General features: G+C 71.5%; 197 protein-coding genes, 1 tRNA gene, 2 pseudogenes and 2 riboswitches (2 of these 202 only partly in view). Of the genes and pseudogenes, 78 read left to right on the top strand and 122 right to left on the bottom strand.

Translation table 11 applies throughout. From position 1 onward, the window contains the following. The 4 genes from ACZ4S3_RS06290 to uvrB all read right to left on the bottom strand — a co-directional run. Nucleotides 1-619, bottom strand: the 5' portion of a protein-coding gene (locus tag ACZ4S3_RS06290) for a TerC family protein (protein WP_467926723.1). It extends 365 nt beyond the left edge of the window; only the first 619 of its 984 coding nucleotides appear in the window; its start codon is at nt 617-619; its stop codon lies beyond the left edge, outside the window. Nucleotides 620-870: 251 nt separating this feature from the next. Then, complete coding sequence (locus tag ACZ4S3_RS06285) at nt 871-2823, bottom strand: TerD family protein (protein WP_467926719.1); 1953 nt, start codon at nt 2821-2823, stop codon at nt 871-873. A 104-nt stretch (nt 2824-2927) separates the two neighbouring features. Beyond that, entirely contained in the window at nt 2928-3506 is a 579-nt protein-coding gene (locus ACZ4S3_RS06280; protein WP_467926715.1) for a TerD family protein, read from the bottom strand. Between the two features lie 147 nt (nt 3507-3653). Further along, nucleotides 3654-5780, bottom strand: coding sequence for an excinuclease ABC subunit UvrB (gene uvrB / locus ACZ4S3_RS06275; protein WP_467926710.1), 2127 nt, complete (start codon nt 5778-5780; stop codon nt 3654-3656). Between the two features lie 530 nt (nt 5781-6310). Here uvrB and ACZ4S3_RS06270 point away from each other — a divergent pair. The 3 genes from ACZ4S3_RS06270 to ACZ4S3_RS06260 all read left to right on the top strand — a co-directional run bounded on the left by ACZ4S3_RS06270 (nt 6311) and on the right by ACZ4S3_RS06260 (nt 8501). Then, the gene (locus ACZ4S3_RS06270) at nt 6311-7195 is read left to right on the top strand and encodes a glycerophosphodiester phosphodiesterase (protein ID WP_467926707.1); all 885 of its coding nucleotides are present in this window, start codon (nt 6311-6313) and stop codon (nt 7193-7195) included. Between the two features lie 114 nt (nt 7196-7309). Beyond that, a complete protein-coding gene (locus ACZ4S3_RS06265; protein WP_467926702.1) occupies nt 7310-7909 on the top strand; it encodes a methylated-DNA--[protein]-cysteine S-methyltransferase in 600 nt (199 codons plus the stop codon). 49 nt (nt 7910-7958) lie between these two features. After that, nucleotides 7959-8501 (top strand): DUF1697 domain-containing protein, encoded by a 543-nt coding sequence (locus ACZ4S3_RS06260; protein ID WP_467926697.1) that lies wholly within the window; start codon nt 7959-7961, stop codon nt 8499-8501. A gap of 22 nt (nt 8502-8523) precedes the next feature. Here the strand turns inward: ACZ4S3_RS06260 and ACZ4S3_RS06255 are convergent, their stop codons facing one another. Next, on the bottom strand, nt 8524-8994 hold the full coding sequence (locus ACZ4S3_RS06255) for a type II toxin-antitoxin system PemK/MazF family toxin (protein WP_467926692.1): 471 nt from the start codon (nt 8992-8994) through the stop codon (nt 8524-8526). Nucleotides 8995-9171: 177 nt separating this feature from the next. Between ACZ4S3_RS06255 and ACZ4S3_RS06250 the strand changes: the two genes are divergently transcribed. Beyond that, nucleotides 9172-10602, top strand: coding sequence for a WGR domain-containing protein (locus ACZ4S3_RS06250; RefSeq protein WP_467926688.1), 1431 nt, complete (start codon nt 9172-9174; stop codon nt 10600-10602). 21 nt (nt 10603-10623) lie between these two features. On the opposite strand, the gene ACZ4S3_RS06245 is transcribed toward ACZ4S3_RS06250, so the two are convergent. From ACZ4S3_RS06245 to ACZ4S3_RS06230, 4 genes are all read right to left on the bottom strand, one after another. Continuing rightward, nucleotides 10624-11301, bottom strand: coding sequence for a nucleoside/nucleotide kinase family protein (locus tag ACZ4S3_RS06245; protein ID WP_467926684.1), 678 nt, complete (start codon nt 11299-11301; stop codon nt 10624-10626). Between the two features lie 41 nt (nt 11302-11342). Beyond that, nucleotides 11343-11789, bottom strand: coding sequence for a hypothetical protein (locus ACZ4S3_RS06240; RefSeq protein WP_467926682.1), 447 nt, complete (start codon nt 11787-11789; stop codon nt 11343-11345). Nucleotides 11790-11888: 99 nt separating this feature from the next. Then, the gene (locus tag ACZ4S3_RS06235; protein WP_467926678.1) at nt 11889-12728 is read right to left on the bottom strand and encodes an IclR family transcriptional regulator domain-containing protein; all 840 of its coding nucleotides are present in this window, start codon (nt 12726-12728) and stop codon (nt 11889-11891) included. 156 nt (nt 12729-12884) lie between these two features. Continuing rightward, the gene (locus ACZ4S3_RS06230; protein WP_467926673.1) at nt 12885-13829 is read right to left on the bottom strand and encodes a quinone oxidoreductase family protein; all 945 of its coding nucleotides are present in this window, start codon (nt 13827-13829) and stop codon (nt 12885-12887) included. Between the two features lie 723 nt (nt 13830-14552). Between ACZ4S3_RS06230 and ACZ4S3_RS06225 the strand changes: the two genes are divergently transcribed. Together ACZ4S3_RS06225 and ACZ4S3_RS06220 are read left to right on the top strand one after the other, a co-directional pair. After that, nucleotides 14553-15938: an FAD-dependent monooxygenase gene (locus ACZ4S3_RS06225; protein WP_467926670.1), complete on the top strand. Its 1386-nt coding sequence runs from the start codon at nt 14553-14555 to the stop codon at nt 15936-15938. A 123-nt stretch (nt 15939-16061) separates the two neighbouring features. Continuing rightward, nucleotides 16062-17138 carry an RNA ligase (ATP) gene (locus ACZ4S3_RS06220; protein WP_467926667.1) on the top strand — a complete coding sequence of 359 codons (1077 nt, stop codon included), beginning with the start codon at nt 16062-16064 and terminating at the stop codon, nt 17136-17138. A gap of 50 nt (nt 17139-17188) precedes the next feature. Here the strand turns inward: ACZ4S3_RS06220 and ACZ4S3_RS06215 are convergent, their stop codons facing one another. Genes ACZ4S3_RS06215 through ACZ4S3_RS06205 form a run of 3 tightly spaced genes read right to left on the bottom strand, consistent with a single transcriptional unit; the run spans nt 17189 to nt 23351 of the window. Continuing rightward, entirely contained in the window at nt 17189-19090 is a 1902-nt protein-coding gene (locus ACZ4S3_RS06215; RefSeq protein WP_467926664.1) for a helicase-associated domain-containing protein, read from the bottom strand. Further along, the gene (locus ACZ4S3_RS06210; protein WP_467926660.1) at nt 19087-20529 is read right to left on the bottom strand and encodes an SWIM zinc finger family protein; all 1443 of its coding nucleotides are present in this window, start codon (nt 20527-20529) and stop codon (nt 19087-19089) included. The genes ACZ4S3_RS06215 and ACZ4S3_RS06210 overlap by 4 nt, the downstream gene beginning before the upstream one ends. Continuing rightward, nucleotides 20526-23351, bottom strand: a complete 2826-nt coding sequence (locus ACZ4S3_RS06205; RefSeq protein WP_467926657.1) for a DEAD/DEAH box helicase — start codon at nt 23349-23351, stop codon at nt 20526-20528. The genes ACZ4S3_RS06210 and ACZ4S3_RS06205 overlap by 4 nt, the downstream gene beginning before the upstream one ends. 579 nt (nt 23352-23930) lie before the next feature. Here ACZ4S3_RS06205 and ACZ4S3_RS06200 point away from each other — a divergent pair. Beyond that, entirely contained in the window at nt 23931-25472 is a 1542-nt protein-coding gene (locus ACZ4S3_RS06200; RefSeq protein ID WP_467926654.1) for a UvrD-helicase domain-containing protein, read from the top strand. Nucleotides 25473-25606: 134 nt separating this feature from the next. Next, nucleotides 25607-25921 (top strand): DUF6343 family protein, encoded by a 315-nt coding sequence (locus tag ACZ4S3_RS06195; protein WP_467926650.1) that lies wholly within the window; start codon nt 25607-25609, stop codon nt 25919-25921. A 307-nt stretch (nt 25922-26228) separates the two neighbouring features. Here ACZ4S3_RS06195 and ACZ4S3_RS06190 read toward each other — a convergent pair whose 3' ends face one another. From ACZ4S3_RS06190 to ACZ4S3_RS06175, 4 genes are all read right to left on the bottom strand, one after another. Next, on the bottom strand, nt 26229-26642 hold the full coding sequence (locus tag ACZ4S3_RS06190) for a tetratricopeptide repeat protein (RefSeq protein WP_467926646.1): 414 nt from the start codon (nt 26640-26642) through the stop codon (nt 26229-26231). A gap of 219 nt (nt 26643-26861) precedes the next feature. Further along, nucleotides 26862-27221, bottom strand: coding sequence for a cupin domain-containing protein (locus tag ACZ4S3_RS06185; protein ID WP_467926642.1), 360 nt, complete (start codon nt 27219-27221; stop codon nt 26862-26864). Nucleotides 27222-27361: 140 nt separating this feature from the next. Beyond that, nucleotides 27362-27952 carry a dephospho-CoA kinase gene (gene coaE, locus ACZ4S3_RS06180; protein ID WP_467926638.1) on the bottom strand — a complete coding sequence of 197 codons (591 nt, stop codon included), beginning with the start codon at nt 27950-27952 and terminating at the stop codon, nt 27362-27364. 113 nt (nt 27953-28065) lie between these two features. Beyond that, nucleotides 28066-29019 (bottom strand): PAC2 family protein, encoded by a 954-nt coding sequence (locus ACZ4S3_RS06175; protein WP_467926634.1) that lies wholly within the window; start codon nt 29017-29019, stop codon nt 28066-28068. Between the two features lie 431 nt (nt 29020-29450). On the opposite strand from ACZ4S3_RS06175, the gene ACZ4S3_RS06170 reads away from it, so the two are divergent. Together ACZ4S3_RS06170 and ACZ4S3_RS06165 are read left to right on the top strand one after the other, a co-directional pair. Then, nucleotides 29451-29576: a hypothetical protein gene (locus ACZ4S3_RS06170; RefSeq protein ID WP_467926630.1), complete on the top strand. Its 126-nt coding sequence runs from the start codon at nt 29451-29453 to the stop codon at nt 29574-29576. A 115-nt stretch (nt 29577-29691) separates the two neighbouring features. Next, nucleotides 29692-29911: pseudogene (locus ACZ4S3_RS06165) on the top strand (right-handed parallel beta-helix repeat-containing protein); the annotation flags it as partial. Nucleotides 29912-30009: 98 nt separating this feature from the next. On the opposite strand, the gene rpsA reads toward ACZ4S3_RS06165, so the two are convergent. Then, on the bottom strand, nt 30010-31530 hold the full coding sequence (rpsA, locus tag ACZ4S3_RS06160; RefSeq protein WP_467926627.1) for a 30S ribosomal protein S1: 1521 nt from the start codon (nt 31528-31530) through the stop codon (nt 30010-30012). Between the two features lie 367 nt (nt 31531-31897). Between rpsA and ACZ4S3_RS06155 the strand changes: the two genes are divergently transcribed. After that, nucleotides 31898-32725, top strand: coding sequence for a class I SAM-dependent methyltransferase (locus ACZ4S3_RS06155; RefSeq protein WP_467926622.1), 828 nt, complete (start codon nt 31898-31900; stop codon nt 32723-32725). Between the two features lie 37 nt (nt 32726-32762). After that, a complete protein-coding gene (gene hrpB, locus ACZ4S3_RS06150; protein WP_467926618.1) occupies nt 32763-35294 on the top strand; it encodes an ATP-dependent helicase HrpB in 2532 nt (843 codons plus the stop codon). On the opposite strand, the gene pgfA is transcribed toward hrpB, so the two are convergent. From pgfA to ACZ4S3_RS06135, 3 genes are all read right to left on the bottom strand, one after another. Next, the gene (gene pgfA / locus ACZ4S3_RS06145) at nt 35281-36273 is read right to left on the bottom strand and encodes a cell envelope lipid trafficking protein PgfA (protein WP_467926613.1); all 993 of its coding nucleotides are present in this window, start codon (nt 36271-36273) and stop codon (nt 35281-35283) included. The two genes, hrpB and pgfA, sit on opposite strands and share 14 nt — an antisense overlap. 60 nt (nt 36274-36333) lie before the next feature. After that, entirely contained in the window at nt 36334-36468 is a 135-nt protein-coding gene (locus ACZ4S3_RS06140) for an SPW_0924 family protein (protein WP_467926608.1), read from the bottom strand. Between the two features lie 207 nt (nt 36469-36675). Beyond that, nucleotides 36676-38484, bottom strand: a complete 1809-nt coding sequence (locus ACZ4S3_RS06135; protein WP_467926603.1) for a lytic transglycosylase domain-containing protein — start codon at nt 38482-38484, stop codon at nt 36676-36678. A gap of 153 nt (nt 38485-38637) precedes the next feature. Between ACZ4S3_RS06135 and ACZ4S3_RS06130 the strand changes: the two genes are divergently transcribed. Continuing rightward, entirely contained in the window at nt 38638-39516 is an 879-nt protein-coding gene (locus ACZ4S3_RS06130; RefSeq protein WP_467926598.1) for a DUF4184 family protein, read from the top strand. Nucleotides 39517-39742: 226 nt separating this feature from the next. Here the strand turns inward: ACZ4S3_RS06130 and polA are convergent, their stop codons facing one another. Then, complete coding sequence (gene polA / locus ACZ4S3_RS06125) at nt 39743-42481, bottom strand: DNA polymerase I (protein WP_467926595.1); 2739 nt, start codon at nt 42479-42481, stop codon at nt 39743-39745. A gap of 213 nt (nt 42482-42694) precedes the next feature. Between polA and ACZ4S3_RS06120 the strand changes: the two genes are divergently transcribed. The 7 genes from ACZ4S3_RS06120 to ACZ4S3_RS06090 all read left to right on the top strand — a co-directional run bounded on the left by ACZ4S3_RS06120 (nt 42695) and on the right by ACZ4S3_RS06090 (nt 51835). Beyond that, on the top strand, nt 42695-44989 hold the full coding sequence (locus tag ACZ4S3_RS06120) for an FdhF/YdeP family oxidoreductase (RefSeq protein ID WP_467926594.1): 2295 nt from the start codon (nt 42695-42697) through the stop codon (nt 44987-44989). Between the two features lie 75 nt (nt 44990-45064). Further along, nucleotides 45065-45538, top strand: coding sequence for a PaaI family thioesterase (locus ACZ4S3_RS06115; RefSeq protein ID WP_467926593.1), 474 nt, complete (start codon nt 45065-45067; stop codon nt 45536-45538). Nucleotides 45539-46003: 465 nt separating this feature from the next. Then, nucleotides 46004-47224: a branched-chain amino acid ABC transporter substrate-binding protein gene (locus ACZ4S3_RS06110; RefSeq protein ID WP_467927357.1), complete on the top strand. Its 1221-nt coding sequence runs from the start codon at nt 46004-46006 to the stop codon at nt 47222-47224. A 196-nt stretch (nt 47225-47420) separates the two neighbouring features. After that, a complete protein-coding gene (locus ACZ4S3_RS06105) occupies nt 47421-48350 on the top strand; it encodes a branched-chain amino acid ABC transporter permease (protein ID WP_467926589.1) in 930 nt (309 codons plus the stop codon). Between the two features lie 5 nt (nt 48351-48355). Further along, nucleotides 48356-50170, top strand: coding sequence for a branched-chain amino acid ABC transporter permease (locus ACZ4S3_RS06100; RefSeq protein WP_467926585.1), 1815 nt, complete (start codon nt 48356-48358; stop codon nt 50168-50170). Nucleotides 50171-50177: 7 nt separating this feature from the next. After that, nucleotides 50178-51122: an ABC transporter ATP-binding protein gene (locus ACZ4S3_RS06095; RefSeq protein ID WP_467926581.1), complete on the top strand. Its 945-nt coding sequence runs from the start codon at nt 50178-50180 to the stop codon at nt 51120-51122. Continuing rightward, nucleotides 51119-51835 (top strand): ABC transporter ATP-binding protein, encoded by a 717-nt coding sequence (locus ACZ4S3_RS06090; RefSeq protein ID WP_467926576.1) that lies wholly within the window; start codon nt 51119-51121, stop codon nt 51833-51835. The genes ACZ4S3_RS06095 and ACZ4S3_RS06090 overlap by 4 nt, the downstream gene beginning before the upstream one ends. Before the next feature lie 90 nt (nt 51836-51925). Here the strand turns inward: ACZ4S3_RS06090 and ACZ4S3_RS06085 are convergent, their stop codons facing one another. Further along, nucleotides 51926-52615: an ANTAR domain-containing response regulator gene (locus ACZ4S3_RS06085; RefSeq protein WP_467926572.1), complete on the bottom strand. Its 690-nt coding sequence runs from the start codon at nt 52613-52615 to the stop codon at nt 51926-51928. A 95-nt stretch (nt 52616-52710) separates the two neighbouring features. Here ACZ4S3_RS06085 and ACZ4S3_RS06080 point away from each other — a divergent pair. Further along, nucleotides 52711-52785, top strand: a tRNA-Leu gene (locus ACZ4S3_RS06080). Nucleotides 52786-52894: 109 nt separating this feature from the next. Beyond that, nucleotides 52895-53668, top strand: coding sequence for a transcriptional regulator (locus ACZ4S3_RS06075; RefSeq protein ID WP_467926568.1), 774 nt, complete (start codon nt 52895-52897; stop codon nt 53666-53668). 64 nt (nt 53669-53732) lie between these two features. Here the strand turns inward: ACZ4S3_RS06075 and pyk are convergent, their stop codons facing one another. From pyk to ACZ4S3_RS06045, 6 genes are all read right to left on the bottom strand, one after another. Then, nucleotides 53733-55169: a pyruvate kinase gene (gene pyk, locus ACZ4S3_RS06070; RefSeq protein ID WP_467926563.1), complete on the bottom strand. Its 1437-nt coding sequence runs from the start codon at nt 55167-55169 to the stop codon at nt 53733-53735. Between the two features lie 145 nt (nt 55170-55314). Next, nucleotides 55315-56052, bottom strand: a complete 738-nt coding sequence (locus tag ACZ4S3_RS06065) for an SIMPL domain-containing protein (RefSeq protein ID WP_467926559.1) — start codon at nt 56050-56052, stop codon at nt 55315-55317. Between the two features lie 146 nt (nt 56053-56198). Beyond that, nucleotides 56199-57623 (bottom strand): lysine N(6)-hydroxylase/L-ornithine N(5)-oxygenase family protein, encoded by a 1425-nt coding sequence (locus ACZ4S3_RS06060; RefSeq protein ID WP_467926554.1) that lies wholly within the window; start codon nt 57621-57623, stop codon nt 56199-56201. Beyond that, entirely contained in the window at nt 57620-59050 is a 1431-nt protein-coding gene (locus ACZ4S3_RS06055) for a pyridoxal phosphate-dependent decarboxylase family protein (protein WP_467926550.1), read from the bottom strand. The genes ACZ4S3_RS06060 and ACZ4S3_RS06055 overlap by 4 nt, the downstream gene beginning before the upstream one ends. A gap of 209 nt (nt 59051-59259) precedes the next feature. Then, nucleotides 59260-61806, bottom strand: a complete 2547-nt coding sequence (pepN, locus tag ACZ4S3_RS06050) for an aminopeptidase N (protein ID WP_467926546.1) — start codon at nt 61804-61806, stop codon at nt 59260-59262. Nucleotides 61807-61871: 65 nt separating this feature from the next. Next, nucleotides 61872-62747, bottom strand: coding sequence for a helix-turn-helix domain-containing protein (locus ACZ4S3_RS06045; protein WP_467926542.1), 876 nt, complete (start codon nt 62745-62747; stop codon nt 61872-61874). A gap of 138 nt (nt 62748-62885) precedes the next feature. Here ACZ4S3_RS06045 and ACZ4S3_RS06040 point away from each other — a divergent pair, with 138 nt between their 5' ends. Continuing rightward, the gene (locus ACZ4S3_RS06040; RefSeq protein ID WP_467926538.1) at nt 62886-64706 is read left to right on the top strand and encodes a beta-galactosidase; all 1821 of its coding nucleotides are present in this window, start codon (nt 62886-62888) and stop codon (nt 64704-64706) included. Nucleotides 64707-64779: 73 nt separating this feature from the next. Here ACZ4S3_RS06040 and ACZ4S3_RS06035 read toward each other — a convergent pair whose 3' ends face one another. Both ACZ4S3_RS06035 and ACZ4S3_RS06030 read right to left on the bottom strand, forming a co-directional pair. Continuing rightward, the gene (locus ACZ4S3_RS06035) at nt 64780-67869 is read right to left on the bottom strand and encodes an endo-alpha-N-acetylgalactosaminidase family protein (protein ID WP_467926533.1); all 3090 of its coding nucleotides are present in this window, start codon (nt 67867-67869) and stop codon (nt 64780-64782) included. Between the two features lie 237 nt (nt 67870-68106). Continuing rightward, nucleotides 68107-68916 (bottom strand): S1 family peptidase, encoded by an 810-nt coding sequence (locus ACZ4S3_RS06030; protein WP_467926529.1) that lies wholly within the window; start codon nt 68914-68916, stop codon nt 68107-68109. Between the two features lie 264 nt (nt 68917-69180). Between ACZ4S3_RS06030 and ACZ4S3_RS06025 the strand changes: the two genes are divergently transcribed. Beyond that, nucleotides 69181-70080 (top strand): hypothetical protein, encoded by a 900-nt coding sequence (locus ACZ4S3_RS06025; protein WP_467926525.1) that lies wholly within the window; start codon nt 69181-69183, stop codon nt 70078-70080. Nucleotides 70081-70086: 6 nt separating this feature from the next. On the opposite strand, the gene ACZ4S3_RS06020 is transcribed toward ACZ4S3_RS06025, so the two are convergent. Continuing rightward, entirely contained in the window at nt 70087-70782 is a 696-nt protein-coding gene (locus ACZ4S3_RS06020) for an alpha/beta fold hydrolase (RefSeq protein ID WP_467926521.1), read from the bottom strand. 91 nt (nt 70783-70873) lie between these two features. Here ACZ4S3_RS06020 and ACZ4S3_RS06015 point away from each other — a divergent pair, with 91 nt between their 5' ends. Next, complete coding sequence (locus ACZ4S3_RS06015; protein ID WP_467926517.1) at nt 70874-71929, top strand: LacI family DNA-binding transcriptional regulator; 1056 nt, start codon at nt 70874-70876, stop codon at nt 71927-71929. A gap of 74 nt (nt 71930-72003) precedes the next feature. On the opposite strand, the gene ACZ4S3_RS06010 is transcribed toward ACZ4S3_RS06015, so the two are convergent. Beyond that, entirely contained in the window at nt 72004-72738 is a 735-nt protein-coding gene (locus tag ACZ4S3_RS06010) for an MBL fold metallo-hydrolase (protein ID WP_467926513.1), read from the bottom strand. 152 nt (nt 72739-72890) lie between these two features. On the opposite strand from ACZ4S3_RS06010, the gene ACZ4S3_RS06005 reads away from it, so the two are divergent. Together ACZ4S3_RS06005 and ACZ4S3_RS06000 are read left to right on the top strand one after the other, a co-directional pair. Then, complete coding sequence (locus ACZ4S3_RS06005; RefSeq protein ID WP_467926509.1) at nt 72891-73376, top strand: hypothetical protein; 486 nt, start codon at nt 72891-72893, stop codon at nt 73374-73376. Between the two features lie 63 nt (nt 73377-73439). Beyond that, a complete protein-coding gene (locus ACZ4S3_RS06000) occupies nt 73440-73913 on the top strand; it encodes a PPOX class F420-dependent oxidoreductase (protein WP_467926505.1) in 474 nt (157 codons plus the stop codon). Nucleotides 73914-73990: 77 nt separating this feature from the next. Here ACZ4S3_RS06000 and ACZ4S3_RS05995 read toward each other — a convergent pair whose 3' ends face one another. Beyond that, on the bottom strand, nt 73991-74752 hold the full coding sequence (locus ACZ4S3_RS05995; protein ID WP_467926500.1) for an ArsR/SmtB family transcription factor: 762 nt from the start codon (nt 74750-74752) through the stop codon (nt 73991-73993). 66 nt (nt 74753-74818) lie between these two features. Here ACZ4S3_RS05995 and ACZ4S3_RS05990 point away from each other — a divergent pair, with 66 nt between their 5' ends. Next, nucleotides 74819-75400, top strand: a complete 582-nt coding sequence (locus tag ACZ4S3_RS05990) for a hypothetical protein (protein ID WP_467926495.1) — start codon at nt 74819-74821, stop codon at nt 75398-75400. A 112-nt stretch (nt 75401-75512) separates the two neighbouring features. Here ACZ4S3_RS05990 and ACZ4S3_RS05985 read toward each other — a convergent pair whose 3' ends face one another. From ACZ4S3_RS05985 to ACZ4S3_RS05975, 3 genes are all read right to left on the bottom strand, one after another. Beyond that, a complete protein-coding gene (locus ACZ4S3_RS05985; RefSeq protein WP_467926491.1) occupies nt 75513-76973 on the bottom strand; it encodes a glutamate synthase subunit beta in 1461 nt (486 codons plus the stop codon). Continuing rightward, the gene (gltB, locus tag ACZ4S3_RS05980; protein WP_467926486.1) at nt 76966-81579 is read right to left on the bottom strand and encodes a glutamate synthase large subunit; all 4614 of its coding nucleotides are present in this window, start codon (nt 81577-81579) and stop codon (nt 76966-76968) included. Before gltB ends, ACZ4S3_RS05985 begins: the two co-directional genes overlap by 8 nt. 293 nt (nt 81580-81872) lie before the next feature. After that, nucleotides 81873-82604 carry a VIT1/CCC1 transporter family protein gene (locus tag ACZ4S3_RS05975; protein ID WP_467927353.1) on the bottom strand — a complete coding sequence of 244 codons (732 nt, stop codon included), beginning with the start codon at nt 82602-82604 and terminating at the stop codon, nt 81873-81875. 272 nt (nt 82605-82876) lie between these two features. Between ACZ4S3_RS05975 and ACZ4S3_RS05970 the strand changes: the two are divergent. The 6 genes and pseudogenes from ACZ4S3_RS05970 to ACZ4S3_RS05945 all read left to right on the top strand — a co-directional run. Further along, nucleotides 82877-83971, top strand: a pseudogene (locus tag ACZ4S3_RS05970) (ADP-ribosylglycohydrolase family protein); the annotation flags it as partial. 302 nt (nt 83972-84273) lie between these two features. After that, complete coding sequence (locus ACZ4S3_RS05965) at nt 84274-85845, top strand: ADP-ribosylglycohydrolase family protein (RefSeq protein WP_467926482.1); 1572 nt, start codon at nt 84274-84276, stop codon at nt 85843-85845. A gap of 103 nt (nt 85846-85948) precedes the next feature. Then, nucleotides 85949-87319, top strand: a complete 1371-nt coding sequence (locus ACZ4S3_RS05960) for an ADP-ribosylglycohydrolase family protein (protein WP_467926478.1) — start codon at nt 85949-85951, stop codon at nt 87317-87319. Between the two features lie 2 nt (nt 87320-87321). After that, on the top strand, nt 87322-88848 hold the full coding sequence (locus tag ACZ4S3_RS05955) for an ADP-ribosylglycohydrolase family protein (RefSeq protein ID WP_467926474.1): 1527 nt from the start codon (nt 87322-87324) through the stop codon (nt 88846-88848). Further along, nucleotides 88845-90086 carry a CaiB/BaiF CoA transferase family protein gene (locus ACZ4S3_RS05950; RefSeq protein ID WP_467926469.1) on the top strand — a complete coding sequence of 414 codons (1242 nt, stop codon included), beginning with the start codon at nt 88845-88847 and terminating at the stop codon, nt 90084-90086. Before ACZ4S3_RS05955 ends, ACZ4S3_RS05950 begins: the two co-directional genes overlap by 4 nt. A gap of 14 nt (nt 90087-90100) precedes the next feature. Then, nucleotides 90101-91039, top strand: coding sequence for an HpcH/HpaI aldolase/citrate lyase family protein (locus tag ACZ4S3_RS05945; RefSeq protein ID WP_467926465.1), 939 nt, complete (start codon nt 90101-90103; stop codon nt 91037-91039). Between the two features lie 90 nt (nt 91040-91129). On the opposite strand, the gene lgt is transcribed toward ACZ4S3_RS05945, so the two are convergent. The 11 genes from lgt to hisI all read right to left on the bottom strand — a co-directional run bounded on the left by lgt (nt 91130) and on the right by hisI (nt 100653). Then, a complete protein-coding gene (gene lgt, locus ACZ4S3_RS05940; protein WP_467926460.1) occupies nt 91130-92335 on the bottom strand; it encodes a prolipoprotein diacylglyceryl transferase in 1206 nt (401 codons plus the stop codon). Between the two features lie 119 nt (nt 92336-92454). After that, a complete protein-coding gene (locus tag ACZ4S3_RS05935; protein WP_467926457.1) occupies nt 92455-93273 on the bottom strand; it encodes a DsbA family protein in 819 nt (272 codons plus the stop codon). Nucleotides 93274-93363: 90 nt separating this feature from the next. Continuing rightward, nucleotides 93364-94197, bottom strand: coding sequence for a tryptophan synthase subunit alpha (trpA, locus tag ACZ4S3_RS05930; RefSeq protein ID WP_467926452.1), 834 nt, complete (start codon nt 94195-94197; stop codon nt 93364-93366). Continuing rightward, the gene (gene trpB / locus ACZ4S3_RS05925; protein ID WP_467926448.1) at nt 94197-95477 is read right to left on the bottom strand and encodes a tryptophan synthase subunit beta; all 1281 of its coding nucleotides are present in this window, start codon (nt 95475-95477) and stop codon (nt 94197-94199) included. The genes trpA and trpB overlap by 1 nt, the downstream gene beginning before the upstream one ends. A 174-nt stretch (nt 95478-95651) precedes the next feature. Then, on the bottom strand, nt 95652-95891 hold the full coding sequence (gene trpM / locus ACZ4S3_RS05920; RefSeq protein WP_467926444.1) for a tryptophan biosynthesis modulator TrpM: 240 nt from the start codon (nt 95889-95891) through the stop codon (nt 95652-95654). A 25-nt stretch (nt 95892-95916) separates the two neighbouring features. Continuing rightward, a complete protein-coding gene (gene trpC / locus ACZ4S3_RS05915) occupies nt 95917-96726 on the bottom strand; it encodes an indole-3-glycerol phosphate synthase TrpC (RefSeq protein ID WP_467926440.1) in 810 nt (269 codons plus the stop codon). Between the two features lie 172 nt (nt 96727-96898). Beyond that, the gene (locus ACZ4S3_RS05910) at nt 96899-97342 is read right to left on the bottom strand and encodes a DUF2752 domain-containing protein (RefSeq protein WP_467926435.1); all 444 of its coding nucleotides are present in this window, start codon (nt 97340-97342) and stop codon (nt 96899-96901) included. 136 nt (nt 97343-97478) lie between these two features. Continuing rightward, entirely contained in the window at nt 97479-97724 is a 246-nt protein-coding gene (locus ACZ4S3_RS05905) for an HGxxPAAW family protein (RefSeq protein ID WP_467926431.1), read from the bottom strand. Nucleotides 97725-97806: 82 nt separating this feature from the next. Continuing rightward, on the bottom strand, nt 97807-98460 hold the full coding sequence (locus ACZ4S3_RS05900; RefSeq protein WP_467926427.1) for a TIGR02234 family membrane protein: 654 nt from the start codon (nt 98458-98460) through the stop codon (nt 97807-97809). Nucleotides 98461-98653: 193 nt separating this feature from the next. Further along, nucleotides 98654-100198, bottom strand: coding sequence for an anthranilate synthase component I (locus ACZ4S3_RS05895; protein WP_467926422.1), 1545 nt, complete (start codon nt 100196-100198; stop codon nt 98654-98656). An 11-nt stretch (nt 100199-100209) separates the two neighbouring features. Next, nucleotides 100210-100653, bottom strand: coding sequence for a phosphoribosyl-AMP cyclohydrolase (gene hisI, locus ACZ4S3_RS05890; RefSeq protein ID WP_467926419.1), 444 nt, complete (start codon nt 100651-100653; stop codon nt 100210-100212). Nucleotides 100654-100701: 48 nt separating this feature from the next. Here hisI and ACZ4S3_RS05885 point away from each other — a divergent pair, with 48 nt between their 5' ends. Then, nucleotides 100702-100839 carry a hypothetical protein gene (locus tag ACZ4S3_RS05885; protein WP_467926415.1) on the top strand — a complete coding sequence of 46 codons (138 nt, stop codon included), beginning with the start codon at nt 100702-100704 and terminating at the stop codon, nt 100837-100839. A gap of 46 nt (nt 100840-100885) precedes the next feature. Continuing rightward, nucleotides 100886-101518 carry a TIGR03085 family metal-binding protein gene (locus ACZ4S3_RS05880; protein WP_467926411.1) on the top strand — a complete coding sequence of 211 codons (633 nt, stop codon included), beginning with the start codon at nt 100886-100888 and terminating at the stop codon, nt 101516-101518. A gap of 125 nt (nt 101519-101643) precedes the next feature. On the opposite strand, the gene ACZ4S3_RS05875 is transcribed toward ACZ4S3_RS05880, so the two are convergent. Beyond that, nucleotides 101644-102543, bottom strand: a complete 900-nt coding sequence (locus tag ACZ4S3_RS05875) for a LysR family transcriptional regulator (RefSeq protein ID WP_467926407.1) — start codon at nt 102541-102543, stop codon at nt 101644-101646. A gap of 95 nt (nt 102544-102638) precedes the next feature. On the opposite strand from ACZ4S3_RS05875, the gene ACZ4S3_RS05870 reads away from it, so the two are divergent. From ACZ4S3_RS05870 to ACZ4S3_RS05860, 3 genes are read left to right on the top strand one after another with little or no spacing between them, the layout of a single operon-like run. After that, nucleotides 102639-103343, top strand: coding sequence for a succinate dehydrogenase cytochrome b subunit (locus ACZ4S3_RS05870; protein ID WP_467926403.1), 705 nt, complete (start codon nt 102639-102641; stop codon nt 103341-103343). 1 nt (nt 103344) lies between these two features. Then, on the top strand, nt 103345-105294 hold the full coding sequence (locus tag ACZ4S3_RS05865) for a fumarate reductase/succinate dehydrogenase flavoprotein subunit (protein WP_467926399.1): 1950 nt from the start codon (nt 103345-103347) through the stop codon (nt 105292-105294). Between the two features lie 59 nt (nt 105295-105353). Next, complete coding sequence (locus ACZ4S3_RS05860) at nt 105354-106097, top strand: succinate dehydrogenase/fumarate reductase iron-sulfur subunit (protein ID WP_467927350.1); 744 nt, start codon at nt 105354-105356, stop codon at nt 106095-106097. A gap of 62 nt (nt 106098-106159) precedes the next feature. Here ACZ4S3_RS05860 and hisF read toward each other — a convergent pair whose 3' ends face one another. The 8 genes from hisF to hisD are packed head-to-tail and all read right to left on the bottom strand — an operon-like array spanning nt 106160 to nt 111977. Then, a complete protein-coding gene (gene hisF / locus ACZ4S3_RS05855; protein WP_467926395.1) occupies nt 106160-106915 on the bottom strand; it encodes an imidazole glycerol phosphate synthase subunit HisF in 756 nt (251 codons plus the stop codon). After that, nucleotides 106912-107319, bottom strand: a complete 408-nt coding sequence (locus ACZ4S3_RS05850; protein WP_467926392.1) for a Rid family hydrolase — start codon at nt 107317-107319, stop codon at nt 106912-106914. The genes hisF and ACZ4S3_RS05850 overlap by 4 nt, the downstream gene beginning before the upstream one ends. A 50-nt stretch (nt 107320-107369) precedes the next feature. Further along, the gene (priA, locus tag ACZ4S3_RS05845) at nt 107370-108092 is read right to left on the bottom strand and encodes a bifunctional 1-(5-phosphoribosyl)-5-((5-phosphoribosylamino)methylideneamino)imidazole-4-carboxamide isomerase/phosphoribosylanthranilate isomerase PriA (protein ID WP_467926387.1); all 723 of its coding nucleotides are present in this window, start codon (nt 108090-108092) and stop codon (nt 107370-107372) included. An 8-nt stretch (nt 108093-108100) separates the two neighbouring features. Beyond that, a complete protein-coding gene (hisH, locus tag ACZ4S3_RS05840; RefSeq protein WP_467927347.1) occupies nt 108101-108748 on the bottom strand; it encodes an imidazole glycerol phosphate synthase subunit HisH in 648 nt (215 codons plus the stop codon). After that, nucleotides 108745-108909, bottom strand: coding sequence for a hypothetical protein (locus ACZ4S3_RS05835; RefSeq protein WP_467926382.1), 165 nt, complete (start codon nt 108907-108909; stop codon nt 108745-108747). Before ACZ4S3_RS05835 ends, hisH begins: the two co-directional genes overlap by 4 nt. 4 nt (nt 108910-108913) lie before the next feature. Then, on the bottom strand, nt 108914-109507 hold the full coding sequence (gene hisB, locus ACZ4S3_RS05830) for an imidazoleglycerol-phosphate dehydratase HisB (protein WP_467927343.1): 594 nt from the start codon (nt 109505-109507) through the stop codon (nt 108914-108916). 17 nt (nt 109508-109524) lie between these two features. After that, nucleotides 109525-110643: a histidinol-phosphate transaminase gene (locus ACZ4S3_RS05825; RefSeq protein ID WP_467927340.1), complete on the bottom strand. Its 1119-nt coding sequence runs from the start codon at nt 110641-110643 to the stop codon at nt 109525-109527. Between the two features lie 8 nt (nt 110644-110651). Then, nucleotides 110652-111977: a histidinol dehydrogenase gene (gene hisD, locus ACZ4S3_RS05820; RefSeq protein ID WP_467926379.1), complete on the bottom strand. Its 1326-nt coding sequence runs from the start codon at nt 111975-111977 to the stop codon at nt 110652-110654. A 209-nt stretch (nt 111978-112186) separates the two neighbouring features. Between hisD and ACZ4S3_RS05815 the strand changes: the two genes are divergently transcribed. The 4 genes from ACZ4S3_RS05815 to ACZ4S3_RS05800 all read left to right on the top strand — a co-directional run bounded on the left by ACZ4S3_RS05815 (nt 112187) and on the right by ACZ4S3_RS05800 (nt 115711). Continuing rightward, on the top strand, nt 112187-113788 hold the full coding sequence (locus tag ACZ4S3_RS05815) for an oxidoreductase (RefSeq protein ID WP_467926375.1): 1602 nt from the start codon (nt 112187-112189) through the stop codon (nt 113786-113788). 448 nt (nt 113789-114236) lie between these two features. After that, nucleotides 114237-114983: an LON peptidase substrate-binding domain-containing protein gene (locus ACZ4S3_RS05810; RefSeq protein ID WP_467926371.1), complete on the top strand. Its 747-nt coding sequence runs from the start codon at nt 114237-114239 to the stop codon at nt 114981-114983. Nucleotides 114984-115014: 31 nt separating this feature from the next. Continuing rightward, complete coding sequence (gene ybaK, locus ACZ4S3_RS05805) at nt 115015-115524, top strand: Cys-tRNA(Pro) deacylase (RefSeq protein ID WP_467926367.1); 510 nt, start codon at nt 115015-115017, stop codon at nt 115522-115524. Between the two features lie 112 nt (nt 115525-115636). Beyond that, complete coding sequence (locus tag ACZ4S3_RS05800; protein WP_467927336.1) at nt 115637-115711, top strand: 50S ribosomal protein bL37; 75 nt, start codon at nt 115637-115639, stop codon at nt 115709-115711. Here the strand turns inward: ACZ4S3_RS05800 and ACZ4S3_RS05795 are convergent. The 4 genes from ACZ4S3_RS05795 to ACZ4S3_RS05780 form a co-directional block, all read right to left on the bottom strand. Then, nucleotides 115708-116364, bottom strand: coding sequence for an ABC transporter permease (locus ACZ4S3_RS05795; RefSeq protein WP_467926363.1), 657 nt, complete (start codon nt 116362-116364; stop codon nt 115708-115710). The two genes, ACZ4S3_RS05800 and ACZ4S3_RS05795, sit on opposite strands and share 4 nt — an antisense overlap. Nucleotides 116365-116432: 68 nt before the next feature. Further along, nucleotides 116433-117287: an ABC transporter permease gene (locus tag ACZ4S3_RS05790; RefSeq protein ID WP_467926359.1), complete on the bottom strand. Its 855-nt coding sequence runs from the start codon at nt 117285-117287 to the stop codon at nt 116433-116435. A gap of 31 nt (nt 117288-117318) precedes the next feature. Next, nucleotides 117319-118329 carry an ABC transporter ATP-binding protein gene (locus ACZ4S3_RS05785; RefSeq protein ID WP_467926355.1) on the bottom strand — a complete coding sequence of 337 codons (1011 nt, stop codon included), beginning with the start codon at nt 118327-118329 and terminating at the stop codon, nt 117319-117321. 3 nt (nt 118330-118332) lie between these two features. Beyond that, a complete protein-coding gene (locus ACZ4S3_RS05780) occupies nt 118333-119643 on the bottom strand; it encodes an NYN domain-containing protein (protein ID WP_467926351.1) in 1311 nt (436 codons plus the stop codon). Between the two features lie 331 nt (nt 119644-119974). On the opposite strand from ACZ4S3_RS05780, the gene ACZ4S3_RS05775 reads away from it, so the two are divergent. Next, the gene (locus ACZ4S3_RS05775; RefSeq protein WP_467926346.1) at nt 119975-120151 is read left to right on the top strand and encodes a hypothetical protein; all 177 of its coding nucleotides are present in this window, start codon (nt 119975-119977) and stop codon (nt 120149-120151) included. A gap of 69 nt (nt 120152-120220) precedes the next feature. Here the strand turns inward: ACZ4S3_RS05775 and dnaE are convergent, their stop codons facing one another. Further along, nucleotides 120221-123763: a DNA polymerase III subunit alpha gene (dnaE, locus tag ACZ4S3_RS05770; protein ID WP_467926344.1), complete on the bottom strand. Its 3543-nt coding sequence runs from the start codon at nt 123761-123763 to the stop codon at nt 120221-120223. Nucleotides 123764-124038: 275 nt separating this feature from the next. Here dnaE and ACZ4S3_RS05765 point away from each other — a divergent pair, with 275 nt between their 5' ends. The 6 genes from ACZ4S3_RS05765 (at nt 124039) to ACZ4S3_RS05740 (ending at nt 130254) form a co-directional block, all read left to right on the top strand. Continuing rightward, nucleotides 124039-125373, top strand: coding sequence for a DUF2252 domain-containing protein (locus ACZ4S3_RS05765; RefSeq protein ID WP_467926341.1), 1335 nt, complete (start codon nt 124039-124041; stop codon nt 125371-125373). A gap of 58 nt (nt 125374-125431) precedes the next feature. Then, nucleotides 125432-126091 carry a hypothetical protein gene (locus ACZ4S3_RS05760; RefSeq protein ID WP_467926337.1) on the top strand — a complete coding sequence of 220 codons (660 nt, stop codon included), beginning with the start codon at nt 125432-125434 and terminating at the stop codon, nt 126089-126091. 87 nt (nt 126092-126178) lie between these two features. Next, a complete protein-coding gene (locus ACZ4S3_RS05755; protein WP_467926333.1) occupies nt 126179-127042 on the top strand; it encodes a thioredoxin domain-containing protein in 864 nt (287 codons plus the stop codon). 128 nt (nt 127043-127170) lie between these two features. Further along, a complete protein-coding gene (locus ACZ4S3_RS05750; protein ID WP_467926330.1) occupies nt 127171-127527 on the top strand; it encodes a hypothetical protein in 357 nt (118 codons plus the stop codon). Between the two features lie 15 nt (nt 127528-127542). Then, nucleotides 127543-128490, top strand: coding sequence for a thioredoxin domain-containing protein (locus ACZ4S3_RS05745; RefSeq protein ID WP_467926327.1), 948 nt, complete (start codon nt 127543-127545; stop codon nt 128488-128490). A gap of 120 nt (nt 128491-128610) precedes the next feature. Further along, the gene (locus ACZ4S3_RS05740) at nt 128611-130254 is read left to right on the top strand and encodes an alkaline phosphatase D family protein (RefSeq protein ID WP_467926323.1); all 1644 of its coding nucleotides are present in this window, start codon (nt 128611-128613) and stop codon (nt 130252-130254) included. Between the two features lie 16 nt (nt 130255-130270). Here the strand turns inward: ACZ4S3_RS05740 and ACZ4S3_RS05735 are convergent, their stop codons facing one another. Next, complete coding sequence (locus tag ACZ4S3_RS05735) at nt 130271-130876, bottom strand: dienelactone hydrolase family protein (RefSeq protein WP_467926319.1); 606 nt, start codon at nt 130874-130876, stop codon at nt 130271-130273. A 110-nt stretch (nt 130877-130986) separates the two neighbouring features. Between ACZ4S3_RS05735 and ACZ4S3_RS05730 the strand changes: the two genes are divergently transcribed. After that, a complete protein-coding gene (locus tag ACZ4S3_RS05730) occupies nt 130987-132063 on the top strand; it encodes a mechanosensitive ion channel family protein (RefSeq protein ID WP_467927333.1) in 1077 nt (358 codons plus the stop codon). A gap of 41 nt (nt 132064-132104) precedes the next feature. Here the strand turns inward: ACZ4S3_RS05730 and ACZ4S3_RS05725 are convergent, their stop codons facing one another. From ACZ4S3_RS05725 to ACZ4S3_RS05710, 4 genes are all read right to left on the bottom strand, one after another. Further along, the gene (locus ACZ4S3_RS05725; protein ID WP_467926315.1) at nt 132105-133700 is read right to left on the bottom strand and encodes a Na+/H+ antiporter; all 1596 of its coding nucleotides are present in this window, start codon (nt 133698-133700) and stop codon (nt 132105-132107) included. A 75-nt stretch (nt 133701-133775) separates the two neighbouring features. Next, entirely contained in the window at nt 133776-134717 is a 942-nt protein-coding gene (locus tag ACZ4S3_RS05720; RefSeq protein ID WP_467926310.1) for an RluA family pseudouridine synthase, read from the bottom strand. Nucleotides 134718-134798: 81 nt separating this feature from the next. Next, nucleotides 134799-135413, bottom strand: a complete 615-nt coding sequence (lspA, locus tag ACZ4S3_RS05715; RefSeq protein ID WP_467926306.1) for a signal peptidase II — start codon at nt 135411-135413, stop codon at nt 134799-134801. A gap of 122 nt (nt 135414-135535) precedes the next feature. Beyond that, a complete protein-coding gene (locus tag ACZ4S3_RS05710; protein ID WP_467926301.1) occupies nt 135536-136375 on the bottom strand; it encodes a TraR/DksA family transcriptional regulator in 840 nt (279 codons plus the stop codon). A 556-nt stretch (nt 136376-136931) separates the two neighbouring features. Here ACZ4S3_RS05710 and ileS point away from each other — a divergent pair. Continuing rightward, entirely contained in the window at nt 136932-140069 is a 3138-nt protein-coding gene (gene ileS / locus ACZ4S3_RS05705) for an isoleucine--tRNA ligase (RefSeq protein ID WP_467926297.1), read from the top strand. Between the two features lie 168 nt (nt 140070-140237). Here the strand turns inward: ileS and ACZ4S3_RS05700 are convergent, their stop codons facing one another. The 16 genes from ACZ4S3_RS05700 to rsmH form a co-directional block, all read right to left on the bottom strand. After that, complete coding sequence (locus ACZ4S3_RS05700; RefSeq protein ID WP_467926293.1) at nt 140238-141359, bottom strand: DivIVA domain-containing protein; 1122 nt, start codon at nt 141357-141359, stop codon at nt 140238-140240. A gap of 49 nt (nt 141360-141408) precedes the next feature. Further along, complete coding sequence (locus ACZ4S3_RS05695; RefSeq protein WP_393892293.1) at nt 141409-141702, bottom strand: YggT family protein; 294 nt, start codon at nt 141700-141702, stop codon at nt 141409-141411. A 67-nt stretch (nt 141703-141769) separates the two neighbouring features. Continuing rightward, on the bottom strand, nt 141770-142390 hold the full coding sequence (locus ACZ4S3_RS05690) for a cell division protein SepF (RefSeq protein WP_400067556.1): 621 nt from the start codon (nt 142388-142390) through the stop codon (nt 141770-141772). Nucleotides 142391-142512: 122 nt separating this feature from the next. Then, nucleotides 142513-143283, bottom strand: a complete 771-nt coding sequence (locus tag ACZ4S3_RS05685; RefSeq protein WP_467926283.1) for a YggS family pyridoxal phosphate enzyme — start codon at nt 143281-143283, stop codon at nt 142513-142515. 4 nt (nt 143284-143287) lie between these two features. Then, complete coding sequence (gene pgeF / locus ACZ4S3_RS05680) at nt 143288-144019, bottom strand: peptidoglycan editing factor PgeF (protein ID WP_467926279.1); 732 nt, start codon at nt 144017-144019, stop codon at nt 143288-143290. A 13-nt stretch (nt 144020-144032) separates the two neighbouring features. Next, nucleotides 144033-145262: a cell division protein FtsZ gene (gene ftsZ, locus ACZ4S3_RS05675; protein WP_467926275.1), complete on the bottom strand. Its 1230-nt coding sequence runs from the start codon at nt 145260-145262 to the stop codon at nt 144033-144035. 283 nt (nt 145263-145545) lie between these two features. After that, the gene (locus ACZ4S3_RS05670; RefSeq protein ID WP_467926271.1) at nt 145546-146361 is read right to left on the bottom strand and encodes a cell division protein FtsQ/DivIB; all 816 of its coding nucleotides are present in this window, start codon (nt 146359-146361) and stop codon (nt 145546-145548) included. 23 nt (nt 146362-146384) lie between these two features. Further along, complete coding sequence (murG, locus tag ACZ4S3_RS05665; protein ID WP_467926266.1) at nt 146385-147476, bottom strand: undecaprenyldiphospho-muramoylpentapeptide beta-N-acetylglucosaminyltransferase; 1092 nt, start codon at nt 147474-147476, stop codon at nt 146385-146387. 6 nt (nt 147477-147482) lie between these two features. Then, entirely contained in the window at nt 147483-148832 is a 1350-nt protein-coding gene (gene ftsW, locus ACZ4S3_RS05660) for a putative lipid II flippase FtsW (RefSeq protein WP_467926261.1), read from the bottom strand. 56 nt (nt 148833-148888) lie between these two features. After that, on the bottom strand, nt 148889-150298 hold the full coding sequence (gene murD / locus ACZ4S3_RS05655; RefSeq protein WP_467927328.1) for a UDP-N-acetylmuramoyl-L-alanine--D-glutamate ligase: 1410 nt from the start codon (nt 150296-150298) through the stop codon (nt 148889-148891). Nucleotides 150299-150327: 29 nt separating this feature from the next. After that, entirely contained in the window at nt 150328-151392 is a 1065-nt protein-coding gene (gene mraY, locus ACZ4S3_RS05650) for a phospho-N-acetylmuramoyl-pentapeptide-transferase (RefSeq protein ID WP_403507466.1), read from the bottom strand. A gap of 5 nt (nt 151393-151397) precedes the next feature. Further along, the gene (locus tag ACZ4S3_RS05645; RefSeq protein WP_467926257.1) at nt 151398-152831 is read right to left on the bottom strand and encodes a UDP-N-acetylmuramoyl-tripeptide--D-alanyl-D-alanine ligase; all 1434 of its coding nucleotides are present in this window, start codon (nt 152829-152831) and stop codon (nt 151398-151400) included. A gap of 62 nt (nt 152832-152893) precedes the next feature. After that, on the bottom strand, nt 152894-154633 hold the full coding sequence (locus ACZ4S3_RS05640; RefSeq protein WP_467926253.1) for a UDP-N-acetylmuramoyl-L-alanyl-D-glutamate--2,6-diaminopimelate ligase: 1740 nt from the start codon (nt 154631-154633) through the stop codon (nt 152894-152896). Nucleotides 154634-154650: 17 nt separating this feature from the next. Further along, nucleotides 154651-156699: a peptidoglycan D,D-transpeptidase FtsI family protein gene (locus tag ACZ4S3_RS05635; RefSeq protein ID WP_467926249.1), complete on the bottom strand. Its 2049-nt coding sequence runs from the start codon at nt 156697-156699 to the stop codon at nt 154651-154653. Nucleotides 156700-156706: 7 nt separating this feature from the next. After that, a complete protein-coding gene (ftsL, locus tag ACZ4S3_RS05630) occupies nt 156707-157351 on the bottom strand; it encodes a cell division protein FtsL (protein WP_467926244.1) in 645 nt (214 codons plus the stop codon). Beyond that, nucleotides 157348-158316: a 16S rRNA (cytosine(1402)-N(4))-methyltransferase RsmH gene (gene rsmH, locus ACZ4S3_RS05625; RefSeq protein ID WP_467926241.1), complete on the bottom strand. Its 969-nt coding sequence runs from the start codon at nt 158314-158316 to the stop codon at nt 157348-157350. The genes ftsL and rsmH overlap by 4 nt, the downstream gene beginning before the upstream one ends. Nucleotides 158317-158811: 495 nt before the next feature. Here rsmH and ACZ4S3_RS05620 point away from each other — a divergent pair, with 495 nt between their 5' ends. The 4 genes from ACZ4S3_RS05620 to ACZ4S3_RS05605 all read left to right on the top strand — a co-directional run bounded on the left by ACZ4S3_RS05620 (nt 158812) and on the right by ACZ4S3_RS05605 (nt 164425). Continuing rightward, complete coding sequence (locus ACZ4S3_RS05620) at nt 158812-159372, top strand: beta-class carbonic anhydrase (protein ID WP_467926237.1); 561 nt, start codon at nt 158812-158814, stop codon at nt 159370-159372. 115 nt (nt 159373-159487) lie between these two features. After that, entirely contained in the window at nt 159488-160582 is a 1095-nt protein-coding gene (locus ACZ4S3_RS05615; protein ID WP_467927321.1) for an AAA family ATPase, read from the top strand. Beyond that, complete coding sequence (locus ACZ4S3_RS05610; RefSeq protein WP_467926233.1) at nt 160582-161961, top strand: DUF58 domain-containing protein; 1380 nt, start codon at nt 160582-160584, stop codon at nt 161959-161961. Before ACZ4S3_RS05615 ends, ACZ4S3_RS05610 begins: the two co-directional genes overlap by 1 nt. Nucleotides 161962-162001: 40 nt before the next feature. Next, nucleotides 162002-164425, top strand: coding sequence for a transglutaminase TgpA family protein (locus ACZ4S3_RS05605; RefSeq protein WP_467926228.1), 2424 nt, complete (start codon nt 162002-162004; stop codon nt 164423-164425). Between the two features lie 218 nt (nt 164426-164643). On the opposite strand, the gene ACZ4S3_RS05600 is transcribed toward ACZ4S3_RS05605, so the two are convergent. From ACZ4S3_RS05600 to ACZ4S3_RS05590, 3 genes are all read right to left on the bottom strand, one after another. Continuing rightward, nucleotides 164644-165045, bottom strand: a complete 402-nt coding sequence (locus ACZ4S3_RS05600) for a DUF3040 domain-containing protein (RefSeq protein WP_467926225.1) — start codon at nt 165043-165045, stop codon at nt 164644-164646. Between the two features lie 258 nt (nt 165046-165303). Next, nucleotides 165304-166059: a methyltransferase gene (locus ACZ4S3_RS05595; RefSeq protein WP_467926223.1), complete on the bottom strand. Its 756-nt coding sequence runs from the start codon at nt 166057-166059 to the stop codon at nt 165304-165306. Nucleotides 166060-166257: 198 nt separating this feature from the next. Continuing rightward, the gene (locus ACZ4S3_RS05590) at nt 166258-166743 is read right to left on the bottom strand and encodes an SAV_6107 family HEPN domain-containing protein (RefSeq protein ID WP_467926219.1); all 486 of its coding nucleotides are present in this window, start codon (nt 166741-166743) and stop codon (nt 166258-166260) included. Between the two features lie 264 nt (nt 166744-167007). Here ACZ4S3_RS05590 and ACZ4S3_RS05585 point away from each other — a divergent pair, with 264 nt between their 5' ends. From ACZ4S3_RS05585 to ACZ4S3_RS05565, 5 genes are all read left to right on the top strand, one after another. After that, the gene (locus ACZ4S3_RS05585) at nt 167008-167799 is read left to right on the top strand and encodes an ATP-binding cassette domain-containing protein (protein ID WP_467926216.1); all 792 of its coding nucleotides are present in this window, start codon (nt 167008-167010) and stop codon (nt 167797-167799) included. After that, nucleotides 167771-169978 carry a YhgE/Pip family protein gene (locus tag ACZ4S3_RS05580; protein WP_467926212.1) on the top strand — a complete coding sequence of 736 codons (2208 nt, stop codon included), beginning with the start codon at nt 167771-167773 and terminating at the stop codon, nt 169976-169978. The genes ACZ4S3_RS05585 and ACZ4S3_RS05580 overlap by 29 nt, the downstream gene beginning before the upstream one ends. A gap of 35 nt (nt 169979-170013) precedes the next feature. Continuing rightward, nucleotides 170014-170628 (top strand): TetR/AcrR family transcriptional regulator, encoded by a 615-nt coding sequence (locus tag ACZ4S3_RS05575; protein ID WP_467926208.1) that lies wholly within the window; start codon nt 170014-170016, stop codon nt 170626-170628. A gap of 390 nt (nt 170629-171018) precedes the next feature. Then, nucleotides 171019-171639 carry a DUF4126 domain-containing protein gene (locus ACZ4S3_RS05570; protein WP_467926203.1) on the top strand — a complete coding sequence of 207 codons (621 nt, stop codon included), beginning with the start codon at nt 171019-171021 and terminating at the stop codon, nt 171637-171639. Nucleotides 171640-171709: 70 nt separating this feature from the next. After that, complete coding sequence (locus ACZ4S3_RS05565) at nt 171710-173227, top strand: phytoene desaturase family protein (protein WP_467926198.1); 1518 nt, start codon at nt 171710-171712, stop codon at nt 173225-173227. 40 nt (nt 173228-173267) lie between these two features. Here ACZ4S3_RS05565 and ACZ4S3_RS05560 read toward each other — a convergent pair whose 3' ends face one another. From ACZ4S3_RS05560 to ACZ4S3_RS05540, 5 genes are all read right to left on the bottom strand, one after another. Next, nucleotides 173268-174488 (bottom strand): hypothetical protein, encoded by a 1221-nt coding sequence (locus ACZ4S3_RS05560; protein ID WP_467926194.1) that lies wholly within the window; start codon nt 174486-174488, stop codon nt 173268-173270. A gap of 37 nt (nt 174489-174525) precedes the next feature. Beyond that, nucleotides 174526-175443 carry a methylenetetrahydrofolate reductase [NAD(P)H] gene (gene metF, locus ACZ4S3_RS05555; protein ID WP_467926188.1) on the bottom strand — a complete coding sequence of 306 codons (918 nt, stop codon included), beginning with the start codon at nt 175441-175443 and terminating at the stop codon, nt 174526-174528. 121 nt (nt 175444-175564) lie between these two features. Beyond that, nucleotides 175565-176215, bottom strand: coding sequence for a thiamine phosphate synthase (gene thiE, locus ACZ4S3_RS05550; RefSeq protein WP_467926183.1), 651 nt, complete (start codon nt 176213-176215; stop codon nt 175565-175567). 92 nt (nt 176216-176307) lie between these two features. Continuing rightward, nucleotides 176308-176673, bottom strand: a complete 366-nt coding sequence (locus ACZ4S3_RS05545) for an Rv2175c family DNA-binding protein (protein ID WP_467926179.1) — start codon at nt 176671-176673, stop codon at nt 176308-176310. Between the two features lie 91 nt (nt 176674-176764). Further along, nucleotides 176765-178006 (bottom strand): NAD(P)/FAD-dependent oxidoreductase, encoded by a 1242-nt coding sequence (locus tag ACZ4S3_RS05540; RefSeq protein ID WP_467926175.1) that lies wholly within the window; start codon nt 178004-178006, stop codon nt 176765-176767. Nucleotides 178007-178150: 144 nt separating this feature from the next. Then, a riboswitch (TPP riboswitch) is annotated at nt 178151-178263 on the top strand. Between ACZ4S3_RS05540 and thiO the strand changes: the two genes are divergently transcribed. The 6 genes from thiO (at nt 178261) to ACZ4S3_RS05510 (ending at nt 184551) form a co-directional block, all read left to right on the top strand. Then, complete coding sequence (thiO, locus tag ACZ4S3_RS05535; protein ID WP_467926172.1) at nt 178261-179469, top strand: glycine oxidase ThiO; 1209 nt, start codon at nt 178261-178263, stop codon at nt 179467-179469. (Overlaps the previous riboswitch by 3 nt.) Beyond that, nucleotides 179466-179687: a sulfur carrier protein ThiS gene (gene thiS / locus ACZ4S3_RS05530; protein WP_467926168.1), complete on the top strand. Its 222-nt coding sequence runs from the start codon at nt 179466-179468 to the stop codon at nt 179685-179687. The genes thiO and thiS overlap by 4 nt, the downstream gene beginning before the upstream one ends. Before the next feature lie 9 nt (nt 179688-179696). Further along, on the top strand, nt 179697-180551 hold the full coding sequence (locus tag ACZ4S3_RS05525) for a thiazole synthase (RefSeq protein WP_467926163.1): 855 nt from the start codon (nt 179697-179699) through the stop codon (nt 180549-180551). 444 nt (nt 180552-180995) lie between these two features. Continuing rightward, complete coding sequence (gene pknB, locus ACZ4S3_RS05520) at nt 180996-182954, top strand: Stk1 family PASTA domain-containing Ser/Thr kinase (RefSeq protein ID WP_467926158.1); 1959 nt, start codon at nt 180996-180998, stop codon at nt 182952-182954. Nucleotides 182955-183017: 63 nt separating this feature from the next. Next, entirely contained in the window at nt 183018-183914 is an 897-nt protein-coding gene (locus tag ACZ4S3_RS05515; protein ID WP_467926154.1) for a deoxyribonuclease IV, read from the top strand. Nucleotides 183915-183984: 70 nt separating this feature from the next. Beyond that, nucleotides 183985-184551 (top strand): DUF4396 domain-containing protein, encoded by a 567-nt coding sequence (locus ACZ4S3_RS05510; RefSeq protein ID WP_467926149.1) that lies wholly within the window; start codon nt 183985-183987, stop codon nt 184549-184551. A 31-nt stretch (nt 184552-184582) separates the two neighbouring features. Here ACZ4S3_RS05510 and ACZ4S3_RS05505 read toward each other — a convergent pair whose 3' ends face one another. Then, a complete protein-coding gene (locus ACZ4S3_RS05505) occupies nt 184583-185206 on the bottom strand; it encodes a sulfite oxidase-like oxidoreductase (RefSeq protein WP_467926145.1) in 624 nt (207 codons plus the stop codon). A gap of 155 nt (nt 185207-185361) precedes the next feature. Between ACZ4S3_RS05505 and bfr the strand changes: the two genes are divergently transcribed. After that, nucleotides 185362-185838, top strand: a complete 477-nt coding sequence (gene bfr, locus ACZ4S3_RS05500) for a bacterioferritin (protein WP_467926141.1) — start codon at nt 185362-185364, stop codon at nt 185836-185838. An 18-nt stretch (nt 185839-185856) separates the two neighbouring features. On the opposite strand, the gene ACZ4S3_RS05495 is transcribed toward bfr, so the two are convergent. Then, the gene (locus ACZ4S3_RS05495; RefSeq protein WP_467926137.1) at nt 185857-186153 is read right to left on the bottom strand and encodes a (2Fe-2S)-binding protein; all 297 of its coding nucleotides are present in this window, start codon (nt 186151-186153) and stop codon (nt 185857-185859) included. A gap of 153 nt (nt 186154-186306) precedes the next feature. Then, on the bottom strand, nt 186307-187656 hold the full coding sequence (locus tag ACZ4S3_RS05490) for a class II 3-deoxy-7-phosphoheptulonate synthase (RefSeq protein WP_467926133.1): 1350 nt from the start codon (nt 187654-187656) through the stop codon (nt 186307-186309). A 569-nt stretch (nt 187657-188225) separates the two neighbouring features. Between ACZ4S3_RS05490 and ACZ4S3_RS05485 the strand changes: the two genes are divergently transcribed. Further along, the gene (locus tag ACZ4S3_RS05485) at nt 188226-190223 is read left to right on the top strand and encodes an anthranilate synthase family protein (RefSeq protein ID WP_467926128.1); all 1998 of its coding nucleotides are present in this window, start codon (nt 188226-188228) and stop codon (nt 190221-190223) included. Here ACZ4S3_RS05485 and ACZ4S3_RS05480 read toward each other — a convergent pair. The 5 genes from ACZ4S3_RS05480 to ACZ4S3_RS05460 all read right to left on the bottom strand — a co-directional run bounded on the left by ACZ4S3_RS05480 (nt 190189) and on the right by ACZ4S3_RS05460 (nt 195331). Beyond that, nucleotides 190189-191205: a 2-hydroxyacid dehydrogenase gene (locus ACZ4S3_RS05480; RefSeq protein ID WP_467926123.1), complete on the bottom strand. Its 1017-nt coding sequence runs from the start codon at nt 191203-191205 to the stop codon at nt 190189-190191. The genes ACZ4S3_RS05485 and ACZ4S3_RS05480 overlap by 35 nt on opposite strands. A gap of 179 nt (nt 191206-191384) precedes the next feature. Then, nucleotides 191385-192413 (bottom strand): 6-phosphofructokinase, encoded by a 1029-nt coding sequence (locus ACZ4S3_RS05475; RefSeq protein ID WP_467926119.1) that lies wholly within the window; start codon nt 192411-192413, stop codon nt 191385-191387. Between the two features lie 170 nt (nt 192414-192583). After that, nucleotides 192584-193228, bottom strand: a complete 645-nt coding sequence (locus ACZ4S3_RS05470; RefSeq protein WP_467927316.1) for a response regulator — start codon at nt 193226-193228, stop codon at nt 192584-192586. 32 nt (nt 193229-193260) lie between these two features. Next, nucleotides 193261-194535 (bottom strand): MacS family sensor histidine kinase, encoded by a 1275-nt coding sequence (macS, locus tag ACZ4S3_RS05465; RefSeq protein WP_467926114.1) that lies wholly within the window; start codon nt 194533-194535, stop codon nt 193261-193263. A 28-nt stretch (nt 194536-194563) separates the two neighbouring features. Continuing rightward, the gene (locus ACZ4S3_RS05460) at nt 194564-195331 is read right to left on the bottom strand and encodes a lysophospholipid acyltransferase family protein (RefSeq protein WP_467926111.1); all 768 of its coding nucleotides are present in this window, start codon (nt 195329-195331) and stop codon (nt 194564-194566) included. 219 nt (nt 195332-195550) lie between these two features. Here ACZ4S3_RS05460 and ACZ4S3_RS05455 point away from each other — a divergent pair, with 219 nt between their 5' ends. Both ACZ4S3_RS05455 and ACZ4S3_RS05450 read left to right on the top strand, forming a co-directional pair. Then, on the top strand, nt 195551-196348 hold the full coding sequence (locus ACZ4S3_RS05455) for an alpha/beta hydrolase (RefSeq protein ID WP_467926107.1): 798 nt from the start codon (nt 195551-195553) through the stop codon (nt 196346-196348). Continuing rightward, the gene (locus tag ACZ4S3_RS05450) at nt 196335-196874 is read left to right on the top strand and encodes a hypothetical protein (protein ID WP_467926102.1); all 540 of its coding nucleotides are present in this window, start codon (nt 196335-196337) and stop codon (nt 196872-196874) included. The genes ACZ4S3_RS05455 and ACZ4S3_RS05450 overlap by 14 nt, the downstream gene beginning before the upstream one ends. 70 nt (nt 196875-196944) lie before the next feature. On the opposite strand, the gene ACZ4S3_RS05445 is transcribed toward ACZ4S3_RS05450, so the two are convergent. The 6 genes from ACZ4S3_RS05445 to ACZ4S3_RS05420 form a co-directional block, all read right to left on the bottom strand. After that, nucleotides 196945-197694 (bottom strand): endonuclease/exonuclease/phosphatase family protein, encoded by a 750-nt coding sequence (locus ACZ4S3_RS05445; RefSeq protein WP_467926098.1) that lies wholly within the window; start codon nt 197692-197694, stop codon nt 196945-196947. Between the two features lie 134 nt (nt 197695-197828). Further along, complete coding sequence (locus tag ACZ4S3_RS05440; RefSeq protein ID WP_467926094.1) at nt 197829-198770, bottom strand: ROK family glucokinase; 942 nt, start codon at nt 198768-198770, stop codon at nt 197829-197831. 87 nt (nt 198771-198857) lie between these two features. Next, nucleotides 198858-199343: a DUF5304 domain-containing protein gene (locus ACZ4S3_RS05435; protein ID WP_467926090.1), complete on the bottom strand. Its 486-nt coding sequence runs from the start codon at nt 199341-199343 to the stop codon at nt 198858-198860. Between the two features lie 65 nt (nt 199344-199408). Continuing rightward, entirely contained in the window at nt 199409-200656 is a 1248-nt protein-coding gene (locus ACZ4S3_RS05430) for an ArsA family ATPase (RefSeq protein WP_467926085.1), read from the bottom strand. A gap of 2 nt (nt 200657-200658) precedes the next feature. After that, a complete protein-coding gene (locus ACZ4S3_RS05425) occupies nt 200659-201162 on the bottom strand; it encodes an SRPBCC family protein (RefSeq protein WP_467926081.1) in 504 nt (167 codons plus the stop codon). 148 nt (nt 201163-201310) lie between these two features. After that, nucleotides 201311-202087, bottom strand: a complete 777-nt coding sequence (locus ACZ4S3_RS05420) for a metallophosphoesterase family protein (protein ID WP_467926077.1) — start codon at nt 202085-202087, stop codon at nt 201311-201313. Nucleotides 202088-202360: 273 nt separating this feature from the next. Here ACZ4S3_RS05420 and ACZ4S3_RS05415 point away from each other — a divergent pair, with 273 nt between their 5' ends. After that, a complete protein-coding gene (locus ACZ4S3_RS05415; RefSeq protein ID WP_467926073.1) occupies nt 202361-204157 on the top strand; it encodes an AMP-dependent synthetase/ligase in 1797 nt (598 codons plus the stop codon). 472 nt (nt 204158-204629) lie between these two features. On the opposite strand, the gene ACZ4S3_RS05410 is transcribed toward ACZ4S3_RS05415, so the two are convergent. From ACZ4S3_RS05410 to ACZ4S3_RS05385, 6 genes are all read right to left on the bottom strand, one after another. Further along, complete coding sequence (locus ACZ4S3_RS05410; protein ID WP_467926069.1) at nt 204630-205772, bottom strand: glycosyltransferase family 4 protein; 1143 nt, start codon at nt 205770-205772, stop codon at nt 204630-204632. Nucleotides 205773-205920: 148 nt separating this feature from the next. After that, entirely contained in the window at nt 205921-207312 is a 1392-nt protein-coding gene (locus ACZ4S3_RS05405; protein ID WP_467926064.1) for a hypothetical protein, read from the bottom strand. Nucleotides 207313-207364: 52 nt separating this feature from the next. Continuing rightward, nucleotides 207365-208411 carry a C40 family peptidase gene (locus tag ACZ4S3_RS05400; RefSeq protein ID WP_467926059.1) on the bottom strand — a complete coding sequence of 349 codons (1047 nt, stop codon included), beginning with the start codon at nt 208409-208411 and terminating at the stop codon, nt 207365-207367. Nucleotides 208412-208700: 289 nt separating this feature from the next. After that, the gene (locus ACZ4S3_RS05395; RefSeq protein ID WP_467926055.1) at nt 208701-209723 is read right to left on the bottom strand and encodes a C40 family peptidase; all 1023 of its coding nucleotides are present in this window, start codon (nt 209721-209723) and stop codon (nt 208701-208703) included. A gap of 315 nt (nt 209724-210038) precedes the next feature. Then, nucleotides 210039-211412, bottom strand: a complete 1374-nt coding sequence (locus tag ACZ4S3_RS05390; RefSeq protein WP_467926050.1) for an NYN domain-containing protein — start codon at nt 211410-211412, stop codon at nt 210039-210041. Between the two features lie 18 nt (nt 211413-211430). Next, nucleotides 211431-211670: a hypothetical protein gene (locus ACZ4S3_RS05385; RefSeq protein ID WP_467927312.1), complete on the bottom strand. Its 240-nt coding sequence runs from the start codon at nt 211668-211670 to the stop codon at nt 211431-211433. 205 nt (nt 211671-211875) lie between these two features. Here ACZ4S3_RS05385 and ACZ4S3_RS05380 point away from each other — a divergent pair, with 205 nt between their 5' ends. Both ACZ4S3_RS05380 and ACZ4S3_RS05375 read left to right on the top strand, forming a co-directional pair. Further along, nucleotides 211876-212634: a rhomboid family intramembrane serine protease gene (locus ACZ4S3_RS05380; protein ID WP_467926046.1), complete on the top strand. Its 759-nt coding sequence runs from the start codon at nt 211876-211878 to the stop codon at nt 212632-212634. Next, a complete protein-coding gene (locus ACZ4S3_RS05375) occupies nt 212631-212912 on the top strand; it encodes an Lrp/AsnC family transcriptional regulator (protein ID WP_467926043.1) in 282 nt (93 codons plus the stop codon). Before ACZ4S3_RS05380 ends, ACZ4S3_RS05375 begins: the two co-directional genes overlap by 4 nt. Before the next feature lie 468 nt (nt 212913-213380). Here ACZ4S3_RS05375 and ACZ4S3_RS05370 read toward each other — a convergent pair whose 3' ends face one another. The 6 genes from ACZ4S3_RS05370 to ctaE form a co-directional block, all read right to left on the bottom strand. Continuing rightward, nucleotides 213381-214760: an aminotransferase class V-fold PLP-dependent enzyme gene (locus ACZ4S3_RS05370; RefSeq protein WP_467926039.1), complete on the bottom strand. Its 1380-nt coding sequence runs from the start codon at nt 214758-214760 to the stop codon at nt 213381-213383. Nucleotides 214761-214939: 179 nt separating this feature from the next. Continuing rightward, nucleotides 214940-215057: riboswitch (SAM riboswitch) on the bottom strand. Between the two features lie 91 nt (nt 215058-215148). Beyond that, nucleotides 215149-216213 (bottom strand): anthranilate phosphoribosyltransferase, encoded by a 1065-nt coding sequence (trpD, locus tag ACZ4S3_RS05365; RefSeq protein WP_467926034.1) that lies wholly within the window; start codon nt 216211-216213, stop codon nt 215149-215151. 139 nt (nt 216214-216352) lie between these two features. After that, nucleotides 216353-217990, bottom strand: coding sequence for a cytochrome bc1 complex cytochrome b subunit (qcrB, locus tag ACZ4S3_RS05360; protein ID WP_467926030.1), 1638 nt, complete (start codon nt 217988-217990; stop codon nt 216353-216355). Continuing rightward, nucleotides 217987-219048, bottom strand: a complete 1062-nt coding sequence (gene qcrA, locus ACZ4S3_RS05355) for a cytochrome bc1 complex Rieske iron-sulfur subunit (protein WP_467926026.1) — start codon at nt 219046-219048, stop codon at nt 217987-217989. The genes qcrB and qcrA overlap by 4 nt, the downstream gene beginning before the upstream one ends. Next, nucleotides 219045-219854: a cytochrome bc1 complex diheme cytochrome c subunit gene (gene qcrC, locus ACZ4S3_RS05350; protein WP_467926022.1), complete on the bottom strand. Its 810-nt coding sequence runs from the start codon at nt 219852-219854 to the stop codon at nt 219045-219047. The genes qcrA and qcrC overlap by 4 nt, the downstream gene beginning before the upstream one ends. Nucleotides 219855-219939: 85 nt before the next feature. Continuing rightward, the gene (ctaE, locus tag ACZ4S3_RS05345) at nt 219940-220560 is read right to left on the bottom strand and encodes an aa3-type cytochrome oxidase subunit III (RefSeq protein WP_128509369.1); all 621 of its coding nucleotides are present in this window, start codon (nt 220558-220560) and stop codon (nt 219940-219942) included. Nucleotides 220561-220832: 272 nt separating this feature from the next. On the opposite strand from ctaE, the gene ACZ4S3_RS05340 reads away from it, so the two are divergent. Then, entirely contained in the window at nt 220833-221234 is a 402-nt protein-coding gene (locus ACZ4S3_RS05340) for a hypothetical protein (RefSeq protein ID WP_467926016.1), read from the top strand. A 31-nt stretch (nt 221235-221265) separates the two neighbouring features. Here the strand turns inward: ACZ4S3_RS05340 and ACZ4S3_RS05335 are convergent, their stop codons facing one another. From ACZ4S3_RS05335 to ctaC, 4 genes are all read right to left on the bottom strand, one after another. Further along, the gene (locus ACZ4S3_RS05335) at nt 221266-222543 is read right to left on the bottom strand and encodes a L,D-transpeptidase (RefSeq protein ID WP_467926012.1); all 1278 of its coding nucleotides are present in this window, start codon (nt 222541-222543) and stop codon (nt 221266-221268) included. 142 nt (nt 222544-222685) lie between these two features. Beyond that, nucleotides 222686-223084 (bottom strand): cytochrome c oxidase subunit 4, encoded by a 399-nt coding sequence (locus tag ACZ4S3_RS05330; RefSeq protein WP_467926009.1) that lies wholly within the window; start codon nt 223082-223084, stop codon nt 222686-222688. Further along, complete coding sequence (ctaD, locus tag ACZ4S3_RS05325) at nt 223081-224817, bottom strand: aa3-type cytochrome oxidase subunit I (protein WP_467926005.1); 1737 nt, start codon at nt 224815-224817, stop codon at nt 223081-223083. The genes ACZ4S3_RS05330 and ctaD overlap by 4 nt, the downstream gene beginning before the upstream one ends. Then, nucleotides 224814-225776 (bottom strand): aa3-type cytochrome oxidase subunit II, encoded by a 963-nt coding sequence (gene ctaC, locus ACZ4S3_RS05320; RefSeq protein ID WP_467926002.1) that lies wholly within the window; start codon nt 225774-225776, stop codon nt 224814-224816. Before ctaC ends, ctaD begins: the two co-directional genes overlap by 4 nt. Before the next feature lie 333 nt (nt 225777-226109). Between ctaC and ACZ4S3_RS05315 the strand changes: the two genes are divergently transcribed. Beyond that, entirely contained in the window at nt 226110-227534 is a 1425-nt protein-coding gene (locus ACZ4S3_RS05315; protein ID WP_467925998.1) for an aminotransferase class V-fold PLP-dependent enzyme, read from the top strand. A gap of 12 nt (nt 227535-227546) precedes the next feature. On the opposite strand, the gene ACZ4S3_RS05310 is transcribed toward ACZ4S3_RS05315, so the two are convergent. Continuing rightward, complete coding sequence (locus tag ACZ4S3_RS05310; RefSeq protein ID WP_467925994.1) at nt 227547-228521, bottom strand: carbohydrate kinase family protein; 975 nt, start codon at nt 228519-228521, stop codon at nt 227547-227549. A gap of 159 nt (nt 228522-228680) precedes the next feature. Here ACZ4S3_RS05310 and ACZ4S3_RS05305 point away from each other — a divergent pair, with 159 nt between their 5' ends. Continuing rightward, on the top strand, nt 228681-228911 hold the full coding sequence (locus ACZ4S3_RS05305) for a hypothetical protein (protein ID WP_467925992.1): 231 nt from the start codon (nt 228681-228683) through the stop codon (nt 228909-228911). 133 nt (nt 228912-229044) lie between these two features. Beyond that, nucleotides 229045-230574: a hypothetical protein gene (locus ACZ4S3_RS05300; protein WP_467925990.1), complete on the top strand. Its 1530-nt coding sequence runs from the start codon at nt 229045-229047 to the stop codon at nt 230572-230574. An 84-nt stretch (nt 230575-230658) separates the two neighbouring features. Here the strand turns inward: ACZ4S3_RS05300 and ACZ4S3_RS05295 are convergent, their stop codons facing one another. Then, nucleotides 230659-230686, bottom strand: partial view of a MepB family protein gene (locus tag ACZ4S3_RS05295; RefSeq protein WP_467925986.1) — the final stretch only. 560 nt of this gene lie beyond the right edge of the window; 28 of the gene's 588 nt are visible here — the last part of the coding sequence; its start codon lies off the right edge, out of view; its stop codon occupies nt 230659-230661.

The raw sequence follows: 230686 nt of genomic DNA, 5'->3' as shown, positions 1-230686 counted from the left end.
TGGTGCCGATCGCCAGCATGACGATCAGCATCGGCGTCATCAGGCGTCTGCCGTTCTCGACGACGAACAGCTTGGTGCCGTGGTAGGTATCGGTCGACGGGAAGCGCTTCTCGACCAGCTTGAGGAAGCGGTTCTCCTCGAACTCCTCGTCCTGCTCCTCGGCGCGGGCCTCCTTGATGAGCTTCCACGCGGTCCAGATGAGGAACGCGCCGAAGAGGTAGAAGATCCAGGAGAAGTTGGCGATGATCGCCGCGCCGGCACCGATGAATCCGGCCCGCAGCACCAGCGCGATCAGCACACCGACCATCAGCACCCGTTGCTGATAGATCGTTGGGACCGCGAACTTCGCCATGATCAGGACGAAGACGAAGAGGTTGTCGACGCTCAGGGACTTCTCGGTGATGAAGCCCGCGAAGAACTCACCGGCCGGGGCGGCGCCGCCGAACAGCAGCAGCCCGAGGCCGAAGAGCGCGGCCAGCGCGATCCACACGCCGGTCCAGATTCCGGCCTCCTTGAGGGAGACCTCGTGCGGTTTGCGGCCGCCGATGAAGAAGTCGGCGGCAATCAGGGCACACAGACCGAGAATGGTCAGCGCCCACAGGGTCAGGGAAACGTCCACTGCTCCTCCGGCAGAGTCGTACGGCACTCACAGCGTCGTCGCTGCCGGAGGTCTCTTCCACCCGGGACCACGCCGATCGCGGTCACTGCACCGGGCCGACGCCCCGGGATCTCGTCACACTCGAATCCGTGATGACGGGTACGTCGTAGCAGGGATAGCAGGAATACTCCCCTCCGCACTTGAAAGAGTAAAGGAAGACCAAGGAAGAGTAAAGGGAAGGGTAAATTCGCTGGTCAGGTGGCTGGAGTGGGTCAGTGACGGGGTGCGGGGCGGGCCTTGGCGAGACGGCCGAGCACCTGCCGCAGCACCTGACTGCCCCGCGGGGCGAGGAGCGGCTCGTACGTCCAGGCGTGCCCGACCCAGGGGTCGGCCAGGTGGGCGTCGGGCACCGGCGTGATCCGCAGCAGGGACCGCCACAGCGGATCGAGGACCGGGCCGTACTCCTGGGCCTGGGCGCGGTCGGCGACCATCAGCAGATGCACCCCGACCGCCGGTCCCTCGTCGGCCAGATAACGGAGCTGGGTGACGGCGCGGTCGTCGAAGCCGTGCGGGAAGTCGTGCACGATCAGCAGCTGTTCGGCGATGTCGACGTCCGGCGGCAGGGAATCGGCGGCGCGGTTGCGCACCGCCATCTGAACGAGGTCCACCCGCCGGGTCAGCGCCTCCAGGGCCGTGGCCACCCCCTGGGCGCCGGCCGCCGGGGGCTCGCGCAGCGCGCCGGTCTCCAGCAGCGGGGCGAGCGCGGGCACGGCCGTACCGCCGGGATCGATGACCTGGACGGCGAAGTCCCCGGCCGGATGGACGGCGAGCAGCCGGACGGCGACCGCGACGGCGGCCTCCAGGGCACCACGGCGCAGCTCGGCCTCGTCCGGCGGCCCGTCGGTGAGCGCGCTGCCCAGCTCCCGGCGTGGATAGTCGCGCTCCAGGTCCAGGCCGTGGGCGTAGGCGGCCGGCCCGCTGTCGATCCACAGCCCGCGCTCCAGAGGGAGGCGTACGAGCATGGGGATGCGCAGGTCCAGGACCTCCGGGAGATGCAGATCGCCCAGCCGCAGCGCCATCGGCGGCTCCAGCGGGACGTGGTAGCCCTGCCAGACGGGGCTGTCCCAGCGGGCGAAGGCGGGCGGCAGCGCGGGTTCGACCACGTCCGATTCGGCGGCGAGCTGGGCGAGGTCGCGGTCGAGGGCGGCGCGGGCCTGGGTCACCAGGGCGGCGTGCTTGTCGCGGGCGGTGGCGCGGGCGGCGTCGGCGGCCGTGCCGAGGCGGCTGCGCGGGTCGGCGAGGGCCTTGTCGAGCTCCTGCTCCAGGCGGGACTCGGCGAAGTCGCAGGCGCTGCGGTAGGCGGCCACCGAGCGGGCCAGATCCTCGAACATCCCCCAGACCTGGTTGTAGAGCCGCTCGTCCATGCTCCACCCCGCGGCGTCACCGGCCACCGGGGCCGACGGGCCGTCCGGCGGGGCGGGGGCGGCGGAGGGCGCGGGTGCCGGCGTGGTGCGGCGCCCGGGGTGGTGGTAGTCGATGGGTGCGCCGCCCTTCGAGGGCGCGGCGGCGTCCGCCGGGGCCGCCGCGCTCTGCTCGCCGCGGCCGGCCGCCACCGATGGGGGTACCCCCTGCTCGAGCAGCGCCGAGAGCTTGGGGGAGGGCACCGCGCGGGCCTGGCCCAGGCTGACCGCCTCCTCGATTCGGTCGGCCAGCTCGGCCGCCTGGGGCAGCCCCTGGTCGCGCAGCATGGCGACCAGGCCGTCGGCGTAGCCCTGGCCGACCGCGCGCACCTTCCAGGCGCCCTGCCTGCGGTAGAGCTCCACGGCGACGACGGCGGACTCGGCGCCCAGGCCGGTGATGGTGTAGCCGGCGATCGGAGTGCCGTCGAGGCCGGTGACCGCCACACGCGGCGCGTCGGCCGCGCCGAAACCGGTGTGTCCGCCGGCCCCGGTGGGCAGCGCGAGCAGCACGCTCACCCGGTGGACGGCGTCCGGCAAGGCGTCGAGATCCACCGCGACGCGGTGCTCGGACGCGGCCTGTCGGGGGACCTCGATGCCCGTGCGGCGGGGCGCCCCAGGATGGGCCACCGCCTCGACGCCCGGGAGCCTGCCCTGCTCATCGCCGAGCGTGACCCCGGCGATGACGGGGCCGCCCGCGGTGACACGGATCTCCACCCGGGTTCGGTCCAGTGGATGGTTCTGCCCACGGACCAGCTCGGCCGTCATTGTTGTTCCCCCTGGTTGGCGTACGTCCCGGGCCGGGCGTCGGGCGGGCCGCCCGGGGTACGGCGGCGGCGCGGCCCGGTGCGCGCTGCCGCTGTGGTGCGGTGTTACAGGTGCGGCAGCATCGCGGGCACCAGGTCCTGGAACGTGCGGCCGCTGGAGGGCGCACCGATGGCGGTCATCGCCCAGCCGCTGCCCGCGCGGTGCACCTTGGACATGACCTGCGCGGTGTAATTGCCGCCGCCGGTGAGGGTGTAGCGGGCCAGCTCCTGGCCGTTGGTCTCGTCGACCAGCCGGCAGAAGGCGTCCTGCACCTCGGCGAAGGTCTGGCCGGTGAAGGAGTTGACGGTGAAGACGATCTGGTCGATGTGCACCGGCACCCGCGCCAGGTCCACCACGATCGCCTCGTCGTCGCCGCCCTGGCCGGCGCCGCCGACCCGGTTGTCGCCGGTGTGCCGCACCGAACCGTCGTCGCTGACGAGGTGCTTGAAGAAGACGACATCAACGGGGTTCTTGTCGGCGAAGAGCACCGCCGAGGCGTCGAGGTCGATCTCGTTGGTACGCCGGCCGAACAGACCACGGCGCGGCGCCGAACGCCAGCCCAGGCCCATCCGCACCGCGGTCAGGGTGCCTCCGTCGGACTTCTGCAGGCTGATGCCCTGCCCCTTGGACAAATTGACGGTCACGCGCCGTTCCCCTCTCCGTACGTCCCCGCCCGCATTTCCGGCGGTGCCTTCGACCCTACGCATGACGGCGGGGCGGGGACGTCACGGTGCCGCGTTTTGTGGCGCTTCTGCAACACACCCGCCCGCGCCGACGTGCGGCGACGCCCGTCACCTCACCCCGGCCTCCTTCATTTGCCGCAGCTCCTTCTTCAGTTCACCCACCTCGTCGCGGAGCCGGGCCGCGACCTCGAACTGCAGCTCGGCCGCGGCGGCCCGCATCCGCTCCGTCATCTCCTCGATCAGCTCGGCCAGTTCGGCGGCCGGACGGTCCGTCAGGGCCGCACCGCCCTTGCCGCCCTTGCCCTTCGCGCCGAGCGCCGGCACCGGGGCCTTGGCGCCCTTGCCCCCCGCCCCCTCGGAAGGCTTGCGGTACGCCGTGCCGAGCAGCTCCTTGGTGTCGATCTCCTCCCGGGCGATCGTCGCCACGATGTCGCCGATCTTCTTGCGGAGCGGCTGCGGGTCGATGCCGTTCTCCTTGTTGTACGCGAGCTGCTTCTCCCGGCGGCGGTTGGTCTCCTCGATGGCCCTCTCCATCGCCGCGGTGATCTTGTCGGCGTACATGTGCACCTGGCCGGAGACGTTACGGGCGGCACGTCCGATCGTCTGGATCAGTGCCGAACCGGAGCGCAGGAAGCCCTCCTTGTCGGCGTCCAGGATGGCCACCAGGGACACCTCGGGGAGGTCGAGGCCCTCGCGCAGCAGGTTGATGCCCACCAGGACGTCGTACTCGCCGGCACGCAGTTCCCGCAGCAGCTCCACGCGCCGCAGGGTGTCCACGTCGCTGTGCAGATAGCGGACCTGGATGCCGAGCTCGAGGAAGTAGTCCGTGAGGTCCTCGGCCATCTTCTTGGTCAGGGTCGTGACCAGGACGCGCTCGTCCTTCTCCGTGCGCTTGCGGATCTCGTGCACCAGGTCGTCGATCTGCCCGTCGGTGGGCTTGACGACGACTTCCGGGTCGACCAGGCCGGTCGGGCGGATGATCTGCTCCACGAAGCCGTCGCCGCGGGCGAGCTCGTACTTGCCGGGGGTCGCGGACAGATAGACGGTCTGGCCGATGCGCCCGAGGAACTCTTCCCACTTCAGCGGCCGGTTGTCCATGGCCGAGGGCAGCCGGAAGCCGTGGTCGACGAGGGTGCGCTTACGGGACGCGTCGCCCTCGTACATGGCGCCGATCTGCGGGACGGTGACATGCGACTCGTCGATGACCAGCAGGAAGTCGTCCGGGAAGTAGTCGATGAGGGTGTTGGGCGCGGAGCCGGGCTCGCGGCCGTCCATGTGCATCGAGTAGTTCTCGATGCCCGAGCAGGAGCCGATCTGCCGCATCATCTCGATGTCGTACGTGGTGCGCATCCGCAGCCGCTGGGCCTCCAGCTGCTTGCCCTGCTTCTCCAGCGTGGCGAGGCGGTCGGCCAGCTCGGCCTCGATCCCGGCGATGGCCCGCTCCATGCGCTCGGGCCCGGCGATGTAGTGGCTGGCCGGGAAGATGTACAGCTCCCGGTCCTCGCTGATGACCTCGCCGGTGAGCGGGTGGAGCGTGGACAGCGCCTCGACCTCGTCGCCGAACATCTCGATCCGCACGGCCAGCTCTTCGTAGACCGGGAAGATCTCGATGGTGTCGCCGCGCACCCGGAACGTGCCACGGGTGAAGGCCACGTCGTTGCGGGTGTACTGGATGTCGACGAAGCGGCGCAGCAGCTGGTCGCGGTCGAATTCGTCGCCGACCTTGAGGGGCACCATCCGGTCGACGTACTCCTGCGGCGTACCCAGGCCGTAGATGCAGGACACCGAGGCGACCACGACGACGTCGCGCCGGGTGAGCAGCGAATTCGTCGCGGAGTGGCGCAGCCGTTCCACCTCCTCGTTGATGGAGGAGTCCTTCTCGATGTACGTATCGGACTGCGGGACGTACGCCTCGGGCTGGTAGTAGTCGTAGTAGGAGACGAAGTACTCGACGGCGTTGTTGGGCAGCAGCTCGCGGAATTCGTTGGCGAGCTGGGCCGCGAGGGTTTTGTTGGGCGCCATGACGAGCGTCGGGCGCTGCAGCTTCTCGATCATCCACGCGGTGGTGGCCGACTTGCCGGTGCCGGTCGCGCCCAGCAGGACGACATCCTTCTCACCCCCGCGGATGCGCTGCTCCAGTTCGGCGATGGCCGCCGGCTGGTCGCCATTGGGCTGGTAGGAGCTGACGACCTCGAAGGGCGCCACCGTGCGTTCGATCTTTGATACGGGCCGCATGGGATCCACCGTACGACCCCGCACTGACAACCGGTGCGGCAAACCATGTGACCAGCGGCTTCGCCCGGATGGCCGCATCGTGGTGCGGGATCTGGCCGGCCGGCTCGCGCCGCCTCGCCGCGGCCGCCTCCGGCCCTCGGCCGGGTGGGGCCGGCGGCGCGGTCCGGCGGGGCTGACCTCGCCGGGACCGGCCCCGAGCCGGGTGCGGCGGGGGTGACCGGGGCGCGAGGGGGCCTGAGCCCGTGGGGCAAAACCGGTCACAAGCGCGACGGGTGACGAGGCATCGGTCGAGATGCGCGCAGGCCGTGGCTCCGGCAAGTTGGACGGCGTCGGGCGCACGTCTGTGGCACTGCGGTTACGGGCATCCTGCAACTACGGCGCTCACACACGGAAGACCGGCCGCTTGTCGTTCAGTCCCCGGCCATCCTCCGACCACCTACCGCTACGGCCCGGCTGCGAGCCTCCACCCGTATGACCGGTGCACGTCACTCCAGGTCAGCTCACGTCCCCCGACGTCACGAGGAGTCCGTATGCGTATTCGCCCCGTCGCCACCGTCGTCGCCGGTGCGCTCATGGGTCTGTCCTCGCTGGTCCTCCCCGCCTCCGCCGCGCAGGCCGCGACCGGCGGGCACAGGACGCTCACCATCGCCCATCGCGGCGCCCCGACGCACGCCCCCGAGAACACCCTCGCCTCCATCGACGCGGCCCGGCGGCTCGGCGACCTCTGGGTCGAGAACGACGTCCAGCGCACCAAGGACGGCGAGCTGGTCATCCTGCACGACAACACGCTGGCCCGGACCACCAACGTCGAACAGGTCTTCCCCGACCGGAAGCCCTGGAACGTCAAGGACTTCACCCTCAACGAGATCGACAAGCTGGACGCGGGCAGCTGGTTCAGCCCGAAGTTCGAGGGTGAGCGGGTGCCCACCCTCGAGGAGTACATGGACGAGGTCGAGGAGAACGGCCAACGGCTCCTGCTGGAGCTCAAGTCGCCGGAGCTCTACCCGGGCATCGAGCTGCAGACCCTGACGGAGCTGCGCCGCCAGGGCTGGCTGGACAGGAGCCACGTCAAGCGCCGCCTGATCATCCAGAGCTTCAACGCCGACGCCATCAAGACGGTGCACGGCCTGCGGCCGGACATCAAGACGGGCTTCCTCGGCAATCCGTCGGTCGCCGACCTCCCCGAGTACGCGGAGTTCTGCGACCAGATCAACCCCAACTACACGACGGTGACCCCCGCCTACGCCGACGCCGTCCACGGCCTGAAGGGCGCGCACGGCCGGCAGCTGCAGCTGTTCACCTGGACCGTGGACGACGGCGCGAAAGCCATCGCCCTCGCCCGGATGGGTGCCGACGGCATCATCAGCAACAAGGCCGACGAGATCCGCGAGGCGCTGGATACCAGCGACGACTGACCGCGCCGGACGGGCGGCGGGAGGGGGCGGGGCGGGCAGCGGAAGCGCTCTCCCGCCCGCTCCCGTTCGCGGCTGTACCGGCGCATTGTCGGTGCCGGGACCTACTCTGATCACGTGACGAATTCTGAGCACGCCGCCGGCCCGGCGACGCCGCCGGGCCCGGGGCCGGACGCGGACCGCGCACCCCGTCGGGACTGGGCCTGGACGCGGCTGGAGACGCCCATCGGGCCGCTGCTGCTGGCCGCGACGGCGGACGGCCTGGTCCGGGTGGCCTTCCATGCCGACGAGCGAACGTGCCGGCGTGAGCTGACCCGACTGGAGCAGCGCTTCGGCGGGCCGCCGCTCCCCGGGATATCCCCTCTGGCGACGGCCACCGCCGAGCTCACCGCCTATTTCGCCGGCGAGCTGCGGACCTTCACGGTGCCCCTGGACCGGTCGCTGTCGTCCGGTTTCAACGCCCGGGTCCTGCAGGCCCTGGCCGACGGCGTCCCCTACGGCAGCGTCGTCAGCTATCAGGACCTCGCCGACCGGGTCGGGGAGCCGGGTGCCGCCCGCGCGGTGGGCGCGGCGATGGGCTCCAATCCGCTCCCGGTCGTCGTGCCCTGCCACCGGGTCGTGGCCGGCGACGGCGGGATCGGCGGCTTCGGCGGCGGCCTGGAGGCCAAGCGGCTGCTGCTCGCGCTGGAGGGCGTCCTGCCCGCGCCGCTGTTCTGACCGTGTCCCCCTCTCCCGCCGGCGTCCGGCTCCTACGAAGGGCAGTGCCATGTCCCGTCAGATCGCTCTGCTCCGCGCCATCAACGTCGGCGGGCACAACTCCTTCCCCAAGGCGAAACAGCTGGAGCTGGCCGAGTCCCTGGGCTTGCGGGACGTCTCCGTCCTGCTGCAGACCGGCAACATCGTCTTCGCCGACCCCGGTACCGCGCCACCGGAGACGGCCCGGCTGATCGGCGACAAGATCGCCGCCGACCTGGGCCTTACGGTGCCGGTCGTCGTCCGGACCCGGGACGAGCTGGCCGCCGCCGTCGCCGCGAATCCGTTTCCGCAGGCCGTGGCGGAGCCCAAGAGCCTGCATGTCACCTTTCTGGCGGCGGAGCCGGCCGACACCTCCCGGCTGGACGCGCTCGGCGGGGCGGCCTTCGCGCCCGATCAGTTCCGGCTGATCGGGCGCGAGCTGTACCTGTGGTGCCCGGACGGCATCGGCCGCTCCAAGCTCGCCGCGGCGGTGAGCCGCGCCCCGCTCGGGGTGACGGCCACCGCCCGCAACTGGAACACCGTCACCAGGCTCCTGGCCCTGGCGGACGTCTGACCGCCTCCGGTGTCCGGGGCCGTCAGCGCCAGCCGTAGCGTTCGCGCAGCCGGTTGACGACCAGGTTGAAGCGGCCCCGGTCCAGTGCGCAGGCCTCGCGCCGCATCCCTTCCGGGTGCACCCGCAGCACCCGGTCCACCGCCACCCAGGAGTCGCGCCCGGCGCGGTCCCACGGGCCGGCCCCGATGGGGACCCACTCCCGGTCGTTGTTGTGCCGCTTGCTGGACAGCTGCACGGCCAGCAGGGTGCCGTGCGTCTCGCGGGCGACGACGAGGACGGGCCGGTCCTTGCCGCGGCCGTCGTTCTCCTCGTACGGCACCCAGGTCCACACGATCTCGCCGGGGTCCGGGTCGCCGTCGTGGTCGGGTGCGTAGGAGGTCTGGACGGTGCCGACGGAGCGCGGCAGGGCCTCGGCGGTCGCGGTGGGCCCCGCGCGGCCGGGCAGCGCCGCGGACTCCTCGGATGCGTTCGATGAAGTGGGTGAAGTGGTCACGGCCTCACGCTAACCTCCGTCGCCGGCGCGGTGATCAGCGGTCCGCGGCCGGCGGGCGACGGGCGACGGGCGACGGGCGACGGGCGACGGGCGACGGCCGATTGTCAGTGGTCGGCCGTACGGTTTTCAGCAGCGGGGGAAACGGTCGCCGGGACCGCCCGGGGAGGGGAGTTCACCATGTCCGAGACCACCACGTATCTGGAGCTGTCCCAAGAGGACGGCGGGGCCCACAAGTTCTACGAGGTGTCGGTGTCCGGCACGGTCGTCTCGGTGCGCTACGGCCGGATCGGCGCGGCCGGCCAGCAGCAGACCTCGACGTTCCCCACGCGGGAGAAGGCGCAGGCCGCGGCCGCCAGGAAGATCGGCGAGAAGGTCCGCAAGGGTTATGCGCCGGCCATACAGGGGCAGCGCGCGGCCCGTGCGGTGACGCGGCGTCAGGTGACCTCCGCGCCGTCGACGGCGCGTGCGGTCGCGCCGGTGCTGTGGCGGTTCCGTACGGGCGCCTCGGCGTTCGGGATCCATATCGCCGAGGACCGCTGCTGGGTGGGAAACCAGAACGGCGATGTCTACACCCTCGGCCACGACGGAGAGGTGCTCGCCCGCTATCAGCTCCCCGACGGCGTCAAGTGCCTGGTGGCGGACGATTTCTGGATCTACGCCGGCTGCGACGACGGCACGGTCTACGACCTGTCCTCGAAGCTGCCGTTCGCCGCCTACGGCATCGCGCCCGACGTCGACATCTTCTGGCTGGACATCCACGAGGGCATTTTGCATGTCGCCGACCGCAACGGCGGGCTGACCGTCATCGACCACGAGGACGAGTACCAGTGGTCGCGGCGCAGCGCGGGCGAGCATGCCTGGATGGTGCGGCGCGACGAACACGCCGTCTATCACGGCCATCGCCGCGGCGTCAGCGCCTATCGCGCCGACGGCGGCGGCGAGTTGTGGCACACCCCGACCCAGGGCGCGGTGCTCTTCGGCTGGCAGGAGGACCGCTCGGTGTACGCCGGCACGGACCGGCGCGTCGTCCAGCGGCTGGCGAAGGACACCGGCGCCGTCGAAGCCACCTACCTCTGCGACACGGTCGTCTACTCGTGCGCCACCGCCCCGGGCGGCCGCTATGTCTTCGCCGGCGACTCGGCCTCCTCGGTGTACTGCTTCGCCGCCGACGGCACCCGGCTGTGGAAGCTGGGCACGGGCGGTGGCTCGGCGCTGTCGATGCAGTATCTGGACGAGAAGCTGTACGTGGTGACCACCGACGGCTCTCTGGTGTGCGTGGACGCGAGCGACGCGGCCATCGCCGCCGCCCGGTCGGGCACGGTCCCCGTCGCCCGGGACGTCAAGTCTGCCGCCGCACTGCCCACGTACACGCCGTCCGCCACCGTGCAGACGGTGACCGCCGCCGCGGCCTCCGGGATCGTGGTGGAGTGCGTGCAGGAGGGCGGCCGGCTGCGGGTCCATGTGGTCTCCGAGGGCTATGAGCCGTCCTGGAACGTCCAGTTCCCCCGCCACATACGCCGCCCCGGGGTGCGGTATGCCGTCGAGGGACTGTCGCCGGCCTCGGGCGGTTTCTACCGCGTCCGCGGCGAGATCCGGCAGCTCGTCTGACGCCCGGGGGCCCGGCGGCGCTCAGCGCAGCCCGGTCCAGGCCGGCCGGCGTGGGTCGTCGGCCCGTACGACGACATCCGCGATCTCCTCCGGCCGCGTCCCGGCCTCGTAGCGGGCGAACGCGGGCAGCGTCCAGTGCTGGTCCTGCGGCATACGACGGGCGAGCGCGGCGGGCGACAACTTCAGGTGCACGCAGAGATCGAAGGGGAACCCATGGCCGAGCAGCAGCGGCCCGTGCAGCAACAGGACACCACCGGGCGGCAGTTCCACGTACCCGCTGCGGGTGGCCCGGTCCGCGACGGGGTCCCACAGGTCCGCCAGCACGCGCCCGGTGCCGCCCGGCTCCAGCGGCCGGAACACCTCGCGCCACAGGGCCCGCCGGTCGAACCACTCGTCGTGGTAGGCATCGGGGTCCTCGTGGCCGTACTCCAGCCGCAGGGAGGCGGGGCGCAGAAAGCCGAAGGTGCCGGCCTTGTGCACCGCCCGCCCCCGGATCCGCAGCGCCTCGGCGAGGCGCCCGGCCAGCTCGCCCGGGGACGACGGGGATACCCCCTGCTCGAGCGGAGCGGAGAGCAGGGGGGCGGGAGCCCCGTCGAGGGCGACCCGCAGCCAGGGGCTTCCGTCCTTCGCCGTCATCGCGGCGATGTGCCCGGCGAGCGCGTCGGTCAGCCGTTCCCAGGTGATCGCTTCGAACCGCACCCCGCCATTGTGCCCGGCCGCCGGGCAGGGGCCGCGCCCGGTCAGCGGGGCGCCGGACGCTCCGGCGGCACGCCGATCGTGCCGCCGGAGACGGTGCCGACCTGGATCACCGGGCCGTGGTGCACCCCGCCGACGATGGAGTTGCTCACCCCGGGCGCCGGCCCCCGGTCCTGTCGGGGCTGCAACTCGTCCAGGAGGGCGCGCAGTTCGGCCGCGGCCTCAGGGTCGTCGCGCAGCAGGCGGCGCAGCCGCATCTTCCACGCCGCGGTGACGTCCGCCACGGCCTCCTCGTCGCCCTCCTCCCGTGCGGTGGCGAGATCGGCGCGCGATTCCTCCAGCTCTCCCTCGAGCGCCTCCTCGTCCACACCCCGGCGCCGGGCGAGGAAGGACACCATTCGCCGGCGTACGGCCCCCCAGCCCTCCGTCGCCATCTGCTGCACCAGCGTCGTCGCCCCCGCCGTAGCGAGCGCCACCAACTCCGCTTCCATCGGGCCCCCTTGCGTCATGTCCGCCGGTCATCCGGCTGCCGGTGTCACCGTAGAGAGGCGGCCCGCGTCATGACCAGTGGCCGGGCCGGTGTCCTCGGTTCAGGTCCCGTCCGTGGCCGGGCGGGCGGCTCCGTAGCGGCTGAGTTCGGCCGCCGCCTCCTTCGTCGCCTCGATGACGCTGTCGGGCGCCTGCGGCATCACGGACTTGAGCTTGAGGAGGAGGACCGCGCCCATGATGGAGCCGTCCCACATGATCGGTGCCGCGCAGGAGTTCCAGCCGGCCATGCACTCCTCGTACCCGAGGGCGTGGCCGAGGTCGCGGACCTCCGCCAGGGATCTCAGCAGCGCGGCGTTGTCCCGGAAGACGCCGGGACCCGCCTGGTCGGGTACGGGCTCGGCCAGCACCCGCTGCTGGAGCACCTCCGGCAGGTAGGCGAGGATCGTCCGGCCGGAGGCGCCGGTGCGCAGCGAGCGGGTCACGGACAGCACATCGCGGGGCGTCATCCCCAGCTCGGCGAGGTCGGAGTCGCCGACGGCCATGTCGATGCACTGGCGCTGCGCGCCGGAGAACGGCGCGACCATGTAGAGGAACGCCAGCCCGCCGTCGGTGGCCTCGCGCAGTGCGCGCAGCACCGACCGCGAGGTATCGCCGTCGAGGCGGTGGTCGAGCGCGGTGAAGGCCAGCTGGGCGGCGGAGGTCCGCAGCCGGTAGAGGCCGCGGTCCACCCTTTCGAAGATGCGCTGGTAGATACCGGACTGCAGGATGCGGTAGACGACGGAGTCGTCCAGGCCGGTGAATTCGGCTATCTCCCCCGGCCCGTGAGCGGATCCGCCGAGTTCGGCGAAGGCCGTCTGGACGAGGAAGACCCGCTCGGCATGGCTGGATCCCGACGTCCGCGACGGCGCCGTGGCTCCCGACACCTTGGTGCTGTTGCCCATCGTGTGTTCTCTCCCCTGGCGGTGTTCCGCGCCCGAAGGCGCACGGCATATGTGGTGCGAGCCGGCCCTCCCCTCACCCGCGGCGCCCGCTGCCGCCCCGGGCGGACGGCCGCGGGGCACTCTCCCGGAGCCGTTGTGCCCGTTCCGCGCCCCCGGCTACCGGGTGACGTCCAGGGCGAGCTTGCCCGTCGGGGTGCGGGCGGCCAGATCGTGGTGCGCCCGCGCCGCCTCCCCGAGCGCGTAGGGGGCGCCGGTCAGCGGCTTGAGCCGGCCGTCGGTCACGGCGTCGAACAGCGCCCGCATGGAGGTGGGCAGGGCCGTACGGTCCGCGTAGAGCTGCGGCAGCCAGAAGCCGCAGAGCGTGATGGAGCGCTCCATCAGGTCCCGGGCCGGCACGCTCGCCGGCTCGCCGCCGGCGAAGCCGTACACCGCCAGCCGGCCGCGCGGAGCGACGGCGGCGAGGGTCCGCGCGAAGGTGTCTCCGCCGGTCATCTCCAGCGCCGCCTGCACGGGGCCGCCGGCCGCTGCCATGATGCGCTGTGTCAGGTCCTGTGCCGTGGAGTCCACCGCCGCGTGGGCGCCCAGCTCCGTCGCCAGCTTGCGCTTGGCCTCGGAACCGGCGAGCGCGATGACCTTGGCGCCGGCCTGCGCGGCGAGCTGGACGGCCAGCGAGCCGACACCGCCGGCCGCGGCCGGCACGACGACGGTCTCGCCCTCGGTGATGCGCAGCGAGGTGAACAGCAGATGCCAGGCGCTGTTGCCCTGGAGGGCGAGCGCGACGGCCTGTTCGTCGGTGACGGCGTCGGGCACGTCCCAGGTGACGCGGCGGTGCAGCAGCGTCCGCTCGGCGTATCCGCCGCCCCGGGTCAGCCCGACGACGCGGCGGCCGCCGGTCACGGTTCCCACGACCTCGTTGCCGGGTATGTAGGGCAGTTCGACGGGCGCGAGGTAGGAGTCGTCCCGTACGTGCACGTCCGCGTAGTTGATGCCGGCGAGGGTCACGTCGACCAGCGTGTGGCCACTCCGGGGCTCGGGCTCGGGCACGTCCTCCAACCGCAGCACGTCCGGGCCGCCGAATTCTCGCATCACAATCGCGCGCACGACTCTCCCTCGGGTTCTCAGGTGCTGTGCCCGCACAGGGTAGGCACGGTGCCCGGCGGACCGCGGTCACCCGATCAATTCGCGCCAACCATCCGGCCTTTCACGCGCCGTCTTCCCGCCTTTCACGACGCATATCCGGCAGCTTTCTCACGACGCGAGAAAGCAATGTCCAGCTTTCCTCCCATTGCGCCGTTTTGCAGGAGATCTACCCATCGGTATCCCCGGGGTGGCTCCTACGCGTCCTTCGTTTTTTTCCGGCTACCGGAAGTGATCGCCGCCGCCTACGATCCGGAAATGTGTCCGCCGCCGACCGGATGTGACGGCCGCGCCCCCAGGCACGGTGCGCGTTCCGCGAGGCAGTCGCACTGGTCCGCTCCACCCGGTGATACGGGCGGGTGGCGGAGGGGGCGGCCCGGCGTGTGGTGGGGCGGGCACGGCCTGAGGGGGAATCATGATGGGGAAATCGGGGGGCGGCAGGCCGGCGTTCGCGCCGGCCTGCCGGGACCTTCAAAGGGCGCAACCACTGCCGTCGGCACCGCTGCGCCTCCTGCGCTCCGCCTCCGCATCCCTGCCCGCCTCGCTGACGGCCACGATCACGGCTGCCACCGACGCCGTCATCGCCGCCGCGCGCCGGCACTCCGGCATGAACGCGGCACCGCCCTTTCTGGAGGCGACCCGCTACCGCCGGGGAACGGCGCGCCCCCGCCGAGAAAGGCACTGCCCATGAACGCCTACAGCAGTACGAGCACCACCGGGCTCGAGTTCACCCACCCGCATCTCGCCGTGGTGCTGGGCGGCGGCTTCACCGGGATGCTCGCCGCCGCGGCGCTGGCCTCGTACGCCGATGTCGTCATCGTCGAACGGGACCGGCTGCCGCGCGCCCCCGCCCGGCCCACCGACCTCCCGCAGGCCCGGCACGCGCATCTGCTGTCCGCGGACGGTGCCCGGACGGTGGAGGAGCTGCTGCCCGGCGTCGTCGAGGGGTGGCTGGCCCAGGGCGCCCGCCCCATGCCGCTGCCGGCCGGGCCCGCCGGCCTCGCCCCGCAGGGCTGGTTATCCCGCCGGCCCGCGCAGTGCGTGATCGCCTGCTCCCGCGATCTGCTCGAGCGGACCGTCCGCGAACAGGTGACGGCCCTCCCGGGAGTCACCGTCCTCGACGGAACGGAAGGCGAGGATCTGACCGGCACCGCGGAACACATCACCGGGGTGCGCGTCCGGGACACCGTCACCGGCCGGGCCCGGCGTCTGGACGCCGACCTCGTCGTCGATGCGACCGGTCACCGCTCCAGCACACCCGGCCGGCTCACCGCGCTGGGCCTGCCCGCCGTACGCGAAGAGATCGCCGACGCCGGCATCGTCGCCGCCACCCGTATCTTCCGCGCCCCGGCCGGCACCGCGAACTGTCCGGTGATCACCGCCCGTTCGAGCTCCGGGAGCCACCGGATCCCCGGACGTACGGCGACCCTGGTCCCCATTGAGGGCGGCCGCTGGCTGGTCACTCTCACCGGCACCAGAGACGAGTGCCCGACCGAACACGCCGACCGTTTTGTGCCGTTCGCCCGCCGTATACCCCACTGCGTCATCGGCGACCTGATAGCCGACGCCGAACCGCTGAGCGAGGTCCGCGTCACCCGCGACACCGCCAGCCGCCTGCGGCGCTACGAACAGCTGCCGTCCTGGCCCACCGGGTTCGTCGCCCTGGGCGGCGCGGTGGCCGCGTTCACCCCCGATTACGGTCAGGGCCTGTCGATCGCCGCCCACAGCGCCCTTGTGCTGCGCGAGGCGGTGCGCCGGCGCGGGCTGGACGATCCGGCGCTCGCCCGCGCCGTGCAGCAGTCCCTCGCGCGCATCTCCCGGGCCCCCTGGACGGCCACCGGCCCGGAGCTCCCCTCCGCGCCCGCCGGGCCACGTCCCTCGGCGGCCACCCGGTTCGTACGCGGCGCCGTGAGCGGCGTCCTCGGCACCGCCATCGGCCGCCCCCCGGTCTGCCGCGCCTATGTCGACGTGGTCAAGCCCGGCCTGCCCGCGGCCCGTTTCGCGCGGCTGCCCGGCACGGTGCCCCTCACCACGCAGGCCCCGGCCGGGCGGCGTAAACCGGCCGGACGCTGACGGCCCGCCGCGCCCGGCAGGGAAAATCCGTTCGCCCGGCACCCGTCGGTCGATCACAGTGGTGACCGGGCGCCGCTCCACGCAGCGTCCCGGAACCGCTGTGAACAGAAACGGGGATCGGGCATGTCGACGCTGCGCGTCACGGTCGAGAAGGTAGCGATTCATGAGCATCCCAACGCCGATGCGCTGGAGCTCGCCCAGGTCGGGCTGTACCGCGCCGTCGTCGCCAAGGGGGCTTACCACACCGGCGACTTCGCTCTGTACATACCCGAACAGGCGGTACTCCCCCAGGAGTTGGTGGCCGAGCTGGGGCTGACCGGCAAGCTGGCGGGTTCCGCGGCCGACCGGGTCAAGGCGATCCGGCTGCGCGGCGAGCTGTCGCAGGGCATCGTCTGCCGGCCGAAGGCACTGGAGGGCACGGATCTGGCGCGGGCCGGCGAGGAGGGCACGGACTTCGCGGCGGAGCTCGGGATCGTGAAGTGGGTGCCGCCGGTGCCGGTTTCTATGAGCGGTGAGGTCGAGCCGGCGCCCGGACTGCTGCCGTGGATCGATATCGAGAATCTGAAGCGCTATCCGGAGGTGTTCACCGAGGGCGAGCCGGTCGCGGTCACGGAAAAGGTGCACGGCACCGCGTGCTGCCTGACCTACGATGCCGGCCACGATCGCGTCCAGATCACGTCCAAGGGGCTGGGTGCGCAGCGACTGGCCCTGGTGGAGGACCCGAAGAACCTGTACTGGCGGGCGGTACGCGCCCATGGCGCGGCGCATGTCGCGGCGGAGCTGGCCGTGGAGCTGGGCGCGTCGCGGGTCGGCATCTTCGGCGAGGTGTACGGCGATGGCGTGCAGGATCTGGGGTACGGCGCGGACAGCCGCCGGGCAGAGCCCGGGTATGCGGTCTTCGATGTCTCGGCGGAGGTCGGCGGGCAGGTGCGCTGGCTGACGCCGGAGGAGCTGGTGAAGGCGTTGGAGGGGCGGCTTCCGGTGGTGCCGACGCTGTTCACCGGCCCGTATGACGCGCGGCGGGTGATGGAGCTGGCCGAGGGGCGCGAGACGCTGTCCGGGCGCGCGGTGCACATCCGGGAGGGTGTGGTGGTCCGGCCGCTCGGCGACCGCTACAGCCCGGTGGTGGGCGGCCGCGCCATCGCCAAGGTGGTCGGCGGCGGGTATCTGACGCGCAAGGGCGGCACGGAGTACGAGTAGGCGCCCCCGTTGGCCGGCCCCGGCCGGCCAACGGGCCGAGCGCCGGCGGGTCATGCGCCGTCGGCCTCCGCCAGAAGACGGTGGGCGAGGACGAGCGGGGCCCCGGGGTCGCGGGTCGGCGCAGGGGCCTTGGCGCGGTGGGTGGGGAGGCGTTCGACCGTCGTCGCGCCGGTGTCGGATTCCAGGGCGGGGGCGTAGCCCGCCGCGCGCAGGGCCTCGGCCGTGGCGGCCGGGGGGCGGCCGCTGACCAGGACGGTGGGGGCGATGGCCCGCAGCCCGAGGGCCTGCAGGGCGCGGTGGGCGGCCAGTTCCCGGACGAGAGCCTCGTCGTCGGAGCGGATGCAGCAGGCCGCGGGCAGTACACGCATCCGGCCGTGGCTGCGGGCGGTGTCCTGGATGAGGTAGCTGAGCGGCTGCGGCAGACCGCCGGTCACCGAGGCGGCGCCGAGGTCGGCGAGGAGGGTGTCGGCGGTGCGGCCGGTGTCCAGGGCGCGGCGTACGGAGGCGGGGGTGAAGCGCCAGGTGACGGCGTGTCCCTCGGATTCGCGGTCGGCGGCCGCGGCGAGCAGTGCGTCGAGCGCGGCGGCGGGGCGGCCGGCGACGACGGCGGTCAGATCGGCCTGGAAGTGGGCCTGCTCGAGGAGCGGCGGCAGCAGGTTCCGCAGCGGCTCGTCGAGGGCGCACGGGTCGGCCAGGAGGGCCCGACCCAGGGGCGTGAGGGTGCCGTGGGCGGTGAGGCCGAGGAAGGCCGCTTCGTGGAGGGTGTGGGCGGCGCGGTCCTCGGCCATCGGCTGTGCCCTGACGGCCAGGGGGCGGTGCCAGTCCGCGGCGGCGAGGAGGCTCTGCAGGGGGCCTTCCTCGGCGGATGCCGTCGGCGGCAACGGCGGCAGGGGGGCTCCGGCGCCCAGGGGGACGGTGGCCAGCGCGGCCAGGAGGGCATGCCGCAGCGGCGGGGCATGGCGGTCATGGCCCCGTACGAGCGCGGTCGGGGTCTCGCCGAAGGGGGTGTGGGTGGGGACGGCCCACAGGGCGGACCAGGCGGCCAGTACGGGCGCGAGGCGCTCGCCCGGCGGGCGGGCGAGCCAGTCGTCGTAGGCGCCGGTGGGCAGCGCGGTGATGCCCGCCGGGGTACGGGTCAGCGCGATCAGGCCGGCGGCCAGGGCCAGGTCCAGGAGGAGCCGGGTGTGCGGCTCGGTGGCGCCGGACGCCTTGGCCAGCCGTTTGATCTCACGGATCGTCAGGCCGCCCGACTTGCGCAGCGCGGCGGGCTGCGTCGCCACAGAGGCCAGGAGGCGCTCCAGGGTGGCGGCGAGGGTCGCCGCGGCGGCCCGCGATTCGTCGGTCAGCGAGTCCGCGGTGAGCGCCCTTACGGGGACGGCGGGGCCGGCCTTGGGGGCGGGCCGCGGGACGTGCGCGACGAAGGGGCCGAGGTCATGGGCGGCCAGCAGCTGCGGGGTGCGCGGCGGGACGACGATGGTGCCGTCCTCGGCCGGCGCGGCCAGGCCGTCCTCGTACAGCGCCCGCAGGGCCGCCTCGGCGACCGTGCGCGCGGGACCCGGCGGGCCGGCGCCGAGCGCTTCGTAGACGTCCTGGGCCGGGACGGGTTCGCCGGCCAGGTGGGCGAAGGACAGGCGGTGTGCCATCAGGGACTGATAGTCGGCACCGGGGGCGGGGGCGGCGGGTCCGGGGGCGGCGCGCCCGGTGCGTTCCTGGCTGATCCGGGCCGTGGTGGCGAGCACCTGCAGCCGGGGGTGGTCGAGGTGGATCACCAGCTGGTGGAGGGTTTCGTACGACCACAGGGCGCTTGCCAGACCGCGGAGCCGGGTGGGTGCGGGGCGGCGGGCGAGCGGCTCGGCGTGGCGGGTGAGGAGCGCGGCGAGCTGCTGTGGGGTGCGCCGGGCGAGGGATCGGGTGAGTGTGTCGAGGCCTTCCACGGACTTGAGGTTAGTCATCGCGCGAGCAGGGTGGTCAGGGCGCCTACGGGGTCGGGGTCGGCCGGCCCGGTGGGCCACCAGTCCTCGGCGCCGGGCTCGGACTCGTAGGGGTACCAGCGGTTGTCGTGGCCGAAGCGCAGCTGGATGCCGCGCTCGGGGTCGGTGAGGTGGTTGTGGCGCGGGCGCAGGGCCGGGAGGTCCGCGGCGAGCAGGGCGCTGCGGGCCCGGTCGAAGTCGCCGGCCGGGGGGTTCCAGGGGGTGTCGAGGAGGGCGAGTCCTTCGGGTCCGCCCTGGCGCCAGGCGGCCACGGAGCGGGCCACCTCGGCCTGTGTGCGGCCGGTGGCGGCCGCGAGGTCGCGGTAGAGGGCCCGGGTGGCGGAGGTGAGTCCGGCGGTGGGGTGGGCGGTGGCGGCCAGGCGGATGGCGTCCTCCCATGGGGACAGCTCCGGGAACGGGCTGCGCGGGGCCCGCCGTTCACCGCCGGGGGCCGGACTTGCGGCGGCGGTGACGCAGGCGTGGGCGCGGGCAGCGGCGTCGGCGGCCAGGAATTCCAGGGCGGCCGCGTCGAAGGGGAGACCGTCGGCATCGGGGAGGGCCGGCGGCCGGCCGGGGTGGGCGGGGACCGGCAGGGGCGGCGGGAGCGGCGGCCGGAGGCCGTCGGCGAGGGCGTCGCGGGCGAGGACGCCGGGAGGCGTGGCGGGCGGCGCCGGCAGGGGCGTCGCTCCGGGCCCGGCGGGGGCGGCGGATTCGGGGGCGCCGGCCCGGCTCTCCCGGACGCCGTGCGTGGCATGACGGCGGGAGAGGTCATCGAGCAGCTCCCGCTCGCCGCGGCCGCGCATCAGCAGCAGGACGAAGGGGTCCGCGTCCAGGAGGCGGGCCACCTGGAAGCAGAGCGCGGCGGCGTGTTTGCAGGGCCACCCGTGGTCGGGGCACGAGCAGCGGGGAACGAGATCGCCCGGCCCCGGGAGGAGGCGTACCTCCCCCTCGGCCAGTGCGCTGGGCAGTTTTTTGGCCAGCAGGGCGGCGAGCCGGGCGGGTTCCGCGGCGATGGCGTCGAGCAGGGTCTCCCATTCCTCGCCGGAGAGGGTCCGCAGGCGGATTTCGGCGCTGTAGGGGCGAGGGCGGCTGCCGCGTACGGTGGCGACGATGCGGCCCGGCGTGACGTTGACGGTGTCGACATGGCCGTCCCTGGCGTAGGCGCGGCCGCGGGCGAGCCGGGCGCTGTCGAGGGCGGTGGCCTCCAGCGCGTCCAGCCAGGCGCTCCCCCACCAGGATTCGGCGAACAGTCCACGGGCACCGGTGCGGGCCGGCAGCGGCGGGAACGTCCGCGAACGGTCCGCACGCGCCAGCCGGTCCGCGAGGCCGCGGCCACGGTCATCGCCGGCGGCCGGGCGAGGGCCCCTTCGGCCCGTGCGGTCCGTGCGGTCCGTGCGGTCCGTGCGGTCCATTCCGCTCATCCGGGCCTCCTCAGGGAGACGAGATCGGCCAGCTCGGCATCGGACAGCTCGGTGAGCGCCCGCTCGCCACCGGAGAGCACCGCGTCGGCCAGTGCCCTCTTGGCGGTGAGGAGCTGGGCGATGTTGTCCTCGACGGTGCCCTCGGCGATCAGCCGGTGCACCTGGACGGGCTGGGTCTGGCCGATGCGGTAGGCGCGGTCGGTGGCCTGCTCCTCCACCGCCGGATTCCACCAGCGGTCGTAGTGGATCACATGTCCCGCGCGGGTGAGGTTGAGGCCGGTGCCCGCCGCCTTGAGGGACAGCAGGAAGACCGGGGCGCGGCCCGACTGGAAGCGGTCGACCAGCTTCTCCCGCTCGGCGACGGGGGTGGCGCCGTGCAGAAGCTGATGCGGGATGCCGCGACTGTCCAAGTGCCGTTCCAGCAGCCGGGCCATCCCCACGTACTGGGTGAAGACCAGGGTGGCGCCGCCCTCGGCGAGGATCGACTCGAGGAGTTCGTCGAGCAGTTCGAGCTTCCCGGAGCGGGCGGCCAGGCCCGGCGCGGCCTCCTTGAGGTACTGCGCGGGGTGGTTGCAGATCTGCTTGAGGGACGTGAGCAGCTTCATCACCAGGCCACGCCGCGCGATGCCGTCCGCGGCCTCGATCCGGGCGAGCGTCTCGCGGACGACGGCCTGATACAGCGCGGCCTGTTCGCGCCCCAGCGCCACCGGATGGTCCGTCTCGGTCTTGGGCGGAAGTTCCGGCGCGATCCCGGGGTCGGACTTCTTACGGCGCAGGATGAACGGGCGCACCAGCCTGGCCAGCCGGTCCGCCGCCTCCGGGTCCTCGCCGCCCTCGACCTCACGGGCATGCAGCGCACGGAACGTCTTGAGGGACCCCAGGAGCCCGGGAGTCGTCCAGTCGAGGAGGGCCCACAGCTCGGAGAGGTTGTTCTCCACCGGGGTGCCGGTGAGGGCGATCCGGGCCGGTGCCTTGATGCTGCGCAGCGCCTTGGCCGTCGAGGACCGCGGATTCTTCACATGCTGCGCCTCGTCGGCGACCACCCATGCCCAGCTCTGCGCGGCCAGTTGGGCGGCGCTGCTGCGCATCGTCCCGTAGGTCGTCAGGACGAAGCCGCCGGCCAGGCCTTCGAGGCTGCGGCCGGTGCCGTGGAAGCGGCGTACGGGCGTGCCGGGGGCGAAGCGCTCGATCTCGCGCTGCCAGTTCCCGAGCAGGGAGGCCGGGCAGACGACGAGGACCGGCGCGGCGGGCCGGCGGTGCCGGTGGAGCGCGATGACGGTGATGGTCTTGCCCAGGCCCATGTCGTCGGCGAGGCACCCGCCGAGGCCGATCGACGTCATGGTGTCGAGCCAGGCCATGCCGCGCAGCTGGTAGTCGCGCAGGGTCGCCCGCAGTCCGGGCGGCTGGGGCAGCGGCGGCGCCGGGGTGGTGAGGCGGCCGCGCAGCGCGGCGAGGGCGCCCAGGGGCACCACCTCGACCTCTTCGCCGTCCACCTCCGTGGTGCCGCCCAGCGTCGCGGCGAGGGCGTCGACCGGGTCCAGATAGCCCAGTTCGCGTTTGCGGGCCTTGCGTACGAGGGCGGGGTCGACCAGGACCCACTGGTCGCGGAGCCGGACGACGGGGCGGTGTGCCTCGGCGAGGGCGTCCATCTCCGCCTCGGTCAGCGGTTCGCCGTCCATCGCCACTTGCCAGCGGAATTGCAGCAGTTGGTCGGCGTCGAAGAAACCGAAGCCGTCCGCGGCCGAACCCGGCGCCGGGCGCAGCACCGCCGCGGCGGTCAGCCCGCGGGCCAGCTCCCTGGGCCAGTGGACGGCCACGCCGGCGGCGCCCAGTCGTGCGGCGGCCGGGCCCAGCAGGTCGTACAACTCGTCCTCGCCGAGCGGGAGTACGTCGGGAACCGGACGCTCCAGGAGGCGGGCGAGCGGCCCCCAGACGCGGGCCGCGCGCCGCAGCGCGAGGAGGGTGTCGATGCGGGACCGCGGCCCGAAGTGGTCGGGGCCTTCGCCCTCCCACAGCCGGCGGGCGTCGGCGACCAGGGTCGGGTCGGTGAGGCTGTGGACCTGCAGGACGACGGCCGCCGCGCTGCGCTCCTCGGCGTCCGGCCCGCTGCCCTGCCCGCCGTCGAAGAGCTTGTGCGGCGCGAGGTCGAGGCGCAGGGAGAGCCGTACGCCCGCGTCGATACCGGCCGCGGCCTCGGCGGCCCATTCCCGGGCGCCGGGCAGCCGCTGCGGCGTGCCCGCCGCGAACGGGGCGCCGGCCACGAGCTCGGCGGCGGGGGTGCGCGGCAGGGTATCGACGACGGCGTCCACGAAGAGGCGGACCAGCGCCGCCGGGTCGGGAAGCCGCAGCGGGCGACTGTCGGGGTCCGGGACCGCATACGCCTCGCCGGGCATGGCCGCGGCGACGGCCCGCAGGTGCGCGATGTCATCGGGGTCCAGGGGGCCGGCGCGCCAGGCGTCGATGTCCTCGGCCGTCAGCCCCGGCAGCAGCCTGCCGCGCGCGGCCAGATGCAGGGCATGCACAGCGGCCGCGCCCCAGCAGGCGGCGGCCGGATGGGCGGCCGGGTCGTGCCGGGCCGCGACCAGCACCGGTACCGCCTCGGCCAACGGAAGCAGCAGAGCGGGGACCGTACGACCGCGGGCGCCGCTGCCGTGGCGACGGGCGACGGTCAGCTCCGCGGGCTCACCGGCCGACTCCACCGCGCCCGTCGCACCCCGCTGCGCTCCCGCTGCCGGGAGCGGGGCTCCGTCAGGCCGCCAGAAGGCCACCGTCCCGGCGCGCGGCGGCTGGGCGGGCAGGAATGTCACAGCACAGCGGGCCATGGCAGCACCGGCTCCGCCTGCGCCGGTGTCCTCTCCAGGCGCGGCCGGCGCCCGGACATCCGCTCGCGCTGCCGCACCGCTCACCGCCTCCGTACCGTCCACGTCCGTCCCCCACCTCCTCGCCATGCCGACCTCTCGTCCTCGCCCTGCCGCTCGACCGCTCCGCACCGCCCGCGACGCCCACCCGTCCTGCCCCGCCCGCGGCTCCTTCCGCCCCGACCGCGGCGCTCTGCTGCCGACCCGACCTGCGAGTCTACGGTCGCGGCCGGCGCCGCCCCGCACCGCTCGCCCCGGCGCCCGCCTCTGCCCGGCGACGGCGGTTCCGCCACTGCAGCTCTGCCTGGAATCGATGGAAACACACGGCACTGACAACGCGGTTCGCACGGCGATGGCCACGTTTTTCTCGCAGGTCAACGGTGTCGTGCGGGTCCGGGCCCGCGGCCCCGACCACCTCGCCGCCCCGCGCCGGACCAAAGTTATCCACAGGTCGTAAAACACATCCGCGCGTCGCCTCGCGAGCCGCTACAGTCAGTCACACAGTCACTCTCGGTAACTATTCCAGTTCGGTGAGGAGCCCTCATGTACACCCCCACACCCGAGCAGGCCGCCGCGGCCGAAGCGTTTGGGACCGGCGCACACCTCGTGATGCAGGCCGGTGCCGGCACGGGCAAGACAACGACCCTCGCGATGCTCGCGCACACGGCGCGGCGTCGGGGCCGACCCGGCCGGTACATCGCCTTCAACAGAGCCATCGCACGCGACGCCGCCAGGAAATTCCCCGCCGAAGCGACCTGCGGAACCGCCCACTCCCTCGCCTACACCGCGGTCGGAAGGAACTACCAGGCACGGATGAACGCCCCCCGGCAAGCCGGATGGAGGACAGGCGCGACCCTCGGCATCGATGAGGACATGTCGGTGCGCGTCGGCGCCCGCAAGGTCAACAACAAAGCGCTCTCCTACACGGTCCTGCGCACGGTCACCCGCTTCTGCCAGTCGGCCGACGAGGACATCGCACCGCACCACGTCCCGCCCTTGCGCGGCGTCGCACCGGACGCCCTGCACGATCAACTCACCGGCCTCGTCCTGCCCTACGCACGCAAGGCCTGGTCCGATCTTCAGCATCAGGAGCGCGGCGTCGTCCGCTTCGAGCACGACCACTACCTCAAGATGTGGGCGCTGCAAGAACCCGTGATCCCGGCGGATTTCCTGCTGCTGGACGAAGCGCAGGACACCAATCCCGTCGTCGAGCGGGTCTTCTCGGCCCAGCGCGACCATGCTCAGCTGGTGCTGGTCGGCGACTCCGCCCAGGCCATCTATGGCTGGCGCGGGGCGCGCGATGTCATGACGGGATTCGACGGCGAACGGCTCACCCTCTCCCGTTCCTTCCGCTTCGGTCCGGCGCTGGCCACGGAGGCCAACCGCTGGCTGGCGATCGTCGGCGCACCCATCAGACTCACGGGCTCACCCGAGCTGGCGACGGAGCTGCGAACGGTGCCCACCCCCGAGGCGATTCTGTGCCGGTCGAATGTCGGGGCCATGGTCGAGGTGATACGGCAGCTGGCGGCGAACCGCAGGGTCGCGCTCGCGGGCGGCGGCGAGACGCTGAGCGCACTGGCGCGGGCCGCACACGACCTCGAGGCGGGCCGGCGCACCGCGCATCCCGAGCTCATGCTCTTCGAGTCCTGGCCCGAACTACGCGAGTACGCGGAATTCGACCCGGCCGGACGGGATCTGCTCCCGCTGGTGGAGCTCATCGACGAGCACGGCACGGCAGCCGTATTACGCGCCATGCACCGGCTCTCTCCAGAGGATTCCGCCGAGGTGACGGTCTCCACGGCGCATCGGGCCAAGGGACGCGAATGGGCAAGCGTGCACATCGCGGACGATTTCACGGGCCCCGATGATCTCGACGAGCACGGGGAGGACGGAGCCCCGCTCCCCGGCCCGATCGACGTCGACGAGGCGCGCCTGGCCTACGTAGCCGTGACACGCGCCCGGTCGCAGCTCGACATCGGTGGCCTGTCCTGGATCAACAGCCACCCGGCCGGCGATCCGTACCCCGTATCCGCCGCCGCCACGACACCGACCGCTCGAAACGGAAGAGAAGGGCAGGGCAGCTGACCAGGCGGAGGACCGGATCCGCGACGCGGAATCACGGCCCGGGGCGAAGCATGGCCCGGCCGCCTCACGGAACGACCCGGGCCAGTGACTGATTCATCGATCGGGAGGATCCTGGAGGTGGGAGATGGGCGCCGATGCGTACAGGAAATGAGCCGCTTCAGGCACGCAGCCCGCTGAAGATCCGCCGTGGGCTGGCGTTGTGGGGACTGCTGTGGGCCATCGCCGGAGCCGTGGCCTTCGTCATGGCCGGACGGCCGGAGTGGGCGGCAGCATGTGCCGCCCTGGCGATGCTGGCAGCCACGGACCTGGTCATCGTGATACGGCACCTCCACCAGGGACCCCACTACCAGCCGGGCAAGGACATACCGCCCTACGAACCCGATCACGGCCGGAATGACGTCCGCGGCCACTGGAGCGCCAACGGCCGAAGGCGCGACACCAGACCGTGAGGCTCAGGCACGGGTGGGACAGCGGACCCCACCTTGGTGCCGCGCGGCTCCACGAGCGCGCGGAACCCTCGGCAACTGGCTTGCCCGGGGCGCGGCTGCGGGGGTTCCGTACGAGGAGACTGCCGAGCCGTACCGCGACGAACCACGGCCGCGAGCCATATCGCGAACGTGGACAAGAGCAAACGGAGGAGGAGGGCGAGGCGGGGGCGGGGTGGGGGCCGGGGGGGCGGGGCCCCAGGCCGGCGGCCGCGCCGGGAGTCCCAGTGCATCCCCAAGGCATCGCCCCAGCCAAGCCCAAGCCAGAGCCTCACCCCTCGGCGGCGCCGCCCGTGCCCGGCCCGCGGTTCCCGTTGCCGCCGCCCGGTGCGAAGCGGGCTGCTTCGATGAACTCCGGGCGGGGGTCCAACGCCGCCGCGAGACGGAAGTGGCGCAGGGCCTCGTCGGAGCGGTTGGCGCGTTCCAAGGTGCGGGCCAGGGCGAAATGGGCGAAGGCGTTGGCCGGCTCGCGCTCCAGGACGATCTGGAACTCCAGCTCCGCCGACCTCAGTTGTGCGGCCAGGAAGAAAGCGCGGGCGCGCAGCAGGCGGGCCGCGGTGTTTTCGGGGTGGGCGGTGATGACCGGATCCAGCAGCCGGATCGCGCCGCGCGGGTCGCGGGCCGCCAGCAGGTGCTCCGCGGCGCGGAAGTCGATGACATCCGTCTCGGGGCTGCGTTCGGGCACGGTCGTCTCCTCTCCGTGGCCGTACGGGCGGCTCCGTCAGCCACCCGTACGGCGTTACGTGCGGCACAACAACCGCGTCGGTCACCACATTCCCGGCCGGCAGGGCAGGGAACCGACCGGCAGGGCAGGGAACCGGCCGGCAGGGCAGGGAACCGGCCGGCAGGGCAGGAAACCGGCCCCGCGCGTGCCCACCCTCGCCCCCACCTGCCCTCGCGCCCGTTACAGGCTGATGTGGTACGCCTTGCGCAACGTCTCGTGCACGGTCCATCGCGTGCGGTCGCCCTCGCGCAGGACACAGGCGTCGCCCGGTCCCACCTCGAGCACCGAGCCGCCCTCGACCTCGATGGTGGCGCGCCCGCTCACGACCACGAAGAGTTCGTTGGCCTCGGTGTCCGTCACCACCCCGGGGGTGATCTGCCAGATGCCCCGGATCTGCTTGCCGTCCGGCGACTCCCACAGCACCTTGCCCGTCACCACCGGTTCACCCGAGACGATCTGGCCGGGATCCAGCGGCTCCGCCTCCAGGTCGGTTTCCGCGAAGCCGGGGATGTTCACCACGAACGATGCCGGCGCGGACATGGAACCGTCGGATACAGAAGAAGTGGAGGAGGAAGAAGAAGCGGAAGAAGAAGGCGAGGGCGGGGTGGCGGCGGGCCCGGCACCGGGCGTCTGGGAGGCAGGATCGGTAGCACTCATGGCGGCGAGGCTATCGTCCGCTCTCAGGCGCCTCGCAGTCGCTCCCACACCTCGCGGACCTGCGGTTCCAGTGCCTCCAGCGGACCGTCGTTGTCGATGACGAGATCCGCGACCGCCAGCCGCTGTTCGCGGGTTGCCTGGGCGGCCATCCGGGACTTCGCCTCGTCCTCCGCCATCCCGCGCAGCCGTACCAGCCGGTCCAGCTGGGTCTGCGGTGCGGCATCGACGACGACGACCAGGTCGTACAGCGGGGCCAGGCCGTTCTCCGTCAGCAGCGGAACGTCGTGGACGACGACGGTGTCCGGCCCCGCAGACGCTTCGAGTTCGGCCGAGCGCACGCCCACCAGCGGGTGCACGATCGCGTTCAGTGCCTTCAGTTTCCCGGGGTCGGCGAAGACGATCCGGCCGAGCTTCGGCCGGTCCAGGCTGCCGTCGGGGGCGAGTACACCGTCTCCGAACTCCCCGACCACCGCGGCGAGTCCGGGCGTCCCCGGCTCGACTACCTCGCGTGCGATCTTGTCCGCGTCCACGATCACCGCACCGTATGACGCCAGCAGTCGCGATACCTCGCTCTTGCCCGCGCCGATGCCGCCGGTCAGCCCCACCTTCACCATGCGCCCACGCTATACGGTCGCCGCCCGGAGGCCGGGCACGGGGCGCAGCCCCCGGGACGGGACGCCCGTTGCGGCCCGTAATCCCGGCGGGCCGGAGCGGCCGGCAGCCACCCTCAGGCGCCGCCCCCGCCCCCGTCGGTCTCCCGCTCCGCCAGGAAGCGTTCGAATTCCCTGCCGAGCTCGTCGGCCGAGGGGAGCTCTACCGGCTCGGCGACCAGGTTCCCGCGGGTCTCCGCTCCGGCCACCGCGTCGTACTGGTGCTCCAGCCCGCTGACCAGCGCGACCAGCTCCTCGTCGCCCTGTGAGATCTGGCGCTCGATCTCCTCCTGTGTCCGCAGCGCCTCCATGCGCAGCGAGTGCGCCGCGCTCGGCAGCACCAGGCCCGTTGCCGCCGTGACGGCTTCCAGGGCCGTGAGCGCGGCGTCTGGGTACGCGGAGCGGGCGATGTAGTGCGGCACGTGGGCCGCCACGCCCAGTACGTCGTGTCCGGCCTCGGCCAGCCGGAATTCGATCAGCGACTCCGCGCTGCCGGGCACCTGCGCCTCGTCGAAGAAGCTGGTGTGCCCCGGCATCAGGTCGGTGCGGTTGCCGTGCGGCGTGATGCCTACGGGCCGGGTGTGCGGGACGCCCATCGGGATGCCGTGGAAGTTGACCGACAGTCGTACGCCGAGCCGCTCGACGATCTGGCGCACGGCGGCCGCGAAGCGCTCCCACTCCACGTCGGGCTCGAGGCCCGAGAGCAGCAGGAAGGGCACTCCGGTCGCGTCCTCGACAAGCCGTAGCTCGATGCTGGGGGTCTCGAAGGCGGTCCAGCGGTCGCTCTCGAAGGTGATCAGCGGCCGCCGGGCGCGGTAGTCGACCAGCCGGTCGTGGTCGAAGCGCGCGACCACACGGTGCGAGAGGCCCTCCAGCAGCCGCTCCACGATCTGGTCGCCGGTCTCGCCGGCGTCGATGTAGCCGTCGAAGTGGTACAGCAGCACCAGTCCGGCGGAGTCCGACGCGGCGATCGCCTCAACCGCTGCGAGCCCGCTCGGCTCCCATTCGTACAACCCCTGGGGATCCAACACAGTGACCGCTCCTCCTCGTGTCCGTGTGCAAGAACGTCGGGACGCGGGCCTGCATTCCCGGACCGGCACCCCGATCCCCGCCAACGACGCAAATCCGCCCCCACGCGGCCCCGCACGTGTCACGCCACTCCCGCACCACGCATGCCACTCACCCGGCGCGCACCGTGCACCCCAGCCGTACGGATGAGTTCACGCCCTCACTCCGTCCGCCTCGGGAGCCGCGTAGTGCCCGGAATAACCGAAGTCTCCGAAATACTCGAATCCGCCACCGAGACCGGAAATCCCCCACACCACAGCCCCCTTGAACGCAGTTACCCCCACTTCCCACTCCCGCCCCCAAGCTGGACGTCCCACACCCGGCAGCCCTACCTTCACCACCACCCTCGCGATTCACACTCCCGCCCAACATTCATGTAGGGAAAGGCAGTTGAATGCGCACCGGACCCCTCACCACCGTCTCGGCCGCCGCCCTGCCGGCAGCCGGAGTCGTCTTCACCGTCACCCCCGCCGACACCCCGACCCCGGCCCCGGCCCCGGCCCCTCCCCCACCCGCGTGATCGACGTATCGACCGCGTCCCAGCTCAAGGACGCGCTCGCCGCCGCCAAGCCCGGCGACACCGTTCAGCTCGCCGACGGCACCTACAACGGCAACTTCACGGCCTCCGTCGCGGGACCGGCGCCAATTTCGACGACTCATGGGTCGACATCAAGGGCAACAAGGCCGTCGTGGAGGACAACACGGGCCGGCACACCACCAACAGCGGATACGAGACTCACACCCAGCAGCCGGGCTGGGGCTGCGGCGCGGTACGGCTGCCCGGTCACCATCGCGGGCGACAACACGGTCACCGGCGGCCGGGGCGTCGCCAACCCGGGCATCCCCGTGGGCTGACCCCCAAAGCCCCGGAGACGACGCCGGATACGACGAAGGCCCGCTCCCCCTGAGGGGAACGGGCCTTCGTCTATCGGCTAGTGCCTAGTGGCAAGAGCTCAGCTCTGGCCGCCGGCCAGCTTCTCGCGGAGCGCGGCCAGGGCCTCGTCCGACGCCAGGGCGCCGGAGTTGTCCGCCGACTCCGAGGAGTACGAGCCACCGGAGACGGTGGCGCCGCCGCCGGCGTTGCCGCCACCGGCCGCCGCCGGAGCCGCAGCACCCTCGGCCGCCGCCTGCTCGTCGGCCTCGCGGGACTTGATGACCTGAGCCTGGTGCTGCTCGAAGCGCGTCTGCGCCTCGGCGTACTGGTTCTCCCACACCTCGCGCTGGCTCTCGAAGCCCTCGAGCCAGTCGTTGGTCTCGGGGTCGAAGCCCTCGGGGTAGATGTAGTTGCCCTGGTCGTCGTAGGACGCGGCCATGCCGTACAGGGTCGGGTCGAACTCGACCGTCGACGGGTCGGCACCGAATGCCTCGTTGGCCTGCTTCAGCGAGAGGCTGATGCGGCGGCGCTCGAGGTCGATGTCGATGACCTTGACGAAGATCTCGTCGTTGACCTGGACAACCTGCTCCGGGATCTCGACGTGGCGCTCGGCCAGCTCGGAGATGTGGACCAGGCCCTCGATGCCCTCGTCGACGCGCACGAACGCACCGAAGGGAACGAGCTTGGTGACCTTACCCGGGACGACCTGACCGATCTGGTGGGTCCGGGCGAACTGCTGCCACGGGTCTTCCTGGGTCGCCTTGAGCGACAGGGACACGCGCTCGCGGTCCATGTCGACGTCCAGGACCTCGACCGTGACCTCCTGGCCGACCTCGACAACCTCGGACGGGTGGTCGATGTGCTTCCAGGACAGCTCGGAGACGTGGACGAGACCGTCGACGCCGCCCAGGTCCACGAAGGCACCGAAGTTGACGATGGAGGAGACGACGCCGGAGCGCACCTGACCCTTCTGGAGGGTGGTGAGGAAGGTCTGGCGGACCTCGCTCTGGGTCTGCTCCAGCCAGGCACGGCGGGAAAGGACCACGTTGTTGCGGTTCTTGTCCAGCTCGATGATCTTGGCCTCGAGCTCCTTGCCCACGTAGGGCTGGAGGTCGCGGACGCGACGCATCTCGACCAGGGACGCCGGGAGGAAGCCACGGAGGCCGATGTCGAGGATGAGACCACCCTTGACGACCTCGATGACGGTACCGGTGACGATCCCGTCCTCTTCCTTGATCTTCTCGATGGTGCCCCAGGCGCGCTCGTACTGGGCACGCTTCTTCGAGAGGATCAGGCGGCCTTCCTTGTCCTCCTTCTGGAGAACCAGGGCCTCGATCTCGTCACCGACGGCGACGACCTCGTTGGGGTCGACATCGTGCTTGATCGAGAGCTCGCGGCTCGGGATCACGCCTTCGGTCTTGTAACCGATGTCGAGCAGGACCTCGTCCCGGTCGACCTTCACGATGACGCCGTCGACGATGTCGCCGTCGTTGAAGTACTTGATCGTCTCGTCGATCGCGGCGAGGAAGGCTTCCTCGTTACCGATGTCGTTGACCGCAACCTGCGGGGTGGTGGCGGTGGTCTCGGTGCTGCTCGTCATGTGGGTAAGGGCTCCGGTGCGGACATTGAAGTCGTAGGTACTGCTACGCCGAGAGCCGGTATCGCCTCTGCATAAGCCGGACAGCGTCGAGGCGCGTCCTCCGGAAGCCCCGTCCATTGCCGGAACACCCGAAACGCCTCAAAAACCGAGGGGTACATACAGATGCGAGCGCGGCCTGCTCCGTCTGAGGCGCGCAAGCCCGCAGCGCAACTTGTAGCATACGGGCGCAGCCGGACACGGTCAATGCGCGAACGCGCACACCCGGGGCACAACGCCCTATAACCGGCACACGCGGTGTTCCGCGAGGCCGAACGGCCTCACAGTCCCTGCAGCTCCAAGCAGAGCGAAGACTACGACGACGGGCGCGATGAACCAAGAGCATGAGCCGGAGGCGACCCGACGTGACGCCTCGGACACCGAAAGCAGCCGGGCCAGCCGGGGCTGGTGGGACCGCAACGCGGACGAGTACCAGAGCGAGCACGGCGCGTTCCTGGGGGACGACCGGTTCGTGTGGGGGCCCGAGGGGCTGGACGAGGCGGAGGCCGGGCTGCTGGGGCCGGCGGCGGAGCTGAAGGGGAAGCGGGTCCTGGAGATCGGGGCCGGCGCGGCGCAGTGCTCGCGCTGGCTGGCGGCGCAGGGGGCTCGCCCGGTGGCGCTCGACCTCTCCCACCGGCAACTGCAGCACGCGCTGCGGATCGACGGCGGGGCGCCGGGCGGGACGCAGCTGGTGGAGGCGGACGCCGGGGCGCTGCCGTTCCGCGACGGCTCGTTCGACCTGGCCTGTTCCGCGTACGGCGCGATTCCTTTTGTGGCCGATCCGGTGCGCGTGTTGCGTGAGGTGCGCCGGGTGCTGCGGCCCGGTGGCCGGTTCGTGTTCTCCGTGACCCATCCCGTCCGCTGGGCGTTCCCCGACGAGCCGGGCCCCGAGGGGCTCTCGGTGGCGGCCTCGTACTTCGACCGCACGCCGTACGTGGAACAGGACGAGACCGGCCGGGCGGTGTATGTCGAGCACCACCGGACGGTGGGCGACCGGGTGCGGGATGTGGTGGCGGGCGGGTTCCGTCTGGTGGATCTGGTCGAGCCCCAATGGCCGGAATGGAACGCCCAGGAGTGGGGCGGCTGGTCCCCGCTGCGCGGGAATCTGATCCCGGGCACGGCGATCTTCGTCTGTGTGGCGCCCGCCTGCGCTCCCTGAGGGACGGCGGGCGCCGCCGGGGCGGCAGACTGGGGCCGTGATCCAGCGTGACGCTCTTGACCGGCTGCCTGTCCGTACCGCTCTGCCCGCGCTGCGGGAGGCCCTCGACGGGGCGGGTACGGCCGTGCTCTGTGCGCCGCCGGGGACCGGCAAGACGACGCTGGTGCCGCTGGAGCTCGCGGGCCTGACGGGTGCGGGGCCGGTGCGGCGGGTACTGGTCGCCGAGCCGCGGCGGATCGCGGCCCGTGCGGCGGCGCGGCGGATGGCCTGGCTGCTGGGCGAGAAAGCCGGGGAACAAGTGGGGTTCACGGTGCGCGGTGAGCGGCGGGCCGGGCCCCGTACCGTCGTGGAGGTGGTGACCACCGGGGTGCTGCTGCAGCGGCTGCAGCGCGATCCCGAGCTGGCCGGGGTGGATGTGGTGGTGCTCGACGAGTGCCATGAGCGGCATCTGGACGCCGATACCTGCGCGGCCTTCCTGCTGGACGTACGGGAGACGCTGCGGCCCGAGCTGCGGCTGGTGGCGGCGTCGGCGACGACGGATGCCGAGGGGTGGGCGCGGCTGCTGGGCGGCTCGCAGGGGCCCGCGCCGGTGGTGGAGGCGGCGGGCGTGTCGCACCCCGTGGAGGTGGTGTGGGCGCCCGTGGAGCGGCCGGTGCGGCCACCGCACGGGATGCGGGTCGATCCGGCGCAGCTGGCGCATGTGGCCGCGGTGGTGCGGCGGGCGCTGGATGAGCGGTCGGGCGATGTGCTGTGTTTTCTGCCCGGGGTGGGCGAGATCGGGCGGGTCGCGGCGCAGCTGGGCGGGGTGGACGCCGAGGTGCTGCAGGTGCACGGGCGGGCGCCGGCCGAGGTGCAGGACGCGGTGCTGGCGGGCAGCGGGGGCCGTGGGCGACGGGTCGTGCTGGCGACCTCGGTGGCGGAGTCGAGTCTGACCGTTCCCGGGGTGCGGGTGGTGGTGGACAGCGGGCTGGCGCGGGTGCCGCGGATGGATCATGCGCGGGGGCTGAGCGCGCTGGCTACGGTCCGGGCCTCGCAGGCGGCGGCGCGGCAGCGGGCCGGGCGGGCGGGGCGCGAGGCTCCGGGGGTGGTCTACCGCTGCTGGCCGGAGGGTGAGCACGGGCGGCTGCCGCGGTTCCCGGACCCGGAGATCAAGGTCGCCGATCTGACGGCGTTCGCGCTGCAGGCGGCGTGCTGGGGTGATCCGCAGGCGGCCGGGCTGGCGCTGCTGGACGCGCCGCCGGCCGGTGCGCTGGCCGCGGCGCGGGAGGTTTTGACGGCGGTCGGCGCGGTGGACGCGGACGGCCGGGCGACGGAGCGCGGCGTACGGATGGGGCGGCTCGGGCTGCACCCCCGGCTGGGCCGGGCGCTGCTGGACGGCGCGCGGGAGGTGGGGGTGCGGCGGGCCGCGGAGGTGGTGGCGCTGCTGAGCGAGGAGCCGCCGCGGGCCTACGGGGACGATCTGGCGGCGGCGTGGCGTACGGCGCGCCGGGGCGGTGATGCGTATGCGGCCCGGTGGCGGCAGGAGGTGCGGCGGCTGGTGTCGGCGGCCGAGGGGGCGGCCGCCGACACGGGGACGGGCGGTGGTGACGATGCCGATGCGGGGCTCGTCGCGGCGCTGGCGTTTCCGGAGCGGGTGGCGCGGGCCAGGGGGGCGGGCAGTTTTCTGATGGCGTCGGGGACCGGGGCCGAGCCGGCCGGGGAGGGTTCGGCTCTGCGCGATGCCCGGTGGCTGGCGGTCGCGGTGGCGGACCGGCCGGTGGCGGCGGCGTCCGCGCGGGTGCGGCTGGCGGCGGTGATCGATGAGGGGACGGCGTGTGCCGCGGCGCGGGCGCTGTATTCCTCGGGCGAGGAGGTGCGCTGGTCGGAGGGGGACGTGGTGGCCCGGAGCGTGACCCGGCTGGGGGCGATCGAGCTCTCGGCCCGGCCGCTGGCCGCGCCCGGTCCCGCGCTGCTGCGGGAGGCGGTGGTGGCGGGCCTGCGGCGGGAGGGGCCGGGTCTGCTGCGCTGGACGGCGGGCGGCGCATCGGTGCGGCTGCGGATGGCGTTCTTGCACCGGGAGGTGGGTGCGCCGTGGCCGGATGTGTCGGATGCGGCGCTGCTGGAGCGGGTCGAGGAGTGGCTGGGGGTGGAGCTGGGGCGGGCGCGGCGGCGGGCCGATCTGGAGCGTATCGACGCGGGGGCGGCGCTGGCCCGGCTGCTGCCGTGGGCATCCGGCGATGCGGCGCGGTTCGACGAGCTGGCGCCGGAGCGTATCGAGGTGCCGAGCGGTTCCCGGGTGCGGGTGGATTACCGCGGCGGGCAGCCGGTGCTGGCGGTCAAGCTGCAGGAGTTGTTCGGGTGGCAGGCCTCGCCCCGGGTGGCCGGGGGCCGGGTCCCGGTGCTCGTGCATCTCCTCTCCCCCGCCGGGCGGCCGGCCGCGGTGACGGCGGATCTGGCCTCCTTCTGGCGGGAGGGATACCGGTCCGTACGGGCGGAGTTGCGCGGGCGCTATCCCAAGCACCCCTGGCCCGAGGATCCTTCGACGGCCGAGCCGACCCGGCACACGGCGGCGCGGCTCAGGCGGGGCTGAGTTCGGACGGCAGGGGCTGTGCGGGCGGCGCGGCGCCGGGGCGGCGGCTGCGGGCCTCGAGGTGCAGGCTCAGGGCGAGCAGCACGGCGCCCAGTGCCAGGAAGCCCCAGGGCAGGTAGCTGGTGAGCAGCAGGACCAGGGTGCGCTGGGATCTGACGAGGGCCACGGTGGAGTCGACGTAGTCGGCGCGCATCTTCACATGGCCGGCGAAGGCGGTGACCTTGCCGCCGCCGGGCAGCAGATCGCCGCCGCGCAGCTCCTCCTTGTGGATCTCCTGGCCGTTGACCGGCGCTCCGGTGACCGGGTCCACCCAGAACATGCGCTTGGTGGTGTACCAGCGGGTGGTGCCCATTTTTTCGACGGCCTGCGGGGTGATGCCCTTGACCGGCATCTTCTTGGGGAGCGGGACCTTGGTCCAGGGGATGGTCTGCTCGAAGTAGTAGACCTCCAGGCCGCGGAAGGTGCGCGTCCCCTTGTAGTGGATGGGGGCCGAGGTGCGGGTCTGGGCGTCGAAGTAGGTGTAGTCGCGCTTCTCGGTGAGGAAGGGCCACTTGTATTCGATGCCCTCGCGGTGCACCCGGTCGCCGTCGACCATTTCTCCGGTGGCGTGTACGGGTTCCTGGGAGTGGGCGTCGAAGATGTAGCGCTCGGGGATCTCGGAGACCATCTTGCCGTCGGGTCCGGCGACGTAGGACAGCGTGTCCCAGACGACGACGTCGCGGCCCGCGGTTTTCTCGATGCGGTCGGACTCGGCGACATTGCCCTTGAGGGTCTGCACGATGGTGACCTTGGGGACCTGCTTCGCCTTCATCGTCCCGTAGTCGATGAGGGTGGCGGGCCTGGCCTCCAGGACCATGTCCTGGTACTGGCCGGCCGGGATCTTGGCGAGCCGGGGGAAGGCGTACCACCGCATCAGTGGGGACAGTGCGGTGAAGAAGACGGCGAAGGCGAGCAGTACCAGGCTGGCTTTGCGGCGCATGGTGGTGGCGTCCCTCCCTCGGGGGTGCCGGTCTCGGGGTGCCGGTCTCGGGTGCCGGTCTCAGGGGTGCTTGGGGACGGTGGTCAGCAGCGGCTCGGGTGAGGTCGTGCCGCTGGGGGCGCCGGTCGCCGTGATGGTGAAGATGAGGGCGAGGGCCGCGGCCAGTCCGGCGGCGGCTGCTGTCAGGGCGCGCATGGTCGGCCTCCCGGAGAGCTGCTGGAGCTGAAGAACTGATACGGCGTCAGGGCGGGGGCACCGTAGCAACGGGGAGCCGAGATGAGAACACGTCGCACATGGCTGGGGAACATCGCCGTCCGGCCCTGGACGGCGGGCCGGACGGCGATGTGTCGGGGGGCGGCGGTGCGCCCCGGGGGCGGCGGTGCGCCCCGGGGGCGCGGCGGGCTATGCGCCGGCCGGGGCCGTGACCTTCAGCTCGATGGTGAGCCGCGTGCCGTCGGCCGTGGTCAGCCGCAGCAGGAACGTCCCGGTGTGGCTGTCGGTGTAGATCTTGGGGAGCTTCAGCAGGCCGTCGGCGTCCGTGGTGAGGGTGGTCAGGGTACGTACCGGCTTGTCCTTGTCGGCGCCGGTGGCCTCGGGGTCCTTGAAGTAGGGGCCCTTGTCGTTCTCCACGGGCTTCTCGGGGTCGCCGGTCCGCTCCGGGGCGTTGGTGATCATGGTGGCGGTGACCGGCACGCCCGCCGCGATCCTGCCCCGGCAGGTCGCCTCGACCTCGACCGCGTCCTCGGCGAATGCCTGTCCGGCGGTCGCCGTCAGCTCCTTGTCGGAGGTACGGGCGAGCCGGTCGGCCTTCGGCGCCGGCTGCGCCGTGACCGTGGCGCCGAAGTCGACGGCAGGCACGGCGCGGCCGACCGCCGTCGCCCGGAGGGTGAACGCGCCGGTCTTGTGGCCTGCGCGCAGCGTGGGGGCGGTGGCGAGGCCGTCCTTGCCGGTGGTGACGGTGACGGTGGTGGCGCCGCCGGGGAAGCGGGTGTCGGTGGTACCGGGGAGGGTGAAGCGGACGGGGGCGCCGGCGACCGGCTTGCCGTCCGCGTCCTCGGCACGGACCTGCGGGGATGCGGGGAACTCGGCGCCGGCGGTGGCGGTCAGGTCCTTGTCGCCGGTCCGGTCGAGGGCGGCGAGGGGGGCGTGGCCGTCGGGCCGGGGCGGGGCGGGCTTCGGGGCCGGGGGCGGGGCCGGCTTGCCGGAGGGGTCGGGGGTGCCGGACGGGTTGCCGGGGCGGGCCGGTTCCTGGGGTGCCTTGTGGCGGGGCGGGCGGTGGGGGCCCGCGGTCCTTCCCTGCGTGCCGCCGGCGTCGCGCCTGTGGTGCGTGCCGCCGCCGGCCGGGCCGCTGCCGTCACCGCCGGCGCCGCCCCGGCGCACCGGGAGCACGCCCTTGCCGTCCGGTACCTCGTGGGTTCCGGTGCGGTAGAAGGCGTACCAGGAGCGCACCGTGTGCAGATACTCCGCGGAGTCGTTGTAGCCGAGGACCGCGCGGTCCAGGTCGCCCGGTACGGACAGATCGCGGCCGCCGGCGCAGAGATAGCGGCCGGCGGCGAGTGCCGCGTCGAAGACGTTGTTGGGGTCCTTCTTGCCGTCGCCGTTGCCGTCGGCGCCCCAACCGGTGCCTGCGGGGCCGCCGTTGGACCAGGTGGACGGGATGAACTGCATCGGGCCCACGGCGCGGTCGTGGGTGCGGTCGCCGTCCAGGAGGCCGCCGTCGGTGTCGTCGATGCGGGCGAAGCCATGGCCGTTGAGCTGCGGGCCGAGGATCGGCGCGAGGGTGGTGCCGGCGGCGTCGACGGCGCCGCCGCGGGCCTGGCCGGATTCGACCTTGCCGATTCCGGCGAGCAGCTGCCAGGGCAGCCGGCATCCCGGGACGGCTGCGTCGATGCGCGCTTCGGCCTTCTTGTACGCGGCCAGGACGGTGGCGGGGATGCCCGCCTGGGCGGGTCCGGTGGCTATGCGGCCGCCGCCGGGGTGCTGTGAACTTCTCGGCGGGGCGGGCCTGTTGCGGGGCGGCAGATCGGTGTAGTAGGCCGAGCCGCCGTCGATGGGGGTGTCGGCGTGCGGTGGGGCCGGCTCCGGTTCGCCTGCGGCCACGTTCTCCAGGGCGCCCGGTGCCTGAGAGGCGGTCAGCGCGGCCAGCGCCAGCGCCGCCACGGCCGTGGAGGCCGCCCCCCGCCGGAGCCGTCGCCCGAATCTGGCTGCCATGCCTGCCGTCCCCTCCGCGTTGCCCTACCGCGCGCAGCGCGCGGTATCGCGCCCCCCGGCGCTCCAACTCAGGCGAGACTACGACAACTCGGGCCGAGCAGCTACCACTCCCATCGGCCGACATAATGATCCGAATCGATCGAGGAGGGGGCCATGCCGTTCACGCTCAGTCATGCCGCCGCGGTGCTCCCGATGATCCGCCGGACGGGCACGGGGCGCGGTCCGCTGATCGCCTCGGCGCTCGTTGCGGGGTCGTTCGCGCCGGATCTGACGTATTACGCGGACACGGTGGTGCCGGGCGCCATGGCGTTCGGCGAGGTGACGCACGGTCTGCCCGGTGTGCTGACGGTGGATGCCGCGATCACCGCGGCGCTGGCCGGCGGCTGGCTGCTGGTGCGCGAACCGCTGTCGGCGCTGCTTCCCCGGGCATGGCAGGGACGGGCGTACGCGTTCGCCCGCGGCCGCGCCCGGCGGCCGCGGGGCCTGCGCCAACTCGCCGCGCTTGCGGGCTGGTTCTACCTGTCCGCGGTGCTCGGCTGCGCGTCGCATGTCGTGTGGGACGCGTTCACCCACCCGGGCCGCTGGGGCACCCGGCTGGTTCCCGGCCTGGACCAGAGGGTGGGCGGTCTGCCGGTCGCCATGTATCTGCAGTACGGCACTTCGGCGCTCGCGCTCGCGGCCATCGGCTGGTTCCTGTGGACGGCGCTGCGGTACGGCCGCGACGAGGGGCCGCCGGCCGCCGTGCCCGCGCTGACCGTCCGGCTGCGGCTGCTGCTGAGCGCCCCGCTCGCGCTGTGTGTCCTGGCCGGGGCCGGTGAGCGCACCCTGCGCGCGTACGCCGTTTACGGCGGCACGGCCACCTGGTTCGACTATCTCCCGTCCGCCCTCTTCGGCGCGGGCGCCGGTCTCGTCCTCGGGCTGCCGCTCTACGCGGTGGCCGTACGCCTGCTGCACCGCCGCTCGCGACGGGCCCATGAGGCGGACGACGGTCGTGGCGAACGGGACCGGATGGCGGGGGCGGCGTCTCCCTAAGGGGTGGGCGAACAGATCCCGTAGGGGATGCGAGCGCCCCCTGCGGGGCCACAACGCGGCGGGCCCTGGGCGGTATTCCCGTGGCGCACCGGGTGATCGGCAAAGCGCTGCGCGGCCGTCGGGCGCGCGCCTTGGGGCCGGAGGGCGGCGGCGGGATGGCTGCGGGACAGCGGCCGGACGCCGGTCCCCGGTCGGCCGCCGCCGCCCCGCCCCTCGGGGAGGTCCGTCAGTGTGCCGCCGACTCCCAGTCCTTGCCGGAGCCGACCGAGACGTCCAGTGGGGCGCGCAGTTCGACCGCGGCGGCCATTTCCCGGCGGAGCAGTTCCTCGACCTTCTTGCGTTCGCCGTGCGCCACCTCGACCACGATTTCGTCGTGCACCTGGAGCAGCATCCGGGACTGAAGCTTCTCGGCGCGCAGCGCGGCGTCGGCCCGCAGCATCGCGATCTTGACGATGTCGGCGGCGGTGCCCTGGATCGGGGCGTTCAGCGCCATCCGCTCGGCCATTTCGCGGCGCTGGCGGTTGTCGCTGTTGAGGTCGGGGAGGTAGCGGCGGCGGCCGAGGATCGTTTCGGTGTAGCCGGTGGCGCGGGCCTCCTCGACGACGCGCTGGAGGTAGTCGCGTACGCCGCCGAAGCGCTCGAAGAAGTTGTCCATCAGCTTGCGGGCCTCATCGGGCTGGATGCCCAGCTGCTGGGAGAGGCCGAACGCCGACAGGCCGTATGCCAGGCCGTACGACATCGCCTTGATCTTGCGGCGCATCTCCGGGTCGACCTGGTCCTTGGCGACCGAGAAGACATGGGAGGCGACGGTGGTGTGCAGGTCCTCGCCGGAGGTGAAGGCCTCGATCAAGCCCTCGTCCTCGGAGAGATGGGCCATCACGCGCAGCTCGATCTGGCTGTAGTCGGCGGTCAGCAGCGACTCGAAGCCCTCGCCGACGACGAAGCCGCGGCGGATCGCCCGGCCCTCGTCCGTACGCACCGGGATGTTCTGGAGGTTGGGGTCCGTGGAGGACAGCCGGCCGGTGGCGGCGACGGTCTGGTTGAAGGTGGTGTGGATGCGGCCGTCCGCGGCGATGGTCTTGATCAGGCCCTCGACCGTGGTGCGCAGCTTGGCCTGCTCGCGGTGGCGGAGCATGATCACCGGGAGTTCGTTCTCGGTCTGCGCGGCAAGCCAGGCCAGGGCGTCGGCGTCGGTGGTGTAGCCGGTCTTGGTCTTCTTGGTCTTGGGCAGGCCCAGCTCGCCGAAGAGGACCTCCTGGAGCTGCTTGGGCGAGCCGAGGTTGAACTCGTGGCCCGCGGCGGCGTGCGCCTCCTGGACGGCCTGCTGGACGGCGCCCGCGAACTGCTGCTCCATCCGCTCCAGCCAGCCCCGGTCGGCGGCGATACCCGCCCGCTCCATGCGGGCCAGCAGGGCGCTGGTCGGCAGTTCCACATCGCGCAGCAGCTCGGAGGCGCCGACCTCGGCCAGCTTCGCCTCGAACGCGGTGCCCAGGTCGAGGACCGTGCGTGCCTGGCCCATCAGGGCGTCCGCCTCGGCCTCCTCGTCGGCGCCGAACGCCAGCTGGCCGTCCCCGGCGGCGGCCGGTGCCAGATCGCGGCCCAGGTATTCGATGGACAGGGCGTCCAGGGCGAAGGAGCGGCGGCCGGGCTTGACCAGATAGGCGGCCAGCGCGGTGTCCATCGTCACGCCCTCGATGAGCCAGCCGTGCTCGCCGAAGACCCGCATCAGGCCCTTGGCGTTGTGCATCACCTTGGGGCGGGCCGGATCCGCGCTCCAGGCGGCGAAGGCCCGCTCGTCGGCCTCGTCCAGCTGGGCCGGGTCGAACCAGGCGGCCGGGCCGTCGGGGGCGGCCAGCGCCACCTCGGCGACGCTGCCGCTGCCCAGCGTCCACACGTCGACGGTGGCCACGCCCAGCGGGCCGCCGCCGTGCTCGGCCAGCCACGGGGCGAGCTCGCCGGCGCCCAGGGCCGTGCCGTCCACCTCGACGCCGGCGGCCGGCGTCGCCTCCTCGGCACTCTCCTCGGCGCCCGGGTCGACGGCGTGCAGCCGGTCGCGCAGGCCCTGGTTGCGGATCTCCAGGGCGTTCAGGAACACCTGGAGCGCCTCGCGGTCGTAGGCCTCGCGGGTCAGCTCGTCGGGGCCGCAGGACAGCTCGACGTCGCGGACCATCTCCGTCAGGCGGCGGTTGAGCTTGACCGAGTCCAGGTGCTCGCGGAGGTTGGCGCCCGCCTTGCCCTTGACCTCCTCGGCGCGCTCGACCAGCTCCGCGAACGAACCGAACTGGTTGATCCACTTGGTGGCGGTCTTCTCGCCGACGCCCGGGATGCCGGGGAGGTTGTCGGACGGGTCGCCGCGCAGCGCCGCGAAGTCCGGGTACTGGGCGGGGGTCAGGCCGTACTTCTCGAAGACCTTCTCCGGGGTGAAGCGGGTCAGCTCGGAGACGCCCTTGGTGGGGTAGAGGACCGTGACGTCCTCGGAGACCAGCTGGAAGGAGTCGCGGTCGCCGGTGACGATGGCGACCTCGAAGCCCTTCGCTACGGCCTGGTGGGTGAGCGTGGCGATGACGTCGTCGGCCTCGAAGCCCTCGACGGCGAAGCGCTTGACGTGCATCGCGTCGAGCAGCTCGCCGATCAGCTCGACCTGGCCCTTGAACTCGTCGGGCGTCTTGGAGCGGTTCGCCTTGTAGTCGGGGAACTCCGCCGAGCGCCAGGTCTTGCGCGAGACGTCGAAGGCCACCGCGAAATGCGTGGGCGCCTCGTCGCGCAGGGTGTTCGCGAGCATCGACGCGAAGCCGTAGATCGCATTGGTCGGTTGCCCCGTGGCGGTGGTGAAATTCTCCACGGGCAGGGCGAAGAACGCCCGGTATGCCATGGAATGCCCGTCCATCAGGAGCAGACGGGGACGGCCGCCCGCCGCCGTGTCGGTGCCGGTCGCTTCGCTCTTCTTCGCTGCCTTTGCTGCCACGCCCCCGATCCTGCCACGCCCCACTGACAATCCCCGCCGCCAACGCCCCGCCCCCGCCCGCACCGCCCGGCGATCACCAGCGCACCGCTACACCGCCCCGGCCGGCCGTGACAGGATCGGATGCGCACGGCAACGATCCGCCCCGTCCCCGGCGGACCCGGCCCGCCCCGTCCCCGGCGGCCCGGCACAGTACACGGCTCAAGGGAGAGCGCCATGGCAGGCAAGCCGCCCACGTCGGACCCCGTCCAGGACGCACCCCAGGTCAGCGGACCCCAGCACGCCGCCGTCGGCCTGCCGGCCATCACTCACGCGCTGCGCATCTCCCAGCAGCAGATGGGGATCAAGCGCACCGCCCTGACGCTGCTCCGCGTCAACCAGAAGGACGGCTTCGACTGCCCCGGCTGCGCCTGGCCCGAGGGCGACAAGCGGCACGCCGCCGAATTCTGCGAGAACGGCGCCAAGGCCGTCGCCGAAGAGGCCACCCTGCGCCGCGTCACCCCGGACTTCTTCGCCGCGCACCCCGTCGCCGACCTCGCCTCCCGCAGCGGCTACTGGCTCGGCCAGCAGGGCCGCCTCACCGACCCCATGTACCTGGCCGAAGGCGCCGACCGCTACGTCCCCGTCCCCTGGGAGCGCGCCTTCGACATCATCGGCGAGGAGCTGACGGCGCTCGGCTCCCCCGACGAGGCCGTCTTCTACACCTCCGGCCGCACCAGCAACGAGGCCGCCTTCCTCTACCAGCTCTTCGCCCGCGAATTCGGCACCAACAACCTCCCCGACTGCTCCAACATGTGCCATGAGTCCTCCGGCTCGGCCCTGACGGCGACCATCGGCATCGGCAAGGGCAGCGTCCTGCTGGAGGACCTCTACAAGTCCGACCTGATCATCATCGCCGGGCAGAACCCGGGCACCAACCATCCCCGGATGCTCACCGCCCTGGAGAAGGCCAAGGCCGGCGGAACGAAGATCATCTCGATCAATCCGCTGCCCGAGGCCGGCCTGGAACGCTTCAAGAACCCGCAGACCCCGCGCGGCCTGACCGGCGGCGGCACCGCCCTGACCGACCTCTTCCTCCAGGTACGCCTCGGCGGCGACCAGGCACTCTTCCGCGCCCTCAACCGCCTCGTCCTGGACACCGACGGCGCCGTCGACGAGGAGTTCATACGCGAACACACCCACGGCTACGACGAGTTCGCACGGGCCGCCCGCGCCGACGACGACTGGGACGAGACGCTGCGCGCCACCGGCCTGACCCGCGAGGAGATCGACCGCGCACTGGCCATGATCCTCGCCTCGAAGCGCACCATCGTGTGCTGGGCGATGGGCCTGACCCAGCACAAGCACTCCGTCCCCACCATCCAGGAAGTGGTCAACTTCCTGCTGCTGCGCGGCAACATCGGCCGCCCCGGCGCGGGCGTGTGCCCCGTACGCGGCCACAGCAACGTCCAGGGCGACCGCACCATGGGCATCTTCGAGCGCCCGGCACCCGCCTTCCTCGACGCCCTGGAGAAGGAATTCGGCTTCGCGCCGCCCCGCGAACACGGCCTCGACGTCGTACGGGCCATCCGCGCGCTGCGCGACGGGCAGGCCAAGGTGTTCTTCGCGATGGGCGGCAACTTCGTCGCCGCCACCCCCGACACCGACGTCACCGAGGCCGCCATGCGCCGCGCCCGCCTCACCGTGCACGTCTCCACCAAGCTCAACCGCTCGCACGTGATCACCGGCGCGCGCGCCCTGATCCTGCCCACACTCGGCCGCACCGAGCGCGACCTCCAGGGCAGTGGCGAGCAGTTCGTGACCGTCGAGGACTCCATGGGCATGGTGCACGCCTCCCGCGGCCGCCTGGAGCCCGCGAGCCACCGGCTGCTGTCCGAGCCGGCGATCGTCGCCCGCCTGGCCCGCCGGGTCCTGGGCGAGGCGAGCCGCACACCCTGGGAGGAGTTCGAGAAGGACTACGCGACGATCCGCGACCGCATCGCGCACGTCATCCCCGGCTTCGAGGACTTCAACGCCAAGGTCGCCCGCCCCTCGGGCTTCGCCCTCCCGCACGCCCCCAGGGACGACCGCCGCTTCCCCACCGCCACCGGGAAAGCCAACTTCACCGCCGCCCCGGTGGAATACCCCGCCCTCCCCGAAGGACGGCTGCTGCTGCAGACGCTGCGCTCGCACGACCAGTACAACACCACCATCTACGGCCTCGACGACCGCTACCGCGGCATCAAGAACGGCCGCCGGGTCGTGCTCGTCCACCCCGACGACGCCCGCGCCCTGGGCCTGGCCGACGGCACATACACCGACCTGGTCAGCGAGTGGAAGGACGGCAGCGAGCGGCGCGCGCCCGGCTTCCGGGTCGTGCACTACCCCACGGCACGCGGCTGCGCGGCCGCCTACTACCCCGAGACCAACGTCCTCATCCCGCTCGACCACACCGCCGACACCAGCAACACCCCCGCGGCCAAGTCCGTGGTGATCCGCCTGGAGAGCCCCCACCAGGACACCCCGCGCTGAGCGCTCGCTCAGGGGCCTGATAGGAACAGGCACGGATCGACGACGATCACGGGCGAGCGAACGGAGCCGTAGGCCATGGGTGAGCAGAGCACGACCAAGTTTCCGCAGGAGATCCTCGACCAGTGGTCCGGCCTCGGCCTCGACCTGCCCGCCCTCTTCTCCGCGGGGCACCTCGGCGAGCGGATGAGCGTACGCGTCCTCGAGGCCGCCCCGGAACGCGTCGTGGGCACCATGCCGGTCGAGGGCAACACCCAGCCCTACGGACTCCTGCACGGCGGCGCCTCCGCGGTACTCGCCGAGACCCTCGGCTCGGTCGGCTCCATGCTGCACGGCGGCCCCACCAAACTCGCCGTCGGCGTCGACCTCAACTGCACCCACCACCGCGGCGCCCGCTCCGGCCTGGTCACCGGCATCGCCACACCCGTACACCGCGGCCGGTCCACCGCCACGTACGAGATCGCGATCACCGATGAAGCCGACAAGCGGGTGTGCACCGCCCGGCTGACCTGCCTGCTGCGCGAAGTGGACCTCGACGCCTACCGCACCTGATCCACACCGCCGCCACGGCCCCGCACCCGGTCACCGGGAGCGGGGCCGTACGCATTCCCGTAACACTGCGTCACACCCCCTTCATCCCGCAACGGCTCCCTCCACCCGGCCCCGCACCGGCGCCGGCGCCCCCGCGCCCACCCCATCCGATAACCGGACGCCGATCCGACACCCCGGTCCACATTCCCCCACGGAAGTGCGAGTTCACCTTCCACACCGCGTCCGCCCCCCGGATGTAAGGACCATGAGGGCATAACGCTCATCGCAGGTCATAACAAGAGCGTCACATCCTGGTCAGCGCCACTGCCGGGCCGTCGAACAGCGCTCTAGAGTTCACCGCCAGTCACCGCGCCGCCGGGCGCGCTGCGAGCACGGCCCCTGTACCACCCCGTACAGCCCGCGCGAAACGGCCATGCGACAGCCGTGGCCGCGCCAGGGAAAGGACTGATCGTGCGTCACCGTTCCTTGCTCATCCTCACCACCGCGGTCGCCACCGGCGCCCTCACGCTCTCCGCGTGCGGCTCCCGGGGCGACGACAAGAGCGGCGACGGCTCGAAGACCACCGTCGTCATCGGCCTCGACGCCCCGACCACCGGCGAACTCTCCGCCCTCGGCCTGGGCATCCGCAACTCCGCCCAGCTCGCCATCGACACCGCCAACAAAGCGGGCGAGGTCAAGGGCGTCACCTTCAAACTCGAAGCCCTCGACGACAAGGCACTGCCCAACGTCGGCCAGCAGAACGCCGCCAAACTCGCCGGCGACAAGGACGTCCTGGGCATCGTCGGCCCGCTCAACTCCGGCGTCGCCCAGTCCATGCAGCAGGTCTCCAAGCAGAACAACGTCACCCTGATCTCCCCGGCGAACACCACGCCCGACCTCACCCAGGGCCCGGACTGGCGCAAGAACAAGCGCGTCCGCCAGTTCCCCACCTACTTCCGCACCGCCACCACCGACGAGGTCCAGGGCGCCTTCGACGGCCAGTACGCCTGGGAGAAGACGAAGGCCAAGAAGGCCTACGTCATCGACGACCAGAAGACCTACGGCGTCGGCCTGGCCTCCTCCTTCAAGGACCAGTTCACCAAACTCGGCGGCAAGATCGTCGGCACCGAGCACATCAGCCCCGACGACCGCGACTTCAAGGCCGTCGTCTCCAAGGTCAAGTCCAAGAGTCCCGACCTGGTCTTCTACGGCGGCGAATACCCCGCCTCCGGCCCGCTCAGCCAGCAGCTCAAGGACGGCGGCGTCACCGTCCCCCTCATGGGCGGCGACGGCATGTACAGCGGCGACTACATCAAGCTCAACAAAAAGGCACAGGGCGACTACGCCTCCTCCGTCGGCAAGCCCGTCGAACAGCTCGCCTCCGCCAAGAAGTTCATCGCCGACTACAAGGCCGCCGGCTTCAAAGAGGCCTACGAGGCCTACGGCGGCTCCACCTACGACGCCACCTGGTCCGTCATCCAGGCCGTCAAGAAGGTCGTCACCGACAACGGCGGCAAACTCCCCGACGACGCCCGCGCCAAGGTCGTCAAAGCCATGAACACCGTCACCTTCGACGGCGTCACCGGCAAGGTCGCCTTCGACAAATACGGCGACACCACCAACACCATGATCACCGCATACCAGGTCGACAAGAGCGCCTGGGCCGCCCGCTTCAGCGCCGAGTTCAAGAAGTTCGACAAGAGCTGACCGGCCGACCGCGCCGCGCCGGGCACCGCACACCCCGGCGCGGCCCGCGGCACACCGAAGCCGCCTCACTTCCGGCGACACCGGATCCCGCACACCCGCATCACACCCACGCGGTACCGGATCCCTCACACCCACGCCGTACCGGATCCGTCACACCCACGCAGTCCCGGACCCTCACACCCACGGAGGCCCTGCGGTGACCGAACTGCCGCAACAGCTGGCCAACGGACTCATCCTCGGCGCGATGTACGGACTCATCGCGATCGGCTACACGATGGTCTACGGAATCGTCCAGCTCATCAACTTCGCCCACGGCGAGATCTTCATGGTCGGCGGCTTCGGGGCACTCAGCGTCTACCTCGCCCTCCCCGCCGGCACCTCACTCGCCCTCGCACTGCCGGTGATGCTCATCGGCGGCATCGCGGTATCCGTCCTCGTCGGCGTCGCAGCCGAACGCTTCGCCTACCGGCCCCTGCGCGGCGCCCCCCGCCTCGCCCCCCTCATCACCGCCATCGGCCTGTCCATCGCCCTCCAGCAAGCCATCTGGAAGTGGTACCCCGACGGCAAACAGGCCCGCGTCTTCCCACAGTTCAAAGGCCACTCCTTCGACATCCTGGGAGCCACCGTCCAACGCGGCGACCTCTTCGTGCTCATCGCGGCCCCCGCCTGCATGATCGCCCTCGGCTTCTTCGTCTCCCGGACCCGCAGCGGCCGCGCCATGCAAGCCACCGCCCAGGACCCCGACACGGCCAAACTCATGGGCATCAACACCGACCGCATCATCGTCCTCGCCTTCGCCATCGGCGCCGCGTTCGCAGGCGTCGCCGCGGTCGCCTACGGCCTGCGCACCGGCGAAGTCCAGTTCCGCATGGGCTTCATCATGGGCCTCAAAGCCTTCACCGCCGCCGTCCTCGGCGGCATCGGCAACATCTACGGCGCCATGCTCGGCGGCGTCGTCCTCGGCATCGCCGAAGCACTCGCCACCGCCTACATCGAAGAGATACCCGGCATGCAGCAATTCGGCGGCGGAGCCTGGAAGGACGTCTGGGCCTTCGTCCTCCTCATTCTCGTACTCCTCCTGCGGCCACAAGGCCTGCTGGGCGAACGCGTCGCGGATCGGGCGTGATAGCGATGACCACCGACACCAACCGGACCACCGCCCCCGCCCCGCACCGGGGCCCCCTGCCGCTGCCCCTCCCCGAGCGCACCGTCCGCCTCACCACCGCCACGGCCGCACTCGCCACCGCCCTCAGCACCGGCCTCTCCTGGACGTGGAGCCACGACTTCCCCGGCGACCTCACCTACTACTTCTCCCCCGCCGGCCTCCAGCTCATCACCCTCACCGGCGGCCTCCTCACCCTCCTGCTGACCGCCTCCGGACTCGGCATCCCCGGCCTGCGCTGGCTCACCCCCGGCGGCCGCAACGCCCCCGTCCTCCTGACCGCCCTCGCCACCGCCGCCGCGACGTGGTTCACCCTCATCGCCATCGCCGTCCAGCTCGGCGGCCTCATCAACCTCGAACCCGGCGGCGCCGTCGCCGGCACCGCCTCCCTGCTCACCCTCCTCGGCGCCCTCGCCCTACCCGCCGACCGCACCGACGGCCCACCACCCACCGGCCCCTGGCAGCACTTCACCACGGCCCTCGCCGCCGTCCCCGTACGGCGCCGCACCCGCCAACTCCCCTCCTGGGCCGAGATCCTGATCATCGCCGCCGCCTTCGCCGCCGGCCTCCTCGCCTTCACCTACGGCATCGACACCGACGACGGCGCCCCCTTCGTCGGCTACCTGCTCTTCGTCGTCCTCGCCCTCCCCGCCCTCAACCGGGCAGGCCTCATCGCACGCCTCACCCAGCTCACCCACACCCACCGCGGCGTCGCCCTCGGCGCGGCCTTCCTCGCCGCCGCCCTCTTCCCCTTCACCCAGGACACCGACCAGTACACGATCATCGGGGCCAACATCCTGATCTTCGCCACCGTCGCCCTGGGCCTCAACGTCGTCGTCGGCCTCGCCGGCCTCCTCGACCTCGGCTACGTCGCCTTCCTCGGCGTCGGCGCCTACGCCGCAGCCCTCGTCTCCGGCTCCCCCGAATCCGCCCTCGGCTTCCACTTCCCCTTCTGGGCCGCCCTCCTCACCGGCGCCGCCGCCTCCCTCGTCTTCGGCGTCCTCATCGGAGCCCCCACCCTCCGCCTGCGCGGCGACTACCTCGCCATCGTCACCCTCGGCTTCGGCGAGATCTTCCGCATCGCCATGCTCAACCTCAACGGCACCACCGGCCCCGACATCACCAACGGCGCCATGGGCATCCCCAACATCCCCAACCTGGAAATCTTCGGCTTCAACTTCGGCGAACCCCACGACATCCTCGGCATCCCCGTCGCCACCTACGGCAACTACTACCTGCTGATGATCCTCGTCACCGCCTTCGTCGTCCTCGTCTTCCGCCGCGCCGCCGCCTCCCGCATCGGCCGCGCCTGGATCGCCATCCGCGAGGACGAGACCGCGGCCATCGCCATGGGCATCAACTCCTTCCGCCTGCGCCTGCTCGCCTTCGCCCTCGGCGCCTCACTGGCCGGACTCGCCGGAACCGTCCACGCACACGTCGTCACCACCGCCACCCCCGAACAGTTCCAGTTCGCCGGACCCCAGCCCCCCAACTCCGCCTTCCTCCTCGCCGCCGTCATCCTCGGCGGCATGGGAACCCTCAGCGGCCCCCTGGTCGGCGCGGCACTCCTCTTCCTCATCCCCGCCAAACTCGACTTCCTCCAGGACTACCAGCTGCTCCTGTTCGGCATCGCCCTCGTCCTGCTCATGCGCTTCCGGCCCGAAGGCCTCATCCCCGACCGCCGCAAGCAACTCGAGTTCCACGAAACCGGCCAGCTCGACGTCCCCGACCAGCGCCTCCCCGACACCGACGCCACCCTCGGCGCCACCCAGGCAAAGGCGTGACGACACCATGACCACACCCACCATCGCCCCCACCGCCACCATCCTCGAAGCCTCCGGCGTCACCATGCGCTTCGGCGGACTCACCGCGGTCCGCGGCGTCGACCTCACCGTCAACGCCGGCGAAATCGTCGGCCTCATCGGCCCCAACGGCGCCGGAAAAACCACCTTCTTCAACTGCCTCACCGGCCTCTACGTCCCCACCGAAGGCACCGTCAGCTACCGAGGCACCCGCCTCTCCCGCAAACCCCACCTCGTCACCCAGGCCGGCATCGCCCGCACCTTCCAAAACATCCGCCTCTTCGCCAACATGACCGTCCTCGAGAACGTCCTCGTAGGCCGCCACACCCGCACCAAAGAAGGCCTCTGGTCAGCCCTGCTACGCGGCCCCGGCTTCAAGAAAGCCGAACGCGCCTCCGAGCAACGCGCCATGGAACTCCTGGAGTTCACCGGCCTCGCCCGCAAACGCGACCACCTCGCCCGCAACCTCCCCTACGGCGAACAACGCAAGCTCGAAATCGCCCGCGCCCTCGCCAGCGACCCCGGCCTCCTCCTCCTCGACGAACCCACCGCCGGCATGAACCCCCAGGAAACCCGCGCCACCCAGGACCTCGTCCTCGCCATCCGCGAACAGGGCACCGCCGTCCTCGTCATCGAGCACGACATGCGCTTCATCTTCAACCTCTGCGACCGCGTCGCCGTCCTCGTCCAGGGCCAGAAACTCATCGAAGGCACGGCCGACGTCGTCCAGGCCGACGAACGCGTCGTCGCGGCCTACCTGGGCACCCCCATGGACGACCCGGCCGGAACAACCGGCACGGCGGAGACATCCACCACCGCAAAAACAGCCGACACGGCCCGCCCCGCAGACCGGCCCGCCGCCGACACAGAGACCGCAGTCCCCCCAAAGGCCGCAGAAGCCGCAGAGACTGGAGAGACCGGAGAGACTCCATGACCGCACTGCTCGAAGTCGAGGACCTCCGCGTCGCCTACGGCAAGATCGAAGCCGTCAAAGGCATCTCCTTCTCCGTCGAAGCCGGCCAGGCCGTCACCCTCATCGGCACCAACGGCGCCGGCAAAACCACCACCCTGCGCACCCTCTCCGGCCTCCTCAAACCCCTCGCCGGAAAGATCACCTTCGACGGAGAACCACTCAACGGCGTCCCCGCCCACAAAATCGTCGAACGCGGCCTCGCCCACTCCCCCGAAGGCCGCCGCCTCTTCCCCCGCCTCACCATCGCGGAAAACCTCCAGCTAGGAGCCTTCCTCCGCAAAGACACGGACGGCATCGCAAAAGACATCCAGCGCGTCTACGACCTCTTCCCCATCCTCGGCGAACGCAGAAAACAAGCCTCCGGCACCCTCTCCGGCGGCGAACAGCAAATGCTCGCCATGGGCCGCGCCCTGATGTCCCGCCCCAAACTCCTGATGCTCGACGAACCCTCCATGGGCCTCTCCCCGATCATGATGCAAAAGATCATGGAGACCATCCGGGAACTCCGCTCCCAAGGCACCACCATCCTGCTCGTCGAGCAGAACGCCCAGGCCGCACTCTCCCTCGCCGACCAGGGACACGTCATGGAAATCGGCCGCATCGTCCTCTCGGGAAGCGGCCAACACCTCCTGCACGACGAATCCGTCCGCAAGGCCTACCTGGGCGAAGACTGACCCGCACCCCGCCCCACGCAAGCGGCCCCGCACCGATCAACCGTCGGTACGGGGCCACTCGCGCGCTCGGTACGAGCCCTGCTGAACCTGCTACTGGTCCTTCTGCTGGTCCTTCTGCTGGTCCTTCTGCTGGTCCTTCTGCTGCTTCTTCTCCTCGGCGTCCTCGATGACCGCCTCGGCAACCTGCTGCATCGACAGCCGCCGGTCCATCGACGTCTTCTGGATCCACCGGAACGCGGCCGGCTCGGTCAGCCCGTACTGCGTCTGCAGAATGCTCTTCGCCCGGTCCACCAGCTTCCGCGTCTCCAGCCGCTGAGTGAGGTCCGCGACCTCGTTCTCCAGCGTCTTCAGCTCGGTGAACCGGCTCACGGCCATCTCGATCGCCGGCACGACGTCACTCTTGGAGAACGGCTTGACGAGATACGCCATCGCGCCCGCGTCCCGCGCCCGCTCCACCAGCTCACGCTGCGAGAACGCGGTCAGCATCAGCACCGGGGCGATACTCTCCTCGGCGATCTTCTCCGCCGCCGAGATACCGTCCAGCACCGGCATCTTCACGTCCAGGATCACCAGATCGGGGCGGTGCTCCCGGGCCAGCTCCACGGCCGTCTGCCCGTCACCGGCCTCTCCGACAACGCTGTAGCCCTCTTCCTCCAGCATCTCTTTGAGATCGAGACGGATGAGAGCCTCGTCCTCGGCGATCACGACGCGGGTGGTCAGCGGCGGGACATGCGACTGATCGTCGTCGGCGACAGGCTGCTCGGGCTCGGCGGCGCTCACGGGACTCCTCTTGCTGGCAGGTGGTGCCCCATGAGCCTACCTAGCTCCTGTAAGGTAGTCCCACAGCAGGTAGGCGTTAGCCTTGGATTCCGCTGGCCCCGGTAGCCCAATTGGCAGCAGGCAATGGATTCAAAACCCATACAGTGTCGGTTCGAGTCCGACCCGGGGCACTTTTCCTTCGATTCCAAGGTCGCTCGAGAATCGGGAAAGTTCGCTCGATAGAGCGACCAGCCTCTCGAACAGTCACGCGAGAATTCCGCTCCGGTCAAGCTCGTATTCATGTACGACCGTGAAACCCGCGAGAGCATCCTCACCCTCATCGCTCAAGGCCGCAGCCTCAACTCCGTAAGCAAAGAGACCGGGATTTCCCGGTACGCAATCCGCGCATGGCAGACCCGGATTGAGCCGATCTCTCGTAAGAGAGAATGCCCGAGGTGCGAGCCAGTGCCACGACCGCCTGAGGCGACCATGGCATACGCATACCTACTCGGCCTCTACCTCGGCGACGGCTGCATCAGCAGACAGCCTCGAGGGCGTGGGTACGCGCTCCGTATCGCGTGCGCGGACGCATGGCCGGGGTTGATCGTGGCGTGCCGCGAGGCGGTGAAAGCGGTCCGCCCGATGAACAGCGTGTGCGTCATCCAGCGCGAGGGCTGCGTCATGGTGACGAGCTACAGCCACCACTGGCCATGCCTCTTCCCTCAACACGGCCCCGGCAAGAAGCACGAGCGGCCGATCGCCCTCGATGCATGGCAGCAGCAGATTGTGGACGAATATCCCTGGGAGTTCATCCGCGGACTCGTCCACTCCGACGGCTGCCGGATCACTAACTGGACCACGCGGCTCGTCGGTGGCGTACGCAAACGCTACGAGTACCCACGGTATTTCTTCACCAACACGTCGACCCACATCATTCGGCTCTTCACAGACACCCTCGACAAGGTCGGTGTCGAGTGGAAGCCCGCGCGGCAATCCCGTAAGGCCGAGAACATCTCCGTAGCCCGCAAAGCCTCCGTGGCCCTCATGGACCAACACATCGGGCCGAAGTACTGACAGGGACGGCAGTCAGATACCTCGGCCCAGAGCATACGGGGGCGCAACTACGAGTGAATGCGGGTTACTTCGGGGAGTCGTCCTCGCCGATGTGGTGGACGCGGACGAGGTTGGTGGAGCCGGGGACGCCGGGCGGGGAGCCGGCGGTGATGATGACGACGTCGCCCTTCTGGCAGCGGCCGATCCTCAGGAGCTGTTCGTCGACCTGGGCGACCATCTCGTCGGTGGAGTTGACGGTGGGGCCGAGGAACGTCTCGACGCCCCAGCTGACGTTGAGCTGGGAGCGGGTGGCCGGGTCGGGGGTGAAGGCCAGGAGGGGGATCGGGGAGCGGTAGCGGGAGAGGCGGCGGACGGTGTCGCCGGACTGGGTGAAGGCGACGAGGAATTTGGCGCCGAGGAAGTCGCCCATGTCGGCGGCGGCGCGGGCGACGGCGCCGCCCTGGGTGCGGGGCTTGTTGGCCTCGGTGAGCGGCGGGAGGCCCCTGGCGAGGAGGTCTTCCTCGGCGGCTTCGACGATGCGGCTCATCGTCTTGACCGTTTCGGTGGGGTATTTGCCGACGCTGGTTTCGCCGGAGAGCATGACGGCGTCGGTGCCGTCGATGACGGCGTTGGCGACGTCGGAGGCCTCGGCGCGGGTGGGGCGGGAGTTGTCGATCATCGAGTCGAGCATCTGGGTCGCGACGATGACGGGTTTGGCGTTGCGCTTGGCGAGTTTGATGGCGCGCTTTTGGACGATCGGTACCGTTTCCAGGGGCATTTCGACGCCGAGGTCGCCGCGGGCGACCATGATGCCGTCGAATGCGGCGACGATGTCGTCGATGTTGTCGACGGCCTGGGGCTTTTCGACCTTGGCGATGACGGGGAGGAAGCGGTCTTCTTCGCGCATGATGCGGTGGACGTCTTCGATGTCGCGGCCGCTGCGGACGAAGGAGAGGGCGATGATGTCGGCGCCGTAGCGCAGGGCCCAGCGGAGGTCGTCCTGGTCCTTTTCGGAGAGGGCGGGGACGGAGACGGCGACGCCGGGGAGGTTGAGGCCTTTGTGGTCGGAGACCATGCCGCCTTCGATGACCTTGGTGCGGACGCGGGGTCCGTCGACGCCGGTGACTTCGAGGGTGACCTTGCCGTCGTCGACGAGGATGTGTTCGCCGGTGGTGACGTCGTCGGCGAGGCCGTCGTAGGTGGTGCCGCAGATGTGGCGGTCGCCTTCGGTGGACGGTTCGACGGTGATGGTGAATGCGTCGTCGCGTTCGAGAAGTACGGGTCCTTCGCGGAATCGGCCGAGGCGGATCTTCGGGCCTTGAAGGTCGGCGAGGATGCCGACGCTGCGGCGGGTTTCTTCGGATGCTTTGCGGACCCGGTCGAATCGCGCTTCGTGGTCGGCGTAGGTGCCGTGGCTGAGGTTGAAGCGGGCGATGTCCATTCCGGCGTCGACGAGGGCTTTGATCTGCTCGTACGAGTCGGTGGCGGGTCCTAGTGTGCAGACGATCTTTGCTCGGCGCATGTTTCGACTCTATGACTTACCGGGCGGTAGGGAACTGTGAAGAAGTGACTGCTCAACGACCGCTTGATGAAAGGCTGTTGACAAGTAATGGAATGCGCGGGCGGCCGCTCCTATGAGCGGATTTTCGGCCTGGCGCGGTGTGGTCTCACAGTGCGGGACGGGTCATCGTAAAGCGCGCGTTGACGTGGGCATGGACGGTCTGGCGCTGGGGCTGGAGGTCGAGGGCGGGGGCTCCGCCTGCGGCGGCGCCGGGCTCGGGCGGGGGCGGGGGTGCGCCGTAGCCGCGCATGGCGGCCGGTGGGGCGGGCAGGGGGGCGTTTTCGGCGCCGAGGTCGGCGAGTTCGACGAGGGCGTCCAGGCGGGCGCCGAGGGCCTCGGCGTATTCGCGGGCGCGCTGTACGGCTTCGTGGACGGCTTGGGTGCGGGCGGCGCGGTGGGCGGGTGAGTCGGGGCGCAGGGTCCACCAGGGGCCGGCGACGTGGGTGAGGTCGAGGTCGGCGAGGCGGGTGGTGAGTTCGCCGAGGGCGGTGAAGTCGCCGAGGGTGGCGGTGAGGGTGACGCTGCCGCGGTAGGCGCGGATGCGTTCGCCTCGGCCTTTGTCGGTGAGCTGGGGGGTGACGCTGAAGGCGCCGGTTTCGAGTTTTTCGACGGCGTCGCCGTAGCTCTTGATGAGGGTGAGGGCTTGGTCGTTGCGGTGGGTGAGGTCGGCGAGGGCGGTTTTGCGGTCGGTGCCGCGGGCGGTGACGGTGACGAAGACGCGGGCTATTTCGGGGTCGACCTCGAGGTGGGCTTCGCCGCGGACGGCGAGCCGGGGGGTGTCGGGGGTGCCGTAGGGGAGGGCGGGGGTGTGGGTGGGGCCGGGGGGTTCGGTGGGGGTGGTCATGTGGGGTTCCTCCGCTCGGGCGGGTTCGGGGGGGGCGGGGCGAGGTCGTGGGGCGTCGGGTGCGGGGGCCGGGCGGCTTCCGGGCCCGTTCCCCGTACGTCGTGGGCAACTGTACGGGGAGGGGGCGGTGTTGCTGGTGGTGTTGTTCAGCGGCGGGGTACGAGGGTGGAGCTCTGGCGGGGGACGGTGCCGGTGGTGTGGGTGGGGGGTGGGGTGAGGCCGAAGGTGGTGAAGGCGGTGCGGGTGGGGAGGGGGTAGGCGGGGGTGTCGGTGAGGGTGTTGAGGATGGTGGCGCTGCGCCAGGCGGCGAGGCCGAGGTCGGGGGTGCCGACGCCGTGGGTGTGGGTTTCGGCGTTCTGGACGTAGATCGAGCCGGTGATGGAGGGGTCGAGGGCGAGGCGGTGGTGTTCGTCGATGCGGGGGCGGTCGGAGCGGTCGCGGCGTACGTGGGGGTGGAGGGCGGCGAGGAGGGTGTCGAGGCGGCGTTCGCGGTAGCCGGTGGCGAGGATGACGGCGTCGGTGGTGAGGCGGGAGCGGGTGCCTTGCTGGGTGTGGTCGAGGTGGAGTTCGATTTTGGTGGTGCCTACGCGGCCTGCGGTGCGTACGGAGACGCCGGGGGTGAGGGTGGTGTCGGGCCAGCCGCCGTGGAGGGTGCGGCGGTAGAGCTCGTCGTGGATGGCGGTGAGGGTGTCGTGGTCGATGCCTTTGTGGAGTTGCCATTGGCCGGGGATGAGTGCGTCGCGGACGGGTTCGGTCAGGGCGTGGAAGTAGCGGGTGTAGTCGGGGGTGAAGTGTTCGAGGCCGAGTTTGCTGTATTCCATGGGGGCGAAGGCGGGGGTACGGGCGAGCCAGTGGAGGCCTTCGTGGCCGGTGGGGCGGGCGCGGAGCAGGTCGAGGAAGATTTCGGCGCCTGACTGGCCGGCGCCGATGACGGTGATGTGGTCGGCGGCGAGGAGGCGTTCGCGGTGGGTGAGGTAGTCGGCGGAGTGGAGGACGGGGACGGTGGGGGCGTCGGCGAGGGGGCGTAGTGGTTCGGGGATGTGGGGGGCGGTGCCGATGCCGAGGACGAGGTTGCGGGCGTAGGTGCGGCCGAGGGCTTCGGCTTCGCCGTCGGTGTCGAGTTGGGTGAAGTCGACTTCGAAGAGGGTGCGTTCGGGGTTCCAGCGCAGGGCGTCGATCTGGTGGCGGAAGTGGAGTCCGGTGAGGTTTTCGCTGACCCAGCGGCAGTAGGCGTCGTATTCGGTGCGGTGGATGTGGAATTTCTCGGCGAAGTAGAAGGGGTAGAGCCGTTCGCGGCTGCGGAGGTAGTTGAGGAAGGTCCAGGGGCTGGTGGGGTCGGTGAGGGTGACGAGGTCGGCGAGGAAGGGGACTTGGAGGGTGGCGCCGTCGATGAGGAGGCCGGGGTGCCAGTGGAAGGCGGGGCGTTGGTCGTAGAAGGCGGTGCGCAGGTGGGTGAGGGGGTGGGCGAGGGCGGCGAGGGAGAGGTTGAAGGGGCCGATTCCGATGCCGGCTAGGTCGAGGGGGGTGTCGGGGCCGGTGGTGTCGGGGCCGGTGGTGTGGGGAGGGGTCATCGGGGGGTGTGGCCTTCCACGAGTTCGAGGAGGGTGGTGAGGTCTTGGGGCTGGGTGTGGGGGTTGAGGAGGGTGGCTTTGAGCCAGAGGCCGGTGGGGGTGGTGGCGCGGCCGAGGACGGCGTGTCCTTCGGTGAGGAGGGTGCGGCGGATGGTGGCGAGGGTGGTGTGGTCGGCGCCGGTGGGGCGGAAGAGGACGGTGGAGAGGGTGGGGCGGGAGTGGAGTTCGTAGCGGGGGTGGGCCTCGATGAGGTCGGCGAGGGTTTGTGCGGCGGCGAGGGTGCGGTCGACGAGTTCGCCGAGGCCGGTGCGGCCGAGGGCTTTGAGGGTGACGGCGATTTTGAGGATGTCGGGGCGGCGGGTGGTGCGCAGTGAGCGGCCGAGGAGGTCGGGCAGGCCTGCTTCGGTGTCGTCGTCGGCGTTGAGGTAGTCGGCCTGGTGGGAGAGGGGGGTGAGGGTGGCGGGGCCGGGGACGGCGAGGAGGCCGGCGGCGACCGGCTGCCAGCCGAGTTTGTGCAGGTCGAGGGTGACGGTGTGGGCGCGGGCGAGGCCGCGCAGTGCGGTGTGGTGGGTGGTGCTGAAGAGGAGGGGGCCGGCGTAGGAGGCGTCGATGTGGAAGCGGGCGCCGTGGGCTTCGGCGAGGTCGGCGAGGGCGGGGAGGGGGTCGATGGCGCCGGAGTCGGTGGTGCCGGCGGTGGCGACGAGGAGGAGGGGGCCGGTGCGTTGGGTGAGGGTGGCCAGGCAGGTGTGGACGGTGTCGGGGGTGAGGGTGCCGTCGGGGGTGGGGAGGGTGAGGGGTTCGGGGAGGCCGAGGAGCCAGGCGGCGCGGTGGATGCTGTGGTGGGCGTTGGCGCCGCAGATGATCTGGAGGGGGGCGGTGGGGTGGTGGGGGTTGGTGGCGGTGCCGTGGGGGGCGGCTTCGCGGGCGAGGAGGACGGCGAGCTGGTTGGATTCGGTGCCGCCGGTGGTGACGAGGGCGTCGGGTTCGGCGGCCTGGGGGTAGACGAGGGCGGCGAGTTCGCGGCAGGTGAGGGTTTCGAGTTCGGAGGCGGCGGGGGCCTGGTCCCAGGAGTCCATGGAGGGGTTGAGGGCGGCGGCGGCGAGGTCGGCGGCGGCGGCGAGGGCCAGTGGTGGGCAGTGCAGGTGGGCGGCGCAGTGGGGGTCGGCGGGGTCGGCGGCGCCGGCGGCGAGGGCGTGGACGAGGGTGCGCAGTGCCTGGTGGGCTCCGGTGCCGTGTTCGGGGAGCAGGGGGCGGCAGGCGGTGCGTACGGCGTGGGCGACGGCGTCGGGTCCGCCGGGTGGGAGGGGGCCGGCGCGGTGTTCGGCGCCGGTGGTGAGGGCGTCGAGGACGGTGTCGAGGAGGGGGCGGAGTGCGCGGGGGCCGTTGGTGCCGCCTGCGAGGGCGGTACCGGCAGGGGGCTCGGACATCAATGCGCTCTTCTTCAGGGGGAGTTCGGGTGTGGTCCGGTGGGGACCAAGGCCGCCCTAAGTTACTTTCCCTGCACGGTGTGTAGGCACTGGTTGCCGCACCACCACTCGTACGGGCGGTGGTACCACCCTTTTGTGTTACGGATCTGCCGCAGTTGTTCGGGTGCCGCCGCCGGTGTGTGGCGGCGGCACCCGGGGGGGGGGGACGGTCAGTTGTGGCCGGTGGTGGTGCGGACGTGCAGGGCGCGCCGCAGGTCGTCCAGTTGGTCGATGAGTTTGCGGCGGAGGGCGGGGGTGGGGTCGCCGTTGGTGAGGCAGGCTTCGCCGAGGCGGAGGGTTTCGGGGTCGATGTGGGTGGTGGGGAAGGCGTAGCGGCCGGCGGCCGCGGCGAGGGCGGGGCCGCGGTGGGCGGCGAGGGCGGGGGCGTCGGTGAAGTAGCGGGCGACGTAGGGGGTGAGCAGGTCGTGTTGTTCGGGGGCCCAGAAGCCGGTGGCGGTGGCGGTGAAGAGGTAGTTGGAGAGGGCTTTTCGGTCGTCGGTGGTGAACAGGGTGTCCCAGGCGGCTTGTTTGGCGGCGGGGTCGGGGAGGGCGGCGTGGCAGCGGGCGGCGCCTTCGCGGCCGGTGGCGCTGGGGTCGCGGGCGAGTTCGGCGTCGATGGTGTCGCGGAGTTCGGTGAGGGGGGCGGCGCCGAGGGTGGTGAGGCGGGCGAGGATGCGCCAGCGCAGTTCGGGGTCGAGGGCGGGGCCGCCGGGGACGCTGCCGTTTGCGAGCCAGTCCTGGAGGTCTTCGGGGGTGGTGGCGCTGTCGATGGCGGCGCGTACGGCGGTGAGCCGCAGTCCTGCTGCGGTGCCGTCGTGGTGGCCTTCGGTGCGGCGCAGGATGTCGCGGCTGATGGTGGTGAGGGTGGCCAGGGCGGTGGGGCGTCGGTCCGGGGGCAGGTAGTGGTCGGCGATGTGGGTGCGGGCGAAGGCGAGGACGCCTTGGACGAGGGCGAGGTCGTTTTCGTGCGGGAGGTGGGTGCGGGCGGCGTCCAGGTAGGCGGTGGGGGCGAGTTCGCCGTCGCGGACCATGTCGCGGGCGGCGTTCCAGACGACGGCGCGGGTCAGTGCGTCGGGCAGGGCGGACAGTGCGTGGAGGGCGGTGTCCCAGGAGGCGGTGTCGAGGCGGACCTTGGCGTAGGTGAGGTCCTGGTCGTTGAGGAGGAGCAGGTCGGGGCGGCGGCCGGGGGTGGTGTGGGTGGTGTGGCCAGGGAGGTCCCAGGAGAGGGGTGTGCGGGGGGTGAGGCGGGTGGGGGTGGTGGGGTCCTGGTCGTAGAGGCCGATGGTGAGGCGGTGGGGGCGGGTGCCGTCCTGGCTTCCGCTGTGGTCGATGCGCAGGGTCCAGGTGCCGTCGTCGGTTTCGGTGACGTGGGGGGTGAGGGTGTCGGCTCCGGTGGTGCGCAGCCAGCGTTCGGCCCAGGTGTGGATGTCGCGGTCGGTGGCGCGGGCGAGGGAGTCGATGAAGTCGGCGAGGGTGGCGTTGGCGAAGCGGTGGCGCCTGAAGTGGTCGTTGATGCCGGTGAGGAAGTCTTTTTCGCCCATCCAGGCGACGAGTTGGCGTAGTGCGGAGGCGCCTTTGGCGTAGGAGATGCCGTCGAAGTTGAGGAGGGCGGAGGCGGTGTCGGGGACGTCTTGGGGGGTGGGGGCGACGGGGTGGGTGGAGGGGCGCTGGTCGGCGTCGTAGCCCCAGCCTTTGCGGGCGACGGCGAAGTCGGTCCAGGTTTCGGTGAAGCGGGTGGCTTCGGCCAGGACCTGGTAGCCCATGTATTCGGCGAAGGATTCGTTGAGCCAGATGTCGTCCCACCATTGGAGGGTGACGAGGTCGCCGAACCACATGTGGGCCATTTCGTGGGAGATGACCATGCCGCGGGTCTGGCGTTCGGTGTCGGTGACGGCGGAGCGGTAGATGAATTCGTCGCGGAAGGTGACCAGGCCGGGGTTTTCCATGGCGCCGGCGTTGAATTCGGGGACGAAGGCCTGGTCGTAGGAGTCGAAGGGGTAGGGCTCGTCGAAGATCTGGTGGTAGCGGTCGAAGCAGCGGCGGGTGATGTCGAGGATTTCGTCGGCGTCGGCGTCGAGGTGGGGTGCCAGGGAACGGCGGCAGTGGATGCCGAAGGGCAGTCCGGCGTGTTCGGTGCGTACGGAGTGCCAGGGGCCGGCGGCGATGGCGACGAGGTAGGTGGAGATGAGGGGGGTGGGGGCGGCTTTCCAGGTGCCGTTCCCGAGGTGTTCGGTGATGCCGTTGGCCAGGACGGTCCAGTTTTCGGGGGCCTTGAGGGTCAGGTCGAAGACGGCTTTGAGGTCGGGCTGGTCGAAGGCGCCGAAGACGCGCTGGATGTCGTCCATGAACAGCTGGGTGTAGACGTAGCTCTCGCCGTCGGCGGGGTCGGTGAAGCGGTGCATGCCTTCGCCGGTGCGGGAGTAGGCCATGGTGGCGTCGAGGTGCAGTTCGTGGTCGCCTGCGGTGAGGCCGGTGAGGGGGAGGCGGTTGTCGTCGAGGGCGGTGGGGTCGATGGGGTGGCCGTCGAGGGTGGCGGTGTGCAGTGCGGCGGGCTTGATCTCGATGAAGGTGTCGCCGCTGCGGCGTGCGCTGAAGTGGATGGCCGTGCGGGATCCGAAGTGGTCCTCGCCCTGGGTGAGGTCGAGGGTGATGTCGTAGCGGTGGACGTCGATGAGGTGGGCGCGGGTCTGCGCCTCGTCGCGCTGCAGTGCGGGCATGTGGTCATGCTGCCACCGGTGGTTGTGGGGTGCACGGGTGTTTGGGGGCGGGGGGTGCGCCGGGTTCAGCGGATCAGTGGCGGGTTGTCGGGGTCGGGGATCTGGGTGGACCAGCCGCCGGGGACGTTGTGGGCCTGGCGGTCGCGGAAGCGTATGGGGGCGGTGCCGACGCGGCGGGTGAACAGGCGGCTGAAGTAGGCGGGGTCGTCGTAGCCGACGCGGCGGGCGATGGCGGCGACGGGGAGTTCGGTGGCGGCCAGGAGTTCTTTGGCGCGGCCGAGCCGGATGCCCAGGAGGTAGTCCTTGGGGCTGCAGCCGGCGCCGCGGCGTACGGCGGTGCGGAGTTCGGCGGGGGTCATGCCGTGCCGGGCGGCGTGTTCGGCGACGGTCAGCGGCAGGAACGCGTCGCGTGCCAGGGCCTGCAGGACGGGGTCGCCGTCGGCGTCGGTGTCGGCGCGTGCGCGGCGCAGGGCGACGAGGAGTTCGTGGACCGCGGCGGAGGTCTCGACCTCCAGCAGGGGGTTGCCGCGCCGGGCGGCGCGTGCGATCCGGCCGATGGCGGCGCGGGCGGGGGCGGTGTCGGCGAGGGGGACGAGGGGGCGGTCCGGTTCGATGTAGCCGAGTTCGGTGTAGGTGCCGGTGGCGGAGCCGGTGAAGTCGACGAAGCTCTCGTCCCAGCCGGTGGCCGGGTCGGCGGCGTAGTGGTGGGGTACGCCGGGGATGATCCACAGCAGTGCGGGGGCGGTGACCGGCCGGCGGCGGCCGTCGGGGCCGGTGAACCAGCCGCGGCCGGCGCTGATCACGATGGCGACGTGGTGGTCGAGGGTGCGTGGCCCGACGGTCGGCAGTGTGCCGTGCTGCAGTCCGACGCCCAGGCACACCAGTCCCAGCCGGTGGTGGACCGGGCTGGGGGTGAAGTACCGCATCCAGGTGTGGTACATGCCGTGCCTCCCGTGGCGTGTGGCTGCCGCGCGCTCCTCCGTCCAATGAACGCCGATCTTTGTCCATGGACCGCCGCGCCGCCAGGGGGCGAGGGTGACCGGTGACCGGTGGCCGGGATGTTGTGAGGGCGGTGGGACGTGGCGCGGTTCGAGGTGGGCGAGCGGGACTTCGTGCGGGACGGGCGGCCGGTGCGGCTGCTGTCCGGTGCGCTGCACTATTTCCGGGTGCACGAGGCGCAGTGGGGTCATCGGCTGGCGATGTTGCGGGCGATGGGTCTGAACTGTGTGGAGACGTATGTGCCGTGGAATGTGCACGAGCCGCGGCCGGGCGAGTTCCACGATGTCGGGGCGGTGGGGCGGTTTCTGGATGCGGCGCATGCGGCGGGGCTGTGGGCGATCGTCCGTCCGGGGCCGTACATCTGCGCGGAGTGGGAGAACGGCGGGCTGCCGCAGTGGCTGACGGGGCCGCTGGGGCGGCGGGTGCGGACTCGTGATGCGGTGTATCTGGCGGCCGTGGACGCCTGGTTCGCCAGGCTGTTGCCGCAGGTGGTGGCCCGGCAGTGCACGGTGGCATCGGGGCCGGGCGGTCCGGACGGCGGCCCGGTGATCATGGTGCAGGCGGAGAACGAGTACGGCTCGTACGGCAGCGACCTCGGCTATCCGGCGCATATCGCGGGCCTGCTGCGGGAACTGGGCGTGCGGGTGCCGCTGTTCACCTCGGACGGGCCCGAGGACCATATGCTCACCGGCGGCTCGGTCCCCGGTGTGCTGGCCACCGTGAACTTCGGGTCCGGGGCCCGGGAGGCGTTCGCCGCGCTGCGCCGCCATCAGGCCGCGGGGCCGCTGATGTGCATGGAGTTCTGGTGCGGCTGGTTCGCGCACTGGGGGCGGCGGGCCGAGCCCCGTACGCCGCAGGATGCCGCGGCGGCGCTGCGCGAGATCCTGGAGTGCGGCGGCTCGGTCAATGTGTACATGGCGCACGGCGGGACGAATTTCGGCGGCTGGGCGGGCGCGAACCGTGCGGGTGAGCTGCATGAGGGGGCGCTGCAGCCGACGGTCACCTCCTACGACTACGAGGCGCCCGTCGATGAACGGGGCCGCCCGACGCGGAAGTTCCACCTCTTTCGTGAGGTGCTGGCGGAGTATGCGGACGGTCCGCTGCCGGAGCTTCCCGAGCCGCCGCGGGTGCTGTCCGAGCCGGTGGCCGCGGTGGCGTGGCGGTGGGCGCCGGCCGGGGAGGTGATGGATGCGCTGGGCGGTGCGGAGATCGAGGCGGGCGGCCCGGTGACGTTCGAGGAGCTGGGCGTGGACCGGGGGGTGGTGCGCTACCGGGTCGAGGTGCCGGGGCCGCGTGGCGCGTATCCGCTGCGGGTGCGGGGGCTGCGGGACCGGGCGAGCGTGTATGTGGACGGGGTGCGGGTGGCGGTCGTGGAGGGCGAGGATGCGCTGGTCGGGGAGGTGGCGGGGCCGGCGTCGGTGGAGCTGTGGGTGGAGTCGCTGGGGCGGGTCAACTACGGGCCGCGGCTGGGTGAGTCCAAGGGGATCACCGGGGGGCTGCTGCACGAGCGGCAGTATCTGCACGGTGTGCGGGCGCGCGGGCTGCGGCTGGATGCGGTGGCACAGGGGGCGGGGGGCACAGCGCCCTGGGGCGAGGCCGGCTTCCGGGATCTCGACGGGGGCGGGCACCCGGGCCTCTACCGCGCCGTCCTGCCCGTGCACGCCCGCCCCGGCGACGCCGATCTCGCGCTGCCCGGCTGGGTACGCGGCTTCGCCTGGATCAACGGGTTCTGTCTGGGCCGCTACTGGGACGTGGGCCCGCAGCGCACCCTGTTCGTGCCGGGCCCGGTGCTGCGCGAGGGCGACAACGAGCTTTTGCTGTGGGAGCTGGAGGGCGCCCCGCCCCTGGTGGGGGCAGGGGCGGGGACGCCCGGTCTGTATCCCTGCGCGCCGCCGCGCTAGGAGGTGTCGTCGCCTTCTTGTCGTTCGCCCGTAGCGCCGGGCGGGAAGGTCACGCCACCCCCTGGGGTGCCCGCTACAGCTCCCGTACCTCGAAGGAGTCCAGGACGAATTCCGCCTTCCCGTCGTCGCCGGTCTTGCGCAGCCCCACCCATGCCTCGCCGCCGGCGGGCGCGGTGAACTCGTAGGTGTGGGTGGCGGGCCGGGTGGCGGCGGGCAGCGGGGTGCGGATCAGTTCGCGGGCCTCTGGCTCGTCGACGGCCGTGATCCAGGCGTACTGGTCCGCCTTTTCGTTCTCGTAGCGGAAGGTGACCCGGTAGCGGCGGCCGGCGGTGAAGCGGGCGGTGTGCGCGACGGTGCGGTAGACCAGTCCGCCGTTCTCGCCGCGCGACTTGAGCGATTGGCCGCCGTCGATGACGTCGTCGACGGCCTTGTCGTTCCAGCCGCGCTGGGTGAACGGGGCGTGCCGCTGGGCGATATGGGTGCGCGGGTCGGTGATGCCGCCCGCGTCGCCCTTGACGAAGACGCCCCAGCCCTGCGGCACGTTCTCGAAGTCCTCGTGGACCAGGGCGCCTTGTGTGGCGCTGTGCGCGGCGGGCACGACCCGTACGTTGTCGAACCGGACCCGGGCCTGGCCTGCCGCGGCGGTCAGTGTGAGGGTGAGGGGGCCGCCGCCTTCGGGGACGGTGAAGAAGGTGAACAGGCGCTGGAAGCGGGTGCCGGCCTTGCGGTCGGCGGCGACGTAGTTGCCGGCGGTGGAGGTCTGGGTCCAGTTGGCGGCGGTGACGCCGTCGGCGGTGCGGACCTTCAGTTCCGCGCGGCGCCGCTCCCCCGCCGTGGCGCCGACCTCGACCTGTACGGAGGCGGCGTAGCTGCCGGGGGCGAGCCGGGTGAGCTGCTGGGCGACGGTGGCGGCGCCGCCCGCGCCGATGACCAGCTCGTAGTCGCCCACTTCGCTGGGCCGCACGGAGGCCGGGCCGGTGGCCTGCCAGCCGGCCAGGTTTCCGGCGTGGAAGCCGGGGTCGGTCAGGGGTGTGCCCTCGCCCCAGCCGGGGCTGCCCTGTGCGGGGGCCTTGTTGCGGTGGACGGCGTAGGCCACGCCGGCTTCGGCGGTGAGGGTGATCCGGCCGCCGCGGGCCCAGATGCGTGTCTCGTGGGTGCGGCCCTGGTCGGTGAGCCGGTAGGCGTGGACCGCCGTGGCGTCCGACCAGCCGCGGGGCAGGTCCCAGCTGGTGGTGCCGCCATGGGGGTTGTAGTGGTAGAGCTTTGCGGGGTCGGTGGCGCGGCGCGGCTCCCAGGGCAGGAGGTAGGCGCCGTCGTCGTAGACGAGGCGGCCGTCCGTGGTGATTTTCCGGGTGCCGTCCGCGTCGCTGACCGAGGTCCTGGTGGGGCCCTCGAAGGTGATCTCGTGTGCGCCCCAGGTTCTGACCGGGTAGGCCTGGAGGTATTTGGCGGGCAGCGCGTCGGTCCAGATGATCCTGTGGAAGGCGTGCCAGTCCCTCTTGCCGGTCCAGCCTTCGAAGTTGCCCATCCGGCCGCTGCCCAGCAGGGTCGGCCACTTGTCGGCGAAGACGTCCTTGTGGTGGTTGTGCAGGAAGCGGATCAGTCGGGAGTTGATGCCGCGGGAGGTGTCGGGGCCGTAGTCGGTCTCCATCGCCCAGTGCGACCACAGTGAGGAGCGCTCCAGGCCGTGGCCCCATTCGCTGGCGACCTGCCAGCCCTGGTCGCGCAGATGGCGCTGGAGGCGGTCGGAGTTCCAGCCCGATTCGCGGAAGACGTCGAGGTAGACGGTGTTCAGGGCCGGGTCGGTCTCCTTGCGCAGCTGCGCGAAGCGGCGGGCGATGCCGCCGGAGAGAAGGTCGCGGCGGGCGTCGATGCGGTAGGACTGGTCGAGCCAGTCCCACTGCTCGTCGTCCTTGTTGACGAGGGTGTCGGAGAAGGCGTGGGCGACGGGGTAGGACTCGGTGGCGTTGACGTGGACGGCGAAGTCGCTGTTCCACTTCTTTCCGGCGCGGACGAGGGTGTTGAGGTCGGCCAGGCCGCCGGCGCGTTCGTTGTAGTTGCCGCCGTAGTCCGGGTGCGCGGAGTCGTGGCCCTCGGACTGGTAGCCCTTCAGGAGCGTGAACTGCCGCAGTCCGTCGGTGGCCAGGGCGATCCGTTTGACGTTGTCGAGGGTGGCCAGGAACGGGTTGGTGGCCTGGCTGGCGAAGTTGAAGGGGATGTGCGGGACGACCCGCAGATGCTGTTCGTCGGCGCCCCGGGGCACGACCATGATGTCGCGCAGGGCGATGGCGGCGTCCTGCCAGTCGGCGGTGCCGTCGCCGTTGCGGTCGCGGGTGACGATGACGGTGGCGTACGGGAGGGGGTCGGTGGCGTCCAGGGGCGCGCCGGCCGCCCGGCAGGTCCACTGGCCGGGCGCCAGCTGTGCCTTGACGAAGCCGTCGCCCTGGAGGGTCTGGCGCCATAGCCGGCCGTTCTCCCAGGTGGTGGCGCCGGAGGGGGTGTCGTAGACGGTGTTGGTCTCGATGGCGGCGGCCAGATGGCCGGTGGCGACGACGGCGTAGGCGCATCCGGTGGGCGAGGCCTGCGGGGGCGTGCCGGGGGTGACGGTGACGAGGGTGTCGCCGCTTTTGGCTTTGTCCAGGTCGATGCGGGCGGCGAGCAGGGCGGCGCCGGGCTGGTCGCTGCGGACGCTCAGGAGCGCGAGGCCGGGGATCTGAAGGGTGCCCACCCGCAGCGCCGCGGTGTCGGTGATGCCGGTGACGTGCCAGGTGACCTGCCAGGCCTCGACCGCTATCTCGACGGTGATCGTGGTGCCGCCGTCGAAGGTGAGGGTGTAGGCGGCGCGGTCGGCGCGGGCCCGGTGGGTGACCCGGGGGGTGCGGGCGGTGCCGTCGATGAGGACCTGGGTGAGGGGGGTTTCCTGGCCGTGCAGGATGTGGCCGGTGCCGCGGTCGGTGTAGGAGACGATGCGGGGGAAGGCGGCATCGACGCGGACCTCCAGTGCGTCGGAGCGCAGGACGGCCGGTGCGGGGCGCGGCGCGGCGGAGGCGGTGTGCGGCGCGGCCGCGGCGGTGGGGGTGGTGAGCGGGAGGGCGGTGGCGGCGCCGGCGAGCGCGGTGGCGGCGACGACCTTTCTGCGGCTGGGCCCTGGCTGTTGGTTCACGCGCGCTGTCCTCCTTCGCACCTGCACTGCCTGTCGCGGGACAGCGTGCTGCGCGGGCGGGGCGGGCGCCTATGGACAAAGGAGGGACAGGTCTTGGACTAACGGGCGGGCGGGCGCCGTCGGACGGGGCGGGCGGGGCGGGCGCGTCGGGCGGGGCGGGCGTGCGCAGCTCGGCGCCTTCGGGCAACGACGCGGGGCCCGGGGAGTGCGCCCCGGGCCCCGCGAAGGTGAGTGCGGTCAGCCGCCCAGCTTGCCGGCGCCCGCCTTGATGTCCTTGGCGAAGGTGCTCACCTCGCTGTAGACACCGGGCTTGCCGGGCCGTGCGCAGCCCTCGCCCCAGGAGACGATGCCGACCTGGAGCCACGCCCCGGCGTCGTCCTTGCGGAACATCGGGCCGCCGGAGTCGCCCTGGCAGGTGTCGACGCCGCCGGTGTCCAGCTTGCCGGCGCAGATCTCGTCGCCGGGGGTGAGCTGGTCGCCGTAGGCCTTCTGGCAGGTGGCGTCGTCGACGAACGGGACGGTCGCCTTGAGGAGGTAGCGCTGCTGGTCGCCGCCTTCCTTGTCGGCGCCCCAGCCGGCGATGGTGAAGTCGCCGTTGTTGAGCTTGTCGTCCTCGGCGATCTTCAGCGTGGGCAGGTCGATCGCCTTGTCGAGTTTGATCAGCGCCCAGTCCTTGCCCTTGCCGTTGTAGCCGGGTGCCTGCAGGACCTCGGTGGACTTGGCGGTGACGGCCTTCGAGTCCTCCAGGTCGACGACGCCGGCGGTGGCGGTGATGGAGGTGTTCGGGCCGCTGCCGTCGACGCAGTGCGCGGCGGTGAGCACGATGTTCTTGGTGTAGAGGGCGCCGCCGCAGCCCATCGACAGCCGGACCATGAAGGGGAATTCGCCCTGGTCGGCCTTGGTGCCGCCGACGACCCTGGTGTGGCTGCCGCCGCCGGGCTCCGGTGCGGGGTGGGCGAAGGCGGAGGCGGGCTGGAGGCTGACGGCGGCGAGGGCTATCGCGCCGGCGGCGGCGACTCTCTTGAGGGGCTTGAGGTGGGTGCGCAACGGGCTTCCTTTCGTGGGGGGTTGCACGTCGATGACGAGCCCATGCCAACACCGGAGCCGGACGTGGCCGCCGCAGAAACTACGCGGAAGAAGGCAGCACGCCGCAAGGCGTCCGGACCCAGTGGGGGATGAGCCCGTAAAGCGCCCTGTGATTATGTGGAGAGAGCGATCGGAGAACAAGAGTGCGCATCCGGCCAACTCCCCTGCCCCTCATGCCTCATACAGCCCATACCGGAAGCTCCCGGCCGCCCGTACAGTGGCCGGGTGACAACGGGCGGCAGTGAGGTCGAGCACGGGTTCGCGCACCTGGACACGGTGCGTTCGGCCATGACGGCACTGTTCAGACGGATGTCGTACGACACGATCGCCACCTTCGGCACCAGCGTGCTGCCCGTCGATGTCGCCTTCGACGACACCGAGGACGTCCATCTGGGAGCACAGCGGGTGGCTCGCGTCATGGTGCGCCAGCTTCATCTGCCCAGTGCCCGCATCGTCATCTCGTTCCGCGAGATGGAACACGCCGCGAACGTCGAACTGACCGCGGGCCCCGAGTACTTCATCGAACTCAACGAACGCTTCAAGACCCACCGCAACGACATCGGCGCCGCCCTCGCCCACGAGGTGATGCACCTGTGCCTGCACCGCCTGGGTCTGGCCTTCCCCGGCACCCGCGACAACGAGATCCTCACCGACACCGCCACCACCTACCTCGGCGCGGGCTGGCTGCTGCTGGACGCCTACCGCGAGCACGGCCCGTTCTCCCAGAAGCTGGGCTATCTCACGCCGGAGGAGTTCGGCTATGTCCTGGCCCAGCGCGCGGAGTTCTTCGGCGAGGACCCGGCGCCCTGGTTCACCAGCCCGCAGGCGTACGACGCGTATACGGCGGGCGCGGCGCGGGCCCGCCAGGACGCCCGCCGCCCGCCGCTCGCCGCGGCCGGCCGGCTCGCCCGCCTCCGCTACGCCAGGGACCGCCGCCTGGCACGGGCCGCCGGCCGCCCCGGCCCCTCGCGCGAGTCACCCGACGGCTACGCCTTCGAGGGCCCCGCGCCGCTGCGGGTGTCCTTCCCCTGCCCCGCCTGCCACCAGCGCATCCGCGTCCCGGTCCGCGGCCGCCTCCAGGCACGGTGCGGACTGTGCCGCACGCTCCTGGACTGCGATACGTAACAGGCCCTAGATCCAGCCGTCCAGCCCCGCCATGAAAGCGTCGAAGTCGTCGCGGTGGATGGTGTGGCCCGCGCCCGCCACCGTACGGACCTCGAAGCCCCGGGTGGTCAGCTCCTTCGCCGCCTCCTCGGTGAAGAGGAACCCCTCCCCCGCGATCTGCACCAGGGACGGGACGACCGGCCGCTCCGGCGTATGGTCCACCAGGTGCGCCCCGGACAGGGCGAGGGCGGTGCCGGTGTCCCAGGCGGCGACCGTGGCCATCTCGAGGTCGATATCGGCCTCGTCCCAGCGGGGGTTGAAGCCGCGGACCAGCTCGCGGCCGGCGCCCTTGAACGTCACGAAGACGGCCGGGTCCACCACCTGACCGGTGCCGACCGGCGACCACGCCGGGTCGCTGTAGACCGCACGCCGGGGCCGCAGCCGCCCGGCGGCCAACGACAGCGCGAGGCCGCCCAGCGAGTGCCCCAGGGCCAGCTCCGCGCCGGCCGGGAGGGTGTCCACCAGATCCCCGGCGAACAGCTCCGCGCCGTAGTCGCCGCGCGGACTGCGGCCGTGGCCGCGCAGATCGACGCCGATGACGCGGTAGCCCCGGTCCGCCAGCGCCGGGCCGACCCGGCGCCAGGTGCGGTGATCCGACATCATTCCGTGGACCAGCACCGCGATCCGGTCACCCGTGCCCCACTCATGAGTGTGCAGCTGCATGCGCCGAGGTTACACGTGTAAGGAGATCCCGGGTATGCCCGCGGGCCCCGCCGCGCGGCGCACAAACCCCTGTGCGAGGATGCCCGGCAGCATGACTGACGCAGCCGGGCCCCGGGACCGCCCCGCCCTGCCGACACCCCCGACCAGCGCGGCCGTTGCCCGCCGCGCCGGGGTGTCGCGGGCGACGGTCTCCTACGTGCTCAACGGCCAGGCCGCCGGGCGTGTCGGCGCCCGCACCCAGGCCAGGGTCCGGGCCGCCGCCGAGGAACTGGGGTACGTCCCGCACGCCGCCGCCCGCAGCCTGCGGGCCGGCCGCGGCAGCATCGTCCTCCTGGCCGCCCCCGCCGACACCGTCCCCGCCTTCGGCCCCCTCTTCACGTCCTTCCTGGCCGGCTTCCAGACCGCGCTGCACGGCCTCGGCTACACCGGCGTCCTGCACGGCGCACCCGCCGCCTCCCCCCTGGCGGCCGCCCGCGCCTGGGCCGAACTGCGCCCCGCCGCCGTCCTGACCCTGCACGGCCCGCCCCTGGATGCCGCCGCCGTCGAACTCCTGCGCCGCTCCGGCACCGCCGCCGTCCTCACCCACGGCCCGGCGCCCACCCCCGGCGCCCACACCCTGCTCCTGGACCAGCACGAGGCGGGCCTGCGGGCCGGCGCCCATCTGCTCGACCGCGGCCGCCGCCGCATCGGCGTGATCCGCCCCGCCGAGCCCGGCCTCGCGGCCTTCGCCGAGCCCCGCCTGGCCGGCGTACGGGCCGCGGCCGCCGACCGGCCCGGCACCCTGGTACGGCCGCTGCCCCTGGGCCTCACCGAAGAGTCGGCCGACCAACTCGCCGCGTCCTGGCCCGACTTGGGCCTGGATGCGGTGTTCGCCTACAACGACGAGTACGCGATGCTCCTGATGCGCGCCCTCCAGGACGCGGGCCATACCGTCGGCGCCGGCGACCCGGCGGACATCGCGGTGGTCGGCGCCGACGATCTGCTGCTGGGCCGGCTGCTGCGGCCCCGGCTGACCACGGTCCGCGCGCAGGTCATCCCGCCGGAACGGATCGCCGCTCTGGTCGACCGCCTGATCCGCGAACCGGGCACCGCACCCGCCACACACCGGCTGGGCACGTTCCATGTGGAGGCGCGCGAGTCGGGGTGACGGGGAGGAGGGGTGACGGGTGAGCCGGGGTGACGAGTGAGCGCCGGGGTGACGGGTGAGCGCCGGGGCGCTCCCTACAGCCAGTCCTCCTCCGGCGTCGCCGCCGCCAGAACCGCCCGCGCGTCGCCGCGTATCGGCCCCCCGTGCGGCACGCACACCGTGTCGACGTCCTCCAGGGCTGCCAGCCGCCGGAACGAGGCGAGCGCCACGTCCCGGTCGACGTTGAACGGGCCCAGGACCGCCCGCCGGCCCTCGGGGTCGGCGCCGATGATGTCGCCGGGGAACAACAGGCGGCTCCCGGGGAGGTGGAGGGCGACGCCGCCGGGGGTGTGGCCGGGGACGTGGAGCACCCGGACCGGTTCCGGCCAGCCGGGCAGGATGTCGCCGTCGTGAAGTTCGGTGTCCACCCGGACGGGGCGCGGGGGCGGGACCGCACCGGCCGCGAAGTCCGCCATGTTGCGCTCGTACAGGGGGCGTTCGGCCGGGGTGAGGACGGGCGGGGGCTCGGGGACCTCACCACGGACACAGGGGGCGTCCAGCGCGCCGGCCAGGACGCGGGCGCCGGTGGCGGCGACCAGATCGGCGGCCGAACCCATGTGGTCCAGGTGGGAGTGGGTGAGCACGATCTGCCGCAGATCGCTCGGACGGCCGCCGAGACGGTCCAGTGCGCCGAGGATGGCGGGGGCGGATCCGGGGATGCCGGTGTCGACCACCGCGTACCCGTCGTCGGGCAGGGCGACGATATACACATGCCCGACGGGGAACGGGAGTTGCCGGACAGCCGGGGTGATCTCCTGGAGTGCGTTCATGCTCCGGACGCTAACGGCCGGCCGGCGGCCGCTGTCCCCTTTGCGCCGACGGCGGATTGAGCGCGCGGCGAACGCGGCGACCGTACGGCGGAAAACAGCGGGAACCCCGCGCCTGCCTGCCACGTCACATACGTGACCCGAGGAGGCATGTCATGCGAGGAACGCTCACCCCACACCGTACGCTCGCCGCCGTGCTCGCGATGGCGGCGGCCGGTACCGTCGCGCTGACCGGCTGCGGCAAGGACACACAGCGGGTGGCGGGCACTCCGCCACCGACGAAGCCGGACGCTTTCGAGGTGCGGGCGCACCAGGTAGCGCGGGACTGGCCCAAGGTCTCGCCGGCCAAGGGACGGCACGAGGCGGTGCTGCCGCTGGTCTCCGCGGAGCACCCCAAGAGCGCCGGGACGCGGGAGATCACGGTGACCGTCGGCCACAGCGCCTGCGACGCCCGCTTCGGCGCACGCAAGTACGAGGCGAAGGGGATCGTGGTGGTCTCCGGCTGGGGCAAGAAGAAGAGCACCAAGGGGATGTGCACGGAGATGCTGGCCACCGACAAGGTGAAGCTGAAGCTGGATCAGGCGCTGGGCGGGCGCAAGGTGGTCGACGCGGCCACCGGCAAGGAGCTGTCGGCCGGGTGAGAGGGACGGCGCCCGCCGCCGGCGTTCGCCCTGGAGCGCGCGGCACGGCCTAGGCTCCTGCACATGAGCCCTTCCATCGCCCGCAACACCCGTGTCGAGCTGCCCGCACTGCTGGAGTTCGTCCGCCCTCGTCACCGCGCGATCCTGCTCACCCGCCGCTCCGACGGCACCCCGCAGGGCTCGCCGCTGACCTGCGGGGTGGACGACTCCGGGCGGCTGGTCATGTCGACGTATCCGGAGCGCGCCAAGGTCCGTAACGCCCGGCGGGTGTCGTCGGTCAGCGTGATCGTGCTGTCCGACGAGTGGAACGGCCCCTGGGTTCAGATCGACGGCGAGGCCGAGGTCATCGACGCCCCGGACTCGGTCGAGCCGCTGGTGGAGTACTACCGCAACATCGCCGGCGAGCACCCCGACTGGGACGAGTACCGGGCGGCGATGCGCGAGCAGGGCAAGTCGCTGATCCGCGTCACCCCGCTGCGCTGGGGACCCGTCGCCACCGGCGGCTTCCCGGCCCGCCTGGCGGAAGGCGACGCATAGCCGGCCCGGCCGGCGTCAACGGGCGTGCTGCACACGGTCGTTGACGTCCGGCGCCCGGCCCCTGCGGCGCCGGGCGGTCAGGGGCGGGGCGCCGACAGTGTCAGGGACGGTGAGAGCGCCTCGTCGGGCAGGGCGAGGTGGTCGCGGAAGGCCGCGCGGCCCGCGTCGGTGACGGTCAGGATGCGGGTGGCGGGGGCCTTGACGATCCAGGCGTGCTCCACGGCGTGCCGGTAGAGGGCGGCGCCGACCGCGCCGGAGAGGTGCTGGCGGCGCACCGTCCAGTCGAGGCAGGTGCGGACATGGGCCCGGTGGGCGACGGAGGGTCCGGTGCCGGGGACGCCGAGGGCGGTCAGCCAGCGGGCGCCGGCGCCGGTCAGGACCAGGCCGTAGTCCCGGGCCAGCAGGCCGCGTTCGGTCATCGCGTCGGCGATCGCCACACCCAGCGCGCCCGCGATGTGGTCGTAGCAGGTCCTGGCGTGGTGCAGGGCCCTGCGGTGGTTGGCCTCGGCGAGCGAGCGGATCGGGACCTGACGGTAGGGGGCGAGGCCCGCGAGGTTCTCCAGGGCCTCGGCGGTGTCCGGTCCGGCGAGCCGCACATAGCGCCGCCGGCCCTGCCGCTCCTCGGCCAGCAGGCCGCCGGAGACCAGGAGGTTGAGGTGTTCGGTGGTGGTGGAGGGGGCTACCCCGGCGTACTCGGCCAGCTCGCTCGCGGTCCAGGTGCCGCCGTCCAGCAGGGCCATACAGATGGCGGCGCGGGTGCGGTCCGCGAGCAGTCGCGCGAGAGCCGCCACATCGGGGGTTTCCGCGGTGCTTTCATGGTCGGCATCCCATCGGTTCATGTGCAGAGAGTAAGCTCTTGTCACACTTCGGTGAGCACCGAATCGTCCTGCTTCTATCCTCGGGGCATGAACGGCGTGCGCAAGGACAGCAGTTCCGTTGCGCCGGCGCTGCTGTCCACGGAGAACGACGACGGGACGTTTGCGCTGGTGACGCTGCGGATCCGGTGGGAGCTCGGCCCGGTGGTGTGCGTATCACTGCCCGCCCGCGGCCGTACCGCACGCAATCTCGCGGTCCGGCCGGATGTGGTCTTCAACCTGCCGCAGGCCGGGAGCGGAGCCGAGGAGGGGACGTGGGGGACGACACGTCCGGGGACCGGTGAGCCGGACACGCCGTGGACCGAGCCGTCGGAGCTGGTACGGCCGCCCCGGCTGCTGAACTGCCCGGTGCAGCTGGAGGCGCGCCGGGTCGGTGAGCTGAGGGTGTGTGACGGGGCCTGGACACAGATGGAGGCCCAGGTGCTGCGGGTGCACGCCGATCCCCGATGGGTGCTGCCGCTGGGCGACCACCGTATCGATCTGTCGGCCTGGCGTCCGCCGGTGCACGACTTCCGGCCCTCGGCCGGCCCGCCGCCGCATGCCGTACCGGCGCCCGCGCGGGAGATGGCGCGGCAGCTGGGCCGCCGGTTCCCCGAGGAACGCGACGCCTGACGGCGGTGGTTGACGCAAAGACCGGCGGCGCCTGCCCTCCGGTCGGGGGGAGGGGACAGGCGCCGCCGCTGTTCCGTACGACGTTGTACGGGACATCTGTGGGACGGGTCGGTCACACGGTCAGTGAGCGATCCGTCGGCTTGATGGGAGCCGGCAGGGCGCTGGCTCCGGTCAGGAAGCGGTCCACGCCCTTGGCGGCGGAACGGCCCTCGGCGATGGCCCACACGATCAGCGACTGGCCGCGGCCGGCGTCACCGGCGACATACACGCCGGGGACGTTGGTGGCGAAGTCCGCGTCGCGGGCGATGTTGCCGCGCTCATCGAGCTCCAGGCCGAACTGCTCGACCAGACCGTTGTCCCGGTCGGTGCCGGTGAAGCCCATCGCGAGGGTGACCAGCTGGGCCGGGATCTTCCGCTCGGTGCCGGGCTTCTGCTCGAGCTTGCCGTCCTTGAACTCCACCTCGGTCAGGTGCAGGAACTGGACGTTGCCGTCCTCGTCGCCCTCGAAGTGGGTGGTGGAGACGGAGTAGACCCGCTCGCCGCCCTCCTCGTGCGCGGAGGTGACCTTGTAGAGCATGGGGAACGTCGGCCAGGGCTGGCCCGTGCTGCGCTCCTCGCCCGGCCGCGGCATGATCTCCAGCTGGGTGACGGAGGCCGCGCCCTGGCGGTGGGCGGTGCCGACGCAGTCCGCGCCGGTGTCGCCGCCGCCGATGACGACGACGTGCTTGCCCTCGGCGGTGATCGGGGCGACGGTCAGGTCACCCTCCTGCACCTTGTTGGCGAGCGGCAGGTACTCCATCGCGAAGTGGATGCCGCTGAGCTCGCGGCCCGGGACGGGGAGGTCGCGGGAGGTGGTGGCGCCGGCGGCGATGACGACGGCGTCGTAGCGCTTGCGCAGCTTCTTGGCCTCTATGTCGCGGCCGATCTCCACCTCCGTACGGAACTTGGTGCCCTCCGCGCGCATCTGCTCGATGCGGCGGTTGATGTGGCGCTTTTCCATCTTGAACTCGGGGATGCCGTAGCGCAGAAGCCCGCCGATACGGTCCGCGCGCTCGTAGACGGCGACGGTGTGGCCGGCGCGGGTCAGCTGCTGGGCGGCGGCGAGGCCGGCCGGTCCGGAGCCGATGACGGCGACGGTCTTGCCGGAGAGGCGCTCGGGCGGCTGCGGGGTGACGTCGCCGTTGTCCCACGCCTTGTCGATGATGGAGACCTCGACGTTCTTGATGGTCACCGGCGGCTGGTTGATGCCCAGCACACAGGCGGCCTCACAGGGGGCGGGGCACAGGCGGCCGGTGAACTCCGGGAAGTTGTTGGTCGCGTGCAGCCGCTCGCTGGCCTCGGTCCAGTCCTCGCGGTAGGCGTAGTCGTTCCACTCGGGGATGAGGTTTCCCAGCGGACAGCCGTTGTGGCAGAACGGGATGCCGCAGTCCATGCAGCGCGACGCCTGCTTGCTGATGATCGGGAGCAGGGAACCAGGCTTGTAGACCTCGTTCCAGTCCTTGACGCGCTCCTCGACGGGGCGGGTCTCGGCGACCTCGCGCCCGGTGGTCAGGAAGCCCTTGGGGTCAGCCATTGGTCGCCGCCTCCATCATCTTCTCGTGGGTCTCGGACTCGGAGAGTCCGGCTCGCTCGGCGGCGTCCTTGGCGGCGAGCACTGCCTGGAAAGTGGCCGGGACGACCTTGCTGAAGCGGGCGGCGGCCGCGTCCCAGTCGGCGAGGAGCTTGGCGGCGACGGTGGAGCCGGTCTCCTCCTGGTGGCGGCGCACGACGTCGTGCAGCCACTGCTTGTCGGTGTCGTCCAGCGCGGTGACTGCGTCGGTCAGTTCGCGGTTGACGTTGTCCGGGTCGAGGTCGATGACGTAGGCGATGCCGCCGGACATGCCCGCCGCGAAGTTGCGGCCGGTCTCGCCCAGGACGACGGCGTGGCCGCCGGTCATGTACTCGCAGCCGTGGTCGCCGACGCCCTCGGAGACCACCGTGGCACCGGAGTTACGGACGCAGAACCGCTCGCCGACCCGGCCGCGCAGGAACAGCTCGCCGCCGGTGGCGCCGTAGGCGAGGGTGTTGCCCGCGATGGTGGAGTACTCGGCCAGGTGGTCGGCGCCGCGGTCGGGGCGGACGATGACCCGGCCGCCGGAGAGGCCCTTGCCGACGTAGTCGTTGGCGTCGCCCTCCAGGCGCAGCGTGATGCCGCGCGGCAGGAACGCGCCGAAGGACTGGCCGGCCGAGCCGGTGAAGGTGATGTCGATGGTGTCGTCGGGCAGGCCGGCGCCGCCGAACTTCTTGGTCACCTGGTGGCCGAGCATGGTGCCGACGGTCCGGTTGATGTTCCGGATCGCGACCTGCGCCCGTACCGGCTGTGCGGCCTCGGCGGTGTCCGCGGCCAGCGCGTCCGCGGCGAGCTCGATCAGCTCGTTGTCCAGCGCCTTCTCCAGGCCGTGGTCCTGGACGGTGACCTGGTGGCGGACGGCGCCCTCGGACAGCTCGGGGACGTACAGCAGCGGGGCCAGGTCCAGGCCCTGCGCCTTCCAGTGGTTCACGGCCTGGGTGGTGTCCAGCAGTTCGGCGTGGCCGACGGCCTCTTCGAGGGTGCGGAAGCCCAGCTCGGCGAGGAGTTCGCGGACCTCTTCGGCGATGAACTGGAAGAAGTTGACGACGTACTCGGCCTTGCCGCTGAAGCGCTCGCGCAGCGTCGGGTTCTGGGTGGCGATGCCGACCGGGCAGGTGTCCAGGTGGCACACCCGCATCATGACGCAGCCCGAGACGACCAGCGGGGCGGTCGCGAAGCCGTACTCCTCGGCGCCCAGCAGGGCGGCGATGACCACGTCGCGGCCGGTCTTGAGCTGGCCGTCGGTCTGCACGACGATGCGGTCGCGCAGGCCGTTGAGCAGCAGCGTCTGCTGGGTCTCGGCGAGTCCCAGCTCCCAGGGGCCGCCCGCGTGCTTGAGCGAGGTCAGCGGGGAGGCGCCCGTGCCGCCGTCGTGGCCGGAGATGAGGACCACGTCCGCGTGCGCCTTGGAGACGCCCGCGGCGACCGTGCCGACGCCGACCTCGGAGACCAGCTTCACGTGGATGCGGGCGGCCGGGTTGGCGTTCTTGAGGTCGTGGATCAGCTGAGCCAGGTCCTCGATGGAGTAGATGTCGTGGTGCGGCGGCGGGGAGATCAGTCCCACGCCCGGCGTGGAGTGCCGGGTCTTGGCGACCCACGGGTAGACCTTGTGGCCGGGCAGCTGGCCGCCCTCGCCGGGCTTGGCGCCCTGCGCCATCTTGATCTGGATGTCGTCGGAGTTGACGAGGTACTCGCTGGTCACACCGAAGCGGCCGGAGGCGACCTGCTTGATGGACGAGCGGCGCGCCGGGTCGTACAGGCGCTCCGGGTCCTCGCCGCCCTCACCGGTGTTGGACTTGCCGCCCAGCTGGTTCATGGCGATGGCGAGGGTCTCGTGCGCCTCCTGGGAGATGGAGCCGTACGACATGGCGCCGGTGGAGAAGCGCTTGACGATCTCGGACGCCGGCTCGACCTCGTCGATGGAGATCGAGGGGCGGGCCGACCGGTCGGTCTTGAAGCCGAACAGGCCACGCAGCGTCATCAGCCGCTCGGACTGCTCGTTCACCCGCTCGGTGTACTGCTTGAAGATGTCGTAGCGGCGCGAGCGGGTGGAGTGCTGGAGCCGGAAGACGGTGTCCGGGTCGAAGAGGTGCGGCTCGCCCTCGCGGCGCCACTGGTACTCGCCGCCGATGTCCAGCGCGCGGTGCGTGGCGGCGATGCCGGAGGCCGGGTAGGCCTTGGCGTGCCGGGCGGCGACCTCCTTGGCGACGACGTCCAGGCCTGCGCCGCCGATCTTGGTGGCGGTGCCGTGGAAGTACGTTGCGACGAAGTCCTCGTCCAGGCCGACGGCCTCGAAGACCTGCGCGCCGCGGTAGGAGGCGACGGTCGAGATGCCCATCTTGGACATGACCTTCAAAACGCCCTTGCCGAGCGCCTTGATGAGGTTCTTGATGGCGGCCTCGGCCTCGATGCCGGGCAGGAAGGTGCCGGCGCGGACGAGGTCCTCGACGGACTCCATCGCCAGGTACGGGTTGACGGCCGCGGCACCGAAGCCGATGAGCAGCGCGACATGGTGCACCTCGCGCACATCGCCGGCCTCGACGAGCAGACCGACCTGGGTGCGCTCCTTGGTGCCGATGAGGTGGTGGTGGACCGCGGAGGTCAGCAGCAGCGACGGGATCGGCGCGTGCTCGGCGTCGGAGTGCCGGTCGGAGAGCACGATCAGCCGGGCACCGTCGTCGATGGCGGCGTCCGCCTCGGCGCAGATCTCCTCGATCCGGGCGGCCAGCGACTCGCCGCCGCCGCTCACGCGGTAGAGACCGGAGAGGGTCACGGCCTTCATACCGGGCATGTCGCCGTCGGCGTTGATGTGCACGAGCTTGGCCAGCTCGTCGTTGTCAATGACCGGGAACGGCAGGGTCACGCTGCGACAGGACGCCGCGGTCGGCTCCAGCAGGTTGCCCTGCGGGCCGAGCGAGGAGATCAGCGAGGTGACCAGCTCCTCGCGGATGGCGTCCAGCGGCGGGTTGGTGACCTGCGCGAACAGCTGGGTGAAGTAGTCGAAGAGCAGCCGCGGACGCTCGGAGAGCGCGGCGATCGGCGAGTCGGTGCCCATCGAGCCGATCGGCTCGGCGCCGGCCTTGGCCATCGGCGCGAGGATGACCCGCAGCTCTTCCTCGGTGTAGCCGAAGGTCTGCTGGCGGCGGGTGACCGAGGCGTGCGTGTGCACGATGTGCTCACGCTCGGGCAGATCGGCCAGGTCGATCAGACCGGACTCGAGCCACTCCTGGTAGGGCTGCTCGGCGGCGAGCTGCGCCTTGATCTCGTCGTCCTCGATGATGCGGTGCTCGGCGGTGTCCACGAGGAACATCCGGCCCGGCTGCAGGCGGCCCTTGCGGACGACCTTGGACGGGTCGATGTCGAGCACGCCGACCTCGGAGGACAGCACCACCAGGCCGTCGTCGGTGACCCAGTAGCGGCCGGGGCGCAGGCCGTTGCGGTCCAGGACCGCGCCGACCTGGGTGCCGTCGGTGAAGGTGACACAGGCCGGGCCGTCCCAGGGCTCCATCATCGTGGAGTGGTACTGGTAGAAGGCGCGCCGGGCCGGGTCCATGGAGGGGGAGTTCTCCCACGCCTCGGGGACCATCATCAGCACCGAGTGCGGCAGCGAACGGCCGCCCAGGTGCAGCAGCTCCAGGACCTCGTCGAAGGAGGCGGAGTCGGAGGCGTCCGGCGTACAGACCGGGAAGATCCGCTCCAGTTCCTCGCTGCCGAACAGCTTGGAGGCGAGCTGGGACTCGCGGGCGCGCATCCAGTTGCGGTTGCCCTTGACCGTGTTGATCTCGCCGTTGTGTGCGACGAAGCGGTACGGGTGGGCCAGCGGCCAGCTCGGGAAGGTGTTGGTGGAGAACCGCGAGTGGACCAGCGCGATGGCGGTGGCGAAGCGGCGGTCGGACAGGTCCGGGAAGAAGGGCTCGAGCTGGCCGGTGGTCAGCATGCCCTTGTAGACGATGGTCCGGGAGGAGAGCGAGGGGAAGTAGACCCCCGCCTCGCGCTCGGCGCGCTTGCGCAGCGCGAACGCCTTGCGGTCCAGCGCCAGGCCGGTGTTCTCGCCGTCGCCCACGAAGAGCTGGGAGAAGGCCGGCATGGTGGCGCGGGCGCCGTTGCCCAGCAGCTGCGGGGCCACCGGGACGATGCGCCAGCCGAGGACGGTCAGGCCCTCTTCCACGGCCATCGTCTCGATGCGTGAGACGGCGGCGGCCGCATCGCGGGCCTCGGAGGGCAGGAAGGCGATGCCGACGGCGTAGGCGCCGGCCTCGGGAAGCTCGAAGGTGACGTCCTCGCGCAGGAACGCGTCCGGCACCTGGAGCAGGATGCCGGCGCCGTCGCCGGAGTCGGGCTCCGAGCCGGTGGCACCGCGGTGCTCCAGGTTCGTCAGGACGGTGAGCGCCTGCTCGACCAACGCGTGGCTGGCCTCGCCGGTGAGGGTGGCCACAAAGCCGACGCCGCAGGCGTCGTGCTCATTGCGAGGGTCGTACATCCCCTGCTGGGCGGGGCGCCCGTCCATGGGCGACCAGGCGGCGCTGGTGGCGCTGCCGGTGGTCGCGGAGTGCGTGGACGCGGAACGCATCGGCTCTCCCAACGTCGTCGTGGCATAGGCATTGCCGAGGGACGACGTTGGCCCTCCGCGAAATTTTCGTGCAGGTTACAGGATGGCCCGCTTCTCGAAAAGCGGATAGTGCCTTCCAACATACGGACACCGCGCATTGCGGTGGATCAAGGACACGGGCGGACACTCCGCCATCCCGTTATGCGGCGTCCGGCGAGCGACATTGCCCGCGACGCCTGGGCCTTATGCCCGGCCGTCAACAAACCGAAACCGCTGGGTAACACGTCAATTATGCGGAAGCCCCGCACGGCCCCTCACCCTACGGCGGTTCCGAACAACGATCCCAGGATGTACGTCACACCCGCGGCCGCGCCACCCAGGGCCAGTTGACGCAATCCGCTGAACCACCACGAACGCGCCGTCACCCGGGCCACGACCGCCCCGCAGGCGAACAGTCCGAGCAGTGCGAGAACCACCGCCGGCCACAACGCCGAAGCCCCCAAAAGATAAGGAAGCACAGGCAAAAGCGCGCCCAAAGCAAAGGATCCGAAGGAAGAAACCGCGGCAACCGTGGGCGACGGAAGGTCGGACGGGTCTATTCCCAATTCCTCCCTGGCGTGGATTTCCAGCGCCTGCTCGGGGTCCCTGGACAGCTGCTCGGCGACCTTCCGGGCGAGTTCCGGCTCGACGCCCCGCGACTCGTACAGCGCGGCCAGCTCCTCGAGCTCGTCCTTGGGGTGCTTGCGCAGCTCGGCCCGCTCGATGTCCAGCTCGGCCTGGACCAGCTCGCGCTGCGAGGCGACCGAGGTGTACTCCCCGGCGGCCATCGAGAAGGCACCGGCCGCCAGACCCGCAAGACCCGTGATGATGATCGTCTGCTGCGACACCGCGCCGCCGGCGACACCCGTCATCAGGGCGAGGTTCGAGACCAGACCGTCCATCGCGCCGAAGACCGCGGGACGCAGCCAGCCGCCGTTGACGTCACGGTGGGTGTGATTGTCACGGTGCGCGATATGCGTCGGCGCCGCGCTGTCCATGATCTCCATGACGGACATAGATAGGGACCTCTCCCTTCCACGAGGTGTGGGCCGATGGCGGCGCTTCCCCCTGCAACACCTCGAAGTTATGCGCGAATCACCCTCCGCCGCTAGCAAGGAAGGCCGAACTTACCGCGCTGACCTGCGGCTTTCCCCAAAAGAGGATTCTGATGCCCTATCAGATTCCGCCGTCGACCGGGTGACCTCGCCGCCCGGCGCAGGAGAGGCGGCCCCTCGCGTGGGACGGATACACCCCGACCCGTACGACGAAAGGGCACGCCATGAGCGCACCGGATCCCCCGCCCTCACCGGCCGGCCTGGCCGATGCGCTGCGTGACCGGGCCCGCGGGGCGATGCTCGGGCTCGCGGTCGGCGACGCGCTCGGCGCACCCGCGGAAAACATGAAGCCCTCACAGATCCGCCGCCGCTGGGGCCGCATCGAAGGCTATGTCGAGGACGATCCGGCCGGCACCGATGACACCGAGTACGCGATCTTCTCCGGGCTGCTGCTGGCCGCACACGGTTCCGCGCTGACCGTCGCCCATGTCGAGGCCGCCTGGCACCAGTGGATCGCCGACCGCGACGAGGGCCCGTTCCGCGGCGCGGGCTTCAGCGAACGCGGCACCCTGGAAAACCTCCGCCGCGGCCTCGCCGCCCCCATCTCCGCCCAGCACCGGCACGCCTGGAGCGACGGCCTGGCGATGCGCGCCGCACCGTTCGGGGTGTTCGCGGCCGGCCGCCCCACCGAGGCCGCCCGCCTGGTGGCCATCGACGGCACCGTCAGCCACGACGGCGAGGGAATCTACGGCGGCCAGGCGGTCGCCGCCGGGGTCGCCGCCGCCATGGTCACCCTCCCCCAAGGACCTTCGGCAATCCCCCGGTCTCAACTCCGTTCGACTGGGGGGACCCCCATCGGTCCAGGGGGAACCCCCAACACCGACGCGGTGATCGCCGCCGCGCTCTCCGTCATCCCCGAGGACTCCTGGACGGCCCGCTCGCTGCGCCGCGCGGTCGGCGCCGCCCAGCGCTCCCGGCACGACCCCGGCATCACCCGGCTCGGCACCGAACGCGCGGTGCGCTCCGCGGTCGTCGTCGGCGGCTACCCCTGGACGGACCTGGCACCCGAAGCCGTCGGCCTGGCCTTCGGGGCGTTCGCGGCGGCCCGCGGCGACTTCCGCGCTTCGGTGCTGACCGCGGTCAACATGGGCCGCGACGCGGACACCACGGCGGCGGTGGCCGGCGCCCTGGCCGGCGCCCTGTCCGGCGCCGCCGCGATCCCCGAATCCTGGACCACCGCCATCGGCCCGGCCCGCGGCACCTGCCTGCCCTCGATGGCGGGCTACCACGTCCTGGACATCGCGGAACTCCTGGCACCTGCGGGGGCGGGGGTGGCGCCTGGGGGCACGGGCTCGGCCCGTGCGGGCGCCGGAGCAGCACCCGCGGACGTGGGCGGGGTCCGTGCGGGCGCCGGAGCAGCACCCGCGGACGTGGGCGGGGTCCGTGCGGGCGCCGGAGTCGCATCCGCGGGCGCGGGCGGGGTCCGTGCGGGCGCCGGAGTCGCATCCGCGGGCGCGGGCGCCGAGGCGGCGGGTGCGTACGCCACGACGGCGGGTGCGTGCACCGAGGCGGCGGGTGCGTACGCCACGACGGCGGGCGCGTGCACCGAGGCGGCGAGCGTATGAGCGAGCCCGCCTCCCGCAGACGTACGGCCGAGAATGCCTCCCGCAACGGTCCGACCGATCCCGCATCCCCCGGCGATCCGACCGATTCCGCATCCCGCAACGGTCCGACCGATTCCGCATCCCCCGGCGGTCCGACCGGTTCCCCCTCCCGCAGCCGTATCGAGGGCCTGCTGCTCGGGCTGGCCTCCGGGGACGCCGCCGGCTGGCCCGCGGCACGGCACCGGGCGGCGCGGATGCCCGAATGGACCCGGCGGCTGACCCGCGAGCTGGACACCTTCGCCGAGCAGAACGCCACCACCACACTGCCGGTGCCCATCGCCCTCAACCAGCCGCCCGAACCCTTGCTGCTCGGACCGTCCGACGACGCCGAGTGGGCGGCCTTCACCGCCGAGTCGGTGCTCACCGCCGCCGGTGCGCTGCTCAGCGACCTGGGCCGGGACCGCCGGATGCGCGCCGCCGTCGACCTGGCCTGGAACGCCCTGGCCGGCGAGGTCGCCGCGGCCGCCGACCGGGCGCCCGAGGTGGAGTCCGCGGTACTGCCACTGCGCGCCCGGATCTCGGTACGGGCCGGGCTCGGCAATCTCGCCGCCGGGCTGCGGCCGCCCGCCACCGGGCATGACAACCCGCACTTCTTCGACGACGCGGCCTGCGTTCGGGCCGCTGTACTGGCCGCCGTCTACCCGGGCGATCCCGCCGCGGCCGCCGGGCTCGCCGAGTACGACGCGCGCTACACCCAGGACGGCGACGGGGTGCACGGCGCCCGCGCGATGGCCGCGGCGGTCGCGGCGGCGCTCGGCGGCGCGCCGGTGGACGCCTGCGTGGACGCGGCCCTCGACCAGCTCCCCGAGGGCACCGAGATCCGCCGTAACGCGCTGCACGCGGTCGCTCTCGCCCGCGCCGCGGCCGCCGACCACCCCGGCCGCGCCGGTAATGCCTTCGCCCTGGTCCCCGTCCTGGAACACGAGATCGTCGACCACGTCTACAGCTACGGCATCGCCGCGGCCGAGACCGTGCCCGTCGCGCTCGCCCTCACCATCGCGGGCGGCGGCCGGGTCGCCGAGGCCGTACCGGCCGCCGCCTGCCTCTCCCGCGTCGCCGACTCCGCGCCCGCCCTCGCCGGGGCGCTGACCGGCGCGCTCGGCGGCGCCCGCGCGCTGCCGCGTACCTGGCGCGACGCGTGCCGGGTGCTCTCCGGCTGCGCCCTGCCCCGACTGGCCGGCACCGACCTCGTCGAACTGGCGGGCCGGCTCGCCGGTGCGGAGATGACCACCACCCCTGACGCGCGCGAGGCGCGCGACACCCGCGACGTCCCTGACACCCGTGACGGCCAGGACGGCCCCGACGGCCCCGCCGGGCCTCACCCCGTCCGGACGGCCGCCCCGCCTCCCCTGCCCGCCCTGCCGCAGTCCGCCGCCCGGTCGCGCCCCCCTTCCCCGTCGCGCCCGCCTGCACCGTCGGCCGCCGCCACCACGCCGCACCCGCCTGCCTCCTCACCCTCCTCACCCTCTTCCCCGTCGCCCTCCTCCGCCCCGTCGCACTCCCCCGCCGTGCCTGCCGCCTCCTCTTAACACAGCAACGATTACGGAGAGTAATCAGTTCCCGTACAGTTACTTTCCGTGATGATCGCCGCTCGTCGCCATGACTGCCCACCATGGAAGGACTCACCCGCACATGACGTACACGATGCAGACCGCCCGGGAACCGGCCGCGGAACCGGCCGCGCAACCAGTTCCGGAACCGGCTCCGGAACCGGCCGCGGCTCCGACCCCGTCCGCCGGAAGCGCGTCCGCCGGGAGCGCCGCCATCGACAGCGCGGCCGTCCGGAGCGCGGTGGCGCCCCTGGAGGACCGGGCGGCCGGCTGTCTGGTGGGGGCCGCCGTCGGCGACGCGCTCGGCGGGCCCGTGGAGGGGTGGACGCCGGAGCAGATCGTGGCGCGGCACGGCGGCCGGGTCGCGGGCATTGTCGGCCCGTTCCACGAGGACTGGCGCACCGCGCGCCCGATCGCGCCGTACCACAAGGGCGACGGCCACGTCACCGACGACACCCTCATGACGCATGCGCTGGTACGGGTCTACGAGACGGTCCGCGATCATCTCGACGCCTACGACATCGCCGACCATCTCGTCCCGGATCTGATCGGCACCCCGCGCTGGATCCCCGAGCTGGAGGAGGAGGCGCTGCCGCTGCAGCGGATCTTCCTCGCCGAGAAGTGGATCGTGGCGCGGCTGCACTACGGGCACATCGATCCGCGTGAGGCGGGTGTCGGCAATATCGTCAACTGCGGTGCGGCGATGTACATGGCGCCGGTCGGCATCGTCAACGCCGGTCATCCGGACCGGGCCTACGCCGAGGCGCTGGACATCGCCGGCGCCCATCAGTCCTCCTACGGCCGGGAGGCGGCGGGGGTCTTCGCCGCCGCCGTGGCCGCCGCGTTCGCACCGGAGGCCACCGTGGCGTCCGTCATCGGCCATGCGCTCCGCCTCGCCAAGGACGGCACCCGGGCCGCGATCGAGGCGGTGTGCGATGCGGCCGCCGCGCACTCCGGCTTCGAATCCGCGCTGGCGCCGCTGCGCGCGGCCGTCGCCCCCTTCGACACGGTGGGCCCCGACTACCGCGATCCGTCTCTGGGCGCCCGCCGCCCCTCCCGGCTGCATGCGATCGAGGAACTCCCGGTCGCGCTGGGCATGTTGCTGGCCTGCGGCGGTGACTTCCGCAGCACGGTGCTGGGGTCGGTCAACTACGGCCGCGACTGTGACTCCATCGCCACGATGAGCGGCGCGATCGCGGGTGCGCTGCACGGTGCCGGTGCCGTTCCGGCCGAGTGGAGTACGGAGGTCGCCCGCGCCAGCCGTCTCGATCTGTACGCGCCGGCGGCGGCGCTGGCCGCCGTCACCCGCGAGGTCTTCGCCCGCGACCGGGCCCGCCGGCGCGCCCACGAGCGGGCGTTCGCCGCGCTCGCCACAGCCAGTGCCGTGACCGCAGGCAGTGCCATGACAGCAGCTAGTGCCGTGACCGCAGCCAGTGCCATGACGGAGGGGTGACCATGGGGACCGCCGTGGCTGCGTCTTTGCTCCGGGTGACCTGGGTGCAGCCCGAGGATCTGGTGGGCCACGAGTTACGGCAGGCGGCCGAGGACGGGCGGGCGGCGGGCGCGATCGAGCGGCGGTGGCGGGCGGCGGGGGGTGCGCCGGCGCCCGCTCGTGCCGGTGCCTCCCCCGCACCGTCGCAGCCGTCGCTGCGTCCGCTCGCCGAGTCCCTGCTTGATGAGCTGGCCGTGCTGCCCTGCCCGTCGGACGACATCGAGCCCACCGGCCTGGAGGAAATCCGGGCCGCCGCCTGGCAACTCCCCTCGGATGGCGTGGCATTGACGCCACATCGCAGGAGCGACACGAGCAGCACGAGCTATAGGGGCGATACGAGCGGCAGGAGCGGCAGGAGCGACCGGGGTGATACGGGGCCCCCGGGCGGTCTCGGTGCCCGGCTGGAGGCGGCGTGGCTCGGGCGGGCCGCCGGGTGTCTGCTGGGCAAGCCGGTGGAGAAGCTGCCGCTCGACGGCATCCGGGCGCTGGCGCGCGGATGCGGGAACTGGCCGCTGTCGTCGTGGTTCACCGCGGCCGGGCTCGATCCGGCGGTGGCTGCCCGTTATCCCTGGAACCGCCGCAGCCGCGGCACGTCGCTGGCGGAGAACATCGACGGGATGCCCGAGGACGACGATCTCAACTACCCGGTGCTGGGGCTGTTGTTGCTCGAACGTCACGGTCATGGTTTCACCACGGCCGATGTGGCGCGGCTGTGGCTGGACGAGCTGCCCGCCGGCCGTACCTTCACCGCCGAGCGCATCGCGTACCGCAATCTTCTGGACGGCATCGAGCCGCCGGGTACCGCGCGGTACCGCAATCCGTTCCGGGAGTGGATCGGCGCGCAGATCCGCGCGGATGTGTACGGCTGGACGCATCCGGGCGACCCGGTCGGGGCGGCCGCGGAGGCCTGGCGGGACGCGACGCTCAGCCATACCGCGAACGGGGTGTACGCGGCGATGTTCGCGGCGGCCGCGCTGGCCCGTGCGGCGGGCGGCGGCACGGATGTGCACCGCGCGCTGCGGGACGGGCTCGCGGTGATCCCCGGGCGGTCCCGGCTGGCGCGGGCGGTCCGCTTCGGGATCGCGGCCGCGTGCGGTGAGCCGACGGGTACGGCGGAGGGGTTCGCGGCCGTCGTCGACCGGCTGCACTCCGTCTACGGGCATCACCACTGGGTGCACGCGGTGCCGAACGCGGCGCTGCTGGCCGCCGCGCTCACGCATGCCGACGGCGACTTCACCGGTTCCATCTGCCGTGTGGTGTCCGGTGGTTGGGACACCGACTCCAACGGTGCGACGGCCGGCTCGCTGGCCGGGCTGCTGGCGGGCAGTCCCGCGGCCCTGCCCGACCGCTGGACCGCGCCGCTGCGCAACCGGCTCGCCACCTCCGTCGGCGGCCTGGACGGCACCGGTTTCGACACTCTCGCCCGGCGTACCGCCGCACTGGCCGCGGCGGCGCGCCACCCCGACCGACCGGAGGCACCCGCACCATGACCGACCCGTCCCTGACCCCTTTGTACGAGCGCGCTTGCGAGCAGCCCGCGCCGCCCGGTCCTCTTGCCGGGCTGCGGGTGCTGGATCTGGCCACGCTGTTCGCCGGGCCGCTGGCCGCCACCATGCTCGGGGATTTCGGCGCCGAGGTGATCAAGGTGGAGCATCCGCGGCGGCCCGACCCGGCCCGGGGGCACGGTCCCGCCAAGGATGGTGTGGGCCTGTGGTGGAAGCTGCTGGGCCGCAACAAGAAGACGATGACGCTTGACCTTTCGACGCCGGGTGGCCGGGAGGTGTTGCTTTCTCTCGCCGCCGGCGCGGATGTGATCGTCGAGAATTTCCGGCCCGGCACGCTGGAGAAGTGGGGCCTGGGCTGGCCGGAGCTGTGTGCTGCGAATCCGCGTCTGGTGCTCGCCCGGGTCACCGGTTTCGGGCAGTTCGGCCCGTATGCGCGGCGGCCCGGGTTCGGGACTCTGGCCGAGGCGATGAGCGGTTTCGCCGCGCTGACCGGTGAGCCGGACGGGCCGCCGACCCTGGCGCCGTTCGGGCTCGCCGATGCGGTGGCGGCGCTCACCACGTCGTACGCGGTGATGGCGGCGTTGCGTGGGCGGGATGCCACCGGGCGGGGTCAGGTCGTCGATATGGCGATCATTGAGCCGATGCTGACGGTGCTGGGCCCGCACCCCATCTGGTACGACCAGCTGGGCTATGTTCAGCCGCGTACCGGCAACCGTTCCACGAACAACGCGCCCCGCAACACGTACCGCACCGCTGACGGCTCCTGGGTGGCGGTGTCCACGTCTGCGCAGTCGATCGCCGAGCGGGTGATGCGGCTGGTCGGCCGGCCGGAGCTGATCGATGAGCCCTGGTTCACGACCGGGGAGGGGCGTGCCCGGCATGCCGAGGAGCTCGATGCGGCGGTCGGCGGCTGGATCGCGCGGCGCGGCCGGGACGAGGTGCTGGCCGCGTTCGAGCGGGCGGAGGCGGCCGTGGCGCCGGTCCATGACATCCGTGATGTGCTGGCGGACCCGCAGTACCGGGCGCTGGAGTCCGTCATCGAGGTTCCGGACGAGGAGCTCGGCACGGTGCGGATGCAGAACGTGCTCTTCCGGCTGTCCGAGACTCCCGGTGCCATTCGCTGGGCGGGCCGCCCGCACGGTGCGGATACGGACGAGGTGCTGGCCGGGCTCGGCATGAGCGGTCCCGAGATCGCGGCTCTACGGGTGGCGGGGGCGCTGTGAGGCGTCCGGAGGCCGTGGTCGCTCCTCCTTTGACCTGGCTGTATGTGCCCGGTGACCGGCCTGAGGTGGTCGTCAAGGCGCTCGGTTGCGGGGCGGATGTCATCCTCGTGGACCTGGAGGACGCGGTCGCCGCCGACCGTAAGGGCTATGCGTTGCGTGCCACGGCCGAGCTCCTGGCCGATCCGGCGCCGGGTCCGGTTCCCGTGCATGTGCGTGTCAATGCGCTGGACGGGCCGCTCGCCGAGACCGAGATCCGTACCCTGGCGGGGCTGCCGGGGCTGTCGGGGCTGCGCCTGCCCAAGGTGCAGCGCGCGGCGGATGTCCACCGGGCGGCGGCCTGGGCGACCGTGCGGCCCCGTGCCCGTGTTCTCGCGGGTCACCGGTTTGCCCCTGTGACGGGGCCCACCGCCCCCCTCGCCCCGGGGCTGCCGCCCGCCCTGGCTCCTCAGCTTCCGCCCACTCTCCCGGCGCTTCATGCGCTGCTCGAGTCCGCGCTGGGCATCGAGCATGCCTATGCGATCGCCGCGGCGCATCCTGCGCTGTGCGGTATCGCGCTCGGTGAGGCCGATCTCCGTGCCGAGCTGGGGGTGCGGGACGAGGCGGGGCTGGCCTGGCCGCGCAGTCGGGTGGTGGTCGCGGCGCGCGCGGCCGGTCTGGCGCCGCCGCCGCAGTCGGTGCATCCGGATGTACGCGATGTGGAGGGGCTGGCCCGTTCCTGTGTGCAGGGCCGGGACCTGGGGTTTCTGGGCCGGGCGGCGATCCATCCCCGTCAGCTGCCGGTGATCGAGGCGGCGTATCTTCCGTCGGCGGAGGAGGTCGAGGCGGCGGAGGAGGTGGTGGGGGCGGCGGCGACGGAGGCGGGGGCGCTGGCGTTGCCGGACGGCCGGTTCGTGGATGCGGCGGTGGTGGCGGGGGCGCGGCGGGTGTTGGCGCTGGCGGGGCGCGGCCGCTGAGTCGCCGGGTACGGCAAAGCGCCGGGCGGGCCCGGAACGCGTTGTGCGCGTTGCGGGCCCGCCCGGTTGCGGTGGCGGCCGTCGGCCGTCTCAGGACTTCTTGCTGCCGCTCCCGGCGGGCTTGGCGCCGGTGTCGGGGGCGTCGGACTGTGCCGGGGCGTCGTCGCTCGTGCCTGTGGCGTCGTCGCCCTTGCCTGCGGCGTCGTCGGACTTCGCCTCGTCGCCGGGCTCGTCCGCCGCGGCCCCGTCGGCCTGCGGCTCGGCGTCGTCGGACGCGCCGTCCGTCTTCGCCGCAGCCGCCTTGGTGCCGTCCGCCTTGGTGCCGTCCGTCGTGGTCTCAGTGGTCGTCTTCTCGGACGTCTTCTTCTCGGCCGTCTTCTTCTCGACCGAGACCTTGGCGTCCTCGTCGGCGGGCGCGCCCTCGGCGGTCTCGCCCTCGGCGCTCGCGTCGTCTGCCGTCTCGCCCTCCACGGCCTGCGCGCCGGGCTCCACGACCGCTTCGCGGCCCGGTGCCTTCCTGGCCGAGATCACCAGGTAGGCGATGGCCAGGACGAAGACGATCAGCGCGGTCCACACGTTCAGGCGCAGGCCCAGGATGTGGTGCGCCTCGTCGACCCGCATGTACTCGATCCAGGCGCGGCCCGCGCAGTAGGCGGCGACGTACAGGGCGAAGGCCCGTCCGTGGCCGAGCCGGAAGCGCTTGTCGGCCCAGATGACCAGTGCCGCGACGCCGAGGCACCACAGGCACTCGTACAGGAAGGTGGGGTGGTAGGTGCCGCCGATGCGGCCGATGGCCGGGTCGGAGCTGATCTTCAGTGCCCAGGGCACATCGGTCGGCTTGCCGTAGAGCTCCTGGTTGAACCAGTTGCCCCAGCGGCCGATCGCCTGCCCGATGGCGAGGCCCGGTGCCAGCGCGTCGGCGTACGCGGGGAGCGGGATGCCGCGGCGGCGGCAGCCGATCCAGGCGCCCACCGCGCCGAGCGCGACCGCGCCCCAGATGCCGAGGCCGCCCTGCCACACCTTGAAGGCGTCGAGGGGGTGCCCGTCGGGGCCGAAGTAGGGCTCGTACGTCGTGATGACGTGGTAGAGGCGTCCGCCGACCAGCCCGAAGGGCACGGCCCAGACCGCGATGTCCGCGACGGTTCCGGAGCGGCCGCCGCGCTGTACCCAGCGCTTGTTGCCGAGCCAGACGCCGACGAAGACGCCGATGATGATGCAGAATGCGTAGCCGCGCAGCGGGATCGGGCCGAGGTGTACGACGCCGGTCGAGGGGCTGGGAATGAATGCGAGGTCCATGGCAGGGTCGACGCTACCGCGCCGGGCGGGGTCGGCGACAACCTCACCCGGCTACGGCTGCGTAACGACCCTGGCATATCAGGCCATGACGCTGTGTGTCCGGCGTGTTGAGCGGTGGGTCAGGACGGCGGGGCGCTCGTCTGCGGCTTGCCTGGCTGCTTTCCCTTGTTGGCGTCCATGACCATTTTCTTGAGGTCGGCCGGGGTGACGTGGCCGCCCTTTTCCTTCGAGAGGTCCTTGCCGTCGAGCAGGACGGTGGGGGTGCCGCGGTATCCGGAGGTGGTGAAGGCGGCGTTGGACTTCTGGACGAAGCCGTCGTAGCGGCCGTCGTTGACGCATCTGGTGAAGGCGGCGGACGGCAGTCCCTTGACCTTGTCCGCCAGCTGGATGAGGTATTTCTTGTCGCCGAATCGGTCCTGCTGCTCGGGCGGCTGGTGGGAGTAGAGGACGTCGTGGTAGTCGCGGAAGCGGCCGGCGTCCTGGGCGCAGAGTGCGGCGTTGGCGGCGTTGGCGGAGCCCTTGCCGCCGGCGTTGCCGTCGATGATCGTCACGAGGTGGTACTCGGTCTTGAGCTGTCCGGTGTCCTCGAGTTCGTGCATGGCGGGGCGGAAGCCGGTCTCGAACTGCTGGCAGGCGGGGCAGCGGAAGTCTTCCCAGACGGTGAGGGTTGAGGGGGCGTCGGGTGCGCCTACGGGGACGGCGGGTTTGTCGCCGCCGCTGGCTTGCTTGGGGCGGGCGGTTTCGTTGTCGGTGCTGCTTTTGCCGCCGCCGGACGATGAGGCCCAGATGGCGATGCCGCCGGCGACGGCCAGGACCGCCACCAGCGATCCGGCGACGATCGCCTGGCGGCTGCGCCGGGCGCGGCTCTCTTCTTTCGCCCGCTGTGCCTGCAGCCGCTCGCGGGCGCTGCGCTTTGCGTCATGGTTCTTCTGGTTCACGCCCCTGGACAACGAAGCGGAGGGGTGCCGCGCACCCCTCCGCACCGATGTTCGCCCTATCGGGGGATGGTTTCCCGTGGCGGGCGGGCCTTACGGGCGCGGGCCGTGGGCCCGTTTGCGTACGCCTTCGGCGAGTTCGCCCGCCAGGGCGCGGACGCCGGTGAGGCCGGCGTCGAGGTCGCCGTCCGCGGTCAGCAGCCGCTTGACGAACGCCGAGCCGACGATCACGCCGTCCGCGAACTGGGCGACCTCGGCGGCCTGTTCGGCGTTGGAGACGCCGAGGCCGACGCATACCGGCAGGTCGGTGGTGGCGCGGGTGCGCTCCACCAGGTCCTGGGCCTCGCGGCCGACCGATGCGCGGGTGCCGGTGACGCCCATCAGGGAGGCGGCGTAGACGAAGCCGCTGCCGGCCGCGGTGATTTTGGCGAGCCGCTCGTCGCGGCTGCTGGGCGCGACGACGAAGACGGTGGCCAGGCCGTGCTGTTCGGCGGCCTTGCGCCAGACCTCGGACTCCTCGACGGGGAGGTCCGGCAGGATGCAGCCGGCGCCGCCCGCCTCGGCGAGGTCGGCGGCGAAGCGTTCGACGCCGTAGGCGTCGACGGGGTTCCAGTACGTCATGCACAGCACCGGGGCGCCGGTGGCGGCGTGCACGTCGCGGACGGTACGGATCACGTCGACGATTTTGATGCCGCCGCGCAGCGCGATGTCGTCGGCGGTCTGGATGACCGGGCCGTCCAGGACGGGGTCGCTGTGCGGCAGGCCGACCTCGACGATGTCGCAGCCGCCGTCGAGCATCTCGGTCATCGCCCGTACGCCGCCGTCGACGGTGGGGAAGCCGGCCGGGAGGTAGCCGACGAGCGCGGCGCGGTTTTCCGTGCGGGCCTGGGCCAGTACGGAGTTCAGGAGTGCTGCGTTGCCTGCCATCACTTCTCCCCCTCGCCGGTGGGCTGGACGGCGCCGTTGACGTCGGCCTCGCCCTTGTCGTCGTACAGCCCGAAGTAGTGGGCTGCGGTGTCCATGTCCTTGTCGCCGCGGCCGGACAGGTTGACCAGCAGCAGGCCGTCGGGGCCCAGTTCGCGGCCGACCTCGAGGGCGCCGGCCAGTGCGTGGGCGCTTTCGATGGCCGGGATGATGCCTTCGGTCTGCGAGAGCAGGCGCAGTGCCCGCATGGCCTGGTCGTCGGTGACGGCGCGGTATTCGGCGCGGCCGGCGTCCTTGAGGTAGGCGTGTTCGGGGCCGATGCCGGGGTAGTCCAGGCCGGCCGAGATGGAGTACGGCTCGGTGATCTGGCCGTCCTCGTCCTGGAGGACGTAGCTGCGTGAGCCGTGCAGGATGCCGGGGGTGCCTTCGGTGAGGGTGGCGGCGTGTTCGCCGGTCTCGACGCCGTGGCCGCCGGGCTCGCAGCCGATGAGGCGGACGTCGGTGTCGGCGAGGAAGGCGTGGAAGAGGCCGATGGCGTTGGAGCCGCCGCCGACGCAGGCGAGGGCGGCGTCGGGGAGGCGGCCGGCGCGCTGGAGGATCTGGCGGCGGGCTTCGACGCCGATGACGCGGTGGAAGTCGCGGACCAGTGCCGGGAAGGGGTGGGGGCCGGCGACCGTGCCGAAGAGGTAGTGGGTGCGGTCGACGTTGGCGACCCAGTCGCGGAAGGCCTCGTTGATGGCGTCCTTGAGGGTGCGGCTGCCGGACTTGACGGAGATGACCTCGGCGCCGAGCATCCGCATCCGGGCGACGTTGAGGGCCTGGCGCTTGGTGTCGACCTCGCCCATGTAGATGGTGCATTCGAGGCCGAAGAGGGCGCAGGCGGTGGCGGTGGCGACGCCGTGCTGGCCGGCGCCGGTTTCGGCGATGACGCGGGTCTTGCCCATCCGCTTGGTGAGCAGTGCCTGGCCCAGCACGTTGTTGATCTTGTGTGAGCCGGTGTGGTTGAGGTCCTCGCGCTTGAGGAACACCCGGGCTCCGCCGGCGTGTTCGGCGAACCGGGGTACCTCGGTGAGTGCGCTGGGGCGGCCGGTGTAGTTGACCAGCAGGTCATCGAGCTCGGCCGCGAACGCGGGGTCCGCCTTGGCCTTTTCGTATTCGGCGGCGACCTCGTCGACCGCGGCGACCAGCGCCTCGGGGATGAATTTGCCGCCGAAGGCGCCGAAATAGCCATCGGGGCCGGGGACCTGACCGTCGGGATCGGGAATGAAGAACTCGGAGGACATCTGACGCACTCCTAGGCCGGGGCACTCGCCCCGGAAATCCGGTGATTCGGAATATGCGGAACAGGGACATCACGGTAGGCGGCGCACGCGACGGGGGGTCGCTGCCCCAGCGGAGGGGTCACCTCCGAGGCGGAACGCCGCAGATGCGGTTCCGCTGAGGGGCGGGGCGACGCGTCAGCGCGCGGGCCCCGGTCGCCATCGCCTGCCGTTGATCTGTCCCGGCTCGGATCCGATGTGATACCTGACCCGCCGTCCGTGCACCCGCCGTGCGGGCGCCCGGCAGCCCCGTGGCCGGCATCCGCGGCTCAGCGCGGGGTGGGGGAGGCGGGCGGCCCCCGCCGCGGCGCGCGCGCCGGCCGGGCCCGGGTGGATTCCCCGGGCCGGGCGGCGGATGCCTGCGGCGGTGGCGGTCATGTCGTGATGTTCCGGTTCCGGCCGCTCAGGACCGGCCGTGGCGGATCGCCGGGTGGGAGCCCGCGGCGACCAGGTCGGCGACCGCGGTCCTGGGGTCCTTGCCGGTGACCAGGGACTCGCCGACCAGGACGGCGTCGGCGCCGTCGTTGGCGTAGGCGATCAGGTCGTGCGGGCCGCGCACCCCGGATTCGGCGATCTTGACGATGTGGTCGGGGATCTCGGGCGCGACGCGGGCGAAGGTGCCGCGGTCGACCTCGAGGGTCTTGAGGTTACGGGCGTTGATGCCGATGATCCGGGCGCCGGCGTCCACCGCGCGGGCGACCTCTTCCTCGTCGTGCGCCTCGACCAGCGGTGTCAGGCCGATCGACTCGGCCCGCTCGATGAGCGAGACCAGCGCCTCCTGCTCGAGCGCGGCGACGATCAGCAGCACCAGGTCGGCGCCGTAGGCGCGGGCCTCCCACAGCTGGTAGGCGGTGACGATGAAGTCCTTGCGCAGTACGGGGATGTCGACCTTGGCGCGGACGGCCTCCAGGTCGGCGAGCGAGCCGCCGAACCGGCGCTGTTCGGTGAGGACGGAGATGACCGCCGCACCGCCCGCTTCGTAGTCGGCGGCGAGCCCTGCCGGGTCGGCGATCGCGGCGAGCGCGCCCTTGGAGGGGCTGGAGCGCTTGACCTCGCAGATCACCGTGACGCTTTCGCCCTTGAGCGCCGCCACACCGTCCTTGGCCGGCCGCGCCTTCTGCGCGCGCTCCTTGAGCTCGTCGAGGCTGACGAGTGCCTGCCGCTCTGCGAGGTCGGCGCGGACTCCGTCGATGATCTCGTCGAGCACACTCACGCGAGCGGCCTCCTTCTAGAGGGGTGGGGGCGGACGGCGGCTCTTGGTCCCAGGCGCCGTCCCATCAGGCACTCCGATGGTATCCGCCATGGGGCACAGGTCCCGCATCCGGTTGGCCGCGGTCCCACCACCTGGACATTCGCCGGTTTCGGGCACCCGGGCAGGTGGCCGGTCATGGGGTGAGGCCGGTGCCGAAGGGAAGGTTGCGTACGGCCGTGAAGGCCAGCAGCAGGGCGCTCAGCGCCCACCAGTGGACGGCGCGGGGCCGCGGAGGGGCCGTGGGGCGGCCGCGGGCCGCGCGCAGCAGCCAGAGCGCACAGAAGGCCGCGAAGGCGGCGTAGCCGGCCACCGCGGGGGCGTTGGCGGCCAGTGCGGCGCCGAGGTCACCGTGCGCGACGGCGTGGGCGCTGCGCAGGCCGCCGCAGGCCGGGCAGTAGATGCCGGTCAGGTGCTGCAGCGGGCAGACGGGGTAGTGGCCGGGCTCGTTGGGGTCCACCGCGCCGACGACGGCGAAGGCCGCGGCGGCGGCCGTCAGGGTGCCCAGTGGCGCCGCGAGCCGGCGCGGCAGGGCTCCTGCCGGACGGGTTTCGGCCACGGGATCGGTCACGGTGCCCATGGTGACGCCGAATACGCGAAGGCGCAGCTTCTCGGCCGCCGTACGGGGTGGGCACGGACGGCGGGTACGGCACCGGGGTGCGTACGGGCCGGGAAGCGGCGCCTTCGGGGGTGCTGCGGTGGTGCGGGAGCGGCGGTCAGCTCTCCTGCGGCTGTGCCTGCGCCTGGGTGCGCGGCTGGGCCGAGCGCTTGGGCTCCGAGCCCAGGCCGGCCACGCGCATCAGGCCGCCGACCACGGCGCCGAGGCCGATCAGGACAATGCCCGCCCAGAAACCGGGGACGTTCGCCAGCACGATGAAGGCTCCGGAGACGCAGAAGCCGATGAACGAGATGATGACGCCGGTCCAGGCGGCGGGGGTGTGTCCGTGGCCACTGCTCGACATGAGTGCTCCTCGTTGCTCTCTCGCGCCGGGGTCCGGGCGCGGTAATCATCGTCCATTGTCACCGATGCCGGGGGTGGCACCGTTACCGGGTGGGGTCCTCGCCGCGGTCCAGGGACTTCCAGATCTCCTCCGGACGGTCCGGGTCGGGGGGTGCCGTGGCGCGCCGCGGAGCGCGGGCGCCGCCCGGTGTGCGCTCGTAGCGGCCCGACATTGCGGGCCAGTGGCGGCCGCAGACCAGGGCGAGCAGTCCGGCGGTCAGCAGCAGCAGGCCGCCGGCCGCGGTCGCCCACGGCCACAGGGTGTGCGTGACGTGATGCACACCGGTGCCGCTGACGCCGGCCGCGGTGGAGGCCTGCTCGCGCAGCGCGGAGGTGTCGGAGGTGCCGAGCACGGAGGCGACGGCGATGCCCAGGCCGCTGAGGGTGAGCAGTGCGGCGACCACGATCCGGCCGGCGCGGCGGACCGCGAAGACGGCGACCAGGGCGGCCAGGCCGACGACGGCCAGCGCGCCGGGCACGCCGGTGACGTCGCTGCCGGTCACGGTGCGGGGCAGTTCGCCCTGGGCCAGGACGGCGGTGCCGGTGGCCCAGGTCCGGGAGGCGGCGAGCAGCGTGAGCCCGGCGCCGGCCGCGCCGGCCGGCAGCGCGAGGGCGAGGCTGCGTTTGGCGCTGCGGGGCGCGGCGGGCCGCGCGGGCGCGGGCGCGGCGTCTGTTCGGGGCTGGGGCAGGGCACTCACGCGTACCACTATCGCGCACCGGCCGGCGGCGTCCGGCGCGCGGGGGTGGGTGGGGTTATGTGCCCAGGTGGTTGGCGGTGTGCACGGCCCGCAGTACCGCCGCCGCCTTGTTGGGCACTCGTGGCACCCCGCGCCGGGGCGGACCGGGGCAGGAGCCGTTGCTGGTTCCGCCCGGTGGATCACGCTGCCGCGGCTACTTTCCCAGGTGGTTGGCGGTATGAACGGCCCGCAGCACCGCCGCCGCCTTGTTGCGGCATTCGGTGTCCTCGGCTTGTGGGTCGGAGTCGGCGACGATGCCGGCGCCCGCCTGGACGTAGGCGGTGCCGTCCCGCAGGAGCGCCGTGCGGATGGCGATGGCGGTGTCGGAGTCGCCGGCGAAGTCCAGATAGCCGACGCAGCCGCCGTACAGGCCGCGCCGGGTCGGCTCCAGTTCCTCGATGATCTGCATGGCGCGGGGCTTGGGGGCGCCGGAGAGGGTGCCGGCGGGGAAGCAGGCGGTGAGGACGTCGAAGGCGGTACGGCCCTGGGCGACCGTTCCGGTGACCGTGGAGACGATGTGCATGACGTGGCTGTAGCGCTCGACGGACATGAAGTCGACGACCTCGACGCTGCCGGGCTCGCAGACCCGGCCCAGGTCGTTGCGGCCGAGGTCGACCAGCATCAGGTGTTCGGCGCGTTCCTTGGGGTCGGCCATCAGCTCGTCCGCCAGGGCCTGGTCCTCCTGGACGGTTGTGCCGCGGGGCCGGGTGCCGGCGATGGGGTGCACCATCGCGCGGCCGCCCTCGACCTTGACCAGCGCTTCGGGGCTGGAGCCGACCACGTCGAAGGGGCTGTCTTCGGGGCCGTCGCCGCCCTCGAAGCGGAAGAGGTACATGTACGGGCTGGGGTTGGTGGCCCGCAGCACGCGGTAGACGTCCAACGCGCTTGCCGTACAGGGGGTTTCGAAGCGCTGGGAGGGCACCACCTGGAAGGCCTCGCCGGCCCGGATGCGTTCCTTGACGTCCTCGACGGCGTCCTGGAAGGCGGGGCCGCCCCACTTGGCGGTGTACGAGGGGACCTCGGACGGCGGCAGGGCGGCGGTGCCGGCTGGCACGGGCCGGGCCAGGTCGTAGGCCATGGTGTCCAGGCGGGCCACCGCGTCCGCGTAGGCCTCGTCGATTCCGGTCTCGAGGTCGTTGTGGTTGATCGCGTTGGCGATCAGCAGGACCGTGCCGTTCCAGTGGTCGAGGACGGCGAGGTCGGAGGTGAGCAGCATGGTCAGTTCGGGCAGGCGGAGGTCGTCGGCGGTGCTGTCGCCGATCTTCTCCAGGCGGCGCACGATGTCGTAGCCGAGGTAGCCGACCATGCCGCCGGTAAACGGTGGCAGGCCGCCGCCTTCGACCAGGTCGTGCGGGGTGTGCAGGGCCTCGACGGTGGCGCGCAGCGCGGCGAGCGGGTCGCCGTCGGTGGGCACGCCGACGGGCGGGGTGCCGAGCCAGTGTGCCTGTCCGTCGCGGGCGGTGAGCGTGGCGGCGCTGCGGACGCCGATGAAGGAGTACCGCGACCACGTACGGCCGTTCTCGGCGGATTCGAGGAGGAAGGTGCCGGGGCGTTCGGCCGCGAGTTTGCGGTAGAGCCCGACCGGGGTGTCGCCGTCCGCGAGCAGGCGCCGGGTGACGGGGATGACCCGGCGGTCCTTGGCGAGGGTGCGGAAGGTGTCGAGGTCCGGCGTGGCGGTGCCGGTGGTTCCCGTGGTCATGTCAGCGGAGCCTACTGGTTCGGCGGGGCCTTGCGGTCGCCGGTCGGGCCGGTGGCCAGCACGTCCGCGTCGAAGCAGGTGCGGTCGCCGGTGTGGCAGGCCGCGCCGACCTGGTCGACCTGCACCAGGACGGTGTCGGCGTCGCAGTCCAGTGCCACGGACTTGACGTGCTGGAAGTGGCCGGAGGTGTCGCCCTTGACCCAGTATTCCTGGCGGCTGCGGGACCAGTACGTGCAGCGGCCGGTGGTCAGGGTCCGGTGCAGCGCCTCGTCGTCCATCCAGCCGAGCATCAGCACCTCGCCGGTGTCGTACTGCTGGGCGATGGCGGGGACCAGGCCGTCGGCGCCGCGCTTGAGGCGGGCGGCGATGGCGGGGTCCAGGGTGGGTGTGGTGGGGGAAGAGGAGGTGGGTGTGGTGGGGGAAGAGGAGGTGGGTGTGGTGGCGCGGCTGCTCATGATTCCTATTGTGCCGTGCGGCATTCCGCGGCGAGGCATCCTGGTCGTATGCAGCCGCCGTCGTTCCCGCCCCCGCCGCCGGATCCGGACCGTGCGGCGAAGGTCGCGGTACGGGTGCTGGTCTCGGTGTTCCTGGCCGCGGTGGGCGTCGGGGTGGTGCTGGCGGTGGCGGTGCTGTCGCGCTGAGTGCGGCGCCGTGGCAGCGGGGAGATCGCGGTCGTAGGGTGACCGTATGTCGACCCATGCGAAGCGTGAACGGCTCCTTCTCGCCGATCTGTTGGAGAGCGCGGGACCGGAGGCTCCGACGCTGTGTGAGAACTGGACGGCGCGGGATCTGGCCGCGCATGTGGTGGTGCGGGAGCGGCGCGCGGACGCGGCGGGCGGGATTCTCGTGAAGCCGCTGGCGGCGCGGCTGGAGCGGGTGCAGGCGGAGTTCGCGGCCAAGCCGTACGAGGAACTGATCCAGCTGATCAGGAGCGGGCCGCCGCGGATGTCGCCGTTCGCGCTGAAGCAGATCGATGAGGCGTCCAACACCGTGGAGTTCTTCGTCCACGGTGAGGATGTGCGGCGGGCGCAGCCGGACTGGAGCCCGCGGGAGCTGGATCCGGTCTTCTCCGATGCGCTGTGGTCGCGGGTGGAGCGGATGGCGCGGGTGCTGGGGCGTAAGTCGCCGGTGGGTGTGGTGCTGCGGCGGCCGGACGGGCAGACGGCGGTGGCGCACCGCGGTACTCCGGTCGTCACGGTCACCGGGGAGCCGGGTGAGCTGACGATGTTCGCGTTCGGCCGGCAGGAGGCGGCCCGCGTGGAACTGGAGGGGGACAAGGAGGCGGCCGACCGGCTGCTGGCGGCGAAACTGGGGGTGTAGGCCGGGTCCGCGCCTCAGGACCCCTCGGTCAGGACCCCTCAGTCAGGACCCCTCGGTCAGGACCCCTCGGTCCTTTCCGTGCCCCCGGCGCCCCTCCCCCTCCCGCTCCGCCGGCGCCCCGCCGCTCAGGACATGCCCAGGTCCAGGTGCTCCATCAGGATCCGTTCCAGCTCGCGGGCCGCGCGGGGCGGGGAGACGTCGCCGCGGTGGGCCACCGAGACGACGCGGTGCATGCCAGGGGTGGCGAAGCGGGTGACGCGCAGGCCCGAGCGTTCGGCGACCATGCTGGGTACGACGGCGATGCCGAGCCCGGCCCGTACGAATCCGAGGACCGCGTCCATCTCGCCGCCCTCCACTGTGAAGGTGGGCTCGAAGCCGGCCGCCCGGCAGGCCGCGGTGGTGAATTCCCGCAGGTCGTAGCCGCGGCGGAACATGGCGAGCGGGCGGCCGCGGAGGTCCTCGACGCGGATGCGGGTGCGGCGGGCGCCGACGGGTGCGGGCCGGTCGGGGGCGGAGACCACGACGAGCTCTTCGCGCAGCAGGTCGGAGGTGGCCAGTGCCGGGGCCTGGACCGGCAGGGGCGTGATGATCAGGGCGAGGTCGAGTTCGCCGTCGGCCAGGGCGCGGACGAGGTCTTGTGAGCCGTCCTCGGTCACGATCAGGTCGACGCCCGGATAGGTGGCGTGGAAGGCGCTCAGTACGTCGGGGACGAGGCTGGCGCAGAGGCTGGGCGGGGCGCCGAGGCGGAGCCGGCCGCGGCGCAGCTGGGCGACCTCCTGGACTTCGCGGCGGGCGGTCTCGGTGTCGGCGAGGATGCGGCGGGCCAGTGGGAGCAGGGTCTCGCCGGCGTCGGTGAGGGTGATGTGGCCGCGGGCGCGGTGGAAGAGTTCGGCGCCCAATTCCCTCTCCAGGGACCGGATCTGCTGGGAGAGGGAGGGCTGGGCGACATGTTCGCGCTCGGCGGCGCGGGTGAAATGGCGGGTGTCCGCGACGGCCGTGAAGTAGCGGAGCTGCTGCAGCTGCATGAGGGGAATGTAAGGCATCGATAGGCCCTGACTATGGAGATGAGCCGGACCATGTCTTGGACTGATGGGCGGGTGCGTCCTTACCGTCGGGAATCATGGCACTGGACACTGGGACGGACCGACGGCCGTCTTTCGCGGGCCTGCTGTGGGGCTCGACCGTCGGCAAGAAGACGGCGATGGCTGTCAGCGGCATCGTGATGCTGCTGTATCTGGTCGTCCACATGCTGGGCAACCTCAAGATCTTCTTCGGGGCGGTGGACTTCGACGCGTATGCCGCCTGGCTGCGCACCATCGGCGAGCCGTTCCTGCACCACGAGTGGTTTCTGTGGATCGCGCGGGTGGTGCTGGTCGTGGCCGTGGTGACGCATGCGGTGGCCGCGTACCAGCTCAGCCGCCGCGATATCGCCGCCCGCCCCGTGAAATACGCGCACAAGCGCAAGCGCGCCTCCTACGCCACCCGCACGATGCGCTGGGGCGGCATCATCCTCGGCCTGTTCATCGTGTGGCACATCCTCGACCTGACGACGCTGACGGTGAATCCGCACGCCGCGGCCGGCCACCCGTACGCGAATGTCGTGGCGACGTTCTCCACCTGGTACGGCGACGTGATCTACATCGTCGCCATGCTCGCGCTGGGCCTGCACGTCCGGCACGGCTTCTGGAGCGCCGCGCAGACCCTCGGCGCCGGCAGCGCGGCCCGCGACCGGGTGCTGAAGACGACCGCCAATGTTCTCGCGCTGCTGCTGACGGCGGGCTTCATCTCCGTGCCCGTCGCCGTCATGACCGGATGGGTGAGCTGACGTGACCGCATACACCGACTACGCGACCGGCACCCCGGTCGCCGACACCAAGGCCCCCCAGGGCCCGATAGCCGAGCGCTGGGACACCCGCCGTTTCGAGGCGAAGCTGGTCAACCCGGCCAACCGGCGCAAGCACACCGTGATCGTCGTCGGCACCGGCCTGGCGGGCGGCGCGGCCGGCGCCACGCTCGCCGAACAGGGTTACCACGTCGTCCAGTTCTGCTATCAGGACTCGCCGCGCCGGGCCCACTCCATCGCCGCGCAGGGCGGCATCAACGCCGCCAAGAACTACCGCAACGACGGTGACTCGGTTCACCGGCTGTTCTACGACACCGTCAAGGGCGGGGACTTCCGGGCGCGCGAGTCGAATGTGCACCGGCTGGCGCAGGTGTCCGTCGAGATCATCGACCAGTGTGTGGCGCAGGGGGTGCCGTTCGCCCGTGAGTACGGCGGGCTGCTCGACACCCGTTCGTTCGGTGGTGTCCAGGTCTCCCGTACTTTCTACGCCCGTGGCCAGACGGGGCAGCAGCTGCTGCTCGGCGCGTATCAGGCGCTGTCGCGGCAGATCGCGGCGGGGAATGTGGAGATGCATCCGCGGACGGAGATGCTGGATCTGATCGTGGTGGACGGGCGGGCGCGCGGGATCGTCGCCCGGGATCTGATCACCGGGAAGATCGATACGTACTTCGCGGACGCGGTGGTACTGGCGTCCGGCGGCTACGGCAACGTCTTCTACCTCTCCACCAACGCGATGAACTCCAACGCGACCGCCGTCTGGCGGGCGCACCGGCGCGGCGCGTACTTCGCCAATCCCTGTTTCACCCAGATCCATCCGACCTGCATCCCGCGGACCGGTGACCATCAGTCGAAGCTGACGCTGATGAGTGAGTCGCTGCGCAATGACGGCCGGATCTGGGTGCCGAAGGCGAAGGGTGATGCGCGGTCGCCGAGGGACATTCCCGAGGACGAGCGGGATTACTACCTGGAGCGGATCTATCCGTCGTTCGGCAATCTGGTTCCCCGTGACATCGCGTCGCGGGCGGCGAAGAATGTGTGTGACGAGGGGCGTGGGGTGGGCCCCGGCGGCCAGGGTGTGTATCTGGACTTCGCGGACGCCATCGCGCGGATGGGCCGTAAGGCCGTGGAGGCGAAGTACGGCAACCTCTTCGATATGTACGCCCGGATCACCGACGAGGACCCGTACGAGGTGCCGATGCGGATCTATCCGGCGGTGCATTACACGATGGGCGGGCTGTGGGTCGACTACGACCTGCAGACGACGGTGCCGGGTCTGTTCGCCATCGGGGAGGCCAATTTCTCCGACCACGGCGCCAACCGGCTCGGTGCCTCGGCGCTGATGCAGGGTCTGGCCGACGGCTATTTCGTGCTGCCGTCCACCATCAACGACTACCTCGCCCGCCATCCGCACCATGACGTGGTCGACGCCGGGCATCCGGCGGCGGCCGGGGCGGTACGGGAGACCGAGGAGCGGCTGGCGCGGCTGCTGGCCGTCGACGGTGACCGTACTCCCGACTCCTTCCACCGCGAGATCGGTGAACTGATGTGGGAGTACTGCGGGATGGCCCGTACGGACGAGGGGCTGCGCAAGGCCCTGGACCGGATTCCGGAGATCCGTGCGGAGTTCTGGCGGCGGATCAAGGTGCCCGGTACCGGCGAGGAGTTCAACCAGTCGCTGGAGAAGGCCAATCGCGTCGTCGACTATCTGGAGCTCGCCGAGCTGATGTGTCTCGACGCGCTGCACCGGGCCGAGTCCTGCGGCGGTCACTTCCGTGCGGAGTCGCAGACGCCTGATGGCGAGGCCGCCCGCCGTGACGAGGAGTTCTCCTACGCCGCGGCCTGGGAATTCACCGCCACCGGTGACGCTCCCACCCTCCACAAGGAAGACCTGGTCTTCGAGTACGTCCATCCCACACAGCGGAGCTACGCATGACTGCCGTCTCCCGGGGGGCACAGCGCCCGACAGCGGCTACGCCGCAGGCCGCACCCCCGATGTCTCTCACCCTGCGCGTCTGGCGGCAGAAGAACGCCGATGCCCCCGGCGCCATGTCCACGTACAAGGTCGACGGCATCTCGCGGGACATGTCGTTCCTGGAGATGCTCGACACCCTCAACGAGTCGCTGATCCTGGCCGGTGAGGACCCGGTCGCCTTCGATCACGACTGCCGCGAGGGCATCTGCGGTGCGTGCAGTCTGGTCATCAACGGCGATGCGCACGGCCCGGAGCGGACCACGACGTGTCAGCTGCACATGCGGTCCTTCTCCGACGGCGACACCATCGACATCGAGCCCTGGCGGGCCTCGGCGTTCCCGGTCGTCAAGGATCTGGTCGTCGACCGTTCGTCGTTCGACCGGATCATCCAGTCCGGTGGCTACATCACGGCGCCGACCGGTGCGGCGCCGGAGGCGCACGCCACGGCCGTCCCGAAGCCGGCCGCGGATGCCGCGTTCGAGCACGCCGAGTGCATCGGCTGCGGGGCGTGTGTGGCGGCCTGTCCGAACGGGTCGGCGATGCTGTTCACGTCGGCGAAGGTCAACCACCTCAACGTGCTGCCGCAGGGTGCGCCCGAGCGCGAGTCGCGTGTCCTGGACATGGTGGGGCAGATGGATTCCGAGGGCTTCGGCGGCTGCACCCTCGCCGGGGAGTGCGCCACGGCCTGCCCGAAGGGGATTCCGCTGTTCAGCATCACGAAGATGAACCGCGAGTTCGTGCGGGCGGCGCGTAAGCGGGGGTGAACGGATCGCGTGAAGGCACCCTCCGGAAGGTTCGGAGGGTGCCTTTCCTCAGCAAGGGGGTGTTAGCGCACGGGGTGCCCGGCGCCGCGCAGCGCCTCCTTGACCTCGCCGATCCGCAGGTCGCCGAAGTGGAAGACGGAGGCGGCCAGCACCGCATCGGCGCCCGCCGCGACGGCCGGGGCGAAGTCGTCCGGCTTGCCCGCGCCGCCGGAGGCGATGACGGGGATGGTGACGTGTGACCGCACGGCCCGGATCATTTCGACGTCGTAGCCGTCCTTGGTGCCGTCGGCGTCCATGGAGTTGAGGAGGATCTCGCCGGCCCCCAGTTCGGCGGCGCGGTGGGCCCATTCGACGGCGTCGATGCCGGCGGAGCGGCGGCCGCCGTGGGTGGTGACCTCGAAGGAGCCCGACGGCGTACGGCGGGCGTCCACCGACAGGACCAGGACCTGGCTGCCGAAGCGTTCGGCGATCTCGCGGATCAGGTCGGGGCGGGCGATGGCGGCGGTGTTGACGCCGACCTTGTCGGCGCCGGCCCGCAGGAGTTTGTCGACGTCCTCGGTGGTGCGGACGCCGCCGCCGACGGTGAGGGGGATGAAGACCTGTTCGGCGGTGCGGCGGACCACGTCGTAGGTGGTCTCGCGGTTGCCGGAGGAGGCGGTGATGTCGAGGAAGGTCAGCTCGTCGGCGCCCTCGTCGCCGTAGATCTTGGCCATCTCCACGGGGTCGCCCGCGTCGCGCAGGTTCTGGAAGTTGACGCCCTTGACGACCCGGCCGTTGTCGACGTCCAGGCAAGGGATGACTCGGACCGCCAGGGTCATGTCTGTTCGGGCCTCTCTGACAGCTCTCGGAAAGCTTCTAGTTCTACTTCGACCAGCACGCGGGGGTCGGCGAAGCCGGACACCACGAGCACGGTCGTGGCGGGCGGGGCGGCGCCGAACAGTTCCTTGTGGGCGCGGCCGGCCTCGTCCACGTCGCGCAGATGGGTGAGGTACACGCGGGTGCGCAGGACCGCGTCGGCGCCGAGACCGAAGGGCGTCAGCGCCGCCAGTGCCTGGGCGAAGGCGGCCTTGGTCTGTTCGTAGGGGTCGCCCAGGCCCTGCACGGCGTCGTCGGCCAGGGGCATCGTGCCGGCGACCAGGACCCGGTCGCCGGCGGCCACGGCACGGGCGGAGCCGATGGTCTCTTCCCAGGGGCTGTCGCTCGGTACGCGCTCGATGGTCATGACGCCGCCTTCCCGTACGCGGTTGCGACACCGCTGTGATGACACCGCTGCTATGACACCGCGGCCAGGGCCTCTTCGAGGGTGAATGCCTTCGCGTAGAGCGCCTTGCCGACGATGGCGCCCTCGACACCTTCGGATACCAGATGCGCGATCGCCCGGAGGTCGTCGAGGGACGAAACGCCGCCGGAGGCGACGACGGGGCGGTCGGTGGCCGCGCAGACGTTCTTCAGCAGTTCCAGGTTGGGGCCCTGGAGGGTGCCGTCCTTGGCGATGTCGGTGACGACGTAGCGGGCGCAGCCTTCGGAGTCCAGGCGGGCCAGCGTCTCGTAGAGGTCGCCGCCGTCGCGGGTCCAGCCGCGGCCGCGCAGCGTGGTGCCGCGCACGTCCAGGCCGACCGCGATCTTCTCGCCGTGCCCGGCGATGATCTTGGCGACCCAGTCGGGGTTCTCCAGGGCCGCGGTGCCGATGTTGACGCGGGTGCAGCCGGTGGCCAGGGCGGCGGCCAGGGAGTCGTCGTCGCGGATGCCGCCGGACAGTTCGACCTTGATGTCCATGGAGCGGGCGACCTCGGCGATCTGCGCCCGGTTGTCGCCGGTGCCGAAGGCGGCGTCGAGGTCGACAAGGTGCAGCCATTCGGCGCCGGCCCGCTGCCAGGCGAGGGCCGCCTGGAGGGGGTCGCCGTAGGAGGTCTCGGAGCCGGACTCGCCGTGCACGAGGCGGACGGCCTGGCCGTCGCGGACGTCGACGGCGGGCAGGAGTTCAAGCTTCGGCATGTCGGGACTCACAGGGTGTTGATCCAGTTGGTCAGGAGCTGGGCGCCGGCGTCGCCGGACTTCTCGGGGTGGAACTGGGTGGCCCACAGCGGGCCGTTCTCGACGGCGGCCACGAACCGTTCGCCGTGGGTGGCCCAGGTGACCTTCGGCGCGCTGATGTGGGGGTTGCCGGTCTCCAGCTCCCAGTCGTGCACCGCGTAGGAGTGCACGAAGTAGTAGCGGGCGTCGGCGGGCAGGCCGGCGAAGAGCCGCGAGCCCTGGGGGGCGTCGACGGTGTTCCAGCCCATGTGGGGGACGATGTCGGCCTTGAGGGGGCCGACCGTGCCGGGCCATTCGTCCAGGCCTTCGGTCTGAACGCCGTGTTCGATGCCGCGGCCGAAGAGGATCTGCATGCCGACGCAGATGCCCATGACGGGGCGGCCGCCGGAGAGCCGGCGGCCGACGAGCCAGTCGCCGCGGGCGTCCTTGAGCCCCTGCATGCAGGCGGCGAAGGCGCCGACGCCGGGGACCAGGAGGCCGTCGGCGTTCATGGCGGTGTCGTAGTCGCGGGTGATCTCGACGTCCGCGCCGACGTGTGCGAGGGCGCGTTCGGCGGAGCGGATGTTGCCGAAGCCGTAGTCGAAGACGACGACCTTTTTACGGGCGGCGGCGGTCAATTCCACACCTCCAGCCGGAGCACGCCCGCGGCCAGGCACATCACGGAGCCGATGGCGAGCACGGTGATGATGCTCTTGGGCAGCTGCTGCTTCCAGAAGGAGTAGACGCCGCCGAGAAGGAAGAGACCGATGAGGATGAAGACTGTCGAGAGGCCGTTCACGGTGCTACAGGGCTCCCTTTGTGGAGGGGAGGATGCCCGCCGCACGCGGGTCGTGCTCGCTGGCGTAGCGCAGGGCGCGGGCGAGGGCCTTGAACTGGCATTCCACGATGTGGTGGGCGTTGCGGCCGTAGGGGACGTGGATGTGCAGCGCGATCTGGGCCTGGGCGACGAATGACTCGAAGATGTGCCGGGTCATGGTCGTGTCGTAGCTGCCGATCATCGGCGCCATGTTCTCCGGCTCGGTGTGGATCAGGTACGGGCGGCCGGAGAGGTCGACGGTGACCTGGGCGAGCGACTCGTCCAGCGGGACGGTGCAGTTGCCGAAGCGGTAGATGCCGACCTTGTCGCCGAGGGCCTGCTTGAAGGCGGCGCCGAGCGCGAGGGCGGTGTCCTCGATGGTGTGGTGGGTGTCGATGTGCAGATCGCCGTCGGTCTTGACCTTGAGGTCGAAGAGGCCGTGCCGGCCGAGCTGGTCGAGCATGTGGTCGTAGAAACCGACTCCGGTGGAGACGTCGACCTGTCCGGTGCCGTCGAGGTCGATCTCGACGAGGACGGTTGTTTCCTTGGTGGTGCGCTCCACGCGTCCTACGCGTCCCACGCGGGCGTTCGCCCCGGTCATCGCTTGTTCTCCTTCAGTACTGTGCGCACCGCGTCGAGGAACGCGTCGTTCTCGGCCGGGGTGCCGGCGGTGACCCGCAGCCATCCCGGTACGCCGTTGTCACGGACGAGCACGCCGTGGTCGAGGATGGCCTGCCAGGTCCGGTGGGCGTCGTCGAACCGGCCGAACTGGACGAAGTTGGCGTCGGAGTCGACGACGTCGCAGCCGCTCGCGCGCAGCTCGGTGACCAGGCGGTCGCGTTCGGCCTTGAGCTGCTCGACGTACTTCAGGAGCGTATCGGTGTGCTCCAGGGCGGCGAGGGCGGTGGCCTGGGTGACGGCCGAGAGGTGGTAGGGCAGCCGCACGAGCTGGACGGCGTCGACGACGGCGGGGTCGGCGGCAAGGTAGCCCAGGCGCAGTCCGGCGGCGCCGAAGGCCTTGGACATGGTGCGCGAGACGACGAGATTCGGCCGGCCTTCGATCAGCGGGAGCAGCGAGGGGCGGTGGCTGAATTCGCCGTAGGCCTCGTCGACGACGACGAGGGCGCCGGCGGTGTCCGCCCTGGCGGCCTGTGCGGCGTCGTACAGGGCGAGGACGGTGTCGGCCGCGACGGCGGTGCCGGTGGGGTTGTTGGGTGAGCAGATGAAGACCACGTCGGGGCGCCGCTCGGCGATGGCCGTCCTGGCGGCGTCGACGTCGATGGTGAAGTCGTCGTGGCGGGGGCCGGAGATCCAGCCGGTGCCCGTGCCGCGGGAGATGAGGGCGTGCATGGAGTAGGACGGTTCGAAGCCGATGGCGCTGCGGCCGGGTCCGCCGAAGGTCTGCAGCAGCTGCTGGATGACTTCGTTGGAGCCGTTGGCGGCCCAGACCTGATCCTTGGTGACGGGGTGGCCGCCGGTGCGGGAGAGGTAGCGGGCCAGCTCGGTGCGCAGTTCGATCGCGTCGCGGTCGGGGTAGCGGTTGAGCTGCCGGGCGGCTTCGGTGACCCGCTCGGCGATCCGCTGGACCAGCGGTTCGGGCAGCGGGTAGGGGTTTTCGTTGGTGTTCAGGCGTACGGGCACGTCCAGCTGCGGGGCGCCGTAGGGGGACTTGCCGCGCAGCTCGTCCCTGATGGGGAGGTCGTCGATCCTGGTCACGTGCTGGCTCACTTGCTCTGCGGGACCTTCCAGTCGAACCTGGCCTTGAGTGCGGCGCCGTGGGCCGGGAGGTCTTCGGCCTCGGCGAGGGTCACCACGTGGTGGGCGACCTCGGCCAGTGCGTCGCGGGTGTAGTCGACGACGTGGATGCCGCGCAGGAAGGACTGCACGGACAGGCCGGAGGAGTGGCAGGCGCAGCCGCCGGTGGGCAGGACGTGGTTGGAGCCGGCGCAGTAGTCGCCGAGGGAGACCGGGGCGTAGGGGCCGACGAAGACCGCGCCGGCGTTGCGGACCCGGGCGGCGACGGTGGTGGCGTCGGCGGTCTGGATCTCCAGGTGCTCGGCGCCGTACGCGTCGACGACCTTCAGGCCCTCGTCGAGGCCGTCGACGAGGACGATCGCGGACTGCCGGCCGGAGAGCGCCGGAACGATGCGGTCCTCGATGTGCTTGGTGGCCGCGATCTGCGGCTCCAGCTCCTTCTCGGTCTTCTCGGCCAGCTCCACCGAGTCGGTGACCAGGACGGCCGCCGCCATCGGGTCGTGCTCGGCCTGGCTGATCAGATCGGCGGCGACGTGCACGGGGTCGGCGGTGTCGTCGGCGAGGATGGCGATCTCGGTGGGTCCGGCCTCGGAGTCGATGCCGATGCGGCCCTTGAGGTGGCGCTTGGCGGCGGCAACGTAGATGTTGCCGGGGCCGGTGACGAGGTTGGCGGGCGGGCACTCTTCGGTGCCGTAGGCGAACATGGCGATGGCCTGGGCGCCGCCTGCGGCGTAGACCTCGTCGACGCCGAGGAGGGCGCAGGTGGCCAGGATCGTGGGGTGCGGCAGGCCGCCGAAGTCCGCCTGCGGCGGGGAGGTGACGGCCAAGGATTCGACGCCGGCCTCCTGGGCGGGGACGACGTTCATCACGACGGACGAGGGGTAGACCGAGCGGCCGCCCGGTACGTAAAGGCCCACCCGCTCGACGGGGACCCAGCGTTCGGTGACCGTGCCGCCGGGGACGACCTTGGTGGTGTGGTCGGTGCGGCGCTGTTCGCGGTGGACGATCCGGGCGCGCCGGATGGACTCCTCCAGGGCGGCGCGGACGGCCGGGTCCAGCTCGGTGAGGGCGTTGTGCAGCGCCTCGGCCGGGACCCGTACCCGCTCGATCTCGACGCCGTCGAACCGCCGCGCATACTCGATCAGCGCCGCGGTGCCGCGATGGCGTACGTCCTCGCAGATGGGCCGCACCTTCTCGAGGGCGGCTTCCACGTCGAACTCGGCACGGGGCAGCAGGTCGCGCAGGGCGCCGCCCTCGGGGAGGGCGTCACCGCGCAGATCGATTCGGGAGATCACCCTCCCAGTGTCTCAGACCCGTTCTCGGGCCCGGCCGCCCGTATCACTGAGTGATACACAGCGAGGCGGAGCCGTCACGCCCGCCTCAGGGGCCGGAACGGGCCGCGTGAAGTTGACCGGACTTGATCCTCACCGCGCGTGTTCAACCGGTCACTCAGCGGGCAGGGGGTCCGTACAGGCGTACGGGGAGAGTGAAAGGGGGATGCACGGTGACCGAGCCCGGGGACGGGGACGCGCCCGCCGACCTGCAGCTGACATCGGCGGAATGGAGCATGTGGCAGGCGTTCCGCAACGGCAGTACCTGCGATCTGCACATCGGGGATCCGGCCCGCGACGATCCGCACGGGCAGCATCTGTGGGGTCCCGAGCGCCGGGTGCGGGCCCGGGTGGTGGCGTTACTGCTCCTGGAGGGGCCGGTGGCGCAGCCGGGCCGGGTGTCGGCGCTGAAGCTCACCGGGGCGTACATCACGGACACTCTCGACCTTGCGGGCGGCACGATCAAGCCATTCGTGGAGCTGCGGGACTGCCGTTTCGAGGCCGAGGTGGTGCTGCCGGAGAGCCGGTTCACGACGTTGCGGCTGGTGAACTGCGCGATACCCCGGCTGGAGGGGGCCAGACTGCAGACCGAGGGCGATCTGCACCTGCCGCGCTGCGTCGTACAAAACGGCATCCGTCTCACCGACGCGCACATCGGCACGGATCTGATGCTCAATCAGATGGTGGCGCACAAGGACCGCCAGGGCCGCTCGATCATGGCGGACGGGCTGACCGTCGCCCAGGATCTGCAGGCCGAGATGCTGGAGTCCTACGGCGAGCTGTCGCTGCGCGGCGCCACCATCGGCGTGTCGCTCAGCCTGCGCGGCAGCCGGCTGAGCAACCCCTTCGGCCGCCGGGCGCTGAACGCCCCGCAGCTGACCGTGGAGCGCACCCTGTATCTGACCGCCGCGGGCCTGGCGAACTCCCCGTTCTCCAGCGGCGCCACTCCCCCGTACGGCATCGCCCACACCCCCTCCCGCGGCACCCGGATGCAGCGCTTCGAGTGCGAGGGCGGGATGCGGCTGGATGACGGGCGGTTCGGTGACGCGGTCGATTTCGAGCATGCGCGGTTCCTCATGGAGTCCGACCAGGAGCTGTCGCTGCGCCGCATCCAGACGCCCGAGCTGCGGTTCCTGTGCGAGCGTCCGCAGCGCGGCCGGGTGATCCTCTCGGGGGCCCGGGTCGTCAATCTCGTCGACAAATCGGCGAGCTGGCCGGGCCTGGGCGGGCTGTGGATGGCCGGCTTCGCGTACGAGACGCTGATCCCGCGCGGTCATTTCCCGCTCGCGCTGCGGCTGCAGTGGGTGGCGGCGGCGACCCCGGAGTACGCGCCGGAGCCGTACGAGATGCTGGCCACCGCGCTGCGCCTGAGCGGTGAGGACGCGGACGCCCGGGAGGTACAGCTGGCCAAGCAGCGGCGCCGCCGGGAGACGCTGCCGCTGGCCGCGAAGGCGTGGGGATTCCTGCAGGACTGGACGGTGGCGTACGGCTACCGTCCCGGCCGGGCCGCGGTGTGGATGGCCATCCTGTGGGCGATCGGCACGGTCTACTTCTCCCAGAACCCCCCGCCCCCGCTCAAGGCGGGTGAGGCGCCGCCCTGGAACCCGTATCTCTACGCCCTCGACCTGCTGCTGCCGGTCATCGACCTCAACCAGGACGCCGCCTGGAAACCGGAGGGCGGCGCACAGTGGGCGGCGGCGGTCCTGATCCTGGCGGGCTGGGTACTGGCGACGACGGTGGCGGCGGGGGCGTCGCGGTTGTTGCGGCGCCAATAGCCCGTTCGCTGCCGCTTGGCTTTGGCCCCACGTTGTCGGCTGTCCCGCCGTGGTGGTTTGCCGCCGTTGCGCCTGCGGCGGGCGTGTCCGCTGCGCGGGGCTGTTCGGCTGCGGGACCGGCCCTACACGGCTCCGCCGCTACGGCCCGCCCCCTCCCCGTAGAGGGTGGGAAAAACCGGTGGGGGCGTGCGTACGTGGTCGGGTGCACCCTGTGGACGCGTGACAGGGTGCAGCTGACCCGAAAGGCGCGCCCCCACCGGCCCGTTTTGTCCACCCACCCGTGGGAGGGGCCGCGCCGCAGGACGAAGTCCGGAGGCGTGGCACCGCACCCGACAAACCCACGCCCGCCGCAGGCGCAACGGCGAGAGACCACCACGGCGGGACAGCCGACAACGTGGGGCCAAGCCCCAGGCGCAGCCGACAGCGTGGGGGGCTAGGCTTACCGCCCGTGACTTCCGTGCGCCTGCCGCTCTTCCCGCTCAACTCGGTGCTGTTCCCGGGGCTCGTTCTCCCGCTGAACGTGTTCGAGGCGCGGTACCGAGCGATGATGCGCGACCTGGCCGAGCTGCCCGAGGACGACCGCCGCTTCGCGGTGATCGCCATCCGGGACGGACGGGAGGTCGCGCCGACCGCGCAGGGCCTGCCGGACGCCACGCTGCCGGAGGCGGGCGGCCCGGCGGCGGGCTTCGGTGACGATCCGGTGCAGGCGTTTCACGCGGTGGGCTGTATCGCGGACGCGGCCACCATCCGCGCCAAGTCGTCGGACGACGACACCGGCTACGAGGTGCTGGCCACCGGCACGACCCGCTTCCGGCTGCGGTCGGTGGATGCCTCCGGGCCGTATCTGACGGCCGAGATGGACGAGCTGGACGAGGACCACGGCGAGGGCGCGGGTGCGCTCGCGTCGGGTGTCGTACGGGCCTTTCGTACGTATCAGAAGCGGCTGGCCTGGGCGAACGAGCGGACCCTGTCCAGCGGGCAGGACCTGCCCGCCGACCCGTCGGTGCTCTCGTATCTGGTCGCCGCGGCGGCCGTGCTGGACGTGCCCGCCAAACAGCGGCTGCTGGAGGCGCCGGACACCGCGTCCCGGCTCGGCCAGGAGCTGAAGCTGCTGCGCCAGGAGTCGGCGCTGCTCGGCAAGCTCCCGTCGCTGCCGGCGGTGGACCTGACCCGGCAGCCGACCAGTCCCAACTGACGTGTGACAGCGACGAGTTAAGGCATTCGACGTGGCCAGGAAGACGAAGAAGGGGCAGCAGGCCGGCGGCGGAGGTACGCCCGCGACGGTTGCGCTGGCGGCCTCCGGGGTCCCGTTCACCGTGCATGCCTACGCGCACGACCCGGCGGCCGCCTCGTACGGCGAGGAGGCCGCCGAGGCGCTCGGTGTCCCGCCGGAGCAGGTGTTCAAGACGCTGCTCGCGGAGGTCGACGGCACGCTGACGGTGGCCGTGGTGCCGGTGTCCGGTTCGCTCGACCTCAAGGCGCTGGCGGCCGCGGTGGGCGGCAAGCGGGCCGCGATGGCCGATCCGGCGGCGGCCGAGCGCAGTACGGGGTACGTGCTGGGCGGGATCTCACCGCTCGGGCAGCGCAAGCGGCTGCCCACGGTCGTCGACGCGTCGGCACAGGGCCGGGAGACGGTCTGTGTGTCGGCGGGTCGGCGCGGCCTGGAGGTCGAGCTGGCGCCCGGGGACCTGGTGGCGCTGACGGGGGCGCGGGTGGCGCCGATCGCCCGCGGGTGAGGGCCCTGCCGGGTGGCCGGTAACGGCCGTACGCGGGATCCGTGAGGCTTTACGGCGGCCTCCTCCTCGGCTATGACCAGAGGGAGCGGGGAGGCGGAGGAGGAGGTACGCCATGTCGAAGCGGACCCGTAAGCGCAGGTGGCGCATCCGTAAGCGCCGTGCCAACCACGGGCGCCGGCCGTCCTAGGAGGCCGGTGGTTCCTGCGGGTGCAGGCCGGACCAGTCCGGGTGCGGCGGCTCCGGGTCGCGCGGGCCGAACAGGCCGGTCAGCACCAGCTGGGCCACCATCGCCGCGATCGGCCAGGCCGCCAGCGCGCCCTTGGCGCCCAGCCGCAGCGGACCCTCGAAGGTCACGCCGGGGCCGACCGCCTTGGCGTGGGCGGCCACATCCGCGGTGGGACCCAGCCACATGCCCGTCAGCCAGCCCAGCACCGCGCCGAGCAGGCCGCCCACGACCAGCGCCACCACCAGCGGGATCCCGCCACGCCGGCGGAAGAGGAAGACCACCGCCGCGGTCAGGAGGCCGAAGCCGAGGGACAGCAGGACGAAGGTGCCGTCCGCGCCGATCGCCTCCTCGCCCTCGGTGTTCTTAAGGTAGACGGCCTTGGTGTCGGCGATCAGCGGGGTGTGCGGGGCCAGCCAGTTCCACAGCACGCCGAGCAGCAGGCCGCACAGGGCGACAAGGAGCGCGATCACCGCGCCCTCTCGCAGCTCGCGGACCAGGCCGGGGCCGCCCAGGCCGTCGTCGGCCGTCGCCCCGTCGTAGGTGGCGGGGGCGGCCCAGGGGCTCTGTGGCTCGTCGGGCGGTTGATTGTCGCGTGGCGTCAGCGGTGCGGTCACCCCGTCATCGTGCCAGGTCGGCACGGTGGGCCGGGAAGAGGGACGCCCGTAGGGGCCGGCGGCGGCGGTCACCGGACCGCGGCGCGGCGATATGCCCAGGTCGCGACGGCCAGCGAGAGCACGCCGACGGCGGCGCAGACGCCCAGGTCGGCGCCGACCATCAGCCAGTCGGGGTGCGCGTCGAAGCTGCGGGTGAGGGCTTCGACGCCGTAGGTCGAGGGCAGCAGATCGCGGGCGTAGCCGATCACCGCGGGCATGCCGGCGGCCGGGAGGACGCCGAGCAGCAGTGCGGCGGACATGCCCAGCTGGCCGCAGAGGGTGGCGATCTCCTGTCGCGGGGCGAGCAGGCCGAGGGCGGCGCCGAGGCCGGAGAGCGCCGCTCCGGAGAGCGGGATCACGGCCACCAGGACCCACAGATGCGCCATCGGCAGCTGGAAGAGGACGCCGCCGGCGAGGGCGGTGGCGACGGCGCCGGGCACGGTGAACGAGGCGTAGGCGGCGGCCGCGCCCAGCACCACGGCCGCGGGGGGCACCGGCAGCGTCGCGTAGTGGTCGAGTCCGCCGCCGGCCCGTAGCTGGCCGAAGTACTGGGCGAGCAGGTTGAGTGCCACGAAGGCCACGACCAGCACGCTGGCGCCGGAGACGACGGACCGGGCCTCGGTGCCGCCGTCGACCACGCCGCGCATCAGGATCATGATGCCGACGGACTGGAAGGTGGCGACGAACAGCAGCGGGATGCGGGCGACGCGGGCCCGGGAGAGCTGGGCGCGGTAGACGGCGCCGAGCGCGGGCAGCAGGCGGGCGCGGGGGGCGAGCGGGGCGGCCGCCTCGTCCTCGGGCCATGCCGCGGCGTCCTGGGCCGCGGCGGCCACCGCCTGCGCGGGAACCACACTCACGCCGTCACCGGGCCTTCCTGGATGCATCCGCGGTATGTCGTCCCCGTTGTCGGCCGCCTCACGCCTTGACCAGTCCTTCCGCGCGCCCGCCGAGTGAGAGATAGACGTCTTCGAGGGTCGGCGTGGCGAAGGTGAAGTCGTCGAGGGCGGCGAAGGCCGGGCCCGTGGTGACGGCCGATACCGCGCCGCGGGCCTCGTCGGGCGCGAGCCGCAGGGTCCAGCGGCGGCCGGAGATCTGGGCGGCGGGCCGCAGGGCGGCGACCTCGGGTACGTCCAGGGGCGGCCGGTCGCGCCAGACCAGCTCCAGCCGCACGTCGGTGGCCACCAGTTCTTTGAGGCCGCCGGGCGTGTCGCAGGCGATGACGCGGCCCTGGTCGATGACGGCGACGCGGTCCAGCACGCTCTCGGCCTCCAGGACGTTGTGGGTCACCAGCACCACGGTCGCGCCGCGCTCGGCGCGGCGGCGGTCCACCGCGGCCCATACCGCGCGCCGGGCGAGGGGGTCCATGCCGGTGGTCGGTTCGTCCAGCACCAGCAGGGGCCGTTCGCCGGTCAGTACGGTGGCGAAGCACGCCAGGCGGCGCTGTCCGCCGGAGAGTTTCTTCAGGGGGCGGGCGGCGATGTCGGTGAGTCCCAGTTCGGCAAGGACCGTGTCCCGCTCGGCGCGCGCCCGGCGCTGGTCCAGGCCGCGCAGGCGTCCGGTGGTCTCCACGGCGAGGGCGACGGTCAGCTCGTCCAGGGCGGTGGACTCCTGGCCCAGGTAGCCCAGGAGCCGGGCGGCGCGTTCGGGGTGGCGTACGAGGTCGTGGCCGAGCACGCTGATGCGGCCGGAGTCGGGGCGTAGCAGTCCGGTCAGCTGGCGTACCAGAGTGGACTTGCCGGCTCCGTTGGGGCCGAGCAGGCCGAAGATCTCCCCGCGCCGTACCTCGAGGCTGATGCCGTCGCTGGCGCGTACGGCGGGCGCCCGGGATGCCCCGCGGCGCCCACGCGCCGCGGGGTAGGTCTTGACCAGGTCCCGCACGACGCACGCCGTCCCGCCGCGCTCCACCTGTTTTGCGCCCGTCCTCACGAGCTATGAGGGTACGCGTCCTTGGCCCACGTCCCCCGACGGGGTGTGTTCGGCGGCGGTGCGAAGATCGACCTCGCGCCAGAACCCGGCCCGGATGGCATAGCGGTCGTGCTCGTCGATCTGGTCGTCCTTGTGTGCCAGGAGGCCGAACCGGGCGGCGTAGCGCAGCAGTTCTCCGTCGATGCGGTGCGGGATGCGCGGGTATTCCGTCGAGAGCTGCTGGAGGTGGACGGTGTCGGAGAGGCGGTCGGTCCAGCGGCGGGCGAAGACCTGGCCTACCTCGAAGGGGTCGCCGCTGACGGCGGTGATGTCCTCCTCGCGGTCGGCCCAGCGCTGTTCGGCGCTGGTGAGCTGGGCGAGGGTGGGCAGCGAGGCGGTCTCGGTGGGGTCGCCGACGGGGCCGCTGCGTTCGGCCCAGCCCTTGTCCGAGGACCAGCGCAGGGTGGCGGAGGGTGCGGGTACCTGGGCGCCGTTGCCGTTCGGGGTGGGGGAGGCGTGGGTGCGGCCCAGGCCGGCGAGGTCCTTGGGGGTGGGGACGACGCGGGTGCCGCCGGTGCCGGGTGAGCCGGCGGTGGCCTCGTCGCGGTCGGCGGCAGCGGGGCGGGTGGTGCCGTTGGTGCCGTTGCGTTCGTGGGTGTGGTCGGCGGTGTCCGGGCCGGCGGCAGCGGCGGCGGCCGCGGCGACGGCGGATTCGGGGAGCGGGGCGGAGAGGATCGCGGCGATCTCCGGGCGCGGGGCGGGCGGCGGTGCGCAGGGCCCGCCGAGTTCCTTGGCGCGTACCGCGCGGGTGATCCAGGCGCGGTCGAGGACCCGTCGTTCATCGGCCTCGGCGACCAGGTCCTCGGACTGGTTGTAGTCGCCGTCGGCGGCCTGTACGGCCCACAGGTGGACGGCGACGCCGTGTTCCTTGGCGGACATCAGGCCGGGCAGCAGATCGCCGTCGCCGGTGACCAGGACGATGTCGGAGCAGGCGCGGTTGCGGGCGAGCTCGGTCAGCTCGGCGTGCATGGCGGCGTCCACGCCTTTTTGTGCCCAGCGGCCGTCGCTGCGGGTCAGGGCGCCGAGGCGGACGGTGACGCGGGGCATCACGCGCAGTCTGCGGTGTTCGGGCTGGGGGACGCGGTCGGGGGCGCCGTCGAACCAGTAGATGCGCAGCAGCGGCCGTTCGGTGTCGGCTTCGGCGCGTTGCCGCAGGCCCTGGATGAGGGCGGCGTGGTCGACGGTGATCCGGGAACGTGCGGGTTCTCCCGCGAGGAGACTCGCGGCGGCGCCGAGCAAATATCCGGCGTCCACCAGGACGACGCAGCGATCCACGTTCCACCCTCTTCCCTGAGGTGCTGAAAGTCCGGTCGCCCCCCGGCTCGGCCCGTGGCACGAGTTCTCTTCGGCTTTCCCTCGAGTCTGCCCGACCGTACGGGGGTTATCTGCCCCGTCTGGATCATCGGCGTGGCGGATTCGGCGGGGATCTTGGGCATGTGGCGTGAGCCCGTGCACCACACGCACGGTGCGCACCGTATGGGGCGCCGCGTGATGCGTCACTTCATGGCCCGTATCACGCACGGTAATTGTCCGAAATGCGCGATTTGATCCGACGTGTAAGTCTGGTCCCGGCCCCGATCCAGGATCCCCCTCAGGAGGCACGGCCATGGCGAAGAACAAGACCAAGAAGGACCGAAGTCAGCAGAAGGGCAGCCCGGCCGAGCGCGGCCAGCAGGCGGCCGAGAAGTCGGCCATCGAGGCCATCTCCCAGCCGCAGCAGCACGCCCAGGGCAGCCCGGCGGATGTCGCCCGCAAGCACCAGAGGCGCTTCGGCCACAACTGATATGAGCCGTGGATGAGTTGAGGGGCGCGCCCGAGTTCGGGCGCGCCCCTCGCGCGGTGCCGTGGGCCGTCAGCCCGCCAGGCAGGACGGGCCGAGCAGCACCTTGAGATCGCCGAACAGGGACGGATCGGCCGTGACCCGGTGGCGGTCCAGCCGCAGCACGGTGGTCTTCCGCGCGCCCTGGAGCTTGATGCGTACCTCCGTCGAGCCACGGTGGCTGCTGAGCACCTCGCCGAGCTTCTCGACCATCGGCGGAGTGACCTTGACCGTCGGGATGGTGATCGTCACCGGGGCGTTGGCGCCCGCCTCCGACAGGTCGGGGACCATCATCTCCATGGCGACCAGCCGCGGCACGTCCTCGCGCTTGTCGAGCCGGCCCTTGACGAACACCACGGTGTCCTCGACGAGTTGGGTCGACACCAGCTGGTAGGTGGCCGGGAAGAACATGCAGTCGATGGAGCCGGCCAGGTCCTCGACGGTGGCGATCGCCCAGGCGTTGCCCTGCTTGGTCATCTTGCGCTGCAGGCCGGAGATGATGCCGCCGATGGTGACGATCGAGCCGTCGGAGTAGTCGCCGCCGGTCAGCTGGGCGATGGCGGCGTCCGCCTTGTCGCTCAGGACGTGTTCCAGCCCGAAGAGCGGGTGGTCGGAGACGTAGAGCCCGAGCATTTCGCGTTCCTGGGCGAGCAGGTAGGTCTTGTCCCACTCGATGTCCGAGAACTCGACGTCCAGCCCGAAGCCGGGGCCCTCGTCGGCGGTGTCGTCCCCCATCCCGCCGAACAGGTCGAACTGTCCCTCGGCCTCCTTGCGCTTGACCTGCACGACGTTGTCGATCATCGGCTCGTACTGCGCGGTCAGGCCCTTGCGGGTGTGGCCCATCTCGTCGAAGGCGCCCGCTTTGATCAGCGATTCCGTGGTGCGCTTGTTGCAGACGACCGCCTCGACCTTGTCGAGGTAGTCCGGGAAGGAGGAGTACTTCCCCTTCGCCTTGCGGCTGCGGATGATCGAGTCGACGACGTTCTGGCCGACGTTACGGACCGCGGTGAGGCCGAAGAGGATCACGTCGTCGCCCTGGGCCGCGAAGTTCGCCTCGGACTCGTTGACGTTGGGGGGCAGCACCTTGATGCCCATGCGCCGGCACTCGTTCAGGTAGACCGCCGACTTGTCCTTGTCGTCGCGGACCGAGGTCAGCAGCGCGGACATGTACTCGGCCGGGTAGTTGGCCTTGAGGTAGGCGGTCCAGTAGGTGACCAGGCCGTACGCGGAGGAGTGCGCCTTGTTGAAGGCGTAGCCGGCGAAGGGGACCAGCACGTCCCACAGGGCCTGGATCGCCGCGTCGGAGAATCCGTTCTTCTTCGCACCCTCCTGGAACAGGACGAAGTTCTTCGCCAGTTCCTCGGGCTTCTTCTTGCCCATCACACGGCGCAGGATGTCGGCCTCGCCGAGCGAGTAGCCGGCGATGATCTGGGCGGCCTTCTGCACCTGCTCCTGGTAGACGATGAGGCCGTAGGTCAGGCCCAGCGTCTCCTTCAGGGGCTCTTCGAGCTCCGGGTGGATCGGGGTGATCTCCTGGCGGCCGTTCTTGCGCTCCGCGTAGTTGGTGTGCGAGTTCATGCCCATCGGGCCCGGCCGGTAGAGGGCCGAGACGGCGGAAATGTCCTCGAAGTTGTCGGGCTGCATCTGGCGCAGCAGTGAACGCATCGGGCCGCCGTCGAACTGGAAGACGCCGAGCGTGTCACCGCGGCAGAGCAGTTCGAAGGTCTTCTGGTCGTCCAGCGGAAGCGCGAGCATCTCCAGGTCGATGCCCTTGTTGGCCTTCACCATCTTGACGGCGTCGTCCATGATGGTCAGGTTGCGCAGGCCCAGGAAGTCCATCTTCAGCAGGCCAAGCGACTCGCACTGGGGGTAGTCCCACTGTGTGATGGTCACGCCGTCGCTGTGCCGCACCCAGATCGGCGCGTGGTCGACGATGGGCTCGCTGGACATGATCACGCCGGCCGCGTGCACACCCATCTGCCGCACCAGGCCCTCGACGCCCTTGGCGGTGTCGATGACCTTCTTGACGTCCGGCTCGCTCTCGTACATCCCCCGGATCTCGCCCGCCTCGCTGTAGCGCGGGTGCTTGGGGTCGGTGATGCCGGACAGGTCGATGCCCTTGCCGAGGACGTCGGCGGGCATGGCCTTGGTGAGGCGGTCGCCCATCGCGTACGGGTAGCCCAGGACGCGCGCGGAGTCCTTGATGGCGTTCTTGGCCTTGATCTTGCCGTAGGTGCCGATCATGGCGACCTTGTCGGCGCCGTACTTTTCCGTGACATACCGGATGACCTCGACGCGCCTGCGCTCGTCGAAGTCGATGTCGACGTCGGGCATGGACACGCGCTCGGGGTTGAGGAACCGCTCGAAGATCAGCCCGTGCGTGATCGGGTCGAGGTCGGTGATGCCCATGGCGTACGCGACGATCGAGCCGGCCGCGGAGCCTCGGCCGGGGCCGACCGCGATGCCGTTGTTCTTGGCCCACATGATGAAGTCGGCGACCACGAGGAAGTAGCCGGGGAACCCCATCTGGATGATGATGTCCATCTCGTACGCGGCCTGCTTCTGCCGGTCCTCGGGGACGCCGCCCGGGTAGCGGCGCTCCATGCCGACCCGGACCTCCTCCTGGAACCAGGTGACCTCGGTGTAGCCCTCCGGGATGTCGAACTTCGGCATCAGGTCGCGCTTCTCGAACATGCCGGTGGTGTCGATCTGCTCGGCGACCAGGAGGGTGTTGCGGCAGCCCTCCTGCCAGGCGTCCGAGGAGTCGATGGCGTACATCTCGTCCGTGGACTTCAGGTAGTAACCGGTGCCGTCGAAGCGGAAGCGGTCCGGGTCGGAGAGGTTCTTGCCGGTCTGGATGCACAGCAGCGCGTCGTGCGCCGTCGACTCGTGCGCGTAGGTGTAGTGGGAGTCGTTGGTGACCAGCGGCGGGATGCCGAGTTCCTTGCCGATCTTGAGGAGGTCGTCGCGGACCCGGCGCTCGATCTCGATGCCGTGGTCCATCAGCTCCAGGAAATACCGGTCCTTGCCGAAGATCTCCTGATACTCCCCCGCGGCCTTGCGGGCCTCGTCGTACTGCCCCAGCCGCAGCCGGGTCTGCAGCTCACCCGAGGGGCAGCCGGTGGAGGCGATCAGGCCCTGGGACCACTGGGCGATGGTCTCCTTGTCCATCCGCGGCCACTTCTGCAGCCAGCCCTCCGCATACGCGTCCGAGGACAGCCGGAAGAGGTTGTGCAGCCCGGTCCTGTCCGCCGCCCAGATGGTCTTGTGCGTATAACCACCCGAACCGGAGACGTCATCGCGCTTCTGGTGCGGCTGGCCCCACTGGATCTTGCGCTTGTTGCGGCGCGACTCCGGTGCCACATACGCCTCGATGCCGATGATCGGCGTCACGCCCGCCTTCTGCGCCGAATGGAAGAAGTCGTACGCCCCGTGCAGGTTGCCGTGGTCGGACATGGCGATATGCGTCATGCCCATCTCATTGCACGCGTTGAACATGTCCTTCAGCCGCGCCGCACCGTCCAGCAGCGAGTACTGGGTGTGGACATGCAGATGCGTGAAGGGCGGCTTTGCCACGGCGGGGGACCTCCGGAAAACGGGTCGGCGACGGATCGGTGAGACGGTGTCGAAGTCTACGACTCACGACCGACAATCATCGGGCGCTGCGGCGCGATGGGGGGCGACGGGCGAGCGGCGCCCGGCCGACCGCCCCGGGGCACTCACGAGTAGCCTCACTCGTTGTCACCGACAGATCCATAGCGAACAATCCACGGCAAGATTCGAACAAGCGACGTACGGATTCCGTCGTGGAGCTCCCTACCTCTCTCCCGCACCCCAGGAGGCACCCAGCGATGTCGTCCCAGCACGCCCCGGCGCAGGACGCCGCGCAGCGCGGCGAGGAAATCCTCGCCGTCTTCGACACCGCCTTCGGAGAACTGCTCGCCGCCGACCCCGCCGCCTTCCGCGTCAAGTTCCGCAAGATGGCCGCCTCGGCCTTCGCCTTCTACCGGGGCACAGCATGCCTGTTCTACCGCGACCTGGAGGACGGCAAGAACCAGGGCCCCTACCTGGACGAGCGGACCGGCCGGGTGTGGATCCACGGTGATCTGCACGCCGAGAACTTCGGCACCTACATGGACTCCACGGGCCGGCTGATCTTCAACGTCAATGACTTCGACGAGGCGTACGTGGGGCCCTTCACCTGGGACCTCAAGCGGTTCGCCGCCTCGGTCGCACTGATCGGCTACGCCAAGGCGCTCAGCGACGAGCAGATCACCGGCCTGGTGCGCACCTACGCCGCCGCCTACCGCGAGCGCATCCACGCGCTGGCCTCCGGGGCGAAGACGGCGGAGGTGCCGCCGTTCACGCTGGACACCGCCGAGGGCCCGCTGCTGGACGCGCTGCGCGACGCCCGCTCGCTGACCCGGTTCTCGCTGCTGGAGTCGATGACGGAGATCCGCGACTTCGAGCGGCGCTTCGCCGACGGCAGCGGCAGCGTCGAGCTGGACGCGGCGACCCGGTACAAGGTCCTGGCGGCCTTCGACGGCTATCTGGAGACGCTCCCCGACTCGAGCCTGGACCGCCCCGACTCCTACCGCGTCAAGGACGTGGTGGGCCGCCGCGGCATTGGCATCGGCTCGGCCGGGCTGCCCTCGTACAACATCCTTCTCGAGGGCAACAGCGACGCCCTGGAGAACGATGTGGTGATCTACATGAAGCAGGCGCAGACCCCGGCCGTCTCCCGGCACATCACCGACCCGGCGGTCCGCGGCTACTTCCAGCACGAGGGCCACCGCACGGTGATCTCCCAGCGCGCCCTCCAGGACCACGCCGACCCGTGGCTGGGCTGGACCGAACTGGACGGCGCGGGCCAGCTGGTCGCCGAGATCTCGCCGTACGCGGTCGACCTGGACTGGTCGGACATCGACGACCCGGAGGAGATCGCCGCCGTGGTGGCCGACCTCGGCCGGGCGACGGCCACCATGCACGCCGCCGCGGACGACGAGAGCGGCCACTCCCTGGTGCCGTTCTCCACCGAGCGCGCCATCGACGCGGCCATCGCCGCCGACGAGGACGGCTTCGCGCAGGTCCTGGTCGACTTCGCGCACTCCTACGGTGCCCGCGCCCGCACCGACCACCAGATCTTCGTGGATCTGTTCCGCAACGGGCAGATCCCTGGACTGTGAGAAGCGGTCCGGCTCCTCTTAGACACCGTTTACCCGGGCCCGTGGCACACTCCCTCCAATGGACATCTCTGCGGCACACCTGCGGGCACTGCGCGCGGCGCTCTTCACGGCGCTGTGCGTGACGCTGTCCGCGGCGTCACATGTGCTGCTGTCCCATATGCCGCTGCCGCTGACCACCGTCGCCGCCCTCTCGGCCGCCGTCTTCGCGCTCGCCTACGCGCTGGCCGGCCGGGAGCGCGGCTACTGGCGGATCGCCGGGCTGCTGCTCCCGCTGGAGCTGGCGGCCGACGCGGTCTTCAGCATCGGCCAGCACACCTGTTACGGCGAGGGCGGCGGTCCGGTCACCGGGCCGCTGCGCTCGCTGGGGGTGGATCTGCTCTGCGGCGGCGGCACGGTCGGCGCGCCCCTCGCGCGGCTGTCCCCGGACGCTGCCGTGCCCGCCACGCCGTGGCTGATGCTGCTCGCGGCGCATGTGCTGACCGGGCTGCTGGCAGCGGCCTGGCTGCGCCGCGGCGAGGCCGCGCTGGTGCAGCTGTTCGGCGCGGTGGCCGGTTTCGCCTTCCGCCCGCTGCTGATCGCCGTCGCGGTGACCGGCGTGCCGCACGCCCCGGTCCGCCCGGCGCCCGCCCCCGTACGGCCCGGCGAGCCCGCCCGTGCCGCCCCTGTGCTCGTGCACAGCGTGATACGCCGTGGACCGCCCTGCGCGCTCGCTGCCTGAGGCCCCACCCGCGCAGCTTTCCTGCGCCCTCGGACAGCGCCCACCGCACGCACCCGACATCCACGGATCTCCACGGAGCACACAGTCATGAGCAATCGCAACAGTCAGGCCAGCAAGCAGGCAGCCCGCGAGCGGCTGCGCGCCGAGCGCGAGCGGCAGGCGAAGAAGGACCGGGTCCGCCGGCAGCTGATCGTCGGCGGCACGGTCGTCGGCGTGCTGGCGGTGGCCGGCGGGATCGGGCTGGCGGTCGCCAAAACGAGCGGCGGGGACGGTGGCGGTGGCGCCGCCGCTGCCGCGGGCGGCAACAAGGTGTGGACGAAGGCCGCGAAGGCCAAGCTCGTCACGCCCGCCAACACCTCCGGCAAGGGCGGCACCACCGTCGTCATCGGCAAGCCGGGCGCCAAGAACACCCTGCACCTCTTCGAGGACCCGCGCTGCCCCGGCTGCGCCTCGTTCGAGCAGACCATCGGCGCGACCGTCGAGAAGGACATCAAGGACGGCAAGTACAAGGCGTCCTACCACCTCGGTACGTTCCTCGACGCCAATCTCCAGGGCACCGGCTCCAAGAACGCGCTGAGCGCGCTGGGCGCCGCCCTCAACGTCAGCCCGGACGCGTTCTTGAAGTACAAGTACGCGCTGTACTCGAAGCAGTACCACCCCGAGGAGACCGGTCCGGACAAGTTCGCCGACGACAGCTACCTGATCAAGGTCGCGGACACCATCCCGGCGCTCAAGGGCAATGCGGCCTTCCAGAAGGCCGTCAAGGGCGGTACGTACGACCGGTGGGCGCTGGAGATGTCCGACACGTTCAACTCGTACAAGGACGTCACCAGCACCCCGACCGTCAAGCTCAACGGCACGGTGCTGGGCACGGACACCCCGCAGGGCAAGGCGGCGCCCTCCACCGTGGCGGAGTTCAACTCCCAGGTGGACAAGGGGCTCAAGCACTGAGGCCCGGAGCCCTCCCCCGGCGCTGACCGGGTCCGGGGCCCGGCCGCATCGGCCGGCGTGCGGTGCGCACGTCGGCCGATGCCAAATCTTGACCCGGTCTTTCGCCGTGCGCATGGCAGACTCCCGGCATGCAGGGGAGGGGATTCCGGGTGGTTCGGGCGGCGCTGTTCACCGCGCTGTGCGTGCCGCTGGAGCCGGCCGCCGACATCGTCCTGGCCACCGGGCGGCACATCCGATACAGCCCGGCCGGCGGACCGCCGGGTCCGGTGGGCGCCCATCTGCCGTTCCGGGGCGGCGAGTTGGGCACCCCGTCGGACCGGAAGGGCAACCCCGTGCCGGCGGCCGCGCCCTGGCTGCGGCTCGCCGCCCACCAGCATCCCCTGCCGCCGGCCCGCCCGCTCCCCCTCCTGGTGCACTGCGTACTGCGCCGCGGTCCCCCTCGCAGGGCCGCCGCCCGACCAGTTCGCACGAGCCATCAACCCTGAGGAACGGGACCCCCCATGAGCAACCGCAACAGCCAGGCCGGCAAGTCGGCAGCCCGCGAGCGGATCCGCGCCGAGCGCGAGCGGCAGAAGAAGCAGGAGAAGACGCGGCGTCAGCTCGTCGTGGGCGCCTCGGTGGTCGGCGTCCTGGCGGTCGCCGCCGGTATCGGCTTCGGCATCATGAAGCTGACCGCGCCCACCGGCTGGGAGGCCGCCGCGGAGGCCAAGTCCGTGACGCCGGCCCACACTCAGGGCAAGAACGGCACCGAGATCCTGATAGGTGACCCGAAGGCGAAGCAGACCCTGGAGGTCTTCGAGGACGTCCGCTGCCCGGCGTGCGCGGCGTTCGAGCAGAGCACCGGACCGGAGCTGCTGAAGGACATCAAGGAAGGCCGGTTCAAGGTCCGTTTCACGATGTACTCGTTCATCGACGGGATGCAGGGCGGCGAGGGGTCGAAGAACGCGCTGAGCGCCCTGGGTGCCGCGCTCGACGTCAGCCCGGACGCCTTCTTGAAGTACAAGACGGCGCTGTACTCGGTGAAGAACCACCCCGATGAGCGCGAGGACGTCTACGCCAAGGACTCCGCGCTGCTCAAGGTCGCCGCCGAGGTGCCGCAGCTGAAGGGGAACAAGGCGTTCGAGACGGCGGTCAAGAAGGGCACCTACGACCGCTGGGCGATGGATATGACCGCGCTGTTCGGCCGCAAGGGCGTCAAGGGCACGCCGACCTTCGTGCACGGCGACAAGAAGCTGGTGATGGGCAAGATCCCGCAGCGGCAGATGACGCAGGCGGAGTACAACCAGATCTCACTGGCCAACTTCAAGAAGATGATTGACAGCGAGTTCGGCCCGGCGAAGGGGACGGACCCCGGCAAGGGCAAGGGGACGGACCCGGGCAAGGGCACCGGCAAGAACGGCGGCCAGGGGATCCGCACGGGCGAGAAGGACCCCACCGCCGGGAACTGAGCACCGCGGAGGGGCCGTAAGGAGGGGGGCACCTCCCCCGCCCTTAAGGCATGGGGGAGGGCAGGTGAATTCTCGGGTACCACCCTCCCTCACCGGCCTACTGGTCAGTAAGGTTCGGCCGTGACCGATCATGACCACATCTCACGCCGCTCCGCCGTCACGGCCGTAGCCGCCACCGCCGCCCTGCTGCCGCTGGCCGGCGCCGCCTCCGCGCAGGCCCAAGAGGCCCCCGGCCGGGCCCGCGTCTTCCAGCACGGCATCGCCTCCGGCGACCCGCTGCCCGACGGGATCCTGCTGTGGACCCGGGTGACCCCGGCCCCCGAGGCCACCCCCGGCTCCGGCCGCGGACCGGCCGCGGAGGTGGCCTGGCAGGTGGCCACGGACCAGGACTTCGCCACCGTCGTCGCGCACGGCAGCGTGACCGCCACCGCCGCCGCCGACCACACCGTCAAGGCGGATGTGCGCGGCCTGCGCCCGGCCACCCGCTACTACTACCGCTTCACCGCCGGCGGGCAGCACTCCCCCGTCGGCCGCACCCGCACCGCGCCCGCGCACGACGCGGCCCCCGGCAACGTCCGCTTCGGCGCGGTCTCCTGCGCCAACTGGGAGTCCGGCTACTTCTCCGCGTACCGTCACCTGGCCGCCCGCGGCGACCTGGACGCGGTGCTGCATCTCGGCGACTACCTCTACGAGTACAAGTCCGGCGAATACCCCGACTTCAAGTACGTCGTCCGCCCGCACTCCCCCGCCCACGAGCTGCTCACGCTCGCCGACTACCGCATCCGGCACGGCGTCCACAAAGCCGACCCGGACGCGCTGGCCATGCACGCCACCCATCCGGTCATCGCCATCTGGGACGACCACGAGTTCGCCGACAACGCCTGGAAGGGCGGCGCGGTCAACCACACCCCGGACACCGAGGGCCCCTGGTCCGCGCGGATGGCCGCGGCGAAGCAGGCGTATTTCGAGTGGATGCCCGTACGGCCCTCCATCGCCGGGACGACGTACCGCAGGCTGCGCTTCGGCAATCTCGCCGATCTGCATCTGCTGGATCTGCGGTCCTTCCGCGACGAGCAGGCCAAGCCCGGCAGCGGCGCGGTCGACGACCCCAGCCGTACGATCACCGGCCGGGCCCAACTGGACTGGCTCAAGAAGGGACTTGCGGGGTCGGACACCGCCTGGCGGCTGGTGGGCACCTCGGTGATGATCTCGCAGGTGGCCTTCGGCTCGATACCCGCGCATCTGCTCGGCCCGCTCGCCGACATCCTCGGCATCCCCAAGGAGGGCCTGGCGGTCAACACCGACCAGTGGGACGGCTACACCGACGACCGGCGCGAGCTGCTGACCCACCTCAGCGACCGCGGCATCGGCAACACGGTGTTCCTGACCGGCGACATCCACATGGCCTGGGCCAACGATGTGCCCCTTCAGGCGGCGACCTACCCCCACACCGGGCCGGTGGCGACGGAGTTCGTGGTCACCTCCGTCACCTCCGACAACGTGGACGACATCCTGCACGTCGCCCCGCACACGATCTCGCTGGCCGGCGTCGCCGCCATCCGCGCCGCCAACCGCCATGTGAAGTGGCTGGACATGGACTCGCACGGCTACGGCGTCCTCGACGTCAGCTCCGAGCGCACCCAGATGGACTACTTCGGCATCTCCGACAAGAGCGACCCGAACGCCACCAGCACCCTGCTCCGCTCGTACCGCACCCGCAGCGGCACCCAGCAGGTCGAGAAGGCCGACCGGCCGGTGGCCTGACCGGCCCCCCGCCGGCTCACAGCCCGGCCAGGAACCCCAGCGCCACCCTCCAGGTGCTCTCCGCCGCCTCCTCGTCGTAATCCGGCAGGCCGGCGTCGGTGTAGAGGTGGCCGGCGCCGGCGTAGCGGAAGACCTCGACGTCCGCGCCGGCCCGGCGCATCTGGAGGTACCAGGCGTTCAGCCAGTCGTGCGGCTCGTACGGGTCCGGGTCGGCGACATGCAGCTGCACCGGCAGATCGTCGGCGGCGGCGCCCTCGGCGATGTCGGAGGTGCCGTGCAGCAGAAGCAGCCCGCGGGTCTTCTCGTCGGCCAGCGCGAGATTCTGCGCGACCGAGCCGCCGAAGGAGAAGCCGGCGTAGACCAGGCCGCGGTCGGAGTACGGCGCCGCGGCCGTGACGGCCCGCTTGAGCAGCTCCTCCTTGCCGATCTCGTCCTTGATGACGATGCCGTCCGCCACCGAGTCCGCGGTCCGGCCCTCGAACAGATCGGGGACGATCACCTCATGGCCCGCGGCCCGCAGCCGGTCCGCCGCGGACTGCACCGCGGGGCGCAGCCCGCACACCGAATGAAACAGGACAATCGTCGAAGACCCGCTGGTCGCGGACTCGGTGGGACCGGGCACTGAACATCACTTCCCTGGGTTGGATCGCTCTGATCCCATGGTGCCAGCTACGGTCGAGGAGACCGGCACTCGCACACCGCGCCCACGACAGCAAGGAGGAAGCCGTGTCGCTGGAGGACGTGCTACGCCCGGTCGCCGTCATCGGCGGCTCGGTCGTCCTCACGCTCATCCTGGTCTGGCTCGCCGACCGGACGCTGCGCCGGATGGACGCCGCACACCCCGAGACGCCCCTGTGGGGCCTGCTGCGCCGCTGCCGGATCCCGGCCCAAGTGGCGCTGTGCGCGGCGCTGTTGCGGGGTGCGTATGACGAGACCGGGCTCAAGACCGTCGAGGACCACGGCACGGGGACCGGGCAGGCCCTGACCCTGGTGCTGATCGCGGCCACCGCCTGGCTGCTGGTGCGGGCCGCGGCCGCCATCGTCGAGTCGTCGTACACCCGTTACGCGGCGAGCGGACGGGACGCGGCGCGGGTGCGGCGGGTGCGGACCCAGGTGACGCTGATCCAGCGGGTGGTGACGGCCACGGTGATCATCGTCGCCGCGGCCGCGATGCTGCTGACCTTCCCGGAGATGCGGGCGGTGGGCGCGTCCATGCTGGCGTCGGCCGGGCTGCTGGGCATCGTCGCCGGCATCGCCGCCCAGTCCACGCTGGGCAACCTCTTCGCGGGGCTGCAGATCGCGTTCGGCGACATGGTGCGGATCGGCGACACGGTGGTGGTGGACGGCGAGTGGGGCACCGTCGAGGAGATCACCCTGACGTTCCTGACCGTACGGACCTGGGACGAGCGGCGGATCACCATGCCGGTCTCGTACTTCACCGGCAAGCCGTTCGAGAACTGGTCGCGCGGCGGGGCCCAGATGACCGGCACCGTCCTCTTCCATCTCGACCACTGTGCGCCGGTGGAGAAGATGCGGCAGCGGCTGCACGAGGTCCTGCAGGAGTGCGAGGAGTGGGACGGCCGGTCCTGGAGCCTGGTGGTCACCGACACCACGCCGTCCACGATGGTCGTCCGGGCGCTGATGACCGCCCGCGACGCGGACGCCCTCTGGGCGGTGCGCTGCCAGGTGCGGGAGCGGATGATCGAGTGGCTGCGGTCCGAACACGCCTACGCGCTCCCGCGGATCGCCACCGCGCCCGCGCCGCTGGGCCACCACGGGCTGCGCCGGGACGGGAAGCCGGCGGGCTGAGGCCGCGCGGGGCCGTTACGGCATGCTGCTGCGGCGTGCCGTTACGGCGTGCCCCGCAGGCTGCGCATGTCGAGGTGGCGCAGCACCCGGTCCACGATCTCCGGGTCCGCACCCGGCTCGCTGCGGGCCGCCAGCACCTCGTGCCGGGCGGCCGAGAGCATCTCGCCCTGGATGCGCTGGACCTTCTTCATCCGGGTGATCCGCTGGTCGAACAGCTCGCGGCGCTCGTCGTCGACGATGTCCGGCGCGATCCGGGCGCCGATGTCGTAGGCGCGGCGCGAGAGCTGGTCGCTGACCTCCTCGGTCAGCTCCTCGACCTCCAGGATCTCCTTCAGCCGCCGCTTGGACGCCTTGATCACCCGGATCGCCAGCTCCCGCTCCAGCGCGTCCTGGGCATCGGCGTCGGACCGTACCCGCAGCTTGCGCACCAGCCAGGGCAGGGTGAAGCCCTGCAGGAGCAGGGTGGTGAGCACCACCGCGAAGGCGATGAAGAGGATCTCGTCGCGGGCGGGGAAGGCGCCGCCGCCGTCGATGGTGTACGGAATGGCCAGTGCCAGCGCCACCGAGGCCACCCCGCGCATCCCCGACCACCACATGATGAGGGTCTCCCGCCAGCTCATCGGGATCTGCTCGTCGTAGTCGCGGAGCTTGTGCATCCGCTTGGCGAGCCAGGCGGCGGGCAGCAGCCACAGCAGCCGGACGGCGACGACCACCGCGACGACCGCGGCGCCGGCGCCGAGCATCTCGCCCCACCGCCCGGACGCGGCCCCGAAGATGTTGTGCAGCTCCAGGCCGATCAGCCCGAACGCGACACCGGTGACGAGGGTGTCGACGACCTCCCAGAAGGTGTAGCCGGCGAGCCGGCCCAGCACATCGTCGGCATCGACCGCGTACTCGGCGAGGAACAGCGCGGTGGTCAGCACGGCGAGCACCCCGGAGCCGTGGAAGTTCTCGGCCAGGACGTACGCCACGAACGGCACCAGCAGCGTCAGCCCGATCTGCAGCGTGGGGTCGCCGAGCAGCCCCATCAGCTTGTTGGTGATCCAGCCGAGCACCAGCCCGACCGCTATGGCGACCACCGCGGAGAGCACCAGCGAGCCGACCGCGGCCGGCATCGAGAAGGTGCCGCTGACCGCCGCGGCGAGCGCGACGTGGTAGAGCACGATCGCGGTGACGTCGTTGAACAGCCCCTCGCCCTCCAGGATGGAGACCATCCGGCGGGGCAGCCCGAGCTTTCCGGCGACGGCGGTCGCGGCCACCGGGTCGGGCGGGGCGACCAGCGCGCCCAGCACCACCGCGGCGGCGATCGGCATACCGGGCACCACGGCCTGGGCGACCGCGGCGACGGCGGCCGTGGTGGCGAAGACCAGCGCGACGGCCAGCAGGAAGATCGGCCGGACGTTGGCGGTGAACTGCCGCCAGGACGTGCGCTGTACGGCGGCGTAGAGCAGTGGCGGCAGCACCAGCGGCAGGATGAACTCGGGCGGTACCTCGACGTTGGGCACGAACGGCAGCAGCGCCAGCACGGCCCCGGCGAGGGTCATCAGCACCGGCGAGGGCACCCCCAGCCGGTCGCCGACCGGCACCATGACCACGGCTCCGAGCAGCAGGACGAACAGCAGAGCCAGCTGGTCCACGGTGGCTACGCTCCGGGGTCGGGAGGGATCACTTCCGCCCCAAGCGTGCCATGCCGCCGGCCCTGACCCGCTGTGTCAGGCGCTCTCGTCCCGCACGGTGTCCAGCGCCTGCTGCAGATCGTCGGGGTAGACGCTCTCGAACTCGACCCACTGCCCGTCGGAGGGGTGCTCGAAGCCGAGGCGGACCGCGTGCAGCCACTGCCTGCCGACGCCCAGGCGCTTGGCGAGGGTGGGGTCGGCGCCGTAGGTCAGGTCGCCGACGCAGGGGTGGCGGTGCGCGGCCATGTGCACCCGGATCTGGTGGGTGCGGCCGGTCTCCAGCTTGATGTCCAGCAGGCTGGCCGCCCGGAACGCCTCGATCAGGTCGTAGTGCGTGACCGAGGGCTTGCCCTCGGCGGTGACCGCCCACTTGTAGTCGTGCTGCGGGTGCCGGCCGATGGGGGCGTCGATGGTGCCGCTCATCGGGTCCGGGTGGCCCTGGACCAGGGCGTGGTAGCGCTTGTCGACCGTACGCTCGCGGAACTGCTGCTTGAGCAGGGTGTATGCGCGCTCGGACTTGGCGACCACCATCAGGCCCGAGGTGCCGACGTCGAGGCGGTGCACGATGCCCTGGCGCTCGGCGGCGCCGGAGGTGGAGATGCGGTAGCCGGCCGCGGCCAGGCCGCCGATCACGGTCGTACCCGTCCAGCCGGGGCTGGGGTGCGCGGCGACGCCGACCGGCTTGACGATCACCACGATGTCGTCGTCGTCGTGCACGATCTCCATGCCCTCGACGGGCTCGGCGACGATCTCCACAGGCGGCGCGGCCTGCGGCATCTCGACCTCCAGCCAGGCACCGCCGGAGACCCGCTCGGACTTCATCACCTCGGAGCCGTCGACCCGGACCTTTCCGGCGGCGGCAAGCTCGGCCGCCTTCGTCCGGGAAAAGCCGAACATACGGGCCAGCGCGGCGTCGACGCGCTCGCCCTCCAGGCCGTCCGGTACGGGCAGGGTGCGGATCTCGGGAACGGTGCTCACCCCACGAGTATGGCAGTCCCGCCGCGGTGCCCTGCCCGGGGCGGCGGCGCCCCGGCCCCGGGCCCTGACAACGGGGTCCGGTCAGTCCTTGTGGACCGTGCCGTCCGGGTCCACGCCCCGGAAGGACAGGAACACGATCAGGATGCCGCCGCAGACGATCCCGGAGTCCGCGAGGTTGAAGACCGCGAAATGCACCGGGGCGATGAAGTCGACCACCGCGCCCTCGAAGACGCCCGGCGAACGGAAGACCCGGTCGGTGAGGTTGCCGAACGCGCCGCCGAGCAGCAGCCCGAGCGAGATCGCCCAGGGCAGGCTGTAGAGCTTGCGGGCGATCCGGGCGATCACCACGATCACGGACGCCGCGATGATCGTGAGGAAGATCGTCAGCGCCTCGCCCATGCTGAACGCGGCGCCGCGGTTACGGATCACGTTGAACTGCAGCAGCGTCCCGATGACCTGGATCGGCGCGTGGTGCTCCAGCTTGGCGACGACCAGCAGCTTGCTGCTCAGGTCCAGTGCGTAGACGAAGGCGGCGACCACCAGCAGGGCGAGGATCTTCCGCTTGCCCCGGTCCGCCTTCTCCTCCGGCTCCACCGGCCGTCCCCCTTCGGAACCCTGCTCGGAGCCCTGCTCGGGATCCGTCCCGGATTCCGGCCCGGATTCCGGCGTGCTGGTGATGCGTTCCGCCTCTGCCACGTGTGAGTCCTCAGCCCGTTCGAGTCAGCTGTCAGGCCACGCCTGACCCGTCACGAGCGTACGGCACACACGTACGGCCGCGGGCGGTACGGGGGCCGCCCGCGACGAATTCCGGCGCGGTGTCAGACGCGCCGCTCCTGCTTCTGCTTGCACTCCACGCACAGCGTCGCACGCGGAAAGGCCTGCATCCGCGCCTTGCCGATCGGGTTGCCGCAGTTCTCGCACAGGCCGTAGGTGCCCGCGTCCAGCCTGCCGAGCGCCCGTTCGGTCTGCTGGAGCATCTCGCGGGCGTTGGAGGCCAGCGCCATCTCGTGCTCGCGGGTGATGTTCTTGCTGCCGGTGTCGGCCTCGTCGTCGCCCGCGCCGTCCCCGGAGTCGCGCATCAGCCCGGCGACGGCGTCCTCCGACGCGACGATCTCGGCGCGCAGCCGCCCCACCTCGTCCAGCAGCCCGGCCCGCGCCTCGGCGACCTCCCCGGACGTCCAGGGATCCTCGCCGGGCCGCACGGCGAGCTCGCCGGGCGCCGCGGCCACCCGGGCGGGGGGCACCGCGGTATCCATGGCGTGCGCCGCAGCGGCCGCCGTCTTCTTCGCCGCCACTGTGGGGGCTCCCGTCTTCTTCGCGGGCACCGCGGCGTTCTTGGCCGCGGTCTTCTTCGCCGGCTTCTTCGGCGTCTTCTTGGGCGTCTTCTTGAGCGCCGCCGTGGTGACCGTCGTCTTCGCCGCCGCCTTCCCGGCCGGCGTCTTCGTGGCGGCCGTCTTCTTCGCCGCGGCCTTCCGCGGCGTCGCGTCCTTCGCCTTCTTCGCCGCTGCGTTCTTCGCCGCTGGGTTCTTCGGAGCCGCCTTCTTCGGGACTGTTTTCCCGGGAGCTGTCTTCGTCGGTGCGGGCTGCTTCGCGACAGCCTCATCGGCCTCATCGGCAGGCGTCGAGCTCGTCTGCGCGGCGGTCTTTTTCGCCACCATGGCCGCGCCCCCTTCACATAGGTGAGCTTGTACGCGAATTGTGACGGGAACGATAAATCGCCACACGGCACGCGGCAACGGGACGCACCGCCCGGCAGGCCCGGTCTCCCCGCCGGGAAGCCCGGCCTGCCTCGGTTGTGCCCCGCTGCCCGCGCCGCACACTCCGGGGCCGGTCATCGCGCCATTCGGGTCACACCGGCGGGCAGCCGCGCCCGGAAAAACGGTCGGCCGCCGACGGCCCGGCCCCGTACACTGGGCCCAGCGAGAGGCATTGATGGGACGAGTAGCGTCGTACGCAGCCAGGAGCGACCCGGGGACGGTGGAAGCCCGGGGGCGTGCGCGACGCGAAGATCACCCCGGAGTCGCCGGAAGAAAGTCTTGGACAGTGGGCTCCGCCCGCGGGCCGCGGGCCACCCAAGGCGAGTAGAACCGGCAGCGCGACCCCAATGAGGGGGCGGTGCCAGCGGCGCCGCCAAGGAGGGTGGTACCGCGGGAGCGCGAGCTCTCGTCCCTCCGGACGGAAAACGCAGCTGGTGTCCGCCGGAGGAAACCCCCGATGAGTGAGCAGCCCCAGTACCGCCAGGTACCCGCCCAGGTAGACCTCCCCGCCCTCGAGCACGCCGTGCTCGAGTTCTGGCAGGAGCAGAAGGTCTTCTCCCGTACCCTCCAGCAGTCCGAGGGACGGCCGGAGTGGGTCTTCTACGAGGGCCCGCCGACCGCCAACGGCATGCCCGGCGCCCATCACATCGAGGCCCGCGTCTTCAAGGACGTCTTCCCCCGGTTCCGCACCATGCAGGGCTACCACGTCGACCGCAAGGCCGGCTGGGACTGCCACGGCCTCCCGGTCGAGCTGGCCGTGGAGAAGGAGCTGGGCTTCAACGGCAAGAAGGACATCGAGGCGTACGGCATCGCCGAGTTCAACGCCAAGTGCCGCGAGTCGGTGACCCGGCACACCGACGCCTTCGCCGAGCTCACGACCCGGATGGGCTACTGGACCGACCTGGAGTCCCCGTACCGCACGATGGACCCCGACTACATCGAGTCGGTGTGGTGGTCGCTCAAGGAGATCTTCAACAAGGGCCTGCTGGTCCAGGACCACCGCGTCGCCCCCTGGTGCCCGCGCTGCGGCACGGGCCTGTCCGACCACGAGCTGGCCCAGGGCTACGAGACCGTCGTCGACCCCTCGGTCTTCGTCCGCCTCCCGCTGACCTCCGGCCCGCTCGCGGGCGAGGCGGCGCTGCTGGTGTGGACGACCACCCCCTGGACCCTGGTCTCCAACACCGCCGTCGCCGCCCACCCCGACGTCACCTATGTCGTCGCGACGGACGGCAGCGAGAAGCTGGTCGTCGCCGAGCCGCTGCTGGAGAAGGCTCTCGGCGAGGGCTGGAGTGCCACCGGCGAGTCCTTCACCGGCCGCGAGATGGAGCGCTGGGCGTATGAGCGCCCCTTCCAGCTGGTGGACCTCGAGGGCGCCAACTTCGTCGTCAACGCCGAGTACGTCACCACCGAGGACGGCACCGGCCTCGTCCACCAGGCCCCGGCCTTCGGTGAGGACGACCTCAAGACCTGCAAGGCGTACGGCCTGCCGGTGGTCAACCCGGTCCGCCCGGACGGCACCTTCGAAGAGGAGCTGGCGCTGGTCGGCGGCCAGTTCTTCAAGAAGGCCGACGGAGTCCTGGTCGAGGATCTCTCCGCCCGCGGCCTGCTCTTCCGGCACGTCGCCTACGAGCACAGCTACCCGCACTGCTGGCGCTGCCACACCGCGCTGCTCTACTACGCCCAGCCGTCCTGGTACATCCGCACCACCGCGGTCAAGGACGCCCTGCTGCGGGAGAACGAGAACACCAACTGGTACCCGGAGTCGGTCAAGCACGGCCGGTTCGGCGACTGGCTGAACAACAACATCGACTGGGCGCTGTCCCGTAACCGCTACTGGGGCACCCCGCTGCCCATCTGGCGCTGCGAGGAGAACCACCTCACCTGCGTCGGCTCGCTCGCCGAGCTGACGGAGCTGACCGGCACCGACCAGTCGGGCCTGGACCCGCACCGCCCCTTCATCGACGAGATCACCTTCGCCTGCCCGACGTGCCGGGCGACGGCGACCCGCGTCCCGGAGGTCATCGACGCCTGGTACGACTCGGGCTCGATGCCGTTCGCGCAGTGGGGCTACCCGTACCGCAACAAGGAGATCTTCGAGAAGCGCTATCCGGCGCAGTTCATCTCGGAGGCCATCGACCAGACCCGCGGCTGGTTCTACACCCTGATGGCCGTCGGCACCCTCGTCTTCGACAAGTCGAGTTACGAGAACGTCGTCTGCCTGGGCCACATCCTCGCCGAGGACGGCCGCAAGATGTCCAAGCACCTGGGCAACATCCTCCAGCCGATCCCGCTGATGGACCAGCACGGCGCGGACGCGGTCCGATGGTTCATGGCGGCCGGCGGCTCCCCGTGGTCCGCCCGCCGGGTGGGCCACGCCACCATCCAGGAAGTGGTCCGCAAGACGCTCCTGACCTACTGGAACACCGTCGCCTTCCAGGCGCTGTACGCCCGCACGTCCAACTGGGCGCCGTCCGCCGCCGACCCGGCCCCGGCCGACCGCCCCCTGCTGGACCGCTGGCTGCTGGGCGAGCTGAACACCCTGGCCGAGGGGGTCACCCAGGCCCTGGAGGCCTACGACACCCAGCGCGCCGGCAAGCTCCTGTCCGCCTTCGTCGACGACCTCTCCAACTGGTACGTCCGCCGCTCCCGCCGCCGCTTCTGGCAGGGCGACGCGGCCGCGCTGCGCACCCTCCACGAGGTCATCGAGACGGTCACCCGCCTCATGGCGCCGCTCACCCCGTTCATCACCGAACGGGTCTGGCAGGACCTGGTCGCCCCGGTCACCCCGGACGCCCCGGACTCCGTGCACCTCTCCTCCTGGCCGGTCGCGGACGCCTCCCTCATCGACCCGGCCCTCTCCGAGCGGATGCTGCTGGTGCGCCGGCTGGTCGAGCTGGGCCGCGCGACGCGCGCCGAGTCCGGCGTCAAGACCCGCCAGCCGCTGTCCCGCGCGCTGGTCGGTGCGGCCGGCTTCGGTGACCTCTCCGACGACCTGCGCGCCCAGATCGCCGAGGAGCTCAACGTCTCCTCGCTCGCCTCCCTCTCGGAGGTGGGCGGCTCTCTGGTCGACACCACCGCGAAGGCGAACTTCCGGGCGCTGGGCAAGCGGTTCGGCAAGGGCGTCCAGGCGGTCGCCAAGGCCGTCGCCGCGGCCGACGCCGCGGCCCTCTCGCTCGCGCTGCGCGAGGGGACGGCGTCGGTCGACGTCGACGGGGAGACCGTCACCCTCTCCCCCGACGAGGTCATCATCACCGAGACCCCGCGCGAGGGCTGGTCGGTGGCCTCCGACTCGGGCGCGACCGTCGCCCTCGACCTGGAGATCACCCCGGAGCTGCGCCGGGCGGGCCTGGCCCGCGACGCCATCCGGCTGATCCAGGAGGCCCGTAAGAACAGCGGGTTGGACGTCGCCGACCGGATCGCCCTGCGCTGGGCATCCACCGACGAGGACGTCCGCACGGCCCTCACCGACCACGCCGCCCTGATCTCCGACGAGGTCCTCGCCACGGACTACGTCCAGGGCGCCCCGGACGGCGACTACGGCCCCGCCTTCACGGACGAGAGCCTGGGCCTGACCTTCCACCTCCGTAAGGCGTAACGACTACGGCGCCGGCGCTACGACGTCAGCGCCACGGCGAAGCCCCCGGCACTCGGTTGTGCCGGGGGCTTCGCCGTATCCGCGGTCAGCGCGCGGAAAGGGCCGGGCCCCTGGGGAAACTCCCCAGGGGCCCGGCCCTGATTGCCGACTCCGCGCGCTAGGCGGGGGTCAGTTGTCGTCCTCGTCGATGAGGAAGCCACGCATCGGCGACGGCGCCTGCTGCATCGGCTGCGGGCTCTGCGGCCGCACCGGTGCCATCGGCTGGGTCATCGCAGGCGACATCTGCTGCTGACCGCCGTAGGACGGACCGCCGCTCGCGCCGTTGCCCATCGAGTGGCCGCCGCCCATCGACTGGCCGCCACCCATGGTGTGGTTGCCACCCATGGTGCCCGCACCGGCCGACGCCATCGACGGCGACGGCGGCAGCGAGGCAGCGGCGGTCGCCGGGGTCCGCGGCGGGGCCAGCGAGTCGTCGGCCTGGGTCTCCAGCTGGCGCAGCTGGCTCTCCAGGTAGGACTTCAGGCGGGTGCGGTACTCGCGCTCGAAGCCGCGCAGGTCCTCGACCTTGCGCTCCAGCGTCGCGCGGGCCGACTCCAGCGAGCCCATCGCCACGCGGTGCTTCTCCTGCGCGTCCCGCTCCAGCGCATCGGCCTTGGCGCGGGCGTCCCGCTCCAGGCCCTCGGCACGGCTGCGCGCCTCGCCGACGATCTTGTTGGCCTCGGAACGGGCCTCCGCGATCGCCTGGTCGGCGGTCTGCTGTGCCAGCGACAGCACGCGCGCCGCGCTGTCACCGCCGGGGCCGCCCTGCTGGGGCGCCTGCGGCAGCTGCTGCTGCGGTCCGCCGGGGCCGCCGAGGGGGCCGCCGCCCATCGGACCGCCGGGGCCCATCGGGCCAGGACCGTGCGGGCCCTGCGGGCCGTGGCCACCGGGACCTGGGGGCAGCTGCGGTGCACCACCGGGCAGTTGGGGCGGGCCACCCATCCCCTGCTGCTGCGGCGGGACCGGCTGCGGACCGGATATGGCGGCGGGCACGGGGGCCCCGCCTCGCTGCTGCTGCTGGTCCTGCTGCTGGTCGGGTCCCTTGCGCAGGCCCTGCTGCTGCTGGTTCTGCGCGGCTGCGCGCGTAGCAGCGGCCAGCTTGGCGCGCAGGTCCTCGTTCTCCCGCAGGAGCCGGGTCAGTTCGGCTTCGACCTCATCGAGGAAGGCATCGACCTCGTCCTCGTCATAGCCTTCTCGGAGGCGGACGGTCGTGAACTGCTTGTTCCGCACGTCCTCGGGGGTCAACGGCATCTCTACTTCACCTCAACGTAGTCGTCGGCAATCGGCAAGACCGTATCGTTCACACCAACAACACCGACCTCACGACGGTGATCAGGATGTACACGATGATCATCAATACGAAGAAGGACAGGTCGAGCGCCACGCCCCCGAGACGCAGCGGCGGAATGACCCGCCGCAGAAGCTTGAGTGGCGGATCGGTGACAGTGTAGGTGGCCTCCAGAACGACCACCATCGCCTTGCCGGGTTGCCATGAACGGGCGAACTGGAACACGTAGTCCATCACCAGCCGGAAGATCAACACGATCAGGAAGCAGTACAGCGCGATATAGATCACCTGACCAGCGACACTCATCTCGCGCGCCCCTCTCCCCTTTGATCCCGTTTCGGCCTTATCGGCCTGGTGTGCCCGGTGTTGCGTCTCAGCTCTGGTTGAAGAACCCGCCCTCTGCGATACGGGCCTTGTCCTCCGCCGTGACATCGACGTTAGCAGGAGACAGCAGGAACACCTTCTGCGTCACCCGCTCAATGCTGCCGTGCAGGCCGAAGACGAGACCGGCCGCAAAGTCGACAAGTCGCTTCGCATCGGTGTCGTCCATCTCCGTGAGATTCATGATCACCGGAGTGCCCTCACGGAAGTGTTCCCCGATGGTACGGGCTTCGTTGTAGGTCCGGGGGTGGAGCGTCGTGATGCGGTACGGCTCCCGCTCGGACACAACCTTGGGCATGATCACCGGTGCGTTCTTCTCCAGATTCGGACGGTCGGGTGTGATGGATGCCACGGGGGCGATTCGGGCGGGTCGTCCGCTTTCCGTGGCGAGCGGGGCGGGTTCGCGCTGCGCCGGAGGTGTCACGACCCGTACCGGTTCCTCCCGCTCCGGGCGTGTTTCCGCCTGAACTTGGTGCTGCTGGCGCCGCCCCCGTTCCGGCTCCGGGTCAAGCTCGGGCTCGAACTCGTCGTCGGGGTCGAAGCCCCGGCCGTCGTACCCATCGTCCTCCACGAGGCCGAGGTAGACCGCCATCTTGCGCATCGCGCCGGCCATTCTCTGCGTCCTCCGCTCTGTGGTGGATCGGCTCCGTCACCGGGGGCCTTGGATCCACGCAGCCTCCCGCTTTCTGCGGGAATGACCATATTTTGTGCTGTGGTCCGACTTGCTTGGCGACGTTACCCGAGCCGTGGTCGGACTCCGAGTACCGCAGTGCCGACGCGCACATGTGTCGCCCCGGCCATCACGGCGTCTTCGAGGTCCGCGCTCATACCCGCTGACACCATGTTGGCAGCAGGATGGTTGGCGCGCAGGTCGGTTGAGATTTCCATGAGTCGTTCGAATGCGGCGAGTTGGCGTCCGGCATACGGCCCGGTCAGCGGCGCGACGGTCATCACACCGTCCAGGCGCAGGCCTTGGGCCCCGGCGATCGCGTCGGCGAGCGCCTCGATGCCGTCCGGCGCCACCCCTCCCCGGTCGGCGGTCGCCCCCTCGCCCGCCCGCGCGGTGTCGCCCCCGCCCACCCGCCCGGTGTTTTCCGGCTCCGCGTCGAGCGCCACCTGGATCAGGCAGCCCAGTTCACGCTCCGCGCGGACGGCTTCCCTGGAGAGCGCGGTGACAAGCCTGACCCGGTCGACCGACTGGATAATTCCGGCATAACGGGCGACAGATCGCACCTTGTTCGTCTGCAATTGACCGACGAAGTGCCAAGTAAGGGACAGATCGGCACATTCGGCGGCCTTCGGTGCCGCATCCTGATCGCGGTTTTCCGCGACATGCCGCACCCCCAGCTCCGCGAGCAGCCGGACATCGCTCGCGGGATAGGTCTTGGTGACCACGATCAGGGTCACCTCGTCACGCAGCCGGCCGGCCTTGGCGCACGCGGTGGCGATACGGTCCTCCACCCGCGCCAGGTTGTCGGCCAGTTGCGTTCTGCGATCGTCCGTCACGTGCTCAGCCCTCCAGCCATACGTAGCTCGCGAGCCGCCCCGTTGTGCGGTTGCGCCGATAGGAGAAATGATCCGCGGATTCGAGGGTGCAGATGTGGTCATCCTCACGGACCGGTACGCCCGCGGCGCCGAGTTGGGCCCGTACACCTGCGGTGACGTCCAGCGCGGGGGTGTCCCAGCCGGTCGTCGACCAGGCCTCGGGCACCGTCGCGGTGACCTCGGCGCGCATCACCTCGGGCACCTCGTAACAACGGCCGCAGACCGCGGGCCCGGTGTGCGCGATGATCCGCGCCGGCTCGGCGCCCAGCTTCGTCATCGCCTCGACGGCCGCCGGTACGACCCCGGCGACCAGACCGGGCCGGCCCGCGTGTGCGGCCCCGGCCACCCCGGCGACCGGGTCGGCGAGCAGCACCGGAGTGCAGTCGGCGGTCAGTACGGCGAGCGCGAGGCCCCGGCGGGCGGTCACCACCGCATCCACACAGGGGATGCCGTCGGTCCGCCAGGGTCCGTCGACCACCGCCACGTCCCGGCCGTGGACCTGGTTCATCCAGACCACCGCGGCCGGGTCGAGGCCGAGTTCCTTGGCGGCCAGCTCCCGGTTGGTGCGAACCACCAACGGATCGTCGCCGACCGCGCCGCCCAGATTGAGCTGATCATACGGAGCGGCGCTCACCCCGCCCCACCTGTCGGTGAAGGCGAAGTGCGCGCCGCTGTCGTGGTGCTGTTGCCCTATCACTTCGGTGCTTTGATCACTTCAGGAAATCGGGGACGTCCAGCTCCTCGGCCGCGCTGTCCGTGTAGGACGGGCGGGCCGGGGGAACCTGCGGCGAACCGGCCGGGGGCGTCGAGGCCTCGCCCAGCGCGGAGGACTCGGCCGGGACCGGCTCCTCGTCCCGTACGGGCACCGAACCCAGGCCGCCGAAGGACGACGCCCGCGGCTCCGGCGGGGTGACCGGACGGCTCGGGGCCGGCGCGGTTTCCTCGCGCTTGGGGGACGTCAGCGCCGACTGGGCATCGCGGCGGGCCGGCGGCTGGCCCCCGTCAAAACCCGCGGCGATGACCGTCACCCGGACCTCGTCGCCGAGCGCGTCGTCGATGACCGCGCCGAAGATGATGTTGGCCTCCGGGTGCGCCGCCTCGCTGACCAGCTGCGCGGCCTCGTTGATCTCGAAGAGACCGAGGTCGGAGCCGCCGGAGATGGAGAGCAGTACGCCGCGGGCGCCGTCGATGGACGCCTCCAGGAGCGGCGAGGAGATCGCCATCTCCGCGGCGGCCACCGCGCGGTCGTCGCCGCGCGCCGAGCCGATGCCCATCAGGGCCGAGCCGGCCTCGGACATCACGGACTTGACGTCCGCGAAGTCGAGGTTGATCAGGCCGGGGGTGGTGATCAGATCGGTGATGCCCTGGACACCCGACAGCAGCACCTGGTCCGCCGACTTGAACGCGTCGAGCACGCTCACCTGGCGGTCCGAGATGGACAGCAGCCGGTCGTTGGGGATCACGATGAGGGTGTCAACCTCTTCGCGCAGCTGGGCGATGCCGTCCTCGGCCTGGTTGGCGCGGCGGCGGCCCTCGAAGGTGAACGGCCGGGTGACCACACCGATCGTCAGGGCGCCCAGCGAGCGGGCGATGTTGGCGACGACGGGTGCACCGCCGGTGCCGGTGCCGCCGCCCTCACCCGCGGTCACGAAGACCATGTCGGCCCCCTTGAGGACCTCCTCGATCTCCTCGCGGTGGTCCTCGGCCGCCTTGCGGCCCACATCCGGGTTGGCGCCGGCGCCGAGGCCGCGGGTCATTTCGCGGCCGACGTCGAGTTTGACGTCGGCGTCGCTCATCAGCAGCGCCTGTGCATCGGTATTGATCGCGATGAACTCGACGCCCTTGAGCCCGACCTCGATCATCCGGTTGATGGCGTTCACGCCACCGCCGCCGATGCCGACGACCTTGATGACTGCGAGGTAGTTCTGCGGTGCTGCCACGTCGAAGGCCTCTCGCCTCGAGTTACGTGTCGCCGCCTCACATGTCGTGTGGACGCCGACTGATGCCGATGGGGCGGTCCGTATCGCCGACCCGAACCCTAAGCCTGAAGTTTAGGGTTACCTGTGCCTGTGTTCCTTGGTTCCATAGTCCCTTTGGAACGAGACACTAAGTCGACAAGGCGCGCGCGTTCAACGAACACGCCGAACCTCCCGTTTTTCTTTTCACCCTATGTGATCACCCATAGTCGTAGCCATCCAGGGTGCTGGCCTGCGGCTACGGACGTCAACTCCCCGATACGGCAGGGGCGCTGGGCACCGAGATGTCGAAGTGGTGCGCCGCATGCGCGGCTTTCAGCAGGGCGGTGAGCACCTTGGCCTTCTCCACGCCCTGTTCGCGGCTGCCCCACACGACCGTACGATCCCCCTTCAGTTTCAGGGTGAGCGCGTCGTAGGACACCACGCGGACCGTGCGTACGTCGTCGCGGACCGCTTCGGGGAGCTGTCCTACGACGTCAACCGCGGCGCGACGCAAGCGGTCGATTCCGAACCGGTGCAGGCTCGGGGAGTCGGAAACGGCCATTTCCAGAAGCGGTACGCCCTTGGGAACGGTACGGACGGTGGCGAAACGGACGCCCTCGCCGTCCACTTCGCTGTACTTTCCGCCCGAACGCATCACCACTACTGGCGTCCTTTCCGACACTTTCAGACCGATGGTGTCCGGCCAGGATCGCACCACATCAACGGTTTTGAGGCGGGGCAGCCGCGCGCGGAGCCGGCGGGCCAGCGCGTCGGTGTCCACCGAGGCCAGCGGTGCGTCCATCGGGACGCGGGCCGCGGCCACCACCTCATCCGGCGTCAGAACTCTGGTGCCGACGGCCTTTACCTGCCGGATCCGGAGCCAGTCCGAGCCGTACAGGGTCCAGGCGCCGAAGCCGCCGAGCAGTACCGCGAGGGCCAGCGCGAGGGCGAGCCGGCGGCGGCGCGGGGTGCGAAGGCAGCGGCGCGGCCACGCCCATCGCCGCACCCGGGGCCGTGGGGCGGAGGGCGGGCCGGACGGCCGCTTCCTGGCGCCGCGCTGGGCGGTTCGGATTCCGGCCACGCTCCCCTGCCTTTGCTCGTCGACTATTTCTGCTGCTGGGCGATCGCCTCGTACACCATGCCGACCAGCAGCTCGTCGGCGTCCCGGCGGCCGAACTCGGAGGCCGCGCGGGACATCTCGTACAGCCGGTGCGGATCGGACAGGACCGGGAGCACGGAGTTCTGCACCCACTCCGGGGTCAGCTGGGCGTCGTCGACCAGCAGGCCCCCGCCGGCGTTGACCAGCGGCTGGGCGTTCAGCCGCTGTTCGCCGTTGCCGATGGGCAGCGGGACGAAGGCGGCCGGGAGCCCGACGGCGGACAGTTCGGCGACGGTCATCGCGCCCGCGCGGCAGAGCATCATGTCGGCCGCGGCGTACGCAAGATCCATCCGGTCCACGTACGGTACCGGGACATACGGCGGCATCCCCGGCATGTTGTCCACGTGCGGCAGTTCGTTCTTCGGGCCGACCGCGTGCAGGACCTGGATGCCGGAGCGCTGCAGCGCCGGCACGGCGGCCTGGATGACCTCGTTCAGTCGGCGGGCGCCCTGCGAGCCGCCGGACACCAGGAGGGTGGGGAGGTTCGGGTCGAGCCCGAAGGCGGCCCGCGCCTCGGGGCGGACCGCGGCGCGGTCCAGGGTGGCGATGGTGCGGCGCAGCGGGATTCCGACATAGCGGGCCCCGCGCAGCTTGCTGTCCGGGGTGCTGACGGCGACGAACTTGGCGTACCGCGAGCCGATCTTGTTGGCGAGACCGGGGCGGGCGTTGGCCTCATGAACGATGATCGGCACGCCCAGCCGCTTGGCCGCCAGGTAGCCGGGCAGGGCGACATAGCCGCCGAAGCCGACCACGCAGTCCGCCTTGGTGCGCTCCAGGATCTGCTCGGCGGCCTTGATCGTGCCGCGCAGCCGCCCGGGGACGGTGATCAGTTCGGGGGTGGGCTTACGCGGCAGCGGTACGGCCGGGATGAGGCCGAGCTCGTAGCCGCGCTCCGGGACGAGCCTGGTCTCCAGGCCCTTCTCCGTGCCGAGTGCCGTGATCCCCACGGTCGGGTCCTGCCTGCGCAGGGCGTCCGCGAGGGCGAGCGCGGGCTCGATGTGGCCGGCGGTCCCCCCACCGGCGAGTACGACATGCACCGAAATTCACCGCTCTCCGGACGGACGCTTTGTGACGCGCCGTCTCATCGTCTTCCATCTCACCCCAGCCGGTTTTCTGCCGAAAACCGGCTTCCGCGAAGCCAAAGCGGCCAGCGCCGCCCGCGCAGCGGGCTCATCACGCGCGAAGGCGATCAGCAGCCCGATGGCGAACATCGTCGGCAGCAGGGCGGAGCCCCCGTAGGAGAACAGCGGGAGCGGAACACCGGCGATCGGCAACAGGCCGAGCACCGCACCAATGTTGATCATGGCCTGGGCCATGATCCAGGTGGTCACGCCTCCCGCGGCGTACCTCACGAAGGGGTCCTCCGTGCGTCCGGCCACGCGGATACCCGCATAGCCTAGAGCCGCGAAGAGGGCGAGCACCGACAGCGTCCCCGCCAGACCCAGTTCCTCCCCGGTGATGGCGAAGATGAAGTCGGTGTGCGGTTCAGGGAGTTCACCCCATTTTTCCATACTCGCACCGAGGCCGGAACCGAAGAATCCGCCGGATGCGAGGGCATAAATACCGTGTACGGCCTGCCAGCACTTGTCGCCGGGGCCGGGATCGGTGGCGAGGGTGCAGCCCAGCCGGGACATCCGGTTGGCGCTGGTCATGATCAGCAGCGCCCCGATCGCCGCGGCGCCGCCGAGGACGCCCGCGAACAGCCGGGTGGGGGCGCCGGCCAGCCACAGCAGCCCGAAGAGGATCGCCGTGAGAATGATCGCGGTGCCCATGTCGCCGCCGAGCATGATCAGCCCGAGCAGCAGAAAAGCGACCGGGGTCAGCGGCACCAGCAGGTGCTTCCACTGCACCAGCAGCTTCTTCTCCTGCTTACGGGCCAGCAGGTCGGCGCCCCACAGGACCAGGGCGAGCTTGCCGAACTCGCTCGGCTGCATCTGGAAGGGCCCGCCGAGGCTGAGCCAGTTCTGGTTGCCGTTGACCGAGACCCCTATGCCCGGAATCTGCACCAGGCACATCAGGAACACCGAGGCCGCGAGCAGCGGATAGGCGAGCGTGCGGTGCAGTTTCACCGTCATTCTGGCCGCCGCGAGCAGCAGCACACCGCCGATGGCGGCCGCGAGCAGCTGTTTGCGGAAGAAGAAGGACGGGGCGAGGCCGGACTGCAGGGCCTTGATCTGGGAGGCCGAGTAGACCATCACCAGACCGAGGACCAGGATCAGCAGGCTGCCTCCGAGGATGAGGTAGTAGGCGGTCAGCGGCCGGTCCCAGGCCCTTCTGAGCCGGCTGTACAGGCGCCGGGGGCCGCCGGGGCCGCGGCCGCCCCGCGGCGGCCGCACCGTGGAGGTACGGCGGGCGGGGCGCGCAGGCAGAGCCTTGGCCGATCGGGCCGTCATCCTCGTCCCCTCCACTGGTGCGCTCGCCGCGGTTCGCCGACGGCAGCGGGGACCGGCTAGTTTTCCGGTGCGGTCAGCTCATGGACCGCGTCGGCGAAGGCCTCGCCCCGCTTGGTGTAATTGACGAACATATCCATCGAGGCACAGGCCGGGGCCAGGAGAACGGTGTCGCCGGGCCTGCCCAGCCGGGTCGCTTCCCCTACGGCCTCGGACATCGCCCCAGTGTCGGTCCGGCCGAGGTCGACGACCGGGACATCCGGGGCGTGTCGCGCCAGGGCCTCGCGAATCAGCGCCCGGTCGGCGCCGATCAGGACCACACCGCGCAGCCGCCCGGCGGACCGCTGCACCAGCTCGTCGAAGGTCGCGCCCTTGGCGAGTCCGCCGGCGATCCACACGATGTGCTCGTACGCCGCCAACGACGCCTCGGCGGCATGGGTGTTGGTGGCCTTGGAGTCGTCGATGTACGCGAGGCCGTCGACGTCCGCGATGTGCTGGATGCGGTGCGGCTCCGGGTGGAAGGCCCGCAGTCCGTCGCGTACGGCGGCGGGCCGCACCCCGAAGGCGCGGGCCAGGGCCGCCGCGGCCAGCGCGTTGGCGATGTTGTGCGGTGCGGGGGACGCGAGGTCGGCGACCTCGGCGAGCTCCTGCGCCTGCTGCTGGCGGTTCTCGACGAAGGCGCGGTCGACGAGGATGCCCTCGACCACGCCCACCTGGGAGGGGCCGGGGGTGCCGAGGGTGAAGCCGATGGCGCGGCAGCCCTCCTCGACATCGGCGGCGCGCACCAGTTCCTCGGTCGCGGGGTCGGCCGCGTTGTAGACGCAGGCGACGGTGTTGCCCTCGTAGATGCGGCCCTTGTCGGCCGCGTACGCCGCCATGGAACCGTGCCAGTCGAGGTGGTCCGGGGCGAGGTTGAGGACGGCCGCGGAGTGGGCGCGTACCGAGGGCGCCCAGTGCAGCTGGTAGCTGGAGAGCTCGACGGCGAGCACGTCGTACGGCTTGCCGTCCTGCTGCCCCTCGCCGAGCACGACGTCGACGAGCGGGACACCGATGTTGCCGACGGCGGCGGTCCGCAGCCCCTCCGCCTCCAGGATCGAGGCCAGCATCCGGACGGTGGTGGTCTTGCCGTTGGTGCCGGTGACCGCCAGCCAGGGCGCGGAACCGGGACCCCGCAGCCGCCAGGCCAGCTCCACATCGCCCCACACCTCGATGCCCGCCTTCGCGGCGGCGAGGAAGAGGGGGCTGGTGGGCTTCCAGCCCGGGGTGGTGACGACCAGCTCGGTGCCCTCGGGGAGGGTGTCGCCGTCGCCGAGGCGGACGGTGACTCCCAGGGGCTCCAGCTCGGCCGCCTGCGTGCGCTCGCGCTCACCGTCGCTGCTGTTGACGACGGTGACGTGGGCGCCGAGGCCGGCCAGGGCGCGGGCGGCGGGAACGCCGCTCACACCGAGGCCGGCCACGGTGATGTGCATACCGGCGAAGTCCTGCGGCCCGTACGCGGTCACTTCGCCGCCTGCCAGCCACCGTAGAAGATGCCGAGTCCGACGATCACGCACATGCCCTGGATGATCCAGAATCTGACCACCACAAGGACTTCCGACCACCCCTTCAGTTCGAAGTGGTGTTGTAGTGGCGCCATCCGGAAGACCCGCTTGCCGGTCAGCTTGAAGGAGCCGACCTGGATGACCACCGACATGGTGATCAGGACGAAGAGGCCGCCGAGGAGGGCGAGCAGCAGTTCCGTACGGGAGCAGATCGCAAGGCCCGCGAGCGCGCCGCCCAGGGCGAGCGAGCCGGTGTCGCCCATGAAGATCTTGGCGGGCGAGGTGTTCCACCACAGGAAGCCGAAGCAGGCGCCCATCAGCGCGGAGGCGACGACCGCCAGGTCGAGGGGATCGCGTACCTCGTAACAGCCGGGTCCGGCGGTGATCTGGTTGGCGCAGGACTCCTGGTGCTGCCAGATGCCGATGAAGGTGTACGCGCCGAAGACCATCACCGAGGCGCCGGTGGCCAGGCCGTCGAGGCCGTCGGTGAGGTTCACGCCGTTGGACATCGCCAGGATCATGAACAGTGCCCAGATCACGAAGATCACCGGGCCGACCTGCCAGCCGAAGTCCTGAGTGAAGGACAGCCGGTCGGATGCCGGGGTCTGTCCACGCAGGTCGGCGAACTGCAGCGAGAGCACCGCGAAGGCGATACCGACGATCAGCTGGCCGGCCATCTTCGCCTTGGCCCGCAGGCCCAGCGAACGCTGCTTGACGATCTTGATGTAGTCGTCCAGGAAGCCGACCAGGCCCATGCCCGCCATCAGGAACAGCACCAGCACACCGGAGAAGGTGGGGTCGCTGCTCGTGATGACCTTGGTCAGCGCGTAGGCGATGATCGTGGCCAGGATGAAGGAGATACCGCCCATGGTGGGCGTCCCCTTCTTGCTGCCGTGGGTGCGGGGGCCGTCATCGCGGATGAACTGCCCGTACCCCTTTTTCGCCAGCAGCTTGATCAGCAGCGGGGTGCCGATCAGGGTCAGGAAGAGTCCGATCATTCCGGAGAAGAGGATCTGCTTCATCGAGTTCATCGGGACGCGGCTCCGCCCTCAGCGCCGATGACGCTCTCGCCATCCAGCAATGCCGCGGCGACCCGCTCCAGTCCCACCGACCTGGAAGCCTTCACCAGCACCACGTCTCCCGGTTGCAGCTCGCTGCGCAACAGGTCGATCGCCGCCCGCGCGTCGGACACGTGCACCGACTCCTCACCCCACGAACCCTCGTTCTTGGCGCCCATGTCGAGCCAGGCCGCTTCCCTGCCGCCGACCGTCACGAGCTTGCTGACGTTGAGCCGGACGACCAGGCGTCCGACCGCGTCGTGTTCGGCGAGCGAGTCCTCGCCGAGCTCGGCCATCTCACCGAGCACCGCCCACGTACGACCGCCCTTCGCCTTGGCGGCGGTGCCCATCGCGACCAGCGCTCGCAGCGCCGCTCGCATGGACTCGGGGTTCGCGTTGTAGGCGTCGTTGACGACCGTCACGCCATCCGCGCGCTCGGTGACCTCCATCCGCCAGCGGGAGAGCGTGCCGGCTTCGGAGAGCGCGGTGGCGATCTCGTCTACGGGCATGCCCAACTCATGGGCGACGGCGGCCGCGGCGAGCGCGTTCGACACGTGGTGCTCACCGTACAGCCGCATGGTCACATCACTGCACCCGGAGGGTGTGTGAAGCGTGAAGGCGGGCTGACCGAGAGCGGTGAGGCGGACATTCTCGGCGCGGATGGCGGCGTCCTCGGCCTCACCGAAGAAGACCGTGCGGGCCTTCGTACGGGATGCCATGGCACGGACGTACGGATCGTCGGCGTTGAGCACGGCGAGGCCGTGCTCGGGGAGCGCCTCGATCAGTTCGCCCTTTGCCAGGGCGATCTGCTCTCGGCCGCCGAACTCCCCGATGTGGGCGGTGCCGACGTTGAGCACCACACCGATCTCCGGCGGGGTCAGCCCGGTGAGATACCGGATGTGGCCGACGCCGCGGGCCCCCATCTCCAGGACGAGATGGCGGGTTGTGGCATCGGCGCGCAGCGCGGTCAGCGGCAGCCCGATCTCGTTGTTGAGGTTGCCTTCCGGCCAGACGGTGGGCCCGTGCCGCTGCAGCAGCTGGGCGATCAGGTCCTTGGTGCTGGTCTTGCCGGCCGAGCCCGTGAGGGCGACGACCTTGGTGCCCAGCCGCTCGACGACGGCGCGGGCGAGCGCGCCGAGGGCGTTGACCACGTTGTCGACGACGATGGCGGGGACTCCGACGGGGTGGGCGGCCAGTACGGCCACCGCGCCCGCCTCGACGGCGCCCACGGCGAAGTCGTGGCCGTCGACGCGTTCACCGGCGAACGCGACGAACAGGCCGCCGGGGCGTACCTGGCGGGAATCCGTCACGACCGGCCCGGTGACCGTACGGTCGGCGTCCGGTATGTCGTGCAGCTGTCCGCCGACGATGCTCGCGATCTCGGCGAGGGACAGGGAGATCACAGGTCACCTCCGGCCGGAGGCAGATCGTGCCAGTAAACGGGTTGTGCGCGCATGGCGGTGTGTCATCCCTGGTGGTTCGGCTGCTGTGACTGCTGTGTCTTCAGCGATTCCTCGATGGCATCGCGGAGCACCTGACGGTCGTCGAAGGGGCGTACCACTCCGGCGATGTCCTGGCCCTGCTCATGGCCCTTGCCCGCGACGATGACGGTGTCGCCGGGCTCGGCGCGGGCGACGGCCGCGGCGATGGCGGCGGCCCGCTCCTCCTCGACCAGGACCGTGCCGCGCTCGTGGATCGGTACCTCCGCGGCGCCCTGGAGCATGGTGGCGAGGATCGCGAGCGGGTCCTCGGTGCGGGGGTTGTCGGAGGTCAGGATGGCCGTGTCGGCGAGGCGGGCGACCGCGGAGCCCATGGGCACGCGCTTGTGCGGGTCGCGGTCGCCGCCGCAGCCGAGGACGGCGTGCAGCTTGCCCTCGGTGACCTTGCGCAGCGCGCGGAGAACCGATTCGACCGCGTCCGTCTTGTGGGCGTAGTCGACGACCGCCAGATAGGGCTGCCCGGCGTCGACGCGCTCCAGGCGGCCGGGGACGCCGGGGACCGCGGCGACGCCGTCGGCGGCGGTCTGCGGGTCGATCCCGGCGACGATGAGTGAGGTGATGGCGGCGAGCGCGTTGGCGACGTTGAACGGGCCGGCGATCGGGGAGGCGGCGCGCAGCGTCCGGCCCTGGGGGCCGTGCACGGTGAAGGTCGAGCCGAGGGTGCCGACCTCGACGTCGGCGGCGCGCCAGTCGGCGTCCGGGTGGCCCTCCGCGGAGAAGGTGGTGACCGGGACCTCGGACTCGCCCTCGGCCAGCCGCTTGCCGTACTCGTCGTCAAGGTTGACGACGCCGGCCCGGCTGCGGGCCTTGGTGAAGAGCTGGGCCTTGGCCTGGAAGTAGTCCTCCATGCCGGAGTGGAACTCCATGTGCTCCGGGCTGAGGTTGTTGAAGATCGCGACGTCGAAGACACAGCCGTCGACCCGGCCCAGGACCAGCGCGTGGCTGGAGACCTCCATGGCGACCGCCTGCACGCCGCGTTCGCGCATCACCGCGAACAGCGCCTGCAGGTCGGTGGCCTCGGGGGTGGTGCGCTCGGACTTCAGGCGCTCGTCGCCGATCCGGGTCTCGACGGTGCCGATCAGGCCCGTCAGCCCTCCGTCGGCCTTCTTGGCCGCCGCGGCCCGCAGCCCGCCCTCGATGAGGTAGGCGGTGGTGGTCTTGCCGGAGGTGCCGGTGATGCCGATCTGGAGGAGGTCCTTGCCCGGGGCTCCATAGATCGAGACGGCCAGGGCGCCCATCCGCGAGCGCGGGTTCTCCACGGCCAGGACCGGCAGGCCGGTCGCAGCGGCGCGGGCGGCGCCCGCCGGGTCGGTCAGGATCGCGGCGGCGCCGAGGTCGGCGGCCTGGGCGACGAAGTCGGCGCCGTGCAGACGGGCGCCGGGCAGCGCGGCGTAGACATCACCGGGGCGCACCGCGCGGGAGTCATGCGTGATGCCGGTGACCTGGACATCCGATGCGCCGGCCGGCGCCGGTACGCCCAGCTGTCCGGCGAGCTCCGCCAAGGGGGTGGGGCGGACCTGCTCGGGGCGGGGCGCGCCCGGATATCTGCCGGGGCCGCCCTCCTCCGCGTTCGGGGGTTTGGGGGACTGATCAGCTTGTGACACGGCGGTGAGCGTACCGGGCCGGTCGGGCCCGGGGCGAAGTGAGGGCCGCGCGCGAGAGTCGTTTGCGGGGTCGGGGGTGCCGTCGGTGGTGATGGTCGTCACGGCCGTGTTGCCTCGATTCATTCGCCTGGCTTGAAGGTGACCGGCAGGTGCGGGGGTGTGGTGCCGGTCGGCGGAACCTGGAGGGTTTTCAGCGCGAACTCCATGACCTGGCGGTAGATCGGGCCGCAGATCTGGCCACCGAAGTAGCTGCCCTTGGTGGGGTTCTGGATGGCGCAGTAGACCGTGATGCGGGGCTTGTCGGCGGGCGCGAAGCCGGCGAAGGAGGCGGTGTAGCCGCGGTAGCGGCCGGTTTTGGGGTCCACCCGGTTGGACGTGCCGGTCTTGCCGCCGACGCGGTATCCGTCGATCTTCGCCTTGTTGCCGGTGCCCTCCTGGTCGTCGACCACGGATTCGAGCATGGTGGCCAGGGTCGCGGCGGTCTTCTTGCTGACGACGCGGTTCCTGGCGGGCTTGGGGGCGGGTGTGTACCGGCCGTCGGGGCCGGTGGTGCCGCGGACCAGTGAGGGGGCGATGCGCTCGCCGCCGTTGGCGATGGTGGAGTAGACGGAGGCGGCCTGGACGGCGTTGAGGGAGAGCCCCTGGCCGAACGGGATCGTGTACTGCTGCGAGGTGTTCCAGTCCTGGGGTTGTGCCAGGATGCCGTCCGTCTCCCCGGGGAAGCCGAGTCCGGTCGGCTTGCCGATGCCGAATTTCCGCAGGTAGGAGTAGAGCACCCGGTTGGCCTGCGGCTGGGTCCTGCCGAGCTGGCCGGCCGCCAGGATCGTCCCGATATTGCTGGATTTGGCGAGGACGCCGTTGAGGGTGAGATGCCAGGTTTCGTGGTCGACGTCGTCCGCGAACAGCCGGTCGCCGCGGTGCAGCCGGTTGGGCACGGTGACCCTGGTGGACGGGGTGGCGACGCCCTCCTCGAGGATGGCGGCCATCGACATCAGCTTGCTGGTGGAACCCGGCTCGTACGCATCGGTGAGCGCGGCATTGCCCAGCGCCTCGGGGTCGGCCCCGGAGATGTCGTTGGGGTCGAAGCCGGGCGCGTTGGCCAGCGCCAGGATCTGGCCGGTCCGGGTGTCCTGGACGACGACATAGCCGCGGTCTGCCCCGGACTTGGCGACCTGCCGGGTGATGGCCTGCTGGGCCGCCCACTGGATGTCCCGGTCGAGGGTCAGCTGGACGTCGCTGCCGGGGACGGCGGAGTGTTCCTGGGTGTCGCCGGTGGGCACCCGGCGGCCGCCGGACTGGGCGTAGACGAGCTTGCCCTCCTTGCCGGCGAGGTCCTTGTCGAGCTGCGCCTCTATGCCGCCGCGGCCCTTGCCCTCGCTGTTGACGAAGCCGAGGACCCCGGAGGCCAGGTTCTTGTTCGGGTAGATCCGCTTGCTGTGCTTGTCGGCGAAGATCCCGACCAGGACGTTGGGGCGGGGCGCGTTCCTGGGGGCGGCGGCCGCTTCGGCGTCGAGGGTCTTGCGCAGGTCCTTGATCCGCTTCCAGGCCTGCGGGGTCTGCTGCCGGGACAGCAGGACGTAGCGGGTCCGGCGCTTGGCGAGCTTCGCGGCGAGGGTGCCGCGGTCCTCGTGCAGGACCGGCGCGAGCAGCCTGGCGGCCCGTTGCGGAGCGTCGTCGATCCCGGTCTTGCCGGGCGCCAGCAGGCTCGGGTCGGCGGTGATGTCGTACGCGTCCACGGTGCTCGCCAGCGCCACGCCGTCCCGGTCGGTGATCGCGCCGCGCTCGGCGGCCAGCTTGACCGGGACATAGCGGTTCTCGTTGGCCTTGGCGGCGAACGCCGCGGCGTCCACGGCCTGTACCTGGAAGAGCCGTACGACGAAGACCAGGAGCACCAGGGTCAGCGCGAGCGAGACCAGGCGCAGCCGGGGGCGCGGGCTGCCCAGGCGCAGCGGGGCGGGACCCGGGCGGTCGGGGCGGCGGGCGGCGGACCCGGATGCCGGCTGCCTGGCGGCGGGCCCGGCGGTGGTCCGCTTGGCGGCCGGGGGCTTACGGGCGGCGGGGCGCTGCGCGGCGCCGCCGGCCGGGCGGCCGGGCCGGCGTGCCGGTGCCGACGGGCGGGGCCGGGCCGGGCGCGGCACGCGGCGGCGGGGGTCCCTGGGCTCGGTCATGCCGCCGTCACCTGCCGGGGGTCGTCGGGGCGGGGGTGACCACGGCGGCGCGAGGGGCGGGCGCCGCGGGCGAGGACCGGGGGCCGGCGGCTTCCCGTGCGCCTCGAGCGCCGGCCGTGGCCGGTGCGGCGCGGGTGGCCGCCGCGGCCGCCCTGCCCGGCGCTGCGGACGGGGACGGGAGCGACGGCCCGGCGGAGGGGGCGGGAGAGGCGGACGGGCCCGCGGCGGCCGACGGGCCCGCCGGGGGCGGCTCGGCGGGCGCGCTCAGCGCCGTCTGCTCCTCCTCCCCCGTCACCGCGCTCGGCTTGCCGCGGACCGTGCCGTCCGGCATCAGGAAGGCCGGGTTGCCGCCGGGCACCATCCCCAGCCGCCGGGCCCGCTTCTCCAGCGCGCCCGGCGCGGAATAGGTGTCCACCTCCTGCTGCAGCGCCTGCTGTTCGTCCGTCAGGTCGTCGGTCTTCTTCTCCAGCTTGCTCAGCTCGAACGACCCTTGGTTGAGGGCGGAGTTGAGCAGCAGCAGGCTGATCAGCCCGGAGCCGAGCAGCACGACGATCAGCAGGACGAAGGGGGCGCGCGCCGCGGTGCCGGCGCCGGCGGGGAAGAGCGCGCCGAGGCGCCCCGGTCTCCCGCGCGGCCGCCCCCGGCCTCTCACGGGGCGCCCTCGACGTTCTCGCGGATGCGCTCGGCGCCGCGCAGCCGGGCGGGGGCCGCGCGCCGGTTCTCGGCGACTTCCTCCTCCGTGGGGAGTTCGGCGCCGCGGGTCAGCAGCTTCAGGCGGGGCTGGTAGCGCTCGGGGACGACCGGCAGGCCGGGCGGCGCGGTGTTGGCCGCGCCGGCCGCGAAGACCTGCTTGACCAGGCGGTCCTCCAGCGAGTGGTAGGCGAGCACGGCGATCCGGCCGCCGACCGCCAGCGCCTTGACGGCCGCCGGAATGGCGCGCTCCACGCTGGCCAGCTCACCGTTGACCTCGATGCGCAGCGCCTGGAACGTGCGCTTGGCGGGGTTGCCGCCGGTGCGCTTGGCGGCCTGCGGCAGCGCGTCACGGATCAATTCGACCAGCCGCGCGCTGTTCGTGAACGGCTCCTTGGCGCGCTCGCGCACGATCGCCCCGACGATCCGCTTGGCCTGCTTCTCCTCCCCGTAGGCGCGCAGGATCCGCACGAGTTCACCGGGCGCGTAGGTGTTGAGGACGTCCGCGGCGCTGATGCCGGCCGTCTGGTCCATCCGCATGTCCAGCGGGGCGTCCTGGGCGTAGGCGAAGCCGCGGTCGGCCTCGTCCAGTTGCATGGAGGAGACGCCGAGGTCGAACAGCACGCCCTGGACGCGCGGGGTCCCGAGCCGGTCGAGGACCTCGGGGAGCTCGTCGTAGACGGCGTGCACCAAGGTGGCGCGCTCGCCATAGGGAGCCAGCCGCTCCCCCGCGAGCTCGAGCGCCGCCGGGTCGCGGTCGAGGGCGATGAGCCGGGCCTGGGGGAAGCCGGAGAGCAGTGCCTCGCTGTGCCCGCCGAGGCCGAGGGTGCAGTCGACGACGACCGCTCCGGGCTCGGCGAGGGCAGGGGCGAGCATGTCCAGACACCTCTGGAGCATGACGGGTACGTGCCGAGTATTACCGCTCATGCGTCAGCCTCACTGCGCTCGGCTCGCCTGCCTTCGCAGAGCGCGCACCTCTTCCTGATTCGCTCGCTGCGCTCGCTCATGTGCCTTCCGATGGGGTGGGCGGCAGGTAGGGCCCCGGCCGTTGGCTGGGGGATGCCGTACGTACCGCTTGGTCCCCGCCCGCTCTGAAGGGGAAGTGGCCCTCCGGCGACGGGGAAGTGGCGTCGGAAGACCGGTGGAGCGGGAGGAGGCCGAGCCGTACGTGCGACGTCGCGCACGCGAGGGATTCGGGATCCAAGGAGAGCGTCACGCCTCCCACTTCGCGCCACTTTAGTCCACCGGCTGCCCCGGTCAATCAACCGGTTCCGCGCGTCCCGCGACGGCTTTCGCAGCGGCCTCTCACCCGAATGGCGGCGGGGTGACACGCACTGTGGGTTACCTCACAAAGGGTGATGTCGCCCCCTATGCCCGGCCTCACATGGGGCCGGATCGGTCGATGACTATTACCGTGAAGGCATGGCCATACCCGCGTCGCAGCCGCTGCCCCCGACCGCCAACAGCGCCGCCGCCCGTAACGGTGGCACCGTCACCGACCGCCTCGTCGAGGCGAACCGGCGCTATGCCGGTGAGTTCACCGACCCCGGCATGGACGCCCGGCCGGTGCTCAAGGTCGCCGTCGTCTCCTGTATGGACGCCCGGATCGATCTGCACGCCGCGCTGGGCCTGGAGCTCGGCGACTGCCACACCATCCGCAATGCCGGCGGTGTGGTGACCGACGACATCATCCGTTCCCTGACGATCAGCCAGCGTGCGCTCGGCACCCGCTCGGTCGTCCTCATCCACCACACCGGCTGCGGCCTGCTGAGCCTGACCGAGGACTTCCGCCATGAGCTGGAGGCCGAGGTCGGACAGCGGCCCACGTGGGCGGTCGAGGCGTTCAAGGACCTCGACGACGACGTACGGCAGTCCATGCAGCGGGTGCGCACCTCGCCCTTCCTGCCGCACACCGACGACGTCCGCGGATTTGTCTTCGACGTGACAACCGGCCTGCTGCGGGAGATCGATCCGCAGTCCTGAGCCCGGACGGTCCGGACATATCGGCCCCAGTTATCCACAGGTCATGACGCGAAGCTGCGCGAACAGCGAGAATGCGGAGGTGACCAGTGCTTGGGGAAGGGCCGGCGAGGGCCGAGTGACGACGTACGACGAACGAGCGGGCCTCGGGGGTCCCCCCGCGCGAGCGCAGTCGAGCGTGGGGGAGAAACCGAGCGTGGGGGGAGAGCCGGGCGCGGGCGGAGATCTGACCACCACGGTGGAGCGTGTGCACCGGTCGGTGGAGGGCGTGATCGAGGGCAAGCCGGAAGTCGTACGGCTCGCGCTGACGGTGCTGCTGGCCGAGGGACATCTGCTCATCGAGGATGTGCCGGGCGTGGGCAAGACCATGCTCGCCAAGGCGCTGGCCCGCTCCATCGACTGCTCGGTACAGCGCATCCAGTTCACGCCCGATCTGCTGCCCTCCGACATCACCGGCGTCAGCATCTTCGACCAGCAGCGCCGGGACTTCGAGTTCAAGCCCGGCGCGATCTTCGCCCAGATCGTGATCGGCGACGAGATCAACCGCGCCTCGCCCAAGACCCAGTCGGCGCTGCTGGAGTCCATGGAGGAGCGCCAGGTCACGATGGACGGGCAGACCCATGAGCTGCCCAGCCCGTTCATGGTGGTCGCCACCCAGAATCCGGTGGAGATGGAGGGCACGTACCCGCTCCCCGAGGCGCAGCGGGACCGTTTCATGGCGCGGGTGTCGATCGGCTATCCCAGCCCGGCGGCCGAGCTGCAGATGCTGGATGTGCACGGCGGCGCCTCCCCGCTGGACGATCTCCAGCCGGCCGCGCACGCCCACGAGATCGTGAAGCTGATCGACACGGTGCGCACCGTCCATGTCGCCGAAGCGGTCCGCAGATACGCGGTGGACCTGGTGGCGGCCACCCGCAGCCACGCGGAACTGCGGCTGGGTGCCTCGCCGCGGGCCACGCTCCATCTGGTGCGGGCCGCGAAGGCCGCGGCGGCGCTGGCCGGGCGGGAGTACGCGCTGCCGGACGATGTGCAGTCACTGGCGGTGGCGGTGCTCGCGCACCGGCTGCTGCCCACCGCACAGGCCCAGTTGAACCGCCGCAGCGCCGAGCAGATCGTGCTGGAGATCCTGCACCGCACGCCGGTTCCCGACCCGTCCGCGCCCCAGTGGCGCCAGGGCCGCGGCCAGCAGCCGCCCGGGGCACGGGGGTTGTGATGTCCGACGGGGGGAGCTTCGCCGCGGGGCACGAGGGGACGCCGGAGCGGGCCGGGCTGCGGGCGGCGTTCGGGGGGCTGACGACGCGCGGCAGGTCCTTCCTGGCGGCGGGGATGGCCGCCGCGGTGTGCTCCTACCTCCTGGGACAGGCGGACCTGCTGCGGGTCGGGCTGCTGCTGGCGGCGCTGCCGCTGGTATGTGTGCTGGTTCTGCACCGCACCCGTTACCGCGTCGCGGGCAGCCGTACGCTCTCCCCCGCCCGGGTGCCCGCGGCCGCCGAGTCCCGGGTCCGGCTGCGGGTCGAGAACGTCTCCCGGCTGCCCACCGGCGTGCTGATGCTGCAGGACCGGGTGCCCTACGTCCTGGGGCCGCGGCCGCGCTTCGTGCTGGACCGGGTGGAGGCCGGCGGCCGCCGGGAGGTGTCCTACCGCGTCCGCTCCGACCTGCGCGGACGCTATCCGCTGGGGCCGCTGCAGCTGCGCCTGTCCGACCCGTTCGGGATGTGCGAGCTGACCCGCTCCTTCAGCGCCGCCGACACCCTGACGGTGGTGCCACGCACCGAGCCGCTGCCACCGGTCCGGCTGACGGGCGAGACACCCGGGTACGGCGAGGGGCGGCAGCGCGCGGTGACGTCGGCCGGAGAGGACGATGTCATCCCGCGCGGTTACCGCCACGGCGACGATCTGCGCCGGGTCCACTGGCGGTCCACCGCGCGCTACGGCGAACTGATGGTCCGCCGGGAAGAGCAGCCGCAGAAAGCCCGCTGCACGGTGCTGCTCGACACCCGTGCGGTGGCCCACCAGGGTGCCGGGCCCGACTCGGCCTTCGAGTGGGCCGTCACGGCCGCCGCCTCGGTGTCCGTACATCTGCTGGAGCGGGGGTTCTCGGTGCGGCTGCTGACCGACACCGGCACCTCGGTGCCCGGCCCGGACGGCGCCGCCGGCGGCGAGTCCGCCGACGCCGCGGGGCTGCTGCTGGACACCCTCGCCGTGCTGGAGCACTCCGAGGAGGCCGGGCTGTCGGCCGCGTACGACGCGCTGCGCGGCGGCGGCGAAGGGCTGCTGGTCGCCTTCTTCGGCGATCTGGACGAGGCGCAGGCGGCGGTCGCCGGGCGGATACGGCAGCGCTGTGGCGCGGCGGTCGCCTTCGTGCTGGACGGCGACGCCTGGCTGCCGGGGCCGGGCGGAATCAGGTTCGCGTCGGGTCAGATGCCGGTGGACGAACGGGTGCTGATGCTGCACAAGGCGGGCTGGACGGCGCTGCCGGTAACCCCGGGCAGAGGGCTCGCCGAACTGTGGCGGTGCGCCGCCGACCACGCCGGAGGGCGCCCGGAGCGGCCTGCGCGGAGCGGTGCCGCGCCGATGGGAGGCGGGGCATGAGCGCGCAGCTGACGGGACCCGAGGAAAGCGAGGCACGGGCATGAGCGGCCGGGCGCGGCTGGCGCTGTGTGCGGCGGTGGCGACCCTGTGCGCGGCCTGCGCACTGCTGCCGCTGGTGGAACCGATCGGCTGGCTGGTACAGGCCGTGATCCTGCTGGCGACGGTGACCGGCGTGGGCGCGCTGGCCCGGCGGGTGCCGCTGGCCGGACCGCTGACCATCGGGGCGCAGGCGCTGGTCGCGGTGCTGGCGCTGGCCCTGCTCTTCGTCCCCGGCCAGGCGGTTTTGGGACTGCTGCCCGGCCCGGACGCCATCGCGGAGTTCGGCCGGCTGGTGCACGCCGGCGTCAGGGATGTCGGCCGGTATGCCATCCCAGCCCCGGTCACCCCCGGCATCCGGCTGCTGCTGGTCGCCGGTGTGCTGGTGATCGGCCTGATCGTGGACGCGCTGGCGGTCACCTACCGCAGCGCCGCGCCCGCCGGGCTGCCGCTGCTCGCGCTGTATTCGGTGGCCGCCGGGCTGTCCCAGGGCGGCGCGGGCTGGCTGTGGTTCCTGGTGGCGGCGGCCGGCTATCTGCTGCTCCTCCTGGCCGAGGGGCGCGACCGGCTCTCCCAGTGGGGCCAGGTGTTCGGCGGGACGGGTACGGCCCGGCCGGGCGGCGGCGCCTCCGGGGCGGGCCGCGCCGCGCTGGCCCCGGTCCGTACGGGCCGCCGGATCGGCGCGCTGGCGCTGGGGATCGCGCTGGCGGTGCCCGCCGTGCTGCCCTCGCTGGGCGGTGGGCTGATCGGCCCGCCCGGCGGCGGCAGCGGCCCCGGGGGCGGTGGCGGCACGATCTCCGCGGTGAACCCGCTGGTCTCGCTGCAGAACAGCCTCAACCAGCCGGAGGACAAGGAAGTCCTCAACTACCGCACGACCGCGCCCGACGCACGGGAGATGTATCTGCGGATCGTGGCCCTGGACCAGTTCGACGGCACGGCCTGGAAGCCGTCCGAACGCACCGTCATGGATGTCCCCGACCGGCTGCCGGGCCCGCCCGGACTCTCCGCGAAGGTGGCCACCACCAGGATCAACACCTCCGTCTCGACCGCCGAGTGGTACGCCCAGAACTGGCTGCCGCTCCCCTACCCGGCGTCCAGGGTGGACATCGCCGGGCGCTGGCGCTTCGAGCCCAGGGGGCGCACCCTCGTCGGCGACCGCGGGCAGACCACCCGCGGTGTGCAGTACCAGGTCGAGAGCCTGCAGGTGCGGCCGACCTCGAAGCAGCTGGCCGCCGCACCGCCGCCGCCCGCCCGGCTGGTGCGCGAGTACACCAAGGTGCCCGGGTCGCTGCCGCCGGTGGTGCGCAAGACCGCGCTCCGGGTCACGCACGGCGCCCGCACCGCGTACGACAAGGCCGTGCGGCTGCAGGACTGGTTCTCGGTCGACGGCGGCTTCGCGTACAACACGCAGGTCAGCGCGGGCAGCGGCAGCGAGGCCATCGCGCGGTTCCTGGAGCAGAAGGAGGGCTTTTGCGTCCACTTCTCCTTCTCGATGGCGGCGATGGCGCGCACCCTGGGCATCCCGGCCCGGGTCGCGGTCGGCTTCACCCCGGGCACCCCGCAGTCCGACGGCACGACCTCCGTCAGTCTCAAGGACGCGCACGCCTGGCCCGAGCTGTACTTCCAGGGCATCGGCTGGACCCGCTTCGAGCCGACCCCGAGCCGCGGCAACGTCCCGGACTACACCGTCCCCGACGGCGGGAGTCTGTCCACCACCGATCCCGGTGACCCCGCGCCGGGGCCCTCGCAGTCCGCCGTCGCCCCGCACGGCCCGTCCGCGGCGCCGTCCTGCGGCCCCGGTGAGCGGCGGCAGGGCTCCGGATCGGTGTGTGCGGCGATGCCCGCGCAGTCCGGCGACCGCCCCTCGGACGGCGACGGCCCGGCCCTGTGGTCCGTCCTCGCCGTCGGCGTCGGCGCGCTGCTCGTCCTGCTGCTGCCCGCGCTTCCGCTGCTGTGGCGGGTACGGATCCGGTCGCGGCGGCTGGCGGCCGGCGACGGCTCGGCGGGCACCCTGGCGGCCTGGCGGGAGCTGCTGGACACCGGCTGGGACTTCGGCATCGTGCCGGACGAGTCGCTGACTCCGCGCAAGGCGGCCGCCCGGATCGTTCGCATCGGTGAACTGCCGGCGGATGCCGCCGACGCCGCCCACCGGGTGGCGGCGGCGGTCGAACAGACGCTGTACGCCCCGCAGCCGCGCCCGGTGGCCGGGCTCACCGCGGACGTCCAGCGGGTCCGCGACGGGCTGGGCACCGCGGCGACCCGTGGTCTGCGGCTGCGCGCCCGGCTCGCCCCGCGCTCGGCGGTCCGCCTCGGCTGGGCCTGCTCGGACCGTTGGACGGCATTTGCCGTCCGCTGCGCCACCAGCGGCCCGGTCACCGCGGCCCGGCGTGCGGCGGCGGCCCTGCGGCCGGGAAGGCAGCGGGCGTAGCCACCGCCCCGGCTTCCCGGCCACCGGCCGCACGGCCGCGGTGGCCGGGAGGCCGCGGTGGCCGGGAGGCCGCGGTGGCCAGGCTGCCGGCAGGCCGGGCGGACACAGCAATGCGGCCGCCCGATCCTGTCGGGCGGCCGCGCTGAGTTCGGGGAGAAGAGGCCGGTGGGGCCTCGGTGACCAGGTGCCTGGTACCAGATGCCTGGTGACCGGTTGTCTCAGTGACCCTGTTCGTCCCGGCGGCGCTGCCAGCGGTCCTCGATGCGGTTCATCATGGAGCGCCGCTGCCGGGGCTGACGCCGCGCCGGTGCGCCGGCCGGGCCTGCGGAGGCCTGCGGTTCGCCCGGTTTGGGGGCCTTACGCCATCCGGTGACCGCAAGCACCGCGCAGCCGAGCATCACCAGGAAGCCCACCACGCTGATCCAGATCTGCTGCGCGACCATTCCGGTCATGAGCAGGCCGATACCCACCAGGAAGCCCGCGACCGCTTGGTAGACCCGTCGCCGGGTGTACGTACGCAGCCCGCTTCCCTCAAGCGCTGTCGCGAACTTGGGATCTTCGGCGTACAGCGCTCGCTCCATTTGCTCGAGCATGCGCTGCTCGTGCTCCGAGAGCGGCACGGAGTCCTCCTACTCGTCGGTCGCGGGGGGCGACCGGGGTGCGACCCTTTCAGGATAGGCAGGGATTCGCCCCCGTGAAACCCGCCCCTCAACGCCAGTTCACTGCTCCGGGCCGCCAGGCGGCCGGTGTGATGCTGGCTGCATTCCCCACCCGCCCTTCCGTCATGCCGGAATGTCGTACCCCGATCATACGGGGAGAAGGGGCCGATCGGGTGGTCTGTGGCCGACTGCACGCGGTAAGCGTGCAGCTCGGCAGGGTCAGTCGCGCTCGGCGAGGACATGCAGCTGGGTGGCCACCGAGTGGAAGGCGGGCTGCTCGGCGGCGGCCGCTTCCAACTTGAGGAGCGCGTCCATGGCGCCCGGCTCGGTGTCGACCAGCACGCCGGGGACCAGGTCGGCGAAGACCCGTACGCCGTGCACCGAGCCGACGTCCAGGCCGGTGGCGGCGACCAGCTCCGTGAGCTGGTCGGCGGTGAACCGGCGGGGCACCGGATCGCCCTCGCCCCAGCTCCCGGCGGGGTCGGCCAGGGCGCGGCGGGCCTCGGTGAAGTGGCCCGCCAGGGCGCGGGCGAGGACGGCGCCGCCCAGGCCCGCGGCGAGCAGGCTGAGGGTGCCGGCCGGGCGCAGCGCGTCGACGGCGTTGCGGACGCCCTCGGCCGGGTCGTCGACGTACTCCAGGACGCCGTGGCACAGCACGGTGTCGTAGCCGCCGCGCTCGACGACGTCGAACAGTCCGTGGGCGTCGCCCTGGACGGCGCGCACCCGGTCGGCGACCCCCGCCTCGGCGGCCCGGCGCTCCAGGGCGAAGAGGGCGTTGGGGCTGGGGTCGACGACCGTGACGCGGTGGCCGAGGCGGGCCACCGGTACGGCGAAGTTGCCGGTGCCGCCACCGGTGTCCAGGACGTCCAGGGCATCGCGCCCGGCGGCCTTGACCCGGCGCTCCAGGGCGTCCCTCAGGACCTCCCAGACCACGGCGGTACGAAGGGAGGCGCGGGGGCGCAGCGGGTCAGACACGGCGGGTGGCTCCTCGGCGGGGGCATGAACATCCAGTCGCCCACCACCCTATTGCGTCCCGCGCACCTCTTGCGTCCCGCACCGTGCGCGGCCTGCGGGGTCGCCCCCGGCGTGCATGGCGCACCCGCCGGAGCTCTCCTCGCGCGCCGCCGTCCCCCTTCCCCGCCGCGCCGCCGCCCCCTGGCTTCCCGCCCCGTATCAGCCCGCCCGCTGCGGTGGCAGGGACGGCTGGAGCAGCAGCATCCGCTCCACCAGGCGCAGGAACATCCCCACGTCCCGCAGCAGATCGTCGGCATCGCGGCGGTTGGCCGCGCCGGATATGCCCGCCTCGGCCTTGGCCCGGCGGGCGGCGCCGGAGGCGAACAGGGCGCTCCATTCGGCGAGTTCGGGCGCGACCTCGGGGAGCACCTCCCAGGCGCTGCGGATCCGCTGCCTGCGGCGCGGGGTGGTCTCCGGCCGGCCGCGCACGGCGAGCACGGCGGCGGCGGTGCGCAGCGCGGCCAGATGGGCCGTGGCGAACCGCTCGTTGGGGGTTTCGAGGGCTGCCGCTTCGTCGAGGCCGAGGCGGGCCTGGGCGAGCAGGTCGAGGGCGGCGGGTGGCGCTGCCGTCCGCCGCAGGACGGGGTGGACATCGCTCGGGGGACGGTACGCAGCGGAGCTGCCCGCTGTGGGACGAGCTGCCATGACGAACCTCCTGTCGTCGCATGCCGGTTCGGGACCGAATGCCGGTTCGAGACCGTATGACCCCATCGTGAGGTACACCACTGACAATCGGCGCTGACCTGCGATTTCGCCGGGAATTCGCCGGAAACGGCACGGATGCGCGGCGGGGCCGCGGGGCCCTGCCGCCGGATCCTTCGCTGATTTCGCCCGGCCTCTTGCGTGAAGGCGGGTGCGGCATCGATACTTTTTGAACTGACCAGTCAGTTCAAGGAGGGGGAGGGGATCGTGAACGGCACCCCGCACGGGGCGGCGGTCACGGCCGCGGGATTCGGGGTCAAGGGCCCCCGCGGCTGGGCGTTCCGGAACATCGACATCACGGCGGGGCCCGGCTCGCTGATCGCCGTACACGGCCCTTCGGGTTCGGGCCGTACGTGCCTGCTGCTCGCGCTCACCGGCCGGATGAAGTCCGCCGAGGGCACCGCAGAGGTCGGCGGTCTGCCACTACCCAAGAAGATAGCCGCCGTCCGGTCCGTCACCGCACTCGCCCATGTGCCGGGGGTCGCCGAGCTCGACCCGGCGCTGACGGTGGGCGAGCATCTGCGCGAACGCGCCCTGCTGCAGGGCCGGTTCACAGGATCGCTGCGGGACCTGCTGCGGCCGCGGCAGGAGCGCCGGACCGAGGCCCGAGCCCTGGTGGACACCGCGCTCGGGGCGGCCGGGCTGGACCCGGAGTCGCTGCCCAAGGGGATCCGCACCTCGGTCCGCGACCTGGAACGCCTGGAGGCGCTGCGGCTGTCCGTGGCGCTGGCGCTGATCGGCGGCCCGCGGCTGCTGGCCGTGGACGACACCGATCTGAAGCTGTCCGACGACGAGCGGCGCCAGGCCTGGGCGATGCTGCACGGTCTGGCGGCGGCCGGCACGACAGTGCTCGCGGTGTGCAGCGAACCGCCGGAGGGCGGCGCGGAGGCCGAGGGCCTGGTGCTGGTGCGTACCGGCCGCCCCGGCTCCGTACAGGACAAGGCTGACAACGAGAAGGAGGGGGCGGCCGATGCGCTCGCCGAAGCTGGCCGCGCTTGAGCTGAAGCGGTTCGGGAGGGGGAAGCTGCCGCGCGCCGCGCTGGCCGCGCTTCTGCTGCTGCCGCTGCTGTACGGCGCGCTGTATCTGTGGTCCTTCTGGGACCCGTACGGGCGGCTCGACAAAATTCCGGTCGCGCTGGTCAACGAGGACACGGGCGCCGACGTCGGAGGAAAGCACCTCTCGGCGGGCGAGGCCATCGTCGACGGGCTGGGCGACAGCCACACCTTCGACTGGCACCCCGTCGGCTCCAAGGAGGCCGCCAGGGGCGTCGAGGACGGCTCGTACTACCTGTCGCTGTCCATCCCCGCGGACTTCAGCAAGCGGATCGCCTCCAGCTCCGGTGACCACCCGGAGACCGGCGCCCTCAAGGTGCGGACGAACGACGCGAACAACTACATCGTCGGGCAGATCTCCCGGACAGTGTTCTCCGAGGTGCGCTCGGCGGCCTCCGCGAAGTCCTCGCGCACCTTCCTCGACAAGATCTTCGTCTCGTTCTCGACGCTGCACGGCAAGACCGAGGAAGCCGCCGACGGCGCCGACAAGTTGAACAACGGCATCGGGAAGGCCAAGGACGGCAGCGGCAAACTGGCCGACGGTCTGGGCACCGCGAAGAACGGCAGCGGCCGGCTGGTCAAGGGCCTGGGCGACCTGGACGCGGGCGCCGGGCAGCTCAGCCGGGGCAGTTCCGACCTCGCCCGGGGCGCCGGTACGGCCGCCGACGGATCGCGCCAACTGGCCGACGGCTCCGGGCAGGTGGCCCAGGGGACGCAGCAGCTGGCCGACACCGTCAACGGGATCGTCGGCAAGGTGGGGCCCTTCGTCCGGGCGCACGGCAAGGAGATCGGCGAGGCGGCGCAGCTGGTCGCCGACGGTTCGCAGGCGGTCCGCGACCACCTGGACAAGCTCCCCGCCGCGGCCTCCACCGGGGCGCGCCTCTCCCGGGGCATCTCCGACCACCTGGCCACGTACTACCGGCAGCGCTGCGAGAGCGGGCTCACCCTCGACACCTCCTGCGCCGAGCTGAAGAAGATCACGGAGCAGGCGGCCACCGCGGCGGACAAGGCCGAGGAGATCAGCGGCTACGTCCACGACCAGAAGAACCTCGACCAGCTGGACCGGGACCTGGACACGCTGCACTCCCTGGCGAGCGAGCTGGCCGAGCACGGGCCGACCCTGGGCCGGGACATGGACGCCGCGGTCAAGAAGATCAACGACCTCAATGACGGTGCGCACAAGGTCTCCGCGGGCGCCCGCAAGCTGGCCGCGGGCAACGCCCGGCTGGCCTCCGGAGCGGGCCGGCTCGACGACGGTACGCACCAGCTGCACGACGGCACCGGCCGCGCCGCAACCGGGATGGGCGACCTCGACTCCGGTGTGGGCAAGCTCAAGGACGGTGCGCAGACGCTGAACGGCGGCCTCTTCAAGCTCTCCGACGGCTCGCAGAAGCTGGCCGGCGGGCTGCACGACGGGGCGAAGCAGATCCCCGACTACGGCAAGAAGGACCGCGACGCGCGCACCCGGGTGATGTCCGACCCGGTGCAACTGGCCTCGGACTCCGCCCACAAGGCACCGAACTACGGCACCGGCTTCGCCCCGTACTTCATCCCGCTGTCCCTGTGGGTCGGCGCCATGGTGGCGTACATGCTGATCCAGCCGCTCAACCGGCGCGCCCTGGCCATGGGCGCCTCCTCCTGGCGGGTGGCGGTCTCCGGGTGGCTGCCGGTGGTCGGTATCGGGGTGCTGCAGACCGCCGCCCTGATGTCCGTACTGCACTTCGCGCTCGGCCTCCAGATGGCGCGGGCGGCCGGCACGGTCGGCTTCCTCGTCCTGGTCACGGCCTGTTTCTCGGCGATCGTGCAGTGGCTGAACGCCCAGTTCGGACCGGCCGGGCGGATCCTGGTGCTGGCGCTGCTGATGCTCCAGCTGACGTCGGCGGGCGGCACCTACCCCGTGCAGACCAGCCCCGGCTTCTTCAACGCCATCCACCCTTACCTGCCCATGAGTTACATCGTCGAGGGACTGCGCCGGCTCATCACCGGAGGCGGCCTCGCGCCGGTGTGGCAGGGCAGTCTCGTACTCGTCGCCTTCACCGTCGGAGCGCTCGCGCTGACCTCTCTGGCGGCCCGCGGCCGCCAGGTGGTGCGGATGAAGGACCTTCACCCGGAGCTGAGCCTGTGAGCACACGCACGTCGGAGACCGGCACAATCGCCCCCATGGACAGCTCCAATACACGCCGCGACGCCACCCGGCGCAAACTCTTCGAGGCCGCGGTCACGCTCATCGCCGAACAGGGCTTCTCCTCCACCACGGTGGACGAGATCGCCGAACGGGCGGGCGTCGCGAAGGGCACCGTCTACTACAACTTCGCGAGCAAGAACGTTCTCTTCGAAGAGCTGCTGCGGCACGGCATCGAGCTGCTGGCGACCTCCTTGCAGACGGCCGCCGACGAGGTGACCGACCGGGGCGGCAGCCAGGTCGACGCGCTGGACGCGATGATCCGGGCCGGGCTGGACTTCATCTCCCGCTACCCGGCGCTCACCCAGCTCTACGTCGCCGAGCTGTGGCGCACCAACCGCGCCTGGCAGTCCACCTTGATGGTGGTGCGGGAGCGGGCCATCACGGTGGTGGAGAGTGTTCTGCGGGCGGCGGTGGCCGCCGGGGAGCTGAGCGAGGAGATCGACATTCCGCTGACCGCCTCGGCGCTGTTCGGAATGGTCCTGGTGGCCGCCCTCGACTGGCAGTCCTACCAGCCGGACCGGTCGATCGACGATGTCCATGCGGCGCTGTCGCGGCTCCTCCAGGGGAGGGTCAGCGGCCGCCAGGAGTAACGGGAGGGGGTGCGCGCCGTGCGGTCGGGTCCGGCACGCACCGTACGGGCCGGTCGCGGCACCGCACAAAAGAGGGCGCTGCCCTGGCTCGGATCGTTCCCCCGCCGATCCGACCAGGACAGCGCTTCCCCCGTGCTCCCCCGTGCTCCCCCGTGGAGCCCCCGTACTTCCCCCGTGTTTCCCCGTTACGGCCGGGAGCCACGCCGTTCCGCCGCCCCGTGTCGGCGGTGCGGCGCCGCGTCCCTTCCGTGGTCCCCACTCTTCCTTCCGGACCGCCGCCGGCCCATCCGTGTACCTACTCATCTCGGCGACTGAGTACGGATACTCAAACCTGAGCACCTGGCGCCGGTACCGGCCGATGACGCCTCGCACTGGCTTACGATCTCTGGCGTGTCCGTACTCCCGTTGGTCTTCACCAGTGGCTGGGCGAGCGGGATCAACGCCTATGCCGTCGTCCTGCTCCTCGGCCTGCTCGGCGCCACCGGCGTCACCGACGAGGTGCCCGCCGCGCTGCAGCGCCCCGATGTGCTGATCGTGGCCGCGGTGCTCTTCGTGTGCGAGGCCGTCGCCGACAAGGTCCCCTACGTCGACTCCGTGTGGGACGTCGCCCATACGGTGATCCGGCCCCTCGCGGGCGGCGTCGTGGCGGCGCTGCTGGCCGGGCACGACGGCTCACTGCCCCAGCTGGCGGCGGGCGCGGTGGGCGGTTCCACGGCGCTGCTGAGCCATCTGGTCAAGGCGGGCACCCGGATCGCGGTCAACACCTCACCGGAGCCCGCGAGCAACATCGTGCTGAGCCTGGCCGAGGATCTGGGCGTGGCCGGGATCATCGCCTTCGCCGTGTTCCACCCGGTGATCGCGGCGGGCATCGCGGCGGTGCTGCTGATCGGCGGCATCGTGCTGGTGATCTTCATGTGGTCGCGGATCCGCCGGTTCCTGCGCCGCAGGCGAGCCCGCCGTGAGGAAAAGCGCCTGGCCACGGCGGGCAGCCCGGTACCGCCGGGAGGCTGAGGAAGCGGTGCCGCGACCCAGCGCACCGGCCCCGCGGGCATTGTCAGTGGGGCCGGATAAAGTCGCAGGCATGGCACGGATTGCGGTGATCGGCGCCGGGATGGGCGCGATGGCGGCCGCTGCCCGGCTGGCCGTCGCGGGCCACCGGGTGGCGGTGTACGAAAAGGGCGCGACGCACGGCGGCGCGCTGCGGCGGTACGAGCGGGACGGTTTCGCCTTCGACACGGGGCCCGGCCTGCTGCATCTGCCCGCCGTCTACCGCGATCTGTTCATCAAGACCGGCCGGGAGCCGCTGGAGAGCTGCGTCGAGCTGACGCAGGTCGACCCCGCGAGCCGCCATGTCTTCGCCGACGGCACCGCCGTCTCGCTGCCGAACGCCTCCCGGGCCGGCGTGGTCGCCGCCCTGGACGAGGCGCTGGGCCACGGCGCCGGCGAGCGCTGGAGCGCCTTGATCAACCGCGCCCGCGAGGCCTGGGACGCCACCCGCCGCCCGCTCCTGGAGGAGCCGCTGCGGCCGGACTGGCGGGTGCTGGGCCGCGACCCGTATCCGGCGGTCCGCAAACGCGGGCTGTTCGGGCGCGGCAAGGGCCCCACGACCGCCACCCTCGCCGAGGTCGCCCGCCGCGAGCTGACCGACCCGCGGCTGATCGCCCTGCTGGAGAGCCATGCGCTGGCGTACGGCTTCGACCCGCGCAGCGCCCCGGCCGGCGCGGCCGTGCTGGCGTACATGGAGCAGACCTTCGGGAGCTGGTACCCGCGCGGCGGTATGCGGGCGCTGGCCGATGCGGTCCACGCCCGCTGCCTCGCCCGCAAGGTGGAGTTCACCTTCGGCGCGGAGGTGACGCGGATCGTGGAGAAAAACGGCAGGGCGGCGGGCGTCGAGCTGGCCGACGGCCGGGTGGCGGAGGCGGAATTCGTGGTCGCGGGCATCGATCCGGTGCGGCTTGCCGGACTCTGCAAGGGAAGGGAGCCGTGGGGCGAGGACGACGTACGCCCCGGCGCGGGGCCGGGTGACCGGGCCACGGGGCGGCTGACGGTCTGCCTGGCGCTGCGCGGACCGCGCCCGGAGGGTGCCGTGCACCGGACGGTGGTCCATGCCGCGGACCGCGGGGCGGAGCTGGAGGGCGTATTCGGCGACGGTTCGGGGCTGCGGGACCCCTGTGCCCGGCCCACGGTGACGGTGCTGCGCCCCGACGACCCCGCCACCCGGCCCGACGACGGCCATGAGGCGGTGACGCTGACCGCGACGGTGGCCCCGCCCGGCCCGGCCGACCGGCACGACGCCGAGGCCCTGGCGCGAGACGCGGACCGGATGACCGAGATCGCCGAGGCCGCGATCGCGGGGCTGCGCGAGCGCGTGCTGTGGCGGGAGGTACTGCCGCCGGCGGACGGGGAGTTGGTGCCGGGTCCGGCACTGGCGGGGCAGGACGGCCGCTTTCTGCGGCCCGGCAACCGCACCCGGATACCGGGGCTCTACGCCGTCGGCGGCCGGTCACACCCGGGCGGCGGGCCGGCACACGCCGGGATGTCCGGCGCGATCGTGGCGGGCCTGATCGTGAACGGCGACGAGTGGCACGGCTCGGTGTGAGCGGCCGGCGCGCCGGCCGGGCCCCCGGCCTTCCGGCGCCTCAGTAGCGGTACTGCTGCTCGTCGTAACCCTGCTGCTGGTAGGGCGGGTACGGCGGCTGCTCCGGCGGGAGTTCGCCGTCGCGCTGCTGCGGCACCCACACCCCGCCCGGCGGTGTCTCGCTGTAGCCCTGCCCCGGGTTCTGGCCGTCGTACTGCCCGGTGGCGTAGGGCGACTGGCCGTAGGGGTCCGGCTGCCCGTAGGGGTCGTAGTCCGTGGCGTACTGCTGGGTGCCGATGTACGGGTCGGAGTAGGGCGGCTGCCCGCCCTGGCCGAGGCCGTCCCCGTAGGCCGCGTACGGGTCGGCGTAGGCGTTCGCATAGGCGTCCTGGCCCGCCGCGCTCTGGCCGTAACCGCCGTCGTACGCATAGCCGTTGCCGTCGCTGCCGGTGTTTCCGGCGGCGGTGTCGTACGAGGCGTAGCCGGGATCCTGCGGGGCACGGGCGTCGGGGCTGTATATGCCGTACTGGCCGGTCTCGTCGGGCATCGGCTGGGGGGCGTAGACGGCGGCGGTGTCGTACGAGCTCTGCCCGGAGTAGGAAGCCTGCTCCGCGTAGGGCCCTTGTTCGGCGTAGGGCCCTTGTTCGGCGTAGGGCCCTTGCTCGGCGTAGGGCCCTTGCTCGGCGTAGGGGCCTTGGCCGGCGTAAGGGCTTTGCTCGGCGTAGGGGCTCTGCCCGGCGTAGGGGCTCTGCCCGGCGTACGCGCTCTGACCCGGATACGCGCTCTGGCCGTCATAGGAGTTCTGGTCGCCGTACGCGTCCTGTGGGGCGTAGGCGCTCTGTGCCGCGTAGGCGTCCTGGTTCTGGAAGCCGCCGGTGCCCGCGAAGACGTTGTCGCTCTCGTCCTCGCCCACGCCCTGGCCGGTGTCCTCGGTGACCGGCACCGCTTCCAGATCGGAGACCTGGAGGGTCGGCTCGGCGGCGGGTGCGGCGTCCGGGCGGGTCCGGCGGCGCCGGCTCTCCCGCGGCTTACCGCCCAGCGCCCAGCCGGTGGAGAAGCCGCGCCGGAAGGAGAGCGTGACGTTCGTCTGGCCCACGGCGAAGGCGATCAGGCCCACGCCGATCACGATCACCTGAGGGAGGGCAACGCCGACGACCACCCCGAGGAAACCCACGAAGGCCAGCAGCCGCCAGCGCAGCCGGGCCTTGTACTGGAGCAGCACTTCGGCCGCGAGCCAGACCGCAACGAGACCGAACGCGATGTAGAGGACCGTCCATCCCATATACGCCCCTCTTCCGCCGCTGTCCGGCCACCGTAGATCAGGACCGCTGATGCAGCCCCAGATTCTCGTAGATCTCCAGGGTCGCCGTGGAGTGGTTCAGGGTAATGAAGTGCAACCCGGGAACGTCCTCGGCCATCAAGCGCGCACACAATTCCGTGGCGTACTCGATGCCAATGGAGCGTACCGCCGCCGGGTCGTCCTTGACGGCCAGAATGCGGTCGGCCAGTTCGGGCGGGAAGGCGGCGTTGCTGAGCTGCGCGAAGCGCTCGATCTGACGCACGTTCGTGACCGGCATGATCTCCGGAATGATCGGCGTAGAGCAACCCGCCGCGGCTACCCGGTCGCGGAGGCGGAAGTAGTCCTCGGGGTAGAAGAACATCTGGGTGATGGCGAAGTCGGCGCCCGCGCGGCATTTGTCGACGAAGTGCGTGACGTCGGTGTCCCAGTCCGCGGAGCGCGGGTGCATCTCGGGGAAGGCGGCGACGCCCACGCAGAAGTCGCCGGACTCCTTGATCAGCTGGACCAGGTCGGCGGCGTAGTCCAGGCCGTGGGGGTGGCGGACCCATTCGCCCATCGGGTCGCCGGGCGGGTCGCCGCGCAGCGCGAGCATGTTGCGGATACCGGCATCGGCGTACTGGCCGATGATGTTGCGCAGGTCGGCCAGGGAGTGGTTGACGGCGGTCAGGTGGGCGACCGGCGTGAGGGTGGTGTCGGTGGCGATGCGTTCGGTGGCGCGCACCGTGCCCTCACGGGAGGTGCCGCCGGCGCCGTACGTCACGGAGACGAAGGTCGGGGAGACGGCCTCGATCCGGCGAATGGCGTTCCACAGGGTCCGCTCGCCCTTCTCCGTCTTGGGGGCGGCGAACTCGAACGAATATGACTGCTTGCCGGAAGCCAGCAGCTCGCGCACGGTGCGTGCGCGATCAGTCCTGGTGGAAGCTGTACCTAGGGCCATACGGGCAGGTTAACCAGAGGCCCGGCACACACCAACCGTCGGCGGCGTTTGTCCACTGGCTGGACACCTTCCCGGCCATCGCCCGTCCGGAAATCGCCTCCCGGCCGCCGGATGGGACCCGCTAGGCCGCCCAGGTGCGTATCCGCTTCGCCAGGCCCCCGGCCGCGGCGCCCGGGTCGTCGGCCTCGGTGATCGCCCGTACGACCACGACCCGGCGGGCGCCCGCCTGGAGCACCTCGTCCAGATTGCCCGCGTCGATCCCACCGATCGCGAACCAGGGGCGCTCGGGGGCGCGGGCGGCGGCGTAGCGGACCAGGTCGAGACCGGGGGCGTGGCGGCCGGGCTTGGTGGGCGTGGGCCAGCACGGGCCCGTGCAGAAGTAGTCCACCCCGGGCTCGGTGAGCGCGGCGTCCACCTCGGCCTCGGCATGGGTGGAGCGCCCTATGAGGACGTCCTGGCCGAGGAGGGCGCGGGCGGCCGGTACCGGGAGGTCGCCCTGCCCCAGGTGCAGCACATCGCTGCCGATGGCATGGGCGACGTCCGCGCGGTCGTTGACCGCCAGCAGCTTGCCGTGCCGCCGGCAGGCGTCCGCGAAGACCTCGAGATGGCGCAGCTCCTCGCCGGCCTCCATGCCCTTGTCGCGCAGCTGGACGATGTCCACGCCCGAGGCGAGCACCGCGTCCAGGAACTGTGCCAGGTCGCCCTGCCGCTTGCGGGCGTCCGTGCACAGGTAGAGCCGGGCGTCGGACAGGGCCTGTCGTGCGGTGGTCATCGGGCGGCTTTCCCCCAGGTCGGGGGCGTAAGGACCGGGGGCTCCGGTCCTTACGCCCCAAGGATGCGGTTACGGATACGGGTGCGGTGGCGTCAGACGGCGAGCGCCTGCGCCCGGCGCTTCACCTCCGTGCCACGATTCTCGCGCAGCGCCTGCGCCGGGGTGCCGGGCAGGGTCTCATCAGGCGTGAAGAGCCATTCCAGCATCTCGTCGTCGGCGAAGCCGTCGTCCCGCAGCAGGGTCAGGGTGCCGACGAGGCCCTTGACGACCTTGTCGTCCTGGATGAAATCGGCGGGCACGTGCAGTGCCCTGTTCTCGCCGCGGCGCACCGCGATCAGCTGGCCCTCCTTGACCAGCTGCCGGACGCGTGTCACCTCGACGCCGAGCTTTTCGGCGATGTCGGGGAGGGTGAGCCAGGCGGGGACGAGTCCATCGATGTTTGCGTCAATCTCGGTCACAGGACAAGCGTGCCACCTCGCACTGACAGCCGGTAGCCGGGCATCGCCATCGGAGGTGTCCGGCACACCGGAGGGTGACGCCGGGCGCCCTTCAAAGGGCCGCCGACTTCAGCGGCAGCGCGGCGTCGGCGGCCCGGTCCCGGTCGAGGGCGGCGCCCTTCTCGATGAGCTTGCGCCCCTGGGCCAGGTCCCGGGGCCGTCCGACCGCCAGCAGCGCGACCAGGCTGTTCTCCCGCAGCCACAGCACGGACCAGGAGGCGCCGGCCGGGTCGCCGCGCCAGATCATCTCGTCGGCGCCGTCGTGGTGACCGGCGTACTGCACGAACCGCCCGAACTGCTCGGACCAGAAGTAGGGCACCGGGTCGTAGACCACGCCTTCGGCCGACCCGCGCGCGATGTTCTCGGCGACCGTACGAGGTCCCTGGAGGGCGTTGTCCCAGTGGTGGATCAGCAGCCGGCGGCCGTAGCGGGCCGAGGGGAAGGACGCGCAGTCGCCGACCGCGTACACATCGGGGACGGAGGTGTGCAGCCGTTCGTCGGCCAGGACGGAGCCGTCCTGCGGCGACAGGGCGACGCCGGAGCCGGCCAGCCAGCCGGTGGCGGGCCGGGCGCCGATGCCGACGACCACGGCGTCGGCGGGCAGGGTGGTGCCGTCCGCGAGGGTGACCGCACCGGTCTCGACGGCGGCGACCCGGGCGCCGGTGCGCAGCTCGGCTCCGGCGTCCGCGTACCAGGCGGTCATGTGGGCGGCGACCTCGGCGGGCAGGGCGCCGGCCAGCGGACGGTCGGCGGCCTCGACGACGGTGACCGAGCAGCCCGCCTCGCGTGCCGCGGTCGCGAACTCCGCGCCGATCCAGCCCGCTCCGACGACCACGATCCGGCGCCGGGCGGCGAGCACCGGCCGCAGCCGCTCGGCGTCGTCGAGGGTGCGCAGCAGATGGACGCCCGGCAGGCCCTCGCTGCCGGGCAGCAGAACGGGGTCGGCGCCGGTCGCGAGCACCGCGTAGTCGTAGGCGATGGCGCCCTCGGCCGTGTCGGCCTCGTGGGCGTCGGGGCGCAGGGCGGTGACCGGGCGGCTGAGGTGCAGATCGATGCCGAGGGCGGCGAAGTCGACGTCGAAGGCGGCGCCGTCGGCATTGCCGAGCAGCACGGCCTTGGACAGCGGGGGGCGGTCGTAGGGCTGGTGGGGCTCGTCGCCGAGCAGCGTGATCGCGCCGCGCCAGCCCGCCTCGCGCAGGGCGACCGCGGTCTGTACCCCCGCGATGCCCGCGCCGGCGATCACTACCCGCGGCGTGTGGTCAGGGGCCTGGTGGGACGTGCTCTGCTCGCTCACCCGATCACTGTAGGACGGCGGAGGATGCCGCTCGCAGCACCGCGCAAGGAGATCTCTGACACAGCGTCACGGACGGTCACCGCGGGGCGCCGCCCCGGGGCGCTCCCTTACGGCGCGTCGCGGGCCCGTATTAGGGTGACGGATACACGCACTCGCGGGAGCCCGGACGCACCGGGCTGAGAGGGAGGCTGGCCGGCCTCCGACCGTACGAACCTGATCCGGGTCATGCCGGCGAAGGGAGGGGCTGGACGCCCATGCCTCCACCTGCCACACCATCCATCGAACGGCCCGACGTCCTGGTCATCGGCGGCGGCATCATCGGGCTGGTCACCGCCTGGCGGGCGGCCGGCCGCGGGCTGAGCACCGCGGTGGCCGACCCCGCGCCCGGTGGCGGTGCCGCCCATGTCGCGGCCGGCATGCTGGCCGCGGTCACCGAGCTCCATTACGGCGAGCAGACGCTGCTCGGCCTCAACCTCGCCTCCGCGCGGCGCTATCCGGACTTCACCGCCGAGCTGGAGGAGGCGAGCGGGCAGCGGATCGGCTACCGGCGGTGCGGCACGCTGGCGGTGGCACTGGACGCCGACGACCGCGCCCATCTGCGCGACCTGCACGCCCTGCAGACCCGGTCCGGGCTGGATTCCCAGTGGCTGACCGGGCGCGAGTGCCGCCGTCTGGAGCCGATGCTGGCCCCCGGGGTCCGCGGCGGCCTGCGGGTCGACGGCGACCACCAGGTCGATCCGCGCCGTCTGGCGAGCGCCCTGCTGATCGCCTGTGAGCGGGCCGGAGTGACCTTCCACCGGGCCTGGGCCGAGCGGCTGACGGTCGAGGGCGGGCGTGCCACGGGTGTCGAGCTCTCCGACGGCGGGCGGCTGTCGGCCGGCCAGGTCGTCCTGGCCGCGGGCAGCCACAGCGGACGGCTGGCCGGGGTCCCCGAGGCGGTGCTGCCCCCGGTGCGGCCGGTCAAGGGGCAGGTACTGCGGCTGCGGCTGCCGGACGTACCGGCCGGCAGCCCCGCCTTCCTGTCGCGCACCGTACGGGCCGTCGTACGGGGAAACCCCCTCTACCTGGTGCCCCGCGAGAACGGCGAGCTGGTCCTGGGCGCCACCAGCGAGGAGATGGGCTGGGACACCACCGTCACCGCGGGCGGCGTCTACGAGCTGCTGCGGGACGCGCATGAGCTGGTCCCGGGTATCACCGAGCTGCCGCTGGTGGAGACCTGCGCCGGGCTGCGGCCCACCTCCCCCGACAATGCGCCGATGCTGGGGCCGACCGAGCTGCCCGGCCTCCATCTGGCCACCGGGCACTTCCGCAACGGCGTTCTGCTGACGCCGGTCACCGGCGATGCGATGGGCCAGGCGCTGGCCACCGGGCGTCTCCCGGACGAGGCCCGGCCGTTCTCCCCCACGCGTTTCACCGCCCGAGCGGCCGAGCGCGCCCGCGTCCGAGAGGAGCAGCCCGTATGAGTGCCCCCGTGCCCACCGTGTCGGTGTCCGTCAACGGCGAGGCCCGCCAGGTCCCCGGGGACCTGACCCTCGACCGGCTCGTCGCGACCCTGTCGACGGCGCCCTCCGGGGTGGCCGCGGCGCTCAACGAAGTCGTGGTGCCGCGCACCCAGTGGCCCACCACCCCGCTCGACGACGGCGACCGCGTCGAGGTACTCACCGCGGTCCAGGGAGGCTGATCCGCAGACATGACGCATACCGCAGCCTTCCGGGGGACGGCGCCCGCCGCGCCCGACAGCGGCTCCGCCGCGGACCCCGACACCCTCACCATCGCCGACGCCACCTTCGAGTCCCGGCTGATCATGGGGACCGGTGGCGCGCCCAGCCTCGACGTCCTCGAGCGGGCGCTGCTCGCCTCCGGTACGCAGCTGACGACGGTCGCCATGCGGCGGCTGGACCCGACCGTGCACGGCTCGGTCCTGTCCGTACTGGAGCGGCACAAGATCCGGGTGCTGCCCAACACCGCGGGCTGCTTCACCGCGGGCGAGGCCGTGCTCACCGCCCGGCTGGCCCGGGAGGCGCTCGGCACCGACTGGGTCAAGCTGGAGGTCGTCGCCGACGAGCGCACCCTGCTGCCCGACCCGATCGAGCTGCTGGATGCCGCCGAGACCCTGGTGGACGACGGATTCACGGTGCTGCCCTATACGAACGACGATCCGGTGCTGGCCCGCAAGCTGGAGGACGTGGGCTGCGCCGCGATCATGCCGCTGGGCTCGCCGATCGGGTCGGGTCTGGGCATCCGTAATCCGCACAACTTCCAGCTGATCACCGAGCGGGCGGGCGTCCCGGTCATCCTGGACGCCGGCGCGGGCACCGCCTCGGACGCCGCACTCGCCATGGAGCTGGGCTGTGCGGCGGTGATGCTGGCCTCCGCGGTGACCCGGGCCCAGGAACCGGAGCTGATGGCCGAGGCGATGCGGTACGCCGTCGCCTCGGGCCGGCTGGCGCGGCGCGCGGGGCGGATCCCGCGACGGCATTTCGCCCTCGCCTCGTCGCCGACGGAGGGCGTGGCGGCGTTCGACCCGGAACGGCCTGCCTTCTAGGAGGCTTCCCACGTTTTTGTCTTTCCCGCCGTGGTGGTTTCGCGTCGTGGCGCCTGCGGCGGGCGTGGTTTTGTCGGGTGCGGTGCCACACCTCCGGACTCCGTCCTGCGGCGCGGCCCCTCCCACGGGTGGGTGGACAAAACGGGCTGGTGGGGGCGTGCGTTTCGGGTCAGCTGCGCCCTGTGATGCGTCCACAGGGCGCACCCGACCACTGACGTGCACTCCCACCGGCCTTCTTTTTCCCACCCTCTACGGGGAGGGGGCGGGCCGTAGCGGCGGAGCCGTGTAGGTCCGGTCCCGCAGCCGAACAGCCCCGCGCAGCGGCACCGCCCGCCGCAGGCGCCACGGAGAGAAACCACCACGGCGGGAAAGACAAAAACGTGGGGCGCCGACAACGTAGGAGGCTCGCCAAGCGCAGCGGAGGGGCACGTAAACTCTCCCCCCGTGGATACGACCCTTCAGGACCCGCTCGAGGGCCAACTGCTCGACGGCCGCTACCGCGTCCAGGCGCGCATCGCCGCAGGCGGTATGGCCACGGTCTATCGGGCCTTGGACACCCGGCTCGACCGTGTGCTCGCGCTGAAGGTGATGCACCCGAGCCTCGCCACGGACGCGGCGTTCGTCGACCGCTTCATCCGGGAGGCCAAGTCGGTCGCGCGCCTTTCGCACCCGAATGTGGTGGGCGTCTTCGACCAGGGCACGGACGGTACGTACGTCTATCTGGCGATGGAGTACGTGGCCGGGTGCACCCTGCGTGACGTGCTGCGCGAGCGGGGCGCCCTGCAGCCGCGGGCCGCGCTGGACATTCTCGAGCCGATCCTCGCGGCCCTGGGCGCCGCCCACCGCGCGGGGCTCGTCCACCGGGACATGAAGCCGGAGAACGTCCTGATCGGCGACGACGGCCGGGTCAAGGTCGCCGACTTCGGCCTGGTGCGGGCGGTGGACACCAACACCACCGCCTCCACCGGCTCCATTCTGGGCACCGTCTCCTATCTCGCGCCCGAGCAGATGGAGCACGGCACCGCGGACGCCCGCGTCGATGTGTATGCCTGCGGTGTGGTGCTCTACGAGATGCTGACCGGCGGCAAGCCGCACACCGGCGGTTCCGCGGCACAGATCCTTTACCAGCATCTGCACGAGGACGTGCGGCCGCCGTCCCAGCTCGTGCCCGGTCTGGCGCCGCAGCTGGACGGTCTGGTCGCGCTGGCCGCCGCCCGCGACCCGCAGCGGCGCCCGCAGGACGCGGTGGCCCTGCTGTCGCAGACGCGCTCGGCGCGCGCCGGGCTGACCGACGAGCAGCTGGATCTGGTGCCGCCGCAGGCCAACGAAGTGCCCGGGAGCGACGTCGAGCGTACGGACGTGCTCCCGCGGCCGGGTGCCGTGCCGCTGCCCGGCGAGGCGGAGCTGAACCGCACCAGCCGGCTGGAAGTACCGCCGGCGGATGCGGCGGCGCCCGCCGACCGGACCACCCGGCTGCGCCCGGTGCCCGCCGCGGCGCCGCGTACGGGCCTGATGCAGCGCCACAAGATCCTCGCGATCGTCGCGGCGGTGCTGCTGGTCCTCGGAATGGGCACCGGCGTCTGGTACATCACTTCCGGCCAGTTCACGACCGTCCCCGCCGTGCTGGACATGCCGCAGGCCAAGGCCGCGAAGACGCTGCGCGACGAGGGGCTGGGCGTGAAGGTGGTGCGCGACTTCAGCTCCAATGTGCGGCGCGGCCATGTCATGAAGACCGACCCGGCGACCGGTGGGCGGATCCGCGGTACGGGCACGGTCACCCTCACCATCTCCCGGGGCCCGGAGATCGTCGTCGTACCGGAGCTGTCCGGCACCCCGGTGGCCGACGCCAAGCGCAAGCTGCGGGATCTCGGGCTGGCTCCGGGCACCGAGAAGCGGGATTTCAGCGATGAGGTCGCCAAGGGCTCGGTGATCCGTACGTACCCGGTCGCGGGCACCAAGCGGCGGCCGGATACGGCGGTGGCGCTGACGATCAGCCGGGGCGCCCCGGTCCAGGTGCCGGATGTGGTCGGGGACGACCGCGCCGATGCCGTGACCTCGCTGGGTGACGAGGGTTTCCAGGTGAAGTTCGCGGACCAGCCGGTCTTCTCGCAGGAGGACAAGGGCACCATCGCCCAGCAGTCGGCGGAAGCGGGCTCCCATCTCGGCAAGGGCGATACGGTCACCCTCACGGTCTCCAAGGGGCCGGAGATGGTCACGGTCCCGGATGTCACCGGCCAGAGCGCCAAGGACGCCAAAAAGACGCTGACGGACCTCGGTTTCCAGGTCGAGGTGGACAAGCCGTTCCTCTTCCCGCAGGACGAGGTCGAGAGCCAGTCCGTCGAAGGCGATGAGCAGGCCCCGAAGGGCAGCACCATCACCATCAAGCTCAAGGGAGCCCTGTAGGTCCCCGCTGGTCGGCGGCCGTCCGGCGGACGGCCGCCGAAGGGCACCTGGCACCCTGGGAGGGTGAGTACTTCCCCCTCCCCCGAGCGCGCCCGCGCACGTAATCCGGTCGGTGGCCATGTGCCGGTGGCCGGCGGCCTGGCGAAGATCGGCCTTCCCTACGCCCGCGAGATGGGCGGCGAGACCGTGCAGGTCTTCGTGGCCAATCCGCGCGGCTGGGCGACGCCGACCGGCAGCCCCGAACAGGACGAGGCGTTCCGGGCGGCCTGTGCGCAGGAGGGAATTCCCGCCTATGTGCATGCCCCGTATCTGATCAACTTCGGGTCGCACAACGCGGTGACCGTCGACAAGTCGGTGGAGTCGCTGCGCCACTCGCTGCGCCGCGGCCGGGAAATCGGCGCGCTCGGCGTGGTCGTGCACACCGGTTCGGCGACCGGCGGGCGGGCGCGCACCGCGGCGCTGGCGCAGGTACGGGAGCGGATGCGGCCGCTGCTGGACGAGCTGACGCGGGACGACGACCCCTGGCTGCTGCTGGAGCCGACGGCCGGGCAGGGCGCTTCGCTGTGCGCGCTGGCCGAGGATCTCGGCCCGTATTTCGACGCGCTGGAGCGGCACCCGAAGCTCGGCGTCTGCCTGGATACCTGCCATGCCTTCGCGGCGGGGCACGACATGGCGGCGCCGGGCGGGATGAAGGCGCTGCTGGACGAGCTGGTGGAGGTCACGGGCGAGGGGCGGCTGAAGCTGATCCACGCCAATGACTCCAAGGACGTGGTCGGCGCCCACAAGGACCGGCACGCGAACATCGGCGCCGGGCATCTGGGCGCGGAGCCGTTCGGCGAGCTGTTCCGGCATCCGGCGACGGACGGGGTGCCGCTGGTGATCGAGACGCCGGGCGGCAAGGAAGGCCATGCGGCGGACGTGGCCCGGCTGAAGGAGCTGCGCGCGGCGATCACCCCTTGAGGTGATACCCCCCGGGGGTATACGGTTCCTGTTGTCGGGCAGGAACCGCTACCTCTCGTTGGGGGCTCCCATGCAGCACCACGCGCACCATGAGCACGAGGCCGTCGCGCACGAGGCGGCCGGGCACGAGGCGAGGGGACAGCACGCGCCGGCCGGGCACCGGCACGGTGGGCACCACGCCGCCCACCAGGACCACGGCCCGGTCAGCTGGTCGATGGCCGCCCAGGCCACCGCGCACTGCCTCACCGGCTGCGCCATCGGCGAGATCCTGGGCATGGTGATCGGCACCGCGCTGGCCTGGCACAACGTCCCGACGATGATCCTCGCGATCGCGCTGGCCTTCGTCTTCGGCTACTCGCTCACCCTGCGCGGCGTCCTGAAGGCGGGCGTCGGCTTCCGTACGGCGTTCCGGATCGCACTCGCCGCCGACACGCTCTCCATCGCCGTGATGGAGCTGATCGACAACGGCGTGATCGCGCTGTGGCCGAGCGCGATGGATGCCCACCTGTCGGACGCGCTGTTCTGGGGCGCCCTGGCGGTCTCACTGGCCCTCGCCTTCGCGGTGACCACGCCGGTCAACAAGTGGATGATCGGCCGCGGCAAGGGCCATGCGGTGGTGCACCGGTACCACCACTGAGGGCGGCACGAGTACGGGCGCGGGCGCGGGGCTAGAGTTCCGGGCCCTCGCCCGGCTCTTCCTGGTACGAGAAGCGCTGCTCGCGCCAGGGGTCGCCGAGGTTGTGGTAGCCGCGCTCCTCCCAGAAACCGCGGCGGTCCGCCGTCATGTATTCGATGCCGCGGACCCACTTGGGGCCCTTCCAGGCGTACAGATGCGGCACGATCAGCCGGACCGGAAATCCGTGTTCGGCGGTGATCAGTTCACCGGAGCGGTGGGTGGCGAAGATGCAGTTCTCGGCCGCGAAATCCGCCAGCCGCACATTCGAACTGAATCCGTACTCGGCCCACACCATCACATGGGTGACATCTGGCGCGGGCGGCGCGAGATCCAAGATCGTCTGGGCACGGACCCCGCCCCATTCGGCGCCCAGCATGCTGAATTTCGTCACGCAGTGCATATCCGAGACGACCGTCGAATAGGGCAAAGCAGTGAATTCCTCATGCGTCCAGCAGTACTTTCCGCCGTCCACGGTGGCGCCGAAGGCGCGGAACTCCCAGCGCTCGGGGCGGAACTTGGGAACCGGCCCGTAATGCGTCACCGGCCAGCCCCGCTGCAGTCGCTGACCCGGAGGCAGCTGAGACTCCTCCTCCTCGCGGCTGTGCGGCTGACCCATGCCTCCATGTTGTCAGACCGGGAGGGGTGCCGATGACCAGGGAGGGAGGGATTCGGGCAACTCATACTAAGCGTGCACTTACTGGACTCTCCGCTCCGGGCGGTGCGAGGATGCCCGGCACCTGCCCAGTTCTCGCGCGGAAGGAGCCCTCAACCATGCAGGGCGACCCCGAGGTCATTGAATTCCTCAACGAGCAGCTGACTGCCGAGCTGACCGCGATCAATCAGTACTTCCTGCACGCCAAGATGCAGGAGAACTTCGGCTGGACGAAGCTGGCGAAGTACACGCGCAGCGAGTCGTTCGACGAAATGAAGCATGCGGAGCTGCTGACCGACCGCATTCTCTTCCTCGAAGGCCTGCCGAACTACCAGCGGCTGTTCCATGTACGCGTCGGCCAGACGGTCACCGAGATGTTCCAGGCGGACCGGCAGGTCGAGGTCGAGGCGATCGACCGGCTCAAGCGCGGTATCGAGATCATGCGCGCCAAGGGCGACATCACCTCGGCGAATATCTTCGAGGACATCCTCGCGGACGAGGAACACCACATCGACTATCTCGACACCCAGCTGGAGCTGGTGGAGAAACTCGGTGAGGCGCTGTACATCGCCCAGGTGATCGAGCAGCCGAGCTGAGCGCGCTCACCGGGAGGGTCAGGCGGCCTCCTGGAGCGCCACGGGCACCCCTGCGGCCGCCTCCGCGACCGGCCGCTCGGGAGCGGAACTCAGCGACCCGGGGGCGGTGCCCAGCGGTTCGCGGGCACCGTTGTCGATGAGCTCACGGCGCGGGCACGCACCACGGCCGAGCAGCTCCTGGATGCGGCGCACACAGCCGCCGCAGTCGGTGCCGGCCTTGCAGGCGGAGGCAATCTGGCGGGGCGTACAGGCGCCCGTGTCCGCGTGCTCGCGGACCTGCTTCTCGGTGATGCCGAAGCATGAGCAGACGTACACGCGGTTTCACCTCCGTGGGGACACCTCGGTACTCATCGATCCCGCCGATCTTGAGTGAGGTTACCCTTACCTTACCTGGCGCCCCGGGCGGCGCACAACGCGATGGGGCGCGGATCACAGGATCCGCGCCCCATCGTCGTACTGTGCTCGCGCCTACTGGTCGCGGTACATCTCCGCCACCAGGAACGCCAGGTCGAGCGACTGGCTGCGGTTGAGCCGCGGGTCGCAGGCCGTCTCGTAGCGCTGGTGCAGATCGTCGACGAAGATCTCGTCGCCGCCGCCCACGCACTCCGTGACGTCGTCGCCGGTCAGCTCGACATGGATGCCGCCCGGGTGCGTGCCGAGGCCCTTGTGGACCTCGAAGAAGCCCTTGACCTCGTCCAGCACATCGTCGAAGCGACGGGTCTTGTGGCCCGAGGCCGCCTCGAAGGTGTTGCCGTGCATCGGGTCGCAGATCCACGCCACCTGGGCGCCGGAGGCCGTGACCTTCTCGACCAGCTCGGGGAGCTTGTCGCGGACCTTGTCCGCACCCATGCGGGTGATGAAGGTCAGCCGGCCCGGCTCACGCTCCGGGTCGAGGCGCTCGATGAGGGTGAGCGCGTCCTCCACCGTGCTGGTCGGGCCGAGCTTGACGCCGATGGGGTTGCGGATGCGCGAGGCGAACTCGATGTGCGCACCGTCCAGCTGACGGGTGCGCTCGCCGATCCAGACCATGTGGCCGGAGACGTCGTAGAGGTTGCCAGTGCGCGAGTCGACGCGGGTCAGCGCCGACTCGTAGTCGAGGACCAGCGCCTCGTGGGAGGCGTAGAACTCGACGGTACGGAACTCCTCCGGGTTCACCCCGCAGGCGTTCATGAAGTTCATCGCGCGGTCGATCTCGCGGGCCAGCGCCTCGTAGCGCTGCCCGGACGGCGAGGACTTCACGAAGTCCTGGTTCCAGGCATGCACATGGCGCAGGTCGGCGTAGCCGCCGGTGGTGAAGGCGCGCACCAGGTTGAGGGTCGCCGCGGAGGCGTGGTACATCCGCTGCAGCCGCTGCGGGTCCGGGATCCGGGCCGCCTCGGTGAACTCGAAGCCGTTGACGGAGTCGCCGCGGTAGGTCGGCAGCGTCACGCCGTCGCGGGTCTCGGTCGGCTTGGAGCGCGGCTTGCTGTACTGGCCGGCGATCCGGCCGACCTTGACCACCGGGACGGACCCGGCGTAGGTCAGTACGGCGCCCATCTGCAGGAGCGTCTTGAGCTTGTTGCGGATGTGCTCGGCGGATACGGCGTCGAAGGCCTCCGCGCAGTCGCCGCCCTGAAGCAGGAACGCCTCACCACGGGCGACCGCTCCCAGGCGCTCACGCAACTGGTCGCACTCGCCCGCGAAGACGAGCGGCGGATAGGACTCGAGCTCCGCGATCACATCGCGCAGAGCCTCTTGGTCCGGCCAGTCAGGCTGCTGCGCCGCGGGCAGGTCTCGCCAGGTGTTGCCACCGGCGTGGGTTTCAGCGTTCACGGTCACGAACTCCACATTACGGGGTCTTGATGGGCGTCCAGTACGCCGCCCGGAGTGTGAGACGGACTCCCTCTGGGTACCAGGATGCCCTTCCTTCGGTGAGACGTCCTCCGGGGCGCCGCGGGCGACGGCGGCGGGGCCCGGGGCCGTCGCCCTCCGGTGCGCGGCGAAGCCTCTCGACAACCGCTTCTCCTCCGGCGCTGCAAAACCAGTATGGGACGCGACGAGATGCCCGGAGCCGCAAAGCAGACCCGTAAAGCCGCAAAGTTCCCCCACCGCCCTGCGGCGTTTCCGCAGGTGCGGCGCGGCACGGCCCGGCCACGACGCCGCCGGCCACGGAGCTCGCGGGCGCTCACCGGCGTCGGCCACCCGGCACCGCGTCCCGTCGGGTAGGGTGCCCGGCATGCACGCGCAACCGGCCATGAACAGGAACTGGTGGTGGACCGCTCATCCGGCGGCCCACTGATTCGCGCGCACACCACAGACTCCGCGAAGGCCGCCCGAGGGCGGCCTTCGGTCTTTCCGGATCCGGGCCGGCCCTCTCCCCCACCACTTGAGTGAGAAGGACGAGGAACATGCATCTGCCCGAGCTGCTCGCCGACGACCGGCCCTTTGCCCTGCTGCGCCGCCGCACACCCGGCCGTGACCACGACACGGTGGAGGTCCTGATCGGCCCCGTCGCCGCCTACGACCGGCTCGCCGACCTTCCCGAGGGCCTGGCGCTGGTGCCGTTCCGGCAGATCAGGGAGCGCGGCTTCGATGTGCGTGACGACGGCACGCCGCTCCTGGCGCTGACCCCCGAGGAGACCTACGAGCTGCCGCTCGCCGAGGCGCTGGCACAGCTCCCCAGCCATGACGTGCGGGTGAGCGACGGGGCCTTCGACGTGACCGACGAGGCGTACGCGGACATCGTCGGCCGGGTGGTCCAGGAGGAGATCGGCAGCGGCGAGGGCGCGAACTTCGTGATCCGGCGGACGTACGAGGGCGAGATCCCGGGATTCGGCAGGGCCGATGCGCTCGCGCTGTTCCGGCGGCTGCTGACCTCGGAGCGGGGCGCGTACTGGACGTTCGTCGTGCACACCGGAGAGGCAACGGGGTCCGAAGGGCCGTCCTCGAGCGGGCGGGGGCGGGAGACGGGCGGGCGCACCCTGGTCGGCGCCAGCCCCGAGGTGCATGTACGGATGAGCGGCGGCACCGTCGTGATGAACCCGATCAGCGGGACGTACCGCTACCCGGCCGGCGGCCCGACCGCCGACGACCTGCTCGAGTTCCTCGCCGACGGCAAGGAGATCGAGGAACTCTCGATGGTCGTCGACGAAGAGCTCAAGATGATGTGCACCGTCGGCGACATGGGCGGCGTGGTGATCGGCCCGCGCCTGAAGGAAATGGCCCACCTCGCGCACACCGAGTACGAGCTGCGCGGCCGCTCGTCCCTGGATGTGCGGGAGGTGCTGAAGGAGACGATGTTCGCGGCGACCGTCACCGGGTCGCCCGTACAGAACGCGTGCCGGGTCATCGAACGGTACGAGCCCCTCGGACGGGACGGCATCGGCCGCGGCTACTACGCGGGCGCGCTCGCGCTGATCGGCCGCGATGCGGGCGGCGCGCAGACGCTGGACTCGCCGATCCTGATCCGTACCGCCTACATCGACGGCGGGGGCACCTCCCGCGCATGGGGGTCCCCCCGCTCGAGCGGAGCCGAGAGTGGGGGAAAAGCCGAAAGTGGGGGAGGGCGGCTGCGGGTGCCGGTCGGGGCGACCCTGGTGCGCGGCTCGGATCCGGCGAGCGAGGTGGCCGAGACGCACGCCAAGGCGGCCGGGGTGCTCACCGCGCTCGGCGTGCGCCCGGCGCCCGCCCGGCCGGCCCGGACCGCGCCGCCGCGGCTGGCCGACGACCCCCGGGTGCAGGCCGCGCTGGACGCCCGCCGCGCCGACCTCGCCCCCTTCTGGCTGCGGATGCGGACCACCGCGCCGACCGCCGCGCTGAGCGGCCATGCGCTGGTCGTCGACGGCGAGGACACCTTCACCGCGATGCTGGCGCATCTGCTGCGCACCTCGGGCCTGACGGTGGATGTCCGCCGGTACGACGAGCCGGGGCTGCGCGCGGCGGTGCTCGCGCACGAAGGGCCGGTGGTGCTCGGCCCCGGCCCCGGCAACCCTGCCGACGCGGCCGACCCCAAGATGCGGACGCTGCGCGCGCTCACCGCCGAGCTGGTCCGCGAGCACCGGCACGGGCTGCTCGGCGTGTGCCTCGGCCATGAACTGCTGGCGGCCGAGCTGGGGTTGGAGATCGTCCGCAAGGAGGTGCCCTTCCAGGGCGCGCAGGAACGGATCGACTTCTTCGGGCGCACGGAGACGGTCGGCTTCTACAACACCTTCACGGCCCGCTGCGACGACACCACGGCCGCCGAACTGGCCATGCACCGCATCGAGTTGAGCCGGGATGCGGCGACCGGCGATGTGCATGCGCTGCGCGGCCCCGGCTTCGCGGGCGTGCAGTTCCACCCCGAGTCCGTGCTCACCCTGGACGGCGCCGCGGTCACCGCCCAGCTGCTGGCAGCTGTCCTCGTGTGACCAGCATGTTCTCGTTGGTGCGGTGGGCCAGATAGTCCTCGACGTTGCGCACGGTGGCGTCGATGATCTGGCCCACCGCGTCCCTGGTGAAGTACGCCTGGTGCGAGGTGACCAGCACATTCGCGAAGGTCATCAGGCGGGCGAGGATGTCGTCGTTGATGACGTCCAGGGACTTGTCGAAGAAGAAGAGCCCGGCCTCCTCCTCGTAGACGTCGAGGCCGACGCCGGACAGCCGGCCGGCCTTGAGCGTCTCGACGAGGGCCGCGGTGTCGAGGAGCCCGCCGCGGCTGGTGTTGATCAGGATGGCATCGTCCTTCATCGCGGCCAGCGCGGCGGCGTCGATGAGGTGCCGGGTGGCCTCCAGCAGCGGCACGTGCAAGGTGATCAGGTCGGACCGGGCGAACAGCTGCTCCTGGCCGACGTACTTCATGCCGAGCGCGGCACAGTTGGGGTTCTCGGCGATGTCCCAGCCGAGCAGATTCATGCCGAAGCCATGGGCGATCCGGGTGAACGCCTCGCCGATCTTCCCGGTGCCGATCACGCCCGCCGTACGGCCGCGCAGATCCCGGCCCATCAGGCCGTCCAGCCGGAAGTCGAAGTTACGGGTGCGGTTGGCGGCCCGTACGATCCGCCGGTTGACCGCCAGCGCGAGGCCCCAGGCGAACTCCGCGACCGCGTACGGGGAGTAGGAGGAGACCCGGCCGACGGTCAGGGCGAGGTCGGCCGCGGCCTGAAGATCGATGTTGTTGAAGCCCGTGGAGCGCTGGGCGATCATCTTGGTGCCGCCGGCCGCGAGGGCCTGGAGCACATCGGCGCCGAGGTCACCGTTGACGCTGGAGCTGACGATCTCGTAGCCGTGCGCGATGGGGGCGGTGTCGCGGTTGATGAACACATCGAGACTGCGGACCTGATGCCGGCCCTCGAAGGCCTTCTCCAGCGGAGCGCGCTCGTCCGCCTGCACTCCGAAGGCGACGATCTCCACGTTCTCTCCCACCGGTACGGTTCGCCCCGCAAATATGCAATGGGCCGGATATGTCGCGTACGGCGAATATACGGCCCATTGCCCGGCTGTGCCGCCCGGAGTGCGGGGCGGGGACGCAGCACGGTTCAGCCGGAGAACGGGGCGCAGCCGAAGCGCGGACCCCTACCCGAAAGCGGAACTCACCCGAAGAAAACGCCCACCTCGGAATAGAGCGCCGGGTCGACGGTCTTCAGCTTTGCGGTGGCCTCCGCGATCGGGACCCGGACGATGTCGGTGCCGCGCAGCGCGACCATCTTGCCGAAGTCGCCGTCACGTACCGCGTCGATGGCGTGCAGCCCGAAGCGGGTGGCCAGCCAGCGGTCGAAGGCGCTGGGCGTGCCGCCGCGCTGGGTGTGCCCGAGCACCGTGGTGCGGGCCTCCTTGCCCGTACGCCGCTCGATCTCGTTGGCCAGCCACTCCCCCACGCCCGACAGCCGGACGTGGCCGAAGGAGTCGGTGGACCCGTCCTTGAGGACCATCTGGCCGTCCTTGGGCATCGCACCCTCGGCGACGACCACGATCGGGGCGTAGCGGACCTTGAAGCGGGACTCGATCCAGCCGCAGACCTCGTCGATGTCGAAGCGCTGCTCGGGGATGAGGATGACGTTGGCGCCGCCGGCGAGTCCGGAGTGCAGCGCGATCCAGCCGGCGTGCCGGCCCATCACCTCGACGACCAGGACCCGCATATGGGATTCGGCGGTGGTGTGCAGCCGGTCGATGGCCTCGGTGGCGACGCCGACGGCGGTGTCGAAGCCGAAGGTGTAGTCGGTGGCGGAGAGGTCGTTGTCGATGGTCTTGGGGACGCCGACGCAGGGTACGTCGTGCTCGTCGGAGAGCCGGGTGGCGACGCCGAGGGTGTCCTCGCCGCCGATCGCGATCAGCGCCCCGATCTCGTGCTTGGCGAGGTTCTCCTTGATCCGGCGGACGCCGTCGTCCTCCTTGAACGGGTTGGTCCGCGAGGAGCCGAGGATGGTGCCGCCGCGCGGCAGGATCCCGCGGACCGCCGCGATGTCCAGCGGCATGGTGATGCCCTCGAGGGGGCCGCGCCAGCCGTCCCGGAAGCCGACGAAGTCGTAACCGTATTCCTGGGTGCCCTTGCGGACGGCGCCCCTGATCACCGCGTTCAGACCAGGGCAGTCGCCGCCGCCGGTGAGTACTCCGACCCGCATCGCTTCACCTATCCCGTCGATGGCCGCGTACGGCCGTGAATGAGCAGACCCGCGTCACGCTAATGGTGACCTGGGTCACTCCGGGATGGGGCACACGCCGATTCCGTTGTTTTGCCGGGGAGTTGACGCCGGGCGTTCACCCGTACGAGGGGAACCCGGCGGGGCCGGTGTTACGCGTCGTCCAGGCCGCGCTCGATGGCGTACCGCACCAGCTCCACGCGGTTGTGCAGCTGGAGTTTGCCGAGGGTGTTCTGGACGTGGTTTTGCACCGTGCGGTGCGAGATGACCAGGCGCTCGGCGATCTGCTTGTACGAGAGTCCCTTGGCCACCAGGCGCAGTACCTCGGTCTCCCGCTCCGTCAGCTGCGGTGCGCCCGGCTCGTCCGGCGTCGCGGGGGCCGGTTCGGTGGCCAGCCGGCGGTATTCGCCGAGCACCAGACCGGCCAGTCCCGGCGTGAACACCGGGTCGCCGGCGGCCGTGCGGCGCACCGCGTCCAGCAGTTCCTGGGTGCTCGCCGACTTCAGCAGATAGCCGGTGGCTCCGGACTTGACCGCCTCCAGGACATCGGCGTGCTCGCCGCTCGCGGAGAGCACCAGCACCCGCAGCGCCGGGAGGGAGCCGACCAGTTCCTTGCACACCTGGACGCCGGGGAGCTCCGGCAGATTGAGGTCCAGCACCAGCACGTCCGGGGCGGCCGCCTGCGCCCGGCGCACCGCCTGGAGGCCGTCGCCGGCCGTCGCCACCACGTCGAACCCGGCCTCGGCCAGGTCCCGCGCGACCGCGTCCCGCCACATCGGGTGGTCGTCGACCACCATCACCTTCAGACCCGACCGGCCCGTCTGCTCGTTCACGCTCTCGCCTTCCCCCTGCCCTTGGGCGCCGCGCCCTTGGGTACCGTCAACTCCACTTCCGTGCCCTGGCCGGGGACCGAGATCCACTCGGCGCGCCCGCCCAGGTCCCGCAGCCGGCCCCGGATCGACAGGGCCACGCCCAGGCGGCCCTCGCGCTCGGCGTCCGCGAGCCGTCCCTCGGGAATGCCGGGGCCGTCGTCGCGCACCGTCACGATCACCGCCTGCGGTTCGTCCTCCACCAGGATCCACGCGTGGGCACCGGCCCCCGCGTGCACCCGCACATTGTCCAATGCGGCACCGACAGCGGCCGCCAGCTCCCCCGCGGCGGCGGCCGCCAGCTCGACCGGCGCGCCGGGCTCGGAGAAGGTGACGCCGGCGCCCGCGTACGGGGCGAGCAGCGCCCGGACGTCGCACGGGACGCCGGCCGGGGCGGACGGTGCGGCCTCCTTGCCGGCGTACGGTGCCGGCTCCGCGACGGCCTCCGTGCGCGGCGGCGGCATCAGCCCGCCGGCGACCAACGTCCGCAGCGCGACCTCCTGTTCGCCCGCCATCCGGCCCAGCTCGGCCGCCTCGCCGCCGATCGCGGCGCCGCGCCGCTGCACCATGGCCAGCACCTGCAGCACGCTGTCGTGGATGTCGCGGGCCAGCCGCTCCCGTTCGCGGGTGGCCGCCTCGATCTGCAGGGCGCGGGCGAGGGTGCGTTCACTGGCGCGGGCCACCTCGACGACGTAGCCGATGGCCACGCTGGCCACCCACACCAGGACGACGTTGTGGATGGTGTCGCGGGCCAGTTCCTGGCGTTCGACGAGGTTGGCGACGGCGACCGCCGCGGAGGCCACCGCGGCCCAGCGCCAGCCGCGCTTGATCGCGAACCCGAGGACGGCACCCGCCGTCCAGATGGAGGGCAGGGTGGGCCCGCCGTCCATGATGCGGGCGTGGGTGTCCACCAGGGGCGTCAGCAGAATGCCGCCGACGGCGAAGGCGAGGTCGGCGAGCAGGAAGTGCCGGGTGCAGCGCTCCGCGGAGGTCGTACGGCGCCAGGTGAACGCCATCCAGACGGTGAGCGCGGCCAGGTACGCGAAGGCGCCCAGCGGATGCGCGTACTGCTTGTACGTGAGCGCGAACAGGCCCAGCGTGTAGACGAGGGTGAGGATGCGGTAGCCGGTGAGCGCCCGCCACAGCGGCAGCTCCACGGACATCCGCAGCACCTTCGGGCGCTTGCCGTGGCGCCTGGCGGCGCCGCTCACCGTCGCTATGTCGGCATCCGTCATGCCGCCCCCCACCCCTCGCCGGGCGCGACTACGCCCCGGTCGTCTCGGCCGTCCCCTTGTCGGCGGCCTTCCCGGTGGCCTTTGTGGCCTCCGTCTCCGCCTTCTTCTTCGTCTCCGCCGCCTTCGCCGCATCGGCGATCTGCCGCTTTGCCGCCGTCGCGTAGATGTCGACGTACTCCTGGCCGGACAGCTTCATGATCTCGTACATGACCTCGTCGGTGACCGACCGCAGGATGAAGCGGTCGCCCTCCATGCCCTGATAGCGGGTGAAGTCGAGCGGCTTGCCGATGCGGATGCCCGGCCGGATCATCTTCGGCACGATCTTGCCCGGAGGCTGCACCTTCTCGGTGTCGATCATCGCTACGGGGATGACCGGCGCCCCGGTGGCCAGCGCCACCCGCGCCAGTCCGCCCGGCTTGCCGCGGTAGAGGCGGCCGTCCGGGGAGCGGGTGCCCTCGGGGTAGATGCCGAACAGCTCACCGCGCTCGAGCACCTCGATGCCGCTCTTGATCGCCGCCTCGCCCGCGCCGCGGCCGCCGGAGCGGTCGACCGGCAGCTGGCCCACGCCCTTGAAGAACGCCGCGGTCAGCTTGCCCTTCACGCCGGGCGAGGTGAAGTACTCGGCCTTCGCGATGAAGGTGACCTTGCGGTCGAGCACCGCGGGCAGGAAGAAGGAGTCCGAGAAGGACAGGTGGTTGCTCGCGAGGATCGCCGGACCCTCGGCGGGAATGTTCTCGATGCCTTCCACCCAGGGACGGAACGCAAGCTTGAGCGACCCGCCGATGGAAAACTTCATTGCGCCGTAGATCAACCGACTGCCTCCTGTGTGTGACGCAAAGACCTTAACCTGCCCCGGCGCCCCACTCGCCGCGGCGGGGCTGCGACGCGGCCCACCTACGGCCGAGCGCGCACCGGGTGAGCGGCCGCGCGGCCGCCGCCGGACCTATCCGCTCCGCGTCCCTCCGCGTACGCTGAGGTAACCCACCAGGCCCCCTTAATCGATCGGAGTTCCCCGGTGCCGCTCCTTCCCGGAGCCGAGCCGTTCCGCCGTGACGGCGGAGAGGTCGGCGTCCTTGTGTGCCACGGCTTCACCGGCTCCCCGCAGTCCGTACGCCCCTGGGCCGACCATCTGGCCGGCCAGGGACTGACCGTCTCCCTGCCGCTGCTGCCGGGACACGGCACCCGCTGGCAGGACCTGCAGGTCACCACCTGGCAGGACTGGTACGCCGAGCTGGACCGCGAGCTGCGCGCACTGACCGAGCGCTGCACCAAGGTCTTCGTCTGCGGCCTGTCCATGGGCGCCGCGCTGGCGCTCCGGCTGGCCGCCAAGCACGGCCCTGCGATCAGCGGCGTGGCCGTGGTCAACCCGGCCAACAAGGTCCATGATGCCGCGGCGCCGCTGCTCGGTGTACTGCGTCATGTCGTACGGACCACCAAGGGCATCGCCAGCGACATCGCCAAGCCGGGCGCCGAGGAGGTCGGCTACGACCGGGTGCCGCTGCACGCCGCGTACTCGCTGCGCCGCCTCTTCCAGCAGGTCGACTCCGAACTCCCGGGCGTCACCCAGCCGTTGCTGGTGATGACCAGTACGCAGGACCATGTCGTACCGCCCGCGGACTCCGAGCGGATCCTGGCCCGGGTGTCCTCCACGGACGTACGGCAGACGCTGCTGGAGCGCAGCTATCACGTCGCCACGCTCGACCATGACGCGGAGCGGATCTTCGAGGAGAGCTTCGCCTTCATCAGCCGGCTCGCCCCCGAGGCGCAGCCGGGCCCGGTCGAGGAGGGGACGGCGGCCAGTGGCGGAGCATAGCCCCCGCGACCCCCGGGATCCGCTGGACGAAGAGGCCGCCTGGGCGGAGATCGTCGCGGGGTACGGCGAGCAGCCGGAGTTTCCCACGGCGGCGGAGGACGGCGCCGAGGAGGCCGGCCGTAAGGACGGCCAGGACGGCGAGGCGCAGTCGGGGGCCGATGACACGGCGCCCGGGACCGCCCGCCCGGGCAGCTTCGTCGTCTTCGCGCCCGGGGTCGGGCCGCGCGACTGGAGCGCCTCCGAGCCGTCCGACGACGATTTCGACGAAACGGACGAGGGTCACTTCACCCCGCCCGAACCTCCCCCGCTGCCGACGGCCGATGTCACCACCAAGTTCGCCTGGCTCGCGGTGCTCGGCGGCCCGCTGCTGCTGGTGACGATGGTGATCATCCAGCAGCCCGTGACGTGGTGGATCGCCCTCCTGGGCATCGGCGGCTTCCTCGGCGGCTTCGCCACGCTGGTGGGGCGGATGAAGAACGACGACGGTGACGACGGTGATCGGCCGGGGGGCGGCGCGGTGGTGTGAGCCATCCGCCCGGCCCGTCCGGCGGCCGAGGACATGAGGCCGACGGCATGGGGCCGACGGCCGTATCCCGCTAGCCTCCGGCCGGCACCCGAAGAGCCGCCAGCACCGGCAGATGATCCGAGGCGGCCTTCAGATCCGCCTCCCGCACCCCCGGCAGCCCATACGGCACCCCGCACCCCAGGACCTCGACGCCGTCCGTGGCGAAGACGGCGTCGATCCGCTGATCCGGCTCATGGGGCGGGGAGGTCATCTCCCCGCCCCACGGCTTCGCCGCCCACGCATCCGTCAGCGCCCCGGCCACCCGCCGGAAACTCCGCCCGTCGGGCCGGTCGTTGAGGTCCCCGCCCGCAATGGCGTGGGGCACGTCCAGCAGCGCCAGGTGCTCCAGCAGCAGCCCGGCCTGTCCGTAGCGTTCCGCGTCGGCCAGGCTGAGGTGGCAGCTGAGCACCCCGAGCCGTGCGCCGGCGATCCGGACCACGGCGGTCGCGAAGCCCCGCTGGTGCAGGCCGGGGGTGCGCGGCAGCAGGATGTCCCGGGTACGTTCCACATGGGCGCGCAGCGAGGAGAGGATCATCGGGCCCGCGGTCGTGCCGCCGCCGGTGACGTACACCAGCCCCGACGCACGGGCCAGCCGCTCGGCGGCCTTGCGCCAGCGGAAGAACCGGGGCGCTTCCTGGACGAGCACGAGATCGGGGGCGCAGGCCCGGATGACTCCGGCCAGTGCCGCCCGGTCGTCGCGCAGCGAGCGGATGTTGTAGCTGAGCACTCGGATGACGGCCGAACCGTCGGGTTCCGTACGGGAGTCGGGGAGTGGGATCAAGGCGGGCAGGTCCTCTCGCCGGGGCCGCCATACGGGCCGGGGACGGGGTTGTCGCTCGGGCTCGGAGTAGGGCAGAGCCCGCCGCGCCCCGGGGGACGTGACGGGCTTTGCCGTAGTACGGAACAGCGGGCGGCTCAGCCCTGACGGGCCAGGTCCGCGGCTCCCACCAGCCCCGCCTTGCCCCCGAGCTGGGCGGCCAGGACCTGGGCGTGCGGGCGGTACTGGTTGCCGACCAGCCAGCGGCGGAAGGACTTGCGGATCGGGTCGAGGACCAGCTCGCCCTCGTCGGAGACGCCGCCGCCGACGATGAAGGCGGACGGGTCGAAGAGCGAGGCGAGATCGGCCAGGCCCGCGCCGGCCCAGCGGGCCAGCTCGCGGAACGAGTCGATGGCGACCGCGTCGCCCTGGCGGGCGGCCGTGCTGATGTGCTTGCCCTGGATGCCCTCCGGGGTGCCGTCGCCGAGCGAGAGCAGCACCGTGGCGTTCTCGGGGGTGGCGAAGGCGCGCTGGCGGGCGTACCGCAGCAGGGCGCGCCCGGAGGCGTACTGCTCCCAGCAGCCCTGGCTGCCGCAGCCGCACAGCAGGCCGTCGGGCACGACCCGGATATGGCCGAATTCGGCGGCGACGCCGAAGCGGCCGCGGCGCAGTTTGTTGCCGATGATGATGCCGCCGCCCAGGCCCGTGCCGAGGGTGATGCAGATGACGTCGCTGTGGCCCTGGCCCGCGCCGAAGCGGTACTCGCCCCAGGCGGCCGCGTTGGCGTCGTTCTCGACGACCACGGGAAGCCCGACGCGCTGCTCGACCTTGTCCTTGAGCGGCTCGTGGCGCCAGTCGATGTTGGGCGCGAAGAGGACCGTGGCCCGCTTCTCGTCGACATATCCGGCCGCGCCGATGCCGACGGCCTCGATCTGGTGATCGGCTCCGACGGTGCGTACCGCGTCCGCGATCGCCTCGGTCAGGGCGTCGGTCGCCTGCGGGGTCGGTACCTGGCACGTCTCAAGGATCGAGCCCTCTTCGTCGACCACGCCGGCCGCGATCTTCGTGCCGCCGATGTCGACGCCGATGGTGAGTCCCATGTGTCCCTCAGTTATTCGCTCGAACCCCGCCGGGATCAACCGTACCGGAGGAGGGACCGCCTTCCCCTGCCGTGCGGTGGTGCGGGGTCAGTCGAGATCGATCCGCTCGGTGCCGGTGGGGCCGTCGTCGTCGCGCGGATCGTCGGCGCGGTCCCCGGCGGCGCCGCCGGGGCGGTCCTCGAGGTCGTCGCGGGTCCAGCGGCGCTCGCTGCGCTCGACGGCCGAGCGATAGGCGGCGAGCAGTTCGCTGCCGGCCGCGGCGAGGTGGTCGAAAACATCGGGGTTGCGCTCGATGACCGGCTCGACGGCGGCCTTGGCCTGCCGGAACAGCTGGTTGACGGCGCCCTGCGCGGCGATCCCGCCCAGTGCGCCGGGCAGCTGGATCCCGGCGAGCTTGTCGGTGACGGCCTCGGCGAGCTTGCGCAGCTCTTCGGCGGCGCTGCCCGGCTGAGGGCCGAATTCGGTACGGCGGCGGGCCTTCTCCGCCGCGAGGTCCTCGGCGCAGGCCGTCTCCCAGGCGTCGGCGTCGAAGTCGGCCTGACGGTCGGCAGGACGCTCGGTGGCATCACTCATGATGATCTCCGTGGACTCCGGCGGCGGGGCTCACCCCCGACGTTACCCGAATGGTGGTACGGCGTTCAGGAACTCCGGTCAGTGCTCTTGGGCCACAGCCCGGGATCCGGGGTGAAGCGGATGTCGAGGACGCCGTCGTGCAGTCCGGCGCCGGAGACGGTGCAGCGGCGCAGCGGTGAGGGGAGCGTACGGATCCGCCGGAAGGTGCCGACGCTGACGACGATTTCGTCGCCGCGGCGCACCAGAGCGAGACCGTCGCGCCGGGCGCCGGGCAGCGGCACCCGCCACAGGAGGATGCCGTCGGCGGCGAGGCGGTCCACCACCGTCCAGGGGTCGCGGTGCGCGGTGCCGGGGTCGGGGCCGCCCGCCGGGCCGTCGTCCGGACCGGGCTGCTCGGTGGGCCCGGTCCGGACGGCCTGTCCGAGCAGCTCGTCCAGGTCCTCGACGCCCTGCGGATCGCGGCCCAGGTGCGGCACTTCGTGGACGGGTACGTCGGGGAATTCCTCGCGCAGCGCCTTGAGGGCGGACTGCTGGCTGCCGGAGAGGGCCGCGAGGAAGGGGTCCGCGGAGCCGGTGGGCAGCAGCCGGTTGACGAGGAGGGCGTCGGTGCGGCGCCCGTACAGCGCGAGCCCGGCGCGCAGGGCACGCAGGTTGGCGGCGGCGACCGGGCCGGCTTCGGTGACCAGGCGTACGGAGGTGCCGGGGGCGTCGATCACCCGCTGTACGGCGGCGAGTTCGCCTTCCCAGCGCTCGGCGGCCTCGTACAGCTTCTGGGCCGGCATCGGGACGCCGGCGAGCTGGGCGAGCACCGGGCGCAGTGCGCGGGCGGCCTGGCGTTCGGGCGGCAGCAGGCGGCGCAGATAGCGGCGGACCTGGGCGGGCAGGGCGAGCAGCCGGATCGTTTCGGCGGCGGGCGGCATGTCGACGACGAGCAGGTCCCAGGCGTCCGAGGCGTGTTCGGTGCGCAGGGCGTGCAGCAGCGCGAAGGCCTCGGAGCCGGGGAGTTCGGTGAGTTCGTCCTCGTCGAGGGGGGCGGCACCGAGCAGGTCGAGGGCGGTGCCGGCGCGTTCCTGGAAGGCCAGGAACTCCTGCCGGAACCGGTCGCCGGAGTCGATGCGCCGGACGTGCAGGCCGGGGGCTATCGCCGTCGCGGCATCCGCGCTCAGACGCGAGCGCAGCACCGTTTCCGGAGCACTGCTCTCGGTGGTGAGCAGCAGTACGCGCGCTCCTCGCCGGGCACCGGCCAGGGCGGTCGCGGCGGCCAGCGTGCTGCGGCCTGCGCCGCCGGGGCCGGTGACCAGGACGATTCGCACGCTCAGAGCTTCTTGCCCTCGTCGGCGGCGGTCCCCTCGGACCCCTCGGCGCCCGCGGAACCCTCGGGGTCGCTCTCCACGCGCTTCTTCAGCCCGGCCAGCGCCCGGTCGATGATGACCTTCTCCGCCTTGCGCTTGATCATCCCGAGCATCGGGATCTTCACGTCCACGGTCAGCTGATAGGTGACCTCGGTGCTCTTGCCGCCGCTCACCGCAGCCAGACGGTACGAGCCGTCCAGCGCACGCAGCATCTGCGACTTGACCAGGGACCAGCTGACTTCGTTCTCGCCGGTCCACTTGTAGGCGAGGGTGTGGTCGTCCTTGATCGCACCGGCGTCCAGCACCAGGCGCACCTGCTCGGCGCGGCCCCGGTCGTCCTTGGCGAGCACCTCCGCCTCCTTGACCTCTCCGGTCCACTCCGAATAGCGGTCAAAGTCGGCGATCACTGACATCACTTCGGCGGGTGCCGCCTTGATCGTGATGCTTGAGCTGGTGTGTTCGGCCATCGCCGTGACTCCTCCATGCCATTTTCATGCCGCTTCGGTCCGGTCCGCCGACTCGCGTCAAACTCGTCAAACTCCGTGTCTCTGCTGCTGAAGGCTACCGCGCGGACGGACGCCGACGGACGCGGCCGGGCGTTCGCCGCCGCCGGGCTCACCACTGAAGGACGTAGGGCGTCCCCGTGGCGTTGAAGTGCCCGACGTTGATGCACTCCGTGGCGCCGATCCGCACCCGGCGGGCGAGCGGCTGATGCACATGCCCGAAGAGGGAGTAGCGGGGGCGGGTCTTGCGGATGGCCTCCAGCAGTGCCGAACTCCCGCGCTCGAAGCGGCGGGCGACGGTGTCGTAGCAGAGCTCGGGAACGTCCGGCGGAATGTGCGTGCACAGCACGTCGACCTCGCCCACCGCCTCGACCTTGGCGGCGTACTCCTCGTCCCCGACCTCGTAGGGAGTGGACATCGGCGTCGTCAGCCCGCCGCCGACGAACCCGAACACCCGGCCCCCGATGTCCACCCGCTGGCCGTCGAGGACCGTGACGCCCTCCCTCGCGTATTCGGGCCACAGCCGCGGCATATCGACATTCCCGTAGGTGGCGTACGTAGGCGTGGGAAAGGCCGCGAACAGTTCGGCGTACTGCTTGCGGACCGCGCCCTCGATGACCGATTCCCGGCTGCGGCCCGCCCGGTCCAGCTCCCCCCAGAGCCTGCGGCCCAGGTCACGGGCCTCCTCGAAACGGCGCGCGGTGCGCAGCGCGACGAGAGCGTGGGCATTCTCGACGCCGAACAGTTCGGGGAAGATGCCGCGCGAGTGATCGGCGTAATCCAGGAAGAGCACGAGGTCGCCGAGGCAGACCACGGCGTCGGCGCCGTCGCCCGCGGCGGACAGGCCGCGGCTGTTGCCATGTACGTCACTGACCACATGCACACGCATGGCGCCACCCTAGATGCCCCGGGCAGTTGCCGGGAGGCCGCCTGCGACCTGGGGTTACTTTCGGGTCAGTACGGTGCTGGTCTAGTCTGCGCGAGAGCAGTCCCATGGCGTGTCGTAAGTGTGTGACGCATCAAACATCTGGGCGCGACCCCCTATCCCAAAAGCAATACCGGTGGGTAACGTCCGGGCAGTCCGACCCCCCCTGCATGATCATGGACCGCAACCGGTGTACACACAGCGTCGTGGCGCCGGCGCCAATGAGGAGCAGCAGTCTTGCGCGAGTTCAGCCTTCCGGCCCTGTACGAGGTCCCCGCGGACGGCAATCTGACGGATCTCATCCGCCGAAATGCCGCGCAGCACCCGGATGTTGCGGTCATCGGACGCAAGGTGAACGGCCAGTGGCAGGATGTCACCGCCACCACCTTCCTCGCCGAGGTCCGCGCCGCGGCAAAGGGCCTGATGGCCTCCGGCGTAGGGCCCGGCGACCGCGTCGGCCTGATGTCACGCACCCGCTACGAGTGGACACTGCTGGACTTCGCGATCTGGAGCGCCGGCGCGATCACCGTCCCGGTGTACGAGACCAGTTCCGCCGAGCAGATCCAGTGGATACTCGGCGACTCGGGCGCGGTCGCCTGCCTGGTGGAGAGCCCCGGCCATGAGGCCGCCGTCGAGTCGGTCCGCGACCGGCTGCCGGAACTGGCGAACATCTGGCAGATCGAACGGGACGCGGTGGCCCGGCTGCGGGCCGCGGGCGCCGGCATCACCGACGCGCAGGTCGACGAGCGCAGCGCGCTCGCCGACGCGGACTCGCCCGCCACCATCGTCTACACCTCCGGCACCACCGGCCGCCCCAAGGGCTGTGTGCTCAGCCACCGCAGCTTCTTCGCCGAGTGCGGCAACGTCGTCGAGCGCCTGCGCCCCCTCTTCCGTACCGGCGACTCCTCCGTCCTCCTCTTCCTCCCCATCGCGCACGTCTTCGGCCGCCTGGTGCAGGTGGCGGCGCTGATGGCGCCCATCAAGCTCGGCCACGCCCCGGACATCAAGCACCTCACCGACGACCTGGCCTCCTTCCGCCCGACGATGGTCCTGGGCGTCCCCCGCGTCTTCGAGAAGGTCTACAACTCGGCGCGCGCCAAGGCGCAGGCCGACGGCAAGGGCAAGATCTTCGACAAGGCCGCGGACACCGCGATCGCCTACAGCCGCGCGCTGGACAGCGCCGACGGCCCGTCCCTCGGCCTCAAGGTCAAGTACAAGGTCTTCGACCGCGTCGTCTACGGCAAGCTGCGCGCCGTCCTCGGCGGCCGCGCCACCCACGCCATCTCGGGCGGCGCCCCGCTCGGCGAGCGCCTGGGCCACTTCTACCGCGGCATCGGCTTCACCGTCCTGGAGGGCTACGGCCTGACGGAGTCCTGCGCCGCCACCGCCTTCAACCCCTGGGACCGCCAGAAGATCGGTACCGTCGGCCAGCCGCTGCCCGGCTCCGTCGTCCGCATCGCCGACGACGGCGAGGTCCTCCTCCACGGCGAGCACCTCTTCACCGAGTACTGGAACAACCCCTCGGCCACCGAAGAGGCCCTCTCCGACGGCTGGTTCCACACCGGCGACATCGGCACCCTCGACGAGGACGGCTACCTCGCCATCACCGGCCGCAAAAAGGAAATCCTGGTCACCGCGGGCGGCAAGAACGTCGCCCCGGCGGTGATCGAGGACCGCATCCGCGCCCACGCGCTGATCGCCGAATGCATGGTCGTCGGCGACGGCCGCCCCTTCATCGGCGCCCTGGTCACCCTCGACGAGGAGTTCCTCCCCCGCTGGGCCGAGGAACACGGCCACCCCGCCGACGTCTCCCCCGCCGTCATCGCCAAGGACCCCGAGCTCCTGGCCGCCGTCCAGCGCGCCGTCGACGACGGCAACGCGGCCGTCTCCAAGGCCGAGTCGGTACGCAAGTTCCGCATCCTGCCGAACCAGTTCACCGAGGAGTCGGGCCACGTCACGCCGTCCCTGAAGCTGAAGCGGAACGTTGTCGCCAAGGACTTCGCCGAGGAAATCGAGGCGATCTACCGGGGGTAGTTTCTCCCCACGTTGTCGGCTTTCCCGCCGTGGTGGTTGTTCGCCGTTGCGCCTGCGGCCCGTCCGCTGCGCTTGGCGGGCCTCCCACGTTGTCGGCCGTCCCGCTGTGGTGGTTTCTCTCCGTTGCGCCTGCGGCGGGCGGTGCCGCTGCGCGGGGCTGTTCGGCTGCGGGACCGGCCCTACACGGCTCCGCCGCTACGGCCCGCCCCCTCCCCGTAGAGGGTGGGAAAAAAGGCCGGTGGGAGTGCACGTCAGTGGTCAGCTGTGCCCTGTGGATCCGAGGTGCAGCTGACCTTCAACGCGCGCCCCCACCGGCCCGTCTTCCACCCACCCGTGGGAGGGGCCGCGCCGCAGGACGAAGTCCGGAGGCGTGGCACCGCACCCAACAAAACCACGCCCGCCGCAGGCGCAACGGCGACCAACCACCACGGCGGGAAAGCCAAAAACGTGGGGCCAAGGCCAAGCGGCAGCGCTAAAGCAACGCCCGCAGCCGTTCCGCCAGTAGGTCCCAGCGCCACTTCTGTTCCACCCAGGCGCGGCCGCGGGTGCCCATGGTGTGGCGTAGGGCCGGGTCCTTCAGGAGGGTGACGAGGCGTTCGGCGGTGGGGGTGGGGGCGCCGCCGGGGACGACCCAGCCCGTTTCGCCGTCCAGGACGGCGTCGGGGGCGCCGCCGGAGTCGCCGGCCACCACGGGCAGGCCGGTGGCCGAGGCCTCCAGGTAGACGATGCCGAGGCCTTCCACGTCGAGGCCGCCGCGGCGGGTGCGGCAGGGCATGGCGAAGACGTCGCCCGCGCCGAAGTGGGCCGGGAGTTCCTCCCAGGGGACGGCGCCGGTGAAGCGTACGGAGTCCGCGACGCCCTTGCGCAGGGCCAGCGCGTGCAGCTCCTTCTCGTACGGGCCGCCGCCGACGATCAGCAGGACCGCGTCCGGAACCTCGGCCACGATGGCGGGCATCGCCTCGATGAGGGTGTCCTGGCCCTTGCGCGGGACCAGCCGCGAGACGCACACCACGACCGGCCGGTCGGCGAGGCCGAGCCGGGCCCGTACGGCGTCACCGCCCGAGGCCGGATGGAAGGTCTTCTCGTCGACGCCGGGCGGGAGTTGGACCATGCGGGCGGCGGCCTCGGGGGTGAGCGCCGCGGCGATCCGCGAGCGGGTGTACTCGCCGAGGTAGGTGAGGGTGTCGGTGCCTTCGCCGATGCGGCGCAGAAGCCGGCGGGCGGCGGGGAGCTGGGCCCAGCCCGCCTCATGGCCGTGGGTGGTCGCCACGATGCGCCGGGCCCCGGCCGAGCGGAGCGCGGGCGCCATCAGCCCAAGGGGTGCGGCCGCGCCGAACCACACGGACGAGCAGCCGTGTTCGCGCAGCAGAGCGGTGGCGCGCCGGGTCACGCGGGGCGTGGGCAGGAGCATCGTCGTACGGTCGCGGACCACGGTGAACGGCTGCTCGGCGTCGAAGGCGGCGGTGGCCGCGAGACCTTCCTTGGTGCGCTTCCAGGTCGAGGCGTAGACGACGACCTGGGAGGGGTCCAGGCGCAGTGCCATGCTGTGCAGGAAGGCCTGGATGCCGCCGGGCCGGGGCGGGAAGTCGTTCGTGACGATCAGGGTCTTGTGCACGGTGGTCTCTCGACAGGGGTTCCAAGGGGTCCGTCCGCCGACAGTACCGGGTCGCAGTGCGCGCGATGAGCTGTGGCCGGTTGCTTTGGCCGCGACCGGCAGGGACGGGCGCGGGGCTCCCACCCTCGCGCCGAGGCCACCCCGCGCCTCACCGCAACTGCCCCCGTACGTACTCCCGCCACTCCTGGGTGAACTCCGTCAGCCCGACGCCCAGTTGGTCCCGCATGGCCCGGTCCAGCTGCTCGGCGCGGTCCGGCCGGTGTCTGTCGTGAGCCGGTTGTGAGCCGGGCGGGCGGCTCGCCGACGGCCGGGGAGTGGCCTGCAGCGCCTCCATCGGCGCCCCCACCCGCACCGATGCGCTCTGTGCCCCGCTGTGGCCCGCCGCCCGGTAGAAGGCGAGCAGCCTGGCCTCGCCCCACTTGTCGGCGATCAACCGGCAGGCCAGCCAGCCGCCCTCGTACGCCTTCGCCAGACGGTCCGCGCCGGCCTGGAAACCGAAGTCCTCGTCGGTCGGGAGCCGGTCGGGGCCCTTGCCGGTCGCCACCGCACGGGAGAGTTCGGGGGCGGTGGTGGCGGCCTCGCGGCGTATGTCGCGGTAGGCGACCCAGTCGGCGAAGCCTTCGGAGAGCCAGAGCGGGGTGGCCACGGTGGTGACCGTACGGGTGGCGACGTGGGTGGTCTCGTGGGTGAGGACGACCGCGCGGCCGAGGTCGTTCAGTTCCTCGTACGCCTCCGGGTTGACGATCACCCGGTCCGCGGGTGCGGTGGTGGAGCCGCCCGCCTCGCCGGTGGTGACCGCCGCGATGCCCGCGTAGCCGGCGGAATCGTCGCTGCCCAGCAGCTGCGCCATCCGTTCGACCGTGTCGGGGGCCTCCACGATCACGCTCCCCGACCAGGTGCCCTTCCAGGCGTCGGACACCGCGGGCACCGCCTCGTCCGCCCGGTCCGCCAGATCACGCAGCCGCGCCGGGTCCGCGTCGCCGCCGAGCACCAGGCTGTGCCGGCCGCGGACCAGCCGTACCGGGCCCTGGTCCCACAGCTGGCGGGTGCCGGGCTTGCCGGCCGCGGCGCCGTCGGAGTCGGAGGAGATCCGCCAGTGGCCCGCACGTTCGGTGAGCGTGAGGTACTGGAAGGAGGTGACCGGGGCGGTGTCGTAGCCCTCGAGGCGGTAGCTCAGCCGTACCTTCGCGGCCATCCGCCCGCGGGGGCCGCCCGCCGGCAGCGCGAAGGCGTCGGTGGAGACGAGGTCGTAGTGCCAGTCGGCCAGCGGCAGGGCCCTGAGGTTGCCGATGACCCGGCTCTGGCGGGCGCGGAAGCCGACGGCCCGGGGGTCGACGGTGGCCAGGAAGGCGGCGGTGTCCCGGTGGCGGACGGCCAGCGAGCGGGCGTCGAGCATCCGCTGGACGTCCGGGAAGCGGTCGCGCGGCGGGGCCTGGGGCGCGCAGCCGGTGAGCGGGACGAGCAGCGCGAGGAGCGGGACGGCACCGGCCGCCGCCCCGGCTCGTGACGGCCATCGCCGCCGCGCCCGCTGACGTGACATGCCGCCGATCGTATGTGCGGCGGGTGCGGGACAAAAACGCTGGGCGCGGGATCTAGGGCCTGGTGACGGAGTAGACCGGCATCACGCCGACCGGGTCGTAGCGGACCCGGGCGCCGGGATAGGGCGCGTGGACGACCTGGCCGCCGCCCACGTACATCCCGACGTGGCTGGCATCGGAACGGTAGATGACCAGGTCACCGGGTTGCGCCTGCGACAGCGGCACCTGGCGTCCGGCGCCGCGCTGGGCCTGTGAGGTGCGCGGGATGGAGACTCCCGCGTGCCCGTAGGCCCATTGGGTGAGTCCGGAGCAGTCGAAGGCCGAGGGGCCGCTGCTGCCCCAGGCGTACGGGGAGCCGACCGCGGCACGGACCGCGGCGACGGCCGCGGCGGCCCGCCCGGAGGCCGGCAGGACGCCGGAGAGGTCGGGGAGCATCTCGTCGCGCCCGTCACTGCGCGAGGCCCGGTCGTAGGCCGCTCTGGCGGCCCGGGGGAGCCCGTTCAGCAGCCGCCGGGCGGCGGCCAGCTTGTGCTGTACGTGCTTCTTGTGGCGGGCGACGTCCCGGCGGCCGGCCTCCAGGTCCGCCAGCTTCGCGGCGGTCACCCGGCGCTGCTGCTCCAGGGCCCGCTGCGCGGCTCGCAGCTCGCGCAGCTCGCCGGCCTGGCTGTTGTTCAGCCGGTCGAGCGCGGAGGCCTTCTCCAGGTAGCTGTCCGGGCGTTCGGAGAGCAGCAGCCGGAGGGTGGGGTCGATGCCGCCGGCCCGGTACTGGGCGGCGGCCAGCGCGCCGAGCCGGGTGCGCATCCGGTTGACCCGTTCCTGGGCGCGGGCGGTGCGGTCCTGAAGGGCGGCCAGCTCGTCCCGCAGCAGCCGGGTCCGCTCGTCGGCGCCGTTGAACTTCTCGGTGGCCCGCTCGGCCTCCTCGTAGAGCTTGTCGACCCGGGAGGTGGCGGCTTCCCGGCCCGTGGCGGAGTGTCCGGCGGGGTCGGCCGAGGCCGGTGTGCCCGACAGTGCGGCGGCGGTGGTCGCCAGGGCCGCCGAGACGACGGTGACACCGGTGCGGGTGGCGGGACCTGGCTGCGAGCTACGGCGATGCGAGACCACGGGTGCCGCACTCCTTCCGATGGGGTCCCCCTGCTTGAGCGGAGCCGAGAGCTGGGGGAGAGCCGATGCCGCCCGGGAGGGCGGACGGTGACCGGCGGCTGCGAGGGAGGACAGTAACCGCGCGGGTCGGCCCGGACCAAAGACCCCTTTCCGTACGCAAAAAGCCGCCCCGCCGGTGACTGTGCAGGTCACCGGCGGGGCGGCAAGTCAGCGGCGGGGGCCGCAATTCGCCCGTTCGGGCGTCAGACGGAGGGTGTGGTGGGGCCTTTCGGCCCCGGGGGCGAGCCGGTCAGACGCGCACGCCGAACGCGAACGGCATGTTGTTGATCGACTCGTAGCGCACCGCGGCACCCGGCTTCGGGGCGTGCAGCACCGTGCCGTTGCCCGCGTAGAGGCCGATGTGGTGCAGGTCGCTGTAGAAGAGCACCAGGTCGCCGGGCTTGAGGGCGCTCTCCGAGCCGATCCGGGTTCCGGCGTTGGCCTGCTCCTGCGAGGTGCGCGGCAGCGACTGGCCGGCCTGCTGGTACGCCCAGGAGGTCAGGCCCGAGCAGTCGAAGGAGGACGGGCCGGTGGCGCCCCAGACATAGGGCGAGCCGATCTTGGACTGGGCGGCGGCCAGGGCGGCCGCACCGCGCTGCGAGGCGGGCACGTCGTCGCCGAGGTTGACCCGCTGGTTGTCGCGGTTGGCGCGGTCCTCCTTGGCCTGCATGGCCGCCTTTTCCTTGGCGGTCATGGTGTTGAGGAGTTCCTGCGCCTTGGCGAGCTTGGCCTTGATCTCGTCCTTCTTCTCGCCGAGCGCCTTACGGGTCTCGGAGAGGTCCTTGATCTTGCCCGCGGCCTCCGCGCGCTCCTGGGCGAGCCGGCGCTGCTTGTCCGCGATGGTCTTCAGCTGCTCGGCCTGGTGGCCGCTGAGCTGGTCGAGGGTGGAGGCCTTGTCCAGGTAGGTGTCCGGGTCGCCGGAGAGGAAGAGCTGGACGGAGGGGTCGATGCTGCCGCTGCGGTACTGGCCGGAGGCGACGGCGCCCAGGCCCTTGCGGAGCTGGTTGAGCTCTCCCTGGCCGCGGGCGACCTTGTCCTGGAGGCGGTCGACCTCTTTTTGGAGCTTGTCCTGGTCTTCCTTGACGCCGTTGTACTTCTCGGTGGCCTGCTCCGCCTGCGAGTAGAGCTTGTCGACCTCGGACTTGACGTCCTTCTTGGTCGGGTCGGCGGCCTGGGCGGCCTGGGACGAGAGAGCGACGGCCGCGGCGGCGGTCGCGGTGAGCACGGTCACGCGAGTACGGCTCGGCTGCTTGGGTCGACGGTGGGACGCCACGGGGGCGAGCTCCTTCTTCCTCCAGCCGCCTACCGGGAAGTGGGGGGGGTGAGACCCCGGCTCCGCGTGAACGCCGCGGACTCGGCGGTACCTTCACTGACCATCCCGGTTGGATAATCACCTGTATGAAGGTTCGAGGCCCGACCTTAGTAACCGAGCTGTGATCCCTTCAAATCCCCATGGGAAAAAACTGCGCCACCAGCCCCATCTTTTACCAACATCACACAGGCAGTAAGCGCTATTTGACGCTGCGATACGGAATCCATGGAACGCAAGTGATTTTCGCGGCGGGGCGGTCACTACGCCCCAAATCCGTCAGGTCCGGGCAAGTCGCTTGAGCAGCAAGGCCGATGCGACCGGGCGCGCTCCGGCCTTCGCGACGCCGTCGGCCACTTCCCGGTCCGTGGAGACCACGACGACCGGACGGCCGGGCGGTTCGGCCCGTACCAGCTGACGAATCAACTCATCGGCCGTTACGCCCGGTTTGCTGAACAGGACCCGCACTCCGCGCGGCGGCGCGAGCAGCACCGGCGCGGCCAGCTCGGCGCCGTCGAAGACACAGGTCATCTCCGCACCGGTCTGCGCGGCCAGCACCGCCAGCCCGCCCAGCAGCCGCAGCCGCTGTTTGTCCAGAGGCATGGTGGGATAGCCGGTTTTGGTGACGTTGTAGCCGTCCACCACCAAATGCGCCTGCGGCAGCGCCAGTAGCTGGTCCAGCAGCGCCGGGTCCGTCTCCGACAGCGCCCGGGTCGCGATGTCCTTCGGCGTCATCTTGCCCGGCGCGACCGCGTCGACGGTGTCCGCCGGGTGGATGCTGGCGGGCGGCAGGGCCAGTTCGCGGCGCAGGCCCTGGGCGGCGTCGAGCACCGTGTCCAGCAGCAGCCGCAGCCGCATGTCCTCGACGCTGCGGCCCTCGCGAGCGGCCCGCCGGCTGGTCTCCAGCGCCCCCTCGACCTCGGTCACCCGGGCCTTGAGCCGGCGCAGTTCGCTGTCCGCGAGGGTCTTCTCCGTCGCCGCCTGGGAGCGCGCGGCCTCCAGCGCGGCCTCGGCCTTGCGCACCGCCGCCTCGCGCCGCTTGACGTCGCTCAGCGCGCTGCGCAGCTTGCGGTGCAGCGAATCGCTCTCCTTGCGGGCCGCGTCCAGGTCCGCCCGGACCCGGTCGACGTCCGTACGGGCCTCGCTGCGCGCCTGCGCAAGCTCCTCACGCAGCCGGGCCAGCTCCCGCTCGGCCTCCTCGCCGGCCTGCTCGGCGCGCGCCCGCTGTGCCTCCTCGCCGGCCGCCGCGACGAGCTTGACCCAGCCTTCGGGGCGCAGCACATACGCCGCCGCCGCGACATCCAGCGGATCGGCGGCCGCGGGCGGGCTGCCGTTCTCCAGCGCCTGCGCCAGCTCCGGCTGGGCCGCGCGGAGCTTGCTCGCGATGCGTTGCCGGAAGACCGCGTCGCTCTCGAGTGCCGAGGCCATGGCGTTCCCCGCGAACTTGGCCCGGCGAGTCGGGGTGAAACGGGCGTACTGCCGCAAGGGGGGCGGGAGTTCGGAGACCGTCAGCGCGCCGAACGACTCCGCGGTGAGCGCCACGACGCGGCGCCGTACGCCCTCGGGCAGCGGGCGGTCGAGCACTTCGTCGACGGCATCCTCGGATGCGTCGGCCTGCGCCGCCCCCGGCTCCCTTTCTGGACGCTCCACCACGGCTTGATCGCTCCGATCTCAGGCGCTCGCGCCCGGCCGGTCCACCAGCTCGATCTGGTCGACCGCGTTGCACCAGCGGCAGCGCACGGACTCGATGCTCTCACTGAGCACCTCGCGCTCCTCCACCCGCGGCTCCCCGGCAAGGTCCAGGTGGACGTACTCCACGGCCTTCGACCGGCGGGTCACATCGAAACGGGTGAGGTTGCCGCAGAGCGTGCAACGCCACCGGGTTTCGGCCGTCGGCAGGGGAACACCCATCGATTCGTCCTCTTTCGTACTCGTCATGCTCGTCGGTCCCGTCCTGATGTACGGGGTCACGCGGTGCGCCATCGGACTGCGGAAGTGCGCAAAGTACTGCCTGTAACCCTACGGCCTGATGGGGGGCCGATGCGGGCCGTGCCCAGGAGGCGGGACGCGGCGAGGCACTCTGTCCCGAATGCCCGCATTACGCCATGATCACTTCATGACGGCGCCGTCCCTGTTCCCGGAAGTCCCCCGGCCACCGCACCCCGCCCGCTCCCTGGCGGCGGTCTTCTCCCGGATGACGAATGTGCTGATCGGGGTGTGCAGCGTGATCTTCGTGATCGGCCCCGCCTCCGGCCTGAACCACGTGTACGGCACCGGTGACGCGCTGCTCCAGGCCCAGACCGCCTATTTCGAGCGCTGGGGGGTGATCCCGCTCGATCTGTGGAGCGGCTCCCCGCGCGCGCTGATCACCCCGCTGACCGCACTGTTCGTCCACGGCAGCTGGCTGCATCTGCTCGGCAACATGCTGTTTCTGTACGTCTTCGGCGGTATGACGGAGACGCGGATGGGGCGGCTGGCGTTCACCGTCTTCTACATCGTCGTCGGCTATCTCGCCCTGCTCGGCTACGCGGCCGCGCACGCCGCCTCGGGCCAGACCCTGGTGGGCGCCTCCGGCTCGATCTCCGGCGTCCTGGGCGCCTTCCTCTACCTCTTCCCCAAGGCCCGTGTCACCAGCGTCTTCCCGTTCCTGTTCTTCCTGCCGCTGCGCTTCCCCGCCTGGATCGTGCTGCTGTTCTGGTTCGCGCTGCAATGGCAGGCCGCACAGGACGACCCCAACGGCCCCGGCGTCGCCTACCTCGCCCATGTGGTCGGCTTCGCCCTCGGCTTCCTGTACGCGTGGGTGCGCTACGGGAGGGATAGTGTGGGGGCCACCAGGGGGAACGAACCGGCGACCGAGGGAGAGAGCCAGCCGTGATCACTTCGATCGTGCTCATCAAGACCAGCGTGGACCAGATCCCGGAGATCGCCGAGAAGATCGCCGCCTTGGAGGGGGTCAGCGAGGTCTACTCCGTCACCGGTGCGCACGACCTGATCGCGATGGTGCGGGTCCCCGCCCACGACGACCTCGCCGATGTCATCCCCGGCCGGATCAGCAAGGTCCCCGGCGTCGCCTCCACCGAGACGCACATCGCCTTCCGCACGTACTCCCAGCACGACCTCGAGGCCGCCTTCTCGATTGGCCTTGACGCGTAGCCGCTGCGCTTGGCTTTGGCCCCACGTTGTCGGCCGTCCCGCCGTGGTGGCTTTGTCGCCGTTGCTCCCCCACTGCCTAAAGGGCGTGGGAGGTACCCCCACGCGGCGGGCGGTGTCCGCTGCGCGGGGCTGTTCGGCTGCGGGACCGGACCTACACGGCTCCGCCGCTACGGCCCGCCCCCTCCCCGTTGAGGGTGGGAAAAAGAAAGGCCGGTGGGCATGCACGTCAGTGGTCAGCCGCGCCCTGTGGATCACAGGCGCAACAAACCCTCAACGCACGCCCCCACCGACCCGCCTTTTTCCACCCACCCGTGGGAGGGGCCGCGCCGCAGGACGGAGTCCGGAGGCGTGGCACCGCACCCGACAAACCCACGCCCGCCGCGTGGGGGTACCTCCCACGCCCTTTAGGCAGTGGGGGAGCAACGACGCGAAACCACCACGGCGGGAAAGCCGACAACGTGGGGAGAACTACCCCGCGCTCCGCGCGGGAACGCAACGGCCGTCCTCCGTGCGGTAGTTCCACCGCGCGCCGTCTGCCACCAGTTCCTTGACCGCGCGGACGAAGCGGTCGACGTGCTCATCCGGCGTGCCAACGCCCAGGCTGACGCGGATGGCGTTCAGGGAGCGCTCGCCGGGGGCCGCCTCCGGGGCGCCGCACTCCCCCGGCTCCTGCGGCTCGCTGCCCAGCAGGGTCCGGACGAGCGGGTGCGCGCAGAACAGGCCGTCCCGGACGCCGATGCCGTACTCCGCCGACAGCGCGGCCGCGAAGTGCGAGCTGTTCCAGCCCTCGACGACGAAGGAGAGCACACCCACGCGCGGGGCGTCGTCGCCGAAGAGGGAGAGGACCTTGACCGCGGGCACCTCGGCGAGGCCCTCCCGGACGCGGGTGATCAGCGCCTGCTCGCGGGCGACCAGCTGGTCGAAACCGGCCTCGGTCAGGGCCTGGCAGGCGGAGGCGATGGAGTAGGCGCCGATGACGTTCGGCGAGCCGGCCTCGTGCCGGGCGGCGGTGGTGTGCCACTCGACGTCCACGCCGCCGTCCGTACGCCGCGAGACCTTACGGCTGGCGCCGCCGCCCGCCAGGTACGGCTCGGCGTCCTGCAGCCAGTCCGCGCGGCCGGCCAGCACGCCGGCGCCGAACGGCGCGTACAGCTTGTGGCCGGAGAAGGCGACCCAGTCGACGTCCAGTTCCGCGATGTCGACGGGGTGGTGCGGGGCGAGCTGCGCCGCGTCGAGGACGATCCGGGCGCCGTGGGCGTGTGCCGCGGCGGCCAGTTCCCGTACGGGCCACAGCTCGCCGGTGACGTTCGAGGCGCCGGTGACACACACCAGCGCGGGACCGTAGGGCTCCCGCGCCGCCAGCGCCTGCTCCAGGGTGTCCACCGCCTGCTGCGGGGTACGCGGCGCGTTCAGGTACGTCACGGCGGTGTCCGCGCGCTGTTCCCACGGCAGCAGCGAGGCATGGTGCTCGGTCTCGAAGACGAACACCCGGGTGTTCTGCGGGAGTACGGCGGCGAGCAGGTTGAGCGAGTCGGTGGTGGAGCGGGTGAAGACCACCTGGTCGTCGGCGCGGCAGCCGAGGAAGTCGGCGATGGTCGTGCGGCTGTTCTCGAAGAGGTCGGTGGACAGCTGCGAGAGGTATCCGGCGCCGCGGTGCACGCTGCCGTAATACGGGGCGTAGGCGGCCACGTCGTCCCAGACCCGCTGCAGGGCGGGGGCGCTGGCGGCGTAGTCCAGTGCGGCGTAGTCGACCTCGCCGCCGGTCACGAGCGGGACGAGGACATCCCGGCCCAGAACCGGCAGCGGGGCACAAACGGAACGGTCGGCGGCAACGGCGGAAACAGACATGGCGAACTCCCGTGAGAGGCAAGCGAATTACCGCGGCCGGGCAGGGGCGCGTGCGCGAAAGGGCACGGCGAAGCGGCCGCGGCGGAAAGAAAAAGGGGTGCGGAAAAGGGGCCGACGGCCCTATCGCATTCGCTGAATCACGGAAAATGCTCCCTCGAGGACCAGGATCCCTGGCGAGGGATCCGCGCTTGCCGTAGACCTCGCTGCCTACGGCCTGGTCATCACCCGGGGCACCCCGCCACGGACGGAGGGTTGCCGGACAGCGGGCCGGGGCCTATGTCGCTGTCACTCGTGACCTGCGCAGAATGATGCCACACGATCAAAGACGCGCAAGCCCCGGTCCGGATACCGGACCGGGGCTTGCGTCACACCCTGCGTAACGGCGCGCTCAGGCGTTGCTGGCGGCCACCCAGCGCTCCAGGGCCCGCTTGGCCGCACCGGAGTCGATGGCGGCGGCGGCCTTGTCGATACCGGCCCGGATCTGCTCCGTCAGGGGCGCCTGGGACGGCTCCAGGGCCACCAGCGCCGCCGCGGCGTTCAGCAGCACCGCGTCGCGCACCGGCCCCCGCTCGCCGTCCAGCAGCCGGCGGGCCACATCAGCGTTGTACGAGGCGTCCGCGCCGCGCAGCGCCTCGACCGGGACGAGGTCGATGCCGACGTCCCGGGGGTCGAAGGGCTCCTCGGTGACCGTGCCGTCGCGGACGATCCACACCCGGGAGGTGGCGGTGGTGGTCAGCTCGTCCAGGCCGTCGTCGCCGCGGAACACCAGCGCCGACGAGCCGCGCTCGGCCAGCACCCCGGCCAGGATCGGCGCCATCCGCGCATCGGCGACGCCGGTGGCCTGGGCGCGGACCTTGGCGGGGTTGGTCAGCGGGCCCAGCAGGTTGAAGGTCGTACGGATGCCGAGCTGGCCGCGGGCGTTGGCGACATGGCGCAGCGCCGGGTGGAACTTCACCGCGAAGCAGAAGGTGATGCCCGCTTCCTGGGCGACCTCGGTGACCCGCTGCGGGGTGAGGTCGAGATTGACGCCGAGCTTCTCCAGCACGTCGGAGGCGCCGCTGGCCGAGGACGCGGCGCGGTTGCCGTGCTTGACGACCTTGGCGCCGGTGCCGGCCACCACGATCGAGGACATCGTGGAGATGTTGACGGTCTTGGCGCCGTCGCCGCCGGTGCCGACGATGTCCACGCTCGGCCCGGGCACCTCGATCAGCCGGGCGTGCGCATACATCGTGCGCACCAGTCCGGAGATCTCCGCGACGGTCTCGCCCTTGGCCCGCAGCGCCACCGCGAAGCCGGCGATCTGGGCGTCGGTGGCCTCGCCCCGCATGATCTTGTCCATCGCCCATGCGGTGTCGTCCGCCGCGAGGTCATGGCCGTCGAGCAGGGCGTTGAGGACGCCCGGCCAGGTGTGGGCCGCCACGCTGTCGCCGCCGACCGGGGTCACAACGTTCATGGTCCACACTCCTGGTCTTCTCTACTGCCTGTGACCTCACCCTATCGAGCCCCCGGGCATGCCGGAGGGCCCCGTCCACTGGTCAGACGGGGCCCTCTGGGTGGCGTACTACCTGGTGCGCGCTAGCGCGCTGCGGTGATCAGTGGTGGCCGTGGCCGCTGGTGATCTCCTGGTACTCCTCGACCGTCGGCTTGGGGATGACGTTGTCCTCGCCGTAGTAGGTCTTGGAGAGCTTGGCACGCAGCTTCTGCGACCGGCTGAGCTTGCGGCGGACGCCGTTCTCGTCGACCTCCGGGCCCAGCTCGAGGGGTGCGGGCTGCTCGTGCTGGGTGAGCACGTGCAGCTGCTCCTGGCCGAGCGGCTCGTGGACCTCGACGAACTCACCGTGCGGCAGGCGCTTGATGATGCCCGACTCGCGGCCGTGCAGCACCTTGTCCTTGTCGCGCCGCTGCAGACCCAGACAGATCCGCTTGGTGGCGATGAAGCCCAGCACCGGAAGGACGAAGAAGCCGATCCGGACGAACCAGGTGAGCGAGTTGAGCGACAGGTGGAAGTGCGTCGCCCACAGGTCGTTGCCGCCACCGATCAGCATCACGAAGTACGCGATCAGCCAGGCGACGCCGAAGCCGGTGCGGGTCGGGACGTTGCGCGGGCGGTCCAGGATGTGGTGCTCGCGCTTGTCGCCGCGGACCCAGGACTCGACGAACGGGTAGACCGCGATGGCGACCAGGACCAGGGGGAAGACCAGAATCGGGATCAGCACACCGAAGTTGACGGTGTGGCCCCAGAAGTTCCACTCCCAGCCCGGCATGACACGGACGAGGCCCTCGGCGAAGCCCATGTACCAGTCCGGCTGCGCACCAGTGGAGACCTGGTCCGGCCGGTACGGCCCTATGGCCCACACGGGGTTGATGCTGGCGATCGCGGCGATCACCGAGATCACACCGAAGACCAGGAAGAAGAAGCCTCCGGCCTTGGCCATGTAGACCGGCAGCAGCGGCATGCCCACGACGTTGTTGTTGGTCTTGCCGGCACCCGGGAACTGCGTGTGCTTGTGGTAGAAGACCAGGATCAGGTGCGCCACCAGCAGGCCGAGCATGATGCCCGGCAGCAGCAGGACGTGCACCGTGAAGAACCTCGGGATGATGTCGTGCCCCGGGAACTCCCCGCCGAAGATGAACATCTGCAGGTACGAGCCGACCAGCGGCATCGCCAGGATGACGCCCTCGATGAACCGCACGCCGGTGCCGGAGAGCAGGTCGTCGGGGAGCGAGTAGCCGGTGAAGCCGGTGAACATGCCCAGCACGAACAGCAGGAAGCCGAACAGCCAGTTGACCTCGCGCGGCTTGCGGAAGGCGCCGGTGAAGAACACCCGCATCATGTGGACCATCATCGCGGCCAGGAAGACCAGCGCGGCCCAGTGGTGGATCTGGCGGATGAGCAGGCCACCGCGGACGTCGAAGCTGATGTTCAGCGTCGACTCGAAGGCCTGGGTCATCCGGATTCCCTGCATGGGCACGTAGGAACCGTGATAGGTCACCTCGGCCATGCTGGGGTGGAAGAACAGCGTCAGGTAGACACCGGTCAGGATGATGATGATGAAGCTGTAGAGCGCGACCTCACCCAGCATGAAGGACCAGTGGTCCGGGAAGATCTTGCGCATGTTGGACTTGGCGAGGCTGTAGATGCCCAGCCGGCCGTCCGCCCAGTCGGCGATCCGCTCACCCCGTGGCGCCTGGCCACGGCGCGTGGTGGTCGCGCTTGTCTCGTTACTCATCCGCGCTCCCAGAAGCTCGGGCCGACGGGCTCCGCGAAGCCGCTCGCGGCCTCCAGGAAGCCGTCCTTCTCCGTGATGTGCAGCTGCGGCAGGGCGTGTCCGGCCGGACCGAAGATCACCCGACCACCGTCAGAGAGGTCGAAGGTCGACTGATGGCACGGGCAGAGCACGTGGTGCGTCTGCTGCTCGTACAGGCTGATCGGGCAACCCACGTGGGTGCAGATCTTCGAGTACGCCACGATGCCCTCGTGCGACCAGGACAGTTCGTGCTTGTCCTTGATGTCCTGCGGCTGGATCCGCACGATCATCAGGGCGTCCTTGGCGATCTTCTCGTTGAAGTCCTCGCTGTCCTCCTCCAGGCCCTCGGGCTTGGCGAAGGTCAGGGAGCCGACCGCGATGTCCTCGGGGCGCAGCGGAAGGTTCGTCGACTGGTTGACCAGACGGACGCCCTTCTTCCAGTTCGTCGTCCGCAGCTTCTTCTCGGGCAGCGGCCCGAGGTCACGCAGCAGGACGACACCGGAGAGCGGCACCAGGGCCATCGCGCCGAACATCGTGTTGCGGATCAGCTTGCGCCGGCCGAACTGCGACTCCTTGGCACCCTGGGCGAAGTCCGCCAGAACCTTGGCCTTGACCTCCGGGGGCGCCTCGATCGGGTGGCGCTCGTCGGCGACCTCTTCGTCCGACATCAGCGTGCGGGCCCAGTGGACCGCGCCGGCGCCGATGCAGAAGAGCGCGACGCCGAGCGTGAGGCCCAGCGCGAAGTTCAGGGCGCTGATGTGACCGATCGGCCAGATGTAGACGATCTTGTCGATCGGCACGGCCACGTAGGAGGCGATGAAGCCGACCGTGGCCAGCATCGACACCAGGAACAGCAGCGCCACCATGTGCTCGGAGCGCCGGGCGGCCTTCTCGTCGATGTCCTGGATGCGGTGCTCGTGCGCCGGCAGCCCGGGGTCGGCGAACGGATCGCCGGCGGGCTGAACCGCGCCCTCGTGTGCCGTCTCCCGCTCGGGAAGGTTTTCTTCTGGCACGTCTTCGTGTCGTCCAGTCTCACTCATGACTTCTTGGCCTTCGTAGTCCGGGCTGCGACCCAGATGGCGACCGCGATCAGCGCGCCCAGGCCGAAGATGTAGCCGAAGAGACCCTCACTGACCGGACCGAGACCGCCGAGGTCCAGGCCGCCGGGGCTCTCGGACTCATCGCCGTTGACGGCGCCGAGGTACGCGATGATGTCCTTCTTGTTTTCCTTCGACAGCGAGCCGTCGCCGAAGGAGGGCATGTTCTGCGGGCCGGTTTCCATGGCCTCGTAGATGTGCTTCGGGTCCACGCCCTCGAGCGTCGGTGCGAACTTGCCGTTGGTGAGGGCGCCGCCCTTACCGGTGAAGTTGTGGCACTGCGCGCAGTTCGTACGGAACAGCTCGCCGCCCTTGCCGATGTCGGCACCCTCGGCGCTGTACTGCTGCTTGTCGGGCACGGCGGGACCGGCACCCAGCGACGCGACGTAGGCCGCGAGCTGGTCGATCTGGGCGTTGGTGTAGATGTTCCGCTTTTTCGGCACCTGGGCGCCGGGCTGCTGGGCGGGCATGCGGCCGGTGCCGACCTGGAAGTCGACGGCTGCGGCACCGACACCGACCAGGCTGGGGCCGTCGGTGGTGCCCTGACCGCCGGTGCCGTGGCAGCTGGCGCAGCCCACGGCGAAGAGCTTCTTGCCCTCCTTGATGGCAAGGGACTGGGCGGTGTCATCGGCCTGAGCCTTGTCCGCCGGCGCGAACGCGGCGTACAGCCCCCCAGTGACCGCCAGCGCGAAGAGTAGGACGACGAGCGCCGCCAGTGGATGGCGCCGTCGTGCGGAGAGCTTTTTCACGGATTACCCCGGTGTCAGGATCTTCTGCGTCGATGCTTTGGCTATGTCTGAAATGCGTAACCGGTTCCGACCGGATGCGTACCGGTTACCGGATCAGGTAGATCGTGGCGAAGAGGCCGATCCAGACGACATCGACGAAGTGCCAGTAGTAGGACACGACGATGGCCGCGGTGGCCTGCGTGTGGGTGAACCTCTTGGCCGCGTACGTCCTGCCCAGGACCAGCAGGAAGGCGATGAGTCCGCCCGTCACGTGCAGTCCGTGGAAGCCGGTGGTCAGGTAGAACACCGAGCCGTACGGGCCGGACGAGAGCGAGAGGCCCTCGTGCTTGACCAGTTCGGTGTATTCGAAGACCTGACCGCCGATGAAGATCGCACCCATGATGAAGGTGACCACGAACCAGGCCCGCAGCTTCTTGACATCGCCGCGCTCGGCGGCGAATACGCCGAGCTGACACGTCAGAGAGCTGAGCACCAGGATCGTGGTGTTGGTCGCGGAGAACGGAAGATTCAGCGCATCGGCGGATTCCTTCCAATACGCGGATCCGGTCACCGATCGAAGGGTGAAGTACATCGCGAAGAGGGCCGCGAAGAACATCAGCTCGGAACTCAGCCAGATGATGGTTCCGACGCTGGTGAGGTTCGGCCGATTGACCGACGGGTGCGCGTGCCCGGTTTCTACTGTCGTTGCTGTCGCCACGACCGACATTATGTCGGTCGCTTATCCCGCCCTCACTCCGGGGGGTGCCGTTCGGTGTGTCAAGGCCGTATGACCTGCTCGCGGGGACCTGCGCGGGCGGTCGCCCGAAGGAGGGAAGCCGGGACTTCCCGGGCGTCCGCGGGGCGGCGCCCCCACCGCTCCTGACGGGCCGTCGGACAGATCCCGGATCGGTACGAACCCTCCTGCGCCGGCCGGGTGCGGGAGTAGCATCCGCGCAACAGTCCCACTCGAACTGTGCCGCTACGAAGCGTGGAGGAACGATGCAGGCGACTGCCACGGTGCTGGTCTACAGCGACAACGCCAACACCCGCGAGCAGGTCAGGCTGGCGGCCGGCCGGCGGCCCGCCGCCGATGTCCCGCAGATCGAGATCCTGGAGTGCGCGACCGCGCCGGCCGTGCTGGAGGCCCTGGAACAGGGCGGGATCGACGTCTGCGTACTGGACGGCGAGACCGCGCCCGCGGGCGGGATGGGCGTATGCCGGCAGATCAAGGACGAGATCTTCCGGTGCCCGCCGGTGCTGCTGCTCATCGGCCGCCCGCAGGATGCGTGGCTGGCGACGTGGAGCCGCGCGGACGCCGCCGTGACCCATCCCATCGACCCGGTGGCGTTCGCGGACTCGCTCGCCTCGCTGCTGCGCCGCCGGCAGCTCGTACAGGCCTGAGCGACCGGCCTGAGCGGCTGCTGAGAGGCCTTCAGAGCTTCGGGCGAAGCCGGGCGTCGGTGGCGGAATCCTGCGCGCGCTCGGTGGCTCCTGTGGTGCTGGAGGCCTTGTTCTTCAGCGCGCTGCCGTCCCGCCATTCCCTCCAGGGCATGTTCCAGTCACCGAAGCCGTTGTCGAACGGCGTCATGGTCTCGCCGCCGCTGTTGATGACCTTGACGATGTCGCCGACCCGGACGTGGTTGAAGAACCACTGGGCGTTGCCGGTGGACATGCCCGTGCAGCCGTGGCTGACGTTGGCCGCGCCCTGTGAGCCGACGGACCAGGGTGCGGCATGGACGTACTCACCGCTCAAGGTCACCCTGGTGGCCCAGTAGACCGGCAGGTCGTAGGCGTCCGAACTTCCGGCGGCGATGCCGACGGTGGAGGAGCGCATCCGTACGAAGCTCTCCTTGCCGAGCACGACCTTGACGCCGTTGCGGGTGGAGAAGCCGGGCTTGCCGGTGGTGACGGGGATGGTGTTGATTTCCTCACCGTTGCGCAGCACCGTCATGTGGTGTGCCGCGGCGTCGGTGATGGCCTCCACCTCGTCGCCCGTGGTGAGTTTCACGGGCTTGGCGGGCCCCCCGTAGAGCCCGCGGGTGATCTTCAAGCCGTCCAGGTTGCTGTGGACGGAGATGGTGGCGTGGGCGGGCCAGTAGCCCTTGGGGCGGAAGTGCAGCGACTTGCCGTCCACCCAGTGCCAGGAGCCCTCGACGCGCGGGGTGGAGTCCACCTTCAGGGCGCTTTCGATGACGGCCCGCTGCTTGGGGTCGTCGACTTCCCTGCTCAGTTCGGCGGTGACCGGCTGGCCGACGCCGTATTCGCCGGTGTCGGGGCCGAACTTGACGCGGAGCCGGTCGTCGTTGTTTTCGGTGGTGTCGACGACGAGGGTCTTACGGCCCGGTGCGCCGCTCTCGCTCTCGGTGCTCACCCGCACCGTGTAGCGCGTTCCGGCGGCCAGTGGCACGGTGGTGTGCCAGCGCTTGCCGTCGGGGCTCAGTTCGCCGCGGATGTAGCGGCCGGAAGCGTCGGTGGCGGTCACGTCCGTGATCCGCGACTCGTCACCCTTGACGGAGACCTCAAGCGGCTTGTCGGGATCCGCTTTCTGCTTGCCGTCCGGGGTGTTGGCCGAGATCTGGTCGGCCGCGTCGTAGGGCTTGGCGGAGAGCGGTTCCGACGACGAGTCCCCACAAGCGGTGGCGCTCACCGCCAGGGGCACTATCAGGAGGCCGCAGCTCAGCACCGTCCGGGTTCGAGGTCTGTTACTCATGACCCAAAAATATGAAGAATCCCCCCTTTCGGCGCGCTGGATGACTGCAAATGGGGTGCCGACACGCCGGAACGGGAACGCGAACGGGCCCGGACACCTGCTGAGGTGTCCGGGCCCGTCCCGTACGGCGCGGGGGCCGTCCTTACTGCGTGCGGTTCTCGCCGCGGTAGTACTCGAAGACCCAGCCGAACAGGCCGACCAGGATCACCGGGAGCGAGAAGTAGAGCAGCCACCAGCCGAAGACGACGCCCATGAAGGCGAGCGCGCCACCGACGGCCAGGGACAGCGGCTGCCAGCTGTGCGGGCTGAAGAAGCCCAGCTCACCGGCGTCGTCCGAGACCTCGGCGTTCTCGTTGTCCTGCGCACCCGCGTCGACCCGCCGGGCCGTGAAGGCCAGGTAGTAGCCGACCATGATGCACAGGCCGAAGGCGAGGAACAGTGCGGTGGTACCCGCGGGCTCCTTCGACCAGACGCCGTAGACGATCGCCATGATGAGGACGAAGACGGCGAGCCAGATGAACATCTTGCCCTGGATCTTCACTTGCCCGCCTCCTTGCCGCCGGCGATGGCCTTGTCAGCCTCGGAGCCGTGGCCGTTGTGCAGCGCGTCGAGGGCCGCGATCTCCGGGTGGTGCAGGTCGAACGCCGGGGATTCGGAGCGAATACGCGGCAGGGTGAGGAAGTTGTGCCGCGGCGGCGGGCAGGAGGTCGCCCACTCCAGCGAACGGCCGTAGCCCCAGGGGTCGTCGACCTCGACCTTCTTGCCGTACTTGGCGGTCTTCCAGACGTTGTAGAAGAACGGCAGGATCGACAGGCCCAGCAGGAACGAGCTGATCGTCGAGATGGTGTTCAGCGTGGTGAAGCCGTCGGCCGCCAGGTAGTCCGCGTAACGGCGCGGCATGCCCTCGGCACCCAGCCAGTGCTGGACGAGGAACGTGCCGTGGAAGCCGATGAACAGCGTCCAGAAGGTGATCTTGCCGAGGCGTTCGTCCAGCATCTTGCCGGTGAACTTCGGCCACCAGAAGTGGAAGCCGGCGAACATCGCGAAGACGACCGTGCCGAAGACGACGTAGTGGAAGTGCGCCACGACGAAGTACGAGTCGGAGACGTGGAAGTCCATCGGCGGCGAGGCCAGGATGACGCCGGTCAGACCACCGAAGGTGAAGGTGATCAGGAAGCCGACCGTCCACAGCATCGGCGTTTCGAAGGACAGTGAGCCCTTCCACATCGTGCCGATCCAGTTGAAGAACTTCACACCGGTCGGGACCGCGATCAGGAACGTCATGAAGGAGAAGAACGGCAGTAGCACGCCGCCTGTCACATACATGTGGTGCGCCCACACCGTGACCGAAAGACCGGCAATCGAAATCGTCGCCGCGATCAGACCGATGTAACCGAACATCGGCTTCCGGGAGAACACCGGAATGACCTCGGAAATGATGCCGAAGAACGGCAGCGCAATGATGTACACCTCCGGATGGCCGAAGAACCAGAAGAGGTGCTGCCAGAGCAACGCTCCGCCATTTGCCGCATCGAATACATGGGCACCGAATTTACGGTCCGCCTCCAGGGCGAACAGCGCGGCGGCCAGCACCGGGAAGGCCAGCAGGACCAGCACACCGGTCAGCAGGACGTTCCACACGAAGATCGGCATCCGGAACATCGTCATGCCCGGCGCGCGCATGCAGATGATCGTGGTGATGAAGTTGACCGAACCGAGGATCGTGCCGAAGCCGGAGAAGGCCAGACCCATGATCCACATATCCGCACCGACGCCCGGCGAGCGGACGGCGTCCGACAGCGGGGAGTAGGCGAACCAGCCGAAGTCGGCCGCACCCTGCGGGGTGAGGAAGCCGGCCACCGCGATCAGCGAGCCGAAGAGGTAGAGCCAGTAGGCGAACATGTTCAGCCGCGGGAACGCCACGTCGGGCGCGCCGATCTGCAGCGGCATGATCCAGTTTGCGAACCCGGCGAACAGCGGCGTCGCGAACATCAGCAGCATGATCGTGCCGTGCATCGTGAACGCCTGGTTGAACTGCTCGTTCGACATGATCTGCGTGCCGGGACGGGCCAGCTCGGCGCGCATGAGCAGCGCCATCAGGCCGCCGACGCAGAAGAACGCGAACGACGTGACCAGGTACATCGTGCCGATGGTCTTGTGGTCGGTGGTCGTCAGCCACTTCACCACGGCAATACCCGGCTGCTTCTTGCGTACGGGCGGTGCTGCCTCAGCCGTATCGGCGGCGGCACCCTGAGGTTCGTTGAGGATGCTCACTGGTTCTTGGTCTCCGCATTCCTGGCGTGATCCGTCTGCTTGATGCCCGACGGCAGGTATCCGGTCTGGCCCTTCTTCGCCAGGTCCTTCAAGTGCTCCCGGTACTTCGCCGGAGAGACGACCTTGACGTTGAAGAGCATCCGGGAGTGGTCGACGCCGCACAGCTCGGCGCACTTGCCCATGAAGGTGCCCTCCTTGTTGGGAGTCACCTCGAAGACGTTGGTGTGGCCCGGAATGACGTCCTGCTTCATCAGGAACGGCACCACCCAGAAGGAGTGGATGACGTCACGCGACGTGAGGACGAACTGGACGGTCTCGCCCTTCGGCAGCCACAGGGTCGGACCCGGGTTGCCGGTCTGCGGGTTCCGCATTCCCGGAACGCCGGTGTCGTAGACGCCGTCGGCACCGGCCGGAGCGGACTTCTTCCACTTGTCCGGGATAGCGGAGAGTTCGGGAGAATTGATCCCGGTGGTCTTCTTGTCGCCGTCCACGTTCTCCAGGTAGTTGAACGCCCAGCTCCACTGGAAGCCCACCACGTTGATGACGTGGTCCGGCTTCTTGGAAGTCTTGAGAACGGCGCTCTCATCGCGCGCGGTGAAGTAGAACAGCACCGCGATGATGATGAACGGGACGATCGTGTACAACGCCTCGATGGGCATGTTGTACCGCGTCTGAGTGGGGACCTCCACCTTGGTCCGGCTGCGGCGGTGGAAGATCACGCTCCAGATGATCAGGCCCCAGACCAGCACGCCCGTTGCGAGGGCGGCGGCCCAGGAGCCCTGCCAAAGAGAGAGGATCCGCGGCGCCTCGTCGGTGACGGGCGTCGGCATGCCGAGGCGGGGGAAGTCCTTATATGTGCAACCTGTAGCGGTCGCCAGGACCAGGCCCGCAGCAAGCACCTGCGGCAGCTTCCGCCGCATCGGGCGCCGCGACGAGCGGTCGGAGCCGTTGGGACTCACGTAGCGCCTTCCCGAGAGTCTCGCCCGCGCGGTCGGCTGCGGCCTTACTCGCTGGTCGGTCGCCGCCCTGCGTCGGGCAGGGGTTTGGATGTTTATGCGGACCAAACCCTACTGGACGCTATTTGGGGTCGCGCGGGGAGGGTGCCCAACGCGCCGCGAGGCACCCCGATGGGGTGGGCGTGTCTTCCCCGGGGTGTCCGCAAGACCCCCGATTACCCGCCCCCACCAGGCATCTGACGCCGCGCCGATCCGCATTCACGTCCGGGTGGGGGCACTCCCCCGGCCAACGCCGGGGACACCCCCACCCGGCGTCGGGGGACTACCGTCTCGTACGTGCCCTACTTCGACGCCGCGTCCGCCGCCCCGCTGCATCCCGTCGCCCGGGAGGCGCTGCTCGCCTCCCTCGATGAGGGCTGGGCCGATCCGGCGCGCCTGTACCGGGAGGGGCGGCGGGCCCGGCTGCTGCTGGACGCGGCGCGCGAGGCCGCGGCGGAGGCGGTGGGCTGCCGCCCCGACGAGCTGGTTTTCACCCCTTCGGGGACGCAGGCGGTGCATTCCGGAATTTTCGGGGTGCTGGCCGCCCGTCGGCGTGTCGGCCGACTCCTCGTGCACTCCGCCGTCGAGCACTCCTGCGTCCTGCACGCCGCCGAGGTCCATGAGGCGGCCGGCGGCACGCTGTCGGAGGTCGGCGTGGACCGTACGGGCCGGGTCGCGGCGGAGGATTTCGCCGCCGCCCTGCAACCCGGCGCCGCGCTCGCCTGCCTTCAGTCCGCCAACCACGAGGTGGGAACCGAACAGCCGGTCGAGGAGGTAGCGGCGCTCTGCCAGGAGGCGGGGGTGCCCCTCCTGGTGGATGCGGCGCAGTCGCTGGCCTGGGGGCCGGTGCCCGGCGCCTGGTCGCTGATGGCGGCGAGCGCCCACAAATGGGGCGGCCCGCCCGGCGTCGGACTGCTCGCCATCCGTAAGGGCACCCGCTTCTCGCCCCAGGGGCCCCTGGACGAACGGGAGTCGGGCCGCGTCCCCGGCTTCGGCAACCTCCCGGCGATCGTCGCGGCCGCCGCGTCCCTGCGGGCGCTGCGCGCCGAGGCGGAGGCGGGCCGGGACGAAGCGGCCCGGCTGCGGGAGCTGGTGGACCGCATCCGCCGGCGGGTGCCTGAGCTGGTCCCCGATGTGGAGGTGGCCGGCGACGCGGACCACCGCCTCCCCCACCTCGTCACCTTCTCCTGCCTCTATGTCGACGGGGAGGCCCTGCTGCATGAACTCGACCATGCGGGCTTCTCGGTGTCGTCCGGATCGTCCTGCACCTCCAGCACCCTGACGCCGAGCCATGTGCTGCGCGCGATGGGCGTGCTGTCGGAGGGGAACGTCCGGGTATCGCTCCCGTACGGCACGTCCGGTGCGGAGGTGGAGCGGTTCCTTCAGGTGCTGCCTCAAACGGTGCGCTCGGTGCGGGAGCGGCTGGGGGTGCCGGCGCCGCAGGCCGCACCGGAAGCGCCGCAGGCCGCACCGGAAGCACCGGGAGCCGGGGCGGCCGCCGGGCTGGTGGTCGACGCGCTCGGCAAGCGCTGCCCGATTCCGGTCATCGAGCTGGCGAAGGTGATCGGCCAGGTGCCGGTCGGCGGCACGGTGACGGTGCTCTCCGACGACGAGGCCGCGCGGCAGGACATCCCCGCGTGGTGCGCGATGCGCGAGCAGGAGTACGTGGGCGAGCGGGACGCCGAACGCGGCGCCGCATATGTGGTGCGGCGCCGCGTCTGAGGCGGGAGCGGCTCAGGCCAGGTGGGCCTGGATCTCGCCGGCGGCCTCGTGGCCGTAGGCCTTGGTGAAGCGGTCCATGAAGTGGCTGCGGCGCAGCTCGTACTCCTGGGTGCCGACGGTCTCGATGACCAGCGTCGCCAGCATGCAGCCGACCTGCGCGGCGCGCTCCAGGCCGACGCCCCAGGCCAGGCCGGACAGGAAGCCGGCGCGGAAGGCGTCGCCGACGCCGGTCGGGTCGGCCTTGGCGTTCTCCTCCGGGACGCCGACCTCGATGGCCGGCTCGCCGACCCGCTCGATACGGACGCCGTTGGAGCCGAGGGTGGTGACGCGGGTGCCGACCTTGGCGAGGATCTCCTCGGCGCTCCAGCCGGTCTTGGACTCGATCAGGCCCTTCTCGTACTCGTTGGAGAAGAGGTAGGTGGCGCCCTCCATGAGGGTGCGGATGTTCTCGCCGTCCATCCGGGCGATCTGCTGGGAGAAGTCGGCGGCGAAGGGGATACCGCGACTGCGGCACTCCTCGGTGTGCCGGATCATCGCCTCGGGGTCGTCCGCGCCGATCAGTACGAGGTCCAGGCCGCCGACCCGCTCGGCCACATGCTGCAGCTCGATCAGCCGGGCCTCGCTCATGGCGCCGGTGTAGAAGGAGCCGATCTGGTTGTGGTCGGTGTCGGTGGTGCACACGAAGCGGGCGGTGTGCAGAACCTCGGAGATGCGGACCGAACGGGTGTCGACGCCGTGGCGGTCGAGCCAGGCGCGGTACTCCTCGAAGTCGTTGCCCGCGGCACCGACCAGGACCGGCTGGATGCCGAGCTGGCCCATACCGAAGCAGATGTTGGGCGCGACGCCGCCACGGCGGACGTCGAGCTGGTCGACGAGGAAGGAGAGGGAGACCGTATGCAGCTGGTCGGCGACCAACTGGTCGGCGAAGCGGCCGGGGAAGGTCATCAGATGGTCGGTGGCGATGGAGCCGGAGACTGCGATACGCACGGCGGGTCTGCTCCTGCGGAAGGCGGAGGGACAAGCGGACGTAGAGCAACGCTACCCGGCGCACCGCCTCGCCACCCGGTCATCCCGGACGATTGGACATACCGAAACTACCCAATAGTAGGTCTTTCTTCGCGGTAGGCGGCTGCGTACCGTGCCCCTATGACCAAGCCTGTGAAAGCCGTCACACCGTCCCGTACATCCCGCGCCTGCGCGGCGCAGGATCCGGAGTCGCTCGACCAGCTGCGCGGGGACTGCGCGCGGATGGCGCCACGCTTCACGGCCGGCCGGTCCGGCGCCCCCGCTCCGGGCAAGGCGTCCGATCTGCACGGGGTCAGGGTCCCGGCGAAATCGGCCGCGCTGGTGGACGGTATGTCCGACTACGGCGACTGAGCGGCGGGCCGGACGCCCTCCGCAGGGAACCGCCCACGCCCCGGCCCCGTCCCATCGACGTCCATACCTCCAGGAGGATGACCTCCTGGAGGATGGCACGTCAGATGTTCAGCGGAGCCGAAGGAGCGATGCGGTGAACACCGAGGACACCGAGGAGATCCCGGACACCCCCGAGACCCCGGAGCGCACGGAGCGCAGGCGGCGCAGGCCGGTCCTGATCGCCTCGATGGCCGCCGCGGTGCTGCTCGCCGGGGGCGGCGCGGCGTACTGGGCCTCGTCCGCGTCCGACAGCGGGGGCTCCGGAGCGGAGGCCGCGGCCAAGGGGAATCCCCCGCCGCTGGCCCTCGACGGCTACACCGGGGGCGGGATAGCGGCGGGTGAGCCCAATCCGCAGGGCGCGCACTACAAGGCGGTGACGAAGCTGCCGGACGGCCCGGATTCCGCGCCGGTGTACCGCCCGAAGGGCCAGATCGGCAAGGCGGCCGTGGAACGGCTGGCCAAGGCGCTGGATGTGGCCGGAAAGGTCCGGTCGGACGGCGCCACCTGGAAGGTCGGCGGGCTGACGCGGGACGCCCGGAGCCCCGTACTCCAGGTGACCAAGACCGGCTCGGGCTCCTGGACGTACTCGCAGTACGGCACCCCGGGCGGGACGAACTGCGCGCTGCCCGCCTCGCCGCAGGCCGGTACCGACGCCGGCGGCACGGCGTCGAGCCGCCCCGGCTGCCCCTCGTACCGCGGTGGCGGGGACGCGTCCACCGAGGACGACGGCAGCGGCAAGGGCGCGGTCTCGGCGAGGAAGGCCGAGGAGGCGGTGCGGCCGGCGCTGAAGGCGCTCGGCCAGGAGAACGCGAAGCTGGATGCGAGCGGGCTGTCCGGCGCGGTACGGATCGTGACCGCCGACCCGGTGATCGGCGGACTGCCGACATACGGCTGGCAGAGCGATCTCCAGGTCGGCTCGGACGGTCAGGTGGTCGGCGGCAGCGGCCAGTTGGCGCACCCGGCCAAGGGCGCCGACTATCCGGTACTGAGCGCCGGCCAGACCCTGGACCGGCTGAATTCGGGCGACGGGCGCAAGCCGGCCGGCTGCCCCTCGACACCCCCGGAGGAGAAGGGCGGCGGCGAGATCGCGCCCTGCGAGCCCGCGCCGACGAAGGGCCAGCGGCCGACGGAGGTGACCGGCGCGGTCTTCGGACTCGCGGTGCAGTACGTGAACGGCGGGCAGGCGCTGGTGCCGTCGTGGCTGTACCGGGTGCGGCAGCCCGGCGCCGATGACGGCCCGGACGCGACGTCGATCGTCGCGCACCCCGCGGTGAACCCGAAGTACCTGGCGCACGCCCCCGGCCGCTCGTCGCAGGGCCCCGGACAGCCGCCGCACAAGCCGTCCGGCAAGCCCGGGGTGATGGCCCTGGAGTCGTATGCGGTGTCCAAGGACGGCAAGAAGCTGACCGTGCATTTCTGGGGCGGCGTGTGCAGCACGTACACCGTGAGCGCCGAGGAGTCGGCGACGACGGTGAAGACCAAGGTCACCGGCAAGGACAAGCATCCGCACCAGATCTGCGTGAAGATCGCCAAGGACTTCACCAGGACGGTGACGCTGGAGAAGCCGCTGGACGGCCGCAAGGTGGTCGATGTCTCGACCGGCGAGTCGGTGCCGAAGCAGTAGGGCATGACCTGGGCCATGGCGTAGGGCGTGACCTGGTGGCGGCGGCTGCGGGACGGCGTGTTCCCGCGGCCGCCGCCCTGTGTCCTACGGCCGGTAGAGCGCTCGGGCGCGG

Source organism: Streptomyces sp. NPDC028368 (assembly GCF_055565615.1).
This window is presented reverse-complemented; position numbering and strand designations above follow the sequence as displayed.

Bases quoted from the DNA above. Each gene is read 5' to 3' on its own strand.
- ACZ4S3_RS06285 (WP_467926719.1), bottom strand. From the start codon at position 2,823: ATGACGGCCGAGCTGGTCCGTGGGCAGAACCATCCACTGGACCGAACC.
- uvrB (WP_467926710.1), bottom strand. From the start codon at position 5,780: ATGCGGCCCGTATCAAAGATCGAACGCACGGTGGCGCCCTTCGAGGTC.
- ACZ4S3_RS06270 (WP_467926707.1), top strand. From the start codon at position 6,311: ATGCGTATTCGCCCCGTCGCCACCGTCGTCGCCGGTGCGCTCATGGGT.
- ACZ4S3_RS06260 (WP_467926697.1), top strand. From the start codon at position 7,959: ATGTCCCGTCAGATCGCTCTGCTCCGCGCCATCAACGTCGGCGGGCAC.
- ACZ4S3_RS06250 (WP_467926688.1), top strand. From the start codon at position 9,172: ATGTCCGAGACCACCACGTATCTGGAGCTGTCCCAAGAGGACGGCGGG.
- ACZ4S3_RS06240 (WP_467926682.1), bottom strand. From the start codon at position 11,789: ATGGAAGCGGAGTTGGTGGCGCTCGCTACGGCGGGGGCGACGACGCTG.
- ACZ4S3_RS06235 (WP_467926678.1), bottom strand. From the start codon at position 12,728: ATGGGCAACAGCACCAAGGTGTCGGGAGCCACGGCGCCGTCGCGGACG.
- ACZ4S3_RS06225 (WP_467926670.1), top strand. From the start codon at position 14,553: ATGAACGCCTACAGCAGTACGAGCACCACCGGGCTCGAGTTCACCCAC.
- ACZ4S3_RS06220 (WP_467926667.1), top strand. From the start codon at position 16,062: ATGTCGACGCTGCGCGTCACGGTCGAGAAGGTAGCGATTCATGAGCAT.
- ACZ4S3_RS06215 (WP_467926664.1), bottom strand. From the start codon at position 19,090: ATGACTAACCTCAAGTCCGTGGAAGGCCTCGACACACTCACCCGATCC.
- ACZ4S3_RS06210 (WP_467926660.1), bottom strand. From the start codon at position 20,529: ATGAGCGGAATGGACCGCACGGACCGCACGGACCGCACGGACCGCACG.
- ACZ4S3_RS06205 (WP_467926657.1), bottom strand. From the start codon at position 23,351: ATGGCCCGCTGTGCTGTGACATTCCTGCCCGCCCAGCCGCCGCGCGCC.
- ACZ4S3_RS06200 (WP_467926654.1), top strand. From the start codon at position 23,931: ATGTACACCCCCACACCCGAGCAGGCCGCCGCGGCCGAAGCGTTTGGG.
- ACZ4S3_RS06195 (WP_467926650.1), top strand. From the start codon at position 25,607: ATGCGTACAGGAAATGAGCCGCTTCAGGCACGCAGCCCGCTGAAGATC.
- ACZ4S3_RS06185 (WP_467926642.1), bottom strand. From the start codon at position 27,221: ATGTCCGCGCCGGCATCGTTCGTGGTGAACATCCCCGGCTTCGCGGAA.
- coaE (WP_467926638.1), bottom strand. From the start codon at position 27,952: ATGGTGAAGGTGGGGCTGACCGGCGGCATCGGCGCGGGCAAGAGCGAG.
- ACZ4S3_RS06170 (WP_467926630.1), top strand. From the start codon at position 29,451: ATGCGCACCGGACCCCTCACCACCGTCTCGGCCGCCGCCCTGCCGGCA.
- rpsA (WP_467926627.1), bottom strand. From the start codon at position 31,530: ATGACGAGCAGCACCGAGACCACCGCCACCACCCCGCAGGTTGCGGTC.
- ACZ4S3_RS06155 (WP_467926622.1), top strand. From the start codon at position 31,898: ATGAACCAAGAGCATGAGCCGGAGGCGACCCGACGTGACGCCTCGGAC.
- pgfA (WP_467926613.1), bottom strand. From the start codon at position 36,273: ATGCGCCGCAAAGCCAGCCTGGTACTGCTCGCCTTCGCCGTCTTCTTC.
- ACZ4S3_RS06140 (WP_467926608.1), bottom strand. From the start codon at position 36,468: ATGCGCGCCCTGACAGCAGCCGCCGCCGGACTGGCCGCGGCCCTCGCC.
- ACZ4S3_RS06135 (WP_467926603.1), bottom strand. From the start codon at position 38,484: ATGGCAGCCAGATTCGGGCGACGGCTCCGGCGGGGGGCGGCCTCCACG.
- ACZ4S3_RS06130 (WP_467926598.1), top strand. From the start codon at position 38,638: ATGCCGTTCACGCTCAGTCATGCCGCCGCGGTGCTCCCGATGATCCGC.
- ACZ4S3_RS06120 (WP_467926594.1), top strand. From the start codon at position 42,695: ATGGCAGGCAAGCCGCCCACGTCGGACCCCGTCCAGGACGCACCCCAG.
- ACZ4S3_RS06115 (WP_467926593.1), top strand. From the start codon at position 45,065: ATGGGTGAGCAGAGCACGACCAAGTTTCCGCAGGAGATCCTCGACCAG.
- ACZ4S3_RS06100 (WP_467926585.1), top strand. From the start codon at position 48,356: ATGACCACCGACACCAACCGGACCACCGCCCCCGCCCCGCACCGGGGC.
- ACZ4S3_RS06095 (WP_467926581.1), top strand. From the start codon at position 50,178: ATGACCACACCCACCATCGCCCCCACCGCCACCATCCTCGAAGCCTCC.
- ACZ4S3_RS06090 (WP_467926576.1), top strand. From the start codon at position 51,119: ATGACCGCACTGCTCGAAGTCGAGGACCTCCGCGTCGCCTACGGCAAG.
- ACZ4S3_RS06075 (WP_467926568.1), top strand. From the start codon at position 52,895: ATGTACGACCGTGAAACCCGCGAGAGCATCCTCACCCTCATCGCTCAA.
- pyk (WP_467926563.1), bottom strand. From the start codon at position 55,169: ATGCGCCGAGCAAAGATCGTCTGCACACTAGGACCCGCCACCGACTCG.
- ACZ4S3_RS06065 (WP_467926559.1), bottom strand. From the start codon at position 56,052: ATGACCACCCCCACCGAACCCCCCGGCCCCACCCACACCCCCGCCCTC.
- ACZ4S3_RS06060 (WP_467926554.1), bottom strand. From the start codon at position 57,623: ATGACCCCTCCCCACACCACCGGCCCCGACACCACCGGCCCCGACACC.
- ACZ4S3_RS06055 (WP_467926550.1), bottom strand. From the start codon at position 59,050: ATGTCCGAGCCCCCTGCCGGTACCGCCCTCGCAGGCGGCACCAACGGC.
- pepN (WP_467926546.1), bottom strand. From the start codon at position 61,806: ATGCCCGCACTGCAGCGCGACGAGGCGCAGACCCGCGCCCACCTCATC.
- ACZ4S3_RS06045 (WP_467926542.1), bottom strand. From the start codon at position 62,747: ATGTACCACACCTGGATGCGGTACTTCACCCCCAGCCCGGTCCACCAC.
- ACZ4S3_RS06020 (WP_467926521.1), bottom strand. From the start codon at position 70,782: ATGCAGCTGCACACTCATGAGTGGGGCACGGGTGACCGGATCGCGGTG.
- ACZ4S3_RS06015 (WP_467926517.1), top strand. From the start codon at position 70,874: ATGACTGACGCAGCCGGGCCCCGGGACCGCCCCGCCCTGCCGACACCC.
- ACZ4S3_RS06010 (WP_467926513.1), bottom strand. From the start codon at position 72,738: ATGAACGCACTCCAGGAGATCACCCCGGCTGTCCGGCAACTCCCGTTC.
- ACZ4S3_RS06005 (WP_467926509.1), top strand. From the start codon at position 72,891: ATGCGAGGAACGCTCACCCCACACCGTACGCTCGCCGCCGTGCTCGCG.
- ACZ4S3_RS06000 (WP_467926505.1), top strand. From the start codon at position 73,440: ATGAGCCCTTCCATCGCCCGCAACACCCGTGTCGAGCTGCCCGCACTG.
- ACZ4S3_RS05995 (WP_467926500.1), bottom strand. From the start codon at position 74,752: ATGAACCGATGGGATGCCGACCATGAAAGCACCGCGGAAACCCCCGAT.
- ACZ4S3_RS05990 (WP_467926495.1), top strand. From the start codon at position 74,819: ATGAACGGCGTGCGCAAGGACAGCAGTTCCGTTGCGCCGGCGCTGCTG.
- ACZ4S3_RS05985 (WP_467926491.1), bottom strand. From the start codon at position 76,973: ATGGCTGACCCCAAGGGCTTCCTGACCACCGGGCGCGAGGTCGCCGAG.
- gltB (WP_467926486.1), bottom strand. From the start codon at position 81,579: ATGCGTTCCGCGTCCACGCACTCCGCGACCACCGGCAGCGCCACCAGC.
- ACZ4S3_RS05975 (WP_467927353.1), bottom strand. From the start codon at position 82,604: ATGGAGATCATGGACAGCGCGGCGCCGACGCATATCGCGCACCGTGAC.
- ACZ4S3_RS05965 (WP_467926482.1), top strand. From the start codon at position 84,274: ATGAGCGAGCCCGCCTCCCGCAGACGTACGGCCGAGAATGCCTCCCGC.
- ACZ4S3_RS05960 (WP_467926478.1), top strand. From the start codon at position 85,949: ATGACGTACACGATGCAGACCGCCCGGGAACCGGCCGCGGAACCGGCC.
- ACZ4S3_RS05955 (WP_467926474.1), top strand. From the start codon at position 87,322: ATGGGGACCGCCGTGGCTGCGTCTTTGCTCCGGGTGACCTGGGTGCAG.
- ACZ4S3_RS05950 (WP_467926469.1), top strand. From the start codon at position 88,845: ATGACCGACCCGTCCCTGACCCCTTTGTACGAGCGCGCTTGCGAGCAG.
- lgt (WP_467926460.1), bottom strand. From the start codon at position 92,335: ATGGACCTCGCATTCATTCCCAGCCCCTCGACCGGCGTCGTACACCTC.
- trpA (WP_467926452.1), bottom strand. From the start codon at position 94,197: ATGGCAGGCAACGCAGCACTCCTGAACTCCGTACTGGCCCAGGCCCGC.
- trpB (WP_467926448.1), bottom strand. From the start codon at position 95,477: ATGTCCTCCGAGTTCTTCATTCCCGATCCCGACGGTCAGGTCCCCGGC.
- trpM (WP_467926444.1), bottom strand. From the start codon at position 95,891: ATGACCGCCACCGCCGCAGGCATCCGCCGCCCGGCCCGGGGAATCCAC.
- ACZ4S3_RS05910 (WP_467926435.1), bottom strand. From the start codon at position 97,342: ATGGGCACCGTGACCGATCCCGTGGCCGAAACCCGTCCGGCAGGAGCC.
- ACZ4S3_RS05905 (WP_467926431.1), bottom strand. From the start codon at position 97,724: ATGTCGAGCAGTGGCCACGGACACACCCCCGCCGCCTGGACCGGCGTC.
- ACZ4S3_RS05895 (WP_467926422.1), bottom strand. From the start codon at position 100,198: ATGACCACGGGAACCACCGGCACCGCCACGCCGGACCTCGACACCTTC.
- hisI (WP_467926419.1), bottom strand. From the start codon at position 100,653: ATGAGCAGCCGCGCCACCACACCCACCTCCTCTTCCCCCACCACACCC.
- ACZ4S3_RS05885 (WP_467926415.1), top strand. From the start codon at position 100,702: ATGCAGCCGCCGTCGTTCCCGCCCCCGCCGCCGGATCCGGACCGTGCG.
- ACZ4S3_RS05880 (WP_467926411.1), top strand. From the start codon at position 100,886: ATGTCGACCCATGCGAAGCGTGAACGGCTCCTTCTCGCCGATCTGTTG.
- ACZ4S3_RS05875 (WP_467926407.1), bottom strand. From the start codon at position 102,543: ATGCAGCTGCAGCAGCTCCGCTACTTCACGGCCGTCGCGGACACCCGC.
- ACZ4S3_RS05870 (WP_467926403.1), top strand. From the start codon at position 102,639: ATGGCACTGGACACTGGGACGGACCGACGGCCGTCTTTCGCGGGCCTG.
- ACZ4S3_RS05860 (WP_467927350.1), top strand. From the start codon at position 105,354: ATGTCTCTCACCCTGCGCGTCTGGCGGCAGAAGAACGCCGATGCCCCC.
- hisF (WP_467926395.1), bottom strand. From the start codon at position 106,915: ATGACCCTGGCGGTCCGAGTCATCCCTTGCCTGGACGTCGACAACGGC.
- ACZ4S3_RS05850 (WP_467926392.1), bottom strand. From the start codon at position 107,319: ATGACCATCGAGCGCGTACCGAGCGACAGCCCCTGGGAAGAGACCATC.
- priA (WP_467926387.1), bottom strand. From the start codon at position 108,092: ATGCCGAAGCTTGAACTCCTGCCCGCCGTCGACGTCCGCGACGGCCAG.
- ACZ4S3_RS05790 (WP_467926359.1), bottom strand. From the start codon at position 117,287: ATGCATCCAGGAAGGCCCGGTGACGGCGTGAGTGTGGTTCCCGCGCAG.
- ACZ4S3_RS05775 (WP_467926346.1), top strand. From the start codon at position 119,975: ATGGCGAAGAACAAGACCAAGAAGGACCGAAGTCAGCAGAAGGGCAGC.
- ACZ4S3_RS05765 (WP_467926341.1), top strand. From the start codon at position 124,039: ATGTCGTCCCAGCACGCCCCGGCGCAGGACGCCGCGCAGCGCGGCGAG.
- ACZ4S3_RS05760 (WP_467926337.1), top strand. From the start codon at position 125,432: ATGGACATCTCTGCGGCACACCTGCGGGCACTGCGCGCGGCGCTCTTC.
- ACZ4S3_RS05755 (WP_467926333.1), top strand. From the start codon at position 126,179: ATGAGCAATCGCAACAGTCAGGCCAGCAAGCAGGCAGCCCGCGAGCGG.
- ACZ4S3_RS05750 (WP_467926330.1), top strand. From the start codon at position 127,171: ATGCAGGGGAGGGGATTCCGGGTGGTTCGGGCGGCGCTGTTCACCGCG.
- ACZ4S3_RS05745 (WP_467926327.1), top strand. From the start codon at position 127,543: ATGAGCAACCGCAACAGCCAGGCCGGCAAGTCGGCAGCCCGCGAGCGG.
- ACZ4S3_RS05710 (WP_467926301.1), bottom strand. From the start codon at position 136,375: ATGGTGGCGAAAAAGACCGCCGCGCAGACGAGCTCGACGCCTGCCGAT.
- ileS (WP_467926297.1), top strand. From the start codon at position 136,932: ATGAGTGAGCAGCCCCAGTACCGCCAGGTACCCGCCCAGGTAGACCTC.
- ACZ4S3_RS05700 (WP_467926293.1), bottom strand. From the start codon at position 141,359: ATGCCGTTGACCCCCGAGGACGTGCGGAACAAGCAGTTCACGACCGTC.
- ACZ4S3_RS05695 (WP_393892293.1), bottom strand. From the start codon at position 141,702: ATGAGTGTCGCTGGTCAGGTGATCTATATCGCGCTGTACTGCTTCCTG.
- ACZ4S3_RS05690 (WP_400067556.1), bottom strand. From the start codon at position 142,390: ATGGCCGGCGCGATGCGCAAGATGGCGGTCTACCTCGGCCTCGTGGAG.
- ftsW (WP_467926261.1), bottom strand. From the start codon at position 148,832: ATGACGGCCCGATCGGCCAAGGCTCTGCCTGCGCGCCCCGCCCGCCGT.
- murD (WP_467927328.1), bottom strand. From the start codon at position 150,298: ATGCACATCACCGTGGCCGGCCTCGGTGTGAGCGGCGTTCCCGCCGCC.
- mraY (WP_403507466.1), bottom strand. From the start codon at position 151,392: ATGAAGCAGATCCTCTTCTCCGGAATGATCGGACTCTTCCTGACCCTG.
- ACZ4S3_RS05635 (WP_467926249.1), bottom strand. From the start codon at position 156,699: ATGACCGAGCCCAGGGACCCCCGCCGCCGCGTGCCGCGCCCGGCCCGG.
- rsmH (WP_467926241.1), bottom strand. From the start codon at position 158,316: ATGAGCGGTAATACTCGGCACGTACCCGTCATGCTCCAGAGGTGTCTG.
- ACZ4S3_RS05620 (WP_467926237.1), top strand. From the start codon at position 158,812: ATGGCCATACCCGCGTCGCAGCCGCTGCCCCCGACCGCCAACAGCGCC.
- ACZ4S3_RS05610 (WP_467926233.1), top strand. From the start codon at position 160,582: ATGTCCGACGGGGGGAGCTTCGCCGCGGGGCACGAGGGGACGCCGGAG.
- ACZ4S3_RS05605 (WP_467926228.1), top strand. From the start codon at position 162,002: ATGAGCGGCCGGGCGCGGCTGGCGCTGTGTGCGGCGGTGGCGACCCTG.
- ACZ4S3_RS05590 (WP_467926219.1), bottom strand. From the start codon at position 166,743: ATGGCAGCTCGTCCCACAGCGGGCAGCTCCGCTGCGTACCGTCCCCCG.
- ACZ4S3_RS05580 (WP_467926212.1), top strand. From the start codon at position 167,771: ATGCGCTCGCCGAAGCTGGCCGCGCTTGAGCTGAAGCGGTTCGGGAGG.
- ACZ4S3_RS05575 (WP_467926208.1), top strand. From the start codon at position 170,014: ATGGACAGCTCCAATACACGCCGCGACGCCACCCGGCGCAAACTCTTC.
- ACZ4S3_RS05565 (WP_467926198.1), top strand. From the start codon at position 171,710: ATGGCACGGATTGCGGTGATCGGCGCCGGGATGGGCGCGATGGCGGCC.
- ACZ4S3_RS05560 (WP_467926194.1), bottom strand. From the start codon at position 174,488: ATGGGATGGACGGTCCTCTACATCGCGTTCGGTCTCGTTGCGGTCTGG.
- metF (WP_467926188.1), bottom strand. From the start codon at position 175,443: ATGGCCCTAGGTACAGCTTCCACCAGGACTGATCGCGCACGCACCGTG.
- thiE (WP_467926183.1), bottom strand. From the start codon at position 176,215: ATGACCACCGCACGACAGGCCCTGTCCGACGCCCGGCTCTACCTGTGC.
- thiO (WP_467926172.1), top strand. From the start codon at position 178,261: ATGCCTCCACCTGCCACACCATCCATCGAACGGCCCGACGTCCTGGTC.
- thiS (WP_467926168.1), top strand. From the start codon at position 179,466: ATGAGTGCCCCCGTGCCCACCGTGTCGGTGTCCGTCAACGGCGAGGCC.
- ACZ4S3_RS05525 (WP_467926163.1), top strand. From the start codon at position 179,697: ATGACGCATACCGCAGCCTTCCGGGGGACGGCGCCCGCCGCGCCCGAC.
- ACZ4S3_RS05510 (WP_467926149.1), top strand. From the start codon at position 183,985: ATGCAGCACCACGCGCACCATGAGCACGAGGCCGTCGCGCACGAGGCG.
- ACZ4S3_RS05505 (WP_467926145.1), bottom strand. From the start codon at position 185,206: ATGGGTCAGCCGCACAGCCGCGAGGAGGAGGAGTCTCAGCTGCCTCCG.
- bfr (WP_467926141.1), top strand. From the start codon at position 185,362: ATGCAGGGCGACCCCGAGGTCATTGAATTCCTCAACGAGCAGCTGACT.
- ACZ4S3_RS05485 (WP_467926128.1), top strand. From the start codon at position 188,226: ATGCATCTGCCCGAGCTGCTCGCCGACGACCGGCCCTTTGCCCTGCTG.
- ACZ4S3_RS05475 (WP_467926119.1), bottom strand. From the start codon at position 192,413: ATGCGGGTCGGAGTACTCACCGGCGGCGGCGACTGCCCTGGTCTGAAC.
- ACZ4S3_RS05470 (WP_467927316.1), bottom strand. From the start codon at position 193,228: ATGGTGGTCGACGACCACCCGATGTGGCGGGACGCGGTCGCGCGGGAC.
- macS (WP_467926114.1), bottom strand. From the start codon at position 194,535: ATGACGGATGCCGACATAGCGACGGTGAGCGGCGCCGCCAGGCGCCAC.
- ACZ4S3_RS05460 (WP_467926111.1), bottom strand. From the start codon at position 195,331: ATGAAGTTTTCCATCGGCGGGTCGCTCAAGCTTGCGTTCCGTCCCTGG.
- ACZ4S3_RS05440 (WP_467926094.1), bottom strand. From the start codon at position 198,770: ATGGGACTCACCATCGGCGTCGACATCGGCGGCACGAAGATCGCGGCC.
- ACZ4S3_RS05435 (WP_467926090.1), bottom strand. From the start codon at position 199,343: ATGAGTGATGCCACCGAGCGTCCTGCCGACCGTCAGGCCGACTTCGAC.
- ACZ4S3_RS05425 (WP_467926081.1), bottom strand. From the start codon at position 201,162: ATGGCCGAACACACCAGCTCAAGCATCACGATCAAGGCGGCACCCGCC.
- ACZ4S3_RS05420 (WP_467926077.1), bottom strand. From the start codon at position 202,087: ATGCGTGTGCATGTGGTCAGTGACGTACATGGCAACAGCCGCGGCCTG.
- ACZ4S3_RS05405 (WP_467926064.1), bottom strand. From the start codon at position 207,312: ATGTCACGTCAGCGGGCGCGGCGGCGATGGCCGTCACGAGCCGGGGCG.
- ACZ4S3_RS05385 (WP_467927312.1), bottom strand. From the start codon at position 211,670: ATGGGTGTTCCCCTGCCGACGGCCGAAACCCGGTGGCGTTGCACGCTC.
- ACZ4S3_RS05380 (WP_467926046.1), top strand. From the start codon at position 211,876: ATGACGGCGCCGTCCCTGTTCCCGGAAGTCCCCCGGCCACCGCACCCC.
- ACZ4S3_RS05370 (WP_467926039.1), bottom strand. From the start codon at position 214,760: ATGTCTGTTTCCGCCGTTGCCGCCGACCGTTCCGTTTGTGCCCCGCTG.
- trpD (WP_467926034.1), bottom strand. From the start codon at position 216,213: ATGAACGTTGTGACCCCGGTCGGCGGCGACAGCGTGGCGGCCCACACC.
- qcrB (WP_467926030.1), bottom strand. From the start codon at position 217,990: ATGAGTAACGAGACAAGCGCGACCACCACGCGCCGTGGCCAGGCGCCA.
- qcrA (WP_467926026.1), bottom strand. From the start codon at position 219,048: ATGAGTGAGACTGGACGACACGAAGACGTGCCAGAAGAAAACCTTCCC.
- ctaE (WP_128509369.1), bottom strand. From the start codon at position 220,560: ATGTCGGTCGTGGCGACAGCAACGACAGTAGAAACCGGGCACGCGCAC.
- ACZ4S3_RS05340 (WP_467926016.1), top strand. From the start codon at position 220,833: ATGCAGGCGACTGCCACGGTGCTGGTCTACAGCGACAACGCCAACACC.
- ACZ4S3_RS05335 (WP_467926012.1), bottom strand. From the start codon at position 222,543: ATGAGTAACAGACCTCGAACCCGGACGGTGCTGAGCTGCGGCCTCCTG.
- ACZ4S3_RS05305 (WP_467925992.1), top strand. From the start codon at position 228,681: ATGACCAAGCCTGTGAAAGCCGTCACACCGTCCCGTACATCCCGCGCC.